The 228,687-nt window shown below is 66.4% G+C and carries 201 protein-coding genes and 1 other RNA gene (2 of these 202 running past the window's edge); 126 read left to right on the top strand and 76 right to left on the bottom strand.

Going from position 1 to position 228,687, the window contains the following annotated elements; translation table 11 throughout:
• The 6 genes from ACQR1H_RS06155 to ACQR1H_RS06180 all read left to right on the top strand — a co-directional run.
• Positions 1-151 carry the 3' portion of an ABC transporter permease gene (locus ACQR1H_RS06155; protein WP_434845699.1) on the top strand. It extends 674 nt beyond the left edge of the window, so 151 of the gene's 825 nt are visible here — the last part of the coding sequence; the start codon falls outside the window, past its left edge; the stop codon is at positions 149-151.
• Positions 151-1,215 (top strand): ABC transporter ATP-binding protein, encoded by a 1,065-nt coding sequence (locus ACQR1H_RS06160; protein WP_315801988.1) that lies wholly within the window; start codon positions 151-153, stop codon positions 1,213-1,215. Before ACQR1H_RS06155 ends, ACQR1H_RS06160 begins: the two co-directional genes overlap by 1 nt.
• Before the next feature lie 30 nt (positions 1,216-1,245).
• On the top strand, positions 1,246-2,277 hold the full coding sequence (locus tag ACQR1H_RS06165; RefSeq protein ID WP_315801989.1) for an ABC transporter substrate-binding protein: 1,032 nt from the start codon (positions 1,246-1,248) through the stop codon (positions 2,275-2,277).
• 82 nt (positions 2,278-2,359) lie between these two features.
• Positions 2,360-3,190 (top strand): ABC transporter permease, encoded by an 831-nt coding sequence (locus tag ACQR1H_RS06170; protein ID WP_316217090.1) that lies wholly within the window; start codon positions 2,360-2,362, stop codon positions 3,188-3,190.
• A 230-nt stretch (positions 3,191-3,420) separates the two neighbouring features.
• Complete coding sequence (locus ACQR1H_RS06175; RefSeq protein ID WP_316217089.1) at positions 3,421-5,031, top strand: amidohydrolase family protein; 1,611 nt, start codon at positions 3,421-3,423, stop codon at positions 5,029-5,031.
• On the top strand, positions 5,028-6,041 hold the full coding sequence (locus tag ACQR1H_RS06180) for a CobW family GTP-binding protein (protein ID WP_434907292.1): 1,014 nt from the start codon (positions 5,028-5,030) through the stop codon (positions 6,039-6,041). The genes ACQR1H_RS06175 and ACQR1H_RS06180 overlap by 4 nt, the downstream gene beginning before the upstream one ends.
• Here ACQR1H_RS06180 and ACQR1H_RS06185 read toward each other — a convergent pair.
• A complete protein-coding gene (locus ACQR1H_RS06185) occupies positions 6,034-6,861 on the bottom strand; it encodes an IclR family transcriptional regulator (protein WP_434907293.1) in 828 nt (275 codons plus the stop codon). The genes ACQR1H_RS06180 and ACQR1H_RS06185 overlap by 8 nt on opposite strands.
• A 179-nt stretch (positions 6,862-7,040) precedes the next feature.
• Between ACQR1H_RS06185 and ACQR1H_RS06190 the strand changes: the two genes are divergently transcribed.
• Genes ACQR1H_RS06190 through ACQR1H_RS06220 form a run of 7 tightly spaced genes read left to right on the top strand, consistent with a single transcriptional unit; the run spans position 7,041 to position 13,628 of the window.
• Positions 7,041-8,096: an ABC transporter ATP-binding protein gene (locus tag ACQR1H_RS06190; protein WP_434907294.1), complete on the top strand. Its 1,056-nt coding sequence runs from the start codon at positions 7,041-7,043 to the stop codon at positions 8,094-8,096.
• Positions 8,093-8,944 (top strand): ABC transporter permease, encoded by an 852-nt coding sequence (locus tag ACQR1H_RS06195; RefSeq protein WP_434907295.1) that lies wholly within the window; start codon positions 8,093-8,095, stop codon positions 8,942-8,944. The genes ACQR1H_RS06190 and ACQR1H_RS06195 overlap by 4 nt, the downstream gene beginning before the upstream one ends.
• Positions 8,941-9,744 carry an ABC transporter permease gene (locus ACQR1H_RS06200; RefSeq protein WP_315801996.1) on the top strand — a complete coding sequence of 268 codons (804 nt, stop codon included), beginning with the start codon at positions 8,941-8,943 and terminating at the stop codon, positions 9,742-9,744. Before ACQR1H_RS06195 ends, ACQR1H_RS06200 begins: the two co-directional genes overlap by 4 nt.
• Before the next feature lie 4 nt (positions 9,745-9,748).
• Entirely contained in the window at positions 9,749-10,042 is a 294-nt protein-coding gene (locus tag ACQR1H_RS06205) for a (2Fe-2S)-binding protein (RefSeq protein ID WP_315801997.1), read from the top strand.
• Positions 10,035-11,429 (top strand): NAD(P)/FAD-dependent oxidoreductase, encoded by a 1,395-nt coding sequence (locus ACQR1H_RS06210; RefSeq protein WP_315801998.1) that lies wholly within the window; start codon positions 10,035-10,037, stop codon positions 11,427-11,429. Before ACQR1H_RS06205 ends, ACQR1H_RS06210 begins: the two co-directional genes overlap by 8 nt.
• Complete coding sequence (locus ACQR1H_RS06215) at positions 11,413-12,585, top strand: NAD(P)/FAD-dependent oxidoreductase (RefSeq protein ID WP_434907296.1); 1,173 nt, start codon at positions 11,413-11,415, stop codon at positions 12,583-12,585. Before ACQR1H_RS06210 ends, ACQR1H_RS06215 begins: the two co-directional genes overlap by 17 nt.
• A complete protein-coding gene (locus ACQR1H_RS06220) occupies positions 12,582-13,628 on the top strand; it encodes an ABC transporter substrate-binding protein (RefSeq protein ID WP_434886256.1) in 1,047 nt (348 codons plus the stop codon). Before ACQR1H_RS06215 ends, ACQR1H_RS06220 begins: the two co-directional genes overlap by 4 nt.
• Positions 13,629-13,958: 330 nt before the next feature.
• Here ACQR1H_RS06220 and ACQR1H_RS06225 read toward each other — a convergent pair whose 3' ends face one another.
• Entirely contained in the window at positions 13,959-14,684 is a 726-nt protein-coding gene (locus ACQR1H_RS06225) for a pyridoxamine 5'-phosphate oxidase family protein (RefSeq protein ID WP_434886257.1), read from the bottom strand.
• A 64-nt stretch (positions 14,685-14,748) separates the two neighbouring features.
• Here ACQR1H_RS06225 and ACQR1H_RS06230 point away from each other — a divergent pair, with 64 nt between their 5' ends.
• Positions 14,749-16,197 carry a PLP-dependent aminotransferase family protein gene (locus ACQR1H_RS06230; RefSeq protein ID WP_434907297.1) on the top strand — a complete coding sequence of 483 codons (1,449 nt, stop codon included), beginning with the start codon at positions 14,749-14,751 and terminating at the stop codon, positions 16,195-16,197.
• A 721-nt stretch (positions 16,198-16,918) separates the two neighbouring features.
• On the opposite strand, the gene ACQR1H_RS06235 is transcribed toward ACQR1H_RS06230, so the two are convergent.
• From ACQR1H_RS06235 to dinB, 16 genes are all read right to left on the bottom strand, one after another.
• A complete protein-coding gene (locus ACQR1H_RS06235) occupies positions 16,919-17,497 on the bottom strand; it encodes a hypothetical protein (protein ID WP_434907298.1) in 579 nt (192 codons plus the stop codon).
• A gap of 322 nt (positions 17,498-17,819) precedes the next feature.
• The gene (locus ACQR1H_RS06240; RefSeq protein ID WP_316183165.1) at positions 17,820-18,614 is read right to left on the bottom strand and encodes a class II aldolase/adducin family protein; all 795 of its coding nucleotides are present in this window, start codon (positions 18,612-18,614) and stop codon (positions 17,820-17,822) included.
• Positions 18,615-18,794: 180 nt separating this feature from the next.
• Entirely contained in the window at positions 18,795-20,333 is a 1,539-nt protein-coding gene (gene garD, locus ACQR1H_RS06245) for a galactarate dehydratase (RefSeq protein ID WP_434907299.1), read from the bottom strand.
• 294 nt (positions 20,334-20,627) lie between these two features.
• The gene (locus tag ACQR1H_RS06250; protein ID WP_434907300.1) at positions 20,628-22,076 is read right to left on the bottom strand and encodes an aldehyde dehydrogenase family protein; all 1,449 of its coding nucleotides are present in this window, start codon (positions 22,074-22,076) and stop codon (positions 20,628-20,630) included.
• Positions 22,077-22,129: 53 nt separating this feature from the next.
• Complete coding sequence (gene gudD / locus ACQR1H_RS06255; protein ID WP_434907301.1) at positions 22,130-23,485, bottom strand: glucarate dehydratase; 1,356 nt, start codon at positions 23,483-23,485, stop codon at positions 22,130-22,132.
• A gap of 154 nt (positions 23,486-23,639) precedes the next feature.
• Positions 23,640-24,584 carry a 5-dehydro-4-deoxyglucarate dehydratase gene (gene kdgD / locus ACQR1H_RS06260; protein WP_434907302.1) on the bottom strand — a complete coding sequence of 315 codons (945 nt, stop codon included), beginning with the start codon at positions 24,582-24,584 and terminating at the stop codon, positions 23,640-23,642.
• A gap of 134 nt (positions 24,585-24,718) precedes the next feature.
• On the bottom strand, positions 24,719-25,621 hold the full coding sequence (locus ACQR1H_RS06265) for a LysR substrate-binding domain-containing protein (protein ID WP_316181762.1): 903 nt from the start codon (positions 25,619-25,621) through the stop codon (positions 24,719-24,721).
• 284 nt (positions 25,622-25,905) lie between these two features.
• Positions 25,906-26,544, bottom strand: a complete 639-nt coding sequence (locus ACQR1H_RS06270; protein ID WP_434907303.1) for a DsbA family protein — start codon at positions 26,542-26,544, stop codon at positions 25,906-25,908.
• Entirely contained in the window at positions 26,541-28,655 is a 2,115-nt protein-coding gene (locus ACQR1H_RS06275) for a protein-disulfide reductase DsbD family protein (RefSeq protein ID WP_434907304.1), read from the bottom strand. The genes ACQR1H_RS06270 and ACQR1H_RS06275 overlap by 4 nt, the downstream gene beginning before the upstream one ends.
• Positions 28,656-28,832: 177 nt before the next feature.
• Positions 28,833-29,204, bottom strand: coding sequence for a hypothetical protein (locus tag ACQR1H_RS06280; protein WP_434907305.1), 372 nt, complete (start codon positions 29,202-29,204; stop codon positions 28,833-28,835).
• A gap of 121 nt (positions 29,205-29,325) precedes the next feature.
• Positions 29,326-30,228, bottom strand: a complete 903-nt coding sequence (locus ACQR1H_RS06285; protein ID WP_434907306.1) for an MBL fold metallo-hydrolase — start codon at positions 30,226-30,228, stop codon at positions 29,326-29,328.
• Between the two features lie 69 nt (positions 30,229-30,297).
• A complete protein-coding gene (locus ACQR1H_RS06290; RefSeq protein WP_315802014.1) occupies positions 30,298-30,501 on the bottom strand; it encodes a YgaP family membrane protein in 204 nt (67 codons plus the stop codon).
• An 89-nt stretch (positions 30,502-30,590) separates the two neighbouring features.
• Complete coding sequence (locus ACQR1H_RS06295; protein WP_315802172.1) at positions 30,591-31,259, bottom strand: Crp/Fnr family transcriptional regulator; 669 nt, start codon at positions 31,257-31,259, stop codon at positions 30,591-30,593.
• A 116-nt stretch (positions 31,260-31,375) separates the two neighbouring features.
• Positions 31,376-32,767 (bottom strand): chromate efflux transporter, encoded by a 1,392-nt coding sequence (chrA, locus tag ACQR1H_RS06300; RefSeq protein WP_434907307.1) that lies wholly within the window; start codon positions 32,765-32,767, stop codon positions 31,376-31,378.
• Positions 32,764-33,585: a sulfurtransferase/chromate resistance protein gene (locus tag ACQR1H_RS06305; protein ID WP_316181586.1), complete on the bottom strand. Its 822-nt coding sequence runs from the start codon at positions 33,583-33,585 to the stop codon at positions 32,764-32,766. Before ACQR1H_RS06305 ends, chrA begins: the two co-directional genes overlap by 4 nt.
• A gap of 164 nt (positions 33,586-33,749) precedes the next feature.
• Positions 33,750-34,856, bottom strand: a complete 1,107-nt coding sequence (gene dinB / locus ACQR1H_RS06310; protein WP_316181587.1) for a DNA polymerase IV — start codon at positions 34,854-34,856, stop codon at positions 33,750-33,752.
• A gap of 230 nt (positions 34,857-35,086) precedes the next feature.
• Here dinB and ACQR1H_RS06315 point away from each other — a divergent pair, with 230 nt between their 5' ends.
• Positions 35,087-35,992: an MBL fold metallo-hydrolase gene (locus ACQR1H_RS06315; RefSeq protein ID WP_434907382.1), complete on the top strand. Its 906-nt coding sequence runs from the start codon at positions 35,087-35,089 to the stop codon at positions 35,990-35,992.
• Between the two features lie 21 nt (positions 35,993-36,013).
• Here ACQR1H_RS06315 and ACQR1H_RS06320 read toward each other — a convergent pair whose 3' ends face one another.
• Positions 36,014-38,059: an acetoacetate--CoA ligase gene (locus ACQR1H_RS06320; protein WP_434907308.1), complete on the bottom strand. Its 2,046-nt coding sequence runs from the start codon at positions 38,057-38,059 to the stop codon at positions 36,014-36,016.
• A 56-nt stretch (positions 38,060-38,115) separates the two neighbouring features.
• The gene (locus tag ACQR1H_RS06325) at positions 38,116-38,808 is read right to left on the bottom strand and encodes a TetR/AcrR family transcriptional regulator (protein WP_434907309.1); all 693 of its coding nucleotides are present in this window, start codon (positions 38,806-38,808) and stop codon (positions 38,116-38,118) included.
• A 283-nt stretch (positions 38,809-39,091) separates the two neighbouring features.
• On the opposite strand from ACQR1H_RS06325, the gene ACQR1H_RS06330 reads away from it, so the two are divergent.
• The 8 genes from ACQR1H_RS06330 (at position 39,092) to ACQR1H_RS06365 (ending at position 46,978) form a co-directional block, all read left to right on the top strand.
• Complete coding sequence (locus ACQR1H_RS06330) at positions 39,092-40,312, top strand: ABC transporter substrate-binding protein (protein ID WP_316217790.1); 1,221 nt, start codon at positions 39,092-39,094, stop codon at positions 40,310-40,312.
• A 119-nt stretch (positions 40,313-40,431) separates the two neighbouring features.
• Positions 40,432-41,703: a serine hydrolase domain-containing protein gene (locus ACQR1H_RS06335; RefSeq protein ID WP_434907310.1), complete on the top strand. Its 1,272-nt coding sequence runs from the start codon at positions 40,432-40,434 to the stop codon at positions 41,701-41,703.
• Positions 41,700-41,921 carry a hypothetical protein gene (locus ACQR1H_RS06340; RefSeq protein ID WP_434845726.1) on the top strand — a complete coding sequence of 74 codons (222 nt, stop codon included), beginning with the start codon at positions 41,700-41,702 and terminating at the stop codon, positions 41,919-41,921. Before ACQR1H_RS06335 ends, ACQR1H_RS06340 begins: the two co-directional genes overlap by 4 nt.
• A 28-nt stretch (positions 41,922-41,949) precedes the next feature.
• Positions 41,950-43,182: a branched-chain amino acid ABC transporter substrate-binding protein gene (locus ACQR1H_RS06345; RefSeq protein ID WP_434907311.1), complete on the top strand. Its 1,233-nt coding sequence runs from the start codon at positions 41,950-41,952 to the stop codon at positions 43,180-43,182.
• A gap of 118 nt (positions 43,183-43,300) precedes the next feature.
• The gene (locus tag ACQR1H_RS06350) at positions 43,301-44,248 is read left to right on the top strand and encodes a branched-chain amino acid ABC transporter permease (protein ID WP_315802024.1); all 948 of its coding nucleotides are present in this window, start codon (positions 43,301-43,303) and stop codon (positions 44,246-44,248) included.
• Positions 44,245-45,537, top strand: a complete 1,293-nt coding sequence (locus tag ACQR1H_RS06355; RefSeq protein WP_434889472.1) for a branched-chain amino acid ABC transporter permease — start codon at positions 44,245-44,247, stop codon at positions 45,535-45,537. The genes ACQR1H_RS06350 and ACQR1H_RS06355 overlap by 4 nt, the downstream gene beginning before the upstream one ends.
• Positions 45,534-46,283, top strand: a complete 750-nt coding sequence (locus tag ACQR1H_RS06360) for an ABC transporter ATP-binding protein (RefSeq protein ID WP_315802026.1) — start codon at positions 45,534-45,536, stop codon at positions 46,281-46,283. Before ACQR1H_RS06355 ends, ACQR1H_RS06360 begins: the two co-directional genes overlap by 4 nt.
• Positions 46,283-46,978, top strand: a complete 696-nt coding sequence (locus tag ACQR1H_RS06365; protein ID WP_315713534.1) for an ABC transporter ATP-binding protein — start codon at positions 46,283-46,285, stop codon at positions 46,976-46,978. Before ACQR1H_RS06360 ends, ACQR1H_RS06365 begins: the two co-directional genes overlap by 1 nt.
• A 58-nt stretch (positions 46,979-47,036) precedes the next feature.
• Here the strand turns inward: ACQR1H_RS06365 and ACQR1H_RS06370 are convergent, their stop codons facing one another.
• The 4 genes from ACQR1H_RS06370 to ACQR1H_RS06385 form a co-directional block, all read right to left on the bottom strand.
• Complete coding sequence (locus ACQR1H_RS06370; RefSeq protein ID WP_434907312.1) at positions 47,037-48,017, bottom strand: ABC transporter permease; 981 nt, start codon at positions 48,015-48,017, stop codon at positions 47,037-47,039.
• Positions 48,014-48,994, bottom strand: a complete 981-nt coding sequence (locus ACQR1H_RS06375; RefSeq protein WP_316217787.1) for an ABC transporter permease — start codon at positions 48,992-48,994, stop codon at positions 48,014-48,016. The genes ACQR1H_RS06370 and ACQR1H_RS06375 overlap by 4 nt, the downstream gene beginning before the upstream one ends.
• Positions 48,991-50,532, bottom strand: coding sequence for a sugar ABC transporter ATP-binding protein (locus ACQR1H_RS06380; protein ID WP_434907313.1), 1,542 nt, complete (start codon positions 50,530-50,532; stop codon positions 48,991-48,993). The genes ACQR1H_RS06375 and ACQR1H_RS06380 overlap by 4 nt, the downstream gene beginning before the upstream one ends.
• A gap of 76 nt (positions 50,533-50,608) precedes the next feature.
• A complete protein-coding gene (locus ACQR1H_RS06385) occupies positions 50,609-51,748 on the bottom strand; it encodes a sugar ABC transporter substrate-binding protein (RefSeq protein WP_315802030.1) in 1,140 nt (379 codons plus the stop codon).
• A gap of 223 nt (positions 51,749-51,971) precedes the next feature.
• Between ACQR1H_RS06385 and ACQR1H_RS06390 the strand changes: the two genes are divergently transcribed.
• The gene (locus ACQR1H_RS06390) at positions 51,972-52,997 is read left to right on the top strand and encodes a LacI family DNA-binding transcriptional regulator (RefSeq protein WP_315802031.1); all 1,026 of its coding nucleotides are present in this window, start codon (positions 51,972-51,974) and stop codon (positions 52,995-52,997) included.
• A gap of 13 nt (positions 52,998-53,010) precedes the next feature.
• Here ACQR1H_RS06390 and ACQR1H_RS06395 read toward each other — a convergent pair whose 3' ends face one another.
• The 6 genes from ACQR1H_RS06395 to ACQR1H_RS06420 all read right to left on the bottom strand — a co-directional run bounded on the left by ACQR1H_RS06395 (position 53,011) and on the right by ACQR1H_RS06420 (position 58,560).
• Positions 53,011-53,769, bottom strand: coding sequence for an SDR family NAD(P)-dependent oxidoreductase (locus ACQR1H_RS06395; RefSeq protein WP_434873217.1), 759 nt, complete (start codon positions 53,767-53,769; stop codon positions 53,011-53,013).
• A gap of 309 nt (positions 53,770-54,078) precedes the next feature.
• On the bottom strand, positions 54,079-54,951 hold the full coding sequence (locus tag ACQR1H_RS06400) for an ABC transporter ATP-binding protein (RefSeq protein ID WP_315802033.1): 873 nt from the start codon (positions 54,949-54,951) through the stop codon (positions 54,079-54,081).
• Complete coding sequence (locus ACQR1H_RS06405; RefSeq protein ID WP_316181606.1) at positions 54,948-55,835, bottom strand: ABC transporter permease; 888 nt, start codon at positions 55,833-55,835, stop codon at positions 54,948-54,950. Before ACQR1H_RS06405 ends, ACQR1H_RS06400 begins: the two co-directional genes overlap by 4 nt.
• Positions 55,832-57,247, bottom strand: coding sequence for an ABC transporter substrate-binding protein (locus ACQR1H_RS06410; protein WP_434848475.1), 1,416 nt, complete (start codon positions 57,245-57,247; stop codon positions 55,832-55,834). Before ACQR1H_RS06410 ends, ACQR1H_RS06405 begins: the two co-directional genes overlap by 4 nt.
• A gap of 163 nt (positions 57,248-57,410) precedes the next feature.
• Positions 57,411-58,196, bottom strand: coding sequence for a Crp/Fnr family transcriptional regulator (locus ACQR1H_RS06415; RefSeq protein WP_434873216.1), 786 nt, complete (start codon positions 58,194-58,196; stop codon positions 57,411-57,413).
• A 73-nt stretch (positions 58,197-58,269) separates the two neighbouring features.
• Entirely contained in the window at positions 58,270-58,560 is a 291-nt protein-coding gene (locus tag ACQR1H_RS06420; RefSeq protein WP_315802037.1) for a gamma-butyrobetaine hydroxylase-like domain-containing protein, read from the bottom strand.
• A 251-nt stretch (positions 58,561-58,811) separates the two neighbouring features.
• On the opposite strand from ACQR1H_RS06420, the gene ACQR1H_RS06425 reads away from it, so the two are divergent.
• The 7 genes from ACQR1H_RS06425 (at position 58,812) to ACQR1H_RS06455 (ending at position 65,907) form a co-directional block, all read left to right on the top strand.
• Entirely contained in the window at positions 58,812-59,585 is a 774-nt protein-coding gene (locus ACQR1H_RS06425) for a ferredoxin--NADP reductase (protein ID WP_434873215.1), read from the top strand.
• 107 nt (positions 59,586-59,692) lie between these two features.
• Positions 59,693-61,435: a fumarate reductase/succinate dehydrogenase flavoprotein subunit gene (locus tag ACQR1H_RS06430; RefSeq protein ID WP_316181613.1), complete on the top strand. Its 1,743-nt coding sequence runs from the start codon at positions 59,693-59,695 to the stop codon at positions 61,433-61,435.
• Between the two features lie 21 nt (positions 61,436-61,456).
• Complete coding sequence (locus ACQR1H_RS06435) at positions 61,457-61,690, top strand: 4Fe-4S dicluster domain-containing protein (protein WP_006609939.1); 234 nt, start codon at positions 61,457-61,459, stop codon at positions 61,688-61,690.
• Positions 61,691-61,692: 2 nt separating this feature from the next.
• The gene (locus ACQR1H_RS06440; RefSeq protein ID WP_434873214.1) at positions 61,693-62,670 is read left to right on the top strand and encodes a HEAT repeat domain-containing protein; all 978 of its coding nucleotides are present in this window, start codon (positions 61,693-61,695) and stop codon (positions 62,668-62,670) included.
• Between the two features lie 356 nt (positions 62,671-63,026).
• Positions 63,027-64,487 carry an aldehyde dehydrogenase family protein gene (locus ACQR1H_RS06445; RefSeq protein ID WP_316236904.1) on the top strand — a complete coding sequence of 487 codons (1,461 nt, stop codon included), beginning with the start codon at positions 63,027-63,029 and terminating at the stop codon, positions 64,485-64,487.
• 125 nt (positions 64,488-64,612) lie between these two features.
• Positions 64,613-65,017: a carboxymuconolactone decarboxylase family protein gene (locus ACQR1H_RS06450; RefSeq protein WP_315713518.1), complete on the top strand. Its 405-nt coding sequence runs from the start codon at positions 64,613-64,615 to the stop codon at positions 65,015-65,017.
• Positions 65,014-65,907: an NAD(P)-dependent oxidoreductase gene (locus ACQR1H_RS06455; RefSeq protein WP_434873213.1), complete on the top strand. Its 894-nt coding sequence runs from the start codon at positions 65,014-65,016 to the stop codon at positions 65,905-65,907. Before ACQR1H_RS06450 ends, ACQR1H_RS06455 begins: the two co-directional genes overlap by 4 nt.
• Here the strand turns inward: ACQR1H_RS06455 and ACQR1H_RS06460 are convergent, their stop codons facing one another.
• From ACQR1H_RS06460 to ACQR1H_RS06500, 9 genes are all read right to left on the bottom strand, one after another.
• A complete protein-coding gene (locus ACQR1H_RS06460; protein ID WP_315752359.1) occupies positions 65,908-66,195 on the bottom strand; it encodes a YciI family protein in 288 nt (95 codons plus the stop codon).
• A gap of 66 nt (positions 66,196-66,261) precedes the next feature.
• Positions 66,262-67,236: a sugar ABC transporter substrate-binding protein gene (locus ACQR1H_RS06465; protein ID WP_434873212.1), complete on the bottom strand. Its 975-nt coding sequence runs from the start codon at positions 67,234-67,236 to the stop codon at positions 66,262-66,264.
• A 39-nt stretch (positions 67,237-67,275) separates the two neighbouring features.
• Positions 67,276-68,253, bottom strand: coding sequence for an ABC transporter permease (locus ACQR1H_RS06470; RefSeq protein WP_434873211.1), 978 nt, complete (start codon positions 68,251-68,253; stop codon positions 67,276-67,278).
• Complete coding sequence (locus tag ACQR1H_RS06475) at positions 68,250-69,200, bottom strand: ABC transporter permease (RefSeq protein ID WP_316236910.1); 951 nt, start codon at positions 69,198-69,200, stop codon at positions 68,250-68,252. Before ACQR1H_RS06475 ends, ACQR1H_RS06470 begins: the two co-directional genes overlap by 4 nt.
• Complete coding sequence (locus ACQR1H_RS06480; protein WP_434873210.1) at positions 69,193-70,716, bottom strand: sugar ABC transporter ATP-binding protein; 1,524 nt, start codon at positions 70,714-70,716, stop codon at positions 69,193-69,195. The genes ACQR1H_RS06475 and ACQR1H_RS06480 overlap by 8 nt, the downstream gene beginning before the upstream one ends.
• Positions 70,713-72,107 (bottom strand): FAD-linked oxidase C-terminal domain-containing protein, encoded by a 1,395-nt coding sequence (locus ACQR1H_RS06485; RefSeq protein WP_434873209.1) that lies wholly within the window; start codon positions 72,105-72,107, stop codon positions 70,713-70,715. The genes ACQR1H_RS06480 and ACQR1H_RS06485 overlap by 4 nt, the downstream gene beginning before the upstream one ends.
• 64 nt (positions 72,108-72,171) lie before the next feature.
• A complete protein-coding gene (locus ACQR1H_RS06490; protein ID WP_434873208.1) occupies positions 72,172-73,056 on the bottom strand; it encodes an intradiol ring-cleavage dioxygenase in 885 nt (294 codons plus the stop codon).
• A gap of 13 nt (positions 73,057-73,069) precedes the next feature.
• Complete coding sequence (locus ACQR1H_RS06495) at positions 73,070-73,969, bottom strand: NAD(P)-dependent oxidoreductase (protein ID WP_434893993.1); 900 nt, start codon at positions 73,967-73,969, stop codon at positions 73,070-73,072.
• Positions 73,970-74,058: 89 nt separating this feature from the next.
• The gene (locus ACQR1H_RS06500) at positions 74,059-74,385 is read right to left on the bottom strand and encodes a Dabb family protein (RefSeq protein ID WP_316181634.1); all 327 of its coding nucleotides are present in this window, start codon (positions 74,383-74,385) and stop codon (positions 74,059-74,061) included.
• A 117-nt stretch (positions 74,386-74,502) separates the two neighbouring features.
• On the opposite strand from ACQR1H_RS06500, the gene ACQR1H_RS06505 reads away from it, so the two are divergent.
• A complete protein-coding gene (locus tag ACQR1H_RS06505; RefSeq protein ID WP_316217771.1) occupies positions 74,503-75,432 on the top strand; it encodes a LysR family transcriptional regulator in 930 nt (309 codons plus the stop codon).
• Positions 75,433-75,867: 435 nt separating this feature from the next.
• Here the strand turns inward: ACQR1H_RS06505 and ACQR1H_RS06510 are convergent, their stop codons facing one another.
• The gene (locus ACQR1H_RS06510) at positions 75,868-76,842 is read right to left on the bottom strand and encodes an IS110 family transposase (RefSeq protein ID WP_434907314.1); all 975 of its coding nucleotides are present in this window, start codon (positions 76,840-76,842) and stop codon (positions 75,868-75,870) included.
• 930 nt (positions 76,843-77,772) lie between these two features.
• On the opposite strand from ACQR1H_RS06510, the gene pstS reads away from it, so the two are divergent.
• The 28 genes from pstS to ACQR1H_RS06650 all read left to right on the top strand — a co-directional run bounded on the left by pstS (position 77,773) and on the right by ACQR1H_RS06650 (position 105,215).
• The gene (gene pstS / locus ACQR1H_RS06515) at positions 77,773-78,783 is read left to right on the top strand and encodes a phosphate ABC transporter substrate-binding protein PstS (protein ID WP_315802052.1); all 1,011 of its coding nucleotides are present in this window, start codon (positions 77,773-77,775) and stop codon (positions 78,781-78,783) included.
• A 97-nt stretch (positions 78,784-78,880) separates the two neighbouring features.
• Complete coding sequence (pstC, locus tag ACQR1H_RS06520; RefSeq protein WP_315802053.1) at positions 78,881-79,879, top strand: phosphate ABC transporter permease subunit PstC; 999 nt, start codon at positions 78,881-78,883, stop codon at positions 79,877-79,879.
• A 3-nt stretch (positions 79,880-79,882) separates the two neighbouring features.
• The gene (gene pstA / locus ACQR1H_RS06525) at positions 79,883-80,764 is read left to right on the top strand and encodes a phosphate ABC transporter permease PstA (RefSeq protein WP_434839341.1); all 882 of its coding nucleotides are present in this window, start codon (positions 79,883-79,885) and stop codon (positions 80,762-80,764) included.
• Positions 80,761-81,585 (top strand): phosphate ABC transporter ATP-binding protein PstB, encoded by an 825-nt coding sequence (pstB, locus tag ACQR1H_RS06530; RefSeq protein WP_315802055.1) that lies wholly within the window; start codon positions 80,761-80,763, stop codon positions 81,583-81,585. The genes pstA and pstB overlap by 4 nt, the downstream gene beginning before the upstream one ends.
• 30 nt (positions 81,586-81,615) lie before the next feature.
• Entirely contained in the window at positions 81,616-82,332 is a 717-nt protein-coding gene (gene phoU, locus ACQR1H_RS06535) for a phosphate signaling complex protein PhoU (RefSeq protein WP_434907315.1), read from the top strand.
• A 16-nt stretch (positions 82,333-82,348) separates the two neighbouring features.
• Entirely contained in the window at positions 82,349-83,056 is a 708-nt protein-coding gene (gene phoB, locus ACQR1H_RS06540; protein ID WP_315754964.1) for a phosphate regulon transcriptional regulator PhoB, read from the top strand.
• 147 nt (positions 83,057-83,203) lie between these two features.
• The gene (locus ACQR1H_RS06545; RefSeq protein ID WP_315802056.1) at positions 83,204-84,520 is read left to right on the top strand and encodes a trypsin-like serine protease; all 1,317 of its coding nucleotides are present in this window, start codon (positions 83,204-83,206) and stop codon (positions 84,518-84,520) included.
• Between the two features lie 168 nt (positions 84,521-84,688).
• Positions 84,689-85,786, top strand: coding sequence for a HoxN/HupN/NixA family nickel/cobalt transporter (locus ACQR1H_RS06550; protein WP_434893994.1), 1,098 nt, complete (start codon positions 84,689-84,691; stop codon positions 85,784-85,786).
• Positions 85,787-85,809: 23 nt separating this feature from the next.
• Positions 85,810-86,826 (top strand): HupU protein, encoded by a 1,017-nt coding sequence (locus tag ACQR1H_RS06555; RefSeq protein ID WP_434873204.1) that lies wholly within the window; start codon positions 85,810-85,812, stop codon positions 86,824-86,826.
• Entirely contained in the window at positions 86,823-88,262 is a 1,440-nt protein-coding gene (locus tag ACQR1H_RS06560) for a nickel-dependent hydrogenase large subunit (protein WP_434873203.1), read from the top strand. Before ACQR1H_RS06555 ends, ACQR1H_RS06560 begins: the two co-directional genes overlap by 4 nt.
• Positions 88,263-88,496: 234 nt before the next feature.
• Complete coding sequence (locus ACQR1H_RS06565; RefSeq protein ID WP_315802060.1) at positions 88,497-89,600, top strand: hydrogenase small subunit; 1,104 nt, start codon at positions 88,497-88,499, stop codon at positions 89,598-89,600.
• Between the two features lie 21 nt (positions 89,601-89,621).
• Entirely contained in the window at positions 89,622-91,412 is a 1,791-nt protein-coding gene (locus ACQR1H_RS06570; protein ID WP_434873202.1) for a nickel-dependent hydrogenase large subunit, read from the top strand.
• 16 nt (positions 91,413-91,428) lie between these two features.
• A complete protein-coding gene (cybH, locus tag ACQR1H_RS06575; protein ID WP_434873201.1) occupies positions 91,429-92,172 on the top strand; it encodes a Ni/Fe-hydrogenase, b-type cytochrome subunit in 744 nt (247 codons plus the stop codon).
• Positions 92,173-92,185: 13 nt separating this feature from the next.
• Complete coding sequence (locus ACQR1H_RS06580; protein ID WP_315802063.1) at positions 92,186-92,773, top strand: HyaD/HybD family hydrogenase maturation endopeptidase; 588 nt, start codon at positions 92,186-92,188, stop codon at positions 92,771-92,773.
• A 22-nt stretch (positions 92,774-92,795) separates the two neighbouring features.
• On the top strand, positions 92,796-93,086 hold the full coding sequence (locus ACQR1H_RS06585) for a HypC/HybG/HupF family hydrogenase formation chaperone (RefSeq protein ID WP_315736711.1): 291 nt from the start codon (positions 92,796-92,798) through the stop codon (positions 93,084-93,086).
• Between the two features lie 236 nt (positions 93,087-93,322).
• Entirely contained in the window at positions 93,323-93,769 is a 447-nt protein-coding gene (locus ACQR1H_RS06590; protein ID WP_434873200.1) for a hydrogenase accessory protein, read from the top strand.
• Entirely contained in the window at positions 93,766-94,629 is an 864-nt protein-coding gene (locus ACQR1H_RS06595) for a hydrogenase expression/formation protein (RefSeq protein WP_315802065.1), read from the top strand. Before ACQR1H_RS06590 ends, ACQR1H_RS06595 begins: the two co-directional genes overlap by 4 nt.
• A complete protein-coding gene (locus tag ACQR1H_RS06600; RefSeq protein ID WP_315736715.1) occupies positions 94,626-94,838 on the top strand; it encodes a rubredoxin in 213 nt (70 codons plus the stop codon). Before ACQR1H_RS06595 ends, ACQR1H_RS06600 begins: the two co-directional genes overlap by 4 nt.
• Entirely contained in the window at positions 94,835-95,344 is a 510-nt protein-coding gene (hybE, locus tag ACQR1H_RS06605; protein WP_315802066.1) for a [NiFe]-hydrogenase assembly chaperone HybE, read from the top strand. The genes ACQR1H_RS06600 and hybE overlap by 4 nt, the downstream gene beginning before the upstream one ends.
• Complete coding sequence (locus ACQR1H_RS06610) at positions 95,341-96,450, top strand: nickel-dependent hydrogenase large subunit (protein ID WP_434873199.1); 1,110 nt, start codon at positions 95,341-95,343, stop codon at positions 96,448-96,450. The genes hybE and ACQR1H_RS06610 overlap by 4 nt, the downstream gene beginning before the upstream one ends.
• Positions 96,443-96,784: a hydrogenase maturation nickel metallochaperone HypA gene (gene hypA / locus ACQR1H_RS06615; RefSeq protein ID WP_315802068.1), complete on the top strand. Its 342-nt coding sequence runs from the start codon at positions 96,443-96,445 to the stop codon at positions 96,782-96,784. Before ACQR1H_RS06610 ends, hypA begins: the two co-directional genes overlap by 8 nt.
• Positions 96,784-97,749 (top strand): hydrogenase nickel incorporation protein HypB, encoded by a 966-nt coding sequence (gene hypB, locus ACQR1H_RS06620; protein WP_434873198.1) that lies wholly within the window; start codon positions 96,784-96,786, stop codon positions 97,747-97,749. Before hypA ends, hypB begins: the two co-directional genes overlap by 1 nt.
• A complete protein-coding gene (gene hypF, locus ACQR1H_RS06625) occupies positions 97,746-100,010 on the top strand; it encodes a carbamoyltransferase HypF (protein WP_434873197.1) in 2,265 nt (754 codons plus the stop codon). The genes hypB and hypF overlap by 4 nt, the downstream gene beginning before the upstream one ends.
• Positions 100,010-100,246 (top strand): HypC/HybG/HupF family hydrogenase formation chaperone, encoded by a 237-nt coding sequence (locus ACQR1H_RS06630; RefSeq protein ID WP_315802071.1) that lies wholly within the window; start codon positions 100,010-100,012, stop codon positions 100,244-100,246. Before hypF ends, ACQR1H_RS06630 begins: the two co-directional genes overlap by 1 nt.
• Positions 100,243-101,370, top strand: coding sequence for a hydrogenase formation protein HypD (hypD, locus tag ACQR1H_RS06635; RefSeq protein WP_434907316.1), 1,128 nt, complete (start codon positions 100,243-100,245; stop codon positions 101,368-101,370). The genes ACQR1H_RS06630 and hypD overlap by 4 nt, the downstream gene beginning before the upstream one ends.
• Positions 101,367-102,407: a hydrogenase expression/formation protein HypE gene (gene hypE, locus ACQR1H_RS06640; protein WP_316181653.1), complete on the top strand. Its 1,041-nt coding sequence runs from the start codon at positions 101,367-101,369 to the stop codon at positions 102,405-102,407. Before hypD ends, hypE begins: the two co-directional genes overlap by 4 nt.
• 8 nt (positions 102,408-102,415) lie before the next feature.
• The gene (locus ACQR1H_RS06645; protein ID WP_316181654.1) at positions 102,416-103,873 is read left to right on the top strand and encodes a sigma-54-dependent transcriptional regulator; all 1,458 of its coding nucleotides are present in this window, start codon (positions 102,416-102,418) and stop codon (positions 103,871-103,873) included.
• Positions 103,848-105,215, top strand: a complete 1,368-nt coding sequence (locus ACQR1H_RS06650) for a sensor histidine kinase (RefSeq protein WP_316181655.1) — start codon at positions 103,848-103,850, stop codon at positions 105,213-105,215. Before ACQR1H_RS06645 ends, ACQR1H_RS06650 begins: the two co-directional genes overlap by 26 nt.
• 136 nt (positions 105,216-105,351) lie before the next feature.
• Here ACQR1H_RS06650 and ACQR1H_RS06655 read toward each other — a convergent pair whose 3' ends face one another.
• The gene (locus ACQR1H_RS06655; RefSeq protein ID WP_315802076.1) at positions 105,352-106,038 is read right to left on the bottom strand and encodes a GntR family transcriptional regulator; all 687 of its coding nucleotides are present in this window, start codon (positions 106,036-106,038) and stop codon (positions 105,352-105,354) included.
• A gap of 100 nt (positions 106,039-106,138) precedes the next feature.
• The gene (locus ACQR1H_RS06660; protein WP_434907317.1) at positions 106,139-106,852 is read right to left on the bottom strand and encodes a GntR family transcriptional regulator; all 714 of its coding nucleotides are present in this window, start codon (positions 106,850-106,852) and stop codon (positions 106,139-106,141) included.
• Positions 106,853-107,122: 270 nt separating this feature from the next.
• Between ACQR1H_RS06660 and ACQR1H_RS06665 the strand changes: the two genes are divergently transcribed.
• The 7 genes from ACQR1H_RS06665 (at position 107,123) to ACQR1H_RS06695 (ending at position 114,963) form a co-directional block, all read left to right on the top strand.
• A complete protein-coding gene (locus tag ACQR1H_RS06665; RefSeq protein ID WP_434889630.1) occupies positions 107,123-107,515 on the top strand; it encodes a copper chaperone PCu(A)C in 393 nt (130 codons plus the stop codon).
• Positions 107,516-107,604: 89 nt separating this feature from the next.
• Positions 107,605-109,383, top strand: coding sequence for a PQQ-dependent dehydrogenase, methanol/ethanol family (locus ACQR1H_RS06670; RefSeq protein WP_434907318.1), 1,779 nt, complete (start codon positions 107,605-107,607; stop codon positions 109,381-109,383).
• A 66-nt stretch (positions 109,384-109,449) separates the two neighbouring features.
• Positions 109,450-109,980 carry a c-type cytochrome gene (locus tag ACQR1H_RS06675; protein ID WP_434907319.1) on the top strand — a complete coding sequence of 177 codons (531 nt, stop codon included), beginning with the start codon at positions 109,450-109,452 and terminating at the stop codon, positions 109,978-109,980.
• On the top strand, positions 109,977-110,609 hold the full coding sequence (locus ACQR1H_RS06680) for a hypothetical protein (RefSeq protein WP_434907320.1): 633 nt from the start codon (positions 109,977-109,979) through the stop codon (positions 110,607-110,609). The genes ACQR1H_RS06675 and ACQR1H_RS06680 overlap by 4 nt, the downstream gene beginning before the upstream one ends.
• An 81-nt stretch (positions 110,610-110,690) precedes the next feature.
• Positions 110,691-112,241 carry an AMP-binding protein gene (locus tag ACQR1H_RS06685; protein WP_434907321.1) on the top strand — a complete coding sequence of 517 codons (1,551 nt, stop codon included), beginning with the start codon at positions 110,691-110,693 and terminating at the stop codon, positions 112,239-112,241.
• Positions 112,242-112,283: 42 nt separating this feature from the next.
• A complete protein-coding gene (locus ACQR1H_RS06690; RefSeq protein ID WP_434845754.1) occupies positions 112,284-113,222 on the top strand; it encodes an AEC family transporter in 939 nt (312 codons plus the stop codon).
• Positions 113,223-113,250: 28 nt separating this feature from the next.
• Positions 113,251-114,963 carry a thiamine pyrophosphate-binding protein gene (locus ACQR1H_RS06695; RefSeq protein ID WP_434884573.1) on the top strand — a complete coding sequence of 571 codons (1,713 nt, stop codon included), beginning with the start codon at positions 113,251-113,253 and terminating at the stop codon, positions 114,961-114,963.
• A gap of 4 nt (positions 114,964-114,967) precedes the next feature.
• Here the strand turns inward: ACQR1H_RS06695 and ACQR1H_RS06700 are convergent, their stop codons facing one another.
• Complete coding sequence (locus tag ACQR1H_RS06700) at positions 114,968-116,278, bottom strand: MFS transporter (protein WP_434839323.1); 1,311 nt, start codon at positions 116,276-116,278, stop codon at positions 114,968-114,970.
• Between the two features lie 154 nt (positions 116,279-116,432).
• Here ACQR1H_RS06700 and cyoA point away from each other — a divergent pair, with 154 nt between their 5' ends.
• The 7 genes from cyoA to ACQR1H_RS06735 are packed head-to-tail and all read left to right on the top strand — an operon-like array spanning position 116,433 to position 123,363.
• Positions 116,433-117,608, top strand: coding sequence for a ubiquinol oxidase subunit II (gene cyoA / locus ACQR1H_RS06705; RefSeq protein ID WP_316181671.1), 1,176 nt, complete (start codon positions 116,433-116,435; stop codon positions 117,606-117,608).
• A 9-nt stretch (positions 117,609-117,617) separates the two neighbouring features.
• Entirely contained in the window at positions 117,618-119,627 is a 2,010-nt protein-coding gene (gene cyoB, locus ACQR1H_RS06710; RefSeq protein ID WP_316181673.1) for a cytochrome o ubiquinol oxidase subunit I, read from the top strand.
• The gene (gene cyoC / locus ACQR1H_RS06715) at positions 119,624-120,253 is read left to right on the top strand and encodes a cytochrome o ubiquinol oxidase subunit III (protein ID WP_434886294.1); all 630 of its coding nucleotides are present in this window, start codon (positions 119,624-119,626) and stop codon (positions 120,251-120,253) included. The genes cyoB and cyoC overlap by 4 nt, the downstream gene beginning before the upstream one ends.
• Positions 120,250-120,609, top strand: a complete 360-nt coding sequence (gene cyoD / locus ACQR1H_RS06720; protein WP_315752397.1) for a cytochrome o ubiquinol oxidase subunit IV — start codon at positions 120,250-120,252, stop codon at positions 120,607-120,609. The genes cyoC and cyoD overlap by 4 nt, the downstream gene beginning before the upstream one ends.
• Positions 120,609-121,433 (top strand): SURF1 family protein, encoded by an 825-nt coding sequence (locus tag ACQR1H_RS06725; protein WP_434907322.1) that lies wholly within the window; start codon positions 120,609-120,611, stop codon positions 121,431-121,433. Before cyoD ends, ACQR1H_RS06725 begins: the two co-directional genes overlap by 1 nt.
• A 54-nt stretch (positions 121,434-121,487) precedes the next feature.
• Positions 121,488-122,840, top strand: coding sequence for an ATP-binding protein (locus tag ACQR1H_RS06730; RefSeq protein WP_315802090.1), 1,353 nt, complete (start codon positions 121,488-121,490; stop codon positions 122,838-122,840).
• A complete protein-coding gene (locus ACQR1H_RS06735; RefSeq protein WP_315802091.1) occupies positions 122,830-123,363 on the top strand; it encodes a response regulator transcription factor in 534 nt (177 codons plus the stop codon). The genes ACQR1H_RS06730 and ACQR1H_RS06735 overlap by 11 nt, the downstream gene beginning before the upstream one ends.
• 146 nt (positions 123,364-123,509) lie before the next feature.
• On the opposite strand, the gene ACQR1H_RS06740 is transcribed toward ACQR1H_RS06735, so the two are convergent.
• The 3 genes from ACQR1H_RS06740 to ACQR1H_RS06750 are packed head-to-tail and all read right to left on the bottom strand — an operon-like array spanning position 123,510 to position 128,264.
• Positions 123,510-125,471, bottom strand: a complete 1,962-nt coding sequence (locus ACQR1H_RS06740) for a MacB family efflux pump subunit (RefSeq protein WP_434839440.1) — start codon at positions 125,469-125,471, stop codon at positions 123,510-123,512.
• On the bottom strand, positions 125,471-126,760 hold the full coding sequence (locus ACQR1H_RS06745; protein ID WP_316236933.1) for an efflux RND transporter periplasmic adaptor subunit: 1,290 nt from the start codon (positions 126,758-126,760) through the stop codon (positions 125,471-125,473). Before ACQR1H_RS06745 ends, ACQR1H_RS06740 begins: the two co-directional genes overlap by 1 nt.
• Positions 126,761-126,788: 28 nt before the next feature.
• On the bottom strand, positions 126,789-128,264 hold the full coding sequence (locus ACQR1H_RS06750; RefSeq protein ID WP_434839319.1) for an efflux transporter outer membrane subunit: 1,476 nt from the start codon (positions 128,262-128,264) through the stop codon (positions 126,789-126,791).
• A gap of 230 nt (positions 128,265-128,494) precedes the next feature.
• Here ACQR1H_RS06750 and ACQR1H_RS06755 point away from each other — a divergent pair, with 230 nt between their 5' ends.
• Both ACQR1H_RS06755 and ACQR1H_RS06760 read left to right on the top strand, forming a co-directional pair.
• On the top strand, positions 128,495-129,262 hold the full coding sequence (locus ACQR1H_RS06755) for a response regulator (RefSeq protein ID WP_434894432.1): 768 nt from the start codon (positions 128,495-128,497) through the stop codon (positions 129,260-129,262).
• On the top strand, positions 129,252-130,619 hold the full coding sequence (locus ACQR1H_RS06760; RefSeq protein WP_316217742.1) for an ATP-binding protein: 1,368 nt from the start codon (positions 129,252-129,254) through the stop codon (positions 130,617-130,619). Before ACQR1H_RS06755 ends, ACQR1H_RS06760 begins: the two co-directional genes overlap by 11 nt.
• 78 nt (positions 130,620-130,697) lie before the next feature.
• On the opposite strand, the gene ACQR1H_RS06765 is transcribed toward ACQR1H_RS06760, so the two are convergent.
• Positions 130,698-131,474, bottom strand: coding sequence for a DUF2147 domain-containing protein (locus tag ACQR1H_RS06765; RefSeq protein ID WP_434894431.1), 777 nt, complete (start codon positions 131,472-131,474; stop codon positions 130,698-130,700).
• A 463-nt stretch (positions 131,475-131,937) separates the two neighbouring features.
• Between ACQR1H_RS06765 and ACQR1H_RS06770 the strand changes: the two genes are divergently transcribed.
• The gene (locus tag ACQR1H_RS06770) at positions 131,938-133,128 is read left to right on the top strand and encodes an extensin family protein (protein WP_434907323.1); all 1,191 of its coding nucleotides are present in this window, start codon (positions 131,938-131,940) and stop codon (positions 133,126-133,128) included.
• Between the two features lie 280 nt (positions 133,129-133,408).
• The gene (locus tag ACQR1H_RS06775; RefSeq protein WP_315802098.1) at positions 133,409-133,675 is read left to right on the top strand and encodes a hypothetical protein; all 267 of its coding nucleotides are present in this window, start codon (positions 133,409-133,411) and stop codon (positions 133,673-133,675) included.
• Positions 133,676-133,803: 128 nt separating this feature from the next.
• On the opposite strand, the gene ACQR1H_RS06780 is transcribed toward ACQR1H_RS06775, so the two are convergent.
• A complete protein-coding gene (locus tag ACQR1H_RS06780) occupies positions 133,804-134,418 on the bottom strand; it encodes a class I SAM-dependent methyltransferase (protein ID WP_316181692.1) in 615 nt (204 codons plus the stop codon).
• A gap of 333 nt (positions 134,419-134,751) precedes the next feature.
• Positions 134,752-137,058, bottom strand: coding sequence for a TonB-dependent receptor (locus tag ACQR1H_RS06785; RefSeq protein ID WP_434907383.1), 2,307 nt, complete (start codon positions 137,056-137,058; stop codon positions 134,752-134,754).
• A gap of 231 nt (positions 137,059-137,289) precedes the next feature.
• Here ACQR1H_RS06785 and nikR point away from each other — a divergent pair, with 231 nt between their 5' ends.
• Positions 137,290-137,775 (top strand): nickel-responsive transcriptional regulator NikR, encoded by a 486-nt coding sequence (gene nikR / locus ACQR1H_RS06790; protein ID WP_434907324.1) that lies wholly within the window; start codon positions 137,290-137,292, stop codon positions 137,773-137,775.
• A 192-nt stretch (positions 137,776-137,967) separates the two neighbouring features.
• On the opposite strand, the gene ACQR1H_RS06795 is transcribed toward nikR, so the two are convergent.
• Complete coding sequence (locus ACQR1H_RS06795; RefSeq protein WP_316181696.1) at positions 137,968-138,873, bottom strand: hypothetical protein; 906 nt, start codon at positions 138,871-138,873, stop codon at positions 137,968-137,970.
• 438 nt (positions 138,874-139,311) lie between these two features.
• Here ACQR1H_RS06795 and ACQR1H_RS06800 point away from each other — a divergent pair, with 438 nt between their 5' ends.
• Positions 139,312-139,464, top strand: coding sequence for a hypothetical protein (locus ACQR1H_RS06800; RefSeq protein ID WP_316181698.1), 153 nt, complete (start codon positions 139,312-139,314; stop codon positions 139,462-139,464).
• Positions 139,465-140,044: 580 nt separating this feature from the next.
• Here the strand turns inward: ACQR1H_RS06800 and ACQR1H_RS06805 are convergent.
• On the bottom strand, positions 140,045-140,683 hold the full coding sequence (locus tag ACQR1H_RS06805; protein WP_434889449.1) for a TetR/AcrR family transcriptional regulator: 639 nt from the start codon (positions 140,681-140,683) through the stop codon (positions 140,045-140,047).
• 187 nt (positions 140,684-140,870) lie between these two features.
• Between ACQR1H_RS06805 and ACQR1H_RS06810 the strand changes: the two genes are divergently transcribed.
• The 3 genes from ACQR1H_RS06810 to ACQR1H_RS06820 all read left to right on the top strand — a co-directional run bounded on the left by ACQR1H_RS06810 (position 140,871) and on the right by ACQR1H_RS06820 (position 146,093).
• Positions 140,871-142,199 carry an HlyD family efflux transporter periplasmic adaptor subunit gene (locus tag ACQR1H_RS06810; RefSeq protein WP_434907325.1) on the top strand — a complete coding sequence of 443 codons (1,329 nt, stop codon included), beginning with the start codon at positions 140,871-140,873 and terminating at the stop codon, positions 142,197-142,199.
• Between the two features lie 214 nt (positions 142,200-142,413).
• On the top strand, positions 142,414-144,003 hold the full coding sequence (locus ACQR1H_RS06815) for a DHA2 family efflux MFS transporter permease subunit (RefSeq protein ID WP_316181703.1): 1,590 nt from the start codon (positions 142,414-142,416) through the stop codon (positions 144,001-144,003).
• Positions 144,004-144,275: 272 nt separating this feature from the next.
• Complete coding sequence (locus tag ACQR1H_RS06820; RefSeq protein WP_316236941.1) at positions 144,276-146,093, top strand: ABC transporter ATP-binding protein; 1,818 nt, start codon at positions 144,276-144,278, stop codon at positions 146,091-146,093.
• A 48-nt stretch (positions 146,094-146,141) separates the two neighbouring features.
• On the opposite strand, the gene rnpB is transcribed toward ACQR1H_RS06820, so the two are convergent.
• Positions 146,142-146,582: RNase P RNA component class A (gene rnpB, locus ACQR1H_RS06825), an RNA gene on the bottom strand.
• 140 nt (positions 146,583-146,722) lie between these two features.
• Between rnpB and ACQR1H_RS06830 the strand changes: the two genes are divergently transcribed.
• Together ACQR1H_RS06830 and ACQR1H_RS06835 are read left to right on the top strand one after the other, a co-directional pair.
• Positions 146,723-147,076 carry a YciI family protein gene (locus ACQR1H_RS06830; RefSeq protein WP_434907326.1) on the top strand — a complete coding sequence of 118 codons (354 nt, stop codon included), beginning with the start codon at positions 146,723-146,725 and terminating at the stop codon, positions 147,074-147,076.
• A 33-nt stretch (positions 147,077-147,109) separates the two neighbouring features.
• The gene (locus ACQR1H_RS06835) at positions 147,110-148,354 is read left to right on the top strand and encodes an RNA polymerase sigma factor (protein WP_434907327.1); all 1,245 of its coding nucleotides are present in this window, start codon (positions 147,110-147,112) and stop codon (positions 148,352-148,354) included.
• A 4-nt stretch (positions 148,355-148,358) separates the two neighbouring features.
• On the opposite strand, the gene ACQR1H_RS06840 is transcribed toward ACQR1H_RS06835, so the two are convergent.
• Positions 148,359-149,210, bottom strand: coding sequence for an N-acetylmuramoyl-L-alanine amidase (locus ACQR1H_RS06840; protein WP_315802108.1), 852 nt, complete (start codon positions 149,208-149,210; stop codon positions 148,359-148,361).
• A 527-nt stretch (positions 149,211-149,737) separates the two neighbouring features.
• Between ACQR1H_RS06840 and rsmH the strand changes: the two genes are divergently transcribed.
• The 10 genes from rsmH to ACQR1H_RS06890 all read left to right on the top strand — a co-directional run bounded on the left by rsmH (position 149,738) and on the right by ACQR1H_RS06890 (position 161,904).
• Positions 149,738-150,733, top strand: coding sequence for a 16S rRNA (cytosine(1402)-N(4))-methyltransferase RsmH (gene rsmH / locus ACQR1H_RS06845; protein WP_316181708.1), 996 nt, complete (start codon positions 149,738-149,740; stop codon positions 150,731-150,733).
• Positions 150,734-150,736: 3 nt separating this feature from the next.
• Entirely contained in the window at positions 150,737-151,129 is a 393-nt protein-coding gene (gene ftsL, locus ACQR1H_RS06850) for a cell division protein FtsL (RefSeq protein WP_315713444.1), read from the top strand.
• On the top strand, positions 151,126-152,874 hold the full coding sequence (locus ACQR1H_RS06855; protein ID WP_315802110.1) for a peptidoglycan D,D-transpeptidase FtsI family protein: 1,749 nt from the start codon (positions 151,126-151,128) through the stop codon (positions 152,872-152,874). The genes ftsL and ACQR1H_RS06855 overlap by 4 nt, the downstream gene beginning before the upstream one ends.
• 71 nt (positions 152,875-152,945) lie before the next feature.
• Entirely contained in the window at positions 152,946-154,406 is a 1,461-nt protein-coding gene (locus ACQR1H_RS06860) for a UDP-N-acetylmuramoyl-L-alanyl-D-glutamate--2,6-diaminopimelate ligase (RefSeq protein ID WP_315802111.1), read from the top strand.
• On the top strand, positions 154,403-155,779 hold the full coding sequence (locus tag ACQR1H_RS06865; RefSeq protein ID WP_316181712.1) for a UDP-N-acetylmuramoyl-tripeptide--D-alanyl-D-alanine ligase: 1,377 nt from the start codon (positions 154,403-154,405) through the stop codon (positions 155,777-155,779). Before ACQR1H_RS06860 ends, ACQR1H_RS06865 begins: the two co-directional genes overlap by 4 nt.
• 186 nt (positions 155,780-155,965) lie before the next feature.
• On the top strand, positions 155,966-157,072 hold the full coding sequence (mraY, locus tag ACQR1H_RS06870) for a phospho-N-acetylmuramoyl-pentapeptide-transferase (RefSeq protein ID WP_315802113.1): 1,107 nt from the start codon (positions 155,966-155,968) through the stop codon (positions 157,070-157,072).
• Position 157,073: 1 nt separating this feature from the next.
• Complete coding sequence (murD, locus tag ACQR1H_RS06875; RefSeq protein ID WP_434907328.1) at positions 157,074-158,474, top strand: UDP-N-acetylmuramoyl-L-alanine--D-glutamate ligase; 1,401 nt, start codon at positions 157,074-157,076, stop codon at positions 158,472-158,474.
• A 243-nt stretch (positions 158,475-158,717) separates the two neighbouring features.
• Positions 158,718-159,869, top strand: a complete 1,152-nt coding sequence (ftsW, locus tag ACQR1H_RS06880; protein WP_434907329.1) for a putative lipid II flippase FtsW — start codon at positions 158,718-158,720, stop codon at positions 159,867-159,869.
• 47 nt (positions 159,870-159,916) lie between these two features.
• Positions 159,917-161,020: an undecaprenyldiphospho-muramoylpentapeptide beta-N-acetylglucosaminyltransferase gene (gene murG / locus ACQR1H_RS06885; protein WP_434907330.1), complete on the top strand. Its 1,104-nt coding sequence runs from the start codon at positions 159,917-159,919 to the stop codon at positions 161,018-161,020.
• A gap of 26 nt (positions 161,021-161,046) precedes the next feature.
• Positions 161,047-161,904, top strand: a complete 858-nt coding sequence (locus ACQR1H_RS06890) for a hypothetical protein (protein WP_316181718.1) — start codon at positions 161,047-161,049, stop codon at positions 161,902-161,904.
• 5 nt (positions 161,905-161,909) lie between these two features.
• Here ACQR1H_RS06890 and ACQR1H_RS06895 read toward each other — a convergent pair whose 3' ends face one another.
• Positions 161,910-162,647, bottom strand: coding sequence for a carbonic anhydrase (locus tag ACQR1H_RS06895; RefSeq protein ID WP_434907331.1), 738 nt, complete (start codon positions 162,645-162,647; stop codon positions 161,910-161,912).
• 360 nt (positions 162,648-163,007) lie between these two features.
• Here ACQR1H_RS06895 and murC point away from each other — a divergent pair, with 360 nt between their 5' ends.
• The 10 genes from murC to ligA all read left to right on the top strand — a co-directional run bounded on the left by murC (position 163,008) and on the right by ligA (position 177,849).
• A complete protein-coding gene (gene murC / locus ACQR1H_RS06900; protein WP_315802118.1) occupies positions 163,008-164,411 on the top strand; it encodes a UDP-N-acetylmuramate--L-alanine ligase in 1,404 nt (467 codons plus the stop codon).
• Between the two features lie 214 nt (positions 164,412-164,625).
• Positions 164,626-165,549 carry a UDP-N-acetylmuramate dehydrogenase gene (gene murB / locus ACQR1H_RS06905; protein ID WP_316236949.1) on the top strand — a complete coding sequence of 308 codons (924 nt, stop codon included), beginning with the start codon at positions 164,626-164,628 and terminating at the stop codon, positions 165,547-165,549.
• A 70-nt stretch (positions 165,550-165,619) separates the two neighbouring features.
• A complete protein-coding gene (locus ACQR1H_RS06910) occupies positions 165,620-166,621 on the top strand; it encodes a D-alanine--D-alanine ligase family protein (RefSeq protein ID WP_434907332.1) in 1,002 nt (333 codons plus the stop codon).
• A gap of 297 nt (positions 166,622-166,918) precedes the next feature.
• Positions 166,919-167,965: a cell division protein FtsQ/DivIB gene (locus ACQR1H_RS06915; protein WP_434900214.1), complete on the top strand. Its 1,047-nt coding sequence runs from the start codon at positions 166,919-166,921 to the stop codon at positions 167,963-167,965.
• Positions 167,962-169,281, top strand: a complete 1,320-nt coding sequence (ftsA, locus tag ACQR1H_RS06920; RefSeq protein ID WP_434907333.1) for a cell division protein FtsA — start codon at positions 167,962-167,964, stop codon at positions 169,279-169,281. The genes ACQR1H_RS06915 and ftsA overlap by 4 nt, the downstream gene beginning before the upstream one ends.
• Positions 169,282-169,371: 90 nt before the next feature.
• A complete protein-coding gene (gene ftsZ, locus ACQR1H_RS06925; protein WP_315802122.1) occupies positions 169,372-171,207 on the top strand; it encodes a cell division protein FtsZ in 1,836 nt (611 codons plus the stop codon).
• Between the two features lie 345 nt (positions 171,208-171,552).
• Positions 171,553-172,512 carry a UDP-3-O-acyl-N-acetylglucosamine deacetylase gene (gene lpxC / locus ACQR1H_RS06930; protein WP_315802123.1) on the top strand — a complete coding sequence of 320 codons (960 nt, stop codon included), beginning with the start codon at positions 171,553-171,555 and terminating at the stop codon, positions 172,510-172,512.
• Positions 172,513-172,905: 393 nt separating this feature from the next.
• Entirely contained in the window at positions 172,906-173,796 is an 891-nt protein-coding gene (locus tag ACQR1H_RS06935) for an outer membrane protein assembly factor BamD (RefSeq protein ID WP_315802124.1), read from the top strand.
• A 125-nt stretch (positions 173,797-173,921) separates the two neighbouring features.
• Entirely contained in the window at positions 173,922-175,595 is a 1,674-nt protein-coding gene (gene recN, locus ACQR1H_RS06940; RefSeq protein WP_315802125.1) for a DNA repair protein RecN, read from the top strand.
• Positions 175,596-175,701: 106 nt separating this feature from the next.
• Positions 175,702-177,849 carry an NAD-dependent DNA ligase LigA gene (gene ligA, locus ACQR1H_RS06945; RefSeq protein WP_434907334.1) on the top strand — a complete coding sequence of 716 codons (2,148 nt, stop codon included), beginning with the start codon at positions 175,702-175,704 and terminating at the stop codon, positions 177,847-177,849.
• Positions 177,850-178,030: 181 nt separating this feature from the next.
• Here ligA and ACQR1H_RS06950 read toward each other — a convergent pair whose 3' ends face one another.
• From ACQR1H_RS06950 to ACQR1H_RS06960, 3 genes are all read right to left on the bottom strand, one after another.
• Positions 178,031-179,308 (bottom strand): multidrug effflux MFS transporter, encoded by a 1,278-nt coding sequence (locus tag ACQR1H_RS06950; RefSeq protein WP_434907335.1) that lies wholly within the window; start codon positions 179,306-179,308, stop codon positions 178,031-178,033.
• Between the two features lie 120 nt (positions 179,309-179,428).
• Complete coding sequence (locus tag ACQR1H_RS06955; RefSeq protein ID WP_316236955.1) at positions 179,429-181,252, bottom strand: aminopeptidase P family protein; 1,824 nt, start codon at positions 181,250-181,252, stop codon at positions 179,429-179,431.
• Positions 181,253-181,728: 476 nt separating this feature from the next.
• A complete protein-coding gene (locus ACQR1H_RS06960; protein WP_315802176.1) occupies positions 181,729-182,625 on the bottom strand; it encodes a 50S ribosomal protein L11 methyltransferase in 897 nt (298 codons plus the stop codon).
• A 267-nt stretch (positions 182,626-182,892) separates the two neighbouring features.
• Here ACQR1H_RS06960 and ACQR1H_RS06965 point away from each other — a divergent pair, with 267 nt between their 5' ends.
• Positions 182,893-183,057 carry a Flp family type IVb pilin gene (locus ACQR1H_RS06965; RefSeq protein WP_315802129.1) on the top strand — a complete coding sequence of 55 codons (165 nt, stop codon included), beginning with the start codon at positions 182,893-182,895 and terminating at the stop codon, positions 183,055-183,057.
• 181 nt (positions 183,058-183,238) lie between these two features.
• Here ACQR1H_RS06965 and ACQR1H_RS06970 read toward each other — a convergent pair whose 3' ends face one another.
• The gene (locus ACQR1H_RS06970) at positions 183,239-184,840 is read right to left on the bottom strand and encodes a phytoene desaturase family protein (RefSeq protein ID WP_316181732.1); all 1,602 of its coding nucleotides are present in this window, start codon (positions 184,838-184,840) and stop codon (positions 183,239-183,241) included.
• Between the two features lie 200 nt (positions 184,841-185,040).
• Here ACQR1H_RS06970 and ACQR1H_RS06975 point away from each other — a divergent pair, with 200 nt between their 5' ends.
• The 4 genes from ACQR1H_RS06975 to ACQR1H_RS06990 all read left to right on the top strand — a co-directional run bounded on the left by ACQR1H_RS06975 (position 185,041) and on the right by ACQR1H_RS06990 (position 191,342).
• Entirely contained in the window at positions 185,041-187,320 is a 2,280-nt protein-coding gene (locus tag ACQR1H_RS06975) for a spermidine synthase (protein WP_434907336.1), read from the top strand.
• A gap of 514 nt (positions 187,321-187,834) precedes the next feature.
• Complete coding sequence (locus ACQR1H_RS06980) at positions 187,835-188,788, top strand: sugar-binding protein (protein WP_410051968.1); 954 nt, start codon at positions 187,835-187,837, stop codon at positions 188,786-188,788.
• A gap of 13 nt (positions 188,789-188,801) precedes the next feature.
• Positions 188,802-190,304, top strand: coding sequence for a sugar ABC transporter ATP-binding protein (locus ACQR1H_RS06985; protein WP_434907337.1), 1,503 nt, complete (start codon positions 188,802-188,804; stop codon positions 190,302-190,304).
• 12 nt (positions 190,305-190,316) lie between these two features.
• Entirely contained in the window at positions 190,317-191,342 is a 1,026-nt protein-coding gene (locus tag ACQR1H_RS06990; protein WP_315802133.1) for an ABC transporter permease, read from the top strand.
• 63 nt (positions 191,343-191,405) lie between these two features.
• Here the strand turns inward: ACQR1H_RS06990 and ACQR1H_RS06995 are convergent, their stop codons facing one another.
• Positions 191,406-192,200, bottom strand: coding sequence for a L,D-transpeptidase (locus tag ACQR1H_RS06995; protein WP_434880311.1), 795 nt, complete (start codon positions 192,198-192,200; stop codon positions 191,406-191,408).
• 316 nt (positions 192,201-192,516) lie between these two features.
• Between ACQR1H_RS06995 and ACQR1H_RS07000 the strand changes: the two genes are divergently transcribed.
• A complete protein-coding gene (locus ACQR1H_RS07000; protein ID WP_315802135.1) occupies positions 192,517-192,867 on the top strand; it encodes a hypothetical protein in 351 nt (116 codons plus the stop codon).
• A gap of 28 nt (positions 192,868-192,895) precedes the next feature.
• Here ACQR1H_RS07000 and ACQR1H_RS07005 read toward each other — a convergent pair whose 3' ends face one another.
• Entirely contained in the window at positions 192,896-193,657 is a 762-nt protein-coding gene (locus tag ACQR1H_RS07005; protein ID WP_315802136.1) for an ABC transporter permease, read from the bottom strand.
• A complete protein-coding gene (locus ACQR1H_RS07010; RefSeq protein WP_434907338.1) occupies positions 193,654-194,574 on the bottom strand; it encodes an ABC transporter ATP-binding protein in 921 nt (306 codons plus the stop codon). Before ACQR1H_RS07010 ends, ACQR1H_RS07005 begins: the two co-directional genes overlap by 4 nt.
• 282 nt (positions 194,575-194,856) lie before the next feature.
• Here ACQR1H_RS07010 and ACQR1H_RS07015 point away from each other — a divergent pair, with 282 nt between their 5' ends.
• Complete coding sequence (locus ACQR1H_RS07015; RefSeq protein WP_434907339.1) at positions 194,857-195,591, top strand: hypothetical protein; 735 nt, start codon at positions 194,857-194,859, stop codon at positions 195,589-195,591.
• 122 nt (positions 195,592-195,713) lie between these two features.
• Entirely contained in the window at positions 195,714-196,760 is a 1,047-nt protein-coding gene (locus ACQR1H_RS07020; protein ID WP_315802139.1) for an alpha/beta fold hydrolase, read from the top strand.
• Positions 196,761-196,766: 6 nt separating this feature from the next.
• Here the strand turns inward: ACQR1H_RS07020 and ACQR1H_RS07025 are convergent, their stop codons facing one another.
• The 6 genes from ACQR1H_RS07025 to ACQR1H_RS07050 form a co-directional block, all read right to left on the bottom strand.
• Positions 196,767-197,390 (bottom strand): methyltransferase family protein, encoded by a 624-nt coding sequence (locus ACQR1H_RS07025; RefSeq protein WP_434907340.1) that lies wholly within the window; start codon positions 197,388-197,390, stop codon positions 196,767-196,769.
• Positions 197,391-197,431: 41 nt separating this feature from the next.
• Positions 197,432-198,457: an NAD-dependent epimerase/dehydratase family protein gene (locus ACQR1H_RS07030; RefSeq protein WP_434907341.1), complete on the bottom strand. Its 1,026-nt coding sequence runs from the start codon at positions 198,455-198,457 to the stop codon at positions 197,432-197,434.
• Positions 198,457-199,008 carry an Mpo1-like protein gene (locus tag ACQR1H_RS07035; RefSeq protein ID WP_315802142.1) on the bottom strand — a complete coding sequence of 184 codons (552 nt, stop codon included), beginning with the start codon at positions 199,006-199,008 and terminating at the stop codon, positions 198,457-198,459. The genes ACQR1H_RS07030 and ACQR1H_RS07035 overlap by 1 nt, the downstream gene beginning before the upstream one ends.
• Before the next feature lie 244 nt (positions 199,009-199,252).
• Positions 199,253-199,921 (bottom strand): OmpA family protein, encoded by a 669-nt coding sequence (locus tag ACQR1H_RS07040; protein WP_434907342.1) that lies wholly within the window; start codon positions 199,919-199,921, stop codon positions 199,253-199,255.
• Positions 199,921-200,337 carry a hypothetical protein gene (locus ACQR1H_RS07045; RefSeq protein ID WP_434907343.1) on the bottom strand — a complete coding sequence of 139 codons (417 nt, stop codon included), beginning with the start codon at positions 200,335-200,337 and terminating at the stop codon, positions 199,921-199,923. The genes ACQR1H_RS07040 and ACQR1H_RS07045 overlap by 1 nt, the downstream gene beginning before the upstream one ends.
• Before the next feature lie 75 nt (positions 200,338-200,412).
• Positions 200,413-202,995, bottom strand: a complete 2,583-nt coding sequence (locus ACQR1H_RS07050) for an ATP-dependent helicase (protein ID WP_434907344.1) — start codon at positions 202,993-202,995, stop codon at positions 200,413-200,415.
• A 291-nt stretch (positions 202,996-203,286) separates the two neighbouring features.
• Between ACQR1H_RS07050 and ACQR1H_RS07055 the strand changes: the two genes are divergently transcribed.
• On the top strand, positions 203,287-203,460 hold the full coding sequence (locus ACQR1H_RS07055; protein WP_315802178.1) for a DUF1328 domain-containing protein: 174 nt from the start codon (positions 203,287-203,289) through the stop codon (positions 203,458-203,460).
• A gap of 83 nt (positions 203,461-203,543) precedes the next feature.
• On the opposite strand, the gene ACQR1H_RS07060 is transcribed toward ACQR1H_RS07055, so the two are convergent.
• From ACQR1H_RS07060 to ACQR1H_RS07075, 4 genes are all read right to left on the bottom strand, one after another.
• Positions 203,544-204,188, bottom strand: coding sequence for a hypothetical protein (locus ACQR1H_RS07060; protein ID WP_315713402.1), 645 nt, complete (start codon positions 204,186-204,188; stop codon positions 203,544-203,546).
• On the bottom strand, positions 204,185-204,889 hold the full coding sequence (locus tag ACQR1H_RS07065; RefSeq protein WP_434907345.1) for an OmpA family protein: 705 nt from the start codon (positions 204,887-204,889) through the stop codon (positions 204,185-204,187). The genes ACQR1H_RS07060 and ACQR1H_RS07065 overlap by 4 nt, the downstream gene beginning before the upstream one ends.
• 64 nt (positions 204,890-204,953) lie before the next feature.
• Complete coding sequence (locus tag ACQR1H_RS07070) at positions 204,954-205,715, bottom strand: MBL fold metallo-hydrolase (protein ID WP_315802147.1); 762 nt, start codon at positions 205,713-205,715, stop codon at positions 204,954-204,956.
• 60 nt (positions 205,716-205,775) lie between these two features.
• Positions 205,776-206,615 carry a roadblock/LC7 domain-containing protein gene (locus ACQR1H_RS07075; RefSeq protein WP_315802148.1) on the bottom strand — a complete coding sequence of 280 codons (840 nt, stop codon included), beginning with the start codon at positions 206,613-206,615 and terminating at the stop codon, positions 205,776-205,778.
• A 260-nt stretch (positions 206,616-206,875) separates the two neighbouring features.
• Between ACQR1H_RS07075 and ACQR1H_RS07080 the strand changes: the two genes are divergently transcribed.
• Complete coding sequence (locus tag ACQR1H_RS07080; protein ID WP_316217708.1) at positions 206,876-208,375, top strand: amidase; 1,500 nt, start codon at positions 206,876-206,878, stop codon at positions 208,373-208,375.
• A gap of 282 nt (positions 208,376-208,657) precedes the next feature.
• On the top strand, positions 208,658-209,875 hold the full coding sequence (locus ACQR1H_RS07085) for an alpha/beta hydrolase (RefSeq protein ID WP_434907346.1): 1,218 nt from the start codon (positions 208,658-208,660) through the stop codon (positions 209,873-209,875).
• A gap of 31 nt (positions 209,876-209,906) precedes the next feature.
• Here ACQR1H_RS07085 and ACQR1H_RS07090 read toward each other — a convergent pair whose 3' ends face one another.
• Entirely contained in the window at positions 209,907-210,419 is a 513-nt protein-coding gene (locus ACQR1H_RS07090; protein WP_434864171.1) for a thioesterase family protein, read from the bottom strand.
• Positions 210,420-210,491: 72 nt separating this feature from the next.
• Between ACQR1H_RS07090 and ACQR1H_RS07095 the strand changes: the two genes are divergently transcribed.
• Positions 210,492-211,910 carry an FAD-binding oxidoreductase gene (locus ACQR1H_RS07095; protein ID WP_316217705.1) on the top strand — a complete coding sequence of 473 codons (1,419 nt, stop codon included), beginning with the start codon at positions 210,492-210,494 and terminating at the stop codon, positions 211,908-211,910.
• A 175-nt stretch (positions 211,911-212,085) separates the two neighbouring features.
• On the opposite strand, the gene ACQR1H_RS07100 is transcribed toward ACQR1H_RS07095, so the two are convergent.
• The 3 genes from ACQR1H_RS07100 to ACQR1H_RS07110 form a co-directional block, all read right to left on the bottom strand.
• Positions 212,086-212,358 (bottom strand): GCG_CRPN prefix-to-repeats domain-containing protein, encoded by a 273-nt coding sequence (locus tag ACQR1H_RS07100; protein ID WP_434864170.1) that lies wholly within the window; start codon positions 212,356-212,358, stop codon positions 212,086-212,088.
• A gap of 267 nt (positions 212,359-212,625) precedes the next feature.
• Positions 212,626-212,856 (bottom strand): hypothetical protein, encoded by a 231-nt coding sequence (locus ACQR1H_RS07105; protein ID WP_315802154.1) that lies wholly within the window; start codon positions 212,854-212,856, stop codon positions 212,626-212,628.
• 199 nt (positions 212,857-213,055) lie between these two features.
• Positions 213,056-214,753 carry a SulP family inorganic anion transporter gene (locus tag ACQR1H_RS07110; protein WP_315802155.1) on the bottom strand — a complete coding sequence of 566 codons (1,698 nt, stop codon included), beginning with the start codon at positions 214,751-214,753 and terminating at the stop codon, positions 213,056-213,058.
• Between the two features lie 253 nt (positions 214,754-215,006).
• Here ACQR1H_RS07110 and ACQR1H_RS07115 point away from each other — a divergent pair, with 253 nt between their 5' ends.
• From ACQR1H_RS07115 to groL, 3 genes are read left to right on the top strand one after another with little or no spacing between them, the layout of a single operon-like run.
• Positions 215,007-215,732: a hypothetical protein gene (locus ACQR1H_RS07115; protein ID WP_315802156.1), complete on the top strand. Its 726-nt coding sequence runs from the start codon at positions 215,007-215,009 to the stop codon at positions 215,730-215,732.
• Between the two features lies 1 nt (position 215,733).
• On the top strand, positions 215,734-216,270 hold the full coding sequence (locus ACQR1H_RS07120; protein ID WP_434864169.1) for a hypothetical protein: 537 nt from the start codon (positions 215,734-215,736) through the stop codon (positions 216,268-216,270).
• Between the two features lie 13 nt (positions 216,271-216,283).
• Complete coding sequence (gene groL / locus ACQR1H_RS07125; protein WP_434907347.1) at positions 216,284-218,245, top strand: chaperonin GroEL; 1,962 nt, start codon at positions 216,284-216,286, stop codon at positions 218,243-218,245.
• Between the two features lie 54 nt (positions 218,246-218,299).
• On the opposite strand, the gene ACQR1H_RS07130 is transcribed toward groL, so the two are convergent.
• Positions 218,300-219,217 (bottom strand): LysR family transcriptional regulator, encoded by a 918-nt coding sequence (locus ACQR1H_RS07130; RefSeq protein ID WP_315805527.1) that lies wholly within the window; start codon positions 219,215-219,217, stop codon positions 218,300-218,302.
• Between the two features lie 102 nt (positions 219,218-219,319).
• Between ACQR1H_RS07130 and ACQR1H_RS07135 the strand changes: the two genes are divergently transcribed.
• From ACQR1H_RS07135 to ACQR1H_RS07160, 6 genes are all read left to right on the top strand, one after another.
• A complete protein-coding gene (locus ACQR1H_RS07135) occupies positions 219,320-219,754 on the top strand; it encodes a DoxX family protein (protein ID WP_315805528.1) in 435 nt (144 codons plus the stop codon).
• 214 nt (positions 219,755-219,968) lie between these two features.
• Positions 219,969-220,781, top strand: a complete 813-nt coding sequence (locus ACQR1H_RS07140; RefSeq protein WP_434863724.1) for a DODA-type extradiol aromatic ring-opening family dioxygenase — start codon at positions 219,969-219,971, stop codon at positions 220,779-220,781.
• Positions 220,782-221,752: 971 nt separating this feature from the next.
• Complete coding sequence (locus ACQR1H_RS07145; protein WP_434839438.1) at positions 221,753-223,054, top strand: MFS transporter; 1,302 nt, start codon at positions 221,753-221,755, stop codon at positions 223,052-223,054.
• A 70-nt stretch (positions 223,055-223,124) separates the two neighbouring features.
• Positions 223,125-224,357: a cytochrome P450 gene (locus ACQR1H_RS07150; protein ID WP_315805531.1), complete on the top strand. Its 1,233-nt coding sequence runs from the start codon at positions 223,125-223,127 to the stop codon at positions 224,355-224,357.
• A 169-nt stretch (positions 224,358-224,526) separates the two neighbouring features.
• Complete coding sequence (locus ACQR1H_RS07155; RefSeq protein ID WP_434907348.1) at positions 224,527-228,300, top strand: AsmA family protein; 3,774 nt, start codon at positions 224,527-224,529, stop codon at positions 228,298-228,300.
• 31 nt (positions 228,301-228,331) lie between these two features.
• Positions 228,332-228,687, top strand: the start of a protein-coding gene (locus ACQR1H_RS07160; protein ID WP_316183616.1) for a LysR family transcriptional regulator. It continues 586 nt past the right edge of the window; 356 of the gene's 942 nt are visible here — the first part of the coding sequence; its start codon is at positions 228,332-228,334; its stop codon lies off the right edge, out of view.

Raw genomic sequence — 228,687 nt, forward strand, 5'->3', positions numbered from 1 at the left:
CGGACGGATCACACTTCCCGTTGCCATGCTGAACTATCTCGAATTCCGCATCGATCCGACGCTCGCTGCCGTCGCCACCGTGCAGATCGCGCTGGTCGGGCTGCTGATGGTGATCACCGACCGCTTCGTCAAACTGTCGCGGGTGGTGTGATGGCGCAGCTCACATTGGAGAAGCTGACCAAGCGCTTCGGCACGTCGATCGGCGTGGAAGGGCTCGATCTTGCCGTCAATGAGGGCGAACTGGTCGCGCTGCTCGGCCCGTCCGGCTGCGGCAAGACCACGACCTTGCGCATGGTCGCCGGCTTCCTGCCGCCGACCAGTGGCCGCGTGCTGTTCGACCGCGAGGACGTCACGCATCTGCCGGCCTACAAGCGCGCCACCGGCATGGTGTTCCAGTCCTATGCGCTGTTTCCGCACATGAGCGCGGCCGACAATGTCGGCTTCGGCCTGGAGATGCGCGGCCTCGGTACGGCCGAACGCAAGACGAAAATTGCGGAGGCGCTGAAGCTGGTGCGGCTGTCGCATCTCGCCGACCGGCTGCCGCGGCAATTGTCCGGCGGACAGCAGCAGCGCGTGGCGCTGGCGCGCGCGCTGGTGATCAATCCGCGCATCTTCCTGCTCGACGAGCCCCTGTCGAATCTCGATGCCAAGCTGCGCGCCGAGGTGCGGCTCGAGATCCGCGCGCTGCAGCAGCGGCTCGGCCTGACGACGCTGATGGTGACGCATGACCGCGAGGAGGCGCTGACCATGGCCGACCGCCTCGTGGTGATGGAGGGCGGCCGCGTGCGCCAGATCGGCACGCCGCAGGAGCTCTACGACTCGCCGAAGGATGCGTTCGTGGCGGACTTCGTCGGCCGCTGCAACATCGTGGCGGGCCGGCGTGCGAATGAGCGCCAGTTCCGCACCAGCGGCGGCCTGCTGCTGCCGGTCGATGTCAGCAGCGGCGAGCGCGACAATGCCGACGCCTTCGCGCTGCGTCCGGAACGGATTGTCATCGCGCCCGGCGAGTCCGGCGAGGTGCGCGGCCGCCTGCAGGCGATCACCTATATGGGCGCGCAGACCGAATATGTGGTGGCACTCGGTGATGAGACGCTGGTCGCGATCAGCCCGACGCCCGACGCCGGCGAGCCGCTGGCGGCGCTCAGGCCCGATGATCCGGTGTCGCTGCAATGGGACCGCAAGGTCCCGCGTCTCGTGCCTCAGACATCTTCGTAACGCATCCCATCCACAGCGAGAGGTTCTGCCATGATTTCGCGACGTCATTTTCTCTCTGCCAGCGCCGGCATGGCCGCGCTGGCCTCCGGCATGCCAACCGCCCGCGCCGAAGGCGGACAGGTCGTGGTCGGCACCTGGGGCGGCGACTACGGCCAGTTGCTCTCTGACATCATCGACAAGCCGATCATGACGCCGAAGGGCTTCGAGATCGTGCAGGACGTCGCCAACGCCGATCCGCGCAAGACCAAGCTGCTGGCCGAGCGGCAGAGCCGGCGCGGCTCGATGGACGTCGCCTGCCTGTCCGACAACGACGCCTACATCGTGTCGCAGTCCGACGTGTTCGAGAAGGTCGATGCCGCCCAGGTGAAGCGGCTCGACAAGGTGTTCCCGGAGCTTCGAAGCGAGATCGCGATTCCGCATATCTATTCGGCGCAGGTGATCCTCTACAACACCAACCAGGTGAAGACGCCGCCGCAATCCTTCGCCGATCTGTGGGATCCGAAATGGCGCGGCAAGATCGGTCTCGCCGACATCCTCTATCCCAACAACACGCTGGCGGCGGCGCTGGCCGGCGGCGGCGGAGTCAGCAATCTCGATCCGGCCGAGAAGAAGCTGATGGAATGGCGCTCGCTCGACGTAAAGATCTATCCGTCGAACGAGGCGCTGGCGGCGGCGCTGAAGTCGGAGGAGGTATGGCTGACCACGATGTGGCTCGCCCGTGGCTTCATGTGGAAGAAGTCCGGCATTCCGCTCGCCCATGTCGTGCCGAAGGAGGGCACGCCGGCGATCGTGTTCCAGGCCTCGGTGCCGAAGAACGCCAAGAACAAGGCCGGCGGCTTCGCCTATCTCGACGCGATGCTGGATGCCAAGGCGCAGGGCGGCTTCGCGGACAAGATGGGCTACGTCCCGACCGTCACCGACGCGCCGCTGCCGGAGGATCTCGCCAAGCAGGTCAGCCTCACCGAGGCCGAGCGCGCGCGGCTGCTGAAGCCGGACTACGCCTATGCCGCCGGGCGCTCGCAGCGCACGCTCGACTTCTGGAACAAGGAGTTCAAGGCGTAGGCCTTGGATGATGCGCTCCCTGCGGCCTCGCCGCAGGGGCCGCGGCTGAACAGCCGACACCTTCGCAATCGGAGCTCGCGCGATGGCGCTGCTGGTCGTCCCTGCCTGTCTCCTGGTCCTGGCGCTGCTGGTCGGGCCGATGATCCTGATGTTCCGGATATCGCTCAACCAGTTCAGCCCGACCCAGTTGATGATGCAAGCGCTGTCGCTGGACAACTACATCAAGGCCGCGACCGATCCATATTATCAGCAGATCATCCTCGCGACGCTCGGCATCGCACTGCTGTGCACTCTGCTCACGCTGATTCTCGCCTTCCCGGCGGCCTATTGGCTCGGCCGCATGGAGAGCCGCTGGAAGAGCCTGGTCGTGATCGCGACCCTGTTCCCGCTGCTGGTCGGCAATGTCGTGCGCTCGGCCGGCTGGATGGCGCTGTTCGCACGCGACGGCCTCGTCAACACCAGCCTGCTGAAGCTCGGCCTGATCTCGACGCCGCTGGAGATCATGTACACGACCAAGGCGGTGATCATCGGCATCATCGCGGTGGTGCTGCCCTACATGATCCTGACGCTGTCGGCGGTGATCGAGAGCATTCCGCGCGATCTCGAATATGCCGCCGCCAATCTCGGCGCCTCCGGCGCGCGGGTGTTCTGGCGGGTCATCCTGCCGCTGTCCGGCCCCGGCGTCGCCGCCGGCTCGATTCTGGTGTTCGTTTTGTGCATGAACACCTATGCAACGGCGGTGCTTCTCGGCGGCCCGCGATTCAAGATGATGGCGCCTGCGGTGTACGACCAGTTCGTGCGCGGCAACAACTGGCCGATGGGCGCCGCACTCGCCTTCATGCTGCTGGCGGTGACCATGGCGTTCACGGTGTTCGGCAGCGTGGCATTCGCGCGGCGGTACAGGACGGGATAGGCGTGGAACGTGTGGCGCGAGAACTTCATCGCGCGCGCGGTGTAACCTCGCCCCGCTTGCGGGGAGAGGTCGGATGGCATCGTCAGATGCCATCCGGGTGAGGGGGTACAGGTCTCACCACAAACACCACCCGTGCGTCTGCCCCTCACCCCAACCCTCTCCCCGTAAGAACGGGGAGAGGGAACGCACTGTGCGCTTGGTTTACTAATTGGATCAAAGGAATTGTCGCTATGACCGACCAAGCCACGACACTGCCCGGCGATGAGCTCGCCTTCATCAGGAACAAGGGCGCCGCGCCGATCGTGCCGAAGGCAACGAGCCGCGATCGCGGCATCGGGCCGTTCAAGCGGCTGGCGCTGCGCAGCGCCACCGTGATCGACGGCACCGGCGCGCCGCCGATCGGGCCGGTCGACATCATCGTCGAGAACGGCCGGATCGTCAGCATCAAGAAGGTCGTGGGCTACGGCTATGCCGGCAACGCCGGCGAGCCGGCCGATCACGAGATCGACTGCCGCGGCAAATGGGTGACGCCGGGCTTCGTCGACTGCCACGCCCATGCCGGCGTCGCCTATCATTCCGCCAATGGCTGGGTGCCGCCGGTCGACTACGTCTACAAGCTCTGGCTCGCGCATGGCGTCACCACGGTGCGCGAGATGGGCTCGATGAACGGCCTGTCCTGGATGCTCGACCAGAAGCAGCGCGCCGAGAACAACAGCATCGCCTCGCCGCGGCTGCTGGCCTATGCGTACTTTCCGGCCGTCAACGACATGGTCAAGACGATCTATACGCCGGAGCAGGGGCGGAGCTGGCTGCGTGCCGTCAAGGAGCGCGGCGCCGACGGCATCAAGTTCTTCGGCGCGCCGCCCGCGATCATGGAAGCCGCGCTCGACGAGTGCAAAAAGATCGGCCTTCGCACCGGCTGCCACCACGCCCAGATGGCGGTGTCGCGCATGAACGCGCTGACCACGGCCAAATGGGGCCTCACCAGCGCCGAGCATTATTACGGCCTGCCGGAGGCGCTGTTCGAGGATCGCGTCATCCAGAACTTCCCGCTCGACTACAACTACACCGACGAATATTTCCGCTTCTCGGTGTCCGGACAGATGTTCCGGCAGGGCGCCGAGCCCGGCTCGGCCAAGTGGAACGAGGTGCTGGAGCAGTTCCTGGAGATCGGCTTCACCTTCGTGCCGACGTTCACGATCTACGACGCCAACCGCGACCTGATGCGGGCGCGCCAGGCGTATTGGCACAAGGAGTATACCTGGAAGTCGATGTGGGACTACTTCACCCCGCAGCGCGGTGGCCACGGCTCCTATTGGTATCGCTGGTCGACCCAGAACGAGATCGAGTGGAAGGAGAACTACCGGCTCTGGATGGCGTTCATCAACGAGTACAAGAACCGCGGCGGCCGCGTCTGCACCGGCTCGGATTCCGGCTTCATCTACCAGATCTTCGGCTTCGGCTATGTCCGCGAGCTGGAGCTGCTGCAGGAGGCGGGCTTCCATCCGCTGGAGGTGATCCGCTCGGCGACCTCGCAGGGCGCCGCGCTGTGCGGCCTCGAGGACGAGATCGGCACCATCGACATCGGCATGCGCGCCGACATGCTGGTGCACGACCACAATCCGCTGACCGACTTCAAGCTGCTCTACGGCACCGGTGCGATGCGCTTCAACGATGCGACCAACGCGGTCGAGTGGCATCGCGGCCTCAAATTCACGATCAAGGACGGCATTATCTACGACACCGAAGAGTTGCTCGCCGACGTCCGCGATCTGGTGAAGGCGAGCTGGGAAAGCGACGTGCCGGAGAAGTACGCCACCAAGGACGCCGCGGCGCCATGAGCGCCTCTAGCATCGACTTCTTCGTCCTGACCGGCTTCCTCGGCTCCGGCAAGACGTCGCTGCTGCGCGACGTGCTCACCGCGGAGACGGCGTCGGATACGGCCGTGATCGTCAACGAGGCCGGCGAGGTCGGGCTCGACGGCGTGCTGCTGCGCGAGAGCGGCGACGACGTGCCGATGGCGATGCTGTCGAACGGCTGCGTGTGCTGTCAGGTCGGCAGCGATCTCGCCTTCACCATCGATCGCCTGATCATGGCGCCGCGGCCGGATGGGCTGCCGCCGTTGCGGCGGATCATCCTGGAGACCTCGGGCCTGTCAATGCCCGGCCCGGTGCTGCGCCAGCTCGCGACGCTCGCCGAGCACCGTATGCGCGTCGCCGTCGTCGCGACCTACGATCTCACACGCGGGCTCGGCGTCGCGACATTCGAGGAAGCTGCCGCGCAATGGGCGGCGGCGCATCGCATCGTCGCGACCAAGGCCGATCTCGCGCTTGACGCGCTTGTCGGAGCGCAGGTTGCGATCGCGCAGCTCAATCCCGTGGCCGAGGCGATTGCCAGCGCAAATCGCGTGGCCATCGTGACGGCCGCATTCGCGCCGCTGGCAACATCGCTGCCGCTGCGCGAGGTCGCGCCCGATCTGTCCGCCGCGCATCCGCGTCTCGCGCTCTGCCTCGTCCGCCCGCCGGCTGAGATTGCCTATGCCGACCTCGCCGGCTGGCTCGACAATGTCGCGGGCCGGCTCGGCGAGCGGCTGCTGCGCATCAAGGGCCTCGTGAAGGTTCACGAGGCGCCGCGGCCGCTGCTGGTGGAAAGCGTCGGGACGGTGTTCTCGCCGCCGCGGCAATTGACGGCCGAGAAACCGCCGGCGCCGTTCATCGTCGTGATCGCGCGCGACATCGTCCGCAATGAGCTCGAACAGGTCGAGCCGTCGAGCCTGTTCAGCTTCTCCTGGCGCGAGCCGGAAAGGGCCGCAACACGGTCGCACGGCATCCGCGCCGAATGGGTCACTTAGACCGCGCGCCGATCGTGCTCAGACTGCGTGACGGATAGCGCAGGGCGACATCGAACGGGTTGAGCTTGCCGGCCAGCGCCTGTGCTTCGCCTTGCAGGATCCTGACCACGTGCGGCAGCCGGTCGGCGTTCAGCCGCTCCGCCAGCGTGCCGACGCTGAGCGCCGCCACCGCGCGGCCCTGCGTATCGAGCACCGGCACGCCGACGCCGGCCATGCCGGGAATGAGCCCGGTGCTGGTGTTGACCCAGCCCTGCGCGCGCGCCTGTGCCAGCGCGCTACGCAGCGAGGCTTCGTCGAGGAAGCCGCGATCGAGCAGGCGCGGGATGTTGAAGCGGATCACCGCCTCCTGCTCGTCCTCGGGCAGGTTGGCGAGAATCGCGAGGCTGCCCTGGCCCAGCCCGAGCGGCACCTTGCCGCCGATGTCGCCGGTGAAGGAGCGGATCGGAAACGGTCCTTCGACGCGGTCGAGGCAGACCGCGTCAAAGCCGTTGCGCACCAGCAGGAAGATCGTGTCGCTCAAGGTTGCCGACAGCCGCAGCAGCGCCGGCCGCGCCGCCTCGCGGAGGCCGCTGGCCTGGCCCGCGCGTGCGGCGAGCACGTAGAAGTCGAGCGCCAGGCGATAGCGCTTGCCGGCCGCCTGTTCGGCGAAACCTTCGGCGGCGAGATCCTGCAGCATGCGATGCGCGGTCGGCTGGCTGCAGCCCGCGGCCTCCGCGATGTCCTTCAGCCGCAACCCGTCGGGGTCGCCCTCGGCGAGGATGCGCAGCAGCTTGAGGGCCCGGCGAAGGCTGGAGGACGAATCGCTGTCGGCTGTCGTCATCTGCAGTGATGAATGTTGGAGGCAAATCTGTCGTATAGATTTCATATATTAGAATTTCAGATAGATAAATTCAGGATATCGGAATTCACGATTGACCGTCTGCATGGCCCGCCGGCATGAAAGATTCCCAGGGCGGCAATCCCTGCTGATGGCGAAGGGAGCTTCCCGCGCGAGGACGCATGGGTTTCCTGACGCTGGACGGTCTCACCAGGCGCTACGGCGATGTCGCTGCGGTCAGCGATGTCAGCCTCAGCGTCGCCAAGGGCGAGTTCATCGCGCTGCTCGGCCCCTCCGGCTGCGGCAAGACGACGACGCTCCAGATGATCGCCGGCCTGGTCGAGCCGACCTCGGGCCGCATCACGCTCGACGGTCGCGACATCACCCATGAGAAGCCCGACCGCCGCGGCCTCGGCATCGTGTTCCAGAGCTACGCGCTGTTTCCGCACATGACGGTGGCGCAGAACGTCTCTTTCGGATTGGAGATGCGCAAGGTCGCCAGGGCCGAGCGCGACGTGCGCGTGAGCCAGGTGCTGGCGCTGGTGCAGCTCGCATCGCTCGCCGACCGCTATCCGCGCCAGCTCTCCGGCGGCCAGCGTCAGCGCGTCGCGGTGGCGCGCGCGCTCGTCATCGATCCGCCGGTGCTGCTGCTCGACGAGCCCTTGTCGAACCTCGACGCCAAGCTGCGCGAGGAGATGCAGTTCGAGCTGCGCGGCATCCAGCAGCGCGTCGGCACCACCACGATCATGGTGACCCATGACCAGGGCGAGGCGCTGTCGATGAGCGATCGCGTCGTGGTGATGGAGCAGGGCCGCATCATGCAGGTCGATGCGCCCTATCGATTGTACGAACATCCTGCGACACCCTTCATCTCCTCGTTCGTCGGCAAGATGAACCGGCTGTCCGGCATCTGGCGCAACGGCGGCGTCGAGATCGGCGGGCGCGTGCTGCCGTGCGAGGCCGCAGGCCTCGCGGACGGCGCAGCCGCCGTGCTGGCGATCCGGCCGGAGAAGATCAGTCTCACCTCGCCTGGCGCCGGCGTGCTCGATGGCCGCATCCAGGCGCGCTTCTTCCTTGGCAGCGCCTGGTTCTTCACCGCGGAGACGCTCGCCGGAGTGATCGGCGTCTCCCTGCCCAATGCGGGCGAGGAGCCGGCGCGCGAGGGCGATCAGGTCGGCCTCGCCTGGAGCAGCGCCGGTGCGCGCGCGTCGAAGCCGGACGGAGCGCCACCGGCATGAGCACGCGCGCGACGACACCATGGCTGCTGGCGGCGCCGGGCGCGCTGCTGTTCACCGCATTGATAGTCGTGCCGCTCGTGCTGACACTGGCGCTGTCGTTCCACGTCTATGACGCCGCGACCGGCGTCAAGGACGAGACCACGCTGGCGCACTACGCGGCGATTCTCTCCGACAGCTACTTCCTCAATATCTTCTGGCGCACGCTGCGGCTCGCCGCGCTGACCACGGTGATCTGCGCGTTGATCGGCGCGCCCGAGGCCTACATCCTGGCGCGCATGCGCGAGCCCTGGCGCTCGGTGTTCCTGCTCGCGATCATCGGCCCGCTGCTGGTCTCGGTCGTGGTGCGCGCCTTCGGCTGGAGCATGCTGCTCGGTCCCACCGGGCTGGTGAACGAGGCGTTCCGCGCGTTCGGTCTCGGCACCGTGAGGATCCTCTACACCGAGACCGCGATCGTCATCGCGCTGGTGCATGTGATGCTGCCGTTCATGGTCATCCCGGTTTGGACCTCGCTGCAGAAGCTCGATCCGATGGTCGAGGCCGCGGCCTGGACGCTCGGTGCCTCGCGCTTCACGGCGCTGCGCCGCGTGGTGCTGCCGCAGGTGACGATGGGGTTGCTGTCCGGCAGCCTGGTCGTGTTCGGCCTCTCCGCGTCGGCCTTCGCGATCCCCGCGCTGCTCGGCGGCCGCCGGCTGAAGATGGCGGCCACGCTGGTCTATGACGAATACATGCACGAGCTGAACTGGCCGCTCGGCGCGGCCATCGCGATCCTGGTGCTGGTCATCAACCTCGTCATCATGCTGGCCTATCAGCAAATCGTCGAGGCGCGCGCCAGGCGGACGTTGGGATGAGCGGCATGCGCCACAATGGTCCGATCGCCCTGGTCTTTCATGCGCTCGTCGTCGGCTTCGTGCTGGCGCCGCTGATCGTGATTGGCCTCGTCGCGTTCACGCCGGCCAACACCTTGACCTTGCCGACGACGCAGGTCTCGCTGCGCTGGTTCGCGGCCGTGTTCGCGCATCCGGATTTCGTCGCCTCCTTCCTGAACAGCCTGTGGGTGGCGGCGACAGCCGCGACGATCGCGGTCGTGCTCGCGGTCGCCGCCGGCCTCGCGCTCGATCGCTACGACTTCCGCGGCCGCGCGGCGCTCAACGCGCTGTTCCTGTCGCCCTTGATGATCCCGCATCTCGTGCTCGGCGTCGCGCTGCTCCGGCTGTTCGCGCTGCTCGGCGCCACCGGCAGCCTGGTCTGGCTGACGGCCGGCCACATCGTCGTGGTCACGCCCTACGTCCTTCGGCTGGTGCTGGCGGCGCTGTCGGGGCTCGACCGCAGCGCCGAGCAGGCGGCGGTCACGCTCGGCGCCACCGGCTGGATCGTGTTCCGCAGGATTACCGTGCCGATGATCCTGCCCGGCATCACCGGCGGCTGGCTGCTCGCCTTCATCAACTCCTTCGACGAGCTCACGATGTCGATCTTCATCACCTCGCCCGCCACGGTCACCCTGCCGGTGCGCATGTACATGTATGCGATCGAATCGATCGATCCGATGATGGCCGCGGTGTCGGCGCTGATGATCGCGGTGACGGCGGCGGCGATGCTGCTGCTCGACCGCATCTTCGGCCTCGACAAGGTCCTTGTAGGCCAAGGCTGACACCATGCCACTGCTGCATCGCCTCGTCCGCAACGACAGCGCCGTCATCTCCTTCACGATCGATGGCGCCCCCTGCGACGGCCGCGCCGGCGACACCGTGCTGACGGCCGTGCTCTGCAACGTCGAACGGCTGCGCCACAGCGAGTTTTCCGCCGCGCCACGGGCCGGCTTCTGCCAGATGGGCGCCTGTCAGGATTGCTGGGTGCAGCTCGCGAGCGGCGAGCGGTTGCGCGCCTGCACGACGGAACTCGCCGCGGGCATGCACATCGTCACGCAGCGGGGACGCAGCCATGGCTGAGCGCGCGCCGCCCCTGATCGTCGGCGCCGGCCCGGCCGGCATCCGCGCCGCGATGACATTGGTCGCGGCCGGTCTGCGGCCGGTCGTGGTCGATGAGGGCCACGCCTGCGGCGGCCAGATCTATCGCCAGCCGCGCGCGCCTGACGGCCGTGATGCCACCGCGCGCTACGGCTCGGAGGCGGCGAAGGCCGTGCGGCTGCATCGCGATTTCGCAGCGCTCGGCCCTGCGATCGACTATCAGCCGAATGCGCTGCTGTGGAATCTGCGCGACGGCGCGGCCGACATTCTCCGCGACGGCTCAAGCCATCGCATCAATCATGATGGACTCATCCTCGCGACCGGCGCCACCGATCGCGTGCTGCCGATCCCCGGCTGGACCTTGCCCGGCGTCTTCACGCTCGGCGGCGCGCAGATCGCGCTGAAGGCGCAGGGCTGCGCGATCGGCCGGCGCGTGGTGTTCGCGGGCTCCGGCCCGCTGCTCTATCTGGTGGCGTGGCAGTACATGAAGGCCGGTGTCGACGTCGCCGCCGTGCTCGACGCGGCGCCGTTGTCGGCGAAGCTCAATCTGCTGCGCGTGCTGCCGCTGGCGCCCGGCATCGTGCTGCGTGGGGTGCGCATGGCCGCGGAATTGACGCTGCGCGGCACGCGCGTGCGGTTCGGCGTGTCCCGGGTGCGGATCGAGGGCGAGGGCAGGGTGGCCCGCATCGCCTATCACGCCGGCGGGCGGGAGCACGCGATCGCTTGCGACGGCATCGGCTACGGCCTCAATCTGCGCTCGGAAACCCAGGCGGCCGATCTCGCCGGCTGCGCCTTCCGCTTCGATGCGCGCGACCGCGCGCATCCGCCGGTTCGCGACGCCAGTGGCCGCAGCAGCGTCGCGGGCGTGTACCTTGCCGGCGACGGCGCCCGCATCGCCGGCGCTGATGCCGCCGAGGCCGCCGGCGAGCGCGCTGCGCTCGCATTGCTGGAGGATCGCGGCCTGCCGCATGATGCCGGGCGGGTTGCCGCGCTCGAGCGCAGGCTTGCGACGATCGATCGCTTGCGCGACGGGCTGGAGGCCGCGTTTCCCTATCCGTCGCATTGGGTGGGCGACATCGCCGATGACACGCTGCTGTGCCGCTGCGAGGAGATCGATGCCGGCGAGGCGCGGCGCGCGATCAGCGATTTCTCGCTGACCGAGATCAATCGCCTGAAGGCGGTGACGCGCATCGGCATGGGCCGCTGCCAGGGCCGCATGTGCGGCGCGGCCGCCGCGGAGCTGTTGGCTGCGCAGACGCGCCGCGACATCGGCGCTGTCGGCCGGCTGCGCGCGCAGGCGCCGATCAAGCCGATCCCGCTGGCTGCCGGCCTGTCCGCCGACGAGAGGCAGCATGACCCGGCGCATTGACAGCGATGTCGCGATCATCGGCGGCGGGCTGGTCGGCAGCGCTGCCGCGCTCGCCTTGCGCGGCATGGGCCTCTCCGTCACGCTGCTCGACAAGAGTTTTTGTGGCGCGCAGGCGAGCGGCGTGAACTACGGCGGCGTGCGCCGGCAGGGACGCCCGTCCGAGCAACTGCCGCTGTCGCAGCGATCCCACGCGATCTGGCCGCGGCTCGAGGCGCTGATCGGCATCGACGGCGAGTTCGTGCGCTCCGGCCATCTCAAGCTCGCGCGGAGCGCTGAGGACTTGGCGAGCCTGGAACGCTACGCCGCCGATGTCGCCCCGTTCGGACTCGGTCTCGAACTGGTTGGTCACAACCAGTTGCGAGAGCGCTTCGGCATCAGCGGCGACGTCGTCGGCGGCTCGTTCTGTCCCGGCGACGGCCACGCCAATCCGCGGCTGGTCGCCACCGCCTTCGCCGCAGCGGCGCGTCGCGCCGGTGCCGAGGTGCTGGAGACCACGGAGGTCACGGGCGCCACCCGGACGTTCGAGGGGTTTGCGCTGGAAGCCGGCGACGTCGCCATCAAGGCGCGCACCGTCGTCAACAGCGCCGGCGCATGGGCCGGCGGCTTTGCCGCCGCATTCGGCGAGCCGGTGCCGCTGGAGCGCACCTATCCCTCGATGATCGTGACCGAGCCGCTCGATCCGTTTCTCGGCGTCAACATCGGCATCGAGGGCGGCGGCATCTACGCGCGGCAGGTTGCCCGCGGCAACGTCGTCGTCGGCGGCGAGCGCGCTGCGCCGCTCGCCGACCCCGATTTTTCGCGTCCCCGCAGCGACGGCGTGCTCGCCATCATGCAGCGGGCGAGCGGGCTGTTCGGTCCACTGCGCCACGCCCAGGCGATCCGGTTCTGGAGCGGCACCGAGGCGACGATGCCCGACCGCAATCCGGTGATCGGGCCGAGCGCGACGACGCCGGGCCTGATCCACGCCTTCGGCTTCTCCGGCGCCGGTTTCCAGATCGCGCCGGGTGTCGGCGAGGTCCTGGCCGAGCTGGTGCGCGACGGCGAGACCTCGACGCCGATCGGCGCCTTCGCGATCACACGTTTCCCACCCGCATCGCAGCCGGGCGATGCATCTCAAGCAGCAATGACGACAGGATCGAAGGAGACCTCGCCATGATCGATGCTCGCGCCGCGCTCGGCCCAGCCCTCGCGCTGATGCTCGCCACATCAGCCGCGCATGCTGAAACCAGGACGCTCTATGTCGGCATGAACGGCGGCAATTTCGAGCGCACCTATACGCAAGCCGTGTTTCCGGACTTCGAGAAGGCGAACGACGTCAAGATCGTCGTCGTGCCCGGCACCTCCTCGGAGATTCTCGCCAAGGCGATCGCGGCCAAGGACAAGCCGCAGATGCATGTGATGTTTCTCGACGACGGCGTGATGATCCGCGCCGCCGGCCTCGGCCTGTGCGAGAAGCTGAGGCCGAGCGAAGGTCTGGCGCAGCTCGAGCCGTTCGCACGGCTCAAGGACGACATCGCCGCCGGCATCGACATCGGCATGACGGGCTTAGCCTACAACAAGAAGCTGTTCGACGAGAAGGGCTGGGCGGCGCCGAGCTCGTGGCTCGACCTCGCCGATTCGAAATTCAAGGACAAGGTCGTGTTCCAGTCGGCCTCGGTCTCGACCTTCGGCCTGCACGCCTTCCTGATGTTCAACCGCATCAACGGCGGCACCGAGGCCAATGTCGAGCCGGGCTTCAAGGCGTTCGCCGATTCGATCGGCAAGAACGTGCTCGAATACATCCCGAACTCGGCCAAGATCTCCGAGATGGTGCAGACCGGCGAAGCGGCGATCTTCCCGCTGACGCCGACCGCGGTATCGACCTTGAAGGAGAAGGGCATCGCGGTCGAGTATGCGCAGCCGAAGGAGGGCTCGGTCGTGCTGATGGTCGCCGAATGCGTCATCGCCAACAACTCCGAAGCCGAGCTGGCACAGAAGCTGGCGGCTTATTTGTTGTCACCGGAGGCACAATCCAAGGCGCTGGCGGCCGGCAACATCGTGCCGTCCAACACGACCGCGAAGGCGACCACCCCGGCAGCCGAGCAGAAGCTCGCGACGTTTCATACCTACATGAAGAGCGCGATCACGCTCGACTGGGACGTCATCAACGCCAAGCGTTCCGAATGGAATACACGCTGGAACAGGATGATCGAGCGGTAAGCCGCGTTGAAGCGTAGTCGTAACGCTTGGCACGCGGTGCTCGTGAATGTGCCCTCTCCCCTTGTGGGAGAGGGCATCTTGGACGGTGCTCCAATCACGGTTGGGTGAGGGGTATTTGTCCACGAGCATCGTTCGTTGAGAGAACCCCTCACCCAAACGCGCATGCGGATAGGCCGCCGATGCCCTCTCCCACAAGGGGAGAGGGCACTTCATTGGGCAGCGTAGCCCTGACTGATCTGATCGGGCCGTAGGGTGGGCACGGCGCGATCGCTAGCCAGCAACAAACGCGGCGCTGGGACGCGCCTTTGCGCACCCTACACTTCCGTTATCTTAACTACCCGCCGGATAGCTCGCTGCATACGATTCCGTCAGCGCCTCATCCAGCCGCCGTCCAGCGCTGAAACCCGACAACCTGGCGGGACGGGCGACGCCCTCCAACAATCGGCCGTCGGGCTCCGGCGGGCCGATCAGGGTATGCACCGGAAGCCGCTCGGCATAGATCGGCAGCGCATAATCCTCCTCATCATCGATGACACCCGCGGCGCGGATCTTCGCCGATGCCTTTTCGATCTCCATGGTGATAACCGCCGTCGCCTTGAGCTCCTGCTCGGTGGTCTGGCGCAGGCTCGCCGTGCGGCCGGGAAACAGGCGGTCGACCATCATCACCAGCGCGCGCTCCTTCTCCGCCTGATCCTCGATCAGCCGGGCATGGCCGAACGCCATCACCGAGCGGTAGTCGGCGGAATGGTGGAAGGCGCTGCGCGCCAGCACCAGCGCGTCGAGATGGGTGACGGTGAGACAGGCCGGCTGTCCTTCCGACTGGTTGCGCAGCATGCGGCTCGCGCTCGAGCCGTGCCAATACAGCGTCGTGCCCTCGCGCCAGAACAGCGTCGGCGTGCAATAGGGCTGGCCGTCGATGACATAGGACACGTGGCACAGCGTTGCGGAATCGAGCACGGCATGGACCGTCGCATGATCATAGTGGGCGCGCTGATGCCGCCGCTTGACGCGGTTGGTGTCGTCGACGGGATAGCTCGGCATCTGTTGCTCGGACATCGTCAGTCTCCTGTTTCCGCCGACGTCATGCCATGGCAAAGTGGTTGCCGGGAGTTCCACTTCGATGCGAAAGCAATCAACCACTTCGCGGCGCCGCGACGACGTGCTGGCGCTGCCGATCCGGCTCGACCGCAGCATCCGCAGCCAGTCGCAGCAGGTGCATGGCGCGCTGCGCACCGGCATCGTCGATGGCCTGCTCGCCCCGGGTCTTCGTCTGCCCTCGACGCGCGGGCTCGCCGAGCAGCTCGGCGTCCGCCGCAACGCGATCGTCGCAGCCTATGAAGCGCTGCTGTCGGATGGCCTGGTCGAGGCGCGCCACGGCGCCGGCACCTATGTCGCGGCACGGCTGCCGGCGCCGCAGGTCGCCGCGCCGGTGGCCGAGCTGGACATCCGCATTCCGCCGCGCCGGCCGTTCGCGCTCGGCTGCACGCTGGTCGATCCCGTGCTGTTGCGGCGGCTCGCCGCGGCCAGCCGGCGCCGCATCGCCCACGCCGCGCCGGATGAGCTCGGCTATGGCGATCCGCGCGGCAGCCTGCATCTGCGCACCGAGGTTGCGCACTATCTTGCGGCCAATCGCGGCGTCCGCTGCGACCCGAGCTGCATCCTGATCGTGAGCGGCACCCAGCACGGCCTGCGGCTGTGCATCGATGCGCTGCTGGCGCCGGGCGATCCCGTCTGGTTCGAGGACCCCGGCTACGTCGCTTCTCGCTATACGTTGAGCACGACCGGCGCGAAGCTGGTCCCGGTGCCGGTCGATGATGAAGGCATTATCGTGAGCTCGGGGGAGGCGGCGTACATGGCGGCCAAGGCTGCCTACGTGACGCCATCGCATCAGTTTCCGACCGGTGTTGCGATGAGCATGGCGCGGCGCATCGCGCTGCTCGACTGGGCGCGCAGGGCGGACGCCTACATCTTCGAGGACGACTACGACAGCGAGTACCGCTTTGCCGGCCCGCCGCTGACGGCGCTGGCCGGCATCGGCGGCGAGCGCGTGATCTATCTCGGCACCTTCGGCAAGACGCTGTTCGCGGGACTGCGGCTCGGCTATCTCGTGGTGCCGCCGGCGCTGGTCGCGCGGGTGGTCGCGGCGCGCGCGGCGCAGGACCGGTTTCCCCCGGCCTTCATGCAGGACGCGCTGGCCGACCTGATGGCCGACGGCGTGCTCGCGGCCCACATGCGGCGGATGCGCCCGCGCTACCGCCAGGCGCGCGATGTCGTCGCCGAAGCGCTGGCCAGGCACGGCAAAGGCAGCCTGCAACTGGCCGCGCCCTCGCAAGGATTGCATCTGCTGGCGACCTTGCCGCCTGCAGCACCGAAGGGCACGGCGAAATTGATCCGCGACCGCGCCGGCATCGAGTGCCGGCTGTTGTCGGATGCGCGGATCGTGCAGCGCGGGCCTGACGGTTTCATCCTGGGCTATTCGGGCTTTGCGGCGAAGGATCTCGCCGACGCCGCCAGGCGGCTCGGGCGCGCTGCACAGGATCTCCTGGGCGCGGTTGCGCGCCCGCGCTGAGCGTCGCTTGTCGATGTTACGGGTGTGGCCGAGCCGGCACGTCGGGCAAATCAGCCCCGCTCTGAACGTCTGCGCGCCTGTGCAGAGGCCGCCGCCAGCGGTTGCGCGCAACAAGCCGTCGTAATTTTGTTCAATCCGTTCAACGGCCTCTCGATGCCTGGTCGCGCGCTCGCATTTTCCGCTTTCGTTTTTTCGAAAATCATGCTTTGGTTGCGCATCCCGCCTCACCGCAGAGGGGCGTTGCGCGCGATCGTCACGACACGCGAGGCGGGGATGCGATGGCCGCGATCAAGCCGCAACGTGTCTTTGGATGCGTGGACGAACGGCGAGGCTGCGGACGTGAAGTCGCAGGGTCCTGACACCCCGACGCTGGTGTCCAGCGCAATGCGCGCAAGCGCATTGCGCCATGGTGGCCAACAAGCCCGGCGCACCAGGGAGACTGCGTATAAGCGTGAAGACCGTCGCGCAGGGAATGCCGGAGTGTACGGCTTTGCCTGTGGTACCTGCCGCCTGCATTTTTTTCGCAGGCGGGCCATGGGTGGGGCCTTCACCCGGCATTCCCTGCGCCCTTTGCACTTCGAAGGGGCGAGATGGATCGTAAGCCTCGGGCATCATCTGCCGCGAGAACGCGCCCTCATGTTCATGGCTGTTCGAGATGCGGATTGGAGCAGATGCGCGTCAGGCTACGCGGATGCGCGCGGTCGCCGCAATCGCTACGCGCTTATTCATAGGGATTGTGCTCGGCGTTCGTCATCGTCTGGCGCACCCGGCGCAAGGTGATGGGCGTGCCGTCGGAGACGAACACCAGCTCATAGGCGCGGCCGCTGTCGTCCTTGGCGGAGCAGGTCACGCTGGTGACCTTGAGCATCGCGAAATTGCCGACCTGACGGCACACGCCGGCCGAGCTCTTCGTGGCCGGCACCGGAATGCCATCGACCTTCGGACGATGCTTGGAGTTCAGCAGCATGCGGTCGATCGGCAATTCGTAGACGTTCTGAATCGACCTGCGGCCATTGACGCCGGAGAACGCGATGATGTGATTCTCGTCAGCGGGATCGTCGAGCGCGACGGTGAAATGAGCGCGTCCCTTCTCGCTGTGAAAGAACGCCACCGTCTTGCACGAATATTCGCGGCCATCGACCTTCGCGGTGCGGCAGGTGCCGGACATCAGCGCATAGAGATCGATGTCGGGCCGGTCCTCCGGCGCGCCCGCCACCGGCATCGGCTGCTGAGCCAGACATGGCGTCCCCAGGGAGAGCGCGATCGCAAGGACGGCGAGGCGAGGAAAATGCAGGGGCATCCGCGGGGAGAGCCTGGAGGAATCGGGACGGCGCGAGAGGTCAAGCGATGTGTCAGCTTTGCGGCAAAAAGAGGTCGGAAGCAGCGCTGTGCACCTCCGATCGCACCCGTGCAGAGCCCGACGCTGAACCGCGCCGGTGGTCGTTCGATACCGCAAAAGCAATGGAAAGTTCCGGGCGCAGGCCCCATGGGATCGATACGGCCGGACGAACGGCCCAACACAACAACGACAGGGAGAAACCGATGACATTGTCACGTCGCGGCCCAACGCGTCACAGGATTCCGGGGCACCGCTGCGGTGAAATGATCTTCAACCTCCAGGACTACTTCGCCGACTGCACCTTCTGCTTCCAAAGCGCCCAGGCACGATCCATGATCACCATGTTGACGCCATCGGCCTTGGCAGCCTCCTCGGCGCTGAGATACGTCACCTCGGAGCCGAGCCCGAGTGCCTGCGCCTGCAGCTTCGCATTCACGTCGGTGTAATAGGCGCGGAACACGGCGGCCTTGACCGCAGGACCGACGGTGACGTCACCATGGCCGCGCATCAGCACCACGGACTTGTCGCCGAGCGCGGATGCGAGCGATTTGCCGATCGCATTATTGCGCACCAGCATGTCGGTGGCGCCGAACTCCTTGCCGATGTCCCACACCGGCGCGCCGTCGCCGAGGAAGGCGGCGTTGTGATACAGCGGCTTCAAGGGTGTATGGCTGACGCTGAACGGCACGACGCCCGGCGAATGGGTGTGCACGACGGCGTTGACGTCCGGACGGGCCTTGTAGATCTCGGCATGGATGAAGCGTTCGAGGAACACCGCACGGTTCTTCGCATCGACCGGCTCGCCATTCTCGTCGAACTCCATGATGTCGTTGGCCGTCACCTGCGCCGGCGCGATCGAGCGTGCCATCAGGAAGTGGTGCGGATTGGCGGGACTGCGCGCGCTGACATGGCCGAAGGCATCGACGACGCCGAGATCGGCGAGGATGCGGCTGCCGGTCGCGATGTCTTCGAGCAGCTCGCGCGGCACGCCGGGGATGGAGTCGTCGGCGCGGGAGGGGGTGGCGGAGAGAAGGAGGGCGGTGACCGCAAGGACGGCAAAGCGGCTGAAGCTCGACATCTGATTTTCCCTCCCGGCCTGCGTGATCCAGGCTCGTCGCTTCAACATACGCGTCATTGCGAGCGAAGCGAAGCAATCCAGAATAGTAGGCGGGACTCTGAATTGCTTCGCTCTGCTCGCAATGACGGGGACAGGTCTGAGCGAAATCATCGCCATATCAGGATGAGCGATGTTGCTCCCTCAGGTCACCGGAGCCGGATTGAACAGCGTCAGATCGTTGTGGATGCCCCAGCGGTCCGACCATGGCTTGGTGCGGCCGGAGGCGACGTCGAGGATCAGCTTGAACAGCTCCCAGCCGGTCTCCTCGATGGTCATCTCGCCGGTGGCGATGCGGCCGGCATCGAAGTCGATGAGGTCTTTCCAGCGCCGCGCGAGCTCGCTGCGGGTCGCGACCTTGATGACTGGGGCGGCGGCAAGGCCGTAAGGCGTGCCGCGGCCGGTGGTGAAGACCTGGAGGGTCATGCCGGAGGCGAGCTGCAAGGTGCCGCAGATGAAGTCGCTCGCCGGCGTCGCCGCGAACAGCATGCCCTTCTGCTTGGCCTTCTCGCCCGGAGCCAGCACGCCATGGATGGGGCCGGAGCCGGACTTCACGATCGAGCCAAGCGACTTCTCGACGATGTTGGCGAGGCCGCCCTTCTTGTTGCCGGGCGTCGTGTTGGCGCTGCGATCGGCGCCGCCGCGCGCCAGATACGCGTCGTACCAGTCCATCTCGCGGATCAGCGCGCGGCCGACCTCCTCGTTGATGGCGCGGCGGGTGAGCAGCTGGATGGCATCGCGGACTTCCGTGACTTCCGAGAACATCACGGTCGCGCCGGCGCGCACCAGCAGGTCCGCGGCGAAGCCGACGGCGGGATTGGCGGTCACGCCGGAGAACGCGTCGCTGCCGCCGCATTGCAGGCCGATCACGAGATCGGACGCCGGGCAGGTCTCGCGCTTGCGCTTGTTGAGCTCGGCGAGGCGACGGTCGGCCTGGGTCATGATGGCGTCGACGATGGCGCCGAAGCCGTCGAAAGCTTCGTCCTGCATGCGCACGATGGAGTCTTCCGTGCCCTCCGGCAGCAGCCGCTCCGGCGCGAGCTTCTCACAGCCGAGGCCGACGACCAGGATCTCGCCGCCGAAGTTCGGATTGAGCGCGAGGTTCTGCAGAGTGCGGATCGGCACCACGGCGTCCGGCGCCGTGATCGCGACGCCGCAGCCATAGGCGTGGGTGAGGGCGACGACGTCATCGACATTGGGGTACTTCGGCAGCAGCTCGCTCTTGATGCGCTTGATTGCATATTCGAGCGTACCCTTGACGCATTGCACCGAGGTGGAGATGCCCAGCACGTTGCGGGTGCCGACCGAGCCGTCGGCGTTGCGATAGCCCTCGAAGGTGTAGCCCTCGAGCGGTGGCAGCGGTGCCGGCACGGCGGTGGAAATCTCCAGCTTGTCGAGGGCAGGAGCCTCCGGCATATCGATGCGGGCCTCGTCGACCCATTCGCCGGCTCCGATCGGCGACTTCGCAGTGCCGATGATCTCGCCGTAGCGGACGATCGGCCCACCCTCGGCGATGTCGATCAGTGCGGTCTTGTGGCCCTGCGGGACGAAGCTCCTCAGCGTCAGGCCGTCGGGAAATCTGGTGCCGGCAGGCAGGCCGAAATCGTTCACCACGATCGCGACATTGTCGCGCGCGTTGAGCTTGATGATGCGGGGCTCCTGGTTCACGACCTGCTGGTTCATGCTGGCTCCGTTGTGCTCCGTAAGGTGGGCAAAGCGAAGCGTGCCCACCGTCTTTCGTCTTGGTCGACTGTCGGTGGGCACGGCGCTGTCGCGCCTTTGCCCACCCTACAGCTCTCTCTTCACCTCTCCCGCAGGGAGAGGTCGGATTGCATCGGAGAAGCAATCCGGGTGAGGGGGGCTCGCCGCGGAGACTGTCCGTGCGGCTGCCCCTCACCCCAGCCCTCTCCCCGTAAGAACGGGGAGAGGGAGCAGACCGCCTCTGCCGCGATCTCATTCGCTCGCAATGATGAGGGCTCACACCGGGAAGGTGTAGGCCGTCTTCACCGTGGTGTAGAACTCGCGGGCGTAGGAGCCCTGCTCGCGGGCGCCGTAGCTCGAGCCTTTGCGGCCGCCGAACGGGACGTGATAGTCGACGCCGGCGGTCGGCAGGTTGACCATCACCATGCCGGCCTCGCTGTTGCGCTTGAAGTGCGAGGCGTATTTCAGGCTGGTGGTGCAGACGCCGGCGGCGAGGCCGAACTCGGTGTCGTTGGAGATCGCCAGCGCCTCGTCGTAGTTCTTGGCGCGGATGACGCAGGCGACCGGCCCGAAGATCTCCTCGCGGGCAATGCGCATGCTGTTCGTGGCCTCGGTGAACAGCGCCGGCTGCATGTAGAAGCCGGGGCTCTCGCGGTTGAGCAGCTCGCCGCCCCAGGCGAGCTTGGCGCCTTCATCCTGGCCGATCTTGAGATAGCGCTGGTCCTGCTCGAGCTGGTTGCCATCGACCACCGGGCCGATATGCGTACCCTGCTTGACGGCGTCATCGACGACGAGGCCCTTCAGACGTTCGGTGAGCGCCGCGACGAACTTGTCGTGGATGCCTTCGGTGACGATCAGGCGCGAGGAGGCCGTACAGCGCTGGCCGGTGGAGAAATAGGCGCCGTTGGCGGCGGCTTCGACCGCGACCTTGACGTCGGCATCGTCGAGCACGACGAGCGGATTCTTGCCGCCCATTTCGAGCTGGAACTTCTTCATCGGGTTCGACAGCACGCAGGCCTGCGCGATCTTGCGCCCCGTCCCGACCGAGCCGGTGAAGGAGATGGCGGCGACGTCCGGGTGTTCGAGCAAGGTCTGGCCGACCACCGAGCCGGAGCCGACGACGAGATTGAACACGCCGGCGGGAAGGCCGGAGCGGGCGATGATCTCGGACAGCGCATGCGCGGAGCCGGGCACCAGCTCGGCCGGCTTGAACACCACCGTGTTGCCGTAGCAGAGCGCGGGCGCGATCTTCCAGGCGGGGATCGCGATCGGGAAATTCCAGGGCGTGATCATGCCGACGACGCCGACGGCCTCGCGCGTGATCTCGACGTCGAGGCCCGGACGCACCGAGGCGCCCTTTTCGCCGGTCAGGCGCAGCGCCTCGCCGGCAAAGAACGCGAAGATCTGGCCGGCACGGGCGACCTCGCCGATGCCCTCCGGCAGGGTCTTGCCTTCCTCGCGCGCCAGCAGGCGGCCGAGCTCTTCCTTGCGCGACAGGATCTCGGTGGAGATCTTGTTCAGCGCGTCATAGCGCTCCTGCGGCGTCGAGCGCGACCAGGCCGGGAAAGCGGCCTTGGCGGCAGCGATGGCCTTCTCGGTCTGCGCCTTGTCGGCCTTGGCATATTCGCCGACGACGTCATTGGTGTTCGAGGGGTTGATGTTGCGGGTGACCCCGCTGCCGTCGACCCACTCGCCGGCGATGAAATTCTTGAGGATCGCGTTCATGTTGTTCTCCAGACTTTGCGCGATTGCTCGGACAATCTAACCGATCGCCCCCGTCATCGCACGAGACAGGGGCGCTTGTCGTCGAAGGTCCAGCCGGGGATCAGATACTGCATTGCGACGGCGTCGTCGCGTGCGCCGAGCCCGTGGCTCTTGTACAGCGCATGGGCCTTTTCGATGGCGCTACGGTCAACCGCGACCCCAAGCCCGGGTTGCTCGGGCACCGCGATCCGCCCGCCCTTGATCTGCAGCGGCGCCTTGGTCAGCGCCTGGCCGTCCTGCCAGATCCAGTGTGTGTCGATCGCGGTGACCTTGCCGGGCGCGGCGGCGGCGACATGGGTGAACATGGCCAGCGAAATGTCGAAATGGTTGTTGGAGTGCGAGCCCCAAGTCAGGCCGTTGTCGCGGCAGGTCTGGGCGACGCGGACCGAGCCCTGCATGGTCCAGAAATGGGGATCGGCCAGGGGAATGTCGACCGCGCCGAGGCGCAGCGCATGACTGAGCTGCCGCCAGTCGGTGGCGATCATGTTGGTCGCGGTCGGCAGACCGGTGGCGCGGCGGAACTCGGCCATGATCTCGCGGCCGGAGAAGCCAGCCTCGGCGCCGCAGGGATCCTCGGCATAGGCAAGGATGCCATGCATGTCCTTGCAGAGGCGGATCGCCTCATCCAGCGACCACGCGCCGTTGGGATCGAGCGTCACGCGGGCCTGCGGGAAGCGTTTCGCGATCGCGGTCACCGCCTCGATCTCGGCTTCGCCCGCGAGCACACCGCCCTTGAGCTTGAAGTCGGCGAAGCCGTAGGCGTCGTGGGTGGCCTCGGCGAGGCGCACGACAGCTTCGGGTGTCATCGCCTCCTGATGTCGCAGCGTATACCAGCCATCCTTCTCGCCCTCGCCGGTGGCGTAGGGCAGGTCGGTCTTGCGGCGGTCGCCGATGAAGAACAGATAGCCAAGCGCTTCGACCGATGCGCGCTGCTGGCCTTCGCCGAGGAGCGCCGCCACCGGCAGGCCGAGATGCTGACCCAAGAGATCGAGCAGCGCCGATTCCACTGCGGTCACGGCGTGGATCATCACGCGCAAATCAAAAGTCTGCTTGCCGCGGCCCCCGGCGTCGCGGTCGGCGAAGGCGGTGCGCATCGTCGCGAGGATCGTGTTGCAGGCGCCGATGCTCTGGCCAACGATCAGGCTCTTCGCATCTTCCAAGGTCTGCCGGATCTTCTCGCCGCCCGGCACCTCGCCGACGCCGGTGTGGCCGGCATTGTCGGTCAGGATGACGAGGTTGCGGGTGAAGAACGGCCCATGCGCGCCGCTGAGGTTGAGCAGCATGCTGTCACGGCCGGCGACCGGAATGACCTCCATGCCGGTGACGACCGGCGCCCCGGAGATGTCCGTGCGGGTGGCGTCGTGACTCATGTGCTCCTCCTCGTCTTCTTACCTCCGTCATTCCGGGGCAGCCCGTCAGGGCTGAACCCGGAATCCAGAGATTGGCTTGCGTCTCTTCTCTTCAATCAGCTTCGAGATTCCGGGTTCAAGGCCTTGCGGCCTTGCCTCGGAATGACCGCGGAAATCACTCCGCCGCCTGCTGCGCCGTCACGGCGCCCGGCAGCGCCTTCACCAGCGCGGTCAGCTCGGCCATCTCGGCTTCGGTCAGGTCGGTCAGCGGCAGGCGGACCGGGCCGGAATCGCGACCGATGATCTTCATGCCGGCCTTGATGATCGAGACCGCGTAGCCCTTCTTGCGGTTGCGTATCGCGATCAGCGGCAAAATGAAATCCTTCAATCCGGCAAGGATGGTGGCGTGGTCGCGCTTGCGCACTGCGGCATAGAAGTTCGTGGCGAATTCCGGCACGAAGTTGAACACCGCCGAGGAGTAGGTCGTCACACCCATGTCGAGATAGGGCAGGGCGAAGGTCTCGGCGGTCGGCAGGCCGCCGATATAGGTCAGGCGGTCGCCCATCTTGCTGTACACCCGGGTCATCAGCTCGATGTCGCCGATGCCGTCCTTATAGCCGACCAGGTTCGGACAGCGCTCGCACAGCCGCGCCAGCGTATCCGGCTGCAGGATCGCGTTGTCGCGATTGTAGACGATGACGCCGATCTTGACCGACTTGCAGACCGCCTCGACGTGGGCGGCCAGGCCCTCCTGCTCGGCATGCATCAGGTAGGGCGGCAGCAGCAACAGGCCGTCGGCGCCGGCCTTCTCGGCGCCAATGGCGATTTCGCGCGCGATCGCCGTGCCATAGCCGGTGCCGGCCAGCACGGGCACGCGGCCACGGGTCTCGTCGGCCGCGACCTTGACCACCTCGGGCACCTCGGCTGCCGTCAGCGAGAAGAACTCGCCGGTGCCGCCGGCGGCGAACAGGCCGGCGACGTCGTAGCCGCACAGCCAGTCCATGTTGGCGCGATAGGTGGCCTCGTCGAACGAATAGTCGGCCTTGAACGGCGTCACGGGGAAGGAGAGCAGGCCGCTGCCGATCTTCGCAGCCATTTCCGTCGGGGTCATCTTGCTCATCGCGCGGGTCCTTCACGAATGTCCTTGGGAACGGGCGCGGCAGGCGCCGGCGCGCATTCCCCCGGGCGATGTCGTAGGACCAAGTTCGATGCCGGTCCAAGCCAATGACGGTATTGATTGATGTGGATCGGGTATCAATCCTCGACCGGCTTGACGGCGAGATTGCCGGCCAGATCGACCAGTGCCGGCAGCAGCGGATTGTCGTGATCGCGCCGCCAGACCAGGAACAGCTCGGCCGGCGTCGGATTGCGCAGCTTCAGCGGCCGCAGCCGGACATCGGCGATCTTCAGGCTGGAGGCCGCTTCGGGCACGATCGCAAGCCCGAGGCCGGCGCGCACCATCGCCAGGATGGAATGGATCTGGCTCAGATGCTGCACGTAGCGCGGCAGCACCTCGGCGCGCATGAACTGCGACACCAGGAGATCGTGGAAATAGCGCGCCTCGGTCTGCGAATACATGATGAAGTTCTGGCCGTCGAAATCACGGATCGACACGCTCTCGGCGGACGCGAGGCGGTGCCGGCGCGGCAGCGCGGCGCAGAGCGGCTCGGCGACGACGCGGCGGGTGGCGAATTCGGGGCGCGCGATCGGCGGCCGCAGCAGGCCGGCGTCGATCTGGCCGGAGGCGAGCGCCTCGATCTGGTCGCCGGAGACCATCTCCTTCAGCGACAGATCGGCTTCTGGAAGCTCGCTGCGGCAGGCGGCGACCAGATCGGGCAGGAAGCTGTAGGCCGCGGCCGCGGTGAAGCCGATCTTGAGCGAGCCGCTCTTGCCGCTGGCAATGCGCTGCGCCACCTGGGCGGCGCTCTCGGCCATCTTCAGGATGCGCCGTGCCTCCGGCAGGAAGCTGCGGCCCGCCGGCGTCAGCTTCACCGAGCGGCTGGTGCGCTCGAGCAGCACCGCATCGATGATGTGCTCCAGCACCTGGATCTGCCGCGACAGCGGCGGCTGCGTCATGTTGAGCCGGATCGCGGCGCGGCCGAAATGCAGCTCCTCGGCCACGGTGACGAAGCAGCGCAGCTGGTTGAGGTCGAACATCGATGCATCCTCGGCATGGATCGGGCAGGCGATCTGGGCTTGGTAGCATCGATTTGGGGCAGTGGGAATGTCGGCGGGATCGGCGGCCGCGGCGACCGCCTCACTGATACCGAGATCGGCCTGACCGCGGTGGCCGACCGCATCAGGACCTCGCTCCATCGCGGAAAGCATCAGGGAGCCCCGCTGTCCCAGACGTCTGGAACGAGATCACCCTAACCCTTGCACCCGCCACTGAGCCGCACCTTGGGGGCGCGGCGTGTCCGTGGCGAGCGCCAGGGGCCCGCTCACTTGGCGGATGCAGCCGCGCGGGCATCCGCAATGGCCTGCTTGAAAGCCTGGGCATTGGGGACGCCGGGGATGCGGAAATGGCCGATGATGAAGGCCGGCGTGCCGCGGAAGCCGAGGCCCGTGGCCTGCTCGTGATTGCGCGCGAGCACGGCGTCGATGTCGGCGTGCTTGGCCGCGAGGTCGGCCTTGGCGCGGGCCAGATCGATTCCGGCGCCGCTGAGCGCCGCATCGACCTTGGCTTCCGACAGCTTATCGTGCAGCGAAATCAGCGCCTCGTGCGCCTCGGCGAACTTGTCCTGATATCTCGCCGCCAGGGTGAGGCGGGCCGCGTAGATCGAGGCGCCGCCGAAGATCGGCCAATCCTTGAAGACGAGCCGGACGTGACCGTCGTCGCGAACCACCTTGGCGAGCTCCGGGCTGATCTTGCGGCAATACGGGCACTGATAGTCGAAATACTCGACGATCGTGATGTCGCCCTCGGCGTTTCCGACAGTGGGGATGGCGGGATCGTGCAGGATGCGCGCTTCGCTCAGAATGTCGGTGTCGTCGTCCTCGGCGCGGGCCTGGATCGGCAGGATCGCCGTGGCGAGCAGCAGCAGCGTCGCGATTGATGCGGCGAAGGTCTTCGTGGTCATGTCTTGTCGTTCTCCTGATGAGGGGTGGTTGAGGCGGTGTCGATCGCGTCGAGCACGATCTGTGGAGTCAGTAGTTCGGGCAGCACGATGCCGGCGGGAGCGCCCGGGCCGAACACGGCGTTGAACGGCAGGCCGTAGCGGCCGAAGGATCGCAGATAGGTCGCGATCGCATCGCTGGGGGAGGTCCAGTCGCCCCTGACGGCAACGACACCCGACGCAAGGCGACCGCGCACGGCCGTGCTGTCGAGCACGAGCTTCTCGTTCACCTTGCAGGTGACGCACCAGCTGGCGCCGACATCGACGAAGACCGTGCGACCGGCGCGCACCTGTGCCACGATCTCGGCGGGCACCAGCGGCTGCCAGGCGATTCCGGCCGGTCGGCTTCCGCCATCCGGCTGCTTAATGGAGGTGGCGGCGATCAGCGTTAGTCCGATCATGCCGGCGAGGCCGGCTCCAGCGATCGTTCGCCGCAACGGGAAACGGAGCGCCGCCATGATCAGCGTGGGGACCAGCAGCGCAGCGGCGAGGACGGCCGCAGTCGCCGGGCCACTGATGTCGGCGAGCACGGTCAGCAGCCATAGCGCGGTCGCCGCCATCGCGGCCGCTGCGACGGCGCGCAGCTTCAGCATCCAGCGGGCGGGCCGCGGGAAGAGAGCGGCGAGGCCGGGCGCTGCGGCCAGACACAGATAGGGCGCTGCCATGCCGAGCCCGAGCGTGGTGAACACCAGCAGGATCTGCGGCGCGGCCTGCGACAGCGCAAAGGCGACGGCGGTGCCGACGAACGGCGCCGAGCACGGCGTGGCCAGCAGCGTCATGACGAAGCCGTTGATGGCATGACCTGCCATCGTCCTGTGGCTCGCGGCGTCGCCAAGGCGGCCGGCGATCCACCACGGCAGGCCGATCTCGAACAGGCCGAGCAGGTTGGCACCGAATGCGGCGAGCACGATGATCATCGCGATGAGGAAAGCTGGCTGCTGAAACTGCAGGCCCCAGCCGACTTCGGCGCCCGCGGCCTTGAGCGCGGAGAGGACGGTGGCAAGGGTCACGAATGAGGCGACGATGCCGGCCGCCGTCGCCAGGAATGCCCGGCGCGGCGAGGGCGCGCGTGCGGGATCGTGATCGACCAGCGAAACGAGCTTCAACGATAACACCGGAAACACGCATGGCATGAAGTTGAGGATGAAGCCGCCGAGCAGGGCCACGCCGAGCATGGCCCAGATCGATGCCGCCGAAGGACGCGGTGCCGCTGTGGCTGCTTTGGCCGCAGAAGCGCGAGCAGCTTGATCGGCATCCACCGGAAGCATGGCTTCGATCGATCGATCGCCATCGACCAGGGTGACCCGCAGACGTTGCACCGGACCGGCCTGATCGAGGCCTTGCACCGGTACGGTGATCCGGACGCCGCCGTCCGACATCGGGCTCACCTGGGGACGGCCGCCGGACACGGCGTCGTTCCCATCAAGGAAGACGTCGGGCGCGTGCAGTGGCGGCGTCGCATGCGCCTCGAGCTGCAGGTGCGGCTTTGGTTGCCGATCGATGCGCAACGCCGTGATGGAAAGCCCGGGCGCGCTCGCGCGCGGGACGCTCTGCCGCCATTCGTCGATCAGCGCCTGATCGTTCGGCCGGCGCGACACGGCGGGGATGTCGGCCTCGAGATGGGCCTCCTGCTGGGTGCAGATGACCGAGCAGACGAACAGCACGGTTTTCAGCGTGAGATGCGCGGGCGCCGCGCCATCCTCGAGCCGCACGCGCAACGGAAACAGCACGTGCTCGGCATAGCCGAACGTGTCGATATCCTGCTCGCTGAAGCGGCTCGGCGCCGGCCATTCGACGGTGACATCGGCGACGTTGCGCGAGCCGGTCCAGTCGAATTCGGGCGGCGCGCCGGCGTCGCCGGGCGAGCGCCAATAGGTGTGCCAGCCTGCATCCAGCCTGACATCCAGTCCGGCCCATGCCGCGGCCGGGCCGCCGTCTGCTCGCGTGACGTCGCCGACCAGCAGGCGCGTGTCGACGTTCGCCTGCGGTCGCAATTCGCCCGCGACAGCGGTCGTCGCCGCAAGATGGAGCAGGCCGAGCAGCCATGCGAGCCGGCCAAGATGACGGATGGACATGATGATCTCCCGCGCGCTGATCGTGCGTTGCGGTGGCAGTTGCGCTGCGCGACCCGGCGCAAGGCGCGCCTGGCAAGGGCACCTTAAGCCGACCTGCACGACGCACGATCGATGGTGGATATTCGTCCGCTCAAGTCACGACGTTACGCGGCCCGTGAGCCGATGACGACGGAAGGATCAGGCGTGGCGACAGGGGGGACGGTAGGGCGAGGACGCGTCGCATTGCGTCGTCAGCGCCTCGTCGTAGGGGCGCCAGGACAGCGTCCGGGACGCGGCAACCGGCTGTGCCGCCCCACTGTCGCTCGCGGGGACGGCAGTCAGACCCGCCGCGGCAAACGGACACGCGTTGATCATGCCCGGGATGACGGCCTTCCTGCATGGCTTGGGCGCGCTGGTGGTCGTTCGGGACCATTGGTGCACACCGGCGCCGGCGTCGGCCGTTGCTACCTCGAAGGTTCCGAGCAGAGGCGCCAGACTCAAGACGAGCGCGATCAGCGCCGCCATCAGGCGGCGTGTCATCGCGGGCATCTCGAGTTCAGCACGCCTCATCGTGGACCATCGTCTCCAGTCTGGACTGGTCGCGCAGACCGGCCGCTCTTGGCAACTGACATCTTCGTGACGCCGCGAACCTGCGGCCAAACCGGCATCGCGTGAGCAAAGCGAGTGGTTCTCAAAGTACGTTGATCGGCACTTTCAGGAAAGTCTTTCCCGTCGTATCCGCCGGCGGCAGATGTCCGGCGCGGATATTGACCTGCAGCGATGGAATGATCAGGCGCGGCATGCCGAGCGTCTTGTCGCGGGCCTCGCGGAGCGCGACGAACTCGTTCTCGGTCATCCCGTCTCGGGCGTGGATGTTGCGGAGCCGCTCCTCGCCGACGGTCGTTTCCCAGCGCACCGCGCGGTCGTCGGGGGCATAGTCGTGACACATGAACAGCCGGGTCTCGCGCGGCAGCGTCTCAAGGATCTTCCGGATCGAGCGGTACAGCGTGCGCGCATTGCCGCCTGGAAAGTCGGCCCGCGCCGTTCCCCCGTCCGGCATGAACAAGGTGTCGCCGACGAAAGCGGCATCGCCCATCACATGTGTGGCACAGGCCGGCGTATGGCCGGGCGTGTGCATCACGAAGGCCGTCATCTGCCCCACCTGATAGGTGTCGCCATCCTTGAACAGCCGGTCGAACTGGCTGCCGTCGCGACGAAACTCCGTGCCCTCGTTGAAGACCTTGCCGAAGGTCTCCTGCACGGTCAGGATATGCTCGCCGATGCCGATCTTGCCGCCGAGCTTGTCCTGGATGTAGGGCGCAGCAGAGAGATGGTCGGCATGCGCATGCGTTTCGATCAGCCACTCCGGCCTGAGGCCGTTGATCTTCACGTAGTCGATCAGCATGTCGGCGGAGCGGGTGCTGATGCGGCCGGCCGCGTAGTCGATGTCGAGGACGGGATCGACGATCGCGCAGGACGGCGATGACGGATCCTTCACCACGTAGCTGATCGTGCTGGTGTCAGGATCGAAAAATCCGGCCACCTTCGGCTGCATGCGGAGATCGATTGGATAGGAATCGATTCGATAGGACATGGCTGCTGCTCCACGATTTGGCTCCGGGGCGGCATCGCCGCCCACGGCGCGTTTGTCGTCCTGCGCGGTCTAAGACATCGAATTGGATTTCGTTCCGCATGTATTGATGCCGAGCATCGCGTAGGGCGGGCACCAGCCGATCAGTGCGGTGCCGAGCGGGATCAGGCCCAGAAGGCCCCACAGGGTGTGCGGTCCTACGACCGTCAGACTGAGGATCGCCAGTCCGACGATGATCCTGAGCAGCCGGTCGATCTTGCCAATGTTCTGTGTCATGTCGCGCTCCCCTTTGGCTTGCGATGATGCAGACGATAGAGCGGGACACAGCGCGGGTATGTAACTAAGTCACCAAGAGACGCCGGTTCCTAGCCATGCTGGGCCAGGTGGACAAGCGCCGGTCTGTCGGTGATCTCGACGATTCCGCGAGCCATTCGCAACCAGCCGCGCCGCGCGAATTCATTGAGCTGCCGGCTGATGACCTCGCGTGCGCTGCCGAGCTCGTTGGCGAGCTCCTGATGCGTTGCAGCGATCTGCTGCTTTGTCCCCGCGAGATCCAGAAGCTTCTGCGCGAGCCGCACATCGATCCGCTCGAACGCGACTTCCTCGATGATGCGGAAGAGATTGGTGACGCGGCGGCTGAACGCGGTGAAGACGAACTGTCGGAATTCGCGCGAGTTGGCGATCAGCCGGTCGAACAGCGCGCGCGGGATCGCCACGGCACGGATCCGGGTCTCCGCGATCCCCTCGGCCTGGTATTCCTCGTAACCCATCAGGCAGGCCGTGGTCAGCGCGCAGCTTTCGCCTGCCTGGACGCGGTAGAGCACGATCTCGCGGCCGGACTCGGACGTCTGCTGCACGCGGATGGTCCCGTCCAGCAGCAGCAGAAAGGAATCCGGCGCCTGACCGGGGCCGAAAATCCGGCTGCCTTCCGGAAGCTCGACGATAAGGCTGGCCTCGCGCAACTGCGCGAAGATCTCCTCCGGCAGTTGTCGCAACGGCGGGAAAGCGAGCGTCCAGTCCTGCTTCGACGACATTACCACATCCGGCTGCGCCCCATCGGCATCGCCCAAATTTGCCACAGGACCGCGAGCGGGTCGAGCGATGGGACACGCCGGATCGGCGCTAGCGCATCCAGCGGCCGTCACAGCGCTCAGATGGCGCCTGCAACGCGCATCAGCATGCCCGCGATGCACGAGGCGGCGAGGACGACGAGCATTCCCATGTTGAAGCGGAAGATGGCGGTCGCCGCCGCGATCGACAGGACGACGGCCGGCAGATCGATGCTCGCCGGCAGCGGCGCGTCGAATGACAGGCCGAATCCATGGATCGGAAAGGTTTCGCGAAACAGGGTGTGCAGCGCGAACCAGATCGAGAGATTGAGGATCACGCCGACGACGGCGGCCGTGATCGCCGAGAGCGCGCCGGCGAGCGCCTTGTTTCCCCGCAGCGCCTCGATGTAGGGGGCGCCGACGAAGATCCAGAGAAAGCAGGGCGCGAACGTCACCCACGTCGCCAGCAGTCCGCCCAGTGTGCCGGCGAGCATGGGAGACAGCCCGCTCGCCCCGCGGAACGCGGCCATGAAGCCCACGAACTGGACGACCATGATCAGGGGACCGGGAGTCGTCTCCGCCATGCCGAGGCCGTCGAGCATCTCGCGCGGAGCAACCCAGTGATAGTACTCCGCGGCCTGTTGCGCGACGTAGGCGAGCACGGCGTAGGCGCCGCCGAACGTCACCATCGCCATCTTGCTGAAGAAGATCGCGATCTGACCGAAGACGTCGTTCGGCCCGAGCAGGGTCAGCAGGGCGAAGACGGGGACGAGCCAGATCGCGAGCCAGACGGCCGCCACCCGCAGCGCGTGCGACGCGTTCGGACGGACGTGATCCGGCACGGCTTCGCCGAGCATGCTGTCGATCGCGCCGGCGTTCTTGCCGCCGTGCTCGAGGGCTGCGAACTCCGGCCGGCCGAGGCGGGCAGCGACGAAGCCGATGACTCCGGCGGCAATGATGATGGTCGGAAACGGCGCCCCGAAGAAGAAGATCGCGACGAACGCCGCCGCCGCCAGTCCGATCATGATCCGATTGCGTAGCGCGCGCTTGCCGACGCGGACCACGGCCTGGATCACGATCGCCAGCACCGCCGCCTTGAGGCCGAAGAACAAGGCGTCGACAAAGCCGACATGGCCATAGGCCGCGTAGATGTAGCTGAGGCCCATGATGGCGAAAATACCCGGCAGGATGAAGAGCGTGCCCGCGACGATGCCGCCGGTGGTCCGGTGCAGCAGCCAGCCGATATACGTCGCAAGCTGCTGCGCCTCGGGTCCCGGCAGCAGCATGCAGTAGTTCAGGGCGTGCAGGAAGCGGCTCTCCGAGATCCAGTTCTTCTCTTCGACGAGGATGCGATGCATGACCGCGATCTGCCCGGCCGGGCCGCCGAAGCTCAGACAGGCCACCCGGAGCCACACGAGAAGCGCGTCATTGAACGAGATGCCATGGGCGTGTTCGGCCGCAATCGGTTTTCGCGGTGCTGCGATGTCCGTCATGACTTCACCTTGCTGTTCGGCCAGTTGTGCGCCTCCTTCGTGGCGTCGCGGCACCAGCGGTAGAAGGCGTCATAGAGCAGAAGGCCTGCGCTCAACTGCTCCAGATCGTCGTCGTACATTCGGGACAGGCCGAGCGAAGCGGCAAGCAGTCCGGCAGCTTCGGGCGACAGATCGAGCCGCGCCGTATCCGCGGCGCGCACGATCGTGGCGAGTCGCTCCAAGGCCGGCGTCCGCAGGCCAAACTCATCGACCATGATGTCGAAGGTGCAAAGTTCGCCGCGATGGCTCCAGAAGACGTTCTCGACGTCGAAGGCCGTGGCCTGGAAGCGGTCGGCGACCGCTTCCACCTCGGCCGGGGTCACGAACAGGAAGACCGCGGCGGGGTCGACGAAGCGGCGGATCAGCCATGGGCAGGCGATGCGGTCGATCTTGGGACGTGATCGCGTGACCCAGACCGTGCGACCGCGGCCGTCCCTCGCGGGAATCCTGTTCGCGGGCACAGTCGGAAGCTGCGCCTCGCTCCAGCTGACGTACCCGCCGTCGAGGACCTCGGCCGCGATGTCGCTGCACCGGAGCCAGGCTGCGGTGCCTTCGCTCAGCTTCTTGCCTTTCTGGCAGACCACGACGACGGATTGGCCGGTGAAGCTCGGCGCCCACTGCTGGACGTCGAGATGCGAACGCCTGACGGCGCCGGGGATGAGGCGCGGGTCGGCGGCGAAATCCTCGTCGATACGCACGTCGACGAGCGCCGGCGCGGCCGCCGTGCCGATCAGTCGAGACAATTTTTCGGGTGAGATCGAAGTGTATGATGATGACATGCTGCGCCCTTGGTGACCAGGACGCGATTCTTGGGCATGTCGCCTCGCGGGGAGATCGCACATCCCCGTGCGGCAGAATAAAGCGCTCGGTTGTTCGGCTGTCAACCCGTCCCGTTGCTGGAACGATCGGGGACCGTCGCGATCGCTATCGGGGCCGACCCGCCTCAGATCAGCAAGGGAAGCTGGGCTTCCACGCCGGTGTCGTGCTGCTGCAAGGATGACAGCGAAACGCCGAGGAGGCGCACCGGCTTGGCCAGGGGCATCTCGCTCTGCAGGAGAGCAATGGACAAGCGTGCCAGGTCCTCCCGGCTCGCGACCAGGTTGGCGACGGACCTGCTGCGCGTCATGATTTCGAAGTCCGCGAACTTGACCTTCAAGGTGACCGTCCGGCCTCGGTTGCCGCTGGCTTCGCAATGCTGCCAGACCTTGTCGATCAGCGGCTGCAGCTCCGCCAGCATCGGTTCGAAGTCGGTCAGGTCGGTCGAGAAGGTGTTTTCGGCGCCGACTGATTTGCGGATGCGATTGGCGCGGACCGGGCGATTGTCGATGCCGCGCGAGATCCAATAGTAGTGGTGGCCGGCCTTGCCGAAGTGCTGCTGGAGGAAGGGCAGGGTCTGATTGCGGATGTCGAGCCCGGTATGAATTCCGAGCGCGTTGAATTTCGCGGCGGTCGCCGGGCCGATGCCGTGAAACCTGCCGACCGGCAGCCCCTCCACGAAGGCTGGACCCATCTCCGGCGAAATGACGTATTGGCCATTGGGCTTGCGATGGTCCGAGGCCAGCTTGGCGAGGAACTTGTTGTAGGAGATTCCCGCGGAGGCATTGAGTCCGGTCTCGGCCTTGATCTTGGCCCGGATCTGCAAGGCGATGTCGCGTGCCAGCGGAATGCCTTGCAGATTTCCGGTGACGTCCAGATAGGCCTCGTCCAACGACAAAGGCTCGATGACCGGCGTGTACAGGGCGAAGATGGCGCGGATCTGCTGGCTGATCGCCTTGTAGATCTCGAAGCGCGGCTTGACGAAGATCAGGTCCGGACACTGGCGTTTTGCCGTCACCGACGGCATCGCCGAGCGCACGCCGTACGCCCGAGCCTCGTAGCTTGCGGCTGCCACGACACCGCGTTCGCGCGAGCCTCCGACGGCCACGGGCTTGCCGCGCAGCTCGGGATTGTCCCGCTGCTCGACCGACGCGTAGAATGCATCCATGTCGATGTGGATGATCTTGCGAATGGCCGGCGGTGCGGCATCCTGTTCCGGACCGGAGCTTGGCATGGCCAAGCTCTATCAGAGCGCGGCGATGAAGTCTGCACAGCCGAGTGCGGGCTGCCGACGACGTCCCTTACAACGACGTTGCGATGTCTGTCGCCCTCAGCCTTCCATCGGCCACGACGGAAACGCGCTCGTGAGAAGAAGGATCGCCGACCGTGATCGAGACGAAGCAGCGCCGGGACGTGTCGTCAAAGCCGCTCACGTGTTGCGACCATGGGCCTAAAGCGACTGTGATGTTCGAGCTCACTTTCCTGGGGACCTCGGCGAGCGTTCCGTCGGCGGACCGCAATCATCCAGCCCTTCTCGTTCGAGCAGGCCGGCATCGCATTCTCGTCGATTGCGGCGAGGGGACCCAACGTCAGCTGCTCCGCAGCGGGGCAGGCTTTCGCCGGCTCGATCGGATCCTGCTCACCCACGGCCATTTCGACCATGTCCTCGGCATTCCCGGACTGTTTTCTACCCTGCGGCTGCGCAGGAGCGCTGACATCATGCGCGTGCACGGCAGTCCCGACACGCTCGATGTGGTGGTCCGAATGCTCGCGGGGCTGTGGGGCGAGGGCCGTGCGCCGATCCCGCTCGAGCTCGTTCCGCTCAGGCGCGGGGAGGTTCTCGACGCCGGTGAGTTTACGATCAACTGCTTTCCCGTCCGGCACCGCGACACCGACAGCTTCGGCTTCGAATTTGCAGGTCAAATTCGCCGCCATCTGCTGCCGGACCGTCTGGCGGCGCTCGCGGTACCTGATGGGCTCGTGCGCAAGGCACTGGCGGAGGGCCGGCCGGTCACGCTGGAGGACGGACGAACCATCGATCCGGAGGATGTTCTGGGGCCGCCGCTAAGACCGAAAAAGCTCGTCATCGTCGGCGATGCTGAAACGACCGAGGGTCTGCACGAGCATGTCCGCGACGCGGACATGCTCGTGATCGAGGCCACCTTTCTCCGGCGGGATTCGGCCATGGCTCGTGACTACGGCCACCTGACGGCCGCGGAGGCCGCCGGGCTCGCGGCGTCGAGCAACGTCGGGCTGCTTGTCCTGAACCATATCTCCGGCCGCTATCCTGACGAGGAGATCCTCGTCGAGGCGCGGGAAATTTTTACCAACAGCCGTGTTGCGATCGATTTCGATCGGCTGATGGTCTAGCTGCTTGCTCGGGCGCGTCTGCTATGTCGCGCCTGAGCCGCTTTGCAAACGGCTCTGGGCGAACGCGATGTACCAGTCGAGACAACCGGGATTGGCCATGGCGTCGCGGTTGATGACCTTGTCGAGCGGCTGCCCGAGCAGGAGCTTCTTGATCGGCAGCTCCTGCTTCTTGCCGGACAACGTGCGCGGGATCTCGGCTACCGCAAAGATCTCGTCGGGCACGAAGCGCCGCGACAGGCCGGCTTCGACCGCCATGTTGATCTTCCGCTTCATCGCCGCATCGAGCGCGACACCGTCGCGCAGCACCACGAACAGCGGCATGTAGCTGTCGCGGCCGAGATATTCGAGATCGACGACCAGCGAATCCAGGATCTCCGGCAGCGCCTCGATGGCCGAGTACAATTCGCTCGTCCCCATGCGCAGCCCGTGGCGATTGATGGTCGCGTCGCTGCGGCCATAGATGATGCAGGAGCCATCCGGATTGACCTTGAGCCAGTCGCCATGTCGCCAGACCGGCCCGCCCGCGCGCGCCTCGAAGGCGTCGAAGTAGCTCGCGAGATAGCGCGCATTCCCCGGATCGTTCCAGAACCGCAGCGGCATCGACGGCATCGGCGCGGTGCAGACGAGCTCTCCGACTTCGCCGATGACGGGCTCGCCCCGGTCATTGAAGGCCTCGACGGCCGCGCCGAGTGCGCGGCATTGCATGGTTCCGGGCACCTGCGGCAATTCGCGGTTGCCGCAGATGAAGGCGCCGGCGAAGTCGGTGCCGCCGGAGATGTTGGACCACCACATTTGCGCCTGCGCCCGGCTGCCATTGACCTGCGACAGCTCCGCGAACCGCTGATCGAACCAGGCCTGCGTGTCGGCACTGAGCGGTGAGCCGGTGGACCCGAGACAACGCAGTCGGGACAGATCGCCCGCGTCGGCCAGGTTGATGTCCGCCTTGACGCAGCTCGCGAAGAACGCCGCGCCTGCGCCGAAGAAGGTCGACTTCGAGTTCGCCACGAACCGCCACAGTGTGGTCCAGTCCGGATGATCCTTGGGCCCGGCCGGGCTGCCGTTGAAGATGCAGCACGTGGTGCCGTTGAGAAGCGCGCCGACCTGGTTGTTCCACATGATCCAGCCGGTCGAGCTGTACCAGTGATAGCGCTCGCCGAACGAATTCGGCTGATAGGAGCAGCCGATGTCGTTGTGCAGCCCAAGCAGCGCGAGCGTGACGATGATGATGCCGCCGTGACCATGCACGATCGGTTTCGGCAATCCGGTGGTGCCGCTCGAATACACGATCCAGAGTGGATGATCGAAGGGAAGCCACTCCGGTTCGAAGGCATCGACGCCAGGGCCTGTTCGTGACAGGACATCCGAGAGATGGACGCCCCCGGCGACCGGCGCGCCGGCATCGTCGCTGTGCAGGATGACGTGACCGACCGTTGGCAACGACCGCCGCAGCTCCTCGACGACATCGCGGCGATCGTGCCGGCGGCCGGCATAGGTGACCGCATCGCAGGCGATCAGCACCTTGGGCTCGATCTGCTTGAACCGGTCGATCACGGCGGGCGCGGCCATGTCGGGCGCGCAAACGCTCCAGATCGCGCCGATGCTCGCGGCAGCGAGAAACGCGATCATGGCTTCGGGGATATTGGGCAGATAGGCGGCGACCCTGTCGCCGGGCGCCACGCCTTGCTCGCGCAGATGCAGCGCCAGGGCGGCTGCCTTTCGCCGAAGCTCCGGCCAGGTCGTCTCCGTGAGCCTGCCGTCCTCGTGACTGCTGACGATCGCGGGCAGGCCCGCCGCATCGTTGGCTTCGACGTGACGAAATACCTGTCGGGCGTAGTTGACCGAAGCGCCCGGAAACCAGACCGCTCCCGGCATCGTGCGCTTGCCCAGGACGGTCGAAAACGCGGTCGGCGACTGCAGGTCATAATAGTCCCAGATGCTGCGCCAGAATCCGTCGAGGTCGCGGATGGACCATTGCCGCATCTCCTCGAAGCTTTCGAAGTGGAGGCCGCGATGATCCTTCAGCCATTGGCGATAGAGGGCCATTTGCGGGACATAGGGAGCTGTCATCATTGGTTCCGGCTGGTTGTTTGTATCGCGTCGACCGATGGGAGACGCCGAGGCGCTCATTTCGACTTCTGCTTCCGCCGCTTGTAGAGCGCGTTGAAGCCTCCGGCCATGAAGGTCACGAACCGCTCGCGGACGGCCACGAAATCGTCGGACTTGCATAGACCGCCGGACAGGCGGTCGATGCGGCCGGTCCGTGACAGGATCAGCGAGTAGGCGCCGGAGGTGAACTGGAAGCTCCAGAACAGGTCCTCGGGCGTGGCATCGGGCAATGCCTTCTGCAGCAGACCGATGAGACGCAGCACCAGCGGATCGAGATAGGTGTCCATCATCTCCACGCCATAGCCCGGCGCGTTCGCGACCTGCGCGAAGATACGGCCGAAGTGCCGCCAGTTGTCCTCTTCGTTGACGTAGACGTCGAACGCGCCGTCATAATAGGCACGCAGCGCGCCTTCCACGGTCGGGCGATCTCCGACCTTGGCCTCGTAGGCATCCAGCCCGGCCGTGCGCACCGTGACAGCGTATTCCATGCGGCGTTCGAACACGGCGTCGAACAGCGCTTTCTTGCCCTCGAAGTAGTAATGGATCAGCGCAGGATGGATGCCCATCCTGTCGGCCACATCCTTGATCGTCACGCCGAAATAGCCGAGCTGCGCGAACAGCTCCTCGCTGGTGTCGAGGATGAGCTTCACCGTCGTCGCGCGCTGTTCCGCGCGCGTGCGGCGCCCCTCGGGCTTCGGCTCTGCTGGCATGCTCTCCGTGGTCCCTGATCGGCGCGCACAGGAACGGCGCCGTTGTCATTTTGACGATGAGGGGGTGGGCGCGCCCGGTCAAGCGGGACTTCGGGCTTCCAACATTTTCATTTAGTGCTAAATGAATGAACTTGACCGGCGGCCGGCCGGACGGTAGGTCTCGGAGACCTGATGGATAGCGGTCGACGGTCGGGCGGCGGGCAGCGCGCTGCCAGTCTGGTCGCGCGCTGACATCATCAAGGACAATCGGCTGGCCATGGATCAGCCGCTCACGGGAGGACACATGATACGGATCGAGTCGACGGCGGCTGCCGTGCTGATGCTCGGCGTGGCCCTTTCAGCCCCGGCGTTCGCGCAGAAGACATACGACGTCGGCGCCACCGACACCGAGATCAAGATCGGCCAGACCAACCCGCTCAGCGGGCCGGCTTCTGCTTTCGGGTCCATCGGCAAGGCGGAAGCGGCCTATATCCGCATGATCAACGAGCAGGGCGGCGTCAACGGGCGCAAGATCAACCTCATCCAGTATGACGACGCCTACAGTCCGCCGAAGACGGTGGAGCAGGTGCGCAAGCTGGTCGAAAGCGACGAGGTGCTGACCACGTTCCAGATCATCGGCACGCCGCCGAACGCCGCGGTCCAGAAATATCTGAACGGCAAGGGCGTCCCGCAGCTTCTGGCGGGAAGTGGAGCGTCCCGTTTCACCGATCCGAAGAACTATCCCTGGACGATCTCCGCCAATCCGAACTACCAGTCGGAAGCGCACATCTACGCAAGATATATTCTGGAGAACCATCCGAACGCGAAGATCGGCATCCTGTATCAGAACGACGATCTCGGCAAAGATTACGTCAAGGGGCTGAAGGACGGGCTGGGCGCCAAGGCCGGCATGATCGTGAAGGAGCTGTCCTACGAGCTGTCCGATCCGACGATCGATTCGCAGCTGGTGACGCTCAAGGCGTCGGGTGCCGATCTGTTCTACAACATGTCGACGCCGAAATTCGCGGCGCAATCGATCAGGAAGGCCGCCGAGCTTGGCTGGAAGCCCGTCCACATCCTGGAGGTCAACGCGACGGCGGTCGGTCAGGTGCTCGTGCCCGCGGGGCTCGAGAATGCCAAGGACATCATCTCGGTCGCCTACGGCAAGGATCCGCTCGATCCGCAATGGGCCGATGACGAGGGCATGAAGCGCTACAAGGCGTTCATGGCGAAATACGCGCCCGGCGAGGACGCCAACAGCGGCTTCGCCACCTATGGCTACTCGACGGCCGCTCTCCTCGTCCACATCCTCAGGCAATGCGGTGACGAGCTGACGCGCGCCAACATCATGAAGCAGGCGACCAACATCAAGGGCTTCGTTCCCGATCTCGGGCTGCCTGGAATGTCGGTGACGACAACGCCCGACGATTACCGCATCAGCAAGCAATTCCAGATGATGAAATTCGACGGTCAGCGCTGGATCATCTCGGGTCCGATCCTGACCGACGACTTCAAGGCGGACTGATCCTCTCGTCGGCCATGGCCTGTCCGGGCGTCGCTTGCGCGCCAGGATGCCCAGCTGTCTCTCCGTCATCCGCGCCGGCCGGCGCCGAAAGCTGAACCCTGTCCGTCGGAGCGCCGCTCATGATCAGTGAAGCCGTCCGCCGCCGCCGGGGCTTCGATCCTGCGGCGCTTGCAGCGATCGGCCCGGCGCTCGCCGAATTCGTCGATCGCGGCGAGCTCGCAGGCATCGTGTCTCTCACCTCGCGCGGCGGCGAGATCGTTCATGCCGAGACGATCGGCTGGCGGGACGTCGAAACGAACAGCCCGATGCGCCCGGATACGTTGTTCCGGATCGCGTCGATGACCAAGCCGATCACCTCGGTGGCGGCGATGATGCTGGTCGAGGAAGGCAGGATCGCCTTGGCGGACCCCGTCTCCCAGTGGATTCCAGAGCTGGCCGATTTACGGGTCCTGCGCGACGCCGCCGGCCCGCTCGACGAGACCGTGCCCGCCCAGCGCGCGATCACCATCGAGGATCTGCTCACGCACCGCTCGGGCATCGCCTACGCGTTCTTCTCGGAAGGCCCGCTCAAGGTCGCCTATGAGCGCGCGCTCGGCGATCCCGCGATGAACCGTTCGACGCCGGACGAATGGCTCGCGGCGCTCGGCGCGCTACCGCTGGCCTATCAGCCCGGTGACCGATTCCACTACGGCCACTCGACCGACGTGCTCGGCTTCCTGATCGGCCGGGTCGAAGGCAAGCCGTTCCGGCGGGTGCTGCAGGAGCGCCTCTTCGCGCCGCTCGGCATGGACGACAGCGATTTCTGGTTGCCGCACGCCAAGCGAAATCGCCTGGCGAGCCTGTATGGGTATGACGAGACGACGGAGCGGCTCGTGAAGGTCGAGCCGGTCATGTATGACGAGCCGCCGGCCTATACGCCGGGTGGCGGCGGGCTGATCTCGTCCGCGCCGGACTACCATCGGTTCGCGCGCATGCTGCTCGGAGGAGGCGAGCTGGACGGCGTCAGGTTGCTGCGGCCTGCAACTGTGGATCTGATGCGAACCAATCGGCTGACCGATGGGCAGCGCCAGATTCCCTTCGCCGGCATGCCGCTGTGGCAGACTTCCGGATTTGGGCTCGGACTGGCGATCGCCGAGGAGGCCGTCGGCAATCCCTATGCCTGTGGCGCACCGGGCTCGATGACCTGGCCCGGCATCTTCGGCACCTGGTGGCAGGCCGATCCGGTCAATGACCTGATCATGATCTATCTGATCCAGCATCACGTGCCGGTCTCGGCCGGGGCAGGAGCCACGATTGCCACCGGTCGGGGCGCCGTCGGCCGCCGTGCTCTGCCCGTCTTCCAGCGTGGAACTTACGGCGCGCTGTCCCACATTGTGGAACAAGCGACATGACCGGCAAGTGCCGTCATCCCCGCGAGTCGGAAGCATATGTCCACGATGTGGACGCCACATTCCGCTCGATGAAACGTCCGATCGGCGGTGAGCTGCTTGCCGGCCCATTGCCGGAGCGGCAAACACGGCTTCATCTCATGCCGAGCTTGTCATCCGGCCGTTATTCTGCTCAGTGCTTCTTCAAATTGCGCGATCATGCGCATCGATCGATCGACTGAAGTCGACAGCCAGCGAGGAAACAAAACTATGCGCAAGTTAACTTTAGCCATTGCCCTGATCGTCCCGATGCTCGGTCATGCCGCGCAGGCCGAAGACACCGTCAAGATCGGCTATATCGATCCGCTGTCCGGCGGCGGTGCCAGCGTCGGCGAGGGCGGCCTGAAGACGTTCCAGTACCTGGCCGACGAGCTCAACGCCAAGGGCGGCATTCTCGGCCATAAGGTCGAGATCGTGCCGTTCGACAATAAGACCAATCCGCAAGAGAGCCTGGTCCAGGCCCAGAAGGCGATCGACGCCGGCGTCCGCTACATCACGCAAGGCAACGGATCGTCCGTCGGGCTTGCGCTGGAGGATTTCGTCAACAAGCACAACACGCGCAACCCCGGCAAGGAAGTGCTGTACTTCAACTATGCCGCCGTCGATCCGAGCATGACCAATGAGAAATGCAGCTACTGGCATTTCCGCTGGGACGCCAGCTCGGACATCAAGATGGAGGCGCTCACCAACTACATGAAGGACATCCCGTCCATCAAGAAGGTGTATCTGATCAATCAGGACTATTCGTTCGGCCAGTCGGTCCGCAGCGACGCGCGCAAGATGCTGGCGGCGAAGCGACCCGATGTCCAGATCGTCGGCGACGAGCTGCATCCGCTGCTGAAGATCACGGACTTCTCGCCCTACATTGCCAAGATCAAGGCGTCCGGCGCCGACAGCGTCATCACCGGCAACTGGGGCCAGGACATCGCGCTGCTGCTCAAGGCCGCCGCGGATGCCGGCCTGAAGGTCAACTGGTACACTTATTACGCGGGCGGCGCCGGCGGCCCGACCGCCATCAAGCAGACGGGCCTGGATCATCAGGTCTTTCAGCTGACCGAAGGCTTCGCCAATTCGGGCCATCAGGCTGCGATGGATTACGAGAAGGCGTTCCGCGCCAAGGTCAACATGTCGCTGTGGTATCCGCGGGCGGTCAACGAGATGCGCATGTTCAAGGCGGCGGCCGAGAAGGCCAACTCCATCGACCCGGTGAAGGTCGCGGCCGAGCTCGAGGACCTCAAGCTCGAGGTGCTGGATGGCGGCACCGGCTTCATGCGCAAGGATGATCACCAGTTCTTCCAGCCGATCTACGTCTCGTCCTTCGGCAAGCTCGCGGCGAACGAGCCGTTCGACGAGGAGAACACCGGCTGGGGATGGCACCTGGTCTCCAGGGTCGATACGCCCCAGGCCATGGTGTCGACGACGTGCAAGATGGCGCGGCCGTAATCGATCGGCGCTGGCTTCCCGCACGGCCTCACCGTGCGGGAAGCGGCGTCGGCCCTGCGTCGATCTGTTAGGGAATGAGCGGCGGGGCATCGAGGCCCCGGACATTCGCGGGTGCACCGTGCTTGAACTCATCGTCATCTCCACCCTCAACGGCGTGCTGTTCGGCATGCTGCTGTTCCTGCTGTCGAGCGGGCTGACCGTCATCTTCAGCATGATGGGGGTGCTCAATTTTGCTCACGCCAGCTTCTACATGCTCGGCGCCTTCTTCGGCTTCCAGCTCACGAAATGGGTCGGCTTCTGGCCGGCCCTCCTGCTCGCGCCGCTCCTCGTCGGGGCCATCGGCATGGCGGTCGAGCGTTACGGTCTGCGCAACACGCACAAGCATGGTCACGTCGCCGAGCTGCTGCTGACCTTCGGCCTCGCATTCGCGATCGAGGAAATCGTCTCGATGATCTGGGGCAAGACGCCGCTCGACTACCGCGTCCCGGCGCTGCTGGACTTTCCCGCATTTACGATCTTCTCGACCAACTATCCGGCCTACAAGCTGTTCATGCTGGCGGTGTCGGTGACGATCTTCGTGGCGCTGCTGATCGTGCTCAAGCGCACCCGGGTCGGCCTGATCGTTCAGGCGGCATTGACCCATCCCCATATGGTCGGCCATCTCGGCCACAATGTCGGACGCGTGTTCATGGTGGTGTTCGGGGTCGGCAGCGCGCTGGCCGGTCTCGCCGGCGTCATCGCCGGTCCCGCCCTGGTGACGCAATCCGACATGGCCGCGGCGCTCGGGCCGATCCTGTTCGTGGTGATCGTGTTCGGCGGCCTGGGCTCGCTGCCGGGCGCCTTCATCGCTTCGCTGGTGATCGGCCTGGTGCAGACCTTCGCCGTGGCGCTGAACGGATCGCTGGCAAGCGCCTTCGGTCCGCTCGATCCATCCGCCGGGCCATCGGTGCTCACCGACATCTGGAACGTGACGATCGCCCAGGTCGCGCCGATCGTTCCCTACCTGCTGCTGGTGCTCGTCCTGATCGTGCGCCCCGTGGGCCTGATGGGGACTCGCGAATCATGACCGCAGCAGTGACCTCCGCGTCTCGTCTCGCGGCAGAGCCCGCCGGATCCCGTCTCCGCTTCTATGCCGTCTGGGTGATCGGCGTGGCCGTGCTGATCGTGCTGCCGCTGCTCTTCAATTCGGGCGGATCGCTGACCTCGTTCAGCCTCATCGGGATCGCGATCGTCTTCGCGCTCTCCTACAACATCCTCCTCGGTCAGACCGGGTTGCTGTCGTTCGGTCACGCGGTTCACTACGGCCTGGGCGGCTTCGCGGCCTGTCACATGATGAATGCGGTGGTGGCGCATGGCTGGCCGATTCCGCTGCCCTTCATTCCGCTGTTCGGCGGGCTGGGCGGCCTCGCCTTCGCGATCATCCTCGGCTGGGTCATGACCAAGCGCGCCGGCACGGTGTTTGCGATGATCTCGCTCGGCATCGGCGAGCTCGTGGCGTCGTCGTCGCTGATCCTGCGCTCGGTGTTCGGCGGCGAAGCCGGCATCACCACGGACCGCACCGCTCTGCCGCGCATGTTCGGCTGGACCTTCGGGCCGCAGCTGCAGGTCTATTACCTGATCGCGTTCTGGCTGGTGCTATCGGCAATCGCGATGTATGCGCTGACCCGGACGCCCCTGGGGCGGATCAGCAATGCGGTGCGCGACAATCCCGAACGGGTCCAGTTCATCGGCTATGATCCGCACGTCGTCCGCTATCTCGCCTATTGTTTCGCCGGATTCTTCGCCGGCGTCGCGGGCGGCCTCGCGGCGATCAGCTTCGAGATCGCGAACTCCGCCTATCTCGGTGCAATCCAGTCGGGCCTCGTGCTGTTCGCGACCTTCATCGGTGGGACGGCCTACTTCTTCGGTCCGATCCTCGGCGCGATCCTGGTGACCTATCTCCAGCTTGGGCTGACGAGCCTCACCAGCGTCTGGCAGCTCTATTTCGGCATCATCTTCATCGGCATCGTCATGTTCTCACCCGGTGGCATCGCCGGTCTGCTGATGATGCACCGGCCGCTGGTCCGTGCCGGAACGCTCGGAATGGTGATCCCGTCCTATCTCGTTGCCATCGTGCCGACCGCGGCGTTCGCTTGCGGCGTCATCCTGACCATCGAGACGGTCGCGCGTTATTCGGGTGGCGACGCCATCAACCTGTTCGGCGTGGCCTTCAATCCGCAATCCCCCGTGACATGGGGCGTCGCCGCGATTCTGGTGGTCGCCGGCTTCTTCGTCGCGCGGTCGACGTGGCAGCGGATCGCCGGAGCCTGGGACGGGGCCGCCACTGTGGCGCGTGATCGGGGGTATCTGGCATGACCGCGGCCATCGAAGTCCGTGCCGTCGAAAAGCGCTTCGGCAATGTCGGCGTCATCCGCGACCTCAACCTGAGCGTCGCCCAGGGCGAGCGTCACGCGATCATCGGCCCGAACGGCGCTGGCAAGTCCACGACGTTCAACCTCATCAGCGGGCATATCAGGCCGACCTCGGGCGAGGTGCGATTGAACGGCGCGGTCATCTCGGGCCTGCGGCCGTTCGAGATCAACCGGCGCGGCCTGTCGCGCTCGTTCCAGGTGACCAACGTGTTCGCCCGCATGACCGTGTGGGAGAACGTCCGCTGCGCCGTGCTGTGGGCGACCGGACATCGCTACGCGTTCTGGAAGAACGTCGACAGCCTGCCGGAGGTGCGCGAGCGGACCGCCCAGATCCTCGACGACATCCACCTCACGCATCGGCGTGACATCCCCGCGGGGTTGTTGACTTATGCCGAGCAGCGCGAGCTGGAGATCGGGGTCACCATTGCGAGCGGTGCGACGGTCGTCATGCTCGACGAGCCGACGGCCGGGATGAGCCATGCGGAGACCGAGCGCGCCGTCTCGTTGATCCGGCGGCTCACCGAGGGGCGGACGCTGGTGATCGTCGAGCACGACATGAGCGTGGTATTCGGTCTCGCCGATCGCATCTCGGTGCTGGTCTACGGCCACATCATCGCGTCGGGCACGCCGGAGGAGATCCGTCGGGACCCGAAGGTGAGGGAAGCCTATCTCGGCGAGGAGGCCCACTGATGCTCGAAGTCAGGAACCTCCACGCCTATTACGGCAAGAGTCACATCCTCCAGGGCGTCGACCTCGACGTCGCTGCTGGCGAAGTGGTGAGCCTGCTCGGCCGCAACGGCGTCGGCCGCTCGACCACCGTGAAGGCGATCATGGGCGAGGTCAGTCCGCAGGGGACGATCCGCTTCAAGGGCCGGGACATTGCCGGCTTGCCGAGCTACAAGATCGCGCGCCTTGGGCTTGGCTATGTGCCCGAGCATCGCGACATCTTTCCGAGCCTCACCGTGCGGCAAAATCTCGTGCTCGGCATCAAGGACACCCGGCGGCCGGGGAAGTGGCGCCTCCAGGACATGCTCGACATGTTTCCCAATCTCGCCGCGCGCGCCGATACGCCGGCTGGCGTGCTGTCGGGCGGCGAGAAGCAGATGCTGACCACCTGCCGGACCTTGATGGGTGACCCCGACCTGATCATGATCGACGAACCCACCGAAGGTCTGGCGCCGCTGATCGTACAGCAGGTCGGCGACCTGATCGCCCGGATTGCGGCGGCTGGCGTCGCGATCCTGCTCGTCGAGCAGAAGCTCTCGATCGCGATGCGGATCTCGAAGCGCGTCTATGTCATGGGCCACGGCCGCGTCGTGTTCGAAGGAACGCCGGATCAGCTCAAGGCCAACACCGCGGTTCGGCAGGAGTGGCTCGAAGTGTGAGGTGCAGCGGCATCCGTCGCAGATCACCGGCCGGCTTGCGGGACCAGTCGCTGTTCGATCACAGCTTCTGGCGGCCGTAGATCAGGAGCATCAGGATGATCACCGCGCCGTAGATCAGCTGGCGGCCGGCCTCGCTGATCTGCATCACCGACAGAATGGACTGCAGCAGGGTGATCAGCACGACGCCGGCGACGGTGCCGAGATAGCTGCCGCGGCCGCCGAGAATGTGCGTGCCGCCGAGGACGACGGCGGCGATCGAGGGCAGCAGATAGGCGTCGCCCATCGACTGCGCCGCCTTCGAGGCATAGCCCGCGAGCAGCACGCCGCCGAAGGCGGACAGCGCGCCGGACAGCGCGAACGCCAGCATGGTGATGCGGCGTGTATCGATCCCTGAGAGATAGGCCGCGCGCTCGCGATTGCCGATGGCATAGATGGCGCGGCCGAACGTGGTCCGTGACAACAGCCAGATCGCTGCGCCGCCGATGATCGCCCAGACCAGCACCGCATTGGGAAGGCCGGGCACGATCGTGCCGGTGGCGAGATAGCGCATCGCCTTGGAGGCGGAATCCTGCGGCGCGAAGCCGCCGGTGTAGGCCACCATCAGGCCTTGCGCGACCGCATTGGTCGCCAGCGTGATGATCATCGAGGGAATGCGCAGATAGGCGACGCCGATGCCGTTCAGGACACCGATGGCGGCGCCGCAGAGAATGCCGCAGGGAATCGCGATGATGGCGCCGGTCGTGCCATGCGCGGCCGCCGCGCAGGCCATCATCGCGCCCGTCGTCACCACCCAAGGCACCGACAGGTCGATCTGGCCGAGCAGGATCACCAGCATCATCCCGGTGGCGATCACGCCCAGGAAGCTCGCGACCTTCAACTGCTGCAGCAGATAATCCGGCGACAGGAAGCTGCGCGAATACAGGCTGCCGACCAGCAGCAGCAGCACGATGCAGCCGAACGAGGCCGCCACCGCCGGATCGATCCGACGCAGCATGGCGATCCCGCGCTGGGCCGGTTGTGGTGCCGTTGCGTCGCTCATCCGAACCACTCCAGCCGATTACGCACACGCACCAGGCCGAACGCGCCGATCGAGACCGCGAGCATCAGCACGAGGCCCTGGAACAGCGGCTGCCACAGCGGATCGAAATCGAACACGAACAACAGATCGCCGATGGTGCGGAACGCGAGCGCGCCGAAGATCGCCCCGATCGCGCTGCCGCGTCCGCCCATCAGCGACACGCCGCCGAGCACCACGGCCGCGATCGAGAACAGCGTGTAGGCATTGCCGCTCGCATAGGCGGCCTCGCCCGTGTAGGAGAAGAACGTCAGGAACAGGCCGCCGATCGACGACAGCAGGCCAGCCAGGGTGTAGGCGACGAACTTGGCCGCGCGGATCGGCGCGCCGGACATGTAGGCTGCGACCTCGGAGGAGCCGGTCGCGAACGCGGCGCGGCCGACGACCGAGCGGCTATAGGGCACCCAGATCAGCAGCGCCGCCGCAGCCAGTGCCACGAGGCTCGTGGGCAGCACGCCGAATAATCTTCCCGTCAAGGCATCCGCCAGCGTCTCGTTGACGGATCCGCCGGGATTGGGCCGCAGGAACAGCGCGATGCCGTAGTACATCGCCCCGGTGGCGATCGTGGTCACGATCGGCTGCAGGCGCCCGAAGATCACGATCGCGCCGTTGATCATGCCGCAGACGATGCCGGTGCCGAGCACGCCGGCGACGCCGAGCGCGGTCTCGGTGGCGGTGCCGACCACGATCCAGGACGCGAGGCAGTTGGTCAGTGTCAGGATCATGCCGACGGACAGATCGATGCCGGCGGTGATCACCACGATCGCCTGCGCCATGGCGACGAAGGCCAGCAGCGTCGCCTTGTTGGCCGCGGTCTGCACCATGTTGGCGCTGAAGCCGGCCGGATGATTGGTCGCATAGAGCACGAACATCGCGACGAAGATGCCGATCGCGAGCAGGGTGCCGCGCTGTTCGGCGAGCCAGTACCGCCACTCGGTCATGCCAGACTCGCTTCCGCTCGCTCGCCCTCGTCGACATTGAGCGCACTGCTGACCAGCGCGCGCTCGGTGATCTCGGCGCCCGCAAGCTGGCGCCTGATCGCGCCATCATACATCACCAGCACGCGGTCGCAGCAGCCGATCAGCTCGTCATAGTCGGTCGAATAGAGCAGGATCGCGGCGCCCTCGTCGGCAAGCCGGCGCAGCAGCCGGTAGATCTCCTGCTTGGTGCCGACGTCGATGCCGCGCGTCGGATCGTTGAGCAGGATGATGCGCGGCTTGTTCATCAGCCATTTCGCGATCACGACCTTCTGCTGATTGCCGCCGGAGAGCGCGCTGACGGCGAGATCGGGGGAGGCGGTCTTGATCTCGATCAGGCGGATCATCTCCTCGATCAGGGCCGATTGCCGCTGCCGGTCGATGATGCCGAATGTCGCGAACCGGTCGAAGGCGGCGGCCGAGAGATTGTCGCGCACCGACATCGGCAGCATCAGTCCTTCGGTCTTGCGGTCCTCCGGAATCAGCGCGAGGCCGATGCGCTCCGACTTGGCAGTGACGGGGCTGTCGATCGTCACCTTGTTGCCGTCGATCAGAATGTCGCCGCGGCAGTCGCGCAGCACGCCGAACAGCGCCAGCAGCAGCTCGCGCTGGCCCTGGCCGTCGAGCCCGCCGAGTCCGATGATCTCTCCGGCCTGCAGCGAGAACGAGATGTCCTTCAGCCGGTCGCCCCAACTGATGCTCCTGCATTGCAGCGCGGGCGGCCGCCCATCGGTCTTGCGCGGCGGCTTGTCCGGGAAAGCGTGCTTGTACTCGCGGCCGATCATCAGCTCGATCACTTCGGCATCCGTCCTGGTGCCGGCCGGGAAGGTCGAGATGCGGCGCCCGTTGCGGAATACGCTGCATTCATCGGCGAGCTCGGCGATCTCGTGCATGCGGTGGGAGATGTAGAGCAGCGCCAGCCCCTCGCTGCGCAGGCGCTTCAGTACCGTAAATACCTTGGTCACGTCGGAGGCGGTCAGCGCCGAGGTCGCCTCGTCGAGGATCAGGATCTTCGGCCGCCGCGACAGCGCTTTCGCGATCTCGACCATCTGCCGGCGCGACAGCGGCAGGTCCTTCACCAGCGCGCGCGGATGAATGTCGCCGGCGCCGGCGCGGTGCAGCGCCTCCTCGGCAAGCCGGCGCTGGGCGCGCCGGTCGATCATGCCGAACCGCGTCGGCGGATGCGAGATCATGATGTTGTCCGCGACCGACAGGTCGGGAATCAGCGACAGCTCCTGGAAGATGCAGACGACGCCGGCATCATTCGCGGCGGAGGGACCGCTGAAGGCGACCTCGCGCCCTTCGAGCGTCATCCGGCCTTCGTCCGGTGCGACCACGCCGACCATCAGCTTGATCAGCGTCGACTTGCCGGCGCCGTTCTCGCCGAGAATGGCGTGGATGCGGCCGGGATGGACCTCCAGGTCCGCACCGTCGAGAGCGATCACGCCGCCGTAGCGTTTGGACAGTCCTACGGCGCGAAACAGCGGCTCAGCCGCGATCATGCTTGCTTCCCCAGTCGTTTGGGCAATAGGGACGGGCTGGCCGCGAGACAACCCGCGGACCAGCGATCACACCGGCCTATTGGTTTTCCTTCGACTGGCCCATGATCTCCTGCGCCGTGAAGTTGATGCCGCAGGTCGGGAAGGAGTTGCCGACAAAGAAGTTGTCGGATTGGGCCGGGAAGTAGTCCTGATCCTTCTTGAAGTTCGGATCTTCCACGACCGCGAGCGGCAGCTTGACCGATTGCGGCACGACCTTGCCTTCGAGGGCGGCGAGCGCGACCTTGATCGCGACCGCGACCTGCGCAGGTCCGGTGCCAGCGGACGAGCATTTCAGGCCTTCCGAGGCCTTGGCGGCGCAGAACTTGCGGAAGCCGTTCTCGGTCTCGCCGCCGAACGGCACCATCTTGTGCTTGGCGTCGAGCATGGCCTGCACGATGCCGGTGTCGCCACCCTGGCCGGAGATCGCATCGAACGGGCCGTTGGTCGCGATCGCATCGGCCGTGGCCTTCTGGGCGACGCCGTCGTCCCATTTGCCGACGACCTCGGTGACCTGCCACTTCTTGCCGGAGCCGTCGAGAACGGAGTGGAAGCCGTTGTGACGGTCGGTGTCGACCGAGGTTCCGGCGACGCCGCGCACCTCGAGCACCTTGCCGCCGCCGGGCACGTTCTTGACCAGCCACTTCGCCCAGAGCTCGCCGAGGCCCTTCTGGTCGACATTGACGTTGATCGCGTCTTCCGTCGCGAGAATGTTGTCGAAGGCGACGAGGATCACGCCGGCCTGCTTGGCGCGCTTGATCACCGGCCCGAAGGCGGTCGGGTTCTGCGCGTTGACGACGATGGCGTCATAGCCGGAGTCGATGAAGTTGTTGATCGCCGAGATCTGCGCCGGCACGTCCTCGCCGGTCGAGACGACCTTGAACTCCTTGAGCTTGGCCTTCACCTCGGGCTGCGCCGCATAGGCCTTCGCGGTCTGGATCATCTGGATGCGCCAGGTGTTGGCGATGTAGCCGTTCGCCAGTGCGATGCGGTAGGGGCCCTTCTTGGCCGGAAACTTGAAGAACTTGGTGTCCTTGGTCCACGGCACCATGCATTCAGGCTCGCTCGCCGGTCCCTTGACCATCTCCGGCTCCGCCAGCGCCTTGCTGGCAAACGCGGTGACCAGCACCAGCGATGCACACGTGGCAAGGCATCGCGCCCTCATCGACTTGGACGACATTCGTGACCTCCCCTGTTGTTGTGGCGCCAGATCAATGACGCATGTGCGAGACGCCTCTTTGTTTCCGGAGGTTGTGCGAGCAATGCTCGTCGTCTCGACCCGCCAAGCGTTACTGATCAATGACAGCGCTGTCAATTACCGTCGCGCCGCTTTTGCCAAGCGGCCGGTCGCATGTCATGAATGTGGTTCGGACAAATCCGCGTGAATCATTGCTGCAAGGATCATGTCTCAGAAGCGTCGCACCACGCTGGAGGACGTCGCGCGCATCGCCAATGTCAGCGCTGTCACCGTGTCGCGGGCGCTGCGTCGGCCCGATATGGTGTCGCCGGAATTGCGCAAGCGGATCGATGCGGCGGTCGACAGGCTGGCCTATGTGCCCAACTTCGCGGCGAGCCGGCTCGCCTCGACCCGCACGCATTCCATCGGCATCGTCGTGTCGTCGCTCTCCAACGGCATCTTCGCGGACTACCTGCAGGCGATCTACGACGCCCTGCTGCCGCTCGGCTTTCGCCCCGTCGTCGTCAGCAGCCGCTACTCGGCGGAGGAGGAAGAGGGGGCGATCAGGACCTTGCTGGGCCAGAACATCGAGGCGCTGATCCTGGTCGGGGTGAACCAGACGCGGGCGGCACGGCGCATTCTCGAACGCTCGCGGATTCCGGTGGTGCAGACGTTCGAGCTGACCGACGATCCGATCGATCTGAATGTCGGACTTTCGCAGCGCCAGGGCGGCCATGCCGCGACCCGCTTCCTGATCGAGCTGGGACATCGGCGGATCGCCTATCTCTCGGGACAGCGCGACGACCGGGCCCGCGCCCGGCTCGAGGGGTATCACGCAGCGCTGGCGGAAGCCGGGCTGGACGGCGCGTCGCTGGTGGCCTGGCTCCCGGCCCAGGCGACGATCTCGCTGGGGCGGAAGCTGACCGAGGAGATGCTCGCGAGCGAAGCCCCCGACGCGATCTTCTGCTGCGACGACAACATCGCGCTCGGGGCGTTGTTCGCCTGCCAGCAGGCGGGGCTGGAGGTCCCGCGCCGGATTTCGCTGATCGGCTTCAATGACCTGGAATTCGCGGCGGCCTCCAATCCGCCGCTGTCGACCGTGCTGACGCCGCGCGCCGACATGGGGCGCGTGGCGTCCGAACTGGTGCTTCAGGTGATCGCCACCGGCAGGCGGCCGAGAGCGCGGCAGATCGACCTCGGTTTCGAGATCGTCGCGCGCGGCAGCACCGGGCCGCATCTGGTTGCATCGTGAGAGCGGCGCGGTCTCAGGCCCAGCCGCCGTCGACGATGTAGTTCTGGTTGGTGCAGGCGCCGCTGTCGTCGGCGGCGAAGAACAGCACTACGCGGGCGATGTCGTCCGGCACGAGCTTGCGCTTGAGGCATTGGCGCCGCATCAGCTCGGCCTCGCCCTCGGGCGTCAGCCACATTCGCTGCTGGCGCTCGGTCATGATCCAGCCCGGAAGGATGGAATTGACCCGGATGTTGCTGGGGCCGAGATCGCGGGCGAGGGCGCGCGTCAGTCCCTGGATCGCCGACTTCGCCGTGGTGTAGCAGGGCATGTTGCCCTGGCCGAGCACCCAGCTCACCGAGCCGAGATTGACGATCGCGCCGCCTCCCGCCTGGATCATGTCCGGCGCAACCGCCTGGGCCGCGAAGAACTGATGCTTGAGGTTCACGGCGATGCGCTCGTCCCAATAGTCCGGCGTGACGTCCTCGATCGCGTGGCGGTCGTCGCGCGCCGCATTGTTCACGAGGATGGTGATCGGCCCCAGCGCCTCGCGGGCGCCGGCGACCGCAGCCCTCAGCGCGGCGATGTCGCGCAGATCGGCATGCGCGAAGTGCACCTTGGCCTCCGCAGGCAGGCTCTCCAGCACTTGCTGTGAGGCCTCCAGATCGATGTCGATGAATCCGACACGCGCACCTTGGCCGACGAAATTGCGGACGATCGCTTCCCCGATGCCGGAGCCGCCGCCGGTCACGAGAACGGCCCGATCCTTGAGGCTTGGGTAGATGGTGCCCTGCATTGGTTCCTCTCAGTTGCGCCTGGGAGAGCGGCCGCGGCCGCGACGAGACGCATCCCGGACGCCGTCCGTGTTGTGCAATGCACGGCCGGTGCGTCCGGCTGGACCCCTCGATGTGCGCCTGCGAGCACCCTCACGCCCGATGTCGATGCTGACGGATCCGGGCGTTCCCCCTGCGACGTCCTTGTTTGCTATCCGGCATTCTGCGCCAGGACCGGCCGGGACGCCAGCACCTGTTGCGCCGCTCGGGTGCGACCATCGGGCGCCTTCTTCGGAGCTGGACCGGCCGCCGTCGGTCGAGCGCAAAACCCTTCAGAGGATTTCGGAGATCGACTGGCCCTGCAACTCGATGCTCAGTCCCTGCATGCCGAGATCGGTGATCTCGCCGCCCATCGCCTTCAGGCTCTCCTCGCGGATCAACGACATCAGCCCGCGCCGCAGCGCCAGGAATTCCGACGACATCATCATCGCTTGCTGGCGTGGGCGCTCGAGCGGGATCTGGATTTCGGCCTTGATCGAGCCGGGGCGCGCGGTCATGCAGTAGACGCGGTCGGACAGGAAGATCGCCTCGTCGATGTCGTGGGTGACGAACAGCACCGAGATCTTCAGCCGCTGCCACATGTTGGTGAGGATCTGCTGCATGATGATGCGGGTCTGCGCGTCCAGCGCGCCGAACGGCTCGTCGAGCAGCAGCACCTTGGGGCCGGTGGCGAGCGCGCGCACGATGCCGACGCGCTGCTTCATGCCGCCGGAGAGACGCTCGGGATAATGGTTCTCGAACGCCTCGAGACCGGCGAGGCCGAGCAGAGTCCGCGCCGCGCGTGCGCGCTCGAACTTCGCCATGCCGCGCATCTTCAGCCCGAACTCGACGTTCTCGCGCACCGTCTTCCAGGGAAACAGCGAATATTGCTGAAACACCATGCCGCGTTCGGCGCTGGGTCCGGTCACGGCCTGGCCGTCGACCGTGACGATGCCGCTGGTCGGTTTGAGGAAGCCCGCGACAGCGTTGAGCAGTGTCGACTTGCCGCAACCCGACGGTCCGACGATCGAGACGAACTCGCCGGGCTCGACATGGATCTGGGTGTCGGTGACGGCCTCGACGGCGCCGTCGATGGTCTCGTAGCTCAGGGCGAAGTTGCGGACCTCGATATGGCCCTGTCTCGTATCCGCTGCGGCTTGGCTCATCGCGACCTCCAGGGCATCACCAATTGTCCGGCTGCGCGGATCACGAGGCTCGAGCCGAGCCCGAGCACGCCGATCGTGATCATCCCGAGCGCGATGTCGGCATACTGGACCAGTGAATAGGCTTCCCAGGTGAAGTAGCCGATGCCGAACTGTCCCGAGATCATCTCGGCCGCGATCAGCGACACCCATGCGACGCCCATGCCGACGGTGAGGCCAGTGAAGATGTGCGGCAGCGACGCCGGGAAATAGACCTCGCGGAAGATCGACGCCTCCCGGGCGCCAAGGCATTTGGCGGCGCGCACCAGCACGGGATCGACCAGCGTCATGCCGTGCAGGGTGTTGACCAGGATCGGAAAGAACGAGCCGAGAAAGGTGATGAAGACAATGCTCTGCTCGTTGGTCGGCCACAGCATGATCGCCATCGGGACCCAGGCGATGGCCGGAATCGGACGCAGCACCTCGGCGACCGGAAACACGATCTCGTGCACCAGCTTGAAGCGGCCCATGATCAGGCCGAGCGGCACGCCGACCAGCGCGGCCAGCGAGAACCCGATGAAGATCCGGCGGCAACTGAGCAGGATGTGCATCAGGAATTTCGGATCGTGGATCGCCTTGGTGAAGCTCGCATAGACCGCCAGCGGCGCCGGCACGTTGGTGAACTTCACGAAGAAGACGACGCGGTAGGTCGTCAGCAGGTGCCAGGCGATCAGGAACAGGATCAGCGACGCGGTGCCGATCAGCAGCGACTGCAGCCGGTCCTGGTTCAGCCGGAACCAGCGTGCCGCGCGGGCGGAGACGTGCGGCCGGCTCGGCGGGGGCGCGGTGCCAGGCGCGGCGGCCGCCGCAGCCTGGTCGGGCGACGTCATCAGGGCGGGGCTGCTCAAGTCTTGCCTCCCGCCACCGCCAGCTTCACGGCGTCATCAAGTCCCATCACCTTGCCGCCGATCTTGGCGGCATAGGCCTCGGCATCCTTCTTCAGCAGGAACGGCGCGATCTCGCCATTGGCGGCGGCGAAGAACGCCTGGTCGGCGAACAGCTTGATGCCGCGCGCGGTGTCGAAGACGTAGGCGACGTTGATCTTCTTGCCCTTGGCCTTGTAGTCGGCATAGGCGCCGAGCGTGCAGGTCGCGCTGCTGAAGGCTGTGATGCCCTCGCCGTCGATCCAGACCTCGCCGGCCTTGCGCGGCTCGGTGATCGGCCTGTTGCAGAACTTGTCCTCGCCGGAGATTTCGTAGTTCGCGGTGCTGGCGAGATCCTTGTCATAGTCCAGCTTCAGCTCGGCATAGGCCTTGCGGATGTAGCTGTCGTCCACCCACTTCTTCGGATCGAACTCCTTCATGCGGCCGAGGCTCTGCAGCACCTTGACGTCAGTCGCGGCGGCATCCACCAGCGCCGGCTTGATCGTCGGATCCGTGGTCATGTTGCCGCCGGGACCGAGGAAGATGTAGACGACCTCCTTGTTGATCCCGGTCCATTCCTGGATCTTTTCGGCCGCCGCTTTCGGATCCTGGCGCAGCCACTGGTTGGCGGCGATGACTGCCTTGACATAGGCGATGACGACCTCGGGATACTTCTCCGCAAAGTCCGTGCGGACGACGACGCCGTGGAAGGTCGGCAGGTTGGTCTGGACGCCGTCGAAGATCTTGCGCGCATAGCCGCGGAACGGCAGCAACTCGGCGAACGGAACGAAATCGGCGTGCGCGTCGATCTTCTTTTCCTGCAGGTTCGTCGAGCCGACCTCCGGCGTCTGGCTCACGAGCTGGAAGAAGTCCGCCGGATAGCCGGCGTCCTGAAGCGCCTTCAGCACCATGCCATGTGCGGCCGAGCCGAACGGCACGCTGACCAGCTTGCCCTTGAGGTCGGAGAGTTCATAGTAGGGCGAGTCCTTGTGAACGACGATGCCGTTGCCGGAGCCGGCGAGGCTGTAGGCGGCGACCGCGATCAGCCGGCTCTTGCTCTCGGGATTGTTCTCGAAGGTGAAGCCGTTCACGATCAGCGGGTAGTCGCCCATCATGCCGAACTGCAGCTTGTTCGCCATCATCCCGTTGGTGACGGGCGGGCCGGACGTGAAGTTCTGCCACTCGATTTCGAACTTGATGTTGGCGTATTTGCCGTCCTTGGGCAGATACTTCTCCAGCAGGTGAAGCTGCCGCACGATGGTGCCGGCAGTCACCGTGTTCGTCGTGGTGTCCTGGGTGCCTATGCCGATCGTGACTGTCTCTGCTGCGACGGGCTGCGCCGCAATCAGGGACAGACAGGTGGCGGATAGTAATAGCGCGTGACGGCAGCGGACCATTCTCATCCCCGTTCGGTTGGATGGCTGATGGCGCCATGATGAAGGCCGCGTCCACGAGCGCAAATCCGGAGTTCGGCAGCGGGTGGATTAGTTGCCGTCAAAATCCGGTTGCGTACTCCTTGGGCAATTTCGCTCATGACAGCCGCTTGCATGAGCAGGCCGGCTAATCCGCGGCCTGGCCGCGCATCTCGTCCAGGACGTCGGGCCGGCAGACCACGATCTGCGACCGCTTGGTACGGACGATATTCTTTTCCTGCATCCGCTTGAGGCTGATCGTCACCCACTGCCGCGTCGCGCCGACCATGTGGGCGATGTCGGCATGGGTGAAGGCCGCGGCAATGACCTTGCCGTCGGGATCGTCGACGCCATAGAGGTCGACGAGATGCAGCAGCAGATGGGCGAGCCGCTCGGTGATCGAACGGGTCCCCAGCATCTGGGCCAGGGCGGAGTAGCATTTTCCCTTGAAGCTCAACCCTTCGATCAGTCCGATCGCCAGATTGGGGATCTCCGCCACCAGCGTTCGCAGCTCCTTGCCCGGAAGCTGGATCACGCTGGCATTGCTGGCCGCGATGCCGGACCATTGATGCACGCCGGTGTCGAACACTTCGGGACCGCCGACGAAATTGCCGACATGCCAATAGGCCAGCGTGATCTCGCGCCCCTGCGGGGACGTGTAGAACACGCGGATGCGGCCGCTCTCGACCAGGAAAATGCCGTCGTGCCGGGCGCCCTGACTGAACAGCGTCTGGCCGCGGTTCAGGACCTTGCGGCGGCCCTGCTTCAGCACCTGCTCACGCTCGCGCAGGCTGAGCCTTTCGATCAGCGACGGCGGGCCGCCGATGGATTGCTGACTTTCGGTGAGCAGGAGCGACGAACTGGTCACCGCGCGTGCTGAGGTCATGGGAGAGGGCACGGCTTCCGCAGCTGATTTGGCCGCCTGCAGCAACATGTCTTGCCTCCGCATTGATCATACTGATCAGAAGCGGAGCAATGTTCGTGCCATCCGTCGCCGCGTGAGGGCCTCAAACGGCAGCGAGTTCCCAGAGGTATGATTTCGGATAGATGCCACGATTATGGCCGTCGGAAAACGCGATGTTCAGGCCGTAGCCGAGGTCACCGACCCCCACGATGCCGATCCCGGGAAATTGCGACGGGAAGCGGCCGTCGAAGCGGGCCCGCCTGCAATGCGCGCACATGCAGGACAGGCGCAGCCGTTCGGCGGACAGCACCGCGGGCGGGCCGCTCGCGTTCCGTAGCCGCAATGATGCCAGGTCGGGACTGACCTCGCCGTCAGCGATGTCGGCTGCAATCATGGCTCCTCCTGGTTGTGCCGAGGCCGGTGTCATCACGCTAGGGGAGACGGTTTGGAGCACCCAGCAACTAATTGCCTCGTTCGACGGAATGTCGAGCGCTGCTGCTTCGTTAGGCGCGCTGGCTTTCCTCGGAACAATCTTCGCAACTAATCCACCGTCGCAGCACGTTCGAAATTGCCGGACTGCGCCGTTTCCGCGAGATCGTGCTCAGCAACCGCCACACGGCGCGCCCCGCGCCTCAGGAGACGACGATGAGCGCTTTTCAGACTGAGACGGTGTTGTCGGTCCGGCACTGGACCGATTCGCTGTTCAGCTTCACCGCCACGCGGGATCCCGGCTTCCGCTTCCAGAACGGGCAGTTCGCGATGATCGGACTGGAGGTCGACGGCCGGCCGCTGATGCGCGCCTACAGCATGGCGAGCGCCAATCACGAGGATGAGCTGGAGTTCTTCAGCATCAAGGTGGCGGACGGGCCGCTGACCTCACGGCTGCAGAAGATCAAGGAGGGCGATCGCATCCTCGTCGGGCGCAAGGCGACGGGAACGCTGATCGCGGGCAACCTCATTCCCGGCAGACGTCTGCTGCTGCTGTCGACCGGCACCGGGCTGGCGCCGTTCGCCAGCCTGGTCAAGGATCCCGACATCTACGAGACCTATGAGACCATCATTCTGGCCCATGGCTGCCGCCAGGTCTCGGAGCTTGCCTATGGCGAGCAGCTCGTCGACAGCCTGCGCGGCCATGACTTCTTCGGCCCCCTGGTCCGAGATCGGCTGCTTCATTACCCCACGGTGACCCGCGAGCCGTTCCGCAACCGCGGCCGCATCACCGATCTGATCGCATCGGGCCAGATGTTCGCCGACATCGGCGGGCCCGACCTCGATGTCGAGACCGACCGCGTCATGCTCTGTGGCAGCCCCGCGATGCTGGCCGAGCTCCAGACCATGCTGGAGGACCGCGGCTTCGTCGAAGGCAACCACAGCACGCCCGGCCATTTCGTGGTCGAGAAGGCGTTCGTCGAGCGCTGAGCGCCGGCGGAAGAATTGCGTCCCGGCGACAACTAATTGCTATCGCCGGGCGCGCCGCTGAACAACTCTGACCCGGACCGGTGGGTCCGGCCAAGCAGGAGCTTAGAATGGCAATGGATGAGATCGTCGACGGCCTCTCGGAGGTGTCCTGCGACGTGCTGGTGATCGGCGGCGGCACCGCCGGCCCGATGGCCGCCCTGAAGGCCAAGATGAAGAATCCGAAGGCCAACGTCGTTCTGCTCGAGAAGGCGAACGTCAAGCGCTCTGGCGCGATCTCGATGGGCATGGACGGGCTGAACAACGCGGTCATCCCCGGCTACGCGACGCCGGAGCAGTACACCAAGGAAATCACGATCGCCAATGACGGCATCGTGGACCAGAAGGCGGTGTATAAATACGCCCAGAGCTGCTACGGGATCATCGAGGAGCTCGACAGCTTCGGCATCCGCTTTCTCAAGAACGAGAACGGCGACTATGCCGTCAAGAAGGTGCACCACATCGGCACCTACGTCCTGCCGATGCCGAACGGCGAGACCGTCAAGAAGGCGCTGTATCGTCAGCTGCGGCGGGCGCGCATCCTGATCTCCAACCGCTACATGGCGACGCGGCTCTTGAAGTCGAGCGATGGCCGCATCGCCGGCGCCGTCAGCGTCAACACCCGCACGGCCGAGATGCTGGTGATCAAGGCCAAGGCGGTGATCCTGTGCATGGGCGCTGCCGGCCGGCTCGGCCTGCCGACGTCGGGCTACATGTTTGGTACCTATGAGAACGCCGCCAATTCCGGCGACGGCTATGCGATGGCCTATCACGCGGGTGCCGCGCTCGCCAATCTCGAATGCTTCCAGATCAATCCGCTGATCAAGGATTATAACGGCCCGGCCTGCGCCTATGTCGCCGGGCCCTTCGGCGCCTACACCGCCAACAACGAGGACCGCCGCTTCATCGAGTGCGACTATTGGTCGGGCCAGATGATGCTGGAGTTCTACAACGAGCTGCTGTCGGGCAAGGGGCCCGTGTTCCTGCAGCTCAAGCACCTGCACGACAAGACGATCGAGGAGATCGAGCACACCCTGCACAAGGTCGAGCGTCCCACGCGCGGACTGTTCCAGGAGGGACGCGGCGTCGACTACCGCAAGGAATCGATCGAGATGCACATCTCCGAGATCGGCTTCTGCTCAGGCCACAGCGCGTCGGGCGTGTTCGTCGACGACAATGCCCGCACGACCGTGCCCGGGCTCTATGCGGCCGGTGACATGGCCAGCGTGCCGCACAACTACATGCTGGGCGCATTCACCAACGGGTCGTTCGCCGGGCTCGACGCGATGGAATTCGCCGACAACCATGATTTCGGCGAGATCGATGCCGCCGAGGTCGCGCTGGAGCGCGAGCGCGTGCTGGCGCCGACCAAGCGCGAGGACGGCATTCCGCCGAACCAGATCGAGTACAAGACGCGGCGGCTCGTCAACGACTATCTGCAGCCGCCGAAGGTGACGCGGAAGTACGAGCTCGGCATGCGCCGGCTCGCCGAGGTCCGCGAGGACATGCAGGAGCGCATGATCGCGCGCAACGCGCACGAGCTGCTGCGTGCGCTGGAGGTGCAGTCGATCATGGATTGCGCGGACATGGCAGCCCATGCCTCGCTGTTCCGCGAGGAGAGCCGCTGGGGGCTCTATCACTGGCGGACCGATTTTCCGGACAAGGACAACGAGAACTGGTTCTGCCACACGCTGCTGAGCAAGCAGGACGGCCGCATGACCAGCGAGAAGCGGGCGGTGCAACCCTATGTCGTGCCGATCGCGGACGACGAGAAGGACCTCTACGACAAGCAGCGCATCCGCGCCAGCGCCTGACGATCAGACGGAGAACGAGACATGCCTCTTGCCACCTATCAGACGTCGGTTCCGGTCGTCGTCGACGACGCCAAATGCATCGCCGACAAGGGCTGCACGGTCTGCGTCGACGTCTGTCCGCTCGACGTGCTCAGGATCAGCGACATGACCGGCAAGGCCTTCATGGCCTATGATGAATGCTGGTACTGCATGCCCTGCGAAGCGGATTGCCCGACCGGCGCCGTCACCGTCAACATTCCCTATCTGTTGAGGTGATCATGTCGAGCCCGTTCGAAGCCTATGACGATCTCGACGACGCCGACGAGCGGCTCGGCGCCGCCGATCCGGCGGAGCGGCGGGTCGCGATCATCGCATTGGGACATTCCGGCGATCCCGCCGCGGTCGCGCATCTGGCGAAGATGGTCGCCGATCCCGACGCCGGCGTGCGCCAGCAGGTCGCCATGGCGCTCGGTGAGTTCGACGGGCCGGAGGCGGCGGAGGCGCTGGTCCAGCTGCTCGTCGATCCCGAGCGGATCGTCGCCTCGGCGGCCGCCGACAGTCTCGCCGAGTTCAAGGATCCCGCTTCGGCCGACGCCATCCTGCCGCTGGTGAAGCATGCGCATGCCTTCGTCCGCATGGGCGCGCTGCGCGCGCTGAAGGAGCTGCGGCGCAAGGACACGCTCAAGCCGGCGCTGGAGGCGCTGCAGGACCCGGATGCAGCCGTCCGCGTGCAGGCGATCGGCGTCATCGGCTTCCTCAAGCTCGAGGAGTCGATTCCGGCGCTGACGGCGTTGATCGGTGATCCCGATGCGCATGTCCGGCGTGCGGCGGTCAGCGCGCTCGCCTTCTCGCACATGAAGATCGCCGCGGAGACCATCACCCGCGCGCTCAAGGATTCCGACTGGATGGTGCGGGAGATGGCGGCCGAGACGCTCGGGCTCAATGTCAATGGTGCCGTCGCCGCCGATCCGTTGATCGCCTGCCTGGCGGATGAGTTCTGGCAGGTGCGCCTGAAGGCGATCCGCAGCCTCGGACGCATGAAGGTGCTGCATGCGGTGCGGCCGATCGGCCAATGCATCACCCACGAGCAGGCCAATCTGCGCAAGGAGGCGGCGGCTGCGCTGGGCGAGATCGCGGCGCCCGACGGCGAGCCGTACCTCGCGCTGGTCGCCGACGATCTCGATCCCGACGTTCGCAAGAACGCGAGATGGGCGCTGCACCAGATCGCGGCGAGCAAGGCGAGAACCGGCGCGTAATCGCGCGCCGGCCGCGAGCGTTCCCGACCGCCTGCCGGACCAGGCGGCAAGCCAGATGACGAGCCTTGCGACGATGATGTCGCGGCCGATCGCGCGCGAGCCCCGCAGGGCCGCGCGCCGCACGTTCGCGTGCACCCCACGTCCGGTTCTGGACGGCTCCCGGATTGTCTGACAGAAACGTCGGACGCATCCATCGGGCATCATCACCGCTGCAGCGCAAACGAGGAGCGGCCGGCCAATCCGGCCATGGTCACACGCCTCCGTTGCCTCGGCTGTCGAACGGCCGCGTTGTGATGCGCCGTGCCGAGGTCTGAGATGACCCGCGGACGAGCTGCAAAGGAAGTCGGAGAGCTGCCATGAACGCCAATGTCAAACTGCCTGCCGCCAAGGGCGTCTTCATCGACAACAAGTGGCAGCCCGCGCAGTCGGGCCGCACCATTGCGATGCTGGCGCCGGCGACCGGCCAGGTGATCGCCTCGATCGCGGCAGGTGATGCGGCCGACATCGATCTTGCGGTGGCGGCGGCGCGCCGTGCGCTCGAAGGGCCGTGGGGCCGGCTCGCCGCAGTGGAGCGCGGGCGCCTGCTGTCGAAGCTCGGCCGCCTCGTCGAGGATCATGCCGAGGAGCTCGCGAAGCTCGAAGCGGCCGACACCGGCAAGCCGATGAAGCAGGCCAGGGCTGACGTCGTCGCCGTCGCGCGCTATTTCGAATATTACGGCGGCGCCGCGGACAAGGTGCATGGCGACACCATCCCGTTTCTCGACGGCTTCTTCGTCACGACCGTCTACGAGCCGCTCGGCGTCACCGGCCATATCATTCCGTGGAATTATCCGGGGCAGATGTTCGGCCGCACCGTCGCGCCGGCGCTGGCGATGGGCAACGCGACCGTGATCAAACCGGCCGAGGAGGCCTGCCTGGTGCCGCTGCGTCTTGCCGAGCTCGCGGCGGAAGCCGGCTTCCCCGCCGGTGCGATCAACGTCGTGCCGGGTCTCGGTGAGGAGGCGGGTGCGGCGCTGTCGGCGCATGACGGCATCGACTTCATCTCATTTACCGGCAGCCCCGAGGTCGGCACGCTGGTGCAGACCGCGGCTGCGAGGAATCACATCGGCTGCACGCTTGAGCTCGGCGGCAAGTCGCCGCAGATCGTGTTCGCCGACGCCGATCTCGATGCCGCATTGACTTCGGTGGCCGCGGCGATCGTGCAGAACGCCGGCCAGACCTGCTCGGCCGGCTCGCGCGTGCTGGTGGAGCGCTCGATCTGGGACCGCTTCCTCGCCGACCTCACCTTGCGCTTCGAGAAGATCACGGCCGGTACGCCGGAGATGGACCTCGATCTCGGCCCGGTCATCAGCGCGGTCCAGAAGACGCGGATCGAAAACATGCTGGCCCGCGCCGAAAGCGGCGGGGCCAGGCGCGTGGCGACAGGCAGGATCGCCGAAGGCGTGCCCGGCGAGGGCTTCTACGTCGCACCGGCACTGTATCAGCACGTCGCGCGCGACTCCGAGCTGGCGCGCGAGGAGGTGTTCGGTCCGGTGCTGGCGGCGATGCCGTTCGACGACGAGGCCGACGCCGTCAGGCTCGCCAACGCCACCGATTTCGGCCTGGTCGCCGGAGTCTGGTCGGGCGACGGCTCGCGGGCGATGCGCGTCGCGCGCAAGGTCAAGGTCGGCCAGATGTTCGTCAACGGCTACGGCGCCGGCGGCGGCATCGAGCTGCCGTTCGGCGGCATGAAGAAGTCGGGCCACGGCCGCGAGAAGGGCTTCGAGGCGCTGTACGAGCTCGCCGCGATGAAGACCCTGATCGTCAAGCACGGCTAGATCAGTGGAGCCGGGGCTCCGGTCAATTCCGCCGCACGGACGCGACGACGCACGCCGTGCGGCGTTGTTGTCAGTCCGCGCGGCGAAGCGCTAATGACGTCAGGTGTTACAAGGGAGACGAGCGGATGAGCGACGAAAAGGAATTGTTCGAGAAGGGCCTGAAGGTGCGCCGCGAGGTGCTCGGCGCGGCCTATGTCGATGGCAGCCTCGCCAAGGCCGACGACTTCATGATGGCGTTCCAGCACATCACCACCGAAATGTGCTGGGGCTATGCCTGGACCCGGCCCGGGCTCGATCGCCGCACCCGCAGCATCATCAATCTCGCGATGCTGACCGCGCTCAGCAAGCCGAGCGAATTGAAGCTGCACGTCAAGGGCGCGCTCACCAACGGCGTCACGGTCGACGAGATCAAGGAGATCCTGCTGCACGCGACCGTCTATTGCGGCATTCCCGCGGGCCTCGAGGCGTTCAAGGCCGCCCATGAGGTGCTGGTCGCGGAGGGCGCCATCGCCAAGAAGGACGGCGCATGAGCGTGCCGCAAAAGGTCCTGTTCGTCGGCATCGGCAACATGGGCTGGCCGATGGCCGCGCGCCTGCTCGGCGCCGGCTTCGCGGTCGCCGTCAATGATGCCGTGCCCGGTCGCGCCGAAGATTTCGCGCGCCGGGTCGGCGGCATCACGGCGGGGGATCTTGCGGAGGCAGCGGCAGATGCCGATGTCATCATCACGATGCTGCCGACCAGCAAACATGTCGCGGACGCGGTCGCGGCATTGCGCGCGGGCCTGAAGCAGGATCACATCCTGATCGACATGAGCTCCGGCGCGCCGGCGGCCACGCAGGCGATTGCGGCCGATCTCGCTCCACTCGGCGTGACCATGCTCGATGCGCCCGTCAGCGGCGGCGTGCCGCGCGCGGTGACCGGCCAGCTCGCGATCATGGCCGGCGGCGATGCGGCCGCGCTCGACCGCGTCGAGCCGCTGCTGCGCGCCATGGGCACCACGATCCACCGCATCGGCAGTCTCGGCTCCGGCCAGGCGATGAAGGCGCTCAACAACCTCGTCTCGGCCGGCGGCTTCCTGATCGGCATCGAGGCGCTGCTGATCGGCCAGCAGTTCGGCATCGATCCCGGCCTGATGACCGACGTGCTCAACGCCTCGACCGGCATGAACAACTCGACGCAGAAGAAGTTCAGGCAGTTCGTGCTGTCGCGCCAGTTCAACAGCGGCTTCGGCCTCGACCTGATGGTGAAGGACCTGTCGATCGCGCTCGAGGTCGCGCGCGCCAGCGGCGTCGCTGCACCGTTCTCCAATCTCTGCCGCGAACTGAGCGCCAGCGCGCAGGGATTGCTCGGACCGGGCCAGGACCACACGGCGCTGGCGAAGCTGAGCGAGGCGCTGGCCGGCGTCGAGCTGAAGGGCTGACTACCCCTGGCGCCGCAGGAAGCCGGTGATCGTCACCTTCTCCCAGATCCCGGCCGCGGCGAACGGGTCGGCGCGATTGAAGGCTTCGACCTCGGCGCGACCGGGAGCCTCGACCAGGAACAGGCTTCCGATCATCGTCGAGCCATCGTCGGAAACGAGCGGGCCGGACATCACGATCGTGACGGGCAGGCGGGCGCTGTCGCCGAGATAGGCCTTGTGGGCATCGTAGTTGGCAAGCCGAACCGGCAGCGCGTCGCGCTTGTCGAGCGCGTGAATCGCAAACAGCATGAGTTCTCTCCGCAAGTCGAAACAGGACGGCGGCGTGCCGCCCTGCTTCCGGACTGATGGCTGATCCTATTTCGCGCCGAGCTTGCCGGCATCCTCGAAGCTCGGGCAGGTTCGCTGTTCCAGCGCCACGTCGAACGGCTGGTAATTGTCCTTGGTGATGACAGTCGGCTTCAGCACGATCTCGTTGATCACCGGCTGGCCGCGCAGCGAGCGGACGGCCATCATGGTGCCGAGGCAGCCCTGGGCGAAGCCGTTGTAGTCGCCGCTGGCGAGCAGCTTGCCGGACTTGATCGCGTCGATCGCCTCCTTGGTGCCGTTGATGCCGATCACCTGCGCCTTGCGGTTGGCGCCGTCCAGCGCCTCGATCGCGCCGACCGCCATCGCGTCGTTGGCGGCGAGCACGCCGTCAATCTGCGGGTTGGACTGCATCAGGTTCTCCATCACCTGCAGCGCCTGCAAGCGCTGATAGTTGCCGGGCTGCGACGCCAGCAGCTTCGCGCCGGGGTTCTCCTTGAGCGCGTCGTTGAAGCCGCGGACGCGGTCGACATTGGTCAGCGAACCCTTGACGCCCTCGATGATGACGATGTTGCCCTTGCCGCCGAGGGTCTTCAGCAGGAACCGGCCGGTCTCGAGGCCGAGGCTGTAGTCGTCGGCGCCGACGAAGGCTATGAACTTGCCGCCGGCGGAGCGGTCGGTGATATTGACGACGGGGATCTTGGCGTCGTTGATCTTCTCGACGCCGGGCACCATCGCCTTGTAGTCGACCGGCGTGAACACGATCGCACTCGGCTTCTTCACCACGACGTCCTCGATCTGGCTGAGCTGCTCGGGGATCGAGTCCGGCTTGGTCGGGATGTAGTGCAGGACCTTGGCGTTGAGCACCTTCGCCATGTTGTCGGCGCCGACCCGCACCGTCTGGAAGAACGGATTGGTCTGGTTCTTGGTGAAGACGGCGATGGTCTCGCCGTCGGCGCGGGCCTGCGTCGCGCCTGCGGCGATCAGCAGTGACAGAGCGAGACAGCGCGTGATCCGATGTTGCATGTCGTTTCCTTCCCTCGTTTTTTTGGTCGTCTTAGAGGTTCATTGCGCCGGGCGCCGGGTCTTCATGTCGAGCCAGACGGCGATGATCACGATGATGCCGGTGACGAGCGGCTGCCAGTTGGCGCTGATCGCGAGCAGGTTCATGCCGTTCAGCACCAGCGTCAGGATCAGGGCGCCGATGAAGGTGCCGAACACGGTGCCGACGCCGCCGAACAGCGACGTGCCGCCGATCAGCACCGCGGCGATCGCCGGCAAGGTGAGGCTCTCGCCGATGTCGGCCTCGGCCGAGTTGAGCCGCGACAGGAAGATGATGGAGGCGAGCCCGGCCATGGTGCCGGACACCGTGTAGACCAGCAGCAGCCGGCGCGCGACCGGAATGCCGGACAGCCGCGCCGCGACCGGATTGGCGCCGATGGCGTAGATCTCCTGGCCCCAGATCGTGCGCTGCGCGAAGAACGATCCGATCGCGAGGAACACCAGCAGCAGATAGACCGGGATCGGCAGCCCGAGCAGATAGCCGCTGCCGATCTGGCGGAAGCCCGCGGGAAAGCCGTGGATGGTCTCGCCCGCCATGTACCAATAGGTGACGCCGTTCAGCACCCAGAGCATGCCGTAGGTGGCGATGAAGGAGGGGATGCGCAGCGCCGTGACCATGAAGCCATTGAGGAAGCCGACGCTGCCGCCCGCGAGCAGCCCGGTCAGGATTCCGAGCACGGGCGAGCCGGTCTGATGGATCACGGTGCCGGCGAGACACGCCGACAGCGCGACGTTGGCGCCGACCGACAGATCGAGGCCGGCGGTCAGCACCACCAGGGTGAGGCCGGAGGCGATGAAGAAGGTCAGGCTCGCCTGCCTCAGCACGTTGAGGATGTTGCCGAGGCTGAGGAAGGCGTCGCTCAGCACGGTCAGCGCGGCGCAGATCAACAGCGCGGCGAGCATGCGATAGAACACCTGCGCTGCGTTCTGCGACAGGAGCGAGCGCGGCGGCGGCAGCGTGTCCTTGGCGATGTCGGTCATGATCGGCTCCGCAGGCCGTCGAGGAACATCGCGACGATGACCAGCGCGCCGACGCTGGCGACCTGCACCGAGGAGGGCAGGGACACCAGGTTGAGCCCGTTGCGCAGCACGCCGACGGCGATGACACCGAGCACGGTGCCGAGCAGCCAGCCATTGCCGCGCTCGAACGAGGTGCCGCCGACCGCGACCGCCGCGATGGCGTCGAACTCCATCCCGAGCCCCGCGGTCGGATGTCCCGAATTCATCCGTGCGGTCATCAGCAGTCCGGCGATGCCCGCCATCGTGCCGCCGATCGCATAGACCGCGATCAGGAGCCTTGTCGGCGACAGGCCGGCATAGCGCAGCGCCTCGCGGTTGCCGCCGAGCGCGAAGATGTAGGTGCCGAACCTGGTATGATACAGCAGGCCGTGAAACACGGCGTAGGTGGCAAGCCCCATCACGATCGGCACGGGGATGCCGAGCAGCGTCGCCGCATAGATGTCGCGGACGCCGTGGGGAATGCCGACCACGCTCTGGCCGTCGCTCACGATCAGCGACAGTCCCTGCGCCATGCCGAGCGTGGCGAGCGTCGCCACGAACGGCGGAATCCCGACGACCGCGACCAGCCAGCCATTGACGGTGCCGAACGCGGCGCCGGCCAGCACCGCGGCGCCGAGGCCGAGCAGCACCGACTTGGTCGCGAGCGAGACGATGGCGACGCAGAGCGAGGTCAGCGTCAGCACCGCGCCCATCGACAGGTCGAGCCCTTCGGTCATGATGATCAGGGTCATCGGCAGCGCGAGCATGGTCAGGATCGTCGACTGCACCAGCACGTTGGAGAGGTTTGCGGCCGACAGGAAGCCGGGCGCGATCGCGCCGAACAGCGCGATCAGCAGCACCAGCACGATCGCCACGCCCGGAATGCGCTGCAAGGTTCGGATCGGCGAGACGATGGCGGTGTCAGTCATCATGCATCCCCAGTCGCACGATATTCTCCTCGGTCAGCTCGCCCCGTGACAAATGCCCGGCGATGCGGCCTTCGCGCATCACATAGGCCCGGTCGCAGACGTGGCAGATCTCGATCTGCTCGGACGAGATCATCAGCGCGGCCGCGCCGTCGGCGACCAGCCGGTCAATCAGCGCGAAGATCTCCGACTTGGCGCCGACGTCGATGCCGCGGGTCGGCTCGTCGAAGATGAACAGCCTGGCGCCGGCCGCCAGCCACTTGCCGATCACGACCTTCTGCTGGTTGCCGCCTGAGAGCAGGCCGACCGTCTGCCGCGCCGTGGGCGTTGCGATCCGCAACTGCCGGATCAGCCCGTCGGCCGTGCGCTGCGCGCCGCGGGGATCGTACAGCCCGCTCGGAAACAGCTTCTTCAGCGCCGACACCACGAGGTTGTCGCCGACGGAGCGCAGCAGCGCCAGGCCCTCGCTCTTGCGGCTCTCGGGGATCAGCGCGATGCCACGGCGCGCGGCGATGTCGGGCTCGCCCGCGATCGGCTTGCCGTCGAAGATGATCTCGCCTTCGCTGACCGGATCGGCGCCGAAGATCGCGCGCGCCACCTCGGTGCGGCCGGAGCCAACGAGACCGCACAGGCCGACGATCTCGCCCCGCCGCACCTCGATGTTGATGTTGGCAATCCCGCTCGGCGCGCTCAGTCCCTTGACCTCCAGCACGAGCTCGCCGGGCGCTTCTGCGAAATGGCGCGGATAGCTCATGTCGATATTGCGCCCGACCATCATGCGCACGAGCTGGTCGGGGGTGACGTCGGCGGGCCTGATATCGTCGATGCGGCGGCCGTCGCGCAGCACGGTGATGCGGTCGCCGAGCGCGAACACCTCGGCCATGCGGTGCGAGATGTAGACGATGGCGACGCCGTCGGCCTTCAGCCGCCTGATCAGCGCGAACAGCAGCTCCGCCTCGCGGTCGGACAGCGCCGCGGTCGGCTCGTCCATCACCAGGATCCGCGCATTCTGGCTGATCGCCTTGGCAATCTCCACCATCTGCTGCTGCGCGACGCCGAGCGTGTCGACGATGACGGAGGGATCGATGTCGAAGCCGATGCCCTCGAGCACGCGCTTGGCATCGGCCAGGATTTTGCGGCGGTCGATGGTGCCGGGGATGCGGCCCTTCGGCTCGCGGCCGAGAAAGATGTTCTGCGCGATGTCGAGGAACGGCACCAGCGAGAATTCCTGGAAGATGACGGCGATGCCGAGCTTCTGCGCGTCGGCCGTCGATGATATCTCGACCTTCGCGCCCTTGGAGATGATCTCGCCGGCATCGGCGCTGTAGGCGCCGCACAGCACCTTCATCAGGCTGGATTTGCCGGCGCCGTTCTCGCCGAGCAGCATGTGGACTTCGCCCGGGTAGATCGCGAACGACACGTCGTCCAGCGCCTTGACGCCCGGAAACGACTTGCTGATGCCGCGCAGCTCCAGCAGCGGCGCGGGCGATGGAGCTCCGATGGCGGCCGCCGCGCTCATGACGGTGCTCCGCCGGCGAAGATCTTGCCCGGATTCATCAGGCCGGCGGGATCGAGCGCGGCCTTGATGGCGCGCATCACGGCGACGGCCCCGCCGAGCTCGTCCTCGAGATAGTCGATCTTGCCGAGGCCGATGCCGTGCTCGCCGGTGCAGGTGCCGTCCATCGCGATCGCGCGCGCCACCATGCGCGCCTGCAGCGCCTTGGCGCCGGCGAGCTCGCTGTCATCGCTGGGATCGACCAGGATCAGCATGTGGAAATTGCCGTCGCCGACATGGCCGACGATCGGCGCGAGGAAGCCGCTGGCGTCGGCGTCCCGGCGCGTCTCGGTCAGGCACTCGGCGAGCCGCGAGATCGGCACGCAGACATCGGTGATGACGGCGCGCGCACCGGGCCGCAGGCCCAGGCCGGCGTACAGCGTGTTGTCGCGCGCGTGCCACAGCCGGCTGCGGTCCTCGGCCGCCTTGGCCCAGGCGAAGCCGCGGCCGCCATGCTCGGTCGCGATCGCCTCCGCCGTCTGCGCCTGCTCGGCGACGGCCGCCTCGGAGCCGTGGAATTCGAGGAACAAGGTTGGCGCTTCCCGATAGCCGAGCTTGGAGTAGGCGTTGATGCCGCGCATCATGACGTCGTCGACGAGCTCGATGCGGGCGGCGGGGACCGCCGACTGGATCAGGGCGATCGCGGTGTCGACCGCGTCGTGCAGGGTCGGGAAGCTGCAGGTCGCGGCCGAGATCGCCTGGGGCAGCGGATGCAATTTCAGCGTGATCTCGGTGATCACGCCGAGCGTCCCCTCCGATCCGACGAACAGCCGCGTCAGGTCATAGCCGGCGGCCGATTTGCGCGCACGCTTCGCGGTGCGGATCACCCGGCCGTCGGCCAGCACCACCTCCAATGCGAGGACGTTGTCCTTCATGGTGCCGTAGCGCACCGCCATGGTGCCGGAGGCTCGGGTCGAGCTCATGCCGCCGATCGAGGCGTCGGCGCCGGGATCGATCGGAAAGAACAGGCCGGTCGTGCGCAGCTCCGCATTGAGCTGCTTGCGGGTGATGCCGGGCTGCACCACGACGTCCATGTCGGCATCATGCACGGCCAGCACCTTGTTCATGCGAGCGAAGTCGAAACAGACGCCACCCGCGGCCGCCGCGGCATTGCCTTCGAGCGAGGTGCCGGCGCCGAACGGCACGATCGGCATGCCGGCCTCGGCGCACAGCCCGACGATGGCGCTGACCTCCTGCGTCGTCTCCGGGAATACGACGATGTCGGGCGGCATCGCGGGATAATACGACTCGCTGCGGCCGTGCTGATCCAGCACGCCGCGCGCGACGCTCGCGCGTGGTCCGATCAGGCACGAAAGCCGCTCGGCCAATGCGCCGGTGCCGACCCGCAACTCCATCGTTCCTCCCGTCCGCTTCCTCGACGACGACAGGACTCTTGACGGTCCTTGTCGTCCGCTCAGCTCAAGCCCGATCGCCGCGCTCCGCAAGCGCTTTCAGGCCGAAGTCGTAGTTGAGATGGAAATATCCCTCCGCCACCATGCGGCCATCTGGCGCACGGCCCGGCGGGCAGCGCGTGAAGTCGCGGATCAGGCTGTCCTTGACGCCGAACACGACGTCGGAATCGAGATACTGGTCGCCGGCGACGAACACATGGGTCACCAGCCGCTCGAAGCCCGGCGCCGAGATCATGAAATGCACATGCGCCGGCCGCCACGGATGCCGTCCCTGCGCCGCCAGCATGTCGCCGACTGGCCCGTCATTGGGGATCGGATAGGCGGCGGGCTTGATCGACCAGAAATGGAAGCGGCCGCCGGCATCGGTGCGAAAGCGCGCGCGCATGGCGAGATCGCCGATCTGCTCGAGCCGCTGCACGTCGTAGTAGCCGTCATCGTCGGAGTGCCAGACGTCGACCACGGCGCCAGCGAGCGGCCGGCCGTCGGTGCGCGACACCGAGCCGGTGACGAGCAGCGGATCGCCCTTCATCGGCCCCGCGATGTCGTCGCCATTGGCGCGCTCCGGCGCGGCCTGGACGAAGAACGGGCCGAGCACGGTGGTCTCGGTGGCGCCTTCAGGCACGGGATGATTGATGGCGTCGACCAGCATGGAGACGCCGAGCGTGTCCGACAGCAGGATGAATTCCTGGCGCTTGTCGTCGCACATCCGGCCGGTGCGGGTGAGGAAGTCGATGCCGAACTCCCATTCCTGCTGGGTCGGACGGACCTCGCGCACGAAGGCATGGAGATGGCGCACCAGCGCCTCGCTGATCTGCTTGATGCGCGCATCGCTCGCGCCCGCCAGGCGGTCGAGCACGGCATCCGTGATCGTGGTCTCGTTGAAGTTGCGCACGAGGCGGCTCCTTTCAGACGGGCTCGCCGAGCCCGGACAGCCGTTCGACATGACGGACAGTGGCAAGGAAATCGGTCGTGGCCTCGCCCTGCGCGATCAGCGCGGCATAGGTCTCGCGGACCTGCGCCGCGAGCTGCAGCGGCACGCCGACGGCGTGACCGGCGCCGAGAATGAGATCGAGATCCTTGGCCATCTGCGCGCAGGAGAACGTCGCGGCAAAGTCGCGCGCCAGCAGCGGCGCGGTCTTGTACTTCACCATCGGCGAGGCGACCGCGCTGTCGTGCAGCACCTGCAGGATGTCCGGCCAGGCGATGCCGCCCTTGCGCGCCAGCGCCAGGCTCTCGGCCATCATCGCCGCGGTCGTCGCGATCATCAGGTTGACGGCGAGCTTGGCATAGCGCGCCTCTTCGGCCGCGCCGAGATAAGTCTGCGCGCGCGTGAAAGCCTGCAGCAGCGGCGTGATCCGCGCGAAGGCCGCTTTCGGCCCGGACACGAAGCAGGTCAGCTCGCCGGTGTGGGCGATGCTGGCATTGCCGGAGATCGGCGTGCGCAGATAAGCGACATCGCGCGCGCCGGCGGCCGCGGCGACTGCGCTCGAGGCGTCGACGCCCACGGTGCTGGTCTCGATCAGGATCGCGCCCGGTGCCATGGCCGCGATCACTCCGCCGTCGCCGAGCATCGCCGCGCGCAGCGCGGTGTCGTCGGGCAGGGACGCGATGACCACCGCATGTTCACGCGCCGCCTCCGTCGCGGATGTTGCAGCGACGATGCCGAGCGCGCGCGCCTCGCAGAGCCGCTCGGCGTTGGGATCGAACGCCGTGACGTCATAGCCGGCCTTGGCGAGCCGCGCCGCGATCGGCAGGCCGATCTTGCCGATGCCGATGAAGGCGAGGCGTTGGTCAGGAAGGGGCATCGATGCCGTCCGTCATTGGCTTGATCTGCCATGTGGTCTGGAGCCGGGCAGGGGGCGGCCGGGCAGGCCGTCGAAGATGAACGCCCCGGTCACGCGCCGGTCGCCGCAGCGATGGGATAGTCGACCTGGAAGCGGCCGATCCTGATGTCGCCGAGCTCCTCGCGCACGCGCAGGTGCTCGGGGTGCGAGGCATAGGCGTGCAGCGCGGCACTGCTGGCGAATTCGGAGAACAGGACGACGTCGCAGGCGTAGTCGACGTCGCTGACATCGAGACCAACCTCGATGTGGGTGAGGCCGTCGATCCGGCCCTTGAGGCCCTCGAACAGGGTCTTGACCTTGAGCCGGGCTGCGGCGCGGTCGGCGGCCGTCTCGGCGCGTAGCCGCCACATCACGATGTGCCTGATCGGCCCCGTCATTCGTGCGTCCTCACCTGTGCCTTGTTCTTGTCGGGCGATTTTGCCTTGCAGGAAATGGAAATAAAGCCCAAAAATTGTAACTCTGTTTTCCGCTCAGCGTAACAATTCGGAGCAACAATGGACCGTCTGCTCCAGCTCGAAGTGTTTTCCAGGACGGCGGAGCTGGGCAGCCTGTCCAAGGCCGCCGAGTCCTTGCGGATGTCCAACGCAGCGGCGAGCCGGCATCTCAGCGCGCTGGAGGAGCGGCTCGCGGTGCGCCTGATCGAGCGCAACACCCGCCGTCTCTGGCTGACCGAAGCCGGGCAGGAGCTGCTGCAGCGCTGTGGCACGCTGCTCAACGAGCTGGCCGAGGCCGAGGACGCCGTCAGCGACCGCGCGCTGTCGCCGCAGGGCATGCTGCGCGTCACCAGCTCGCTGTCGTTCGCGACGATCTATCTCGCGCCGATGCTGCCGGCGTTCCGCGCGATGTATCCGAAGCTGAACCTGCAGATCATCGCCGCCAACCGCTATCCGGATTTCATCGAGGCGGGCATCGACGTCGCGATCCGCACCCGCGAGCATGAGCCGGACTCGGGCATCGTCGTCCGCCGCATCGGGCAGATGCGGCGTGTGCTGGCGGCGGCGCCGTCCTATCTCGCCAGCCGCGGCCGCCCCGTCGTTCCCGCCGATCTCGTGCGCCACGACATGCTGATCTACAACCTTGCCAACGATCCCTATTCCCTGTCCCTGCGCAACGGAACGACGGCCCAGAGCATCCGGATCGCGCCGACGCTCGACAGCAATGACGGCCAGGTGATCAGGGGCGCGGCGCTGGCCGGGCTCGGCATCCTGATTCAGCCGCTCTACATCGTGCAGGGCGACATTCTGGCCGGCCGGCTGGTGCCGGTCCTGCTCGACTGGGAGCTGCCGCTCCTGACGATGAACATTGCCTACCAGAACCGCGTCAGGCTGCCGGCCAAGATCAGGGTGTTCGCCGATTTCCTCGTCGACCACATCCGGACCCATTCCGACCCTGGGATCTGGATCGAGCCGCCGAAGCCGGATTGAGCCGATGCCCCGCGTGCCGGGGGGAGGGGATGTTCCGAAAAAAATAAATAGCTTGCTATTTTTCTGAAATCATGTTCTCTTGCGTGCAACCCGCCTCGAGCAGAGGGACGTACGCGTCGTCACGATACGTTGAGGTGGGCTGCGATGGACGTGACGGCTGCGCCAGACGAGCGCGGTTGGCACGGACGGCGAAGTCGTGTGGTCCTGGCCTCTCGACGCTGAGGTCAAGTCTGCGGTGGTTGCCTGACGGCACACGCGGGCGATGGGGGCAAGAAAGCCGATCCCCAGGGAGCAACTGTCTTTTTTGTAGACCGGTGATCGGCCGGCCTCAAGGCTGGCGCGAAGGCGCGCCACCGCCTTCGGCGGCTGACGGCCTTGACCCCGTCCGCTCGCCGGTCTGTTGGCTTGGCGTGCGCTCGGGCGGAGCCCGAGCGGCTATGAGGCGCTCGACCCGTTCACAACGTGGAGCGCCGGATTCCACTTTTGGCAGCGTTTGACCATGACGTTGAGAATGCAGATCAGCTTGCGCATGCAGGCGGTCAGCGCGACCTTCTTCAACTTACCTTGGGCGAGCAGGCGCTCGTAGAAGGCCTTCAGGACTGGATTGCACCGCGTCGCGGCGCCCACGCAGGCCATGTAGAATGTGTTGCGAGTTCTGCGGCGTCCGCCCTTGACGTGCCGATCCCCGCGACGCCGGCCACTGTCATCATCGTACGGCGCAACACCCAGCAGCGCCGCGACGGCTTTGTCGCTGGTCTGGCCGAGCTCCGGCATGGTTGCTATCAGCGTAGCACACGTCGTGCGGCCGATGCCCGGAACGCTTTCGATGATCTCGGCGAGCTCCGCAAAATGCGGCGTGCTTTCGATCAGGGCGGAGATCTCTGCCTCGAGCTCGGCCAGCTCGGCGCTGATCGCCTTGGCGATGCGCGTATGCAGACGCTGTACTTCTACAGGCAATTTATGCTCGCCCTGGTTCTTCAGTCTGACCAGCATATCTTTCGTCGCTTGGCGCACATTGACCATCTGCTGAAGCTTCTCTCGGGCGGCATCGTAGGCTTGCACCGCAGCTTCGTTGAAGGTCTCGGCGAACCAGGCGATCGTGTCCGCATCGATACTGTCGTTCTTGGCCAGGCGCCCGGCCGATTGAGCGAAGCTCCGCACCCGCTTTGGATCGACGATACGAACGTCGATCTTGGCGGCTCGCACCAGTTTGGCCCACTCCCGCTCGTAGCCGCCGCTGGCCTCCATCACGACCTTGGTGACGCCGTGCCGGCGCAGCCACGCCACGAAGTCGCGCTGGCCTTCCTTCGTCCTTTCAAACATCTGCTTGGACCCGGGCGCTCGGGTACAAGCATCGACCTTATCCTTGGCGACATCGACACCCGCGACAACGAGATCATTCTGTGCCATCATCCAGCTCCCTTCCTTGCAAGGTGCGGGCTCGAAGCCCGTGCAACTGTTCGGGTTGAAGGAAGACACCGGACCTGTCCCACGCTCCCCGACAGGCTCTAGGGCCTTTGAGCACGATCGGGCTCAGATCCAGCGACGGGCGGTTGGTCAGAACCGCCCGTTCGCACATTCTGGCAGGTTTCGAACACACAAGAGCACGAAGGACACCGTAAAGCCATCGCGCGGGGAAGGCCGGGTCTGTCCGGCTGTACCTGTGGTACCTGCCGCCTGCATTCTTTTGAGCAGGCGGGCCACGGGCCTCAGCCGAGGTCCGGCCTTCCTCGCGCCCTCTCGTTTCAGGGCGATATGATCGATGCATCACCTCGGGCACGGTGTGCCGTGGGGCGCGATGACGCGTGTCATGAGGCGGCGGAGCGGCCAACCAACCTTTCCGCTGTCGTCCCGGACAAGCGCGCAAAGCGCGCGCAGATCCGGGATCCATAACCCCAGGGAGGAGTTCGAGGCACGATGATGGACCGGCCGCCAGGCCACAACCGCTGCGGAGCGGGTCCCGGGTCGGCGGCCGTCACCGCTTCCCGTCGCCGACCTTGCCTGGAACGACACCGATGATTTGGCGGCCCCTTGTGGCAACTTCCACGTCGGGCGCAGCGGCCGCATGGGGTCGATGAGGTTGTGCGCGGCATCGCCGGGTCCTCCAATCTCGTTGAGCAGTGCTCGCAAACGGCGAGGGGCGGAGGCCCGCATGAAACCCCGCCCGCGCTCCGTAAAAACTCGGGTCAAATTCTAAATATCAAGAATTATCAACGGCTTGTGACTGTCATCCGACTGTCATCGAACCTTTATAAAAGCCACACTGAGGCCCCGTAAAGCGGCCGGGGAAGCGCAATCGGGCGCAGATGGCGCTTCGCTTCCCGAGCATGGAGACCAGCTATGAATTTCGTCAAAGCTATCGTCGCTGCCGGCTTGGTCGCCGCATCGACGTCGGCATTTGCTGCCGACATCACCGGCGCGGGCGCGACGTTCCCGTTCCCGATCTATTCGAAGTGGGCCGACGCCTACAAGAAGGAGACCGGCAACGGTCTGAACTACCAGTCGATCGGTTCCGGCGGCGGCATCAAGCAGATCCAGGCCAAGACCGTGACCTTCGGCGCCACCGACGCGCCGCTCAAGGCCGAGCAGCTCGAGAAGGATGGCCTGGTGCAGTGGCCGATGGTGATGGGCGGCATCGTGCCGGTCGTCAACCTCGAGGGCGTGAAACCGGGCGAGATGGTGCTGGACGGCGAGACGCTCGCCAACATCTATCTCGGCAAGATCACCAAGTGGGATGACGCCGCGATCAAGAAGCTGAACCCCAGCGTCAAGCTGCCGAGCGATGCGATCGCCGTGGTCCGCCGCTCCGACGGCTCGGGCACGACCTTCAACTTCACCTATTATCTCTCCGAGGCGAGCGCCGACTGGAAGAGCAAGATCGGCTTCAACACCGCGGTCGAGTGGCCGGTCGGCGTCGGCGCCAAGGGCAACGAAGGCGTGTCCGGCAACATCGGCCAGACCAAGAACTCGATCGGCTATGTCGAGTACGCCTATGCCAAGCAGAACAAGCTGACCTACACGGCCATGGTGAACAAGGCCGGCAAGACCGTGCAGCCGACCGTCGAGGCCTTCCAGGCCGCCGCCGCGAATGCCGATTGGACCAAGGCCCCCGGCTACTACGTGATCCTCGCCAACCAGCCCGGCGACAAGTCCTGGCCGATGACGGCCGCGACCTTCATCCTGATGCACAAGGAGCCGACCGACAAGGCCGCGTCCGCCGAGGCGATCAAGTTCTTCAAGTGGTCGTTCGAGAAGGGTGGCAAGATGGCCGAGGAGCTCGACTACATCCCGATGCCCGACAGCGTCGTGAAGCTGATCGAGAAGACCTGGTCTGCCGACATCAAGAGCTGAGCTGGACGTATCGAAAATTCCCCTCTCCCGGCCGCCGGGGGAGGGGTGCTACCGGGGTTGAGGCGTGTCCAAGGAACAGGGGGCGGAATTGGCAGAGATGGCGGTTCAGACCGAAGTCGGCGACATCGCGGCTGCTGCCGGGCCCTACGACCGGGCGCGCGCGCTCAGTGCCTTCAAGCTTGGCGACGTCACCTTTTACTGGATCACCCGGCTCGCCGCGATCTCGGTTCTGTTGATCCTCGGCGGCATCATCATCTCTCTCATCATCGGCGCCTGGCCGGCGATGAAGGCCTACGGCTTCGAATTCCTGTGGACGCGGCGCTGGGCGCCGTCGGCCGATCCGCCGGTGCTCGGGGCGCTCGGCCCGATCTACGGCACCCTGGTCACGTCCTTCATCGCGATGCTGATCGCGATTCCGGTGGGTCTCGGCATTGCGATCTTCCTCACCGAGCTGTGCCCGCAATGGCTGCGCCGTCCGATCGGCATTGCGATCGAGCTGCTCGCCGGCATTCCCTCGATCATCTACGGCATGTGGGGCTTTTTCGTTCTGGGCCCGTTCCTGGCCTACACGTTCCAGCCGTTCATGATCAATCTCTGCTCTGGCATCCCGGTGCTGCAGGACATCTTCGCCGGTCCGCCGTCCTATCTCAGTCTGTTCAACGCCTCGCTGATCCTGGCGATCATGGTGCTGCCCTTCATCACCTCGATCTCGGTCGACGTGTTCAAGACCGTCCCGCCGGTGCTGAAGGAAGCGGCCTACGGGGTCGGCTGCACCACCTGGGAGGTCGTGCGCAGCGTCGTCATTCCCTACACCCGTGTCGGCGTCATCGGCGGCGTCATGCTGGCGCTGGGTCGTGCGCTCGGCGAAACGATGGCGGTGACCTTCATCATCGGCAACTCGTTCCGGATCTCATCGTCGATCTTCGCGCCGGGCACCACGATCTCGGCCGCCATTGCCTCTGAGTTCCAGGAGAGCGACGGCCTGCACCAGTCGAGCCTGATCCTACTCGGCCTGCTGCTCTTCGTGCTCACCTTCTTCGTGCTGGCGAGCGCGCGCCTGATGCTCATGCGGCTCCAAGCAAAGGCGGGAAAATAAGCCATGTCCAGCGCAGATTCGCTCACCGCCGATACGCCGGTCAATCCGATCTATGCGCGCCGACGCCGCAGGGACATCGTGATCCGCGGCCTCTGCGTCGCCGCCGCGCTGTTCGGCGTCACCTGGCTGGCGCTGATCCTGTTCACGCTGTTCTATAACGGCCTCGCCGGCCTCAGCCTGCAAGTGTTTTCCGCCGACACCCCGCCGCCGGGCTCGAGCGAAGGCGGCCTGCGCAATGCCATCGTCGGCTCTCTGATCATGACGGTCATCGGCGTCGGCATCGGCGCGCCGCTCGGCCTGTTCGCCGGCACCTATCTGGCGGAGTACGGCCGCAACGACCGCCTGACCTCGGTGATCCGCTTCATCAACGACATCCTGCTGTCGGCGCCCTCGATCATCATCGGCCTGTTCATCTATGGCGCTGTCGTGGTGCCGATGGGCGGCTTCTCGGCGCTCGCAGGCTCGCTGGCGCTGGCGGTCATTGTCATCCCCGTGGTGCTGCGCACCACCGAGGACATGCTGCTGCTGGTGCCCAACCCGCTGCGTGAGGCGGCCTCGGCGCTCGGCCTGCCGCGATCGCTGGTGATCCGGCGCATCGCCTATCGCGCGGCGCGCTCGGGCCTGATCACCGGCGTGCTGCTGGCCACCGCCCGCGTCGCCGGCGAGACCGCGCCCTTGCTGTTCACTGCGCTGTCGAACCAGTTCTGGAGCCTCAGCCTCTCCAAGACGATGGCCAACCTGCCCGTCACCATCAACAACTTCGTCCAGAGCCCCTATGCCTATTGGAAGCAGCTGGCCTGGAGCGGAGCCCTTCTGATCACTCTGGCCGTGCTCGCCCTGAATGTCAGTGCACGCATTCTCGGCGCCGAGAGGAACGCAAAATGACCGACCTGTCCGTATCCGTCAGCCAGCCCAATCCCGCCGCGCTGAACGGCAAGGTTTTGCCGGAAGCCCCCGCCAAGGTGACCGCGCGCAACCTGAACTTCTATTACGGCGATCACCACGCGCTGAAGAACATCAACCTGTCGCTGGGGACCAACCGCGTCACCGCGTTCATCGGCCCGTCCGGCTGCGGCAAGTCGACCCTGCTGCGCATCTTCAACCGGATGTACGATCTCTACCCGGGCCAGCGCGCCGTTGGCCAGCTCATGCTGGACAACACCAACATCCTCGATCCCAAGCTCGACCTCAACCTGCTGCGGGCCCGGGTCGGCATGGTGTTCCAGAAGCCGACGCCGTTCCCGATGACGATCTACGAGAACATCGCCTTCGGCATCCGGCTGTATGAGAAGATCTCCAAGTCGGAGATGGACGACCGGGTCGAGAAGGCACTGCGCGGCGGCGCGTTGTGGAACGAGGTCAAGGACAAGCTCAACGCTTCGGGCCTGTCGCTGTCAGGCGGCCAGCAGCAGCGGCTGTGCATTGCGCGCACCGTGGCGGTCCGGCCGGAGGTGATCCTGTTCGACGAGCCGTGCTCGGCGCTCGATCCGATCTCGACCGCCAAGGTCGAGGAGCTGATCCAGGAGCTCGCCGAAAACTATACGATCGCCATCGTGACGCATAACATGCAGCAGGCGGCGCGCGTCTCCGACAAGACCGCCTTCATGTATCTCGGCGAGCTGATCGAGTTCGACGACACCAGCAAGATCTTCACCTCGCCGAGCGATCGGCGGACCCAGGATTACATCACCGGCCGGTTCGGCTGACGCCGACGACATTGACTTCAGGAGATCATCATGGCCAGTGAACATACCGCCAAGGCGTTCGACAGCGATCTGCAGGATCTCACCCGGCTGGTGTCGGAAATGGGCGGCCTCGCCGAGCGTCTGATCGTCGATTCCGTCGGTGCGCTGGTGCGGCGCGACATCGCACTCGGCCAGAAGGTGGTCGCCACCGACGCCGAGGTCGACAAGCTGCAGCGCATCATCGAGGAGCGCGCCGTTCTTACCATCGCCCGGCGACAGCCGATGGCGGTCGACCTGCGCGAGATCGTCGGTGCGATGCGGGTCGCCACCGATCTGGAGCGCATCGGCGATCTCGCCAAGAACATCGGCAAGCGCGTCGCGGCGCTGGAGAGCGACTTCCATCCGCTCAAGCTGATCCGCGGGCTCGAGCACATGACCGACCTGGTGCAGTCGCAGGTCAAGACGGTGCTGGACGCCTATGCCGCGCACGATTTGCCGGCGGCGATGACGGTGTGGAAGGGCGACGAGGAGGTCGACGCCATCTGCACCTCGCTGTTCCGCGAACTCCTGACCTACATGATGGAGGATCCGCGCAACATCTCGTTCTGCATCCATCTGATGTTCTGCGCCAAGAACATCGAGCGCATCGGCGATCACGCGACCAACATCGCGGAGACCGTCTTCTATATGATCGAAGGCCAGCAGATCATGGACAAGCGCCCGAAGGGCGACATGACGAGCTTCGCGACGACGATCCCCGGCAACTGAGAGAGACGGTTCTGACATGGGCGCCCGAATTCTGGTGGTGGAGGACGAGGAGGCGCTGACGACGCTCCTGCGCTACAACCTCGAGGCCGAAGGCTACGAGGTCGAGACGGTGGCGCGCGGAGACGAGGCCGACACACGGCTGAAGGAGCGCGTTCCCGATCTCGTCGTGCTCGACTGGATGCTGCCGGGCCTGTCCGGCATCGAGCTGTGCCGCCGCCTGCGGGCGCGGTCCGAGACCCGGCAATTGCCGATCATCATGCTCACCGCGCGCGGCGAGGAGAGCGAGCGCGTGCGCGGCCTCGCGACCGGCGCCGACGACTACATCGTCAAGCCGTTCTCGGTGCCGGAGCTGCTGGCGCGCGTGAAGGGCCTGCTGCGGCGGGCGAGCCCGGAGCGGCTGGCGACCGTGCTGTCCTATGGCGACATCGAGCTCGACCGCGAGAAGCGCCGCGTGGCGCGCTCGGGACGGCCGATCGATCTCGGCCCGACCGAATACCGCCTGCTCGAGTTTTTCCTGGAGCATCCCGGCCGCGTGTTCAGCCGTGAGCAGCTGCTCGACAGCGTCTGGGGCCGCGACATCTATATCGACGAGCGCACGGTCGACGTCCATATCGGCCGCCTGCGCAAGCTGCTCAATCCGGGCCGCGAGCAGGACCCGATCCGCACCGTGCGCGGCGCCGGCTATGCGCTCGATGATCGCTTCGCCAAGAGCGAGCAGGTGTAAGGGGCGATCGGGCGTGAGGACGAAGCAGGTGTGAGGCGCGAAGGAGCCCGATTGAGAAGATCGTGGTCCGCTTTCCGCCACGCCGCCGCCGTCTTGATCGTGTCTGCTTCGTGGCCCGTCACGATGTTTCGGTCCCAGCGGACGCCCTTGATCAAGACCATCATCATATCTCTAGCCGTCCTGCTCGGCAGCGCGGCGGGCGCCGCGGCCGCCGAGCTCGAAGACGCGGTCGCCGCGGCGGGAAACGGACAGCACGCCGCGGCGATGCGCCGCCTGCTGCCGCTGGCCGCCAAGGGCGATGCGCGGGCGCAGTTCGACGTCGGCTTCATGGAGGCCTTCGGCTGGGGCCAACCGCGCAACCCCGCCGAGGCGCTGGCGTGGTATCGCAAGGCCGCCGATCAGGGCCTCGCCGTCGCCCAGCATTATCTCGGCATCGCCTATGTCAACGGCGAAGGTGTCGCGAGCAATTATGGCGAAGCCGGCCGCTGGTTCAGCCGCGCGGCAGCGCAGGGCTTCGCCCAGTCGCAATACATGCTGGGCCTGATGCTGCTGGACGGTCGCGGCGTGAAGCAGGACGTCGTGCAGGGCTACGCCTGGCTGGTGATGGCGGGTCGCAGCGGCGTGCGATCGGCCGGCCGCGACGTGCAGCGGGTCAAGCTGACCGAGCCGCAGCGCGTCCAGGCCCAGAGCGCCATTGCGGCCTGGCGGCCGAAGCCGGAATCGGCGGAGGCGGGCGTCGCCGCTCCGCGTCCGGAGCAACTGCTCGGGCTCGACCGCCACATCGGCGAGGTCGTCGATCCCACCTCGTGGCCGGCGTCGTCGATCGGCGTCGTCACCGTCGCGCAATACTCGACCGGCGGCTGGTGCACCGGCACTCTGGTCGCGCCGCGCGTCGTGCTCACCGCCGCGCATTGCGTGTTCAACGGCGTCGCGCAGGTCAGCCCCGGCAATGTCCGCTTCCTGGCCGGCATGAACAGGGGCACGCCGGCGGCATCGTCGGTCGCCGACAAGCTGATCGTGGCGCCGGACTTCGTCCCGACCCGGCACGACAGATGGTCGCTCGACCGCTCGCCCGCCGATTGGGCGCTGATCGTGCTGAAGGATGCGCTGCCGTCGAAGCCGGTCGCGGTCAAGGCGCTGACGCGCGAGGAACTGCAGGCTGCGACCAAGGCTGGCGCCATTTCCGAGATCGGCTACGGCCAGGAGCGGCGCTATTCGCCGACCGGCCAGCGCAATTGCAGCGCCGGCATGACCAGCGATGCCCGGCTGCTGACGGTGCATTGCCTCGCCAATTTCGGCTATTCGGGCTCGCCGATCCTGGCCGAGGTCGGCGGGCAGCCGACCGTTGTCGGCATCTTCTCGGCGTTCCACGAGGAGACCCGGCTGATGTTCGCCGCGCCCGCCAGCCAGTTCGAGGCGGTCGTGCGGCGCGAGATTGCGGCGCAGAGTGCCTCGGCGCGGTGAAGGGGGAGGGGACGAGAGAGGTCCCGCCGCTGGTCACGATCTGTGCGCGACTGGATAGCGGGTTGCCAAGCGAGCGGGCGATCCGGCAAGTGCAGCCGATTTTTTCCTGTAGCTTTCGCCTGCAGCGGGGCTTTACCGAACTGGCCTGGCTCTTGCTATAGTTCGAGTATGACGATTGTTCCAATTGATCATCCTCGTGCCCCGCGGCTGCTGTGGTGGCGGTCGCAGCCCGGCAGGACCGTTGCGCTCGTCGCTGGGCTGGTCGCGGCCAATGCGGTGGCCTGGGCCTGGGCATTCGCGCTCTACGCCGACCGGCCCGCCATCGTCGGCACCGCGATGCTGGCCTGGCTGCTCGGACTGCGCCATGCCGTCGATGCGGACCACATCGCGGCGATCGACAATGTGGTGCGGAAGCTCGTGCAGGACGGTCGCGCCCCGCGCGCCGCCGGCCTCTATTTTGCGCTCGGCCATTCCAGCGTCGTCGTCATCGCCACCATCGTGGTGAGCCTGGTGGCCGGCGCAGATCTGTTGAGTGAGGACAGCGCCATCCGTGCGATCGGCGGCACCATCGGCACCTCGGTCTCCGCAGGCTTCCTGCTGCTGATCGCCTTCGCGAATCTGGTGCTGTTCGTGAACCTCTGGCGCCGCCCATCCCACCCCCATTCCGACATGGATGCCGCCGGTAGCGCCGGGCGGGGCCTGCTCATTCGTCTGCTGCGGCCGGTGCTCCGCGTCGTGTCCCGCGCCTGGCACATGTACCCGCTCGGCTTCCTGTTCGGCCTGGGCTTCGACACCGCCAGCGAAATCGGGCTGCTCAGCCTGTCGGCGACCGAGGCGGCGCGCGGGGCGAGCCTGGCGCATGTGCTGGTATTCCCGGCGCTGTTCGCCGCGGCGATGGCCACCGTCGACACCGCCGACAGCATGCTGATGGCCGGCGCCTATCGCTGGGCGCTCACGGATCCCGCGCGTAAGCGGCGCTACAATCTGGTCATTACCGGCGCCTCGGTCGCGATCGCGCTGGTGATCGGCGGCGTCGAGGCGGTCGCGCTGCTGACGCCCCGGCTTGGCTTCACCGGCGGATGGGCCGAGGTCGTCACTGCGCTGGGCGATGATCTCGCCAACCTCGGGATCGTCGCCATCGGACTGTTCGGCCTGATCTGGGCGGGTGCCATGCTGCTTGGCCGCCGTCCGGGCGGTTCCGAGGATGCGCCGGGTGAGGAGCTTGCCAGCGTTCGCGCCGGGGCGCTAAACCCGAGGGCGAAATAGGATCGAGCGCGCGGGTACGAATGATGGCCGGCTCGGACGAAATGACCAGGATGCTGTGGCTGCAGGGCGCGAGCTGCGGCGGCTGCACGATGTCGATCCTGGAAAGCGGTGCGTCCGGCTGGTTCGATGAGCTGCGCCAGTCCGGCATTGACCTCATCTGGCATCCCTCCGTCAGCGAGCAGACCGGAGACGAGGTCGTGGAGCTACTGGAGGCGATCCGCGACGGTCGCGAGCGGCTCGATCTGCTGGTGCTCGAAGGCTCGGTGGCGCGCGGACCTGGTCAGACCGGCCGCTTCAACATGCTCGCCGGCACCAACCGCTCGATCTATCACTGGCTGCTCGATCTGGCGCCGCTGGCCGACTACGTCGTCGCCGTCGGCAGCTGCGCGGCCTATGGCGGCATTCCTGCTGCCGGCATCAACCCGACCGACGCGGTCGGATTGCAGTTCGAGGGCAGTGACATCGGCGGCGCGCTCGGCGCGGGATTCCGCTCGAAACGCGGGCTGCCGGTGATCAACGTCGCAGGCTGCGCGCCGCATCCGGGCTGGATGATGGAAAGCCTGCTGGCGCTCACCTCGGGCGATCTGACGGCAGACGGCCTCGACGCAGTGGGACGTCCGACCTTCATCGCCAATCACTTGGCTCATCACGGCTGCTCACGCAATGAGTTCTACGAGTTCAAGGCGAGCGCTGAGACGATGTCGGAGCGCGGCTGCCTGATGGAGCATCTCGGTTGCCGCGCGACGCAGGCGGTCGGCGATTGCAATCAGCGCTCCTGGAATGGCGGCGGCTCCTGCACCAAGGGCGGGTACGCCTGCATCGCCTGCACCTCGCCGGGCTTCGAGAGCACGCAGAACTATCTGGAGACGGCGAAGCTCGCGGGCATTCCCGTAGGCCTTCCGACCGACATGCCGAAAGCCTGGTTCGTGGCGCTTGCCGCGCTGTCGAAATCGGCCACGCCGCGCCGCGTGCGGGTCAATGCGACGGCGGATCATGTCGTGGTGCCGCCTGGCCGGCCCAGTGACAAGCGCCGTCCATGACGCGGATCACGGTCGGGCCGTTCAATCGTGTCGAAGGCGACCTCGAGGTCAGGCTCGATATCGAGAGCGGCCGCGTCACCAGGGCGGAAGTGACGGCGCCGCTCTATCGCGGCTTCGAGCAGATCCTGGAGGGGCGGCCGCCGCTGGACGCGCTGGTGATCGCACCGCGAATCTGCGGCATCTGCTCGGTGTCGCAATCGATCGCCGCCGCCGCCGCGTTGCGCCAGGCCATGGGCATTGCGGCAGCGCCAAACGGCATCCTCGCGGCCAACATTGCCCATGCGGCCGAGAACGCGGCGGACCATCTGACGCATTTCTACATCTTCTTCATGCCGGACTTCGCCCGCGACGCCTACGTCGCGCACGCTTGGCATTCGGCTGCGGCCGAGCGTTTCGCGGCGACGAAGGGCAGCGCTGCTCGCGAAGCGTTGCCGGCGCGCGCGCGGCTGCTCGAGATCATGGGCCTGATCGCCGGCAAATGGCCGCACAGTCTTGCCTTCCAGCCGGGCGGGACCACGCGCGCGATCGAGCTCGGCGAGCGCGTGCGCCTCAACGCGATCGCGGCGTCGTTTCGCGGTTTTCTTGAACGCGCCGTGTTTGCCGACAGGCTGGAGAATGTGCTCGCCTTGTCGACGTCGGACGAGCTCGACCGTTGGCGCGAGGGCCGCGCCGGCGACTTCGCGCATTTCCTGCGCATCGCCGACGCGCTCGATCTGGCGCATCTTGGCCCGGGCTCCGGCCTGCTGATGAGTTTCGGCGCTTATCACGAGTCTGACAGTGCGCACTTCCGCGCCGGGCTTCGCACCCGCGATGGAACGACCGAAGCGCTGCCGTCGAATCGGATCACGGAGGACGTGTCGCACGCCTGGATGCGTGCGACCTCGCTCGATCCGGCCGAGAGCCGGACCGAGCCCGACGCCGACAAGCCCGACGCCTATAGTTGGTGCAAGGCGCCGCGGCTTGCGGGAGAACCGGTCGAGGTCGGCGCTCTCGCAAGGCAGGCCATCGACGGTCAGCCGTTGATCTCCGCGCTGCTCGCGGGCGGTCGCAGCAATGTCCGCAATCGTGTCATCGCCCGGCTGATCGAGACCGCGCGCCTCGCGCTGGCGATCGAGCAATGGATCAAGGCACTGCGTCTCAACGAGCCGTTCTGCGACAACAGCGCCAGTACGGCCGACGGCAATTTCGTCGGGCTCGTGGAAGCTGCGCGCGGCAGCCTGGGCCACTGGCTCGCGGTGCGCTCCGGCCGCATCGAGCGCTATCAGATCATCGCGCCGACCAGCTGGAATTTCTCTCCGCGCGACGCGGATGGGATAGCCGGTCCGCTCGAACAGGCGCTGGTCGGCACCGAGGTCGGCGATGCCGGCGCTCGTGCGGTCGGCATCCAGCACGTCGTGCGGTCGTTCGATCCGTGCATGGTCTGCACGGCGCATTGAGCGCGCTGCACACAGTAAGGCAGCAAGCGGAAACAAGCTTGTCGGTGCAAAGCGCGTGATTTCCGATTATCGCGCGCGATCCGCTGTCGAAGCCTTAGCCGCTGCGGCCTCACTGCTTCAAGCATCTGGAATCATTATGATTCAAATCCAGGGATGATGCTGGCCCGCATCTTGCTGTCCTTCTCGCCAGAACGCGATCACACGATCGCCAACGCGATATCAGGGGGAGGACTCATGGGCGCGGCAACGGAAACTTTTTACAGCGTCATCCGGCGTCAGGGCATCACGCGGCGCAGCTTTCACAAATTCTGCAGCCTGACGGCGACGAGCCTCGGGCTCGGGCCGGTCGCGGCGAGCCGCATCGCCAATGCGCTGGAGACCAAGCCGCGCACGCCGGTCATCTGGATGCACGGGCTCGAATGCACCTGCTGCTCGGAGAGCTTCATCCGCTCGGCGCATCCGCTGGTGAAGGATGCCGTGCTGTCGATGATCTCGCTCGACTATGACGACACCATCATGGCGGCGGCCGGCCACCAGGCCGAGGCCATCCTCGAAGAGACGCGCGCGAAGTACAAGGGACAATACATTCTCGCGGTCGAGGGCAATCCGCCGCTGAACGAAGGTGGCATGTTCTGCATCGACGGCGGCAAACCGTTCGTCGAGAAGCTGAAGATGATGGCCGAGGACGCGATGGCGATCATCGCCTGGGGCGCTTGCGCCTCCTGGGGCTGCGTGCAGGCGGCGAAGCCGAATCCGACGCAGGCGACGCCGATCGACAAGGTCATCACCAACAAGCCGATCATCAAGGTGCCGGGCTGCCCGCCGATCGCCGAGGTCATGACCGGCGTCGTCACCTTCATCACCACCTTCGGCAAGCTGCCAGAGCTCGACCGCCAGGGCCGGCCGAAGATGTTCTACTCACAGCGCATCCACGACAAGTGCTATCGCCGGCCGCATTTCGACGCCGGCCAGTTCGTCGAGGAGTGGGACGACGAGGCGGCGCGCAAGGGCTACTGCCTCTACAAGATGGGCTGCAAGGGCCCCACCACCTACAACGCCTGCTCGACGGTGCGATGGAATGGCGGCGTATCGTTCCCGATCCAGTCGGGTCATGGCTGCATCGGCTGCTCGGAGGACGGCTTCTGGGACAAGGGCTCGTTCTACGACCGCCTCACCAACATCAAGCAGTTCGGCATCGAGCACAACGCCGACCAGGTCGGCATGGTGGCCGCGGGCACGGTAGGTGCGGCGGTCGCAGCGCATGCGGCGGTCACGGCGGTCAAGCGTCTCGCGACCAAACGCGACGACGCCAAGGAAAACGCCAAGCAAGATCATTGATCGAATTCAGGACAGGCAACGATGGGCATCCAGACTCCCAACGGCTTCAATCTCGACAATTCCGGCAAGCGCATCGTCGTCGATCCGGTCACCCGCATCGAGGGACACATGCGGGTCGAGGTCAACGTCGATTCCGACAACGTGATCCGCAATGCGGTCTCCACCGGCACGATGTGGCGCGGTATCGAGGTGATCCTCAGGAACCGCGATCCGCGCGACGCCTGGGCCTTCACCGAGCGGATCTGCGGCGTCTGCACCGGAACGCACGCGCTCACATCGGTGCGCGCGGTCGAGAACGCGCTCGGCATCACCATTCCGGAGAATGCCAACTCCATTCGTAACCTCATGCAGCTTGCGCTGCAGGTGCACGACCACGTCGTGCACTTCTATCATCTGCACGCATTGGACTGGGTCGACGTGGTCTCGGCGCTCTCGGCCGATCCAAAGGCGACGTCAACCTTGGCGCAGTCGATCTCGAGCTGGCCGCTGTCGTCGCCCGGCTATTTCAGGGACCTGCAGACCCGTCTCAAGAAGTTCGTCGAGTCCGGCCAGCTCGGTCCGTTCAAGAACGGCTATTGGGGCAGCAAGGCCTACAAGCTGCCGCCTGAGGCCAATCTGATGGCCGTGGCACACTATCTGGAGGCACTCGATTTCCAGAAAGAGATCGTCAAGATCCACACCATCTTCGGCGGCAAGAATCCACATCCGAACTGGCTGGTGGGCGGCGTGCCGTGTCCGATCAACATCGACGGCACCGGCGCGGTCGGCGCCATCAACATCGAGCGGCTGAATCTCGTCTCGTCGATCATCGATCGCCTGATCGAGTTCAACGAGATGGTGTATCTCCCTGACGTCGCCGCGATCGGCTCGTTCTACAAGGACTGGCTCTACGGCGGCGGCCTGTCCGGCAAGAGCGTGCTCGCCTATGGCGACGTGCCCGAGCACGCCAATGACTATTCCGCCAAGAGCCTGAAGCTGCCGCGGGGCGCGATCATCAACGGCAATCTGTCCGAGGTGTTTCCGGTCGATCACGCCAACCCCGACGAGATCCAGGAGTTCGTGGTTCACTCTTGGTACAAATACCCCGACGAAACCAAGGGGCTGCATCCCTGGGACGGCATCACCGAGCCGAACTACGTGCTCGGCCCCAATGCCAAGGGCACCAAGACGGACATCAAGGAGCTCGACGAGGGCGGCAAATATTCCTGGATCAAGGCGCCGCGTTGGCGCGGCCACGCCATGGAGGTTGGACCGCTCGCACGCTGGGTCGTCGGCTACGCGCAGAACAAGTCCGAGTTCAAGGATCCCGTCGACAAGTTCCTGAAAGATCTCGACCTGCCTCTGACGGCGTTGTTCTCGACGCTGGGCCGCACCGCGGCGCGCGCGCTGGAATCGGTCTGGGCCGGACGCCAGATGCGCTACTTCCAGGACAAGCTGATCGCCAACATCAAGGCGGGCGACAGCTCGACGGCGAATGTCGACAAATGGAAGCCGGAGAGCTGGCCGAAGGAGGCCAAGGGCGTCGGCTTCACCGAGGCGCCGCGCGGCGCGCTCGCGCACTGGATCAAGATCAAGGACACCAAGATCGACAACTACCAGTGCGTCGTGCCGACGACCTGGAACGGTTCGCCGAGGGATCCCAAGGGCAACATCGGCGCATTCGAGGCGTCGCTGATGAACACCCCGATGGCCAATCCCGAGCAGCCGCTGGAGATCCTGCGCACGATCCATTCCTTCGATCCGTGCCTAGCCTGCTCGACGCACGTGATGAGTCCGGACGGCCAGGAACTTGCCAAGGTCAAGGTCAGATAGCACGGGGAGCAGGGTCATGATGGATGCAGTTGCACGCCCGCCCGAGTCGGGGACGGATATCGCCGCGATTGCGGCCGACGCCGCCGGCGAGCATGCGGTCGGCCGGCCCACGGTCTATGTCTACGAAGCGCCCGTGCGCATCTGCCACTGGGTCAACGCGTTCGCGATCATCGTTCTGATGATCACCGGCTATCTGATCGGCTCGCCGCTGCCGACGGTGGCGGGGGAGGCGTCGGCGAATTTCGTGATGGGCTACATCCGCTTTGCCCATTTCGCGGCCGGACAGGTGCTGGCGGTGTTCTTCCTCGCCCGCATCTTCTGGGCTTTCGTCGGCAACCACCACTCCCGGCAGATCTTCTACATTCCGGTGCATCGCAAGCAATTCTGGAAGGAGGTGCTGCACGAGATCCGCTGGTACGCGTTCCTGGAGCGTGAGCCGAAGATGTATGTCGGCCACAATCCGCTGGCGCAGACGGCGATGTTCACCGGCTTCACGCTGTTCGTGACCTTCATGATCGTCACCGGCTTTGCGCTCTATTCGGAAGGCACCGGGATCGACAGCTGGCAGCACAAGCTGTTCGGCTGGGTATTCGCCATCTGGCCGAACAGCCAGGACGTCCATACCTGGCATCATCTCGGGATGTGGGCGCTGGTCACCTTCGTGATGGTGCACGTCTATGCCGCCATTCGCGAAGACATCATGTCGCGCCAGAGCATCATCTCCTCGATGATCTCGGGCGAGCGGCAGTTCCGCGACTGACAGGAGGGCCGGCATGGTCGATGAGCGCGGGCGCGACCGCATTCTGGTGCTCGGGATCGGCAACATTCTCTGGGCTGACGAAGGCTTCGGTGTGCGGGTGGTGGAGGAATTCCACCGCCGCTTCACCGTGCCCGACAACGTCACGATCCTCGATGGCGGCACGCAGGGGCTCTACCTCGTCAACTATGTCGAGGAAGCCGACAGTCTGATCGTGTTCGACGCCATCGACTACGGCCTCGTGCCGGGCGAGCTCAAGCTCGTCCGGGACGACGAGGTGCCGCGCTTCACCGGCGCCAAGAAGATGAGCCTGCACCAGACGGGCTTCCAGGAAGTGCTGAGCGCGGCCGACCTGCTCGGCCGTTATCCGCAACGGCTTGCGCTGATCGGCTGCCAGCCGCTCGACCTCGAGGATTGGGGCGGGCCGCTGACCGCGCCTGTCCTCGCGCAGATCGGGCCGTCGATCGAGCTGGCCTGCGCCCTGCTGGCGGAATGGGGCGCACCCGCCGTGCCGCGGCGTGAACCGCTCGCCGGCGACGAACGCCTGCTTGCGAACGACATCGACCATCACAGCTACGAGCTGCGGGCGCGCCCGGCCGAGTGACCGCGCCGCGAGGAAATCCGCCATGTGTCTTGGCCTGCCGATGACAATCCTCGAGACCGATGGCGTCTCGGCACTGTGCAGCTTCGACGGCGAGGAGCGCCGCGTCTCGGTGCTGTTGCTGTCGAACCCGCCGGTGGGGGCCAAGGTGCTCGTCTATATCGACAACGCCGTTCGCCTGCTCGATGACGAAGAAGCGCGGCTGATCGGTGAGGCGCTGCGCGGCCTGCAGGCGGCCGTGAACGGCGAGAATTGCGATGACTTCTTCGCGGATCTGATCGGGCGCGAGCCGGAGCTGCCGGAGCATTTGCGGTAGCGGCGTGATGCCCTCGGGCAGCGCCGGATTGCTGATAACAGAATTTCCATAGATGAAGTAAGTTTGCAGGCTTTCTCTGGAAAGCACCTTTCCGATTTCTTGCGCAATCCTTAGTTGCAATAAAAACCGAATATGTTTCAATGTCTTGGGTGCTACCGGCCCCGCGTGGGTGTCTGGCACGTCGATTGCTGATCATGGGGAATATGGCAACGATAACTGGTCAGGGAGAAACACCGATGGAAATGCAGCAGCGTGACCCCGCGCGCGCGCGAGGCGGGTTGCCGGAGGTCGATACCGGCACCGTCGATGCCTTTCTCGCCGAGGCTGATTGCGCCGGGCTTGTCGCCGTGCTGCTGTCGGCCGGGGATCCCGCGCGATTTCCGGAGGCGCTGGACGTGGCCATCGTGCTGCCGGAGCTGATCACGGCGTTTCAGGGCCGGCTGTGTGGCGCGATCATCGCGCGCGACGCGGAGGCCGAGCTCGGGGCGCGATTTGGCGTGCGCGTGCAGCCGAGCCTGATCCTGTGCCGCGGCGCGGAGACGCTTGGCCTGATCGCCAAGATCCAGGACTGGTCTGTCTATGTCGACCGCATCTCGCGGCTGATCGACCGGCCGCAGGGCGCGACGGCGGCGGTCGTCGCCAGCATCGTCCCAGTCCATCAGCCTGCGGGAGTCGAGCGATGAAGCCGGGATTCTGGATCGCGCCTGAAGGAGCCGAGGAGCCGGTCAACATCTTTCCGATCGGCGAAGAGGCGCTCGATACCTCCCACAAGGGGCTGACCGCTTCCGGAGCGCTGGCCAAGCTGGCCTCGCTCGACTCGGAGGCGCTGGCGCGGAGCTGCCCGCGCGCGGTCGAATTGCTGTCGACGATTGCATCCGCCATCGCGGCGCAGACTGCCGGCGCACCGACGCAATTATTCCGTCTCGAAGGCCTCAACGATCTCGAGCGGCGGCTGATCGACGACGTGCTGGGCGAGGGCGAGGTCGCGGGCGTCGTGGCTCTTCCCGACGGGACGCTGGCTCAAATCCAGGAATCGGTGCTCGCCGGCATCTGGCGGGTGCGGCTGGAAGCGGATGAGCGCCACGACTACATCGAGGTCGGCGCCGTGCCGGAGATCGTGTCGCGCGCCGCCGCCGATCTGACCGCGGGTGACATCGTGATCGGCCCTGTGCCCGAGGGCACGATGAACGCGCTGCCGGTGCTCGCCGAGATCCGCGAGCGCGCGCTGTCCTGGCGACCGGGCCAGCGCTCGCAGACCATCAACTTCACGCTGCTGCCGATGAGCCCGGCCGACATGAGTTTCCTGCAGCAGACGCTCGGCAACGGCCCGATCCAGTTGATGTCGCGCGGCTACGGCACCTGCCGCGTGCTCGCGACCGGCATCCGCCATGTCTGGTCGGTGCAGTTCTTCAACGCCATGGATACGATCATTCTCGACACCCTCGAAGTCGGCGGCGTGCCGGTGGTCGCGCTCGCCGCGGCTGAGGATTTCGAGGATTCGGCCGAGCGCCTGACCCAGATCATCGAGGCCTATTTCACATGAGCGGCGGCTTCGAGAATTTCGGTGTCCGCAGCGATCTCGCTGATGACGTGTTGCTGGAGTGCGGCATCTGCTGGACGCGCTACGATCCGGCCGAAGGTGACGGCGTCGCGCAGATTCCGCCGGGGACGCCGTTCGCGGCGCTGCCGGACGACTGGCATTGCCCGAACTGCGATGCGCCGAAAGCCAAGTTCATGGTGGTCGAGCCATGAGCGCTGAGGCGGCCGGGCAGGGCACGTCTGACGTCACGCCGGTCGCGTGGGGCGAGCGTCTCGCCGGCTTCTATCGCGAGATCGGCGCGCGTGCGATGCGCGATCTGCCGATCTATCACGACGCGCTCGACGTCGAGGCGATTGGATTTTCGGTTGTCGAGGGCCGCATCCTCGGCATCGTCGTCACGCCGTGGTTCATGAACGTGGTCACTCCGGCCGCCCAGGGCTCCGCGGGATCCGTCGTCAAGATCGTGCTTCCGGCCGGCTCGTTCGAGTTCACGATCGGCGATATCGCCGGGATCGGGCGGATCGCGAGCTGCTCGCTGTTCTCGCCGATGTTCGAGTTCGCGGACATGGCCGCGGCGCGTGCGGCGGCTGAGGCCGCTCTGGCCGCGCTGATGACGGCGCCGGAGGATGACCTGTCGTCCGAACGCGCTGCGAAGGCGTCGAGCACGATCGATCGCCGGGCGTTCCTGCGTGGGACCCTTTCCGAGGGCCGCGCATGACCCTCACGTTCCGCAACCGCATCGACGTCACGCTGTCGGTCGCTGATCAGCTGATCGTCGGCGTCGACATTCAGCCGCGCACGCGGCCGCCGCTGGAACGGCTGTTCGCCGGCAAGCCGGCCGAGATGCTGCTTGCGGCCCTGCCGCGGCTGTTCTCGCTGTGCGCCGGTGCACACCAGGTTGCGCTGCTCTCGGCGCTGGAGGCGGCCCGCGGCGAGCAGGCTGCGCCGTCGACGCGCCATCGTCGGATCCAGGCCGTGCTGGCGGAACGCTTCGCCGAACTCATGCGCGGTCTGCTGATTGCTTCAATGGCGGACAATCGCAGTGTCGCGCAGCCGGTGCAACGGCTGTTGCAGGCGATCGCCTCGCTGCAGACGCCTTCCGACGCTGATGCCCCGCTGCAATCTCGCGCTGCAACCTTGTCTCAAATCAAGATGGGCATGGTGGCTCTGGGCATAGGCTGGCCAGCGGAGCCGGTTCTGCCGGGAACTCCGCTTGCATCGATGATGGACGCGGCCCGGAAGGCCGCCGATGATGGAGGATGGAGCCACATGCCGGCCGAGCACGACATCCTGTCGGCCGCCGATGATGGCGCCATCGTCACGCGATTGATCGACGTGGGATCTGCCTTTGCTGAGGCTCCCGAACTTGACGGCCGCGTTCCGGAGACCGGAGTCTGGGCCCGCTATGCGGAGCGCCATCAGTTGGCATCAGCCGGCCCCGTCGAACGCCTCTCAGCCAAGATCGCTGAGATTGCCGAGCTGCTCCGCTTGATCGAGGCGGGTGAGGCGGAGGCCGCCGCGGCCGACGACCCGCATGCCGTCGCAAGCTACGGGCTTGGCCCGCGGCGCGGCGCCGCCGCGGTCGAATGCGCGCGCGGCCGGCTGCATCACGCGATCGAGCTGGATGCGCACGGCACGGTCTCGCGTTTCGAGTATCTGGCGCCGACGGAATGGAACTTTCACCCGCGCGGTCCTGTCGTGAGGAGCCTCACGGGAGTTGCGCTGCGCGGCACCGTCGATCGCCACGCCGTCCATACGATGGTCGGATCGTTCGATCCCTGCGTCGGCTATCACCTGGCGTTCCGGGGGATGGCCGATGCATGAAATGGCGCTGTGCGAAGGCATCGTCGAGATCGTCGAGCAGGAGGCACGCAAGGGCGCCTTCTCCACGGTGAAGACCGTATGGTTGGAGATCGGTGCGCTCAGCCATGTCGCGCCGGAGGCGCTGCGATTCTGTTTCGAGGCGGTGACCGCGAAGACCCTGTTGCAGGGGGCAGCGCTCGAGATCATCGAACAGCCGGGCACGGCATGGTGCCTGGGCTGCTCGCGCAGCGTCGAGATCAGCCAACGCTATCAGCCTTGTCCGGTCTGCGGCAGTCATCAGCTGCAGGTCACGGGCGGTGAGGACATGCGGGTCAAGGAGCTGGAGGTCGAGTAATGTGCACGGTGTGTGGCTGCAGTGACGGCAAGTCCTCCATCGAGACCGGTGATCATGATCACGATCACGGCGAGCATCATCATGATCATGGACATGATCACAGCCATGATCAGTCCGGACATCATCACCATTACGGCCATCATGATCACGAGCATGGTCACCATCACGATGATCACCATCATGATCACGGTCGCGCGCATGATCATCATCATGATCATGCTGCCGACCACGTCGACTGTTCGGCCAATCCGGCCGGACAGGAGGTTGCCGGTCTCTCCAGCGGGCGCATCATCCAGATCGAACGCGACATTCTCGGCAAGAACAACCGGCTCGCGGCAGAAAACCGCGCGCGCTTCGCCGCGCATGACGTGCTGGCATTCAATTTCGTCTCCAGCCCAGGCGCCGGCAAGACCTCGCTGCTGGTGCGCGCCGTCTCCGATCTCAAGCAGAGCCGGCCCGTCGCGGTGATCGAGGGCGACCAGCAGACCTCCAACGATGCCGAGCGCATCCGCGCCACCGGCGTGCCGGCGATCCAGATCAACACCGGCAAGGGCTGTCATCTCGACGCGGCCATGGTCGGCGAAGCCTTTGGCCGGCTGCCGTCATTGCGCGGCGGGCTGCTGTTCATCGAGAATGTCGGCAACCTCGTCTGTCCGGCCGCCTTCGATCTCGGCGAAGCTTGCAAGATCGTCGTGTTCTCGACCACCGAGGGCGAAGACAAGCCGCTCAAATATCCCGACATGTTCGCGGCATCATCGCTGATGCTGATCAACAAGATCGATCTGGCGCCGGTGCTCGATTTCGATCTTGCGCAGACGATCGAATATGCCCGCCGCGTCAATCCGAAGATCGAGGTGCTGACGATCTCCGCGAAGACAGGCGAGGGCCTTTCTGCGTTCTACGCCTGGATCAGGAAGCAGTCTGAGCGGATGCGGGCGAGCGCAGCGAACGCGGTGCGGGGATGAGCACGCCCGGCCGGACATCGGCGGCGAACCATGCGCGCCTCAGGCTCCGCGTCCGCGGCGCCGTGCAGGGCGTCGGCTTTCGTCCCTATGTCCACGGCCTGGCCACGCGCCATCGGCTCGGCGGCTTCGTCGCCAATGACGCTGATGGCGTGCTGATCGAGGTCGAGGGCGACGAGGTCGCTGACTTCGTCGCGGCGCTGCCGCAGCAGGCGCCGCCGCTGGCCCGCATCGACGACATCGCCGTCGAGCCGATCGTGGCCGATTGCAGCACGGGCTTCCGGATCGCCCAGAGCACGGGCGGGCGCGTCACGACGCGGATCGTGCCCGACGCCGCCACCTGTGACGCGTGCCTGGCCGAGCTGTTCGATCGCAATAGCCGCTTCCATCTCTATCCCTTCGTCAACTGCACCCATTGCGGTCCGCGCTTCACCATCGCCGAGCGCCTGCCCTACGATCGCGCGTCCACTTCGATGAAGCGCTTTCCGATGTGCGAGGCGTGCCGGTCCGACTACGAAGATCCCGCCGGGCGCCGCTTTCATGCCGAAGCGATCTCTTGTCCGCGCTGCGGTCCGCAGCTCAGCCATGGCATCGATGATATCGCAGCCGTGCTCGCGAATGGCAGGATCGTGGCCATCAAGGGTCTCGGTGGCTATCAGCTGCTGTGCGACGCCCGGGATGAGCAGGCCGTCCAGCGGCTGCGCGCGCGCAAGCAGCGCGATGGCAAGCCGTTCGCCGTGATGCTCGCTACGGTCGACGCTGCAACCGAGATTGCCGAGATTGATGCGCCTGCGCGCGCGCTGCTGGAGCAGGTGGCGCGACCGATCGTGCTGCTGCGCTCGCGCCAACGTGTCGCGTCCTCGGTCGCACCGGGCCTTTCGAAGATCGGCGTGTTGCTGCCGCTCGCACCGCTGCATCATCTGATCTTCCATGCGCTGGAGGCGCGCCGGCCGGCCGCTGATGGACCATGGGCGGTGGTCTGCACCAGCGCCAATCCAAGTGGCGAGCCGCTGCTGACCGACAATGACGAGGCGCGCGCGGACCTCGCCGACATTGCGGATCTGATCGTCACCCACGATCGCGACATCGTCATCCGCGCCGACGATTCCGTGCTTGCTGTCGTGGCCGGCGTTCCCCGCTTCGTCAGGCGCGCGCGCGGCTATGTTCCGGAGCCGATCCGGCTCGCGCGCGCCGTGCCGCCGGTGCTCGCGGTCGGCGCTCAGCTGAAGGCGACGGTGACGGTGACGCGCGGCGACGAGGCATTCGTGTCGCAGCATCTCGGCGATCTCGACACCGGGGCTGCGATCCGCTTCTTCGAGGAGACGATCGCGCATCTCACCTCCATCCTGGACGTCGAGCCGGTCGCGATCGCGCATGACCTGCACCCGGACATGGCGTCGACGCGGTTCGCGCTGGCACACGGTCTGCCGACGCTGCCGGTGCAGCATCACCATGCGCATGCGGCCTCGGTCATGGCCGAGCATGGCGTGACCAGCCCCGCCCTCGCGCTGGTGCTGGATGGCTACGGCTATGGCAGCGATGGCGGCGCCTGGGGCGGTGAGCTGCTGTCGTGCGACGGAGCAGTCTTCCAGCGCCTCGGCCATCTCGCTCCATTGAAGATGCCGGGCGGCGACCGGGCCGCACGGGAGCCGTGGCGGATGGCGGCTTCCGTGCTGCACGATATTGGTCGCGGTGACGAAATCGGGTGGCGTTTTGCGACCCAGCCGCAGGCGCGAAACATGCCGATGCTGCTGGATCGTGCCGATGCCGCGGTCACCAGCAGTGCCGGCCGGTTGTTCGATGCCGTGGCCGGTCTGCTCGGTGTCAACACGGTGCAGAGCTACGAAGGCGAGGCGGCGATGAAGCTGGAGGCGCTGGTGCGGGAACCGGCGACGCTGGAGCGCGGCTGGACCATTGCCGACGGCGTGCTGTCGCTGCGGCCGCTGCTCGCGCATCTGATCGCGCGTGATCCCGGCGCGGTTGAAGCGGCCGGGCTGTTTCACGGCACGTTGGCGGCGGCCTGCGTCGACTGGATCACGAGCGCGTCGCGCGCGACGGGCATCGGCATGATCGTGCTGAGCGGCGGCTGTTTCCTCAATGCGCATCTGGCCGAACTGATCGTGCGTGGCTGCCGTTCCGCGGGCCTCGATCCGCTGCTGCCGCTGCGGCTGCCGCCCAATGATGGCGGCCTCAGCCTCGGGCAGGCCTGGGTGGCGGGTCTGCATCTCACGCAAAACAATATGGTGTCTGGAGGGACCGTCTGATGTGCCTGGCCATTCCTGCCGAGGTGATCAAGCTCTTGCCTGACGACATGGCGATCGTCTCGATCGACGGCGTCAGCAAGGAGGTCTCGATCGCGCTGATCGAGGAGATCGCCGTCGGCGACTACGTCATTCTTCATGTCGGCCATGCGCTGGCCAGGATCGATCCGGAGGAGGCGCGCGAGACGCTCGACCTGCTCCGGCAGATGGGCGAGGTTGTGGCGGAGGTCAGACCATGAAATATGCCGACGAGTTTCGCGACAAGGAACTGGCGACCGGGCTTGCGCGCGCCATCCGCGCCAAGGCCGATCCGGCGCGCGCCTATCGCTTCATGGAGTTCTGCGGCGGCCATACCCATGCGATCGCGCGCTATGGCCTCGAGGACATGCTGCCGGACAATGTGCGCATGATCCACGGCCCGGGATGTCCGGTCTGCGTGCTGCCGGCCGGGCGCATCGACATGGCGATCGCGCTCGCCGAACGCCCCGAGGTCATCCTCTGCGTCTATGGCGACCTGATGCGCGTGCCGGGCTCGCGCGGGTCCTCGCTGCTCAAGGCGAAAGCGCGCGGCGCCGACATCCGCATGGTATACTCGACGCTGGATGCGATCGCGCTGGCCGAGCAGAATCCTGGTCGCGAGGTGGTGTTCTTCGCCATCGGCTTCGAGACGACGACGCCGCCGACCGCCGTGATGATCCGGGCCGCCGAGAAGAAGCAATTGTCGAACTTCACGGTGTTCTGCAACCACGTGCTGACCCCGCCGGCGATGCGCGCGATCCTCGACAGCGACACGCCGATCGAGATCGACGGCTTCGTCGGGCCGGCGCATGTCTCGACCGTGATCGGCACCGAGCCCTATGCGCCGTTCGCGCGCAATGACGGCAAGCCGGTCGTGATCGCGGGCTTCGAGCCGCTCGACATGATGCAAGCGATCCTGATGCTGATCGAGCAGGTCAATGACGGCCGTCACGAAGTCGAGAACCAGTATCGCCGCGCGGTCACCGGCAGCGGCAACCAGCGCGCCATCCGCGAGGTCGCCGAGATCTTCGAGTTGCGCGATCAGTTCGAATGGCGCGGGCTCGGCAGCATTCCGGCGAGCGCATTGAAATTGCGGCCCGCCTTTGCGCATCTCGACGCCGAGCTGCGCTTCGCGATGTCCGAGCTGATCGTCGCCGACAATCCGGCCTGCGAGTGTCCGGCCATTCTGCGCGGCCTGAAGAAGCCGGTGGACTGCAAGTTGTTCGGTACCGCCTGCACGCCGGAGACGCCGATCGGCTCCTGCATGGTGTCGTCGGAAGGCGCCTGCGCGGCGCATTGGACCTATGGCCGCTTCCGCGACCATCAGCGGAGGCTCGCATCATGAGCATTCACCAGCGCCGGCTCGACATCAAGAGCGGTTGCGTCGACCTCTCGCACGGCGCCGGCGGCCGCGCGATGGCGCAACTGATTGCCGGCCTGTTCCACGAGGCGTTCGGCAACGAATGGCTGGCGCGCGGCAACGACCAGTCGGCGTTCGACGTCGCGGCCGGCCGCATGGTGATGACGACCGACGGCTATGTCGTCTCGCCGCTGTTCTTCCCCGGCGGCAATATCGGCTCGCTCGCGGTGCACGGCACGGTCAACGACATCGCCATGGCCGGCGCCAGGCCGCTGTATCTGTCGGCCAGCTTCATCATCGAGGAGGGGTTTCCGTTTTCCGACCTGAAGCGGATCGCCGATGCGATGGGCGAGGCGGCGCGCGAGGCCGGCATCGCGATCATCACCGGCGATACCAAGGTGGTCGAGCGCGGCAAGGCGGATGGCGTGTTCATTTCGACGGCCGGTGTCGGCGTGCTGCCGCAAGGCCTCGATCTCTCTGCCGACAAGGCCAGGCCCGGTGACCGCGTGCTGCTGTCCGGCAGCCTCGGCGACCACGGCGTGGCGATCATGTCGCGGCGGCAGAACCTCACCTTCGACACCGAGATCGTCTCCGACTCGGCCTCGCTGCACGGTCTCGTCGCCGACATGGTCGCAGCCGGCGGCGCCGGCATCCGGCTGATGCGCGATCCCACGCGCGGCGGGGTTGCGGCCACGATGAACGAGATCGCCCAGCAGTCGAATCTGGGCTTCCGTCTGCAGGAGGAAGCGATTCCGGTGAAGCCGGCGGTCGCGGCAGCCTGCGAGCTGCTCGGGCTCGATCCACTCCACGTCGCCAATGAGGGCAAGCTGGTCGCGATCGTCGCGCCTGAGCTGGCCGGCGCCGTTCTCGCCGCCATGAGGGCGCATCCGCTCGGCCGCGATGCGGCTGAGATCGGCGAAGCTGTGGCCGATGATCATCGCTTCGTCCAGATGGCGACGAGCTTCGGCGGCGGCCGCATCGTCGACTGGCTGTCGGGCGAGCAGCTGCCGCGGATCTGCTGAGACGCGCGATGGGCATCCAGGGAACGATACTGGTCGTGGACGACGAGGTCCGGTCACAGGAGGCGCTGCGGCGCGTCCTCAACCAGGATTTCGAGGTCTTGTGTGCGGGCAACACCAACGATGCCGAGAAGCTGCTCGAAGGCGAGATCGTGCATGCGGTGATCTGCGACCAGCGCATGCCGCAGGAATCCGGCGTCAGCTTCCTGAAGCGCGTGCGCGAGATGTGGCCCGACCCTGTCAGGATGATCATCTCGGGCTATTCGGATTCCGAGGACATCATCGCCGGCCTCAACGAGGCCGGCATCTATCAGTACATCACGAAGCCCTGGCAGCCGGACCGCCTGATCGAGATCGTCCGCGAGGCCGTGCAGCTCTACCGGCTGCAGAAGGAGACGGAGACCGCCGGCGTCGACGTGAAGGCCACGCCAGCCCATATCAAGAAGGTCGTGTCGGTCAAGCGCGGCGCCGCCAAACAGCTCTATGATTTCGACCGCATCGTGCATTCGGCCGCGAGCCCGATGCGCAACGTGATCGAGCTCGGCCGGCGCGCTGCCGACTACGACATCTCGGTCTTGATCACCGGCGAATCCGGCACCGGCAAGGAGCTGCTCGCACGTGCGATTCATTATGGCTCTGCGCGCGCCACCAAGGCCTTCGTGGTCGAGAATTGCGGCGCGCTGCCGGATGAGCTGCTCGAAAGCGAGCTGTTCGGCTGCAAGAAGGGCGCGTTCACCGGCGCCTATCAGGACCGCATCGGCCTGTTCGAGGTCGCCGACGGCGGCACCATCTTTCTCGACGAGATCGGCGAGACATCCCCCGCCTTTCAGGTCAAGCTGCTGCGCGTGCTGCAGGAGAGCGAGATCCGGCCGCTCGGCGCGCAGCGCGTGCGCCAGGTCGATGTGCGCGTGGTCGCCGCGACCAACCGGGATCTCGAGGCCGAAGTCGAGGCGGGCCGCTTCCGGCGCGACCTGTACTACCGGCTCGCCGCGTTTCCGGTGCACATGCCGTCCTTGCGCGAACGGCCGATGGACATTCCGCTGATCGCCGAGGGCGTGCTATCGGCGGTGAAGACATCGTTCAACCGGCCGCATCTGCGGTTCGCACCGGCGGCGCTGGAGGAATTCTCCCGCTATCACTGGCCCGGCAACGTTCGCGAGTTGCAGAACGAGATCCAGCGCATGGCCGTGCTGGCCGATGCCGACGAACTGCGCTGTCCGCCGTTTGCCGGCCGGCGCGGCGGCCGCCGCGCCGCGCCCGCGATCGCCAATGGCAAGCTCAATGGTTCCGGGAGCCTGAAGGACAAGGTCGAGGATCTCGAAAAGACCATCATCGTTCACTGTCTGGAGAAATATGATGGTAACATCAGTCGCGTCGCCAGCGAGCTCGGCCTGTCCCGGGTGGGGCTCCGGAACAAACTGTCGAGATACGATCTGAAGAAACATGGCAAAGGCCACTCACTCTCCTGAGTCCGGGGCTGACACGCTGCTCAAGCTGATCGCGAGCAGCAGCACGCTCGAACTCGACAGCGAGCGCGAAGGCGTGTGGATCGAAGTGATCCGCAAGATGGACGAGGTCTATTCCGACCTGCTGCGCTACGAGGTCGATCTCGAGCACAAGAACGCCGAGCTCGAGGAAGCCCAGGCGTTCGTCACCAACGTCATCGAGTCCGTCTCCGACATCCTGGTCGTCTGTGACGCCAGGGGCACGGTACAGCAGGCCAACTCCGCCTTTCTGCAGACATCGGGACGGGCTTTGGCCGACATCGCAGGTCGCAACATCGCCGAGATGATCGATCCCGATCATCGGCCCAAGCTCGCCGCGCTGCTGACGCCGCGCAGCAGCGCCGATGTGGTCGACGGTGAATTGCGCTTTGCCGCGGCCGCCGGCGTCAGCTCCGACCTGTTCGCGATCAACAGCTCGCCGCGGCATGATCACCGCGGCCGCTTCATCGGCGTGGTGCTGACGGGGCGCCCGATCGGCGAGCTGCGCCGCGCCTATGAGGCCCTGCACAAGGCGCATCAGGAGCTGCAGCGGGCGCAGCGGCAATTGGTCGAGCAGGAGAAGATGGCGAGCCTCGGCCGCCTCGTCGCCGGCGTGGCCCACGAGCTGAACAATCCGATCAGCTTCGTCTACGGCAACATCCACACCCTGATGCGCTACCGCACCTCGCTGGTCGGCTATCTCGATGCCATCCACGAGCAGCCGGTCGCGGATGATGTCGCTGCGCTTCGCAAAGATCTCAGGATCGATGCCATCCTGGAGGATTTTGGCCCGCTGATCGATGGCACGCTGGAAGGCGCGGTGCGCATCAGCGAGATCGTCAAGAACCTGCGCCGCCTGTCGTTCTCGAAGCTCGGCGAGGTCGAGCGCGTCAACATCGAGCGACTGATCAATACCGCCGTGCTGTGGGCGGGTCGCACCAAGCAGCATCGTGTCGACATCCAGATCGAGGTCGAGCCGGATCTGTGGATCTCCGGCAACGAAGGCCAGCTGCATCAGGTGATCGTCAACCTCGTGGAGAACGCGATCGACGCGATGCGATCGACCGACCTGCCGCGCCTTCTGGTCGCGGTGATGCGCCAGGGCAGCGAGATCGCCTTTCGCATCACCGACAACGGCCCCGGCATCGACAAGGATCATCTGACCCACATCTTCGAGCCGTTCTTCACGACCAAGCGCGTCGGGGAGGGGACGGGGCTCGGGCTGTGGATCAGCTACGGCATCGTTCGCGAGCACGGCGGCGAACTGCTGGCCAGCAACGAGCCGCAGGGCGGCGCCACGTTCTCTTTCACCTTGCCGGCGGCTTGACGATGCGCGCAGGGGCTGCCGCCGACGCCGACATGGGATGCTGAGCGTCCTCATCTTCCTTGAACGTCCGAGGCGATGCCGGGATTCCTGACGCGGGGTTGCCGGACGTCGCCGGCAAAGGCCAAGTCCGACGTGATCAGGACGCCGTCGCGACCGGCACGGGCTCGCGCTGCTTCGACAGCCGCGCCAGCAGCACCGTGGCGGTCCGCGTGATGTGCTGCCGGGCAAGATCCTCGGCTGTCTGCGCATCGCCTGCGATCACCGCCCGCAGGATGTCCTCGTGCTGGTCCCAGATCCGCCGCGGGGTCTCGTCGCGCATCAGCACCTCGCCCATCAGGCGCCTCAGATGCAGCCAATGCGGCAGGGTGGTGTCCTGGATGACGGAGTTGCCGGAGATCTCGTAGAGGAATTCATGAAACCTGACGTCGGCCTCGATCAGCTTCTCGACCGAATGCTCGCGCTCGGCGCGCCGGCCCTGCTCGATCAGCTTGGGGCCCTCCTCGGCCGCGCGCTCGGCGCCGCGCGTCGCCGCGAGCCGGCAGGCGAGGCCCTCGGCGACGGCGCGTATTTCATAGAGGTTGCGGATGAAGTCCGTGTCGATCGGCGCGACTTCCAGGCCGCGGCCCGGCGCGTCGCGGACGAACCCCTGATTGCGCAGCAGCAGCAGGGCCTGCTGCACCGGCTGGCGCGAGACGCCGAGGTCGCGGGCGAGATCGTCCTGGATGAGGCGGGCGGATTCCGGCAGCTCGCCGCCGACGATGTCGGAGAGAATGCGCTCGTAGACGCGTTCGGTCAGGCTCGGCTGTGTCTTCAGCGGTGGCACACGGCCTCCACGGGATCAGGTGTGATGTCCGGTCGCGCGTGTGAGACTGCCGTCCCGGAGCCCGGCGCTCGCATGGCGGACGAGGTCGGTCTGAATGGGGTCATACCGAGAGTTTCCGCGCGGCGAGCGTCCGCCGCTGCTTGGAGTTGCTGTCCTGCTGGATTTTGAGGTGATGGATGAACACACTGGCCGCGCGCGAAATGTGCTCGCGGCTCAGCCGTTCGGCCTCGGCGCTGCGGCCCTTGATCACGGCTGCAAGAATGTCCTCGTGCTCGTCCCAGACCATCCGGGACATGCTCTGCTCCTTCTGCAGCACGTCGGACATCACCCGCTTCAGGCATGGCCAATGCGGCGCCATCGTCTCGCCGATCAGCGCGTTGCCGGAGAGGTCGCCGAGGAATTGATGGAAGGCGATGTCGGTCTCGATCTTGCGGTTGACGAGCCCGCTCTTCACCGCCTCGTGGCCGGCCGCGATGTAGGCCGGGCCTTCGCGCGCGGCACGCTCGCTCGCGCGCTCGGCGGCCAGCCGCGCCGCGAGGCCTTCGAGAACGGCGCGCATCTCATAGAGATCCCGGACGAAGGCGGGGTCCAGCGGCGCCACGATCAGGCCGCGGCCCGGCGCGCTCTGCACCAGCCCGCAGCCGCGCAACAGGATCAGCGCCTGCTGAACCGGCTGGCGCGACACCCCGTAAGCCTGAGCCAGATCATCTTGGATCAGCCGCGAGCCCGGCGTGAGAACGCCACTGACGATCTCGTCAGTGATCGCCTCGACGACCTGGTCGACCAGAGAGGGAGCGGCGGGCACGATTCGCATGGGCCATCACATTTTGCCGGACATTAGCATGTCAAGTCCGAAAATCGATTTGCGATGCATTCGAATTCAGAGTACGAATTCAGAAAAGGCGCCGCACTGAGGCAATTTAAAAAGCGGCCAAACAGGGGAGGGACTCCGTTGTCGGAAGATCCGACCAGTCGGGAGTGCGGTCAGGTCTGGTCCGTGCGCCCGGAGGGCAGCGTGCGCGCCGGTGTGATGTCGGCGGTGTCGCGCGCATTGCTGGTGGCGTCGGTCACGTGGTTCGGCGCGATGGCGCCTGCGCTCGCCGCGGCCGGAGAAGGGCTGACCTTGTCCGACGCCTGGGTGCCCGCGGCGCCCGAGGTGGGACGCGACATCCCGCTGCTGATCACGATCAAGAACGACACGACCGCGCCGGAAGCCTTGATGCGCGTGCGCTGTCCGGTCGCCAATTTCTCTGAGCGGCACACCGTCGATCGCGGCGAAGGCGCCCCGGCGATGCGCTCCATTCCCAACATTCCCATCGCTGCAGGCAGCACGCTGGTGCTGCTGCCGACCGCCTATCACGTCATGCTGCTGCAGACGCGGGAGCCGCTCGAGCCAGGCAGGCGCTTCACCTGCACGATCGTGTTCCAGAAAGCAGGATCCATCGAAACGGAGGTCGAGGTTCGCAAGTCCCCTTGAAGCGTGTTTGTCGCCTGCTGCTCTCCGCCTTCGGGCTCGGCGGAGCGGTATTCGCTCCAACTCATAATCAATAATGGGAGAAGGAAACGATGAGGAAAAACGTCAGGTCAACCTTGCGGGCGGTGCTGCTGGCCAGCGCAGCCTTCGCCTGTTTCCAGCTTGTGTCGCCGGCGCAGGCCGCCGACGAGATGACCCCCGAGCGGCTGCTCAACGCCGACAAGGAGGCCGGCAACTGGCTCCACCATCATAAGAACTACTCGGGCACGCGGTTCTCGGCGCTGAAGGAGATCAACAAGGACAACGTCAAGAACCTGAAGGTCGCCTGGACCATGCATCTCGGCGGCGTCGAGGGCGGCGGCATCTGGAGCCACGGCGGTCTCGAAGGCACGCCGATCGTCGAGAACGGCATGATCTATGTCACCGACGGCTGGGGCTCGGTGTACAAGATCGATGCGCGCGGTGGCAAAGGCCAGATGGTCTGGAAGATGGATCCGAAGACGGATCACGACTGGGCCGGCGCGATCGCCTGCTGCGGCGTCGACAATCGCGGTGTCGCGCTGTGGGGCGACCTCGTCGTGTCGCACACGCTCGACGGCCGCCTGATCGCGACCAACAAGGAAACCGGGCAGGTTGCCTGGCAGCGTCAGGTCGCCGATCCCGACAAGGGCGAGGTGATCACCGGCGCGCCGCTTATCGTGAAGAACATGGCGATCTCGGGCGTCGCCGGCGCCGAATACGGCATCCGCGGATGGATCGCGGCGACCGACCTCACCACGCAGAAGGAGGTCTGGCGCACCCACACCATTCCGGCCAAGGGCGAGCCCGGCAGCGAGACCTGGAAGGACAGCAACGACGCGGCGGCGGCCGGCGGCGGTTCGACCTGGGTCACGGGCACCTATGATCCGGCGACCGACACCATCATCTGGGGCGTCGGCAATCCCGGCCCGGACTGGGACAACGCCTATCGTCCCGGCGACAACCTCTACACCGACAGCTCGCTGGCGCTCGACGCGAACACCGGCAAGATCAAGTGGCACTACCAGCACACGCCGAACGATCCCTTCGACTATGACAGCGTCGCCGAGAACGTCCTGGTCGATGTGCCCGCGCCGAACGGCTCCACCCTGAAGCTCGCGCTCGAGGCCGACCGCAACGGCTTTGCCTATGCGATCGACCGCACCAGCGGCAAATTCATCTGGGGTCTGCCCTTCGTCAAGAAGGTCACCTGGACCAAGGGGCTCGATGCCGAGACCGGAAAGCCGATCGAGTATGATCCGAAGAACCCGGTGCAGCGCTACAATGCGTCGGTGTCGCCGCATCGTGAGAACAAGGTCGCGGACATCTGCCCGGGCAACATGGGCGGCAAGAACTGGCCGCCGACCTCGTACAATCCGGACCTGAAGCTCTGGTACATCCCTGTCATCGAGAGCTGCAACCGGATCACCGTGGAAGAAGCAACCAAGGACAAGCTGAAGCCGCGTGAGTTCTGGACCGGCGGCGGACCGAGCCAGCCGTTCAAGATCACGGGCAGCGTGACCGCGATCGACGTCACCACCGGCAAGATCGCCGGCAAGATGGAGACGCCGTTCCCGAATCTCGGCGGCATGCTGTCGACGCCTGATCTCGTCTTCACCGGCCAGCCCTCGGGCGAGGTGATGGCGCTCGATGCCAAGACCCTGCAGAAGCTGTGGGAGTTCAACACCGGCGGCGGCGTCAATGCGCCTCCCGTGACGTTCTCGGTCGACGGCAAGCAATACGTCGCGATCCTGGTTGGTCTCGGCGGCGCCTGGGACAAGTGGTTCATCGAATCCACGCCCGAGCTGAAGAAGATCCAGCCCGGCTCGATGCTCTACGTCTTCTCGCTGTGAAGTCGACAGCGGAGCGGAGGCATGTCCTCCGCTCCGCCCCTATCCCCTGTTCGACAAGAAGATCAGATGAAATCCAGTGCGATCACGCTCGCTGTGGCGTCGGCTCTCGTCCTCGGTTCTGCTTCGCTCGCGTCGGCGCAGTCCGCGGCGCCGACGGATCCGACCGAGGCCGGTAAGGCCGTGTTCAAGCGCGCGAACTGCGTCGGCTGCCACAAATGGCATGGCAATGGCGGTGGCGGCTATGGCGGCGACGCGCTGTCGCTGCGCAAGACGCAGCTCACCCGTGACCAGATCATCGAGACCGTGACCTGCGGCCGGCCCGGGACGGGCATGCCGTACTTTGCGCGCGACTCCTATGACACGGCGAAGTGTTACGACATGAGCCGCCAGGATGTCGGCGAGCGCATGCCGCCCGAGGGCGGCGTGTTCCTGCGGCCCAACGATATCCAGGCGGTCGCGGATTACGTGCTCGCGCACATCAAGGGCCGCGGCGAGCCGAACTACGACGAGTGTACTGCGTTCTTCGGGAACACGTCGCGGGTCTGCGACATCTACAAGACGAATGCCGCCAAGCCTGCAAGCGAGCCATCGAAATGAAGCGGTCAACCTGCGCTGCGATCTTCGCCACGTTCGTGCTGTCGTTTGTGATGCATGCGGCCTCGGCGCAGGCCGCACCGAACTACGATTTGCGCGACATCACCGTCGGCATGCCCGTCGGCGACCTGCCCAATGAGGGCTATGTCAATCTGACTTGCGCCAAGGATCCGAATCGCAGGCTCAATGCGTGGTCGGCGTGGCGCGACTGTCCAGCGGACGCGCAGGCGCGGCACGCGGTGCGCTTCGATTTCGATCCGGAGACCAGCCAGGACGGCACCAAGGTGGCCGGTCATCCCGTGCTGCTGACGGTCCTGGTCGACGACAAGGGCACCGTCACCGGCCTGACGATCGAGACCGATCCGAAGGCACGGCTCTATATTCGCAAGAAGGCCTTCCTGCTCGGCAACCAGGTGAAGTCGCGCTATGGCGCCGAGGGCTGGGAGTGCAAGGAGCAGCAGCCGACCGCAGGCGAGCAGCCGGTCGGGGGCGTGTTCCTGCGCGAGGTCTGCAAGAAGACGGTGCCCGGCCGGACGCTGACGGTCGAGCGCGAGCTGTTCCGCAAGCCGGACCAGGACATCAAGAGCTTCGTCGATCAGACGCTGGTGCGGATCACGAGGGATATCAACTAGTCCGTCGCCGATCTTCATCGCGCTCCGCTGGAGGCGCGCGCCAGTCGGCGTCGTGAACCCGGCTGCCGGGAGGAAACGACGATGAGGGATCTCTTGAATTTCGGGCAGATGCTGTCGGCCCATGCGCGCATGTCGCCGGAGCGCACCGGTGCCCGCGATCTCGAACGTGCGATGAGCTTTGCGCTGTGGAACGAGCGCGCGTGCCGGCTCGCCAACGCGCTGCTCGGGCTCGGCCTTGCCAAGGGCGATCGCGTTGCGATCCTTGCCTACAATTGTGTCGAATGGTGCGAGATCTATGCGGCCACGGCCAAAGCCGGGCTGGTGGCGCTGCCGATCAATTTCCGCCTCACCGCGCCCGAGATGCAGTTCATCGTGCAGAATGCCGAAGCGGCCGCCGTCATCGTGCAGGACGAACTCGTGGGCCTGGTCGAGGAGGCGCGCAAGGATCTCGGCATCGCCGACGACCGCTTCATCCACTTTGGCACCAAGCCGCGTCCGGCAGGCTATCGCGGCTACGAGGACATCATCGCCGCGGCTGCGGACCGCGAGCCGGATCAGCAGGTCGCGCTGTCCGATCCCTGGACCCTGATGTACACCTCGGGCACCACCGGCAAGCCGAAGGGCGTGCTGCGCAGCCATCGCAGCGCCGTCCTCCTGTCGATGGTCACCGAGATCGAGCTGAAGCTGAGCCGCAACGACGGCGCGCTGCTGGTGATGCCGATGTGCCATGCCAATTCGCTGAACTTCTTCGGCGCGTTCGGCTATATCGGCGGCGTCAATTCGATCTATTCGCGCAAGAGCTTCGATCCCGAGCACGCGGTGACGACGCTCGCCGATGGCGGCTCCACCTTCACCTCGCTGGTCCCCACGCACTACATCATGATGCTCGATCTGCCGCGAGGGTTGCGCGCGGAGCACGATTTCGGCGCGGTCACCAAGCTGATGATCTCCTCGGCGCCGGCGCGCCCGGAGACCAAGCGCGAAGTGATGGAGATGTTTCCGAAGTCCGGCCTCTACGAGCTCTACGGCGCGACCGAGACCGGCTGGGTCACCATGCTGCATCCGCACGAGCAGTTCACCAAGCTGGGTTCGGTCGGGCGCGAATGCGTCGGCGCCGCGCCGATCCGCATCCTCGACGAGGCAGGCCGCGAGGTGCCGGACGGCGAGGCGGGTGAGCTCTATTCGAGCAACGCGCACACGTTCGACTGCTACTGGCGCCTGCCGGAGAAGACCGCGGAGGCGTTCCGCGGCGACTATTGCTCAGTCGGCGACATGGCCCGCCGCGATGCCGACGGCTATATCCATCTCGCCGACCGCAAGAGCAACATGATCATCTCCGGCGGCGAGAACATCTATCCCTCCGAGGTCGAAGCGCAGGTCGGAGCCCATCCGGCCGTCAAGGACATCGCCGTGATCGGCCTGCCCGACGACAAATGGGGCGAGCGGGTCCATGCCGTGATCGTGCCGCGCGACGGCATGACAGTGAACGAGCGCGAGCTGGTCGATTGGGCCAAGGAACGTCTGGCCGGTTTCAAGCGGCCGCGGTCCTATGCCTTCATCACCGACGCCGAGATGCCGCGCAACGCCACCGGCAAGATCCTGCATCGCGAGCTGAAGAAGAGATTTTCGTGAGTTGGTCGCTGCAATGCGCGGCGCGTCTGATATGTAGCTGCGATGCAGGCTGTCCTCAATTCCGCTCTTCCCATCTTCGCGTTGATCCTCACGGGGTTCCTGTGCGGCTGGTTCAATGTGTTCGACCGCACCGCGACCGACAATCTGAATCGTTTCGCCGTGTACCTGGCGCTGCCTGCGCTGATCTTCACCGCGATGTCCAAGATCGGCGTCGAGCAGGTCAGCCAGTTCGGCTTCATCGGCGCGTTCTGCGGCGGCATCGCCGCGACCTTCGCGACCGGCTTCGTGATCAGCCGCCTGCGCGGCCGCCGCGCCGCCAATGCCAGCATCGAGGGGCTCGATGCCGGCTACAGCAATGTCGGCTTCATGGGCATTCCGATGTGCCTGCTGGTGTTCGGCCCGGACAGTGCGCCGGCCTCGATCATCGCGACCCTGTTCACGGCCTGCGTGCTGTTCCTGTTCGCGATCGTCGTCGTCGAGATGGATCTGCAGAAGGGCGCCACCTTGGGCGCAACGATCGCCAAGGTGGCGCGTTCGCTGCTGACAAGTCCGTTGTTCATCGCGCCCGTCGCCGGACTCGCGGTCGGCCTCAGCGGCTTCGCATTGCCGGCGCCGTTCATGAGCTTCACCAGCCTGCTCGGCGGCGCGGCCTCGCCGGCCGCTCTGGTCTGCATCGGCCTGTTCCTGGCGCAGGAGCGCGTCGTCACGCACGATGCGACATCAATCGCGATCCTGGTGTCGCTGAAGCTGCTGATGCAGCCCGCGGTGACCGCGCTGCTCGCCTTCCACGTCTTTTCGATGCCGCCTCTCTGGTCGCATTCGGCCGTCATCCTCAGCGCGTTGCCGATCGGCTCGGGGCCGTTCACGATCGCCAAACTGTATGGGCTCGAGGCGGGTGTCACGTCGGGCTCGATCCTCGTCTCGCACATCTTCGCCGTCCTCACCGTCTCGCTGCTCGTGGCCTGGCTCGCGCCGGGCTGATCGCAACTTCATTCGCTGGAGTGGTCCGATGAAGATCTCCCCCGACAGTGCCGCCGACCTGATCGCCCGCCTGCTCAAGCGCCGCGGCGTTGCCCGCGTGTTCGCGCTGTGCGGCGGCCATATCATGCCGATCTGGATGCGGCTCGATGCCGAAGGCATCCGCATCATCGACGTGCGCGACGAGCGCGCGGCCGTGCATATGGCGCAGGCGCATGCGGAGCTGACTGGTGAGCTCGGCGTCGCCCTCGTCACGGCCGGGCCCGGCATGACCAACGCGATCACCGGCATCGCCAACGCCCACGTCTCGCGAGCGCCGGTGCTGGTGATCTCGGGCGGCAACCCGCGTCCGCAGGAGAACCGCGGCGGCCTGCAGGACATGGACCACACCCAGCTCGTGCGTTCGATCACGCGCTACGCGCGCACCGTGCGCGAGCCGTCGCTGGTGCTGCAGGAGCTCGACGAGGCGATCGCGCGCGCCTTCGGCGACGGCGGCGAGCCAGGACCTGCGTTCATCGATTTCCCGGTGGACACCTTGCGCGGCATCGTGCCCAAGGCGCTGCAACTGGAGGAGCATCTCGCGCCGAAGCCGCGGGCGGCGCCGCGGCCGGACCAGGCCGAGGTCGAGAAGGCGGTCGAACTGTTGTGGTCGGCACGGCGCGTGCTCGTCATCTCCGGCCGCGGCGCGCGCGGCGCCGGCCCTGAGCTGATCGCGCTGCTCGACCGGCTCGGCGCCGTCTATCTCGACACCGGCGAGAGCAGGGGCCTCGTGCCCGACGATCACCCCTCGGTGGTCGGCGCGATGCGCGGCGCTGTCATGGGCGATGCCGACGTGGTGCTGACGGTCGGCCGCCGGCTCGACTTCCAGCTCGCCTACGGCTCGCCGGCCGTGTTCAAGGACGCCAAATTCGTCCGCATCAGCGACACCGCGAGCGAGCTGCGCGACAATCGCCGCGGCGCAGCCGAAATCCTCGCATCACCTGCGGAAACTCTCCGGGCAATGGTTGCGCTCGCGGGCAATCGCGAGTCGGCTGTCGACAAGCAATGGGCTGGCAAGCTCCGCTCCGCGCATCAGGAGCGCGCGGCCAAGCTGCGCCAGAGCATGGCGACAGCGCCGGCCGGCAGCGACGGACGGTTGCATCCGAACCGCGTGCTGTCGGCCCTGCAGGAGGCGATCGGCAATGATGCCGTGGTCATCACCGACGGCGGCGATTTTCTCTCGTTCGCCCGCGTCGGCCTGAGCGCGCCGCTGATGCTCGATCCCGGCCCGTTCGGCTGCATCGGCATCGGCGTGCCCTATGGCATCGCCGCGAGCCTTGCCTTTCCCGACAAGCCCGTGGTGGTCGCGACCGGCGACGGCGCCTTCGGCTTCAACGCGATCGAGGTCGACACGGCCGTGCGCCACAAGGCGCCGGTGCTGATCGTCGTCGCCAACAACGGCGCCTGGCAGATCGAGGTGCACGACCAGACCGTGACCCATGGCAAGGTGGTCGGCACCAGGCTGCAATTCGCCGATCACGCCGCGATGGCGCGCGCCTTCGGCATGCATGCCGAGCGGGTCGAAACCGCGGAGCAGCTCGGACCTGCGATCCAGCGCGCGCTCGCGAATCGCCCGGCGCTGCTCGATGTGGTGGTGACGCCGGAAGCGGTGTCGTCGGATGCCAAGACCGGGCTCGCATGGGTGCCGGATCTGCAGCCGCTGGCAGCGTGGGACGAGGCGGAGCGCAAGTGGCGCGGCGCGTGAGGCCTCACACCTGCTGCAGCTGCCGCGGCGCGCTGAGCCACAGCGCGAGCAGGGTGCAGACTGCGCCGGACAGCAGGTAGCCGCCGGCCGAGAGCAGGCCGAGATGGGCGGCCAGCACGAGTGCCGCCAGCGGCGCGAAGCCGGCGCCGAACAGCCAGGCGAGGTCCGCCGTGAGCGCCGATGCCGTATAGCGATAGGTGCGCGCGAAATTGGCGGCGATCGCGCCGGAGGACTGGCCGAACGACAGGCCGAGCAGGATGAAGCCGAGCACCATGTAGATGGTCTCGCCGATCGGGCCGGCATCGAGCAGTTGCGGCGCGAAGCCCGAGAACACCGCGATCGCGATCGCCGAGCCGATCAGGAGCGACTTGCGGCCGATGCGGTCGGCCAGCATGCCGGACCCGACAATGGCGACGACGCCGAACACCGCGCCGACCGCCTCGATGACCAGGAAGCGCGCCGGCGTCTCCTTGGTGAACAGGAACACCCAGGACAGCGGAAACACCGTCACCATGTGGAACAGCGCGAAGCTCGCCAGCGGCGCGAACGCGCCGATCACGATGTTGCGGCCCTCGTGCCGGATCGTGGTCATGACGCGCGCCGGCTGCAATTCGCGCGACTGGAACAGCTCGTCATATTCAGGCGTCACCACCATGCGCAGCCGCGCGAACAGCGCCACGACGTTGATGGCGAACGCCACGAAGAACGGGTAGCGCCAGCCCCAGTCGAAGAAGTCGGCCGCGGAGAGATAGCCGACGAAGAACGCGAACAGCACGCTGGCGACGATCAGCCCGAGCGGCGCGCCGAGCTGCGGGATCATCGCATACCAGCCGCGCTGGTGCTCCGGCGCATTCATGGCAAGCAGCGACGCCAACCCGTCCCAGGCGCCGCCCCAGGCGAGGCCCTGGCCGATCCGCGCCAGCGCCAGCAGCCAGATCGCGGCCGCACCGACGGTGTGATAGCTCGGCAGGAAGGCGATCGCGACCGTCGAGGTGCCCAGCAGGAACAATGCGGTGATCAGCTTGGCGCTCTTGCCGTAGCGGCGGTCGATCGCCATGAAGATCACGCTGCCGAACGGGCGGGCGATGAAGGCGAGCGCGAACAGCGCGAACGAATACAGCGTCTGCGTCAGCTCGTCGGCGAACGGAAACACGAGGCGCGGAAACACGATCACCGAGGCGATGGCGTAGACGAAGAAGTCGAAGAACTCCGACGTGCGCCCGACGATCACGCCGATCGCGATCTCGCCCGGATGCGCCTCATGCGTGCGGGACAGATGGGTTTCGCCGTCGGCGGTCGCCGCTGCCTGTGTCATCGCGCTGCCTGCAGTCCTCTCGTACTCTATTTTCGCCACGTAATTGTCGTCCTCGGCGCCGCTCCGGTATTGGACAAATTGTCCAATACCGGCCGTGTCGTCCGATCGCTAGGTGAGGCCTCGTTCAGAGATCCGCCGTGCGACGAGGTTGAGCGTGCGTTACTGGAAATTCTTAGGCATGCTGCCGCTGGGGCTCGCGCTCGGAGGCTGCAATCTGGTCGTGCTCGCGCCCTCCGGCGACGTCGCCGCCCAGCAGCGCGATCTCGTGATCATCGCCACCGTACTGATGCTGCTGATCGTGATCCCGGTGATGGCGGCCACGGCCATCGTGGCTTGGCGCTACCGCCAGTCGAACCAGGCAGCGACCTACACGCCGGATTGGGATCACTCCACCCAGCTCGAGCTTCTGATCTGGGCGGCGCCGCTGCTGATCATCATCTGCCTGGGCGCGGTGACGTGGATGGGTACGCATCTGCTCGATCCCTATCGCACGCTCGGACGCATCTCCGCCGAGCGCGCGGTGACGCCGCAGGACAAGCCGCTCGAGGTCAACGTCGTCGCGCTCGATTGGAAGTGGCTGTTCATCTATCCCGAATACGGCATCGCCAGCCTCAACGAGCTCGCAGCTCCCGTGAACCGGCCGCTCGATTTCAGGATCACCTCGTCCTCGGTAATGAACTCGTTCTATATTCCGGCACTCGCCGGCCAGATCTATGCGATGCCGGGCATGCAGAGCCGGCTGCACGCCGTCATCAACAAGCCCGGCGTCTATCGCGGCTTCTCGGCCAACTACAGCGGCTCCGGCTTCTCCGGCATGCGCTTCGCTTTCCGTGGCCTGTCGGATGCGGACTTCGCCGGCTGGGTCGACAAGGCCAAGGCGAGTGGGCAGGAGCTCAACAAGCAGGATTATCTTGCGCTCGAGCGTCCGAGCGCCAATGAACCGGTTCGCCACTATGCCTCGGTTGACAGCGACCTGTTCCGCGCCATCCTCAACATGTGCGTCGAGCCCGGCAAGATGTGCATGAGCGAGATGATGGCGATCGACGCGCAGGGCGGCATGGGCATGGCCGGCGTGCGCAACACGCTGCCGCTCGCCTATGACAAGTTCGCCGGCCGCGGCGCCGTGTTCGGCGCCGAGCCGAGCTTCGTTGCCGGCGGCGTCTGCCTGCCGGGCGATCAGGTCACGCGGATGGCCGACGAGTCTTCGCCGACCGTGCTGGCGCCGCTGGACTGGACGCCATTGCAGGGGCGCGGGCTGGCGCGGCCCGGCCTGCTGCGGCCGTCCAAGGCATCCTTCATCACGGGGCCAACCTCAAAGTCGGATTCGTGAGGGTCCATCATGTTCGATACAGCAGAGCTCACAAAGATCATCTTCGGCCGGCTGACGCTGGAGTCGCTGCCGCTGCACGAGCCGATCATCGTCGGCACCTTCGCCATGGTCGCGCTCGGCGGTCTCGCGCTGTTTGGCGCGATCACCTATTTCCGGCTGTGGGGCTATCTCTGGAAAGAGTGGTTCACCACCGTCGACCACAAGCGCATCGGCATCATGTACATGGTGCTCGGCATCGTCATGCTGCTGCGCGGCTTCGCCGATGCGCTGATGATGCGCCTGCAGCAGGCGATCGCCTTCAATGGCTCCGAAGGCTACCTGAACTCGCACCACTATGATCAGGTGTTCACGGCCCACGGCGTGATCATGATCTTCTTCGTGGCGATGCCGCTGGTCACCGGCCTGATGAACTACGTCGTGCCGCTGCAGATCGGCGCCCGCGACGTGTCGTTCCCGTTCCTCAACAATTTCAGCTTCTGGATGACCACGTCCGGCGCCGTGCTGGTGATGTGCTCGCTGTTCGTCGGCGAGTTCGCGCGCACCGGCTGGCTGGCCTATCCGCCGCTGTCGAACCTGTCCTACAGTCCGGATGTCGGCGTCGACTATTACATCTGGGCGCTGCAGGTTGCCGGCGTGGGAACGTTGTTATCCGGCGTCAACCTGATCTGCACCATCGTCAAGATGCGCGCCCCCGGCATGACCATGATGAAGATGCCGGTCTTCACCTGGACGTCACTGTGCACCAACGTCCTGATCGTCGCCTCCTTCCCGGTGCTGACAGCGGTGCTGGCGCTGCTGTCGCTCGACCGCTACGTCGGCACCAACTTCTTTACCAATGATTTCGGCGGCGATCCGATGATGTATGTCAACCTCATCTGGATCTGGGGCCATCCGGAGGTCTACATCCTCATCCTGCCGGCGTTCGGCATCTTCTCCGAGGTGACCTCGACCTTCTCGGGCAAGCGGCTGTTCGGCTATACCTCGATGGTCTACGCCACCGTCGTCATCACCATCCTGTCCTACCTGGTCTGGCTGCACCACTTCTTCACCATGGGCTCCGGCGCCAGCGTGAACTCGTTCTTCGGCATCACCACGATGATCATCTCGATCCCGACGGGCGCGAAGATGTTCAACTGGCTGTTCACGATGTATCGCGGCCGCATTCGCTTCGAGCTGCCGATGATGTGGACGGTCGCGTTCATGCTGACCTTCGTGATCGGCGGCATGACCGGCGTGCTGCTCGCGGTGCCGCCGGCCGATTTCGTGCTGCACAACAGCCTGTTCCTGGTCGCGCATTTCCACAACGTCATCATCGGCGGCGTGCTGTTCGGCCTGTTCGCCGGCATCGCCTACTGGTTCCCGAAGGCGTTCGGCTTCAAGCTCGACCCGTTCTGGGGCAAGATGTCGTTCTGGTTCTGGACGGTGGGCTTCTACTTCGCCTTCATGCCGCTCTATGTGCTCGGCCTGATGGGCGTGACGCGTCGCCTGCGCACCTTCGACGATCCGAGCCTGCAGATCTGGTTCGTGATCGCCGGCATCGGCGCCTTCCTGATCCTGTTGGGCATCGCGAGCTTCCTGATCCAGATCGCGGTCAGCATCCTGCGCCGCGAGCAGCTCGCCGACGTCTCCGGCGATCCCTGGAATGCACGTACGCTGGAATGGGCGACGTCGTCGCCGCCGCCGGCCTACAACTTCGCCTTCACGCCTGTCGTCCACGACAACGACGCATGGTGGGACATGAAGCGCCGTGGCTACACCCGTCCGCTCGCCGGCTTCAAGGCGATCCACATGCCGAGCAACACCGGCACCGGCGTGATCCTGGCAGCGCTCAGCACCACCATGGCGTTTGGCCTGATCTGGTACATGTGGTGGATGGCGGCGGGCAGCTTCGTCGCGCTGCTCGCGGTCGCGATCGGCCACACCTTCAACTATCACCGCAGCTTCCACATCCCGGCCGATGAGGTCGTCAGCGCCGAGCGTGCGCGCACCGAGCTGCTCGCGGCAGGAGCCAAGTCATGACGGTCGCGATGGGCACGATGAAGGCGGGGGAACCGGTCTTCTACGTCGTCGACGAGCACGAGCACGCCGAAGGCAGCAGCACCATGCTCGGCTTCTGGATCTATCTGATGAGCGACTGTCTCATCTTCGCGATCCTGTTCGCCGTCTATGGCGTGCTCGGCGCCAAATATGCCGCTGGTCCGGCGCCGAAGGACCTGTTCGACCTGTCGCTGGTCGCGGTCAACACCTCGTTCCTGCTGCTGTCCTCGCTCACCTATGGCTTCGCGATGCTGTCGATGCAGCAGAATCGCGTCGGCGCGATGCAGGCCTGGCTCGTGGTGACCGGGCTGTTCGGCCTCGCCTTCCTCGGCATCGAGCTGACCGAGTTCGCGCACATGATCCATGAGGGCGCGACGCCGCAACGCAGCGCCTTTCTGTCGTCGTTCTTCACGCTCGTTGGAACCCACGGCCTGCATGTGACGTTCGGTCTGGTCTGGCTGGTCACGCTGATGGTGCAGGTCAGGACCCACGGCCTGATCGAGGCCAACCGCCGCCGGCTGGTCTGCCTCAGCATGTTCTGGCACTTCCTCGACGTGATCTGGATCGGTGTCTTCACCTTCGTCTATCTGATGGGAATGCTGCGATGAGCTCTGATGCACACGCGCACGGCTCGGCCGACGACCATGCCGGCACGCGCTCCGGCCAGCTGATCGGCTTCGGCGCCTCCGTCGTCCTCACTGCGATTCCGTTTCTGCTGGTGATGAATGGCTCGCTCGACAAGCAGGCAACCGCGCTGATCATCATGGCGTTCGCGGCCGTGCAGGTGGTCGTTCACATGATCTTCTTCCTGCACATGAACACCAAGGCCGAGGGCGGCTGGACCATGATGGCGCTGATCTTCACCATCATCATGGTGGTGATCGCGCTCTCGGGCTCGCTCTGGGTCATGCATCACCTGACCACCAACATGATGCCGGTGCACGAGATGGGCCAGACGCCGTGATGTCGGCTCCTGCCGACGGGGCAGGGGAACACGATGAGGCCGGCCGCGGGCGATCCGGCGCGCTGCGGCTCGCGATCGGCGCGGCGTGGGTTGCGTGCGTCGCGGTTCTGCTGGCGCTGGGCGTCTGGCAGATCGAGCGGCGGGCCTGGAAACTCGACCTGATCGATCGTGTCGAGCACCGCGTTCATGCCGAACCTGTGCCGGCGCCGGGCCCGGCGGATTGGCCGGCGATCAATCGCAGCGATGACGAGTACAAGCGGGTGACACTGAGCGGCCGCTTTCTCAACGATCGCGAGACGCTGGTGCAGGCGCTGACGGTCGAGGGCTCCGGCTATTGGGTGGTGACGCCGCTGCAGACCGCCGGCGGCACCGTGCTCGTCAATCGTGGCTTCGTGCCCGCGGATCGCCGCGCCCGCGCAAGCCGCAGCGCCGGGAACCCGGATGGCACGGTCAGCGTGACGGGATTGCTGCGGCTCTCCGAGCCGGGCGGCGGCTTCCTGCGCCACAACGATCCCGCGGGGAATCGCTGGTATTCACGTGACGTCGGGGCGATCGCGGCGGCGCGCGGTCTGTCCGACGTCGCGCCATTCTTCGTCGATGCCGATGCGACCCCGAATCCCGGCGGGCTTCCGATCGGCGGACTCACCGTGATCTCGTTTCCGAACAACCATCTGGTTTACGCGCTCACCTGGTTTACATTGGCTCTCATGCTGGCCGGCGCCGGGCTGCAGCGGCTCCGCCGCGCGCAGCGTGACCCGAAGCGCCGGCGGCGCAGGATGTGGAATGGGATCAGCGGCGGCAGGACATGGGTGGATGCGGGGTGACGTGTTGAGGGATCGAAGCTCCCCGTTCTGGCGGCGGAGACCGGACGTGGCCTCATGAGAAGCGAGGCGCCCAACCTGCCGTTCGGAGCGGTGGCCGCGATCGCCACACCCGAGATCAACGCGCCGCTGCCGACCAGGGACGCGACCAACCGCAAGAACATGGTGCTGCTGATCCAGCTGCGCTGGATCGCCGTGGTCGGCCAGATCGTCACCATCGGCTTCGTGACCACCTGGTTCGGCATCGCGCTGCCGGTGCTGCCGATGGTGGCGATCATCTGCGCGCTGGTGGCGCTCAACGTCGCCAGCCACATCTGGCTGCGCAGGCGCGACGACGTCGGCAATCGCCATTTGCTGATCGCCCTGATGCTGGACGTGGTGGCGTTGACATCGGAGCTCTATCTCACCGGCGGTGCGTCGAATCCGTTCACGTGCCTCTATCTGCTGCAGGTCACGCTGGGGGCCGTGCTGCTCGATGCGCGCTCGTCCTGGTCGCTGGTCGCACTGACGGTGCTCAGCTTCATCTGGCTCACCATCGAGTACCGCCCGCTGCAACTGCCGCAGCATCACGTCAGCGATGCCTTCACCCTGCACATCACCGGCATGTTCGTCGGCTTCGTGCTCGACGCCGTGCTGCTCGTCGTGTTCGTCACCCGGATCAACCGGAACCTGCGCGAGCGCGACGCCAAGCTCGCCGATCTGCGCCAGCACGCCGTCGAGCAGGATCACATCATCCGCATGGGCCTGCTCGCCTCAGGTGCCGCGCATGAGCTCGGGACCCCGCTGGCGTCGATCTCGGTGATCCTGAACGATTGGCGGCGCATGACCGCGATCTCTGCCGATCCGACGCTCGCGGAGGATTTCACCGAAATGGAAGCGGCGGTGCAGCGCTGCAAGTCGATCGTGACTGACATCCTGGTCTCGGCCGGCCAGGCGCGGGGCGAAGGCTCGGCGCCCACGACGTTGAAGGCGTTCCTGACGACGCTGGTCGCCGAATGGAGCGCGGCGCGCTCGGCGCGCAATCTGACGTTCCGCAACGAGTTCGGCTCGGATCCGACGATCGTCTCCGATGTCGCGCTGAAGCAGGCGATCGTCAACGTGCTCGACAACGCGTTCGAAGTCTCGCGCGAGTGGGTGGAGTTCGTCGCCGAACGGGACGGCGATCAGCTGCTGCTCAGCGTCAGCGATCGCGGGCCGGGTTTTGATCCGGCGATGCTGGGCCAGCTCGGACGTCCCTATCAGTCGAGCAAGGGCCGCCCGGGGCGCGGTCTGGGCCTGTTCCTGGTGGTCAACGTGATCCGCAAGCTGGGCGGCAGCGTTTCGGCCTGGAACCACCGGGGACGTGGGGCGACCGTACGGCTGTCGCTGCCGTTGTCGACGCTTGTGATTGGAGAGCGCGATGGCGAATGACATGTCTCTCCTGATCGTCGAGGACGATGACGGTTTTGCACGCACCCTGAAGCGCTCGTTCGAGCGGCGCGGCTACGAGGCCGTGATCGCGGCGTCGCTCGAGGACGTCGACCAGGCCGTCAAGGAGAAGACGTTCGGCTATGCCGTCGTCGATCTCAAGCTCGGCGGCGCCTCAGGCCTCGTCTGCGTCGAGAAGCTGCACGCGCATGATCCGGAGATGCTGATCGTGGTGCTCACGGGCTTTGCCAGCATCGCCACTGCGGTGGAGGCGATCAAGCTCGGCGCCTGCCATTATCTCGCCAAGCCGTCGAACACCGACGATATCGAGGAAGCGTTCCGCAAGGCGCAGGGCAATGCGCAAGTGGCGCTGGCCGAGCGTTCCACCTCGATCAAGACGCTGGAGTGGGAGCGTATCCACCAGACCCTGATCGAGACAGACTTCAACATCTCCGAAGCCGCAAGAAGGCTCGGCATGCATCGCCGGACTCTGGCGCGCAAGCTGGAGAAGCGCCCGGTGAAGTAGGATGGTCTGCTGTCGTTCGCAGCGATGGAAAGCAGCTAGTTCGGCAGAGCGTGGCAGGCTCCCTCTCCCCGTGAAGAACGGGGAGAGGGAGCGCACTACAGTCGTGGCGAGCACCTACTCTGCCGGTCGCTCATGCGCGCCTCAACCTACTCCCTCGCCAGCGCCGTTGCCGGATCGAGCCGCGAGGCGCCGCGGGCGGGCATGTAGCCGAAGCCGATGCCGATCGCCATCGACGTGACGGCGGCGCCGACCATGGCCAGCGGCGAATAGATCAGCTGGAAGCCGACGTCGAGCGCGTTGAAGACCGTGCCGAAGCCGACCGCGAGCGCCAGGCCCAGCGCACCGCCAAGCAGGCAGACCAGCACGGCCTCGATCAGGAACTGCATCAGGATGTCGCTGCGCCGCGCGCCGACCGCCATGCGCACGCCGATCTCGCCGACGCGCTCGGACACCGATACCAGCATGATGTTCATGACGCCGATGCCGCCGACCAAGAGCGAGATCACGGCGATGGCCGCCACCAGCAGGGTCAGAACCTGCGTCGTGCTCTCGACGGTCTTGCGGATGTCGTCGGTGTTGAGCACGAAGAAGTCCTTGGCGTTGTGCCGTGCCGTCAGCAGCGCCGTCGCGGCGCGCTCGGCCGCCGCCATCGGCGTCGCCTCGTCGACGCGGACGCTGATGCTGCGCAGCACCTGGTTGCCGAGGAAGCGCGCCTGCACCGTGGTGTAAGGCAGATAGACGATCGGCGTGGAGCTGGAGCCGAACCCGGCCTGCTGCTGCTTGGTGACGCCGACGACGCGGCAGGGCACCTTGCCGATCAGGATGACGCTGCCGAGCGGACTGACGTCGGAATCCGGAAACAGCGCCTTGCGCGCATTGTCGTCGATCACGGCGTCCTGGGCGTAGGATCGCACGGTGTCGGCATCGAGATAGCTGCCTTCCGCGAGCTCGGTGTTCTTGACGCGGAAATACTGCTCGCCGACGCCCGAGATCTGGGCGCTGACCTCGACGGCGCCGAACCGCAAGGTGCTGGTGGTCGAGACCGTCGGCGAGATCGCATCCACGTAAGGCTGCTCAGCCATGACCTTGGCATCCGCGAGCACCAGCGTCCTGATCTTGCTGGAACGGGTGTCGCCGAAATCCTTGCCGGGAAAGAATTCCAGCGTGTTGGTGCCGAGCCGGTTGATGTTCTCCAGCACCCGCGCCTGCGAGCCGCGGCCGAGCGCCAGCACCATGACGACGGAGGCGACGCCGATGATGATGCCGAGCATGGTGAGGAAGGCGCGCAGCCGGTGCGCATTCATGGCGAGCAGCGCCATCCGTGCCGCCTCGCGGAAGCGGTCGAGATGACTGCGCCACCATGACGGCGCCGGCGATCCGGCGTCCTCGGCCGCGGCGGCAGCCGCCGGCCCGGGCGAAAGTGGATTGGGCTTGTCCGAGATGACGCGGCCGTCCTGCAGCTCGATGATGCGGCGCGCGCGCTGCGCGACGCCGGCATCATGCGTGACGATGATGACCGTGCGGCCGGAGGCGCTGATCTCGTCGAGGATGCGCAGCACCTCCTCGCCGCTGGCGCGGTCGAGCGCACCGGTCGGCTCGTCGGCGAGGATCACGTCGGGATCGTTGACCAGCGCGCGGGCGATCGAGACGCGCTGCTGCTGGCCGCCGGAGAGCTGTCCCGGCCTGTGATCGGTGCGGCTGCCCATGCCGAGCCGCTGCAGCAGCGCCTCGGCCTTGCGGCGCCGGGCCGACGGGCCAAGCCCCGCATAGACGGCGGGCACCTCGGCATTCTCGGTGGCAGTGAGCTCGCCGAGCAGATGATAGCGCTGGAAGATGAAGCCGAAATGCTCGCGCCGCAGCGCCGCCAGCTCATCCGGATCGAGCGAGCTCATTTCACGTCCGGCGATCCGGTAGCTGCCGGACGTCGGACGGTCCAGACAGCCGAGGATGTTCATTAGCGTCGACTTGCCGGAGCCCGACTGGCCGATGATCGCCACCATCTCGCCGCGCGCGATCCGGAGGTCAACGCCGCGCAAAGCGTGGACCGTGCCTTCGCCGGACGCGTAGCACCGTCCGACATTCTGCAGGTCGATCAGGACCTCGGTCATCATGCGCCTCCGGGCGGCGGCGGCATCACGGTTTGCTTCGTGCCCTGCTCGGGCGCCGAGATCACGACCCGCTCGCCCTCGCGCAGGCCGGACTGCACCTCGGCCCTGATCTTGTTGTTGAGGCCGATCCGCACCGCGCGTTTCTCCAGCGCGCCTGCGCCATTGAGCACGCGGACGTTGTAGCTGCCGTCCGGATTGGCATTGCCCAGCGCCGACGAGGCGATCGTCAGCACGTTGCGCGCTTCGCCGAGCAGGATGTGGACCTCGGCCGTCATGTAGGTCATCAGCCGCCCCTCAGGATTGGCGACGTCGAACACGCCGTTGTAGTAGATCGCCGACGATGTGGATGATGACGACGTGCTGCTGCTGCTCGATGTCGTGGTCGAGCTCGAGGAGAAGCTCGAATCGCTCTTGATCGATTCCGGCGCCGGCTCGATCGTGCCGAGCGTGGCCTCGTAGCGGCGGTCGGGATCGCCGAGGATGGTGAAGTAGATGTTCTGTCCCGGCCGGACCCGGACGACGTCGGCCTCCGAGATTTCGACGCGCACCGTCATGGTCTCGACCTGGCCGAGCACGACGATGGTCGGCGCCGACTGCACCGCATTGACGGTCTGGCCCTGCTGGGTGACGATCGACAGCACGGTGCCGTCGATCGGGGCCGTGATCTTGGTGTAGCCGAGATTGACGCGCGCGGTTTCGATCGCGACCTCGGCCTCGACGATCTGTGCGTCCAACTGCGCGATCTGGGCCTGGGTCTGCTTGGCGGTCGCCTCGGCGCTGTCGTAGTCGGCGCGCGACGAGGCCTTCTGCGCCAGCGTGACCTGCTGCCGCGCCAGGTTCGCCTCGGCCAGCGCCAGGGTGGCGACTTTCTCGTCGCGTTGCGCCCGGACGTTGCGCAGACTCGCCTCGTTGGTGCGCAGCGTATTCTGTTGCGTCAGCGAGTCGATTTCGGCGATCAGATCGCCGGCCTTGACCTTCTGTCCCAGCTTGACGTTGAGTGCGACCAGCCGTCCCGACGCCTGGGCGCCGACCGCCACCAGCTTGACCGGTTTCAGCGTGCCGGTGGCGAGCACGGTCTGCTCGATGTCGCCGAGGGTGACCGGCGCCGTCACCAGGTTGGCGTTCGGATTGCGTGTGAACCGGGTAACGAACAGGAGGGCCAGCGCGAGCGCGACGAGCAGGCTGATGATCAGCACAGCCCGGCGGCGCGGACGCTTCGGCTTCAGCACCGGCGGGACGCCGTCTTCCGTAGCGGACGGTCGGGGCATGTGGGGCAGGGGTGCGTTCATCGCCTTGACTTCGAAAGGGCTGCGGAAATTACCTGGGCGCGCCGACCTGTGCGAGATGCGGGCCGGTGCCGCCGTCGACGATTTCGGGAACCGAGCTGTCGACTGCGCCGGTCCAGCCGCCGCCGAGCGCCTTGGCCAGCGCCACGTAGTTCTTCGCCAGAGTGGCGCGACTCGCGAGCAGGCTGTCCTCGGCAGTGAATTGCGAGCGCTCGGCATCGAGCACGTCGAGGAACGTGCTGGAGCCGGTCTGGTAGAGCGAGCGCGACAGCCGTGCGGCCTCGCCATAGCGCCGCGCCGACTCGCTCAGGCTGCGGATGCGGATGCGCTCCTGGCCGAGGCTCACGATGGCGTTCTCGACGTCCTCGAGCGCGCTCAGCACCGCGCTGCGCCAGGCGACGTGGTATTCGTCGCGCTGCGCTTCCGCGACCTCGACGGCGGCCTGCAGCTTGCCGCCGTTGAAGATCGGCACCGACAGGCTCGGACCGATCGACCAGCCGATCGTCGAGCTCTTGCCGAGATCGCCGAGCTTCAACGCCGTGGTCGAGACCGTGCCGGTCAGGCTGACATCCGGGTACAGCGCAGCCGTCGCCTGTCCGATCTTGGCGGTGAACTGCGCGAGCTGCCGCTCCGCCTTGCGCACATCGGGGCGCATGACCAGCACGTCGGCCGGGATGCCCTTGGGCAGCGGCAGGCGCGGCGACGGGATCGGAGTCACCAGCGACAGGCGGAGGTTCAGCGCCGTCGGGTCGCGGCCGAGCAGCACGCCGAGCCGATGCACAGCCTGCTGATAGCTGCTCTCATAGGTCGGGATGGTTGCTTCCGTGCTGGCGGCCAGCGCGCTCGCCTTGGCGGTGTCGACGGCCGAGGCCGAACCGGCATTCTGCTTGCGCTCGGTCAGCGCCGCGGTCTCGCGCTGCGAGGCCGCGGTGCGCCGCGCCAGCGCCGCGCGCGCCTGATAGGCGCGCGCATCGATGTAGTTGGAGGCGACGTCGCCGACCAGCGTCAGCAGGGTCGCGCGCAGATCGTCCTCGGCGGCGTCGACGCCGTAGCCGGCGGCTTCGACGGCGCGGCGGTTGGCGCCGAACAGATCCAGCTCCCAGCTCGAATCGAAGCCGGCCTGGTACTGGCTATAGGCGGTCGGAGCGATCGCGATGCCATTCGTGGTGCTGCCGGCGCTGCGGGTCTCCGTCGCCGTGCCGGTGCCGCTCACGGTGGGGAACAGCGCGCCGACGGCCTGGCGCTGCGTCGCCCGCGCCTCGCGGATGCGCGCCTTGGCGGCGGCGACGTCGAGATTGCCGTCGACCGCTTCGCTGATCAGCTGATCGAGCAGCCCATCGTGGAGGTTGCGCCACCACTGCGCGAGCTTCAGCGTCTGCGCCGGCTGGTTGCGGTCGCTGCTCCAACGTTGTGGCACGCCGAACTCCGGCGTCACGTAGTCGGGGCCGACGGCGCAGCCGGCGAGCAGCGGCGTGGCGAGGCAGAGTGCGAGCAGGACGGGCTTCACGGCGGCTGATACGATCGCGGTTCGAAAGGAGGCCGCGCAGGCTGGTCGGCCACGCCGCAGGACTTCCCCGTTGATGTTTGTTTGATGCACAGAGCCTAGGCAGGTTAACGATTGCGCAGGGTTAAGTCGCGTGAAGAAATGTTTCCGCCTTAACAATACAGCTTACTTTCGCCACGATCGCGCGTCGCTTCGGGCTGTTCTTTTCGGCCAAAATCGACCATGTTCCGCGCATGATGTCGTCACACAATACCGTCGTGGCCGCAGACGCAAACATGCCGGCCGCCGCGCGGATCCTCTGCGTCGAGGATGATCGCGAGATCGCGGCGCTGCTCACCGAGCTCCTGCAGGAGCACGGCTTCGCGCCGCGCTTCGTGTCGTCGGCGGCCGCGATGAACGACCTCCTGCAGCGCGAGCAGGTCGACCTCATCATGCTCGACGTGATGCTGCCGGACGACGACGGCATGAGCATCTGCCGCCGCCTGCGCCAGATCTCGACCGTGCCGATCATCATGGTGACGGCGAAGGGCGAGGACATCGATCGCATCCTCGGCCTCGAGCTCGGCGCCGACGACTACGTCGTCAAGCCGTTCAATCCGCGCGAGCTGGTGGCGCGCATCCGCGCGCTGCTGCGCCGCTCGCAGCTGCACCCCGCCGTGATCGCGGCGCGGCAGGCGGCGATGACCTTCGACGGCTGGCGCATCGAGCCGGCGACGCGCACGCTGTTCGATCCCGACCGCGTCAAGATCACCTTGACCAGCGCGGAGTTCGACATCCTGCTGGCGTTCTGCCGCAACGCCGGCCGCGTGCTGTCGCGCGAGCAGCTGATCGAGCTGGCGCATGGCGGGCAGGCCGGGCCGGTCGAGCGCAGCATCGACGTTCACATCAGCCGCATCCGCCAGAAGATCGAGCCCGGCGCCAGGAGCTGGACCCTGATCAAGACCGTGCGCCTCGGCGGCTACGTCTTCACGCCAAGAGTCGAGACCATCGATGACGCCTGATAGCAAGCCGTGCCCGCGCCTCGGCCTCACCACGCAGATCGTGACCCTGGCGTCGCTGTCGGTGCTGTTCGGCATGGTGCTGATGATCGCGGCCGCGCTGCTGTTTCTCGATCCGCCCGACGAGCAGGAATCCCCGGCCTACGGCATCGCGCGCGTCGCCGAGGCGGTGCACTTCGTCCGCGCCGCGAACGACCCCGTGGCCGTCGAGAGCAGCCTGTCGAGCCTGCGCAGCTCCGGCATCCAGGTCGAGCTGGTGCCGCTGAGCTCGCTGACACTGCTCGCCAAGCCGGTCAGGGACGTGCCATGGACCTCGCGGCTGGCGCGCCGCCAGCTCAGCGTGCTGCGCGATGTCACCTTGCTCCACGGCGTCGGCTATGGCGCGGCGCCGCCGACCCAGATCATCGTCCAGGTCGACGGCGAGCGTGCGCTGGTGTTCGACGACGTGCCGCGGCTCGAATTCTGGTCGATGGTGCTGAAGCCGGCGGCGGTGTTCCTGTTCCTCATCCTGATCCTGGGCGTGCTGCTGTCGATCTACGCGGCGCGGGCGATCATCCGGCCGCTGTCGGAGATGGCGCGCGCGGCCGCCGCGTTCGGCCGCTCGCCGGGTGCGCAGGAGCCGCTGAGCCGGCGTGGCCCGCGGGAGATCGCCCAGGTCGCCGAGGCGCTGAACGAGATGCAGGCGCGCATCCGCGCGCTGCTCGACGACCGCACGCGGATGCTGGCGGCGATCAGCCACGACCTGCGGACGCCGCTGACGCGGCTTCGGCTGCGCTCGGAGCGCATCGCCCAGGGCGAGATGCGCGGCGCGATGCTGCGTGACATCGACCAGGTCAGTCGTATGCTCGACGAGACGCTGGACTATCTGCGCGACGACACCAAGGCCGAGCAGCCGGCGCGGATCGAGCTGTCGAGCCTCCTGGAGACGATCTGCTGCGACTTCGCCGATGTCGGCCACGCCGTCAGCTTCGATGGACCGTCGCGGCTGGTCTGCGAGGGCCGGGCCCGGGCGCTGTCGCGCGCCGTCACCAACGTGGTCGAGAACGCCGTCAAGCACGGCAGCGAGGTCGTGGTCAGCCTGTCGACCCTGGCCGACGGCATGATCGCGATCGAGGTCGCCGACGACGGTCCCGGCATTCCGCAGGCGCTGCAGGCGCGCGCGCTGGAGCCGTTCGTCAAGCTCGACCAGGCGCGCTCCGCCGGCGGCTTCGGCCTCGGCCTGTCGATCGCGCAGGAGATCATGAAGAAGCATGATGGCGGCATCGCGCTGATGCCGAACGCGCCGCGCGGCCTGCGGGTGCGGCTGTCGCTGCCGCTGCGCGTCGCGATGCCCGCGGCGATCCCCGCCAAGGTGGCGTAGCGGGCGCCACGCGCAGGAAACCCCGCCGGTGCTGATCCCGGCGGGGCCTTTGCGTTCGCCGATGTCGAGGGATGGCGGTCAGCTCACGCGCTTCCAGGTCTGGCCGCCGCAGAACAGGCCGCCGAAGGCGCAGCCCTGGACCCGCAGCGTGCTCGGATTCTTCAGCACCACGGTGGAGTCGTAGTTGCCGCCGCCGTCCGGATCGTGGATGCGGCCGACCCACTTGCTGTCCTTGCGCTTCATGTTGATCAGGATCTTCTCCCGCGTCTTCTCGGCAAAGCCGCAGATGTTGGCGCCGCACGGCTCGATCACGACGTTGCCCTTGCCGCCCTCGGTGGCCCACAGGCCGAGCGGCGAGTTCGGATCGGCTGCCGGCGCCGGCGCCGGAGCCGGCTGAACTGCGGCAGGCGCCGCGGCAACCGTGACCGGCGCGGGTGCTGGCGCCGGCTGTGGAGCAGGCGCGGTCGTAGCGACCGGAGCCGGCGGCACCGGCATCTGCACCGTCGTGGATGGCGCGGCGGCAGCGGGCGCTGCGGGAGCCGGCTCGGCCGCGGCTGGCGTGGCGGCGACGGGCGCCGGCGCGTTGACGACCGGCGGAGCCGCCACGGGCGCCGCTGCGGCCGGAGCGCCGGTCGCAGGCGCGCCGCTCGCCGGCGCATCGTCATCGTCGAGCTTGGAGGATTTCAGCCCGCTGAGGTCGATGCCGGACACCTGCAGGCAGGACAGTGACTGGCAGTTGCGCGGCACGGTGACGCGGATCTTGTGCCCGTCGAAATTGAACGCGATCGAGCTGCCGGCCTGCGCGGCGCTGCTCGCGATCAGAACGGCTGCTGCGGCCAGATACACGGTCTTCATGAATGAGCTCCCTCGGACGGCGTCGTGAACCTGAGGGAACTCTTAGACGCGGGCGACCGCGCGATCTGTGACGAGGGTCACAGCCGGAGAGCCGAAGAGACGATGGGGCCGGGGCCGCACGCGGCCCGTCAATTGATCGATCGGATCGCGGCGATCAGATCATCCCGACGATGATCGCGCCGACAAATGCAAACACGACATACGTGACCACCATGCTCAGCCGATCGGCAAGGCTCATGGGACGGCTCCCGTTTTCGCATCGCTCGCGCACCTGGCGTGCGCTGGCTCTTGACGCCTGCGCTCCGCAGAGCGCGCGCCACACATACAAGATCGGCATCGGCAAAAAAGACAGCGCGGCTGTCGCTTCCCCGTAAAACGACTGCCTTTCACGTCGCGATGGTTTGCGTGCCGTAAAGGGACGGCATTGACAGGTCCTTAAGCAAATTGCCGCAAACCTCTGCATATGACGCGCGGAGTTCGTTTGTATCTCGTCGGCTCCATCGTCCTTGTCTCGCTTGCGGGTTGCGGCCGTGGATTTTTCCAGGAGCGCGAGCCGTGGCGGGCCGAGGCCGAGATCGCCTGCCTGAAATCGGGCGCGGTGAAGGAGAGCGCGGACATCGTCCGCATCGACCCGATCACCGGCCCCGGCATGTGCGGCGCCGACTATCCGCTGAAGGTGGCGGCGCTCGGCGAATCGACCGCGAGCTACGGCTTCGCCGACGAAAGCCTGCGTCCGCCGGCCGCGATCGGCGGCCAGCCGCGCTGGCCGATCAACCCGCCGCCGCAACGCTATGCCCCGCCTGCGACCTATCAGCCGCAGGCCGCGCCGCAGCCGGCCTATCCGTCGTCGAACGCGGCCTATCCTGGTCCGGCATCGCCGTCCTACGGCGCCCCGCCCGGCGCGCCGCTGCAACTCGAGCCACCGGCCGGCGAGGACGACGTCAACCAGCCGGCCGACGCGTCCTATCCCGCCGCGCCCTATCGCGGGCAGCCTGCCGGGCGCACCGCCTATCCGCAGCAGGAAGCACCGCCGCGGCTCGGTCCGTCGCGCGATCCGGTCGGCACCGTCGGCCCGGTCGCGGTGAAGCCGACCGCGACGCTCGCCTGTCCGATCGTCTCGGCGCTGGACCGCTGGATCGCTGAATCGGTGCAGCCGGCGGCGCAGCGCTGGTTCGGCACCAAGGTCGTCGAGATCAAGCAGATCTCGGCCTATTCCTGCCGCGGCATGAACGGCAATCCGAGTGCGCACATTTCCGAGCATGCCTTCGGCAACGCGCTCGACATCTCCGCCTTCATGCTCGCCGACGGTCGCCGCATCACCGTCAAGGACGGCTGGATCGGCCTGCCGGAGGAGCAGGGCTTTCTGCGCGATGTCCAGGGCGGCGCGTGCCAGCAGTTCACCACGGTGCTGGCGCCGGGCTCCAACGTCTATCACTACGACCACATCCATGTGGACCTGATGCGCCGCGCCAGCCGCCGCCTGATCTGTCAGCCGGCCGCGCAATCCGGCGAGGCGGTGGCGGCGCGCGCGCAGCAGCGGCGCTACGGCTACGGCCAGCGCGGGCCGGACGTCACCAGCTCGATCCCGCCGCGCAAGCAAGCCAAGTCGATTGGTCAGTTGATCAACGAGGAAGACGAATTCCGGGACGATTGAGTGGCAATGGCGAATAGCGCGTCGCATCTCCCGGCCCGACCATCTCCTCACTCTTTGTCATTCGCTTCGCGCTGTGCGCGGCTGTGGATTTCTTTCGCCGTCAGCCGCGCCTGAAGGCGCTCTGTCCCGCCCCGAAACGGAAACGCCGATGTCGCGCGCTGCGCATTAGGAGTCCGTTGACCAGTTTTGCCGTCCGCCATTGGCCGACACTAGACCTGCCACAGTCGCCAGGAACAAGGCGCGCGGGGTTCTGGTTGCTGCCGGATTGGGAGAGGCGGAGATGGCATCGTATCGCATCAAGGCGATTGGGGCGGGCTTCGAGGTCGGCACCGCCGAGCAGGCTGTGCTGGTCTGCCGCTCGCTGAAGACCGCCCGCCGCGCCGTCGCCGATGCGCAGCGCCTGGAGCGGATGCCGCCGAAGCCGATCCCCTGGCGTGTGCCGCCGGAGCCGGCGACCGCCGCTGGCGGCGCGGACGATGCCGCGCGCAGCGAGGACAAGGACATCGAGATTCCCGTCGTGTCGGATGGCCCGCCTCTGTGCTGCTGACTGGATCATGATGCGATTCCACGGAATCGCATCATGATCTCATCTCCTTGTTTGAGCATGATCTCCGCGCAAACGCCTTCGGCGTTTGTCGCGAGGGAAAACCGGTTTCCACTTTTCCGGATCATGCTCTAACCGGCGCGGAAGCGGCAGAACTGGAACTGCTGCGTCGCGCCCCACGGCGTGCGATGCGCCTCGGTGCAACTGTTCTCGAGCGTGAAGGCAGGACCCAGCGTTGCGGCCAGGCTGTGGGCGTCGTAGCGCACGATCGGCAGCCCGCTGCACTTCTCCGGACCATCGGGCGCGAACGTGCCGATGATGACGGCCCCGCCGGGCACCACCGCCGCGCGCAGGCGATCGACATAGGCGGCGCGGTCTTCAGGTGCGGTGAGAAAATGGAAGGCGGCCCGATCGTGCCAGACGTCGTAGCGCGCGTCCGGCGTCCAGGTGGTGACGTCGGACGCGATCCACGTCACCCCGGCCGCCGCGGCGCCGAGCCGGCCGCGCGCCGTCGCCAGGGCGGCGTCGGAGATGTCGAGCACGCTGAGCGCGCCGTAGCCGGCCGCGAGCAGCGCATCGACCAGCCGCGAGGCGCCGCCGCCGATATCGATGATCCGCGACGCCGCCGTCGCACCGGCCTCGCGGATCATCCGCAGCGACGTCGCCGGATCGTCCTGGTACCAACTCACCTCGGTCTCGGCCTTGGTGGTGTAGACGTTCTGCCAATGGCTGGCGCGGTCGGGCATGGTATGGCCGTTTGGTGCAGAGGAGGCTCATCCTATCATGAGTTCGCAATATCGTCGCAGGCTGCGAATGCTGCACGAAGAAATCCGAGCGGTCTGAGATGTAACGCAGGCTCTTGCGGCGAGGACGGTGGGCTCCCTCTCCCCGTTCTTTACGGGGAGAGGGTTGGGGTGAAGGGCAGACGCACGGGAAGCGCACGTGGATAGACCTGTAGCCCCTCACCCGGATTGCATCTGACGGATGCAATCCGACCTCTCCCCGCAAGCGGGGAGAGGTGGGGCCGCTGCGAGCTATGTCGTCTCAAGAAATATTAGTACAACTTTCTCGCGCTGACCTCAAAACGTCCCTGCTACCGTCACCCGGAACGTCAGCGGCTCGATCGGGTGCAGCACGCGGTCCATCACGCCGGTCTGGCAGACCTGGGCCGGCATGGTCGACGTCCCCCCGCTGGGATAGCACGCCTGGTAGAGCTGGTCAGTCGGCAGCAGCGAGCCGTAGCCGTAGGAGATCTGGTTGGCCTTGGTGTTGAGCAGGTTCAGCACGTCGAGCTGGATGCGCCAGCCATTGGCGTCGCGGAAGCCGATGCGGCCGTTGAACACGCTGGTCACGGTGGAGCGGAAATAGTTGTCCTCGGTCAGCGGCGTCGCGCCGAGATAGCGCCAGCGCAAGGACCCGAACCAGCCGGTCTTGTCGCCGAGCGTGATACCGGCGGAGGCGATCATCGACGGCGCGTTGGGGATGTAGTTGCCCGGTGCATTGCCGAGCTGGGCCTGCGGGTAGCCGGCGAGCGAGGCGTAGACCGCCGCCTGATCGGCGTTGTCGCCGACGAAGCGCGCATGCGTCATCGCCAGATCGGCATCGATGTCGATCCACGACGCCGGGCGATAGTGGTTGGTGAGCTCGAAGCCGTAGCGCCGGCTCGGCCGGCTCGCCTCGGTGTCGCCGGCGTCGCCGGAGAACAGGATCTCGGAATCCTGGTTGAGCATGAACACGCTCAGCGACGAATCGAGTCCCGGAATGATGCGCGTACGCACACCGACCTCGGCGCCCTTGGTGCGTACCAGCAGCGGCGAGGAGGCGAGCTTGTTGGTCGGATCGGCGGGATCCTCGGTCGTGGTCGCGCCACGGGCGTCGTTGCTGTGCATGCCGTAGCCGGCGCCAAGGAAGAACTCGGTCTTGTCGAACGGCCCGATCACCATGCGGAACTTCGGGCTGCCGAGGCTGGCTGCGGCATCGCCGGTGTTGTTGCCATTGGTCAGCGAATACACGTGGGTCTGATAATAGTCTCCGCGATAGCCGACGGTGGTGCGCAGCCAGTCGGTCCAGCGCACCGTGTTCTCGACATACAGCCCGACGCTGCCTTCGCCGACCTTGTCGGCGCGAACGACGCCGGTGCTCAAGGGATCGATGTCGGAGAGCAGCACCCGCTGGCGGGTGTTGGTCAACGCCAGCGCGATGTCATCGTAGCGCGTCTGGACGCCGAACGTCGTCTCCATTGGCCGGCCGGCAAAGCTGCCGTTCAAGGTGCGCGATGCGTTGGCGCCGAGCATCAGCCGGTCGTCATGCTGGTGAAACTGGTCGCCGTAGGTCGGGTTGCTGAGCGCGTAGGTGAAGTTGTTGTAGAGATCGAGCTGGCTCTTCACCGCATAGGCGTTGGCCTTCCAGGAGCCGGCCTCGTCGGTGCCGGCGATGCGGCCCGACAGCGCGAAGCGGTTGGTCTTGCCGCCGTCGGTCGGGTCTTCGGAATCGTAGCGCCCGAGTGTTCCCGAGGTGATGGCGCGCTCCGGCACCTGGTCGGTCGAGGTCCAGCGGTTCGCATAGGCCATGCCGGTGATCGAGAAGCCGTCAGTCGCCGTGCCCTGCGAGTAGCGCACCAGGCTGTTCAGCTTCTTGGCGTCGTCGGGCGTGGTCCAGGGACCGTCATAGCGGCCGGCCTCGCCGGCGATCAGCAGATGGCCGTCGCCGACATGCACCGAGTCCATGCCGAAGAAGCGGCGATAGCCGAAGCTGCCGGCCGTCATCTGTGCGATCGCCTTCGGCACGCTGTCCACCAGGCCGATATGGACGCTGCCGACCGAGGCGAAATCGCCTTCGTCGGCGAAGTAGGGGCCCTTTCGGACGTCGACCCGGCCGATCGTCTCCGGCATCAGCCAGTTGAGATCGGCATAGCCCTGGCCATGCGCATGGGTGCGCATGTTCACCGGCACGTCATCGACGAACAACGCGAGATCGGTGCCGTGATCGAGATTATAGCCGCGCAGAAAATACTGGTTGGCTTTGCCTTCGCCGGAGTGCTGCGTGACGATCAGGCCGGGCACGGCTTCGAGCACCTCGCCGGGCCGCGTGGCTGGGCGGGCGTTGATCTCCTCGCCTGATATGACGACCTCGCTCGCCATGCCCTGCGGGTGCGGCGCACCGGAGCCGGCACTGGGCGTGCCGGATGGGGGCGTCGCTGCCGCGGCTGTCGCGGCCGGCGTCGCTCCGATGCGCGGGCGTAGTGCATCCGAAACCGGCCGCTGTGCCGTGCGTCGCGCCTGCGGCTTGGGCTTGGCGGTCCGTTTGGGCGCATCCACATCGACTGTCGGCAGCTCTGCGGGGGGCCGTTCCGGATGTGCCTGTGCCTGATGCGCCAAGGCCGCCATCAGCACGCCAACACTCGCCCCACACCACCGCATCGTCACGCCCCTAGAACTCGCCACAGGGCATGCATCATCAACTGCCGCGCGCCTTCGTTGGCCCGCGACATGCTCGCTTGGATCGCCCCACTGTCGAATGTTAAAGAACGCTAAGGTGACACCGGTATGATGTCAACGTGAATACATCATACTCATGCGGTGGATAGGCGCTTACCGCGCAGCTCAGGGAGACGGGACATGCAGCGCCTGACGATCACGATCGACGACGACCTGCTCGCCGAGGTCGACGCCTTCATGGCCCGGCGCGGCTACGACAACCGCTCGGAGGCGTTTCGCGATCTGCTGCGCAGCGGCCTCGAAACGGCCGATTCCGGCGCCAGTGACAGCCGTCCCTGCATCGCGACGCTCAGCTACGTCTACGACCACGCCGCGCGCGAGCTGCCGAAGCGGCTGACCCAGGAGGCGCACGACCATTCCGGCCTCGCCCAGGCGACCCTGCACGTCCACATCGACCAGGAGAGCTGCCTCGAGGTCACCGTGCTCAAGGGCGAGCGGGCGGAGGTCAAGGCCTTCGCCGACCACGTCATCGCCGAACGCGGCGTCCGCCACGGCCACGTCGCGCTGATGCCGATCGAGGCGGCGGCGGGGCATGGGCACGCGCATAGCCATTCGCACAGTCACAGCCATTCGCATTCCCACACGACGAAGAGCGGCAAGAAGTAGAACCCGCCTGGTGCCACGCACTCCGCCGTCATGCCCGCGCAGGCGGGCATCCAGTACGCCGCGACCCATCGATGTCATGACCGCCGCCTCGGAGTATCGGATCGCCCGGTCAAGCCGGGCGACGACATTTGACTTTGTCTGAAATGACCTGCCACGTCGCCTCGGCGGTAATCCTAAGCCTGAAGGACGCTATTACGGCTTGCAAGCCAAATCTGTGCTCACAGGAGAGGCTACAATTGGAGGTAGCCCTTTCTTAGTTCGTGCATTGTTAAAAAAGAGATCGCCTGAATTGGGTCCCACATGGATAACGACAGCTGCGGGCGGGGCAGAATCCGGCCAGTCTAAAGCGCTTGAGCCATTCGGATGTTGAATATTCCAGATGTTGTCCGGAGTGGCAAAACGTTCGCGCTGCTTTTCCAGAGTCATCGCTCCCATAACACGTACGCTGGTTATCAATTGCGCGCTAAGTGCGTTACAAATGGCGACTGCCGCTGCTCGTGGTTCAGTAGCAGTTGCGGGGTATAAAAATTTCACCCAGATCCCGGTGATAAAGGAAATTGGCTGGTTCACAATGGTGCGCGGCGGCCAACCTGCCTGCCTAAATGCGGCATCCAGATCTCGTGCAAAATACTGCGAGTTTGGGTCAGGCTCCGCTTCTATCACAACCGATACCGGCGATACGCCTGCGAGGTCGCCCCAAAACTTCATGTATTCCAATTGGGGAGGCGTTATTGAATCCAGGAAATCTGATTGCCGCTTCTCTAGGTTGGTTTCGGCTTCTGCAATCTTCCTTAGGCGCTCCTGCGCGGCTTTGGCCGTCTGGCTTGCCGTCTCGGAGAGTTGTTCGGCGTCGCCTGCCTTCTTGGTGAGAGCCAAGATTTCCGATTTTTGGTCAACTAGGCCGACAGTATCGACAACAAACAGCAGGGCAGCGATCAGCGCTTCGAGCGCAAGACTGCGGATCAGTAGTTTCTTGCCAAATTCAAGGGTGCTTGTGTTCTCTTCGAGAGCAACGCCCCACCAAACGCCGACGTTGCAACCGATCAACAAGACCGCAAGTGCAATTCGTATCCAATCTAAGTTGTCTAGTACCGACATGATCTACATCAGAGTGCTGTGAGTTGTCTTGTCCATTCTGCCTTAATAACTTACGTCTTTTTATTTGGAGGCGTCGACAAGCATTTGGAGAAATTCAAGCGTTAAGGATGGGGGCACGCGTCGCTCGATGGCGGTGCTTTGCCCACCCCTGCCCACAGTCAAGCACTCCTTTGCCATCCCGCGCAGGCGGGCATCCCGTATGCCGCGGCCCATCGATTTCATTACAGACTCCGCGGCGAACTGGATCGACTGGTCAAGCCGGGCGATGACGATTGAGGTTGTGGCGCATACCCTGCCCACTTTCCGTAATTGCGAGGCCCCTTGCGCCGACCTGTCCGCCGAAGCCAATCGGGCGTAGGCGGAAGCAATCGAGAGTCTTGATGCGGCCTTGGATCACTTCGCTGTCGCTCGCGATTGCGACGCTGCCAGGGTGCTCGCATGGACTCCAGCGACAAGCGTGACTCGATTCCCGGATATCGCTGTGCTCGTCCGTACGACGGTCTGTCGCTCGCGATGACGGGCTGCGCCACGCTCGCGCACCACAAAACCATCTGCGCGCAAAAACTGATTTCATCAGTCCGCTCAAGCTGATTTGCCCTGTCCAGTCCCTCGCGCAAAAATTTTTATCTTCCATTTTTCCGAATTTCATGGTTGTCTCCCTCCATCCCGCCTCGATCGAAGAGGGACGTTTCGCGGTCGTCACGAGCGTTGGAGGCGGGGAGCGGTGGCCTGTCGGCGCGCAGCGCGCTTTATCGCGAGCGGACGAACGCGACCGGCAGGACGATGAAGTCGTATGGTCCTGGCGCCCCGATGCTGGCGCTAAGTCGTTCGGTGATGAGCCGGACGGCGACGGTGGCTACAAGCCCGGACACCGGGGAGAGTACGTATAAATCGTAAGCCCATCGCGCAGGGAGGGCCGGGTGATCTCGGCTGAACCTGTGGTACCTGCCGCCTGCATTTTTTTGAGCAGGCGGGCCACGGGCGCGGCCAGCGCCCGGCCTTCCCTGCACCCTCCGATCGATCAGAGGGTGATCCGATTGCAAAGCTCGGGCGTCACCAGCCGCGAGAAGGAGAGCGCATGTCTCATGCTGACATATCTCGGGCTGACATGTCTGGCGCCGATATCTGTCGTGCCGACATCGGCGCGCGCATCGATGCGGTCAGCGGCGTCTCAACTCTTGATGCTGTAGGTCGCGAGGAACATGCGGACGGCGCTCGCCACCACCTTGTGCGTCTCGTCGGGCGAGGGGGCGGGGGCTCCCTGGAAGATGAAAGGCAGGAACAGCGTGGCCTGGCACATCAGCTGGAATTGCGATGCGGCGAGATGACAATCGTCGATGGTGAGCTCCCCGGCATCGACGCGGGCCTGCAGATAGGCGGCGAGCCGGCCGATCGTGCCCTCGATGACGCAATCATAGTAGCGCCGTCCCACCTCAGGCATGCGTTCGGCGATCGCCATCACGGTGCGGATCGCCGATCCGCCGCCGGGGCGGCAGACGACCGCGATCCAGGCGGTGCCGAACTCGTACAGCACGGTCGCGGCATCGCGGGCGGGATCGAAGCTGAAGTTCGAGGCGCCTCGATGCACGCTCTCTTCTTCGACGATCGCCTCGAACAGGCGGAACTTGTCGGCGAAGTAGACGTAGAGGGTGCCTTTGGAGACGCCGGCGACGCGCGCGATCTCGCCCATGCTGGCGCCGTCGAAACCCAGGTCCATGAACACCTTGCGGGCGCCCTGGAGGATCTGCCGGCGCTTCGAGGAATCGTCGTCCGACGTCGCCTGGGTGGTGGTGTGGTCCGGCTCAATCATTGGTTTAGGCTGTTCCCGAAGATTTGGCCGGTGCCAACGTCACAAAAGCATCTGCGCGGATATGTTGCGGTAGCGAAGATATAGATTGACCGAACGGTTCGGTCAATGGTAGATGTGGATTGACCGAACGGTTCGGTCGGAATTTTCGGGGCCTGGGTGGCCCCGCTGTCATGGGTGGGAGTCTCTGATGGCCGCTGCGAGAGACCAGGCTGTACGGGCGCGCCGTCCGGACGCTGATGAAGCGCCGGAACAGACGAGGTCTGAGCCGGTCCGGCCGCAGGCCAGCGACACGGCGCAGCGCAAGCCTGCTGATGCCAAGCCTGCCGACCTGAAGGCCGACGTCAGCACCGAGGCTCCATCCGAACGGCCCGCGCCGGCCGGCGCTCCCGCGGGCGCGAAGCCGCAGGCCGTGGCCGCCGCGGCTCCGAAATCCGGCAAGCGCAAGCGGGTGCTGGCCAGCATCGGCGTGCTGCTCGCGCTCGCCGCCGCCGGCTATGCCACGCACTATTATCTGGTCGGCCGCTTCATGGTCTCTACCGACGATTCCTACGTCCGCGCCAACAACACCATGCTGGGCGCGCGCGTCTCCGGGCACATCCAGGAGATCGTGCCGCGCGACAATTCGGTGGTCCGCAAGGGCGACGTGATCTTCCGCATCGACGACGGCGACTACAAGATCGCGGTCGACGCCGCCCGCAGCAAGATCGCCACGCAGGAGGCGACGATCGCGCGCATCGGCCGCCAGGTCGCCGCGCAGCAGAGCGCCGCCGAGCAGGCGCAGGCCAATCTCACCTCATCCGAAGCCGCGATGAAGCGCGCCGGGCTCGACTATGAGCGCCAGCAGGCGCTGAGCAGCAAGGGCTTTGCCTCGCACGCGACCTTCGAGCAGTCGGAAGCCGCGCGCGACCAGGGCATGGCCGCGGTCCGCGCCGCCCGCGCCGCGTACGACGCCGCGCGCGACAATGTCGAGGTGACGAAGGCGCAGCAGGTCGAGGCCCAGGCGCAGCTCGCCGAGCTCAAGACATCGCTCGCCAAGGCGGAGCGCGATCTCGAATTCGCCACCGTGCGCGCGCCGGTCGACGGCACCTTCTCCAACCGCCTCGTCAACACCGGCGACTTCATCGCGGTCGGCCAGCGGCTCGGCAACGTCGTGCCGCTCGACGAGGTCTTCATCGACGCGAACTTCAAGGAAACCCAGCTCCGGCGCATCCGTCCGGGCCAGCCGGTCACGATCAAGGTCGACGCCTATGGCGCGCGCGGCTTCAAGGGCGTGGTCGACAGCATCTCGCCGGCCTCGGGCTCGGTGTTCACCCTGCTGCCGCCGGATAACGCCACCGGCAACTTCACCAAGATCGTGCAGCGCCTGCCCGTGCGCATCCGCGTGCCGAAGGATGTGGCGCGGCAGAACCTGCTGCGCGCCGGCATGTCGGTCTACGTCACCGTCGACACCACCGACGCCAAGGATGCCGACACCGACGCCGACCTCGACGCATCGGCGACGGTGCAGGGGAAGTAGTTGGACAGGGAAAGTATTTTGAACTGATGCGAAGGCACGAGCTGTCGCGTCATCGGAAGTCAGCTCCCTCCCTCCTTGTGGGGGAGGGCTGGGGAGGGGGGTACTCCGGGCGAGACCGCCGTTGTGGGCCCCCTCCCCCAGCCCCTCCCCACAAGGGGGAGGGGAGCGCACCGGGAATGCGGCGCGGTCCTCGATCCAAGCGGACTAACTGACCATGGCCACCGCCACCACAGCCAACCCCACCATGAGCGCGCCGGCGGCGCCGTCCGACCGCATCGCGCCGCGGCGTCTGATCGCGTTCCTGATCATGGTGTTCGGCATGTTCATGTCGATCCTGGACATCCAGATCGTGTCGGCGTCGCTGACCGAGATCCAGGCGGGTTTGTCGGCAAGCTCCAGCGAAGTGTCATGGGTGCAGACCGCCTATCTGATCGCCGAGGTGATCGCGATCCCGCTGTCCGGCTTCCTGTCGCGCGCGCTCGGCACGCGGCTGTTGTTCGCGATCTCGGCGGCCGGCTTCACCATCTCCAGCTTCCTGTGCGGCTTCGCCTCCTCGATCGAGCAGATGATCCTGTGGCGCGCTCTGCAGGGCTTCCTCGGCGCCGGCATGATCCCGACCGTGTTCGCCTCGGCCTACACGGTGTTTCCGCGCACCAAATTCCACATCGTCGGTCCGATCATCGGCCTCGTCGCCACGCTGGCGCCGACGGTGGGCCCGACCGTCGGCGGCTACATCACCGATGCGATGTCCTGGCACTGGCTGTTCTTCGTCAACATCCCGCCGGGCATCCTGATCACGATCGGCGTGCTGGCGCTCGTCGATTTCGACGAGCCGCATTTCGAGCTGCTCGATCGCTTCGACTGGTGGGGCCTGTTGTTCATGGCCGGCTTCCTCGGCTCGCTCGAATACGTGCTGGAGGAGGGGCCGCAATATGAATGGCTGCAGGACACCTCGGTCGCGATCTTCGCTGCGGTCTGTGCCGTCTCGGCGGTGTGCTTCTTCTGGCGGGTGCTGACGGCCGACGAGCCGATCGTCGACCTCTTCGCGTTCGGCAACCGCAACTTCGCGGTCGGCTGCCTGCTGCAATTCTGCATCGGCATCGGCCTTTATGGCCTGACCTACATCTATCCGCGCTATCTCGCCGAGGTCCGCGGCTACAGTGCGCTGATGATCGGCGAGACGATGTTCGTCTCCGGCGTCACCATGTTCCTGATGGCGCCGGTGGTCGGTCGGCTGATGCTGAAGGTCGACATGCGCCTGATGATCGCGTTCGGCCTCGTGATCTTCGCGATCGGCTCCTACCAGATGACCGGCATCACCCGCGACTACGATTTCTGGGAGCTGTTCCTGCCGCAGGTTCTGCGCGGCGTCGGCATGATGTTCGCGATGGTGCCGACCAACAACATCGCGCTCGGCACGCTCGCGCCCGACCGGGTCAAGAACGCCTCCGGCCTGTTCAACCTGATGCGCAATCTCGGCGGCGCCGTCGGCCTTGCCGTGATCAACCAGGTGCTGAACGATCGCACCGACCTGCACATCTCCCGCCTGCACGAGCGCGTCAACTGGGGCAACGCCACTGCGGTGGAGACGCTCAACATGCTGCAGCAGAAGCTGCAGGGCATGGGTGACTCGGCGCTGATGGCGATGAAGCAGCTCTCGCAGATCGTGCACCGTCAGGCCGTGGTGATGGGCTATGGCGATGCGTTCTTCATGCTGACCTGCTTCTACATCGCGCTGAGCTTCATGGTGATGCTGCTCAACAAGCCGAGCTCACCGATGGCCGGCGGCGGCGACGCACATTGACGTGAGCGGCCCCGCGCGCGCCGCGGGTTGCCAAATCATACCCTCGATGGTATGGAACAAAAATTGTCGCTCGAACCGGGGAGATTTGCATGACTGAATCGCATCTGCAGATCGCGTGCACCCGCTCGATGCCTGTTCTGGTGTTCGGCCGCTCGCTTTGAGCACCACCGCCTAACTTCCCAACGCCTGATTACTCATCCGCAGACCGCGCGCCGCGTCACGTCTGCATTATTTGGAGCCGGCTGGCGCTGCGCGCGCGGCCGGATGATGCCATGACCGTCGACGTCTCCGGCCTGAAGGCCGACAAGCGTCCCGCCGCCATCCGCGTCGTGATGCCGTTCGTGTTCCGCCACTGGCGGAAGCAGCCGCGCATGACCCTCGGCATTGCATGCGCGCTGCTGGGCGCCACCGCCGCCGACCTGTTCATGCCGGTGTTCTCCGGCAAGCTCGTCGATGCGCTGACGCTCGGCCCGGCAAACGGCGATGCGCGACATGCCGCGCTGGTGGCATTCGCCGGCATCGTCGCGCTGGGCTTCGCCTCGATCGTGCTGCGATTGTCGGGCCTGCAACTGATCGTGCCGTTCACCCTGCGCATCATGTCCGACGTGGCGCGCGACGCCTTCGTGCGCGTGCAGCGGTTCTCGACCGACTGGCACGCCAACAGTTTCGCCGGCTCCACGGTGCGCAAGATCACCCGGGGAATGTGGGCGCTCGACCTCTACAACGACACTATCCTGCTGGCCCTGCTGCCGTCGCTGTCGGTGCTGCTGGGCTCGATGGTGCTGCTCGGCCTGCATTGGGGCGCGCTGGGTGGGGTCATCGCCGTCGGCGCGGTGCTGTACGTCGCGATGACGGTGGCGTTCTCGACCCGGTACATCGCGCCCGCGGCGCGCATCTCCAATGCCTGGGACACCAAGGTCGGCGGCACCCTGGCGGACGCGCTGAGCTGCAATGCGGTGGTGAAGTCGTTCGGCGCCGAGGCGCGCGAGGACTCCAGGCTGATGCGCGTCGTCAGCCGCTGGTCCCGGCGCGTCAACCGCACCTGGCTGCGCTACAACACCACGGCTGCGGTGCAGCTCGGCGTGCTCTTGTGCCTGCGCTCCTCGGTGATCGGCGGCGCCGTCCTGCTGTGGATGGCGGGCAGGGCCTCGCCGGGCGACGTCACCTATGTGCTGACCAGCTACTATGTGATCCATGCCTATCTGCGCGACGTCGGCATGCACATCAACAACTTGCAGCGTGCGGTCAACGACATGGACGAGCTGGTGGCGATCCATGGCGAGCCGATCGGCATCGTCGATGCCGCCGATGCCAGGCCGATCGCCGTGACGGGCGGCCACATCGTGTTTGATGCGGTGACGTTCCATTATGGCGGCCATCGTGCGCCGCTGTACGATCGGCTGTCGGTGGACATCCGGCCGGGCGAACGGATCGGCCTCGTCGGGCGCTCCGGCTCCGGCAAGACGACCTTCGTCAAGCTGGTACAGCGGCTGTACGACGTGAGCGGCGGCCGGATCCTGATCGACGGGCAGGACATCGCCCATGCCAAGCAGGACTCGCTGCGCAGCCAGATCGCGATCGTGCAGCAGGAGCCGATCCTGTTCCACCGCTCGCTGGCCGAGAACATCGCCTATGGCCGGCCGGGCGCCAGCCAGGCGGAGATCGAGCAGGCGGCGCGGCTTGCGAACGCGCATGAGTTCATCACGCGGCTGCCGAAGGGCTACGGTACGCTCGTCGGCGAGCGCGGCGTCAAGCTGTCGGGCGGCGAGCGGCAGCGGGTGGCGCTGGCGCGCGCGTTCCTGGCGGATGCGCGCGTGCTGATCCTGGACGAGGCGACCTCGAGCCTGGATTCGGAATCGGAGGCGCTGATCCAGGAGGCGATGGAGCGGCTGATGAAGGGCAGGACCGCGATCGTGATCGCGCATCGGCTGGCAACTGTGCGCAGCCTCGACCGCATCCTGGTGTTCGATCGTGGCCGCATCGTCGAGCAGGGCAGCCACGCCGCGCTGGTCGGCAAGCCTGGCGGACTCTATCGCAGCCTGTTCGAGCGGCAGGCCATCGAGTTCGGCCAGCTCTCGGCGGCGGGATAACACAAATGGTGAGGGGCCCGGCGCTGTCGGCGCCGAGCCCCTCATGAACATATCAGCCGGCCTGTAAGCCGGGTTCTGTAGGGCACCGCCACACTTGCGCATGACGATACGCGACGGCCATTCCTCTGGGATCGCGCTTGCGCGTGACCTCGGGCAACCTACCCGGACGGCGAGCCTGACATCGCTCCCGCGGACGTCATCGCCTGACACAAAGTGCCTGGGCGATTGTCTCCGCGTGGCCGTCCCTATTCGGTTTTGCTCCCGGTGGGGTTTACCATGCCGGTTCCGTTGCCGGCCCCGCGGTGCGCTTTTACCGCACCTTTTCACCCTTACTTGCCTCCCTTGCGGGAAGAAGCGGTTCGTTCTCTGTGGCACTGTCCCTGGGGTCGCCCCCGCCGGACGTTATCCGGCACCGCATGTCGATGGAGCCCGGACTTTCCTCCCCGGCGGCCTTTCGGCGCTTGCCGGAGCGGCCGTCCGGCCGACTGATGCGGCCTGAATGGGGCTTTCCGAGCAGCACGTCAAGCCATCACCATGCCGGCGAAAAATATTATCCTTCGCGCGTCGTTCCAGGTCGGCGCCGTTCGACTGGATGTCGGCGATCCAGCCGAACATGAGGAGTAAGTCCGATGCAGTATCTGTTGATGATCTATCTGAACGAGGTCGAATACGCGAAGATGGAGAAGGCGGCCGAAGGGAAGATGCTGGCGGAATATCAGGCCTTCACCCAGTCCATCATCTCGAGCGGCAACTACAAGGGCGGCGATCGGCTGCAGCCGACCATGACGTCGACCACCGTGCGGGTGCGGGACGGCAAGATCCTCACGACCGATGGTCCGTTCGCCGAGACCCGCGAGCAGCTCGGCGGCTACTACATGATCGAGGCCAAGAATCTCGACGAGGCGATCGGGATTGCCGCGCGGATTCCCGGCGCCCGGCTCGGCTCGATCGAGGTGCGGCCGGTCTGGCAATACAATCATTGAGACCGGTGCGGCTCGCTGCCGAGAAGGTCACCGATGACGCCCGATGCGATCGACAAGGTGTTCCGCGATGAGGCCGGCCGCGCACTCGCGACCTTGATCCGGCTCGTCGGTGACTTCGATCTGGCCGAGGACGTGCTGCAGGATGCGTTCGCTGCGGCGCTGCTCAAATGGCGGGGGTCCGACGCTCCCGCCAACCCGCGGGCGTGGCTGGTCAATGTCGCCCGCAACAAGGCCATCGATCGCATCCGGCGGCGGAGCAATTTTCGCGACAAGGAGGCGGAGATCGTTCATGCGATCGAGCGTGATGCCGCCAGCGACGACGCCGACGCGCCGGCCGATCTCGACGACGACATGCTGCGGCTGATCTTCATCTGCTGCCATCCGTCGTTCGCGCCGGAGGTCCAGGTCGCGCTGACGCTGCGCACGGTCTGCGGCCTCACCACCGCCGAGGTCGCCCGCGCTTTTGTCACCGGCGAGGAGGCGATGGCGCAGCGCGTGGTCCGCGCCAAGCAGAAGATCCGCCTTGCCGGCATTCCCTATGAGGTGCCGGGACGCGACGCGCTCGAGGAGCGGCTGCGCGGCGTCCTGACCGTGATCTATCTGGTGTTCACCGAGGGCTATCTCGCGACCTCCGGCACGGAGCTGATTCGCGAGGATCTCGCGCGCGAGGCGATCCGGCTGGGTCGGCTGCTGCTTGGCTTGATGCCGGAGGCGCGCGACATCAAGGGCCTGCTCGCGTTGATGCTGCTGCACGATGCGCGGCGCGCCGGCCGAACCGATGCGGCGGGCGACATCGTCCTGCTGGAGGAGCAGGACCGCTCGCTGTGGAATCGCGAGCAGATCGCCGAAGGGCTGGGGCTGGTCGAACAGGCGCTGGGCATGAAGGGGCTGCCGCAGTCCTACACGGTCCAGGCGGCGATCGCCGCGCTTCATGCCCAGGCGTCCAGTTACGCTGAAACGGACTGGCGGCAGATCGTGGGCCTCTACGAGGTTCTGCTGCGGATCGCGCCTTCGCCTGTGATCGAGCTCAATCATGCAGCCGCTGTCTCGATGGTCGACGGCCCGGCGCGGGCGCTGGCGCTGGTCGATGCGCTGGCCGCCCGTGGCGGATTGAAGCAGTACGATCTGCTGCCGGCAGTGCGGGCGGACCTCCTGCGGCGGCTCGGCCGGCGCGACGAGGCAAGCGCGGCCTATCGCGAGGCGAGCGCAGCGACGCAGCTCGCGCCGCTCAGGCGTCTCTATGCACGCCGGCTCGGGGAGCTCGACGCGGAGGCCTGACGCGTCAGGCGCGCGGCGCCTGATCCTCGGCCGGAAGGCTCGTCAGCAGCGCATGCAGCGTCCACAAGGTCGAGCGGTCGGCGATGCCGTCGATCTTTTCGGGGCGGAAGTGTCGCTGGAACGCCGTGACCACATCCATGGTGATGCCGTCGAATTTGCCGGTGATCGGCACGCCATAGCCGTATTTGGCGAGCGCCTTCTGCAGGCCCTTGACGTCGTCGCCGATGCTGCCGAGCTTCAGCGTCTCGCCCTTGGTGATCGCCGCCGGCTGCACCCAATGGCCGACGCCGGAATTCGCCAGCGAATGCCACGGAAATTTCTCGCCCGGATCCTTCTTGCGGGCGGGCGCGACGTCGGAATGCCCGAGCACGCGATGCGCCGGGACGTTGCGGCGGAGCATGATGCCCCGGCACAGCGCGATCACCGCCGCGATCTGCCGCGGTGGGAAATCCGGATAGCCCCAATCGTGGCCGCGATTGACGATCTCGACGCCGATCGAGCAGGAATTGATGTCCTCCTCGCCTCCCCATGACGAGAGACCCGCGTGCCATGCGCGCAAGGCCTCCGGCACGCACTGGACGATGCGTCCGTCCTCGAGCACGACGTAATGCGCGGAGACCTCGCTGCCGGCGGTACACAGCTTGGTGATCGCCCCTTCGACATCCGGCATGCCGGTGTAGTGCAGAATGATCATGTCCGGCTGGCGCCCGCCCTTGCGCTCGCCGAAATTGGCCGACGGGATGACGTCGGAGGCGACCGACGAGTCCGGCGTAAAGACCGGCAGGTCGGCAACGCCTTTGGGGATCGGCAGCGCACGAGAACGCTTCGATTCCGGCTTGTCGGAGGGATTGGGCATGAACGACTCGAAGCGGACGGCGGCGGCGATGGCTCAAACCGGATATGGGCAGGCACTACTCTTTTACATGTCCCAGCCGCAATCGAAATCGCATGCGAGCCCTCGATATTGAGCCGACCGTTGTATCGCGACGGCACGTCCGCCGACCGGCGCGCCGGCTCTGCTTCGCACTCCAAGTGCCTAACATCCGCCACAGACCGTCAACGGTTTGTTAACGCTAAACGCCGTTACTGAGTGGTGAAGAGCCAAGCCGGCTTTCGGGACGGCAAGCCGCCACGATGCAAGGTCCTGCACGGCAGATTACGATCGAAACCGGTTCCGGGGCGCTCCGGCGCCGTGCGATCGCTGTCGGATCGAGGGTCTCGACATGGCCGGATCGTGCTGCTGATGTCGTGACGGCTCCACGGATGACGGAGCGTCCCGAGAGATGGCTTGGCGAGTTGACGGGGCGCGAGGATCGAAGACGCGATGGGCTCGCTGCCGACCAAAATCAGTCTGAAGCAACGGCGCGCTCGCGGAGCGGCCGCGTGAGTACGGCTGACCAGCGACACGTCCCGGTGCTCGGCCCCGAAGCGGTCGAGATGCTGGCGCCGCGCGACGGCGGAACCTACGTCGATGCGACCTTTGGCGCCGGCGGCTATACGCGCCTGATCCTGGCGACGGCGGGAACACGGGTCATAGGGATCGATCGCGACAGCACTGCAATCGCCGGCGGCGCTGGTCTCCTCGCCGAAGCGGGCGATCGCCTGAAACTGGTCGAGAACCGCTTCTCGGCATTGGCCGACATCTGTGCATCGCAAGGCCTCACGCATGTCGACGGCGTCGTGATGGATGTCGGCGTCTCCTCGATGCAGCTCGACTCCGCCGCGCGCGGCTTCTCGTTCAGGTTCGACGGCCCGCTCGACATGCGGATGGGCGGCACGGGACCGACGGCCGCCGATGTCGTCGCCCACGCTGCCGAGCGCGCTCTGGCCGACGTCATCTATATCTTTGGCGAAGAGCGGCACTCGCGCGCCGTGGCGCGGGCCATCGTGGCCGCGCGCAAGGAACAGCCGATCACGACGACGCGGCAGCTTGCCGACATCGTCGCGCGCGTGGTGAGATCCAAGCCTGGCGACATCCATCCGGCGACGCGCACGTTCCAGGCGTTGCGCATTCTCGTCAACGAGGAGCTGGACGAGCTCGAACAGGCGCTGTCGGCCGCGGAGCGCGTGTTGGCACCGGGCGGCCGGCTGGCGGTCGTCTCGTTCCATTCGCTCGAGGACCGCATCGTCAAGACGTTCCTCGCCGAGCGCAGCAGAACCGGCGGCGGCTCGCGCCATTTGCCCGAGATCGCGCAGGAGGCACCGAGCTTCCAACTGCTCAACCGCAAGCCGGTCGTGGCCGCGGAGGCCGAGACCGACGCCAATCCGCGGGCGCGGTCCGCCAAGCTGCGCGGTGCCGAGCGTACGGCCGCGCCGGCGCACGCTTCGGCATCTTCTTCGCCCTGGCCGCGCCTGGCCGATGTCCTGCGAGGAGGCTGACCGATGCGCCTCCTGCACCTCGTCGTGATCTGCTCGCTGATCTTCGCGGCGGCCTATGTCTATCGCATCAAGATGGACTCCACGGCACGGGTCGAGCGCGTGCTGCAATTGCGCGCCGAGATCCGCGAGCAGCGCGAGGCCATCGCAGTGTTGCGCGCGGAATGGGCCAAGCTCGACGCGCCGCTGCGGCTGCAAGGGCTGGTCGAGCGGCATCTGCCGCTGAAGCCGCTCAACGCCACGCAATACGACAGCCTGAAGAATCTGCCGGAGCGGCCCCCGCGATTTGCGCGACCGGACAATCCGGATCCGATCGGATCGATGATCGATGCGATCGACGCGATCAACGAAGAGCCCCCCGTGACCGGGTCAGTGCGTCGCCCGGAGGATCAGCAATGACCGATCAGCTTCGGCCCGACGTCAAGCCGCAGGAACCCTGGCGGCAACGTCTGGTGCGCACGCTGCTGTATGGGCGCGATGTCGATCGGACTGCCAAGGCGCGCGCGCGCGTCGGCCTCGCGATCATTGCCTTTGCCGCCGTCTACGCGGTGATCGGCGGCCGCCTCGTGATGTTCGCGATCGGCTCGGATGGTCCGAGCGCGCGGCGCGCCGCGCAGCAGGACGCCATCGCCACCGCGCGCCCCGATATCGTCGACCGCAACGGCGCCGTTCTCGCCACCGACGTGAAGACGCCGAGCCTGTTCGCCGAGCCGCGTCGCCTCATCGACAAGGACGAGGCGATCGAGCTACTGACGGCGACCTTGCCGGATCTCGATACGGGCGAGGTCCGCGACCGACTGATGTCGCGCAAGGGCTTCGTCTGGTTGAAGCGCGAGATGACGCCGAAGCAGCAGCAGGACATTCATCGCCTCGGCCTGCCGGGCATCGGCTTCCTGCGCGAGAACAAGCGTGTCTATCCGACCGGCAACGAGGTGGCGCATCTGATCGGCCTGGTGAACATCGACAACCAGGGCATCGCCGGCATGGAGAAGTGGCTCGACAATCAGGGCCTCGCCGACCTGCATCGCGCCGGCTTCGCCACCGACCGACTGCAGCGGCCGGTTGAACTGTCGGTCGACCTACGCGTCGAGCATGCGCTGCGCGACGAACTGCTCAAGGCCAAGGAGAAGTTCAAGACCAAGGCGGCCTCCGGTCTCGTCGTCAATGTCAGGACCGGCGAGATCATCGCCATGGTGTCGCTGCCGGATTTCGATCCCAACAACCCGAAGGAAGCGCACGATCCAGACCGGATCAACCGCCTCACCACGGGTGTCTACGAGATGGGCTCGACCTTCAAGGCGTTCACCCTCGCGATGGCGCTCGACACCGGCAAGTATGATCTCAACTCGCTGTGGGATGCGCGCGGGCCGCTGCACTACGGCAAGTTCGCCATTCACGACGACGAGCCGAAGGGCCGCTTCCTTACCATGAAGGAGGTGTTCACCTTCTCCTCCAACGTCGGCGCCGCCAGGATCGCTTTGACTCAGGGCGTCGAGGGCCACAAGGCATTCCTGCGCAAGATGGGCCAGTTCGACCGGCTGCGCACCGAGTTGCCGGAGAGTGCCTCGCCGATCCTGCCCAAGCGCTGGAGCGAATTGAACACGATCACGATCGCGTTTGGTCACGGCATGGCGGTGGCGCCGCTGCAGGGCGTGATGGGCGTCAGCGCGCTGGTCAATGGCGGCTATCTGATCCCGCCGACCTTCATGAAGCGCACCGAGGCGGAGGCGATGCAGGTCGCCAAGCGCGTGATCAAGCCGGAGACCTCCGAAAAGATGCGCTATCTGATGCGTCTGAACGCCGAGATCGGCACCGCGCGCAAGGCTGACGTGAAGGGCTACTACATCGGCGGCAAGACCGGCACCGCCGAGAAGGTGATCAACGGCCGCTACGCCAAGAAGAAGGTGCTGACCCTCTTCACCGCAGTGATCCCGGCGGACAAGCCAAAATACCAGCTGCTGATCATGCTGGACGAGCCGCAGCCGTTGAAGGAAACCTATGGCTTCATCACCTCGGGCTGGAACGCGGTGCCGACCGCCGGCAACGTGATCTCCCGGATCGGGCCGCTGCTGGGAATCGAGCCCCGGTTCGACCTGCCGCCGTCCGACCGCCAAATTCTTGCGGCATCGCGGCTGACACAGTAAGCCGTCGTCGAATCGCAGGCTTTGGAGCTGCCGCCATCCCCGGGCGGGGCCAGGACTGGCACGGAACCAGGATGAAACTTCACGACCTCCTGGGCGATCAGGCGACGCTCGACGCTCCCATCGCCGCAGTCGAGATATCCGGCCTCGCCGTCGACAGCCGCGCCGTGCGGCCCGGCGACCTGTTTTTTGCACTCTCCGGCACCAAGACCGATGGTTCCCGCTTCATCGCGGCGGCGATCGCGGCCGGCGCGGTTGCCGTAGCCGGTGGGGCGGGTCCTGGAACAGAGCTGGCCGTTCCATTCATCGCGCTGCCGAACCCGCGGCGGGCGCTCGCGCTGGCTGCGTCGCGGTTCTATCCGCGCCAGCCGGCAACGATTGCCGCCGTCACCGGCACCAGCGGCAAGACGTCGGTCGCCGCCTTCACGCGGCAGATCTGGCAGAAGCTCGGCCACAGCTCGGCCAGCATCGGGACCGTCGGGCTGGTGTCGGACAAGCGCACCGTCTACGGCTCGCTGACGACGCCCGATCCGATCGCGCTGCATCGGCAGATCGACGAGATCACGCAGGACGGCGTCACCCATCTGGCGTTCGAGGCCTCGTCGCACGGGCTCGATCAGTTCAGGCTCGACGGTGTCAGGGTCTCGGCCGGCGGGTTCACGAACCTATCGCGCGACCACATGGACTATCATCCGGATATCACGCACTACCTCAACGCCAAGCTCAGGCTGTTCCGCGATCTCGTTCCGCCGGGCGGGCCTGCGGTGATCTCGGCCGATCATGAGTGCTCGCCGGAGGTCATCGCTGCGGCGCAGACGCGCGGTCTTCGCCTGATGACGGTGGGGACCCATGGCGATGGCGCGGGCGAGGGCATCCGTCTCGTGGCCGCTGCAATCGACGGCTTTGCGCAGCAGCTCCAGATCCAGCATTGCGGCCGCATGCATGCGGTCCGGCTGCCGCTGGTCGGCGCGTTTCAGATCGAGAATGCGCTGGTCGCAGCGGGCCTTGCGATCGGCACCGGCAGCGATCCGCAGGCCGTGTTCGAAGCGCTCGAGCAGCTCGAGGGCGCCAAGGGCCGGCTTGAGCTGGTCGGCGAGCACAATGGTGCGCCCATCTTCATCGACTACGCGCACAAGCCGGACGCGCTCGCCAAGGCGCTGCATGCACTGCGGCCCTATGCCGCCCGAAAACTCGTCGTCGTGTTCGGCGCCGGCGGCGACCGTGACACCGGCAAGCGTCCCTTGATGGGCGCGATCGCCGCCGAAGAGGCCGACAGCGTCATCATCACCGATGACAATCCGCGCAGCGAGGATCCGGCTGCGATCCGCGCCGCGATCCTGGCGGCCGTACCCGGGGCGCGCGAGATCGGCGACCGGGCGGAGGCGATCCGGGTCGCCATCGGCGAGCTGCAGCTCGGCGATGCGCTCGTGATCGCCGGCAAGGGCCATGAGACCGGACAGATCATCGGCAGCAATATTCTGCATTTCAGCGATCATGAAGCGGTCGCGGACGCGTTGGCATCGAGGACATCATGACGAAGGCGCTGTGGACCGTGGCAGAGGCGGCGCGCGCGCTCGGCCTCACCGGCGACTATCCGGAGACTCGAATCGACTTCGTCACGCAGGACAGCCGCGCGGTGAAGCCCGGCAGCCTGTTCGTGGCGCTGAGCGGCACGCCGAGTGGCGGCTTCGTGTCGAGCTTTGCCTCCAGCCGCGATGGCTGGGAGTTTGCGGCGAACGCCGAAGCGGCTGGCGCGGTGGCGATGATCGTGCCGCACAGGATCGATGGCGTCACCGTGCCGCAGCTCGTGGTGCCGGACACGCTGATCGATGGATTGTGGGCGCTGGCGCGCGCCGCGCGGGCGCGCTTCCACGGCCCGGTGATCGGGTTGACCGGCAGCGCCGGCAAGACCTCGACCAAGGAGTTCATCGCCGCCTATCCCGGAGCGTCCGCGAGTCCGTCCAGCTTCAACAATTTCTGGGGCGTGCCGCTGACGCTGTGCAACGCCGACCCCTCCGCTTCGGTCTGGGTCGTCGAGATGGGCATGAACCAGACAGGCGAGATCGCGCGGTTGACGGAGCTGTCGCAGCCGACGGTGGCGCTGGTCGTCAACGTCCAGCCGGTGCATCTGGAGAAGCTCGGCAGCCTGGAAGCGATCAGGAAAGAGAAGGTCTCGATCGCGCGCGGTCTGCCAGCCGATGGCGTCCTCGTGCTTCCCTCAGATCTCGCGGCGCCGGAATGGACGGGCAAGGTGATCCGCTTCGGCGGCGATGCGGAGGTGCGCGAGCTCTCGCACAACTCGCGCGGCGAAGCCTGGGATGTGATCGCCGATGTCGCCGGTCGTCGCGTCGCATTTGCGCTGACGCCCGGTGCGCCGCATCGCCTGCACAATGCGCTGGCGGCGCTGGCCTCGATCGCAGCGGCCGGGCTCGATCCGGCGCTGCTCGCGCCGACGCTCGGCCATGTCGGCATCATGACGGGCCGTGGCGTCGAGCAGACCGTCGGCGACATCGTTCTCATCGACGACAGCTTCAACGGCAATCCGGCCAGCATGGCGGCAGCGCTCGACAGTCTGCAGGCGCGACCGGTGCGGGGGCGGCGCATCGCCGTGATTGGCGACATGCTCGAGCTCGGCGCCGAGGCGCCGGCCTATCATCAGGGGATGGTGGCTCATCTCGCCGGGGTCGATGGCGTCTATTGCGTCGGTCCGCTGATGCGTCACCTGTTCGACAGCCTGCCGCACGCAAAGCGGCTCGGCTGGCACGAGGATCCGGTGACGCTGGATCCCGGCCGGGTCGCGGCGCTGCTGGCGCCGGGCGACGTCGTCGTCATCAAGGGCAGCAAGAAGATCTTCTGGGTCAACAAGTTCGTGTCGAAGCTCGCCGCGGCGCTGCAGCGGCCCGCTTGAAAATCGGGCGATATCGCGGCGCGGCAGAACGATATTTTCCACTGGCGGTCGAAGCGATCGTGCCGGACGGGTCTTTCCGCCGGCCTATGATTCGCACCCGGCCCCGATCATGGTTAAAAGAGGCTGGACCGGATTCGCGAGCGAATCCGTGTTCGCGGTCTCGGTGAGGCGGCATAGGCGGGTTGGATGTTCTACTGGTTGATCGAGCTGACGAATACGTTTCCGAGCCTGTCCGTGTTTCGCGGATTGCTGAACGTGTTCCGCTACATCACGTTCCGTACGGGCGGCGCGGTCGTCACCGGGGCGCTGTTCGTGTTCCTGTTCGGGCCGTGGATCATCGATCATCTGCGCCTGCGCCAGGGCAAGGGCCAGCCGATCCGCACCGACGGCCCGCAATCGCACATCATCAGCAAGAAGGGCACGCCCACGATGGGCGGCCTGATGATCCTGTCGGGCCTCGTCGTCTCCACCGTGCTGTGGGCCAATCCGCTCAACCCCTACGTCTGGATCGTGCTCGCGGTGACACTCGGCTTCGGCTTCGTCGGCTTCTATGACGACTATCTGAAGGTGACCAAACAGTCGCATTCCGGCTTTGCCGGCAGACTACGTCTGCTGATCGAGGCTGCGATCGCGCTGGTCGCCTGTTATGCGCTGGTGCGGCTCGGGCGCGATCCGTCCGCGACCGGGCTTGCCATTCCGTTCTTCAAGGAACTCGTCATCAAGTTCGGCTGGCTCTACGTCATCTTCGGCGCGTTCGTCATCGTCGGCGCCGGCAATGCCGTCAACCTGACCGATGGACTCGACGGCCTGGCCATCGTCCCGGTGATGATCGCCTCCGCCAGCTTCGGTCTGATCGCCTATCTCGCCGGCAACGCGGTGTTTTCCGATTACCTGCAGATCCATTATGTCGCGGGCACTGGCGAGCTTGCCGTGCTGTGCGGCGCGGTGCTCGGCGCGGGCCTCGGCTTCCTCTGGTTCAACGCCCCGCCGGCGTCGATCTTCATGGGTGACACCGGCTCGCTGGCCCTCGGCGGCATGCTCGGATCGATCGCGGTCGCGGTGAAGCACGAGATCGTGCTGGCGGTCATCGGCGGCCTGTTCGTGCTGGAGGCCGTGTCGGTGATCGTGCAGGTGGCCTCGTTCAAGCTGACCGGCAAGCGCATCTTCAAGATGGCGCCGATCCACCATCATTTCGAGCAGCTCGGCTGGACCGAGCCGCAGATCGTGATCCGGTTCTGGATCATCTCGGTGATGCTGGCCCTGGTCGGTCTCTCGACCTTGAAGCTGCGCTGACATGATCCCCGTCACCTCATTCGCCGGCAAGACCGTCGCCGTGTTCGGGCTCGGCGGCTCGGGGCTGGCCTCGTGCCACGCTTTGCGCGCCGGCGGCGCCGAGGTGATTGCGGCCGACGACGGCGCCGATCGGATGACGGAAGCGGCAAAAGCTGGCTTCATCACCGCCGATCTGCGCACCGTCTCCTGGGCGAACTTCGCCGCCCTGGTGCTGGCGCCGGGCGTGCCGCTGACCCATCCGGTGCCGCATTGGAGCGTGTTGAAGGCGCGCGAGGCCGGGGTCGAGGTGATCGGCGACATCGAGCTGTTCTGCCGCGAGCGCAGGCGGCACGCGCCGGATGCGCCATTCGTCGCGATCACCGGCACCAATGGCAAGTCGACCACGACGGCGCTGATCGCGCATCTGATGCGCGTCGCCGGCTATGATACCCAGATGGGCGGCAATATCGGCACCGCGATCCTGTCGCTGGAGCCGCCGCGGATGGGCCGCGTCCACGTGATCGAGATGTCGTCCTACCAGATCGATCTGACGCCGTCGCTCGATCCGAGCGTCGGCATCCTGCTCAATGTCAGCGAGGACCATATCGACCGCCACGGCACGATCGAGAACTATGCGGCGGTGAAGGAGCGGCTGGTGGCGGGTGTCCAGTCCAAAGGCACTGCGATCGTCGGTGTCGACGACGGTTTTTCGCGGGCGATCGCCGATCGGCTCGACCGGGGCGGCAAGCGCGTCGTGCGCATCTCGGTGAAGAACCCGCTGGCGGATGGGCTGTACGTCGAGCACGAGACGATCGAGCGCAGCGCGGGGGGCGCGCGCAGCGAGGTCGCACGTCTCGGTGGCATCGGCTCGCTGCGCGGTCAACACAACGCCCAGAACGCCGCCTGCGCCGCCGCTGCCGCGCTCGCGATCGGGGTCAGGGAGGATGTGCTGCAGCAGGGGCTGCGCAGCTTCCCAGGTCTGGCGCACCGCATGGAGCAGGTCGGCCGCCGCGGCAACGTGCTGTTCGTGAACGACTCCAAGGGCACCAACGCAGATGCGACCGCGCATGCGCTGTCGTCCTTTGCCGACATCTTCTGGATCGCCGGGGGCAAGCCCAAGGCGGGCGGCATCACCAGCCTCGCCGGCTTCTTCCCGCGCATTCGCAAGGCCTATCTGATCGGCGAGGCGGCTTCCGAGTTCGCCGGAACGCTTGGCGACAAGGTGCCGCACGAGATGTCCGGCACGCTGGAGGTCGCGGTCGCGCAGGCTGCCGCCGATGCGGAGGCCTCGGGATTAAAGGATGCCGTCGTGCTGCTGTCGCCGGCCTGCGCTTCCTTCGATCAGTTCCGCAACTTCGAAATCCGCGGCACGCATTTCCGCGACCTGGTGCAGGCGCTGCCGGGTGTGGAGCGGGTTGTCTAGGCCGCAAACACCGCTGTCGTCCCGGCGAACGCCGGGACCCATACCCGCAGGGAGCAGCTTGAGGCATGCCGGCCATTGGCTCTTTGCCCATCACGACGGCTACGGCGTATGGGTCCCGGATCGGCGCCGCGACGCGCTGGCGCGCGCCACGGCTTGTCCGGGACGACAGTTGAGAGGCCCTTAACCCTTCGATAACCATCCTGGGCGCCAATGGGCCGATGTCTCGGCTCAGGTGGACGCCCGATGCTCTCCCGTGAAGAACGCAATCCGCTGTCCGACTGGTGGTGGACGGTCGACAAGCCGCTGCTCGGCTCCATCCTCGCGCTGATGCTGTGCGGGGTGATCCTGTCGCTCGCGGCCAGCCCGCCGGTGGCGACCCGGATCGGGCTCGATCCGTTCCACTTCTTCAACCGCCACGTCCTGTTCCTGCTGCCGTCGTTCATCGTGCTGATCGGCGTGTCCTTCCTGTCGCCGCGCCAGATCCGGCGCAGTGCGCTGGTGGTGTTCACGATCGCCATCGTGCTGATCGTGCTGACGCTCGCGATCGGCCCGGAGGTAAAGGGCTCGCGGCGCTGGATCACGCTGATCGGCGTCAACATCCAGGCGTCCGAGGCGGCGAAGCCGGCCTTCGTCGTCGTTTCCGCCTGGTTGTTCTCGGAATCCGCGCGGCGGCCCGACATGCCGGCGACCACCATGGCGCTGGTGCTGCTGCTGATGCTGGTGTCGCTGTTGGTGATGGAGCCGGATTTCGGCCAGACCATGCTGATCCTGATGGTCTGGGGCTCGCTGTTCTTCATCGCCGGCATGCGCATGATCTGGGTCGCGGGTCTCGCGGGCGCCGCCGCCGCCGGCCTGTTCGGCGCCTATCTCCTGGTCCCGCACGTCGCCGGCCGCATCAAGCGCTTCATGAACCCGGCCTCGGGCGACACCTTCCAGGTCGACACCGCGATGGAGGCGTTCTCGAATGGCGGCTGGTTCGGACTAGGGCCGGGGGAGGGCATCGCCAAGCGCAGCCTGCCGGACAGCCACACCGATTTCGTGTTCGCGGTCGCCGCCGAGGAGTTCGGCATCATCCTGTGCCTGGCGCTGGTCGCGCTGTTCGCGTTCATCGTGATCCGCACGCTGTCGCGCGCCTATGCGACCGAGGACAGCTTTGCGCGCTTCGCAGCGTCGGGCCTCGCGATCCTGTTCGGCATCCAGGCGGCCATCAACATCTCGGTCAATCTGCAGCTGATCCCGGCCAAGGGCATGACCTTGCCCTTCATCTCCTACGGCGGCTCCTCGATCGTGTCGCTTGCCTATGGCGTCGGCATGATGCTGGCGCTGACCCGGCAGCGGCCGCGGATGGAGGTCGAGGCGGGCGACGCAGCCGGCGCGTTGCGCAACTACGCTTGAGGTCGCCTTGCTCGCAATGACGACACATTGCCTGTAAACAAGCCCGCATGACCTCAACCGCGCCTCTCATTCTGCTCGCGGCCGGCGGCACCGGCGGCCATCTGTTCCCTGCTGAAGCGCTCGGCGTCGAGCTGATCAGGCGCGGCTATCGCGTCCGTCTGGTCACCGATGCGCGCGCGCTGCGCTACAGCGGACTGTTCACCAAGGACATGATCGACGTGGTGCCGAGCGAGACGGTGCGCAGCCGCTCGCCGCTCGCCCTCGCGCGGACCGCGCTGCTGCTCGGCACCGGCACCGTCGCGGCCTTCAACCTGATGCGGCGGCTGAAGCCCGCTGCTGTGATCGGCTTCGGCGGCTATCCGACCGTGCCGCCGCTGCTGGCGGCGCGCCTCGCCGGCGTGCCCAGCCTGATCCACGACGCGAACGCCGTGCTCGGCCGCGCCAATCGCTTCCTGTCCGCGCATGTGAAGGCGATCGCGACCTCGTTGCCGGGGGTGCTCGACCGCGATCCGGCGCTGGCGGCCAAGACGACCACCGTCGGCACCCCGATGCGCCCCGCGATTTTGGAAGCCGCGTCCGTACCTTATGGTCCGCCCGAGGCCGCCGGGCCGCTGCGGCTGCTCGTGGTCGGCGGCAGCCAGGGCGCGCGCGTCATGAGCGACATCGTGCCCGGCGCGATCGAGCGGCTGGAGCCGGCGTTGTGGGGCCGGCTGGTGCTGACCCAGCAGGTGCGCCAGGAGGACATGGCGCGGGTGCGCGCGGTCTATGAGCGGCTCAAGATCAATGCCGAGCTGCAACCGTTCTTCACCGACCTGCCGGCGCGGCTCGCCGCCAATCACCTCGTGATCTCGCGTTCCGGCGCCGGCACCGTGGCCGAGCTCGCCGCGATCGGCCGGCCCTCGATCCTGGTGCCGCTGCCCGGCGCCATCGACCAGGACCAGTTCGCCAATGCCGGCGTGCTGTCGGACGCGAACGCCGCGATCCGGATCGTGCAGACCGAATTCACCTCCGACAGGCTCGCCTCCGAGATCTCGGCGCTCGCCGCCGAGCCCGCGCGCCTCGCCGCCATGGCGCAGGCCGCGCGCGCGGCCGGCCGGCTCGATGCCGCGGAACGTCTGGCCGATCTCGTGATCAGGACGGCGGCGCTCTAGTCGCGCGAGCGCACGGTGATCCCAAGATGAACCGGAGCTCCGACGATGGCGGCATCCTGCCCGACGATCGTCCGATGCGCTTGCGGCGGCATCCGTCCTTCGTGCCTGTGCTCGTGGAATTCTGCGACCGGCTGATTGCGCCGCTGCGCGGCCAGCGCCTGATGATCAAGCTGTTCGGTCAGCGCGCTCCGACGGAAATCGCTGCGCATATCGTGATGATGCATATGTCGGCGCGCAAGCCGGTCGAGCGGCCGACACTGACGCGTCTGCAGATGCGGCTGCCGGGTCCGCGGCAGACGGCGGCGTTCGTCGCGGTGTTGCGCGGTCTGTCGCTGGTGACCGTCGAGCGAGATCCCGAGGACGCTCGTATCCGCTATCTGGTGCCTGGCCCCGTCATCCTCGAGGGACTGCGAGGCTGGCTTGCAATGCACCTGGATTGCCACGCGCGGTTGACGCAGTCCGATGGACTGAGCCTTCGTCTGCAGGACGACGCCGCGTTATTTGCGGAGACGATCCGGCAATGTGCGGGCTGGCTCTGCCGCGACAACCGGCCGCTGACGGGCTTTCCCGATCTCGCCTGGACCGACGAGCACGACAGCGGCATCCATCTGGCCCTGACGCTCGTCGCCCGGTCCGCGGTTGGGCGCGAGGCCATCGCGATTTCGACGGCGGAGCTTGCGACCTCGCTCGGCGTCTCGCGCTCCCATATCCGCAATCTGCTGGCGACCATGGAGGGCCGTGGTCTGCTGCGCTTCGGCGACGGGCGCCGGCATCTGACGCTGACGCCGGGTTTCGTGGCTTCCGTGGAAGCTTGGTTCTGCCACCAGGTGTGCTGGCTCGCGGCCGCAGCCGCACGTGCGGATCGCGTGCTGCGGCCGGCTTGAGGGCGTCAGATCATCGTGACCCGGCCGGTGCCGATGTCATAGATGCCGCCCACGATCTTCACCTTGCCCTCGGCGACCATGCGGCCGACGATCGGCTTGGCAGTCGAGAGGCGCCGGACATTGTTGCGGACGTTCTCCGCGGTGGCTTCGGCCAGCAGATCCTGCGGCTTCTTCGCGATCGCTGCCTCGACGCCGGGTTTGAGCGCATTGATCAATGCGGGCAGGTGGCCTGGCAGTTTGGTGCCGTCCTTGAGCACCTTGATCGTCGCATCGATGGCGCCGCAGCCGCTGTGACCGAGCACCAGCACGAGAGGCGTGCCGAGGAACTTGACGCCGTATTCGAGGCTGGCGAGGCCGTCGTCATTGACGAAATTGCCGGCGACGCGGACCACGAACAGCTCACCGGGCGCCTGATCGAACACCAGCTCGGGCGCGACCCGGGAATCTGCGCAGCTCACGATCGCGGCGATCGGGTATTGGGCCGCGGCGCGCGCCGCTCGGCCGGCCGAAAAATCCCTGTTGTCGAGATTGCCGGCGACGTAGCGCGCATTGCCATCGACGATGCGTTTCATCGCGTCATCCGGAGAGATGGCGTTGGGCGGCATTGCGCTGTCGTTCGCCTGCTTGGCTTCCTTGGCAAACGCCGGAAGTGCGCCGACCGCCGCGGCAGCCAGCACTGCGCCGCCGCCGAGCAGCCGGCGGCGGGACAATACGGGAGGGTGCGTTTCACACAGCGAGCACATCGGCGAGGGTTCTCCATCAAAGATTGAAATATGCGTGCCCGGCACGCCGGCCGCACGGCTACTCATGCCACGCGAACTGACGCAGTGAGCGCGCAAAAATTGCAGGTATCCCGTTGGGAGGGGGCGGCATGTGATCGCGCTTAATAATTCGTGAAGGGAGGGATCGAGCGGGAACTCCTGGCCGATCGCCGCCGGCCGGGCTGCCAAAATCGGCTAAAACCGGGCGAACGCCTGCGAATTTGGCACTTCTTACTGCCCGGGCGGACTTGTCCAGGTCGGCCATGTCTTGCAAGAAGGGCTGATGATTCGCGGCCGCTCCCCCCGGTGGGGACGCCCGGAACCCTTGAGACGAGACGCCCCATGAGACTGCCGCGCGAGATCGGACCCATCCACTTCGTCGGGATCGGCGGCATCGGCATGAGCGGCATCGCCGAGGTGCTGTGCAATCTCGGCTACACGGTGCAGGGCTCCGACGCCTCCGACAACGCCAATGTCGCGCGGCTGCGCGAGAAGGGCATCACCGTCAGCGTCGGGCACAAGGCCGAGAATGTCGCGGGCGCCGACGTCGTGGTGGTCTCGACCGCGATCAAGCGCGACAATCCGGAGCTGATGGCCGCGCGCGCCCAGCGCATCCCGGTCGTGCGGCGTGCCGAGATGCTGGCCGAGCTGATGCGGCTGAAGAGCTGCGTCGCGATCGCCGGCACCCATGGCAAGACCACGACGACATCGATGGTCGCGGCGCTGCTCGATGCCGGCGGCCTCGATCCGACCGTCATCAATGGCGGCATCATCAATGCCTACGGCACCAATGCGCGGCTCGGCGCCGGCGAATGGATGGTGGTCGAGGCCGACGAGAGCGACGGCACCTTCCTGAAGCTGCCGGCGGATGTCGCCATCGTCACCAATGTCGATCCCGAGCATCTCGATCACTTCAAGACCTTCGAGGCCGTGCAGGACGCGTTCCGCGCCTTCGTCGAGAACGTGCCGTTCTACGGCTTCGCGGTGATGTGCATCGATCATCCGGTGGTGCAGGCGCTGGTCGGCAAGATCGAGGACCGCCGCATCATCACCTATGGCGTGAACCCGCAGGCCGATGTCCGGCTCGTCGACCTCGCGCCGATGGGCGGCGGCTCGTCGTTCAAGGTCGTGTTCCGCGACCGCAAGAGCGGTGAGACGCACGAGATTGCCGACATCGCGCTGCCGATGCCAGGCCGGCACAATGCCTCGAACGCAACGGCGGCCATTGCGGTCGCGCGCGAGCTCGGCCTGTCCGACGAGGCCATCCGCAAGGCGATTGCCGGCTTCGGCGGCGTCAAGCGCCGCTTCACCCGCACCGGCGAGTGGAACGGCGTCACCGTGATCGACGACTACGGGCATCACCCCGTCGAGATCGCCGCCGTGCTGAAGGCGGCGCGCGAATCGACCAACGGCAAGGTCGTCGCCGTGGTGCAGCCGCATCGCTACACCCGGCTGCAATCGCTGTTCGAAGAGTTCTGCACCTGCTTCAACGACGCCGATGCGGTCGTCGTGGCCGACGTCTATCCGGCCGGCGAGGCGCCGATCGAGGGCATCGATCGCGACCACTTCGTCCTGGGCCTGCGCGCCCACGGCCATCGCGACGTGGTGCCGCTGCCGAAGGCCGCCGATCTCGCTCGTATCGTCAAGGACCTCGCCAAGCCCGGTGACCTCGTCGTGTGCCTCGGCGCCGGCAACATCACGCAATGGGCCTACGCGCTGCCCGGCGAGTTGAAGGCACTGGGGTGAGGGCGGTGTTGAACCAGCGGTTCACCGAGAAAGTCAGGCCACTCGACGTAGCCTCTCCGTTCCCTCCCCCCTTGTGGGGGAGGGGCAGGGAGGGGGGGGAGCCGCAGACTCCGGAGTGCGTGGTCCCCCCCTCCCTAGCCCTCCCCCACAAGGGGGGAGGGAACGGAGCGTGCTACGTCGCAACGACGTCGGCCCAAACGAGGCAGGCCGCCGCATGACCTTTCCCGACATCACCCCCGATCTCAAAACGGCCATGCCGGAGCTGCGTGGGCGGCTGCTCGCCAATGAGAGTCTCGCGCCGCTGACCTGGTTTCGTGTCGGCGGACCGGCGCAGGTGCTGTTCACGCCGGCGGATGCCGACGACCTCGCCTATTTCCTGAAGCACCTCCCAACGGATATCCCGCTCTATGTCATCGGCGTCGGCTCCAACCTGATCGTGCGTGATGGTGGCGTCCCCGGTGTCGTGATCCGGCTGGCGCCGCGCGCGTTCGGCGAGGTCAAGGCGGAAGGCGACATCGTCACGGCCGGCACCGCCGCGCTCGACAAGCGCGTCGCGGAGGTCGCCGCGTCGGCCAACCTCGCGGGCCTGGAATTCCTGTTCGGCATTCCCGGCACCATCGGCGGGGCGCTGCGGATGAATGCCGGCGCCAATGGCGGCGAGACCAAAGACATTCTCATTGAAGCGATCGCTGTCGACCGAAACGGCGAGACGCACCGCTTCAACAATGCCGAGATGAAGTTCACCTATCGCGCGAGCGGCGTCGATCCGGCGTTGATCTTCACGGCCGCGCGCTTCCGCGGCACGCCCTCGGCGCCGGAGGCGATCCGGGCGCGCATGGCGGAGGTGCAGGCGCATCGCGAGACGGCGCAGCCGATCCGCGAGAAGACGGGCGGCTCGACCTTCAAGAATCCGCCGGGACATTCCGCCTGGAAGCTGGTCGATGCCGCCGGCTGTCGTGGACTCAGGGTCGGCGGCGCCCAGGTCTCGGAAATGCACTGCAACTTCCTGATCAACCTCGGCAACGCCACCGCCGACGACATCGAGACGCTCGGCGAGACCGTCCGCGAGCGGGTCAAGGCGGGCTCGGGGATCGAGCTGCAGTGGGAGATCAAGCGGATCGGAATCAAGGCGAGCTGATCGAGCCGCAGGCTTACGTGACGTCAGCGCAATCGCGACCGCGATTGTGAGATCAATCGAGAAGACATTGATGCGCACCACGATTTTGTTCGGCGGCTCCAACAAGGAGCGTCTCGTCTCGGTCGCGAGCGCGAAAGCCCTGCACGCGGCATTGCCCGAGGCGGACCTGTGGTTCTGGGACGCCGATGACAGCGTGCATCAGGCCAGCGGCCAAGCGCTGGCCGCGCATGCCAAGCCGTTCGAGGAGCCGTTCACCGCCGATGGCGCCAGGATCGGCGCGCTCGGCGAGGCGCTCGATCGCGCCGGGGCCGAGGGTCGGGTCCTGGTGCTCGGCCTGCATGGCGGCCGGGCGGAGAATGGCGAGCTTCAACTGATGTGCGAGCTTCGTGGTGTGCCGTTCACCGGCTCGAGCTCGGCGGCCTCGCACCTCGCCTTCGACAAGGTTGCCGCCAAACGCTTCGCCGTGCTCGGCGGTGTCACGGCGGCCGAGGGTGTCGCGCTGGATGATGCCGAGGCTGCGCTCGCGCGCTACGGCCGGCTGATCGCGAAGCCCGTGAAGGACGGCTCGAGCTTCGGCCTCATCTTCGTCAACGCCAGCCAGGACCTCGTCGCCGTCAAGGCAGCGGCCGCGACCGAGGAGTATCTGATCGAGCCGTTCGTCACCGGGACCGAGGCGACCTGCGGCGTGCTCGAGCAGGCCGACGGCTCGCTGATCGCGCTGCCGCCGATCGAGATCCTCCCCGCCGACGGTGCCTTCGACTATTTCGCGAAGTACCTCGCGGCGGCGACGAAGGAAATCTGTCCGGGCCGCTTCAGTCCGGAGATCACGGCGGCGCTCCAGGCTGAGGCGATCAAGGCGCATCGCGCGCTGTCCTGCGGCGGCTACTCGCGCACCGACTTCATCGTCGCGGCCAACGGTCCGGTTTATCTGGAGACCAATACCCTGCCGGGCCTGACGGCCGCCTCGCTCTACCCGAAGGCTCTGGCGGCCCAGGGCATCGCCATTGTCGATTTCCTCAATCAGCAGATCGCCCTGGCCGAGAGGCGTACACGCCGATCCGGCGTGCGGTAGGCGCACCGGAGGAACCCGGCCCGGCGTCCCCCGGTGGTTCCTGTAACCCGTAAAATGCTTAAGAATTCCGGGCAAGGTCCTCATAAATCGGAGAAAAAATTCGTCTCCTCGGACCGATTTTACTTTTTGTTTACCAGGACGTCCGAAGGTTAACGCTGGCGCCTCAGTGGTGCTCGGCTGCCAGGTCGGGCCGTCGTGACGAACCGCGTCGCGATGGTCGGAAGGGATCCGGTCGGCCGGGACCGTGGGCGTGGGTCCGCGAGTATCTGCGGGCGCAACAGTTGATGAGCTCGTGCAATGGATGGTGCAGGACGCCTCGCTCGATCGCAGAGGCCTCAAGCTGACCTGAAAGCCGCTGCCCTTGGCGCGGCAATCCTGCTGCGCGAGTATGTCTCGGCCCGTCTTCCGCGTGTCCGCTTTGCGCGAGGCACGAAGCAAGGCAGGCGATCCATCCGACGAGACCTTGCGCCGGCGCAGGCAGCGCTCGCGCCGATGGTCGAGCGCGAGGCGCCGCCGCGCGTGGTCGAACTCGTCGAGCGCTATCTGCCGCGCCGGCTCGGCACCGTGGCGACGGTGGTCCTCTTGTTCGGCAGTGTCTGGCTCGGCATCGTCAAGGGCGGCCATGCGCAGGACGTCAGCGTGGCGTTGTCCGACACCCGCAACGCGCTCGCCAATGCGGCCGGGTTCCGCATCACGGCTGTCGCGATCAACGGCCGGAAGCAGCTTACCCAGGACGAGATCCTCGCGGTCGGCGGCGTTACCGGCCGCTCCTCGTTGCTGTTCCTGGATGCCGCCGCAGTGCGTGACAGGCTCAAAGCCAACCCCTGGATCGCCGACGCCACGGTGCAGAAGTTCTTTCCGAACCAACTGCAGATCGACGTCGTCGAACGCAAGGCATTCGCGCTCTGGCAGCAGGACGGCCGCCTCTCGGTCATAGCCGAGGACGGCGCCGTGCTCGAGCAATATGTCTCGCGCCGCTTCCTGACGCTGCCGCTCGTGGTCGGCAAGGGAGCCGAGAGCCGCGCGCGCGATTTCCTGGCGCTGCTCGCCCGCTACCCGCAGGTGCGCGCGATCACCAAGGCCGCCGTATTCGTCGGCGAGCGGCGCTGGAACCTGCGGACCAAGGACGGCCTCGACATTCGCCTGCCCGAACATGATGTCGGCAACGCGCTCGCGACCCTGACCCAGCTCGATCAGGACGACAAGCTGTTCTCGCGCGACATCGTCGCCATCGACCTGCGGCTGCCGGACCGGCTGACGGTGCAGCTCTCCGAGGATGCGGGCAAGGCGCGCGACGAGCTGTTCAAGGACAAGAAGTCCAAGAAGAAGGCCGGTGACGCATGACCGGCTTCGATCGCCAGACTCCGAAGACGCGTCCGATGGGCCAGAAGCGCACCGCGCTCGTGGCCTCGCTCGACGTCGGCACCAGCAAGATCGCCTGCATGATCGCGCGGCTGAAGCCGGCGCCGCCGAGCGACGCGCTGCGCGGCCGCACCCACGCCGTCGAGTTGATCGGCTACAGCCAGATCCAGTCGCGCGGCGTCAAGGCCGGCGCCGTCGTCGATCCCGTCGAATGCGAGCAGGCGGTGCGGCAGGCGGTCGCGCTGGCCGAGCGCATGGCGAAGGTGCGGGTCGAATCCGTGCTGCTGCCGGTCGCAGGCGGCCGCGTCATGGGCCACCTGATCGAGGCCACCTCGGACATTCGCGGCGGCGCCGTCACCCAGGCCGATGTCAGTCGCGTCACCTCGACCGGCATGCACCACGCCACCGGCGACGGGCGCGCGGTGCTGCATGCCCTGCCGGTCGGCTACACGCTCGACGGCGTGAAGGGCATCCGGGATCCCCGCGGCATGCTGGCGCGGCAGTTCGGCGTCGACATGAACGTCGTCACGACCGACGCCACCGTGGCCAAGAACCTGATGCTCGTGGTCGAGCGCTGCCACCTCAACGTCGAGGCGATGGCGGCAAGCCCGTATGTTGCCGGGTTGTCGGTGCTGACCGACGACGAGGCCGATCTCGGCGCCGCCGTGGTCGAGATGGGGGCGGGCACCACGACGATCGCGATCTATTCCGGTGGCCGCTTCGTCCATGCCTCCGGTTTTGCGCTCGGCGGGCATCACGTGACCATGGATCTTGCGCGCGGACTATCAGCGTGCATTGCAGATGCCGAGCGAATCAAGACGTTATATGGCACGGTGCTGACTGGCGGGTCCGACGCGCGTGAGTTGATGTCTGTTCCGACGGCCGGTGACAACGAGCGGGATGTTCCGCAGATCGTGTCCCGCGCCACCATCGCGAACATCGTCAGGCACCGCGCAGAGGAGATTTTTGAAATGGTCCGCGACCGGCTGAAGGATTCGCCCTTTGCGGCAGAACCCAAGGCGCGCGTCGTCCTCAGCGGAGGCGCCTCTCAGCTGACGGGGCTGGTCGAGCTTGCGACCCGGATCCTCGACCGCCCGGTGCGCGTCGGCCGCCCGCTCGGCTTCGGTCGTCTCCCCAACGAGGCAAAGAACGCCGCCTTCGCGGTGCCGACGGGGCTGCTGGTCTATCCGCAATACGCGCACCTCGAACACGTCGAACCGCGGCATACGCGGCAGGCCGGGACAGGAACCGACGGCTACTTCGGAAAGGTCGGACGATGGCTACGCGAGGGCTTCTGATGACCGGTTTCCACCCCATGCGATTTTCAACAACACCAACCGCGGCCGGCGGCCGGGGCGAACCCACCCGCGCGTGATCGAGAGGCAATCATGGCACTCACTATTACACCTCCTGATATCCACGAGCTGAAGCCCCGGATCACCGTGTTCGGTGTCGGCGGCGCGGGCGGCAATGCCGTCAACAACATGATCACGGCCGGCCTGCAGGGGGTCGACTTCGTCGTCGCCAATACCGACGCGCAGGCGCTGACCATGTCCAAGGCGCAGCGCATCATTCAGATGGGCACGCAGGTGACCCAGGGCCTCGGCGCCGGCTCGCAGCCGGACGTTGGAGCTGCCGCCGCGCAGGAGGTGATCGACGAGATCCGCGATCATCTCTCGGGCGCCAACATGGTGTTCGTGACCGCCGGCATGGGTGGCGGAACCGGCACCGGTGCAGCCCCGGTCATTGCCAAGACCGCGCGCGAGATGAACATCCTCACGGTGGGCGTCGTCACCAAGCCGTTCCACTTCGAAGGCGCGCGCCGCATGCGCACCGCGGAGTCCGGCATCTCCGAGCTGCACAAGGTCGTCGACACGCTGCTGATCATCCCGAACCAGAACCTGTTCCGGGTCGCCAACGAGAAGACCACCTTCGCCGACGCCTTCGCGATGGCCGACCAGGTGCTGTATTCCGGCGTCGCCTGCATCACCGACCTGATGGTCAAGGAAGGCCTGATCAACCTCGACTTCGCCGACGTTCGCGCCGTGATGCGTGAGATGGGCAAGGCGATGATGGGCACCGGCGAAGCCTCCGGCGACAAGCGCGCGCTGACCGCCGCCGAAGCCGCCATCGCCAACCCGCTGATCGACGATTCCTCGATGAAGGGCGCGCGCGGCCTGTTGATCTCGATCACCGGCGGCAAGGATCTCACGCTGTTCGAGGTCGACGAAGCTGCGACCCGCATCCGCGAGGAGGTCGACCAGGACGCCAACATCATCGTCGGCGCCACCTTCGACGAATCGCTCGACGGGCTGATCCGGGTCTCGGTGGTCGCCACCGGCATCGAGCAGGCGCAGTTCAACCGCGGCGTCACGACGACTGCACAGCCGGCGGCGGCTGTCGCTCCGATTGCCGCCGCCCCGACCGCTGCCGCGGGTCTCCCTGAAAGCCGCCTCGCCGATCTGACTGCGCGCCTGCGCGCCGACAATCAGCGCCTGGCTGAACGCGCCGCCAAGCTCGAGCAGCAGGCGTCGCAGGCTCCGGCCGTCGCCGCGCCCGCGCCGATGGCGCCTGCGCCGCGTCCGGCTCCCAACCTCGAGCGCGACACGCTGGCCGCCGTTGCCGCCGCAATGGCCAGCGAGCCCGCGCCCGCGTCGGCGCCGGTCCAGCCCGCCTCCTATGGCGATGTGACGGTGCGCCCGATCGCGCAGAAGCCGTCGCTGTTCCCGGAACCGGAGGCGCAGCGCGCGGCCCCGATCGAGCCGGCGGCCCCGCCGGAGACGTTCATCCCGCAGGCCGCGGAGCGGGTTCCGTCGCGCGCGCCGCGCATGCCGAAGTTCGAGGACCTGCCGATGCCGGCCCAGGCCGAGATCCGGCAGGCGCGCGGCGACGAGGGCGATGAGCATCCGCAGAAGACCCGGATGTCGCTGCTGCAGCGTCTCGCCAATGTCGGTCTCGGCCGCCGCGACGAGGATGCCGAGCCGCCGCTGCCGGTGCGGACCGCGGGTCCTGCCATGCCGCAGATGCCGCCGCTGCCGGAACGGAAGCCGCAGCGGAACGTTGCTCAGCAGGTTGCGAGCCACGAATCGCCTGTCTCGGAATATGCCCGCCGTCCCGCACCCCAGGGTCTGGACGTCCATGGCCGTCCCGCGCCTGTGTCCCCGGCGCCACAGGGAGACGACCATTTGGATATCCCGGCCTTCCTGCGCCGGCAGGCCACCTGAGAATTGTTACAGCCCTGATGGTGCTGAACAGGCCCGGCTCGCGAGAGCCGGGCCTTTTCCATGGCTGTCCGGGGCTCGTCGATCGCCGTTCAACTAACTGATTTTAAATGATTAATTATTCTTTCGGTGTTTAGATCGGGAACCAGGAGGGTTAAGGCCACGTTCCAGTTTGGTTAAGGGTTGGCGCGAATACGGCAGAGATGGGGTAACAATCCGTAAAGAAGCGTGAGTTGGCGCTCTTTGGGGCTCTCGTTAAGTTCTGCCGTGACTTGGGGATGCCTGAAACTGAGTCGGTTCGCGAGGGGCGGCCGATAAGGGATCAGGCGGGGTCTTGGGCGATCGTCGATGAAATTCAGCCGGCAAACAACGCTTCGTTCGCAAGCCACCGTCACCGGTGTAGGCGTCCACTCTGGCGCGCCTGTCAGCCTGACGATCGGGCCTGCGCCGATCGATGCGGGAATCGTGTTCCTCCGCACCGGCCTCGATGGCGCTGACCGCGAGGTCCAGGCGTCCTTCGGCTCGGTGATCGCCACCGAGTTGGCGACGGTGCTCGGTGACCGCCACGGTGCGCTGGTGTCCACTGCCGAGCATGTGCTCGCCGCGCTGCGCGGCATGGGTGTCGACAACGCCCTGATCGAGGTCGACGGCCCCGAGGTTCCGATCATGGACGGCAGCGCTGCGCCGTTCGTCGCTGCCATCGACCAGGCCGGAATCGTCAATCAGTCGGCCCCGCGGCGCTACCTTCAGGTGCTCAAGCCGGTCCAGGTGACCATGGGCGCCTCCACTGGCGAGCTGCGTCCGAACAGCTCCGGCTTCCGGGTCGAAGCTGAAATCGATTTCACCAACCCCGTGATCGGCCGCCAAGCCTATCATTTCGAGCTCAGCCCCGAGCGCTTCCGCCGCGAGATCGCCCGCGCCCGCACCTTCGGCTGCATGAGCGACGTGTCGCGGCTGTGGAGCGCCGGCTTCGCGCTCGGTTCCTCCTTCGACAACACGCTGGTGTTCGACGAGGACCGCCTGCTCAATCCCGAAGGTCTGCGCTACGCCGACGAATGCGCCCGCCACAAGGTGCTGGACGCGATCGGCGATCTGGCGCTGGCCGGCCTGCCGATGCTCGGAACGTATCGTTCGGTCCGTGGCGGTCACAAGCTCAACCATGCGGTGCTGACTGCTCTGATGGCCGATCGCACCGCTTGGCGGATCGTCGAAGGCGAGACCGTGCGTCGTCCCCGCGTGGCCGCGGAGGTCGTCGGCGGCATGGTCGGTGGCATGGTCGCCCCGGCCTACGGCCCGGACGTGTCCTGAGCGGCGTCGCCCCGATCGGCTGATTCCGTCGGCTGACCTACGCAACGCGCGACATCGCCGGGAGCTTTGCTTTCGGTGTGGTTCAGATTTTTCCATCTGCTTTTTTGTCAATGTTTGTTGCCGGCCGCGTCCTTCTCAGCGGCTGGATCCTCGGCATTTCGATGTTTTCCAACGGCTTCTTCAGCGGTAACCATGATGCGTGGCGGCAGCCTCGGTGTTGCCTTAATCCGGGCGGATTGGCTTCCTATGCGGTTGGTTGATGAAGTGTTTTCGGCTAGAGAGGCCGGGGCCGCGTGATGCGTGCCACCGGCGGGGCTCTTCCCTCGCGGTCATGAAGCGACCTTCATGGTGCGCGGCGTAGATCAGATCACAGGCATCGGGTTCCAAAGAAGCATGTCGATACAGCGTCTCACGCGCGACCTCCGTCATCCCGCAGCAAGCATCGGCCGGCTTAGGCTCGCCGCATCGCTGATCCTGCTGGCGCTGCCTCTGAGCGGCTGCGGAACAGGCGGGCTCTGGGACAAATTCCTGGCCAAGGACGACACCTTCGTCGATGAGCCCGCGGACAAGCTCTACAATGAGGGCTTGTACCTGATGAATGAGAAGAAGGACGTCAAAGGCGCGACCAAGAAGTTCGAGGAGGTCGATCGCCAGCATCCTTATTCCGACTGGGCCCGCAAATCGCTGCTGATGTCGGCTTACGCCTCCTATCAGGCCGGCGACTACGACGGCTGCATCGGCGCCGCCACCCGCTACGTGACCCTGCACCCGGGCAGCCCGGACGCGGCCTATGCGCAGTACCTGATCGCCGCCTCGCATTACGACCAGATCCCGGACATCAGCCGCGACCAGGGCCGCACCGAGAAGGCCATTGCCTCGCTCGAGGAGGTGGTGCGCAAATATCCGACCTCCGAATACGCCACCAATGCCAAGGCCAAGCTGGAGGGCGCCCGCGATCAGCTCGCCGGCAAGGAGATGGATGTCGGCCGCTATTACATGCAGAAGCGCGACTACACCGCCGCCATCAACCGCTTCAAGGCGGTCGTGACGCAGTACCAGACCACGCGGCACGTCGAGGAAGCGCTGTATCGCTTGACCGAGGCCTACATGACGATCGGTATCGTCGGCGAGGCCCAGACCGCGGCGGCCGTGCTCGGGCACAATTTCCCCGACAGCAAGTGGTACAAGGACGCCTATAATCTCGTGAAGTCGGGCGGCGTCGAGCCCGAGGAGAACAAGGGCTCCTACATCTCGCGCGCCTTCAAGAAGCTCGGCCTGGGCTGAGCGATCGGCCGGATCACTCGTCTGATCTGGCTTTGTTCTATATTCTTGTTTTGTTCTCTTTTTGCTGCTAGCATCGAGTCGTTCGCTCAGGGGCGTTCCGCCCCGTTACGAAGGACTTCGGTTCCATGCTGGCGCGACTGTCGATCCGTGACATCGTCCTGATCGAACGACTCGATCTCGAATTCTCGAATGGACTTGCGGTGCTGACCGGCGAGACCGGTGCCGGCAAGTCGATCCTGCTCGATGCGTTTGCTCTGGCTCTCGGCGGTCGTGGCGACGCGAGCCTGGTGCGCCATGGCGCCGACCAGGGGCAGGTCACGGCCGTGTTCGAGATCGGCAAGGATCATCCGGCCGCCAGGATTCTCGCCGCCAACGGCCTGGATGCCGATGGCGAGATGATCCTGCGCCGCGTTCAGTTCGGCGATGGCCGCACCCGCGCCTTCATCAACGACCAGTCGGTCAGCGTGCAGACGCTGAAGGCGATCGGCGCCACACTGGTCGAAATCCACGGCCAGCATGACGAACGTGCGCTGGTCGACGCCGCCACCCACCGCCGGCTGCTGGATGCCTTTGCGGGCCTGGAGAAGGACGTCGCCGCGGTGGAAGCGCTGTGGGCAGCGCGCCGGACTGCGGTCACGGCGCTCGACGAGCATCGGGCGAGCATGGAGCGCGCGGCCCGCGAGGCCGATTATCTGCGGCATGCTTCGGACGAGCTGAAGAAGCTGGCGCCGAAGGAGGGCGAGGAGACGCAGCTCGCCGCCCGCCGCACGGCGATGATGCAGGGCGAGAAGATCGCGGGCGATCTGCGCGACGCGCAGGATGCCGTCAGCGGCAACCAGTCGCCGATCGCCGCGCTAGCCGCGGCGGTCCGCCGGTTGGAGCGCCGCGCGGTCAGCTCGCCCGCGCTGGTCGACCCGGCGGTCAAGGCGATCGATTCGGCGATCAACGCCCTGGAGGAGGCCGATCAGCATCTGACGGTGGCACTCGCGGCCACCGATTTCGATCCGCTGGAGCTGGAGCGCATCGAGGAGCGGTTGTTCGCGTTGCGCGCGGCCGCGCGCAAATATTCGACGCCGGTGGACGGTCTGGCTGCCTTGGCTGCCAAATATGCCGCCGACGTCGTCCTGATCGATGCCGGCGCCGAGCAGCTGAAGAAGCTGGAAGCAGCGGCGGCGGCAGCCGATGGGCGCTATGCCGCCGCGGCGGCCAAGCTGTCGGCAGCGCGGACCAAGTCGGCCGAGAAGCTGAACCGGGCCGTCCATGCGGAGCTCGCCCCGCTCAAGCTCGAGCGGGCCAAGTTCATGACCCAGGTCGACAGCGACGCCGAGGCGCCGGGGCCGGAAGGCATCGACCGTGTCGAGTTCTGGGTTCAGACCAACCCGGGCACGCGGCCGGGCCCGATGATGAAGGTCGCCTCCGGCGGCGAGCTGTCGCGGTTCCTGCTGGCGCTCAAGGTCGTGCTGTCCGACCGCGGCTCGGCGCCGACCTTGGTGTTCGACGAGATCGACACCGGCGTCGGCGGCGCGGTCGCCGACGCCATCGGCGCCCGGCTGGCGCGGCTCGCGCACGGGGTTCAGGTGATGGCCGTGACCCACGCGCCGCAGGTCGCGGCCAGGGCGGACCAGCATCTGCTGATCTCCAAAGATGCGCTCGATCGCGGCAAGCGTGTCGTCACCCGGGTCAATACGCTGGCCACCCTGCACCGCCGCGAGGAAATCGCCCGCATGCTGGCCGGCGCCGAGGTCACCGCCGAAGCCCGCGCCGCCGCCGACCGGCTGCTGGAGGCTGCGGCGGCATAGCTGGAAACGGAGCGGCCGAACGCTTTGGCTCCGGCGCGCGCATTGTGTACACCGTCGTCTCGGGACGGCCTCCGGGCCGTCCCGCAATGACGAGCAGATCATACGCATGCCCAAGACAGCAAAACCGAAGCAGCCCGTCGACGTTGCCGATCTCACCAAGGCGCAGGCCAAGGTGGAGTGGAAGCGGCTGGCGCTGGAGCTCGAGACCCACGACAGGCTCTATTATCAGGATGACGCGCCGAAGATCTCGGACGCCGCCTACGACGAGCTGCGTCGCCGCTTCAATGCGATCGAAAAGCGTTTCCCTGAGCTCGTCAGCAGCGAGTCGCCGTCGCAGAAGGTCGGCGCTGCGCCCTCCGGCCGGTTCAAGAAAGTTCGGCACGCGGTGCCGATGCTGTCGCTCGACAACGCCTTCGCGGAGGAGGACGTGCGCGACTTCGTCGGCCGCATTGCGCGCTTTCTCAAGCTTGCCGACGAGCGCATCGATTTCTCCGCCGAGCCGAAGATCGACGGGCTGTCGATGTCGCTGCGCTACGAGGGCGGCGAGCTGGTCACCGCCGCGACCCGCGGTGACGGCGCCGAGGGTGAGGACGTCACCGCCAACATCCGTACCTTGAAGGACGTACCGCACAGGCTGCACGGCCGCAACCTGCCCGACATCTGCGAGGTCCGCGGCGAGGTCTACATGACCAAGCAGGCCTTCCTCGCGCTCAACGAGCGCCAGAAGGAAGCGGGCGACACCATCTTCGCCAACCCGCGCAACTCCGCCGCCGGCTCGCTGCGGCAAAAGGATCCGACCATCACCGCCTCGCGTCCCCTGGGCTTCTTTGCCTACGCCTGGGGCGAGATGAGCGCGATGCCGGCGGAGACGCAAAGCGGCATGATCAAATGGTTCGAACGCTGCGGCTTCACGACCAACCCGCTCACGAGGCTCTGCCACTCGGTGGAGGAACTGATCGCGTTCCATCGTCACATCGAGGAGCAGCGCGCCGAGCTCGACTACGACATCGACGGCGTCGTCTACAAGGTCGACCGCATCGACTGGCAGGAGCGGCTCGGCTTCGTCTCGCGCACGCCGCGCTGGGGCATTGCCCACAAGTTTCCGGCCGAGCGCGCCATGACCGTGCTCAAGGACATCGAGATCCAGGTCGGCCGCACCGGCTCGTTCACGCCGGTCGGCAAGCTGGAGCCGGTCGGCGTCGGCGGCGTCATCGTGCAGAATGTGACGCTGCACAATGAGGACTACATCAAGGGCATCGGCAACAAGGGCGAAGTGTTGCGTGAAGGCCGCGACATCCGGATCGGCGACACCGTGGTGATCCAGCGCGCCGGCGACGTCATCCCCCAGGTGGTCGACGTGCTCATCGACAAGCGGCCGAAGCACGCCAAGGAATTCCATTTCCCGAAGAAATGCCCGTGCCCGCTGCACACCGACGTCGTCCGCGAGGAGATCGCGACCGGCGAGGAGGGCTCGCGCGCCCGCTGCACCGGCGAGTTCGCCTGTCCGTTCCAGAAGATCGAGCACCTCAAGCTGTTCGCCTCGCGCCGCGCTTTCGATATCGACGGTCTCGGCGAGAAGCAGATTCAGTTCTTCTTCGACCAGGGCTGGGTCAAGGAGCCCGCCGACATCTTCACGCTGGCCGCGCGCAACGCCAGGCTGAAGCTCGAGGAGGTCGAGGGCTATGGCGAGACCTCGGTGCGCAATCTCTTCAATGCCATCGACGCCCGGCGCGAGATCGCGCTGGAGCGCTTCATCTACGCGCTTGGCATGCGCCATGTCGGCGAGACCACGGCGCTGGCGCTCGCGCGCGGCTACGGCTCATGGGATGCGTTCCACGAAGCCTGTCTCAAGGTCGCCAGCGGCGACGAGGAGGCGATCGCGGAGATGGATGCGCTCGACCAGATCGGCGACACCGTGATCAAGAGCGTCGCCGCCTATTTCGGCGAGGACCACAATCGCGGCATCGTCGAGCGGCTGACGAAAGAGGTGAAGATCCTCGACGCGGAGAAGCCGAAGCGCAATTCGCCGATCGCGACCAAGACGGTGGTGTTCACCGGCACGCTGGAAAAGATGACGCGCGACGAGGCCAAGGCGACCGCCGAGCGGCTCGGTGCAAAAGTATCGGGCTCGGTGTCGAAGAAGACGGACTATGTCGTCGCCGGTCCCGGCGCGGGCTCAAAGCTGAAGGACGCACAGAAGCACGGCGTCCAGGTGCTGACCGAGGACGAGTGGCTGCAACTGATCGGGGAGTAGCTCGCGCGCTCGTCTGGTGCAGAAGGTGGTTGTGGCACCACAACTGTCATCATCCGCGAAAGCGGATGATCCAGTATTCCAGAGGCAGTTGTTATACGACCGATCCGTCTCGGCGTACTGGATACCCGCCTGCGTGACAGCGAAAGTGCCGCGCGTGCGTACAATCCCTGACATCCGCCCTTCACATCACCCCGGCCTCATCCTCTTCCGCCGTCTCGATCAGCTCCTTCGTCACCTTCATCTGCGTGCGCGGAACCAGAAAGATCATGCTGCAGGCGCAGGCCAGCGACAACATGAGCATCGCCGACGTCAGCGGCAGCGTCGTTGCGTAGTGGCCGCCGAGATAGGCGCCGAGCTGCGACGTCAGCGCGCCCACGCCCATCTGCAGGAACCCCATCGCGCCGGAGGCGGTGCCCGCCGCGCCCGGCCGCACGCTGATCGCGCCGGCCGCGGAGTTCGCCATCACGGCGGCGTTGGCGAACATCAAGAGCATCTGCGTGCCGAACAGCACCGAGGGCACCTGATTGAAGCCGAACAGGCTCCACGTGAAGTTCAGCGCGGCGCTGGTGAGCTGCAGCCCCAGGCCGAACCAGATCAGCCGATCGAGCGAATGGCGCGGCGCGTAGCGCACGCAGAACAGGTTGCCGACGAAATAGGCGAAGCCGGTGGTCGCAAACCACGCGCCATACTCCGCCGAGGAGCGGCCCATCTGCACCTCGACGATATACGGCCCGCCGCCGGCGAAGGCGAAGATGATCTGCGACGCCAGCACCTGGCACAGCATGTAGCCGAGGAAGGCGCGGCTCTTCACCAGCATCGCGACGTCGCGGCGGAAGCTCGCGCCCTCGATGCGGGCGGGGCGGGTCTCCGGCAGCGCCATGGTCACGGCGATCGCAATCACGATCGACAGCGCGGCGACGACATAGAAGATGGCATGCCAGCCGAGCGCGATCTCGATCAGGCCGCCGGTCAGCGGCGACAGCATCTGCGCGATCATCATCACCGCGACGACGAGGCTGATCATCGCCCCGATGCGCTCGCGCGGATAGAGATCGCGGATGATGGCGCGGCTGATCACCATGCCGCTGGCGCCGCCGAGCGCCTGGAAGAAGCGCGCCGCGATCAGCTGGGCCAGGGTGTCGGCGAAGATGCAGCTGACGCTCGCGACGATCGACAGCGCGAGCCCGGCGAGCATCACGGGGCGGCGGCCGAAGCGGTCCGACAGCGGCCCGAGCAGCAGTTGCGAGATCGCAATGCCGGCCATGTAGAACGACACCGTCATCTGCACGACGGAGGCGTCGCGGCCAAAGGTGGTCGCGAGCATCGGCAGCGCCGGTACCAGCAGGTACAGCGAGATCGGCGCCAGCCCGGTCATCACGACCAGCAGGACCAGCATCGTGCGCGACGGAACGGCGCGCGGTGGCGCCGCTCCAGGCGGTCTGCTGATCATTCCATGCATGGTGCCGCTCAAATCAGGTGAACGCCCCGACTGTAGCGGCCTTCCATTTCGCGGAAATGCCTGTTTCGGCATGCGCCCATGCAGGCAGCGGGACGGCGCGCAGCCGGACCGTACGGCTGACTACAGTGGCGCTGTCGCCTGATCGAGCCAGCGCTGGTCGCCGTCGTCGAGCGCCGCTCGGACGGCGTCCCTGACCCGGGCATGATAGGCGTCGAGCCACGCGCGTTCCTCGGCGCTCAGCATCGCGACCTCGATCAGGCGCCGGTCGATCGGCGCCAGGGTCAGCGCCTCGAAGCCGTTCATCGGCTTCTCCGCGCCCGCGACGTCCTTCGCCACCACCAGCTCGAGGTTCTCGATGCGGATGCCGAACGCGTCGGTCTTGTAGTAGCCGGGCTCGTTGGACAGGATCATGCCGCGCTTCAGCGGCGTGGTGCCGAGCTTCGAAATCCGCGCGGGTCCCTCGTGCACCGACAGATAGCTGCCGACGCCGTGGCCGGTGCCGTGCTCGAAATCGATGCCGGCCTGCCACAGGAACTGCCGCGCCAGGGTGTCGAGCTGGGCGCCGGTGGTGCCGTCGGGGAAGATCGCGCGCGCGATCGCAAGGTGGCCGCGCAGCACGCGGGTGAAGCGATCGCGCATCTCCTCGGTCGGCGCGCCCACGGCGATCGTGCGGGTGACGTCGGTGGTGCCGTCCTGATATTGCGCGCCGGAATCGATCAGCAGCAGATCGCCCGGCATGATGCGGCGGTTGCTCTTGCGGGTGACGCGATAGTGCACGATGGCGCCGTTGGGACCGGTGCCCGAGATGGTCGGGAACGACACATCCTTGAGCGCGCCGGTGTCGCGGCGAAAGCTCTCCAGCGCCTCGACCGCATCGATCTCGGTCAACGAGCCCTTCGGCGCCTCGCGATCGATGAAGGCGAGAAAGCGGGCCAGCGCGACCGCATCGCGCTGATGGGCGCGCCGCGTGCCGTCGATCTCGACCGCATTCTTGGCGGCCTTGAGCAGGCTGACCGGATCGGCGCCGCGCACCGCCTTGCCGCCGGCGCCCTGAATCAGGCGCGTCAGGGCATCGGCGGCCGTGGCGCTGTCGAGCGCGACGGCCGCGCCGGATTGCGCGAGCTCGGACAGGCGTGGTGTCAGCGTGTCCGGCTCCGCCACCTCGGCGCTCTGCTCGAGATGATCGCGCGTCAGGTTCGAGAGCTTGCGGGAATCGATGAAGATCGTCGGGCGTCCGGTCTTCGGCACCAACGCATAGGACAGCGGCAGCGGCGTGTGCGAGACGTCGGCGCCGCGGATGTTGAAGGTCCAGGCGACGTTGTGGGAATCGGACAGGACGAGCGCCTCGACGCCGAGGCGCTCGATCTCCTGGCGGATCCGGCCGAGCTTGTCGGCCTCGCTCTCGCCGGACAATTCCGCGCCGTGGATGGCGACGGCGCCGAGCGGCGGCAGCGGCCGTTCGGTCCAGATGCTGTCGACCGGGTTGCGCTCGACCGGAACCAGCTCCGCGCCCGCCTTGGCGCAGGCGGTGGCCAGTCGTTCGGCCGCGGCCGTCGTATGCAGCCACGGATCGAAGCCGACGCGGTCGCCGCTCTGCAAATGGCGCGTCAGCCAGCTCTCCGGCGGCGGCTCGATCAGTGATTCCACCATCCAGGCCTTGCCGTCGACCTGCTTGCTGGCCTGCAGCGTGTAGCGGCCGTCGACGAAGATCGCGGCCGCCTGCGACAGCACGATCGCAAGGCCGGCCGAGCCGGTGAAGCCGGTCAGCCACGCCAGCCTCTCCTCCGAGGGTGGCACATATTCGTTCTGCTGCTGGTCGGCGCGCGGCACGATGAAGCCGGCGAGCTTGCGTCTGGCCAGCTCTTCGCGGAGCGCGGCGAGCCGCGCGGTCAGTGCCACGCCGGTTTCGGGTTCTTCGAACGTCTGGAACAGAGCTTCGAACATCGGTCTCATACTTTAGAAGTGAATCCTGCCGCGTCGGCGAATACTCCTTCAGCAGACAGTGCAGTGCACGAAGAATCTCCTTGCATTCGCCTGTGCAAAAAGATTTGCTGTCGCATGCCAGTCATCCGAAAGAGGTGCGGCGAGGAAACGTATGGACGTGACGACCACGATCGTAAAGATCATCCACGGTCGCATGATCCGGGGAGTGCCTCAACTCAACGGCGAGGGGATGCACGATGCCTGCTTTTACCTTCGAAAAATTATCGGCGCCCGCGCCGAGCGGACCGGCGTCCGCACCGGCCGAGAAGCCGCGCAGCGCGCTGGCGGATCTCGTCAATCGTCTCGTCGCGCCGCGCGGTCGACGTGCCCCGCGTAATCAGTCCGACTCCACCTCGCAGCAGAGCCAGCCGAAGACGTAATCGCGAACTTGCCGCACCCAGCGCGCAGGTTCGATCCATGCCGTGAGCTGATCCGCCTCACTGCTGCTTCTGCAGCAACAGGCTGCTCCATCCCTCGATTCTCAAATGCCGGATCGGAACCAGGCCACGGGCACGATAGGCGGCGCGGACGGCGCGTGCCTGCGGGGTCAACAGGCCCGACAGGATCACGAAGGCCCCCGGCGCGAGGTGGCGCTGCATCGGCGCAGCCAGCTGGCGCAGTGGGTTGGCCAGGATATTCGCCAGCACCAAGTCGAACGGGCCGGCTTCGGCAAATTCCGCGGCAGCGAAGCCGGTGGCCCGGATCACCTGGACCAGGGGGCCGGCGCCGTTGAGCCGGGCGTTTTCCCGCGCCACCATGACCGAGGGCGCATCAATGTCGCTCGCCAGCACGGACCGGCGCGTTGCCTTGGCGGCGGCAATCGCGAGCACGCCGGTTCCAGTGCCGAGATCCAGCACGCGCCGCGGCGCGCGCGTCTTGAGCACGTGATCGAGCAGCAGCAGGCAGCCCCGGGTGGTGCCGTGATGGCCGGTGCCGAAGGCGAGCGCCGCCTCGATCTCGATTCCGAGCTTGTTGCCGGGCACGCGGGCACGGTCGTGGCTGCCGTGGACCATGAAACGACCGGCCGGGACCGGAACGAGGTCGTCCAGGCTGGCCTTGACCCAGTCCTTGGCCTCGACGACCTCGAACGTCAGGGTCCGGGCCACGTCGGCGCCCGCCGCCCCGCCGACGAGCTCGCGCACCAGCGCTTGGTCGGGCGGATCGGCAAAATGCACCGTGACGTCCCAGCGTCCGTCCGGACGCTCGAACGCCGCAACCGCCGCGTCCCCCTCGAAGAACACCTCGGTCAGGACGTCGACCGCCGGGCGGGCGGTCGCTTCATCGGCAACCGTGAAGCTGGCCTTGTGGGTGGCGGGCGTAGTCGTTGAGGTCATCAAGGTGGATCCTGGCGAGATTTGACGGCGTGGTTAAGGGAATTGCCTGCCAACGCAAGCGATAGGACCGCAATTCTGCCGGATCTGCGCATCCAGCGGTTGTATAATGCCTTTCCTGATCCGAATAAAAGTTGAGGTTCAATTGCAGCGAAGAATCTCTGCAACTTGACCTGGGGGGATTATCCCGACTTTAGGGTCTCGGCCCCTAATGTTCCCGCCATGGGAACCGGATGATCCTCGGTTCCTGGGTTGGGAAACGAGGTTCAGATGAAGTCCATTCTGTCGAAGTTCTTGCGTGATGAATCCGGCGCCACCGCCATCGAATACGGCCTGATCGCAGCCGGCATCTCGCTGGCGATCATCGCCGCCGTCAACGGCCTGGGCAGCTCGCTCAGCAGCAAGTTCGACTCGATCAACACGTCCCTGAAGTAATCCGCCCGACGCGGCGTTCTCGAAGAACCGGGCCCTGCGCCCGGTTTTTCTGCTTGAGGCCATATCAACCGCCGGGTCCACAGCATATCCACACGGCCGTGCACTGATTGTTTGGCAGTCGATCCACAGTGCGTCCTCAGCTTGTCCACACGGACGTCCGCCGCCTTTCCACCCCTTATTCTCAGCCGAACAGAGCGCGATGGTCCGCCAGGATCGCCTGGGCCGCATTGTGGCCGGGGGCACCGGTGACGCCGCCGCCGGGGTGGCTGCCCGAGCCGCAATGGTAGAGCCCCTTCAGCGGCGAGCGATAGTCGGCGTGGCCGAGCATGGGGCGGGCCGAGAACAACTGGTTCAAGGTCAGCGCGCCGTGAAAGATGTCGCCCCCGATCAGTCCGAACTGGCGTTCGAGATCGAGCGGTGACAGCACCTGCCGGCCGAGCACGCTGGCGGCAAAGCCCGGCGCATAGCGGTCCACGGTCGCGATCATGAGGTCGGCAACCTCGTCGCGGTGATTGTCCCAGGAGCGGCCGTCCGGCAGCTCGGGCGCGACATGCTGGCAAAACAGGCTGGCGACGTGCCGGCCTGCCGGCGCCAGCGTCGGGTCGAGTGTGGACGGGATCAGCAGCTCGACCACGGGATCGCGGCTCCAGCCATGCGCGCGCGCATCGAGATAGGCCTGGTCCATGTAGCCGAGGCTCGGGCCGAGGATGATTCCGGCGGAGAGATGGTCGCCGTCGCCCGGCAGCGCGCTGAACGAGGGCAGCCGGTCGAGCGCCACGTTCATGCGGAACGTGCCCGAACCGCAGCGCCAGTTCCGGATGCGGTTCAGGAACGGCTCGGGCACGGCGCCGGCCGGCACCAGGCGCGTGTAGAGCAGCTTCGGGTTCACGTTGGCGACGACGTGGCGGGCGCGGATGGTGCGGCCATCCTCGAGCACGACGCCGACGGCGCGGTCACGCTCGACGATCACCTCGCGCACGCCGGCCTCGAGCTCGACCAGCGTGCCCAGTTCCTTCAGGCACCCGGCCATCGCCTGCGTGATCGCCCCCATCCCGCCGATCGCATGGCCCCAGACGCCCTTCTTGCCGTTCACCTCGCCGAAGGCGTGATGCAGCATCACATAGGCCGAGCCGGCGGCGTAGGGACTGGCATAGTTGCCGACGATGGCATCGAAGCCGAACAGCGCCTTCACCAGGTCGGTCTCGAAGATCTCGTCGAGCATCTCGCCGGCCGAGCGCGTGAACAGGTCGAGCAGGTCGCGCTGCTGCTCCAGCGACAGCGCGCGCAACGTGTTGGCGGTGCCGAGCGCGTTGAACGCCTCGCGGATCGCCGATAGCCCGAACTGGGCGACCAGGTTTGGCGGCGCCCGCAGCACGAGGCTGCGCAGCACGTCCGCGATCGCCTCGAGCCGGGCCGAGAACGGGCCGATCGCGTCGGCGTCCCGCGGGCTCAGCCGCGCAACCGACGCCAGCGTGCGACCCTCGCCCGTCAGCAGATAGCGACCGTCCGGCGAGGGCAGGAAGTTCTGCGCCCGGCGCTCGACGATCTCAAGCCCGTGCTCATGCAGCTTCAGGTCGGAGACGACGCGCGGATTGAGCAGGCTCACCGTGTAGGATGCGACGGAGTTGCGGAAGCCCGGATGAAACTCCTCCGTCACCGCGGCGCCGCCGACAACCTTGCGGCGCTCGACCACATGCACGCGCAGGCCCGCCATGGCGAGATAGGCCGCACAGGTCAGGCCGTTATGGCCAGCGCCGATGATGATGACGTCGGTTTCATTCATGTCAGCTTCAAAAAGCCCTGTTTAATCACCCGCACCGGGAACCTCGGCTGGTGCTGTCGCGCCGGAAGGCTGCGACGTCAAGGAAAACTCCATTTTGCCTCAGCTGCTCGCCATACCGCCCTGCGATCCGCTATGTCTCGTCTGCTCATCGCGGTCCGGCCTCGGCATCTGATGCCGGCCGCGCTGCTGCCGGAGTTGTCATGACCTCAATCGCCTCGCCCGCCGCCGTCGCTCAGCCCTCCGCCGCACGCAACCGGCTGGTGCTCGTCGTCTATACCGCCGCCATTTTCGTCAGCGCGCTGCTGCTGTTCTCGGTGCAGCCGCTGTTCACCAAGATGGTGCTGCCGCGGCTCGGCGGCTCGCCGGCGGTGTGGTCGGTGGCGATGGTGTTCTTCCAGTCCCTGCTGCTGGCGGGCTACGCCTATGCGCATTTTCTCACCCAGTTGCCCAGCCGGGTGCTGCCGATCGCGATCCATCTGCTGCTGCTCGGTTTCGCTCTGCTGACGCTGCCGTTGTCGATCGCGAGCAGTTGGGGCGACCCGCCGACCTCGGGCTACGGGCTGTGGCTGCTCGGCCTGTTCACCGTGTCGATCGGCCTGCCGTTCTTCGCGCTCGCCGCCAACAATCCGCTGCTGCAGGCGTGGTTCGTACGCACGGGCCATCCAGCCGCGCCCGACCCGTACTTCCTCTATGCGTCGTCGAACATCGGCAGCTTTCTGGCGCTGCTGTCCTATCCGCTGCTGATCGAGCCGATCTTCAGCCTGCGCATGCAGAACCTGATCTGGACCGGCGGCTATGGCCTCCTGATCGCGCTGATCGCCGGCTGCGGCGTCCTGCTGCTGCGGTCGCCGGTGATCGTCGCGAGCCTGCTGCACACCGAGGACAGCCATGCCCCGGCGCCACGCTGGCTGCTGCGCCTGCGCTGGATATTCCTGGCCGCGGTGCCCTCGGGCCTGCTGATCGCGGTGACCGCGCACATCTCCACCGACGTCGCGGCCGCGCCCTTGCTGTGGGTGCTGCCGCTGTCGCTCTATCTGCTCACCTGGGTGCTGGTGTTCCAGTCGCGGCCGCTGCTGCCGCACAAATGGATGCTGGCGCTGCAGCCGCTGGCGATCGCCGGCGTGATCGTGCTGCTCGCCTTCGGCGGCGAGCAGAATCTCGCGCTCACGCTCGGCGGTCATCAGCTCTGCTTCTTCATCATCGCCATGGCCTGCCATGGCGAGCTCGCGCGCACGCGCCCGCCGGCCAAGTATCTCACCGGGTTCTATGTCGCGCTGTCGTTCGGCGGCATGGTCGGTGGCCTGTTCGCCGGGTTGATCGCGCCGTTCACCTTCTCCTGGGTCGCCGAGTATCCGATCCTGCTGGCGCTGGCGGCGTTGTGCCGCCCGGCTGCCAATGAGCGCCTGCCCGGGCTCACGCGCTGGTACTGGCTCCTGCTCGCGGTCATTGCGGTCGCGCTGCTGGTGCCTTCAGGCATGACCGGCAAGGTCACGACCTATCTCGAGGACCACCGCGTCTATGTCGCGGGCGCCGTGGGCGTGCTCGCCGCGCTGCTCGCTCTGCTGCTGAACGGCGGCCGCTGGAAGGTGTTCGCGACGGCCGCACTCGCGCTCGTCCTGATCCGCGCCTATCCGGCCGATGACGGCCGCGTCGAAACGGTGCGCAGCTTCTTCGGCGTGCACAAGATCGTGGTGACATCGGACGGGCACTACCACGTGCTGATGCACGGCACGACCATCCACGGCGCGCAGAAATATCTCAACGCCGACGGCTCCAAGGTGACGGGGCGGCCCGAGCCGATCACCTACTATCACAAGGACGGCGGCATCGGCCGCGCCATCACCGCGATCCGGGAGCGCAAGGGCGCGCCGCTCAAGGTCGCCGTGATCGGCGTCGGCGCGGGCACGCTGACCTGCGCGGCCCAGCCCGGCGAGAGCTGGAATTACTTCGAGATCGACCAGACCATGGTCGACACCGCCAGCGATCCGAAATATTTCAGCTACATCAAGAGCTGCGCGCCGGACTTCAAGCCGGTCATCGGCGATGCCCGGCTGACCTTCGCCAAGGAGCCGGACGGCGTCTACGATCTGATCATTGTCGACGCCTATTCGTCTGATGCGATTCCGATCCACCTCGCGACGGAGGAGGCGATGGCGATCTACAAGGCGAAGCTGGCGCCACAGGGCGCTGTCGTGATGCACGTCTCCAATCGCCATCTGGAGCTGGAGAGCGTCGTGGTCGGCATCGCCGACGCCAACGACCTGAAGAGCTGGGTCTACAACGAGGACTCCGGCCGCGACGACGAGTACATCTTCCCGACCGACGTCGTCGTCAGCGCGCGCGACGATGCCGATGTCGGCAAGCTCGCCTCCTCGGACAAGTGGACCGAGACCGAGCCGACCGACGGCGAGCGGGTCTGGACCGACGACTATTCGAATATTCTCGGCGCGGCGTATCGGCGGCTTCGCGACGGCGAGTAGGCGAGGGCGCACGCCGCGTTCCCGCCGGTTGGGCGGCCGTCAGGATTCGGGTGGCGCGCGCCATGCGGCATGCGCGTTCGGAAAGAGGTGCGCTCCTCGATTCCGAATCGGCGCCGGTTGCGTCGCGTCAAATGTTCGCCGCTTGGTTCATCGCGATGGAGCGATATTGCATCGCAGAACATAGCACGATCTGCTTTCTTCAGCGGCTTTGTTGCGGAGCTGTCACGATCATGCTACCTTGAGGTGCGTGCCTCATAAAAGTTCCACGACGATGAGGCTCTCGGGAGGAAAGCGGCGGCTCGGTACGCGGCGCGGTAAGTCTCACACGACATCTTCACGACTCGAGGGGTGACGTCGATTTTGGCGACGCCCGTGCGCCTCGGGTTTTGTCGAGTTCACGTCGAGACCTGCGGTGCCGTGCGGGTGCAGGCCTCGTCCCGGGCGCGGAACGTGTCTTCAATGAGTACAAAACGCCGGTCGCATCAAGCAGGCCGGCTGACATGGGAGGGGTTTGATGAAGCGTCTTTGGATGGTCGGCGCGTCTGCTCTGTTGGCGATGGCGCTCGGTGTGGGCTCGGCGGGAGCGGCCGACAAGAAGGTCCTCGCCTTCGTCGTCAACGGCGCGTCCGACTTCTGGAAGATCGCCGAGGCCGGCGTGAAGAAGGCGCAGGGCGAGCTGCCCAACTACAACCTGCAGCTCAAATATCCCGAGCAGGCGGCCGCCGCCGTGCAGCAGCGGATGCTGGATGACCTCGTCGCGGCCGGCGCCGCCGGAATCATGGTGAGCGCCGTCGATCCGAAGAACCAGACCGAGCACCTCAACAAGATCGCGGCACAGACGGTGCTCTTCACCACCGACAGCGACGCGCCGCAATCGAAGCGCATCGCCTATATCGGCTCCTCCAATACCGAGCTCGGCAAGGACGCCGGCAAGCTGATGCTGAAGGCGCTGCCGAACGGGGGCAAGTGCGTCGGCTTCGTCGGCCTGCTCGGCGCCGACAACGCCCGCGAGCGCATCGAGGGCGTGAAGGAGACCATCAAGGGCTCGAAGGTCGAGCTGGTCGACGTGCGCGGCGACGAGATCGACCAGACCCGGGCCAAGCGCAATGTCGAGGACATCCTGGCGGCGATGCCCGATGTGAGCTGCCTGGTCGGCTTCTACTCCTACAACACACCGCGCATCTACGAGGTGCTGAAGGAAGCCGGCAAGCTCGGCAAGATCAAGATCATCGGCTTCGACGAGGATCCGATCACGCTCGGCGGCGTGAAGGACGGCGCGATCGAGGGCACGGTGGTGCAGCAGCCGTTCGAATGGGGCTATCAGGGCATGAAGCTGATGGCGAAGGTCGTTGAGGGCGACAAGTCGGGTGTGCCGGCCAACGGCATCATCATCGTGCCCGGCAAGGTGATCGAGAAGTCGAACGTCGACGACTTCATGGCGCAGATGAAGCAGATGCTGAAGAAGTGACGCGACGGCCGGCGTGCGCGAGCCCTTCCTCGAGCTGATCGACATCGGCAAGACCTATCCTGGCGTGGTCGCGCTCGACCACGCCAACCTGTCGGTCGCGCCCGGAGAGGTGATCGCCCTGGTCGGCGAGAACGGCGCCGGCAAGTCGACCCTGATGCGCGTGCTCGGCGGCGTGGTGGAGCCGAGCAGCGGCACGATCCGGATCGATGGCGTGGCGCGGGCCAGCTATGCGGTGGCGGACGCGATCGCGGCCGGCATCGCCTTCGTCCACCAGGAGCTGAACCTGTTCGACAATCTCGACGTCGCGGGCAACGTCTTCATCGGGCGTGAGCCGGTCTATGGCGGGCCGCTGCGGCTGATCGACCGCGCGACGCTGCGGACCAGGGTGCGCCCGCTGATCGCGCGTCTCGGGGCCGATTTCGAGCCGGATACGCCGCTTGCCGAACTGTCCCTGGCGCAGCGCCAGCTGGTCGAGATCATGAAGGCTTTGTCGCTCGATGCGCGCTGCGTCATCATGGACGAGCCGACCTCCAGCCTCACCTTGTCGGAAACCGAGCGGCTGATGCATGTCATCGCCGGCCTGAAGGCGGACGGGGTCAGCGTCATCTTCATCACGCATCGCCTGAACGAAGTGATGCAATGCGCCGATCGCGCCATCGTGCTGCGCGATGGCCGCATGGTCGGCGCGCTGACGCGAGACCAACTCAATCCTGCAGCGATGATCCGGCTGATGATCGGCCGGGACCTGCGGTCGCTCTACGTGCCGCCGGCCGCGCCGCCTGGCGAGGCCGTGCTCGACGTCATGGAGGCCGTGACCGCAACCTATCCCAACCAGGCCGTCAGCCTGCAACTCCGGCGCGGCGAGATCCTCGGACTTGCCGGCCTCGTCGGCTCCGGCCGTACCGAGCTCGCGCGCGCCATCTTCGGCGTCGAGCCGCTGCTGGCCGGGGGCCTCAGCCTGGAGGGCGAGCCGATCCGCATCTCGACGCCGCGCGCGGCGATCGATCGCGGCATCTATCTCATTCCGGAAGACCGCAAGGCCTGCGGCCTCTTGCTCGACCTGTCGATCGCCGAGAACGTCTCGCTGCCGGATCTCGCCTCCTATCTGAGCTTCGGACTTGTCGACATCAGGCGCGAGGCCGAGAATGCCGATCGACAGCGCGAACGGCTCAAGATCCGGGCGTCCGACGTCAAGGTGTCGGTCGGCACCTTGTCGGGCGGCAATCAGCAGAAGGTCGTGCTCGCCAAATGGCTGTCGATGCGGCCGAAGGTCCTGATCTTCGACGAGCCGACCCGGGGCATCGATGTTGGCGCCAAGCAGGAGATCTACGACATGCTGCGGCGGCTGGCGGATTCCGGTGTCGCGATCCTGATGATCTCGAGCGACATGGAGGAGGTGATCGGGGTGAGCGACCGGATCGCCGTGATGCATGAAGGCATGATTTCAGGTTTCTTGGCGAGAGACGAGTTCAGCGAGCACAACGTGCTTCAGCTCGCCGTCGGCCATACCGTCTGAGCGAGGGCGCCCGTGCAGAAGAAAGATCTCAGCCTGCTGATCCTGATCCTGGTGGTCGGCGCCGTCGTGGCCTTCATCAACCCACGCTTCCTCTTGGTCGGCAACCTCTCCAACACCGCCAACCAGGTCGGCATGTTCGGCATCTTCTCGATCGCCGAGGCCTTCGTCATCATCGTCGGCGGCATCGAGCTTGCGGTGGGGTCGGTGATCGCGCTGCTCGGCGTGCTGTTCATCGACCTCATCGTCAACCGGGACGTCGACTGGGTCGCTGCCTTGTTCCTCATCCTCGCCGGCGGCATCGCCATCGGCTTGGTCCATGGCACGCTGGTCACCAAGATGCGCATCCAGCCCTTCGTGGTGACCCTGTGCGGACTTCTGATCTATCGCGGCGCGGCGCGCTACTACACCGAGGATGCCACGGCCGGCTTCGGCTATGGCGCGAGCTTCCCGGCGCTGGAATGGCTGGCCGCCGGCCGCACCGATGTCCTCGGCTTTCCGCTGCCGCACAGCGTCGTGGCGCTCGCGATCGTCGCCGGCATCGCCTGGCTGGTGCTGCACCGGTCGGTGTACGGCCGCTATTTCTACGCCGTCGGCAAGAACGAGGAGGCGGCGCGCTATTCCGGCATCCGGTCCGACCGGGTGACGATCGCGGCCTATGTGATCTGCGGGGCCCTGACCGCGCTCGCCGCGGTCCTGCTGGCGATGTATACCCGTTCGATCTCGCCGGCGGTGCACGGCTCGTTCTACGAGCTCTATGCGATCGCCGCCGCGGTGCTCGGCGGCTGCTCGCTGCGCGGCGGCGAAGGCTCGATCATCGGCGTCGTGCTCGGCACGGTCCTGCTGCAAGTGTTGCAGAACCTGGTCAACCTGCTGGGCATCCCCAGCTCGCTCAATTTCGCCGTGATGGGCACGGTGATCCTGATCGGCGTGCTGGCCGACCAGTATCTCGTGCAGCGGCGCAAGCGCATGCCGACGGCCCGCGGGCAGGCCAGCGCCGATCGTGCGTCGGCCTCGCTCGGGCGCGTCAACGCCGAGTGAGAAGATCCCAACGGGCCGAGCGCCGCCTGGTGGCCACGCCCGGTTGCTGGGATCAGTGCGCGATCAGTCCTGATAGGTGTAATAGCCGCGCGGCTGGTAGTAGGGCCGCGGCTGGTAATAGCGCGGCTGGGCGTAGCTCGGATTGCCGTTGTCGTAATAGTACTGCTGCGGCTGCTGCTGCGGATAGGCCTGGGCGTCATAGACGCGGCGGGCCGTGCCGGGCGGTGCCGGATAGCGCGCACCGTTGTCGCTGCCGTCGGCGGGATAGATGTAGCCGTCATCGGGCCGCTGCTGCGGAACGACCGGGCGCCCCGGCAGCATCTGCGGCTGCGGCGTCAGCACGACCGGCTCGCCACTGTCGTCATACTGCTGCGGCGCCTCGCGCCGCGCAACAGCGGTGCCGCGGCGTGGATTGCGCGCCAGCGCCACCTCGGCCGATCCGGTCAGCGTCACCGTGGTGTTCAGCACGCCGTCTTTCTGTACCAGGTCATAGAGCGTCGTCGCGTTGGCCTTGGACAGCCGGACGCAGCCGTGGGACGCCGGGGTCCCGAGGCGGCTTTCCGAATCCGTGCCGTGAATCGCGTGACCGACCTTCGTGAAGAAGATCGAATGCGGCATCGGCGCGTCGTCGAATTCCTTGGAAAAATGATCGGCTTCCATGCGGAAGGCGCGGAACGAGCCATTCGGCGTTTCCCGCGAGGGAATGCCGGTCGAGACCGGCCATCGATAACGCTCGACGCCATCGACGGCGACAGTCATGATCTGGTTGTTCTTGTCGACGGTGATGTCGATCTTGGCCAGAGCCGGCGTGGCCGACAGAAAGGCGAAGCCGGCAACGGCAAAAAGGATGGTACGCATCTAACCTCTGGCCTCCAGGGCCCTCGACTGTGGAGAGACCTCAAAACGGGACGTCAACGCCCAGGTCATCGCCTCGGCCTGCACTATGTCGGAATTGCCGGATTTGTTCCAGCCGAGGGCAGCTTCAACCTTAATGGCGGGCGGGGGCCGGACAAAGGCTCGGCCTGTTCATCCGCGCTGACATTTTCGCGACCGCGGACGGTCTTTCATTCCGGCGTTTGGGACTTCTCTAATCGGTCCAATTTGTCATGACCGCGCAACTTTTTGGCCGCATCCGCGTTTCAAGGGTTCCTCCATGCGGTTCCCAGGACTCAAAATGTTGACGATGAAGGCCAAGACGGCGGTGCTCGACGATCGCGCGCCGCATAAGCTGACCTATCTGCTGGCTGCGCTCGCACTGTTCATCCTGGCGTTGGCCTGGCTGGCGCTGCCGCAATTCGCCCACGCCCAGGGCATCATCCGTGGCGCCCATGAAGGGGCGCACGAAGGCAACCGTATCGCCGGCCCGGTGGGCGGCGTCGTCGGCGGCGCGGTCGGTGCCGGTGTCGGCGGAGCCGTGGGCGCCGTCGAAGGCGTGCTCGGCGTCCCGCACCGCTCGTATTACCACCGGCACTATCACTGCCGCGGATATCGCGACGGCTACGGCCGCTTTCACTGCTACCGCTGAGCTGTCACCACCAAGCTGAGGCGCCGGCTCAATGCTTGAGCCGGTAGCCGGTCTTGAAGATCCACAAGATGATCGCCATGCAGATCGCCAGGAACAGCAGCGTCACGCCGACGCTGATTTCCACCCTGACGTCGGCGATCTCGTAGAAGCTCCAGCGAAAGCCGGAGATCAGGTAGACCACCGGGTTGAGCAGCGCGATCGAGTGCCAGGTCGGCGGCAGCATGTTGACCGAGTAGAAGCTGCCGCCGAGGAACGTGAGCGGCGTCACCACCAGCATCGGGACCATCTGCAGCTTCTCGAAGCCGTCGGCCCAGATGCCGATGATGAAGCCGAACAGGCTGAAGGTCACGGCCGTCAGCACCAGGAACGACAGCATCCACACCGGGTGCTGGACGTGCAGCGGCACGAACAGCCCGGCGGTGGCGAGGATGATCAGCCCGAGAATAATGGATTTCGTCGCGGCCGCGCCGACATAGCCGAGCACGATCTCGAAATGCGAGATCGGCGCCGACAGGATCTCGTAGATCGTGCCGATGAACTTCGGGAAGTAGATCCCGAACGAGGCGTTGGAGATGCTCTGGGTCAGCACCGACAGCATCACGAGGCCGGGCACGATGAAGGTGCCGTAGCTCACGCCGTCCACTTCGCTGATGCGCGAGCCGATCGCGGCACCGAACACGACGAAATAGAGCGAGGTCGACACCACCGGCGACACGATGCTCTGCAGCAGCGTGCGCCAGGTGCGGGCCATTTCGAACTTGTAGATTGCGGCGACCGCGCGAAAATTCATTGCCGCACCAGGCTCACAAAGATGTCTTCAAGGGATGATTGCTTGGTCTCGAGATCGACGAAGCGGATGCCGGCAGTCCTGAGATCGCCGAGCAGGCTGGTGATTCCGGTGCGCTCGCCCTTGGTGTCGTAGTCGTAGGCGAGCCGCCAGCCGTCGTCGGACAGCGCGAGCTGATAGGGCGCGAGCGCCTCGGGGATGGTCTCGATCCGATGCTGCAGCTGCAGGCTCAGCCGCTTCCGGCCGAGCTTCGCCATCAGCTTGGCCTTGTCCTCGACCAGGACGATCTCGCCCTTGTTGATGACGCCGACGCGATCGGCCATCTCCTCGGCTTCCTCGATGTAATGCGTGGTGAGAATGATGGTGACGCCGGTGGCCTTGAGCTCGCGCACGACGTCCCACATGCCCTTGCGCAGCTCGACGTCGACGCCCGCGGTCGGCTCGTCCAGGAACAGCACCTGCGGCTCGTGCGACAGCGCTTTCGCAATCATCACGCGGCGTTTCATGCCGCCGGACAGCGTGATGATCTTGGCGTCCTTCTTGTCCCAGAGCGACAGGTCCTTGAGGATCTTCTCGATCAGCGCCGGGTTCTTCGGCTTGCCGAACAGCCCCCGGCTGAAGCTGACCGTGGCCCATACGGTCTCGAATGAATCGGTGTGCAGCTCCTGGGGCACCAGTCCGATCAGCGCCCGCGCGGCGCGATAGCCGCGGTTGATGTCGTGGCCGCCGACCGCGACCTTGCCCTTGGACGCATTGACGATGCCGCAGATGATGCTGATCAGCGTCGTCTTGCCGGCGCCGTTGGGCCCGAGCAGCGCGAAGATCTCGCCCCGCTCGATCGCGAGATCGACATTGTTGAGCGAGGTGAAGCCCGAGGAATAGGTCTTCGACAGGCCGGTAACGGAAATGACGGGAGCCATCACGGGGATTCGATGCGAGGGATTCGAAAAGAGCGGGGGAGCTGCGCGGAGGAGGGGCGCAGGCGAAGCGCTCAGATAGGAACGGGGGGGCGTTCGCGCAATCATGCGCGCGACCATCGATCGTGTCGCTTGTTGGGCTTTTCCGTGGCCAATATGGTTAGGTGTTGCCGCTCAGCCACGGCTGGCGAGGATCGCCGCCTCGCGATGTCCGACAATGTTGCGTCCGCGAGCATCTTGGGTACGGTCGCGCCGTCTCGACATTTCCGCCGCGGAGAAGGACCGATGACGCCACGCGCCAGCACCGTTCGACCCACCTTCAAGCGCAGCCTGTCGGCGCGCTGCTTTGGCATCGTGGCCCTGGCCGTTGCGCTGGCTCTGCCGCTCGGCACCGGATCGGCCAGGGCGGCACCGAGCCCCGCGGCCGCAAGCACCGCCAGCACGACGCATGTCTATCTGCTGCGCGGCGTGCTCAACATCTTCTCGCTGGGGCTCGACGACATCGCCGCCAAGCTGGATTCGCAGGGCATTCCAAACACGGTCGCCAATTTCGTGTCGTGGTCGTCGCTCGCCGACGAGGCGGCGGCCGCCTATCGCGCCGGCCGGATCAAGACCATCATCCTGGTGGGGCATTCCTCGGGCGCGACTGCGCTGCCGGACATGATCAACAAACTCGGCCAGCTCGGCGTGCCCGTGAAGCTCGCGATCGGTCTGGACTCGGTGTTCAAGACCAAGCTCGTCGGCGGCAACGCCGAGCGCTACATCAATTTCTACATCGCCAGCGGCGCCGGCGAGCCGGTCCGCCGCGACGACGGCTTCCGCGGCAAGCTCGAGAATGTCGACGTCCAATCGGTTCCCGGTGTTGGCCACGTCACGATCGAGAAGAACCAGATCATGCAGCAGAAGGTGATCGGTGCCATCGATGGCGTGGTGTTCGGCGGGCGGGGCCGCCCGACGGCGGCGCCGCCGACCCGCATGGCCGCTCCGCAGCGCGCTGCGAACGTCGCCGGCTACCGGTAATCGACGACCGCGCCACTGGGCGCGCGCCCCAAAATGCTCCCATTCAGTGGCGACAAGCGGTATGGCAGGGGGGAGATGAGACCCTGCTCGATCTGAGCTTGTGAGCTTTCCCGGGAGCGCGAATGACCAGCGTGGCGCGAATCGCGAGACGGTGGCTCGGTCCAGCCAAGGCGGCTGCCGGCAGGAGACGGCTTGCGATCCTCCTCGCCGCACCTTTCCTCGCCGGACTTGCGGCGCCGAGCATCTCGCAGGCCGCCCAGCCCGGCGCTGCTTCCGCCCCTGCGCCGACCAGATCCGCGAAGGCATCCCCGGCAGTAACCCCCGCGGCGATCCGGGCCGTACCCGCTGCGCCGCCCGAGATCAGCCAGCCGCTGCCGCCGCCGCGGGTGTACCTGTTCCGCGGCGCGCTCGGTCCGCTGTTCTCGACCGGGATGGACCGTCTGGCCGAAAAGATCGAGGCGGCCGGCTACCGGGCCAGTGTCTATGAATTCACGCTGTGCGACCTGATCGCGCTCCAGGTGGCCAAGAACTACCGCCAGGAGCCGGGCCCGATCGTGCTGATCGGCCATTCGATGGGCGGGCTGTGCAGCGTGCGCATCGCGATCACGCTGCAGGAGCAGAACATCCCGGTCGCCCTCGTCGTCACCGTCGATCCGGCGCATGCGACCAAGAGCGTGCCGTCCAACGTGCAGCGCTTCATCAACCTGTTCCTGTCCGACAACATTCTCGGCGGCGGCGACGTCAAGCCGGAGCCCGGCTTTCGCGGTCACTACGCCAGCTTCGACATGAAGGATCATGACGAGGTCACGCACATCAACATCGACAAGATGGAGGACGTGCACGCCCAGTTGGTCACCATGATCAGCCAGTTGTCGCAGACCTCGGCTACTGCCGACGCGGATCCGGTGCCGCTGCGATATCTGGTGCCGCCGACAGCCTCCGTGGAGCTGTGGGACAGCGGCACTGCTCTGGCGGTGAGGCCGGGCGAGACCCTGGACCAGATCGCCGCCAACTATCACGTTCCGCTCTGGGCGCTCCAGCAATCCAACCGTGGCCTCGCCACCCAGCCGTTGGTCCCGGGCCAGCGCATCATCCTGCCGCGCCACCTGCTGCCGCAGGCGGCAAACCAGGCGCCGCAGCCGCCTTCGGCAGCCCAGGCCAGGCGCTGAGCGGCCTTAGCCCGGCGGCAGGAACGGAATGATCATCGGCACGCGCTGCCGGTAGGTGACGTAATCCGGCCCCAGCTCCTGAGCGAGGAAGACCTCTTCCATCTTCGCCTTCCAGGCCATGCCGAGCGAGATCAGGACGGCGCCGAGCACGGCGGTCACCGTGCCCACCGCGATGCCGGTGGCGATCATGCCGAGGATCAGTCCGGTATAGATGGGGTGACGGACCATGCCGTAGGGGCCGGTGTCGATGACCTTGTGGCCTTCCTTGTGGGTGATCGCGTTGGACCAGAAGCGGCCGAGATGGATGCGCGCCCACCAGGTGAAGGCGATGCCGGTCAGGGTCACGACGGTCAGCAGGTAGACGCCGGTCTCGCCGGGGTGCCAGAACGGCTTCTCGCCGAGCAGGCGCGAGGTCCACGGCGTGAACAGGATGCCGCCGAACACGATCAGCGCGTGATAGCGGCTGGTCTTGATCACCGTCACATGCTTGCGGGTCTGCCCCGACCAGAATGAGGCACCGACCCAGCTCGCCAGCCAGATCAGCCAGATGATGGCCAGCAGCGAGGTGGGCCAAGTGGTGGTCCAACCGCTGAACGCAAACGACGAGATGGGGCTGGCATCGCCGGACATGTCTTGGAACCGTTATGAAACCTGGGACCGGCTGCTCTTAGCTATTCGGCCGCGGTGCGAAAAGGGTGTTGTTTACCGTCGAGACGCTTTCCCGCCTCGGAACCGAGCAGGAAGGCGATGGTCTCGCGCAAGGTCGGCTCGATCGGGCGTGGAACGTAGCCGAGCTCGCGCTTGGCCCTGTCGATCGACAGATCCGAGGCCGCGCGGGCGATCCGCACCCCCTCGGCGGTGCCGGACGGGCAGCGCTTGGTGAGGTGATCGGAGACGAACTCCAGCATGCCCGCCGACAGCTCGGCCAGCCGACCGGGCACGGCGACTGCGACATGCTTGCGGCCGCTGATCGCCGCCATGAGATCGAGGATGCGGCTGAGGCGCAGGCTTTCGCCGCCGAACACGTAGCGACCGCCGACCTTGCCGCGCTCCATCGCCAGGATCAGGCCCGCCGCGACGTCGCGGACGTCGACCAGGTTGACGATGAAGTCGAGATAGAGCTGGACCCGGCTGTCCAGGAAATGCCGCAGCATCTGCGACGGCGGTGTCAGATTGCTGTCATGCGGCCCGATCGGCATCGTCGGCGTGCCCACCACGACGGGGAAGCCCTCCGCGGCGGCTGTCATGGCGCGCGCCTCGGCCAGCGCCTTGGAGCGCGTATAGGCCCCGGGCATCGCCTCGGCCGGCGGTGCTGTTGGCGCCGATGCGGCACCGGTCGAGCGGGGATAATCGAACAGGATGGATTCGGTCGAGCAGTGCAGGAACCGGCGCACCCGGCCGGCGCGTGCGGCCGCCAGCACCGTTTCCGTGCCGATGCAGTTGACGCGATAGAAGTCCTCGCGGTCAGGCATCCACATGCCGGGCAGTCCGGCGAGATGATAGACCTGATCGACGCCGGCGACCGCCTGCTTCACCAGGCCCGCATCGAGCACCGAGCCTTCGATGTACTCGACGTCAGCGATCATGTGGCTGGGGCAGCGAATATCGAGCACACGCACCTCGGCGCCCCGCGTCACGAGCGCAGAGACGAGGTGATGGCCGATGAAACCGCTGCCGCCGGTGACGAGGATTTTCATTAGGGACGCGAGTGCTGATCGCCTTGAAGCCGGTCCGATGCAAGCCGATCCGGCGACCAATTCGGCGCGATGAGGTCGGCCACCGAAGGCCGCAGACCCAACGCCATGTACAATTTCGCCATCACGAACATCGGACCGAGAAAGAGATGCGCCGGATGATCCAGCAGAGACGGATTGTTGCGCTCGAACACCTTGTGGCCCACGGCCTGCGAGACGAAGCCGAAGATGATGAGCGCGGCAAACAGCGCCCAGAAGGCGACACCATGGACGTGATCGGCGATCATCATGGCCGCAGCAAGGAACAGCACCGCGAAGGCCAGGATGCCGGCCCCGAGTGCGGCATCGAGCAGCAGCCAGTAGAGCAGGACGGGCAGCGCCAGCACGGCGCCGAGGCCGATGCGGATGCCGAACGCGTCGAAATGCCACAAGCTCAGCGGCAGCACGGCGCCCAGGAACAACAGGATGATCCCGAACACATGCATCAGGCCGTTGCGCGGATCGCGATGATATTCGACGTAGTCGACCATTTGGCGTCGGAACATGGCGTTCATGGCTGGCTCGCTCGTCAATGAGATCGACCGCCGCTCAATCGACGGCCGCAAAGAGGGGGCTATACCATCAAGCGGCTGTGTCGACAAACCCAGCAATCACGGCCCATCCGCATGGCTGCGCAACCGCACTTGAAAACAGGTTCCATTCGCGCCCTGTCGGGCAGAGCGCATCGGCAGCCTGCTGATATGACAGTCGCACCTGCAGCGCTCCGGGTTCATGGCCTCCGCGCAGGTCTCAATTGCATCAATTGCGACGCTTGCGAGGGCCCTGCTTGCCGGTCGCTGCCGGAGCAGGGGGCTGAGGCGGCGCGGCCTCTTCGACGGTTTTTGCGATCGGGATGATCTGGATCTGCTGATTGACGGCGGCGGCCGGCTTGGACGGGTCGAGCAACTGCTCCTCGCCTAGTCCGATCGATTGCAGCCGCTTGACCGAGATCTTGAAGGTGTTTGCCAGGATGTCGCGGATCGCGTCGGCGCGGCGCTGGCTCAGGATGACGTTGGACTCGCGCTTGCCGTTGGCTTCGACATGGCCGACGATCAGGAAGGTGTAGGGCAGCAGGTCGGAATACACCATCGCATCGGCGATCCGCCCGACGGTCTGGTAGGATTCCGGACGCACGATCGGCGTGTCCACGTCGAACTGGATGTCGACGTTGAAGGCCGGCAGATTCATCAGCTCCGGCGCGATCGGCGGGCGCTTCTGCGGCGGCGGCTCGTTGCGCCCGCGCGACCTGGAACGCTCCTGCGTCTGCTGCTTCAGCGCCGGAAGATCCAGCGCAGGCGCGGTTTCGAAGCGGCCGAGCTGGCGCACGATGTCCTCGCGGCTCAGCTCCTGCGACCACGCGGGCGCGCCCGCGGCCACCAGCGAAGCCAAGATCAGCCCTGACAGCGAGGATGTCGCGGTCCGCCGCATCAGCGATACCCCGCTTCGCCCATCGCCTGCTGGCATCGCGCGCTCACGCCGTTGGTCGTCAACAGGCACGGGATCGATTTGCTCGTCTCCTTGGTGGAGCCGCCGCACAGCTTGACGATCTCGCGCTGGCAGGCATTGGCGACCGTGACCCGCGCGGCGATGCGCTTCTGGATCGCCTCGAACGCCTTGAAATAGGTCGCCTTGCACTGCGCGGACACCACGTCCTGGTTGCGCGAGAGGCATTCCTTGAGGCGGTTGGAGTCGAGATTGACGCCGCGGCAATTGGCGGTGATGTCGGCGCCGCAGCTCGACGCGATCAGCCCCGCGGAGTCGCCAAAGCTCATCGTCTGCGCCGCCGCCAGCGAGGGCACACACAGCGCGACCGCAACACTCAACAGAATGGATCCCCGGACCATGATTGCATCTCATACGATGCACGCTGCCACGGTCAAGGCCTAACCAAGGCGAAGTGCGGCGGCGTGGCCGCCGGGTCACGCCCGCTGCACGAAGCTGTCGACGACGTGTTTCTCGCCGGCCTTGTCGAACGCGATGGTCAGCTTGTTGCCGTCGATCTTGACGACGTGGCCATAGCCGAACTTCTGATGGAAGACGCGGTCGTCGAGGGCGAATTCCGACGTCGTGCCGGTGGATTTCGCCACCAGCTCGCCCTCGATGGTCATCGGTCCGCGCTTGCCGCGGCCGAAATTACCGCCGAAGCCGCTGCCGAACGGATCACGGCCCGAGAACGGCGACGGCTCTTCCTTGAAGCCGCTCTCCGACGAACCGCGTGCCGCGCCCGGCCGACGCGCCTGTGCGCGCTGCCAGCCCGGCGTGGAATAGCTCGATCCGAACGATTCGACGTTGTCGAAGCGCGACGGACCGTAGCCGCCAGCACCGCCCCAGCCCGAGCCGCCCTTCGATTCGGTGATCTCGACGCTCGCCGCGGGCAGCTCGTCGAGAAAGCGCGACGGAATGGTCGTGGTCCAGGTGCCGTGGATGCGGCGGTTGGTGGCGAAATAAATCTTGGCGCGACGCCGTGCGCGGGTCAGGCCGACATGGGCGAGGCGGCGCTCCTCTTCCAGCCCGGCGCGGCCCTGTTCATCGAGCGTGCGCTGGCTCGGGAACAGGCCTTCCTCCCAGCCCGGCAGGAACACGTTGTCGAACTCCAGCCCCTTGGCCGAGTGCAACGTCATCAGCGACACCGCTTCCTCGTCGGCTGCGCCCTCGCGGTCCATCACCAGCGAGATGTGCTCGAGGAAGCCGTGCAGGTTCTCGAACTCCTCCATCGAGCGGACGAGCTCCTTGAGGTTGTCGAGGCGGCCGGCGGCATCGGCCGAGCGGTCCTTCTGCCACATCTCGGTGTAGCCGCTCTCGTCGAGCACGATCTCGGCGAGCTCGGTATGTGGCGTCACCTCGCGCTGGGCGCGCCAGCGCTCGAACTGCAGGATCAGCCCGCGCAGCGAGCCGCGTGCCTTCGGCTTCAGCTCGTCGGTCTCGACCACCGCGCGCGCCGCCTCGAACAGCGGGATGCGGCGCTTGCGGGCGTGGTCGTGCAGCATCTGCACGGTGGCATCGCCGAGCCCGCGCTTCGGCACGTTGACGATGCGCTCGAAGGCGAGATCGTCGGCCGGCGAGTTGATGACGCGCAGATAGGCCAGCGCATCGCGAATCTCGGCGCGCTCGTAGAAGCGCGGGCCGCCGATGACGCGATAGGGCAGGCCGAGCGTGACGAAGCGGTCCTCGAACTCGCGCATCTGGTAGGACGCGCGCACCAGGATCGCGATGTCGTTGAGATGCTCGCCCTTGCGCTGCAGCTCCTCGATCTCCTCACCGATGCCGCGCGCTTCCTCTTCCGAATCCCAGGCGCCGGTGACGGTGACCTTCTCGCCCTCGACGTCCTCGGTGTGCAAGGTCTTGCCGAGCCGGCCTTCGTTGTGCGTGATCAGATGCGAGGCGGCGGCGAGGATGTGCCCCGTGGAGCGGTAGTTGCGCTCGAGGCGGATGACCTTGGCGCCGGGAAAGTCGTGCTCGAAGCGCAGGATGTTGTCGACCTCGGCGCCGCGCCAGCCATAGATCGACTGGTCGTCGTCGCCGACGCAGCAGATGTTCTTGAGGGCGGGGGCGGAGCTAGGCGCGGCAACACTTCTGTCGTCATCGCCGGGCCGACGCGGAGCGTCGAGACCCGGTGATCCATCTTCTTCCGAAGACGTGATGGATTGCCGGGTCGAGCCCGGCAATGACGAGCCGGAGGACGACGGCGCCTGCGACAGCAGCCGCAGCCAGAGATATTGCGCCACGTTGGTGTCCTGATACTCGTCGACCAGGATGAACTTGAAGCGACTCTGATATTGCCTGAGCACGTCCGGGTTCTCGCGGAACAGCCGGATGCTCTCGAGCAGCAGGTCGCCGAAATCGGCGGCGTTGAGAATCTTCAGCCGCTCCTGATAGCTCGCATAGAGCTTGCCGCCCTTGCCGTTGGCGAACACCGCGGCCTCGCCCGAGGGCACCTGGGACGGCGCCAGGCCGCGATTCTTCCAGCCGTCGATCAGCCCGGCCAGCATGCGCGCCGGCCAGCGCTTGTCGTCGATGTTCTCGGCCTGCAGCAATTGCTTGAGCAGGCGGATCTGATCATCGACGTCGAGCACGGTGAAATTGGACTTGAGCTGCACCAGCTCGGCATGGCTGCGCAGGATGCGGCCGGAGATCGAGTGGAAGGTGCCGAGCCACGGCATGCCCTCGATCGCCTGTCCGAGCATCTCGGCCAGCCGCGTCTTCATCTCGCGCGCGGCCTTGTTGGTGAAGGTCACCGACAGAATCTCACTCGGCCTCGCGCGGCCCTGGCTCAGAATATGCGCGATGCGCGTGGTCAGCACGCGGGTCTTGCCGGTGCCCGCGCCGGCGAGCACCAGCACCGGGCCATCGAGCGTCTCGACCGCCTCGCGCTGCTCCGGATTGAGGCCCGCCAGATAGCGCGCACCACCGGTCGCGGCGGCGCGGGCGCGCGCGGCAATGCCGCCGGCAACGGGCTGGTGGTCGGGCGCAGGAAAAGGGCTCACGCGGTTGGGCTCGGTCATCAGCGAATCAGTCTCGTCCCTCGGATGGCATCATATGACGGCATCGCGAGGTCTGCAGGAAGGAGCCCTCATAGCAGGGATTGACGGCTATATGGGGCCGGCAGCGGCGTTTTACAGCCCTAAATCGGGGCAGACGGACGCCGCTCCAGCCTCGGCGGGCTTTTGTTCCGGCAGATCGCGAATTTTTACCGGCCCGCGCGGCCGGAACCTTTGTTCCAAGCCACGATTGTTCTGGCAACGGCGCAAGCTCCGCGTCGCTTTGAACCGCAATCGAGAGACAGAGGTCGTGTCATGTTAGGCTGGGTTGTCACCTTCCTGGTTATCGCATTGATCGCCGGCATTCTCGGCTTCGGCGGCGTCGCCGGTGCCTCCATCGAGATCGCCAAGATCATCTTCTTCATCGCCGTCGTGCTGTTTCTGGTTTCGGCCGTCGTGGGCCTCGCCCGCGGCCGCAGCCGCGTGTAGTCGGCCTCATCCCTGACAATGAGGTCGGCGAAGGGCGCAGTGCCTCGCAAGAGGTGCTGCGCTCTTTGCGTTTTGAGGAGGTGTCAGGCCGGCGCCGTCAGCGCGACCTGCACCTTGGCGAGCGCCGGATCGAGCGCCACGGAGGCGAGGCGCGTATCGTTGGAGAGCGCGGTCAGAGTGAGCGTCTGGTCCTGCACGCGGAAGATCCGGCACAGCGTCGTCGCCTCGGAGGCGTCGCGCAGCATCACCGACAACGGCGCGATGTGGGTCTCGTCGGCGATCTTCTCCGCCACCAGCGCAAGTCGGGTCGCCGCCGCCGCAAGCTGCTCGGTGCGGTGGGCGGTCGTATTGGCCGCGAGCGGCAGGCCTTCTTCGTTGGTGAGCAGCACGGTCTGGAAGCGGCCGACCTCGGCGATGCGGTCGAGCAGCGGCACCAGCTCGCGGCGCCGGCCCGGCCGGCTCGCGAGCTGCGCGAGATCGAGCGAGATGCGCTCGCGCTCGACCAGCGGCGCCAGCACGTCCTCGATCGCGCTGCGCAGGCTGGTCTCGCGCTCAATGGCGTCGTGGCTGCTCTGCTCCTGCAACTGGTCGAGGCTGGCCGCCTGCATCTGCACCTGCCGCCGCAGCAGCTCGCGGGACAGCGCGCCCTGGCGGGCGCCGAACAGATAGCCCGAGGTCAGCAGCAGGATGGCGGCGCCGAGGCCGCTCACGATGGCATAGATCGTCATGGTCGCTTCGTCGCTGTGAGTTGACTGCAATCATCGACGCCCGCAATGCGCAGCACGGCCTTGCGGTCGCCCGCGACCGCCAGGGCATCGCCGCGCGCCTCGCCGGCGCCGGCGGCGCGCACCGACATCCGCTGCGCCGGGAGACCCTCGCGCTTCAACTGGGCCGCGATCTCCTTGGCGCGCGAATAGCTGAGCAGCACGTTCAGATCCTCGGTGCCGCTGGCGTCGGTATGGCCCTCGATGATGATGGTCGCATCGCCGTGGCGCGCGAGCGTGCGTTGCAGGATCGCCAGCGACCGCTTCATGTCGGCAGGGTTCGGTCGGGCGCTGCCGCGCTCGAAGCCGACCGCCAGCGGGGCGAAGCACTCGGCGGAAGGCTTCGCGGGGCTCTGGGGCTCCGGGGGCGCTGCCGGGGCGACCGGCGGAGTCGGTGGCGCGATTACGACGGGAGCGGGCGCGGGCGGCGTCGGCGGCGCCGCGACCACCGGTGCCGGGTCGACGATCCGCGCCTCCCGTCGCTTGGGCGCCGCGTCGGCAATGCGGTCGTCGCGCTGCGGCACGGCCATCACCGGCATTGCCGCCGTCGCGACCGGCGCCGTAGCGATGCCTTGCTGCCAGAGCGCTGCCGACATGACGGCGATCAGGGTGCCGGCGACGGCGAAGGCCGCGGCGAGCCAGATCGGCGCCTCCTCGCCGGCCACGGTGCACGCATCGACGCGCATCGCGGGCGAGGGCGGAACGGAGTTCGGGGAGGGCGCCAGCATCTCAGCCCACGGGCACCTTGAACTTCGGCGTGATCAGGTCGATGCCGCATTCGAGCCCCGCGCACCATGCGATGAACTGGCGCGACATTGCAGCATCCGGAAACAGCGCGCCGTGCTGTGGGGCGATGATCTCGATGTCGAGCGTGCTCACCATCTGCGCCCACGCCTTCATGACGCGGTTGGAGACCATGTAGCGGCGGTGAAAGCCTTCCATGAAGCGCGTATGCGCCTTGAAGTCGCGCACGACGGTGTAGTCGACGCCGATCGAAGCGCCGAGGTCGCCGCTGTAGAGGATCTTCGAGATCGGATCGTAGAGCTGGAAATTGCCCTCGCTGTGCAGGAAGTGCGCCGGCAGCGCATACAGCCTGCTGCCGGCGAGATCGAACACCATGCCTTCATCGGGGATCGGCTTCAGCCGGTCGGCGACGATGTGGTCGAAGCCGAAATGCGGAACGAAGCGGGTCCACAGCTCCGAGATGTAGGCGTCGGCGTCGGTCGTCATCAGCCAGCCGTTGATGGCTGCGACGATGTCGGGATCCTGGTGCGACAGGAACAGATATTTCAGCCGCCCGCCCGCGAGCTCGCTGAAGGTCTCGCTGAGCACCCTGGAATAGACCTTGTGGCCGCCCGGATCGAGCAGCATGCCGATGCGGTCGTGGATGATCAGATGCTGGTTCGCCTGCACCGCGAGGTCGCCGGCGCCGAAATCCTCCAGCAGGATGTTCTTGTGAACGCCGTCGTCATAGAGGACGGTATTGGCCATGAAATGACTCCCCGCCGGCGCCGCGCGATCGCCGCGCGCCGGCTCATTGACGACGATGCGCTACAGCACCTTCTGCAGCGACCGGACGGCTTCGCGCATGTCGAAGAAGGTTAAGCCCAGCTTGCTGTTCTCGTTGGTGAGCGCGAGCAGCAGCGCGCCGCGGCCGGCGCTGACCAGCACGGCGTAGCCGGACTCGCCGCGGATGATGACCTCCTGCAGATGGCTGCGGCCGAGCTCCATGGCGGCGCGGCCGCCCAGCGACAGCAAGGTCGCGGTCATGCCGGCGACCCGCGTCTCCTCCATGTCGGCCGCGAGCACGCTCGCGATCATCAGCCCGTCCTCCGAGATCAGCGCGCAGGCCTCGACCCCGAACGAGTCGCTCTGCAGCTTGCGCAGGACGCGGTTGATTTCATCGAGTCGTGACATCGGCTTCTCCTCGACGGCGCGCGGGGCAAACTTGGAATGAAACTGACTTTGAGCCATGGCGGGGTCCTGGTCATCATCTTGAGCTGTTGAAACGGAAGCGGCGGGAATGTCGATCTGTGCAGTAACGGCGGAGGGATACAGCGGGTCATCCGGGACCAGCGTCGTCGTCTGTTCCGGACTGCCGTCCGGTGTCGTCAGCGCGCGCGTCTCGATCGTATCAACCGCGTCGTCGAGCGCGCGCTGCTCGGCCTTGATGCGTGATCGCGAGACCGGCGGATCCATCGCCTGCAACTGGGTCACCAGCGCCTGGCGGGCCGACTGGTAGACTTCGGCTCGGCGTTCGGGGGATGAGTCCGGCAGGTTCTCCATCGCGCGCGACAGCAGGATGAAGTAGTCGGCGGTGGTCACGGGCAGGGCCGCCGCATCCTCATGCGGACCGTGCGCTCGGCTCAGCAGGCTTGCGAGGCGTCCCATCGCTCTCTCGTCAACTCTACGCAACTAACGATGCGTAAGGTTAGGTCGGCACAAGAGACGCGACGAATGATCTGAATCAAATTAACTAAAATCGGGACCAAGCTGCGCAATCCGGCCCTCGAGTCGACCGGGGTTGATCATCATGTCGCCATGATCGCCCCGATGGGGCCGCATTGACGCCGCGTTCGGCGCAACTGCGCCTCGGTTGCAGCCAGAATCAGCTACGATCACGGCAACGAATGCGGTGCGGGGAGGGCGGCGTGAACTTCGGGGACTATGTGCAGCGAGATGCAACGGCGCTTGCCGCCGCGGTGAAGGGCGGCGAGACCCATGCGGCGGAGCTGCTGCAGCTCGCGCTGGTACAGAACGAGCGGGCCCAGCCGCGGACCAACGCCGTCTGCAGGCTGATGGAGGGCGAGGCCCGTGCGCAGCTTGCCAAGCCCGCCACCGGCCCGTTCACCGGCGTACCGTTCCTGATCAAGGATTGTGCCCAGGACTATGCGGGCCTGCCGACGGCCTATGGCAGCAAGGCGCTGTCCGGCTTCGCGGCCGCCGAGCATGCCTCGGTCGTCAGGCGGTATCTCGAAGCCGGCCTCGTGATCTTCGGCAAGACCAACCTGCCGGAGCTCGCGCTGAAGGGCGTCAGCGACTCCCGCGCTTTCGGCCGCGTCGGCAACCCCTGGAATCCCGCGCATACGCCGGGTGGCTCCAGCGGCGGCGCTGCAGCGGCGGTCGCCTCGGGCGTCGTGCCGATGGCCGCCGGCAATGATGGCGGCGGCTCGATCCGCATTCCCGCCGCCTGCTGCGGCCTGTTCGGGCTGAAGCCGTCGCGCGGCCTGATCTCGTCGGGCCCGGGCTTCGGTGAGTATTGGTTCGGCGCCTCGAGCGAGGGCGTGCTGTCGCGCAGCGTTCGCGACACCGCGCTCGCGCTCGACGTCATCGCGGGCAGCGAGCCCGGCGATCCCTTTCTCACCGCCGAGCCCGGCGTGGTCTATGCCAATGCGGTCGCCCGCGATCCCGGCCGCTTGCGCATCGGCTACACGGCGGCGTCGCCGATCGGGACCGAGGTGCATGCCGAGGCGAAGCTTGCGGTCGACAACGCCGTGAAGCTGCTGCGGGGCCTCGGTCACGAGGTCGAGGAGGCCACCCCCGACATCGACGGCGCCGCGCTCGCGACCTCGTTCCTGCACATCTATTTCGGCCAGGTCGCGGCGCTGGTCGCCGACGCGCGCGGCAAGGGCGCCAGGCGCGAGGAGTTCGAGCTGCTGACGCGGGTGCTGTCGACGCTGGGCGGCGCGATCTCGGCCGGCGCGCTGACGACGCAGCTGCTCAAATGGAACGAGTTCGCTCGCGCGCTCGCGCGCTTCCATGCGCGCTACGACCTGCTGCTGACACCGACGCTCGCACACCCTCCGATCCGGCACGGCGAGGGCGATCCGAGCACGGCCGAACAGACGCTGCTCGACATGCTCGACCGCATCGGCCTGCTCGGGCTGCTGACGCGCTGGGGCCTGCTCGACGGCATGATCGACAAGATCGCCCGCGACAGCCTGCAATATGTCCCGTTCACGCAGCTCGCCAATCTGACGGGAACGCCGGCGATGAGCGTGCCGCTGCACTGGACCGCCGACGGCCTGCCGCTCGGCGTGCAGTTCACAGGCCGGCTCGGCGACGAGACGAGACTGTTGCAGCTCGCCCGCCAGCTCGAGCAGGCGCAGCCCTGGTTCGCGCGCTTGCCCGACTGGGTGATGCAGGGCTGACCAGACGAGATGGGCCGGTTTGCGCAGCGCGGTCGTGCGTCGCAAGACGCCGTGCGCATCCATCGCGATTGCGTGCGCGCTGTTTGTGGTGTTCTATCTGAGGTGGAGCGCGGTTGCGGAAGCCGCGCCGGTTCGGCGACGTTGTTCAGACGGCGACGTTGTTCGGATCCGGCCCATCGCGCGTGACTGCCGTGGTGCGGAAGCCATTTCGCGCCGCTTCCGACGATCCGCTCGTCCGGTGCCGTGCCATGCTTGCTGGCGATATTCTCAGAGGGCGGGATCATGAACGTCACGGTCTATTTCGCGACCAACAGGCAACCGATCACGGCTGAAGGCACGAATCAGATTACCGGGTTCAGCTCCGAGCTCGGTCCCGTCAACGGCTTGAACATCAGGTATGGCCGGGCCGAGATCGCCGTCGATCTGCAGGCATCGAGCTATGGCCTGGTGCCTGGATCGCTTCATGTCGAGGACGAGCAACTGATCTTTCCGCAAGGCTCCCGAGCCGTCCTCGGCAGCAATACGATCTTCGGCGCCCTGCGTACCGACATGCTGGCGAAGGCGCGGCCGACGATCGCGTTCATTCACGGCTTCAGCAACAGCTTCGTCGACTCGATCGAACGCGCCGGGTGGATATCGGCGTTCTACGGGATCGACGCCAACATGTTCGTGTTCAGTTGGCCGTCGGTGGCCTCGCCGGTCGGCGTGCCGCTGCCCTTTGTGGACTACCAGCACGATCGCAAGACGGCGGCGGCATCCGGCCCGGCCGTGGCACGCACGCTGCGGCGTCTCTATGATTTCGTCGACGGGCTGCCGGAGAGCGAGCGCTGCAACCAGAGCATTCATCTCATCTGTCACAGCATGGGCGTCTATGTCCTGCGCGGCGCGCTGCAGGCCTTGATGCAGATGCCGGATCCCGCGGCCGGCGCGGCCATGGCTGGCAGCGTGCCGGCGATGGTGCGGATGGACGGCATGCAGCCGGCGCTGACCGGACTGCGCAGGACGTTCGACAAGATCGTGCTCGCGGCAGCCGACGAGGACGCGGATGCGTTCGACGACCCGGCAAAGCTGAAATATCTGCCGCGCACCGCGAGCAGCGTCACGGTCTATCACTCGACCAAGGATTGGGTGCTGAACACGCTGAGCGCGGGCACGAAATTCAACGGTCCGCGGCTGGGCAATGACGGCCCCGACAACATGGGCAGCATCAGCGACAAGGTCACCGCGGTCGATTGCTCGGACGTCACGTCGTTCGCGCAGGACCCGCAGGAGCACCAGTATTATCGCATCTTTCCGGTCGTCCGTGACGACATCGTCCAGGTCCTGAGCGGCGTGCCGCAGAACCAGGTCGGCAACCGCGATCCGACCGGGTCGGGGCGCTACCGCATCCGGCCGCAGGCTCGCTTGGCCGTCAGGGTCACCAGTCCCAAGCCGCGCACCGCGAAGGCGCGCGTCGCCAAGTCAGGTGCTGCGAAGAAGAGGGCGGCCGGCGGGAGCTGAGCGCGGGACGCCGGCGCGCCCGCATGGCCCGCTAGTCCTGCTTGCGCGGCATGCCGATGGCGCGGCCGAGCCCGTCGGGCTGCGGCAGCGCGGCATGCGCCTGCAGCACGCGGGCGATGTTGGCCTGGATGTCCGGCGGAAACGGCGCGACCTTGCGCTTGGTCATGTCGATGTGCACCGACATGTTCTCCGAGGTCGCCGAGACCCAGCCTTCCTCGGCATGGCGCAGCTCCTCGAAGGTGTGCAGCCGCTTCTCGTCGGCTGCGATCAGCCAGACCGCGACCTGGACGGGATCGCCGAGATGGATCTCGCGCAGATAGCGCACGTGGCATTCGGCGGTGAAGGTCGAGCCCTGGCGCTCCTTCATATAGGCCGGGCCGATACCGAGCTCGGCCCAGATCTGGTCGATCGCGCGGTCGAACATCACGTTGTAGTAGGCCATGTTGAGATGGCCGTTGTAGTCGATCCATTGCGGCTCGATCTGCATGACCTGTGACATGAACGGCCCGGCCTCTTGCGTCGTGGGCACTGCATTATCGCTCATCGGCTCTTCCGTTTGCTCCCTTGACCCCTGTTGCGTCCTTTGCCACGGTCCGCCCAACTTTCGGAGGAAGCAGTGGCGACGACGATCCCCCATCACGATTTGAAGCGGCCCGCGCCGGAGGCGCTGAAAAGCGCGCTCGACGCGCTCGCAGCCCGCTTCGGCAACCGGCTCATCACCTCGCAGGCCGTGCGCGAGCAGCATGGCCATACCACGACCTGGCTGCCGACGCAGCCGCCGGATGGCGTGGTGCTGGCGCAGGAGACCGCCGACATCCAGGACGTCGTCCGCATCTGCGCCCCCCGAGGCGTGCCGATCATTCCGTTCGGCACCGGCACCTCGCTGGAGGGCCAGGTCAACGCGCCCGCCGGCGGCATCTGCATCGACATGCGCGACATGAACAAGGTGCTGGAGGTGCATGCCGAGGACCTCGACTGCGTGATCCAGCCCGGCATCACCCGCAAGACGCTGAACGAATATCTCCGCGACCAGGGCCTGTTCTTCCCGATCGATCCCGGCGCCGACGCTTCGCTCGGCGGCATGGCCTCGACCCGGGCCTCCGGCACCAATGCGGTGCGCTACGGTACCATCCGCGAGAACGTGCTGGCGCTGAAGGTGGTGCGCGGCGACGGCGAGATCATCAAGACCGGCACCCGTGCCAAGAAGTCCGCGGCCGGCTACGATTTGACGCACCTGTTCATCGGCGCCGAGGGCACGCTCGGCATCATCTGCGAGATGACGATCCGTCTGCGCGGCATTCCCGAGACCATCGCGGCGGCGTCGTGCTCGTTCGAGACGGTGCGCGGCGCCTGCCAGGCGACGATCCTCGCGATTCAGACCGGCATTCCGATGGCGCGCATCGAGCTGCTCAATGCGGCGCAGGTGAAGGCCTGCAACGCCTATTCCAAGCTGACCCTGCCGGAGACGCCGCTGCTGCTCCTGGAATTTCATGGCAGTGAGGCCGAGGTCGCCGAGCAGTCGAAGAACTTTGCCGAGATTGCCAGGGAGTGCGGCGGCGGCGACTTCGCCTGGACCACCAAGCCGGAGGACCGCACCAAGCTGTGGCAGGCGCGTCACGACGCCTATTGGTCTGTGAAGGCGATCCGGCCCGGCGTCGGCGTGGTCGCGACCGATGTCTGCGTGCCGATCTCGCGGCTGGCGGACTGCGTCACCGAGACCGAGGAGGATCTCGCGCGTCTGCGGCTGACCTCGCCGATCGTCGGCCATGTCGGCGACGGCAATTTCCACTGCTCGCTGATGTGCGACGTCGACGATGCCGACGAGATGGCGCGCGGCGACGAGTTCATGCACCGCCTGGTCGAGCGCGCCCAGGCCATGGACGGCACCTGCACCGGCGAGCACGGCATCGGCCAGGGCAAGCAGAAATACCTCAAGTCCGAGCTCGGCGAGGAAGCGCTGGACGCGATGCGCGCGGTGAAGGCCGCGCTCGATCCGCACAACATCTTCAACCCCGGCAAGATCATCCCGGCCTGAAGCCGCATCAGGCCTCAACTCTCTCCTCGATCACGCTGCGCACCCTCTCCCCGTAAGAACGGGGAGAGGGTGCGCACTACCTGCGCGGCGACACGTCCGATCCAACCTCGTCAGGAGAGCACCAAACAAAAACGCCGCCGCGTTCGACACGCGGCGGCGTTGTAGTCCATTCAAATCAACGGCAGACGCGGCGCGGTCCCCACGGGGTCGGCCGGACCCAGCAGGTGCGCGGGCCGAAGCCGCCATAACCGTAGGGGCGATAGACGCGCGGGGCGGGTCGGCAACGGCCCCAACGGTCGGGGAACCAGCCGGGACCGCAGCCGCCGGCGACGCGCTCGACATTGCCGTCCGGAGCAGCCGGCTGGGCCGGCAGCGTGAAGGCCTGCGCGACCGACGCGCCCAGCATGACGGTCGCGGCGAGCAGGGCGGAGGTGAACAGATTGCGCATTGCAGTGCGGTCCTCTCGTTGGTTTCGAAGCAGTGCAGTCCTTAGACGTCCTCGGACAGGATTTGGTTTCGCAATTTTTTCGACGCCGCGAAACCTCTTCCTAGTACCATAGAGACCTCCACGACACCGATCGCGCGATGCAGCTCTGCTGATCATGGAGCGCATCGCTACGGCATCGTTGCCATCTTAGGATATTCTAGCAGACATTCGCTGCAAGGAACATGAACGACGAGCGACGTCTGCCGCCGGCTTTCGTCGCAGCCGGCATCATTTGCCGCCCGGCTGCGCCTTCGCGTCCTTCAGCGCCGTCTTGCAGCCGTCGGAGAGCTTATCGAACTTCTCGATCATGCATTGCTTGATGCGGCCGCCGCCCGGCATGATTCCCGTACAAAGCGTGCGCACGTCGTCGCCGCACGCCTGGCGCATCGCGCTCCTGTCCTGAGCCTGGGCGGCAGCGCTGAAGATGACTATCAACAGCAGCGGAAACAGCTTGTGCATGATCGATGATTCCTCTCTTGCCGCGGCCGACGCGCCGGGCCTTGTGAGGCTGCTGTCTCGCCGATCAATTTAGCAGGCATATGTCGAGCGTCGCCGCAACGTGTAACGGTTTGTATCACGAGGTCACTGCGCAGAGCGCAAGCGTCCGCTTGGTCCCGGAGACGTCGTCGACCACGGCGATGCTCGTGCCGCCATTCCCTCAAGCGTGCATATCCGAGGCACTGCCGCGCAGCTTCTGCAGCGCGTGATCGACGCTGTGGAACACGCGCTCCCGCGGCAGCACGTCGTACAGGCCGAACCGTTCGAAGGCCGCCTGGGCCCGCAGCGACTCCAGCCGCGCCACCGCGAACACGATTCCGGCCTCGTTGCAGATATGGATCATGTCGCGCAGGGTCTGCGCGGCGGTGAAATCGATCTCGACGATGGCACTGGCCTCGAACACCACCAGCCGCGGCTTGCGGCTGCGCAGCAGGCGCTGCATGTCGGCGCGGAACGTCGCCGCATTGAGGAAGCTGAGCGGAGCCTGGAAGCCGACCACGGCGATGTCGGACAGCTCCTCGCCTCTGATCTGCGGATGCGCCGGCCACCAGATCGTCGTGTCTGGCACGCGTTCGAAGGCGATGAGGTGGGCGCGCGTCGTGCTCCAGATGCCGTGCAGCAGCGACAGCGCGATGCCGATCGCGACGCCCTGCTCGATCGGCAGCGCGATGATCGCCACCGCGGTGGCGAGGATGAGCAGGAACTCGCCCTTCGACGCACGATAGACGCTGGTGATCTGCGCGACGCGGATGATGCGCAAGGCCACGAACAGCAGCACGCCGCCGAGCGCCGCCTCCGGCACATTCGCAAGCAGCCGGGCGCCGAACAGCACGAGCAGCAGCACGATCGCGGCGGCGAGCAGGCCTGCGACCTGCGACCGGCCGCCGGTCTCGACCACGATGCCGGTGCGCGGCGGGCTGGCATTGACGGGGAAGGCGCCGAACAATCCGGCCAGCAGGCTGCCGGCGCCGGCGCCGAGGAAGTCGCGGTCGACGTCGGCCGGCCGGTCGGGATCGGAGGGGAACGAGCGCGTCGTCGCCGAGGTCTGCACCATCACCACGACGGCGATCAGGAAGGCGAGGGGGACCAGCTTCGCCCATTGTTCCGGTCCGATCAGCGGCACGGACGGCATCGGCACCGTGCCGGCGATCTCGCCGATGACGGGCACGCCACCGCCCTGCAGCCCGGCCGACATCACGAACAGGGTCGCGGCCGTCAGCGCGATCAGCGCGCCGGGTATGCGGGCGCTGATCCGCTCGCAGACCGTGATGGTCGCGAGCACGCCGAAGCCGATGAGCATCGTGTATGCGTTGGACTTGCCGAGCTCGCCCGCGAGGGTCGCGATCCGCGCCAGCGTCGGCCCGCTCGGTGACGGCAGGCCGAGCACGCCCGGCAATTGTGAGACGATGATATGCACGGCAATGCCGGCGAGGAAGCCCACGGTGACCGGCACCGACAGCAGGTTGGCGATGCCGCCGAGCTTGAAGCCGCCGGCCAGCACCAGCATGACCCCGACCAGCAGCGCCAGCGCCGCGGCCAGGCTGCCGTATTCGGGCGTGCCGCCGGCCGCAAGCAGCGCCAGGCCGCCGGCGAAGATCGGCGTGATCGTGGAATCGGCGCCGCAGGACAGGAAGCGGTTGGCGCCGAACAGCGCAAACCCCAGCGATCCCGCCATGAAGGCGAAGAAGCCGATCTCGGGCGCGAAGCCGCCGAGCTTGGCGGTCGCCATCTGCTCGGGGATCGCGATCGCCGCCAGCGTCAGTCCGGCGGCGAGATCGGCGGGCAGGGCGCTCAACCGGTAGGATTGCAGGGAGCGGAGCAGCGTCCATGGACGCCCGGCCGCAGTCTGGTCTGTCATGAGTTTCTACGTCTCCGGACGTCGCTGCAGGCGGCAGAGCCACAGCCCGATCATCCTCGATGGCACGGCTGGATCGGGCAGCGCAACAGCGCAGGTGCAATTGCCCGCACGGCAGGACGGACTTGCAAGAACGTTGGAGTTGGCATCATTATTCTCTAATTCGGATTGGTTTGGATACTCGATTTGAGGCCCCCGAGGTCTCCATTGCCTGCAGCCTGCGAGACGGGGCTTCGTCTCACGACGGGATACGCCATTGTACAAGGTCGTCTTCCACCGGCTGATCTGGTTTCCGTATCGCCCCGAGCATGCGCTGGTGGGGCCGCTGCTGATGGCGCTGCTGTTCTTGGTGGCCGCAACCGGAGCAATCAAGGCCATCGATATTTTCACCTCGCTCGGCACGCAGGCCGCGGGGCACGAAGCGCGCATCACGGTCGTCGTCTTGCTCCTGTGCCTGGTCGTATGCATCAACGCCGCAAGAGCGGACTACATCTCGGTCGTCGCGGCGATCATTCCCTGCCTCGTCACGGTCTTGGTGGTCACTGTGCTGAGCTTGCTCGGAACCTGGCCCAGATCGGACATGAACGCCGCGCTGATGCAGGCCAGCGTATCAGCATTCGCCGCCCTGTCGCTGATCGGCCGGCTCGTGCAGTCGGGCGGACCGGACCTCGGAAAAATCGGGGTGCTCTGGCGACGGGCAAAGGCCCATGTCCGCCGTCTCAAGGATACGGACGTCCAAAAGACGGATTTCAAGGTGAAGCGGGCGGAGCTGGTCGAAGACGTGGAGTCGCTCGCCAAGGAGCTGAAGGAGGCCGCCTCGCAGCTTGTCGAGCCGGGGTTGCCCAGGGGGGTGGAAAAGAAGCTCCGATCCTTCATTGCCTACAGCAAGATGGCCAGCCATGCCGACTTCATGGCGGCTGCGACGCAAGGTCAGGAGTCGCTCGTCGAAACTCTGACGGTGTTGAATCAGGGGCTTAGATAAGATGCGCGAAGTCATTCCTCTCTATTTCGCCACGCTCGACGGCGAGCAGCCATGTGCCTGGTCCCCCTTCGGCGTTCCGATGCGGCAGATGCAGGATTGCACGAAGGAGATCATGCAGTCGAAGTACTCCAATTCGAAGCATTTCAGCGTCTCCATCTTGTGCGAGAAGCACGAAGCCATCCCGGACGAAGCGCTGTCGCAGACCATCGGGTGTCTGATCGACGCAAAATACCTGAAGCCGGAGAACAGGCGCTACATCGACGGCCAGTTCGTCGAGTTCAGCAACCGCCTGGACAGGGAGAAAATCGCGATATTGGGATTCGAGATCTACATCGTGGCCTCCGACCAGGAGCCGGAATGCGATCTCGATCGTGCCATGGAGTTCAAGGACAGGCTGATCCTGGCAGGCTTCGATCCTGACCGGCTCAGGGTCGATGTCGTCAGCGACCAGGCTTGCCTGACCAAGATATCCAAGCTGCGTCTCGTCAACATCAGGCATATGCAGAAAGCGATCAGTCTGCCGATGTTGAAGCCCTAGGAGGTCGTCGAGAATGGCAGCCAAGGACATCAAATTCGCCGGTGAAGCCCGCGACCGCATGCTGCGCGGCGTGGACATCCTCGCCAATGCCGTGAAGGTCACGCTCGGTCCGAAGGGCCGCAACGTCGTCCTCGACAAGTCGTTCGGCGCGCCGCGCATCACCAAGGACGGCGTCACCGTCGCCAAGGAGATCGAGCTCGACGACAAGTTCGAGAACATGGGCGCGCAGATGGTGCGCGAGGTCGCCTCGAAGTCCGCTGACGCGGCCGGCGACGGCACTACCACCGCGACCGTGCTGGCCCAGGCCATCGTGCGCGAAGGCGCCAAGGCGGTTGCCGCCGGCATGAACCCGATGGATCTGAAGCGCGGCATCGACCTCGCGGTCGAGGCGGTCGTTGCCGATCTCGTCAAGAACTCCAAGAAGGTCACGTCGAACGACGAGATCGCCCAGGTTGGCACCATCTCCGCCAACGGCGACTCCGAGATCGGCAAGTTCCTCGCCGACGCCATGAAGAAGGTCGGCAACGAGGGTGTCATCACCGTCGAGGAAGCCAAGTCGCTCGAGACCGAGCTCGACGTCGTCGAGGGCATGCAGTTCGATCGCGGCTACATCTCGCCCTACTTCGTGACCAATGCCGACAAGATGCGCGTCGAGATGGACGACGCCTACATCCTCATCAACGAGAAGAAGCTGTCGTCGCTGAACGAGCTGCTGCCGCTGCTCGAGGCCGTGGTGCAGACCGGCAAGCCGCTGGTGATCGTCGCCGAGGATGTCGAGGGCGAGGCTCTCGCCACCCTGGTCGTGAACCGTCTGCGTGGCGGCCTGAAGGTCGCTGCCGTCAAGGCGCCGGGCTTCGGCGACCGCCGCAAGGCCATGCTGCAGGACATCGCGATCCTGACCGGCGGCCAGGCGATCTCGGAAGACCTCGGCATCAAGCTCGAGAACGTCAACCTCTCCATGCTCGGCCGCGCCAAGAAGGTGATGATCGACAAGGAGAACACCACGATCGTCAACGGCGCCGGCAAGAAGGCCGACATCGAGGCGCGCGTTCAGCAGATCAAGGCGCAGATCGAGGAGACCACCTCGGACTACGACCGTGAGAAGCTGCAGGAGCGTCTGGCCAAGCTCGCGGGCGGCGTCGCGGTGATCCGCGTCGGCGGCGCGACCGAGGTCGAGGTCAAGGAGCGCAAGGATCGCGTGGATGACGCGATGCATGCGACGCGTGCGGCCGTCGAGGAAGGCATCCTGCCGGGCGGCGGCATTGCGCTGTTGCGCGCCAGGCAGGCCCTGAGCCGGGTGTTCAGGAGCAAGAGCGAGCCGGACAGCATTTCCGACCTCGCGATGTCTGACACGCACGATCTGGGACGCTTGCTTCGTAAGCAGTCCTTGTTGAACAACAGGCTCTTGAACGAGATCTTCGCATCCATCGAGAAGCTGCTGAATTCCGACAGTCCGTTCGTCTATCCGGATTTCTTCTTTCAGCGTGTCCATCGTTTGCAGCTTCCCGATTCGCTCGAAGCCGAATTGATCGACTATCTGACAGAAATGATTCTCAACCTCAGAGAAAGGCGCGAATCCGCTCGCCGTCATTCGCGGACGCGGGGAGCGGGCTGGCAATCTGCTCGGCAAAATCCGGACATCATGCATGGCTTTGGTATCGTCATGAAGGCGTTGGAAGCACCGGTGCGCCAGATTGCGGCAAATGCCGGAGCCGACGGCTCCGACATCGTCGGCAGATTGTTGGAGCGGGATCAATATGCTTACGGGTATGACGCACAGTCCGACGACTACGGGAACATGATCAGCAAGGGAATCATCGATCCGACCAAGGTCGTGCGGACCGCCCTGCAGAACGCTGCCTCCGTTGCGGGCCTGCTGATTACGACCGAGGCGATGGTCGCCGAACTCCCCAGAGAGCAGGCGGCGGCTCCGGCCACGCCGTCCGGCGGCAGGATGAGCGGAATGGATTTCTGAGGCTCGCCCGAAACTCAGTTCGTTCGCGACGACGTCACGAAGAACTGACGCCGCTTACGCAAGATCGCGATCCCAGGGCGGCTCCGGCGCGAAGGCCGCCGCGAGGTGGTCGATGAAGGCGCGCACCTTGGCCGAGGGCGTGCGATCCGGCAGGTAGACGGCATGCACCGCCAGCAGGTCCGATGGCGGCACCTCGAGCGTCAGCGGCACCAGCCGTCCCGCGCGGATCTCGTCGCCGACGATGAAGGTTGGCTGGTAGATCACGCCTTGCCCGGCGAGCGCTGCCGCGAGCAGCGCATCGCCATTGTTGGCGCGCAGATTGCCGCTCACGGTGACATCGACCGCGGCCTTGCCACCCATGCGCCAGCGCGACGGGCCGGCCGCCGCCAGCGTGTAGCCGAGGCAGTTATGGCTGCCGAGATCGGCCGTGGTGCGCGGTGTCCCATGCGCGGCGAGATAGGACGGCGCGGCGCAGACCATCATCCGGCACGGCGCCAGCCGCCGCGCCACCAGACTGGAGTCCTTGAGCGTGCCGATCCGGATCGCGAGATCCCAGCCTTCCTCGATCAGGTCGACCAGCCGGTCATTGAGCCCAAGCTCGACGCTGACGCCGGGATAGAGCGCGGCGAAGCTGGCGAGCAGCGGCGCGATCTGGCGCGTGCCGAAGGCGAGCGGGACATTGAGCCGCAACAGCCCGCGCGGCTCGACGCGGTCGGCCGCGATCGCGCTTTCGGCCGCCTCGAAGTCGCCGAGCACGCGCTCGGCAAGGTCGAGATAGCGGCGTCCGGCCTCGGTGATGGTCAGCCGGCGCGTGGTGCGGTGAAACAGCTTGGTGCCGAGCCGCGTCTCCAGCGCCGCGAGGTGCTTTGTCACCATGGTCGGCGACATGCCGAGCAGGCGGGCCGCGCCCGACAGGCTTCCGGAACCGGCCACCTTCGAGAGCACCTCCAGTCCGGTCAGCCGGTCCAACACTGGATCATCTCACTCTTTGGGTGTGAACTGATTTTCCATTCTATCGGATTATCGTCTTTCGGGAAATGATCCATATGCTGGGGATCCCCACCGGAGGTTCCGATGATCGATTCCCGTACCGCGCCCTATGCCGCGCTCCTGCTCCGCCTCACCCTGGGCGGGCTGTTTCTGGCCCATGCCAGCCTCAAGCTGTTCGTGTTCACCCCGGCCGGCACTGCCAAGTTCTTCGGCAGCATCGGCCTGCCGCCCGAGCTGGCCTATCTGGTGATCACGGCCGAGATCCTGGCCGGCATCGCGCTGATCCTCGGCATCTACACCCGCTGGGTGGCGCTCGCCGCCGTGCCGATCCTGCTCGGCGCTATCTTCACCGTGCATGGCTCCGCCGGGTTCTTCTTCAACAATCCGAAGGGCGGCTGGGAGTATCCGGCGTTCTGGGCGGTGACCCTGGTGATCCAGGCCCTGCTCGGCGACGGCGCCTACGCGCTGGGCGGCCTGCGCAGCAGCCTCGCCGGCGGGCAGTTGCGCAGCGCGCATTGACGTTGGATTCGGCGACTGTCGCCACACCTTCGCTGTCATCCCCGCGAACGCGGGGATCCATAACCACAGGCGGAACTGGTCTGAGCACGACGGTCGATACTCAGCCTGCCTCAAACCTCGATCACGCGGTATGGGTTCCTGCGTTCGCGGGGACGACAGCTGTGGTTTTGGCGCGCTATCTTGACGACGTGTCAGCAGTCCGAGGAGAGATGACATGACCCTTCCCAGCATCTTCCTGTCGCACGGCTCGCCGATGCTGCCGCTCACGGATTCGGCGGCGCGTGACTTCCTCGTCAGCCTCGGCGGCAGCCTGCCGCGGCCGAAGGCGATTTTGGTGATCTCGGCGCATTGGGAGACCGACATCCCCGCCGTCAATGCGGTCGCCACCAACGAGACCATCTACGATTTCTACGGCTTTCCCCGTGAGCTCTATCAGTTGCGCTATCCCGCGCCGGGGGCGCCCGATCTCGCGCAGGCCGTCGCGGCGCGGTTGCAGGCGGCCGGCTTGCCGGTCGGCATCGACCGCGGGCGCGGGCTCGATCACGGCGCCTGGGTGCCGCTGCTCCTGATGTATCCGCAGGCCGACATTCCGGTGCTGCAGCTCTCGATCCAGACCGAGCGCGGGCCGGCACATCATCTCGCACTCGGCCGCGCGCTGGCGCCACTGCGCGACGAGGGCGTGCTGATCATCGGCAGCGGCAGCTTCACCCATAATCTCGGCGAATTCCGCAAGCGCCGGCTCGATATCGACGACCCCGCGCCGTCCTGGGTGGTCGACTTCGCCGACTGGGTGCACAAGGCCGCGATCGAAGGCCGCGTCGACGACCTCGTCGACTACCGCCGTCTCGCCCCGCATGCGCGCGACAATCATCCGACCGACGAGCACTTCCTGCCGCTGTTCGCTGCACTCGGCGCCGCGGGAGAGGGCGCCCGCGTCGAACGGCTGCACAACAGCGCCAATTACGGCGTGCTGCGCATGGACGTGTATGCGTTCCATGGCGCCGACGAGGCCAAGGCCGCGGCGTAGAACGCAACTTATTAGTTCGCCGTCGCCCCACGACGTCATTCCGGGGCAAGGCCGCAGGCCTTGAACCCGGAATCTCGACATTGGCTTGCATCCGTCTTTCAACAATCTCGAGATTCCGGGTTCGATCGTCCAGACGCAGACGCGGTTGGACGATCGCCCCGGAATGACGACGGAACGCTGTTTGCCCGTCGGGTTACTTTGTCGCAGATCATTTCGCTTGCGTCGTCGGGCAAATCACCGCGATCTTTCCGCGCATCCCGCCTCATCATGGAGGGGCGTTGCGCGCGATCGTCACGACACGCGAGGCGGGGAGCGGTGGCCGCGAGAGCTCGCAGCATGTCCTTGGCAGCATGTCCTGGATGTGCGGACGAACGACGTTCTTGCGGACGTGAAGTTGCAGGGTTCTGATACCTCGACGCTGGTATCACCGCGCAACGCGTGAAAGGCGTTGTCGCGCATGGCGGCCAACAAGCCGAGCGCCAGGAAGCCTGCATATAAGCGTGAAGACCATCGCGCAGGGAGGGCCGGGCGATCTCGGCTGAACCTGTGGTACCTGCCGCCTGCATTTTTTTGAGCAGGCGGGCCACGGGCGCGGCCGGCGCCCGGCCTTCCCTGCGCCCTCCTGTTCGAGGAGGGTGAGTGAGCAAGCAAAGCTCGGGCGCAGATCGCGCTGCGGGGACGTGCAGCCATGATCCGGCGAAGCTCGCCACATACGCGGTGTCGTCCCGGCCTTGAGCCGGGACCCATAACCACCGGCGGGAATGAGACGCGCAACTGTCAGCCATGTCCCTCGTGAGATCGCGCGGTATGGGTCCCGGCGTTCGCCGGGACGACAGCGGGGGGCAGAGGAACAGTGCACCGCACACATGACCTCGGAGGTAACTGACACCGCCGTCGCCCGCGCAGAAAATCCTTGACCCCTTCGCACGCAGATGATGCGAAGGATGCACCAGGGAGTGAAAACAACAACAATGCGCCTGCCGTTCTATTATGGCTGGGTCATCGTCGCCGTGACCTTCGTGACGATGGCGATCGGGGTCAATGCGCGCACCGCGTTCTCGCTGTTCTATCCGCCTGTTCTCGCCGAATTCGGCTGGGACCGCGGCGTCACCGCCGGGGCGTTCTCGTTCGGCTTCGTTGCCTCTGGAATCGTCAGTCCGCTGATCGGACGGCTGATGGACCGCACCGGTCCGCGCGCGGTGATGGAACTCGGCGTCGCCCTGATGGCCGGCGGTCTGCTGCTGGCGCCGCTGACCTCGCAGCCCTGGCATCTCTACGTCACGATTGGCGTGATGGTCGGTGCCGGCAGCGTCTGCCTCGGCTATTCCGGCCAGTCGCTGTTCCTGCCGAACTGGTTCATCCGCCGCCGCGGGCTGGCGATCGGCATCGCCTTCGCGGGCGTCGGCATCGGCTCGATGACGCTGCTCCCGTGGGTGCAGCACATGATCGCACAGACCAACTGGCGCACGGCGTGCACAGCGATGGGGATCGTGGTGCTGGTCGTGCTGGCGCCGATCAATCTGTTGCTGCGCAAGAGGCCGGAGGAGATCGGCCTGCGTCCCGACGGCGACGCCGCGCCGCTCGCCAATGCGGCCAAGCCGGTCTCCAACGTCGTCGACGCCGCCTGGGCCGGCACCGACTGGACGCTCTCGCGCGCGCTGCGCACGGGCCGGTTCTGGTGGCTCGCGCTCGGCTATTTCTTCGGCCTCTACGTCTGGTACGCGGTGCAGGTGCACCAGACGAAATACCTGCTCGAGATCGGTTTCAGCTCGAGCGTCGCGGTGTGGGCGCTCGGCGCGGTCAGCCTGCTCGGGATCCCGGGCCAGATCGCGCTCGGCCATCTGTCGGACCGCCTGGGGCGCGAGGCGGTGTGGGGATTGGGCTGTCTCGGCTTCGCGATCTGCTTCGCCGCGCTGATCGCGCTCAAGGCCGCGCCGTCGCTCATGCTGATCTACATCATGGTGGCGACGCAGGGCGCGCTCGGCTACGGCCTGACCTCGGTGATGGGCGCGGTCGCGCTGGAGATATTCCAGGGCGCGCATTTCGGTAGCATCTTCGGAACGCTGATGCTGATCGGGCTATGCGGCGGCGCAGCAGGGCCGTGGGTGACCGGCGTGCTGTATGACTACACCCTGAGTTATACGCCGGGCTTCGTGATCGCCTTCCTCGGCGCCTTCGTCTCGGCGGCGGCGATCTGGATCGCGGCCCCGCGCCGGGTCCGCCTCGTTGCCGGCCAGTTGCACAGGTTAAAGACGGCGGGGGCTGCGGCATGATGTGTGAACTAGCCGGTTGCCATCGCGGCGCGGGCGTGAGCTAATCGGCCAATCCAGGGAGAGGGACCCCATGAACGAGCATGTTCAGGCCGCCAAGGCCGCGCCGCTGTTCAATCCGCTGTCGCCGGAGTTCATCCGCGATCCCTATCCCTTCTATGCGCAGCTGCGCGACAACGACCCGATGCATGTGACGCCGTTCGGGGCGTTCCTCGCCAGCCGGCATGCGGAATCGAGCCTGGTGCTGCGCGACAAGCGCTTCGGCAAGGACTTCGTCGCGCGTTCGATCCGGCGCTACGGCCCTGACATCATGAACGAGCCGATCTTCCGCAGCATGAGCCATTGGATGCTGCAGCAGGATCCGCCGGATCACACGCGCTTGCGCGGCCTCGTGGTGAAGGCATTCACGGCCCGCCGCGTCGAGGACATGCGGCCACGGATCCAGGCGATCGTCGATTCGACGCTCGACGAGATCATCCCGCGCGGCCGGATGGACCTGATCGAGGACTTCGCGTTCAAGCTGCCGGTCACCGTGATCTGCGACATGCTCGGAATTCCCGAGGAGCACCGCGAAGCGTTCTACAAGAGCTCGCGCGAGGGCGGCCGGCTGCTCGAGCCGGTGCCGCTGTCGAAGGCCGAGATCGCCGAGGGCAATGCCGGCAACGCGGTATCGAAGGCGTATTTCCAGCACCTGTTCGAGCTGCGCCGGAAACATCCCGGCGACGACCTGACGACGCAGCTGCTGCAGGCCGAGGAGGACGGCGCCAAGCTCAGCAATGAGGAGCTCACCGCCAACATCATCCTGCTGTTCGGCGCCGGGCACGAGACCACGGTCAACCTGATCGGCAACGGCCTGCTGGCGCTGCACCGCAATCCGGACCAGCTGGCGCTGTTGAAGGCGCGGCCGGAGCTGATCACCAACGCGATCGAGGAGTTCCTGCGCTACGATTCCTCGGTGCAGCTCACCGGACGGGTGGCGCTCGAGGACATCGAGGATCTCGGCGGCCGCCGGATCCCCGCGGGCGAGAGCGTGCTGTGCCTGCTGGGCTCCGCCAACCGCGATCCTGCGGTCTATCCGGATCATCCGGAGCAGCTCGACATCACCAGGGCCAACGTGAAGCCGCTGTCGTTCGGTGGTGGCATCCACCATTGCCTGGGGGCGCAGCTCGCCCGCATCGAGGCCGAGATCGCGATCGGAACCCTGCTGCGCCGGCTGCCGGAGTTGAAGCTGGACGATCCCGACAACCCGGAATGGCGGCCGACCTTCGTGCTGCGCGGCCTGAAGCGGCTGCCGGCGCACTGGTAACCATCTTCGTTAACGGAATTGTGCAACGCCCCCGGAAATACCGACAGCGCTGTGACTTCGCCATACTTAATCCTATATGATGCAGCGCTCCGGTATCGATGCCAGTGGGCCGCGGCCGTATTGGCTTTAAGGTTGGGACGCCGGAGCGTTGTCCTTTGAGGGAGACCCCGTGCAGACGACCCTGCTCGGCTTGGCGATTGCCTTCATCCTTGCGCTCCTTGCTGCGCTGATCGGCCCGTACTTCGTCGACTGGAACCAGTTCCGGCCGCAGTTCGAGGCTGAGGCGGGCAAGATCATTGGCGTGCCCGTGCGGGTCGCCGGTGCGCTGGACGCACGGCTGTTGCCGACGCCGACCTTGCGGCTGCGCCAGGTCACCTTTGGCGGCGCCAACGACCTCGGCAAGCTGCGCGCCGACAAGCTCGACGTCGAGCTCAGCCTCGGCGATCTGATGCGCGGCGAGTGGCGGGCGAACGAGCTCACCATCGGCGGCATGGCGGCCGATCTCGGGCTGGATGCCAAGGGCCAGGTCGACCTGCCGGCCGCGTCGGGCCGGTTCAATCTGGCGGCGCTCGCGATCGACCGGCTCAACCTCACCGGCCGCGTCGCCCTGCACGACGCCGCCAGCCGCTCGACGCTGGAGCTGACCGACATCGTCTTCTCCGGCGACGTGCGTTCGCTGGCCGGCTCGCTGCGCGGCGACGGCGCGGTGTCGATCCGCGGCGGCCGCTACCCCTTCCGGGTGTCGTCGAGCCAGGACAAGGACTCCAACGGCCTGCGCGTCCACCTCAACATCGACCCGGGCGAGCGTCCCGTGATGGCCGACATCGAAGGCCTCATCAGCTTTCCCAACCGCTCGCCGAAGTTCGAGGGCGCGCTGACCCTGTCGTCGCCCCCGAAGGAGCAGGGCGCCGACAACGACAAGCCCGCCCAGTCTGCGAAGGAGCCATCGGCGAAGCAGGCCCAACAAGCCAAGGCCCGTCCGCTGAGCCAGGCTGGCGCGACGCCTTGGCGCATCGCCACCAAGGTCGTCGGCGACCAGGCGTCGGCCAAGCTCGACCAGATCGAGGTCAGCTTTGGCCAGGAGGATCGCTCGCTGAAATTCGCGGGCAGCGGCGACATCCGTTTCGGCGCCGCCCCCGTGCTGAAAGCCTCACTGTCCGCACGCCAGCTCGATGCCGACAAGCTCCTGGCCGGCGAGGACGACATCAAGGACCGGCGGGCGATCGCGCCCGCGCTGGTGCTGCCGGCGCTGCGCAACTGGATCGCACAACTGCCGACCTTGCCGATGCCGGCCAACGTGCAGTTCGCGACCGAGCAGATCATGCTCTCCGGCCGTCCGGTACAGAACTTCACCGCCGACCTGCACAACGAACCTTCGGCATGGAGTCTCGAGAAGGTCGACCTGCGCGCGCCCGGCTCGACGCGGCTGACGTTCCGGACCATCGGCATCTCGACCTCGGTGACATCGGGCTTCACCGGCGCGCTCGATCTCGAATCGTCGGAGCCCGACACGCTGGTGGCCTGGCTGCAGGGCCGCAGCGACGGCAGCTATCGCACCCAGCGCCCGCTGCGGCTGCGCGGCGACCTCAACGTGGCGCCGGAGCGGGTCGCGATCGACAGCCTCAAGGCCGATATCGACGGCGGCTCCGTCGACGGACGCGTCGCTCTCGTCAACCGGCCAGCGGGGCCGGGCTCGCGTTTCGAGGCGGTGCTGAAGGGCGATCGGCTCGATCTCGACGCCGCGATGGCCGTGACCCGCTCGCTGGTCGGCGTCACCGGCGAGTGGCCGGCGGAGGCCAGCGTGGCGCTCGACGTCGCCCGCGCCAAGCTCAGCGGCCAGGAGCTGCGTCCGCTCACCGCGCGCTTTTCCTATGATCCCAAGACCATCGCCATCGACCAGATCAAGTTCGGCCAGAGCAGCGGCGTGACGAGCGAGGGCTCCGGCCGGTTCGATCGCGCCGATGCAACCGGGCGGCTGGTGGTGACCTCGATGGCCGGCTCGCTCAAGGAGGTCACGGCACTGCTGCAGCCGCTCGCGCCGCAGATCGCCGCCCGCTTCGATGCGCTCGGCACGCCTGCCGGCGCCGCCCGGCTGAAGCTCACGCTCGATCTCGCCAAGGATCCGGCCAATGCCGATCGCAGCCAGGCCAAGGCGGTGCTTGATCTCGACGCGCCGCAACTCAAGGGCTCGGCGACGCTGACGGCCAAACCCTCGGCCGCGGCGCTGCGCAGCTTCGAGGTCGATGCGATCGATCGAACGGAGCTTGGAATCGAGAGCCGGGTGTCGTCGGAGCAGGGCAGCGCCGTGCTGGCGCTGCTCGGGCTCGATCGCGTGGTGGCGGCGGGCACAGGTCCGGCCCAGTTCGATGCCAGCGTGACCGGCGGCTGGCGGGCGCCGCTGCGGGTGAATGCCAAGCTCTCCGGCGCCGGTCTCGATGGCGATGCGCAAGGCACTGTCGATCCCTGGGGCGACACCGCAAAGGCCAACGTCAATCTGCGCCTGCGCAGCGCCAACCTGTCGCCCTTGTTTGGATTGAAGCCGCAGGATCCGGGCGCGCAGAACGTCCGCCTGTTCAGCCGTCTCGGTCTTTCCAACAATCGCCTGACGCTCGACGACATCGACAGCACGGTGGGTGGATCGCGGCTGCGCGGCCGGCTCGCGCTGGTGCTCGACGACGACAAGCAGATCGAGGGCGAGCTCGGGCTGGATGCGCTCGACGTGCCGCAAGTGGTATCGGTGCTGATCGGAGCGGCCGGGCGTGAGCCCGCCGAGCCTCTCGGCGCAGGTCTCTTGAAGGGGTGGCGCGGGCGTGTCTCGTTCCAGGCCCTCAGCGGCGCCATTCTGAATGGCATTGATCTGCATCCGCTGGGCGGCGCCATCAAGAGCGACGGCCAGTCGCTGACCATCGAGAACCTCAAGGGCAAGCTCGGCGGCGGCGACGTCGCCGCGACCATCGATGCGCGCTCCAACGCGAATGGTCTCGTCCTGAACGGCCGCGTCGAGCTCGCCGGCATCGACGGCAACGCGCTGCGCTATCACAGCCTGAAGATGCCGGCCGGCAAGGTCTCGGCCCAGATGACGCTCGCCGCCGAAGGACGCAGCGTGCAGGCACTGGTCAATGCGCTCTCGGGCAATGGCACGGTGACGCTCGACAATGCGGCGCTCCCCAATCTCGACCCGCGGGCGTTCGATGCGGCGTTGCGCGCGGCCGACGCCGGCCAAGTGAGCGACGACGGCAAGTTGCGGCAGGTGATCGAGCCGGTGCTGACGTCGGGGACGTTGCCGGTCGCGTCTGCTCAGATCCCCTTCATCATCCGCGACGGCCGGCTGCGGGTCGGCGCCACCACGCTCGACGCGCAAGGCGCCCGCGTCATCGTGTCCGGCGGCTTCGACATTCCGGCGGACAATGCCGACATTCGCGCCAGCCTGAGCGCCAATACGGTCGGCAATGCCAACAGCCGTCCGGAGATCCAGTTGTTCGTGGTCGGGACGTCCGAGGCGCTGACGCGCGCGGTCGACGTCACCTCCCTGTCGTCGTGGCTGGCGGTGCGCGCGATCGATCGCGAAACGCGGCGTCTGGATGCGATCGCGCGCGGCGAGGTGCCGCCGGCCTATCCATCGTCGACGGCGTCGCTGCCCGGTGCACCCGAGGCTGGCCCGGCGGCACCGAGCGCGGCCGACGTGCCGCTGCCCGGTCGTGATCCACGGCGCGAGCCGCGCGCCAAGCTGGGTGGTCCGCGCGCCGTCGTGTCGCCGCTGACACCGCCGCTCTCCGCTCCCGCCCCTGCGCCTCAGCCGGCGGCACCGATGGCATCGAGCCAGCCGCAAGTCGCGCCCTTGCCGCCGCCGGTCGAGATCAAGCCCGCGCCGGGGGCGCTGCCGCCGCGCCCACGGCCGGTGCCGCGCCCGCCGGTCGTGCTGACGCCGCCGGGCAGTCCGTGATTCCGGCCGAAGGCGTGCGGGGACCGCGCCGATGATGACCTTGCGACAGGTCGAGGTCATTCGCGCGGTCATGGTGACGGGCACCATCAACGGCGCCGCGCGCCTGCTGAAGGTGTCGGCGCCGGGTGTCAGCCGTCTGGTGAAATACACCGAGCGCTCGCTCGGCATCCGCTTCTTCCAGCGCCAGAACGGCCGCTACTTTCCGACGCCCGAGGCGCAGAACATCTTCGAGCAGATCAACAGCGTCTACGAGAAGGTCGACGATCTCAGCTACATCATCTCCAACATCGGCCGCGGCGCGCTGTCGGAACTGCGCGTCGGCTCGGTGCCCAGCATCTCCCAGGTGATGGTGCCGCGCGCGATCGAGCGCGTCCGCCGCCGCTATCC

This window comes from Bradyrhizobium sp. HKCCYLRH2015 (assembly GCF_051168215.1).
Lineage (GTDB): Bacteria > Pseudomonadota > Alphaproteobacteria > Rhizobiales > Xanthobacteraceae > Bradyrhizobium.

Bases quoted from the DNA above. Each gene is read 5' to 3' on its own strand.
- ACQR1H_RS06160 (WP_315801988.1), top strand. From the start codon at position 151: ATGGCGCAGCTCACATTGGAGAAGCTGACCAAGCGCTTCGGCACGTCG.
- ACQR1H_RS06165 (WP_315801989.1), top strand. From the start codon at position 1,246: ATGATTTCGCGACGTCATTTTCTCTCTGCCAGCGCCGGCATGGCCGCG.
- ACQR1H_RS06170 (WP_316217090.1), top strand. From the start codon at position 2,360: ATGGCGCTGCTGGTCGTCCCTGCCTGTCTCCTGGTCCTGGCGCTGCTG.
- ACQR1H_RS06175 (WP_316217089.1), top strand. From the start codon at position 3,421: ATGACCGACCAAGCCACGACACTGCCCGGCGATGAGCTCGCCTTCATC.
- ACQR1H_RS06180 (WP_434907292.1), top strand. From the start codon at position 5,028: ATGAGCGCCTCTAGCATCGACTTCTTCGTCCTGACCGGCTTCCTCGGC.
- ACQR1H_RS06185 (WP_434907293.1), bottom strand. From the start codon at position 6,861: ATGACGACAGCCGACAGCGATTCGTCCTCCAGCCTTCGCCGGGCCCTC.
- ACQR1H_RS06190 (WP_434907294.1), top strand. From the start codon at position 7,041: ATGGGTTTCCTGACGCTGGACGGTCTCACCAGGCGCTACGGCGATGTC.
- ACQR1H_RS06195 (WP_434907295.1), top strand. From the start codon at position 8,093: ATGAGCACGCGCGCGACGACACCATGGCTGCTGGCGGCGCCGGGCGCG.
- ACQR1H_RS06200 (WP_315801996.1), top strand. From the start codon at position 8,941: ATGAGCGGCATGCGCCACAATGGTCCGATCGCCCTGGTCTTTCATGCG.
- ACQR1H_RS06205 (WP_315801997.1), top strand. From the start codon at position 9,749: ATGCCACTGCTGCATCGCCTCGTCCGCAACGACAGCGCCGTCATCTCC.
- ACQR1H_RS06210 (WP_315801998.1), top strand. From the start codon at position 10,035: ATGGCTGAGCGCGCGCCGCCCCTGATCGTCGGCGCCGGCCCGGCCGGC.
- ACQR1H_RS06215 (WP_434907296.1), top strand. From the start codon at position 11,413: ATGACCCGGCGCATTGACAGCGATGTCGCGATCATCGGCGGCGGGCTG.
- ACQR1H_RS06220 (WP_434886256.1), top strand. From the start codon at position 12,582: ATGATCGATGCTCGCGCCGCGCTCGGCCCAGCCCTCGCGCTGATGCTC.
- ACQR1H_RS06225 (WP_434886257.1), bottom strand. From the start codon at position 14,684: ATGTCCGAGCAACAGATGCCGAGCTATCCCGTCGACGACACCAACCGC.
- ACQR1H_RS06230 (WP_434907297.1), top strand. From the start codon at position 14,749: ATGCGAAAGCAATCAACCACTTCGCGGCGCCGCGACGACGTGCTGGCG.
- ACQR1H_RS06235 (WP_434907298.1), bottom strand. From the start codon at position 17,497: ATGCCCCTGCATTTTCCTCGCCTCGCCGTCCTTGCGATCGCGCTCTCC.
- ACQR1H_RS06240 (WP_316183165.1), bottom strand. From the start codon at position 18,614: ATGTCGAGCTTCAGCCGCTTTGCCGTCCTTGCGGTCACCGCCCTCCTT.
- garD (WP_434907299.1), bottom strand. From the start codon at position 20,333: ATGAACCAGCAGGTCGTGAACCAGGAGCCCCGCATCATCAAGCTCAAC.
- ACQR1H_RS06250 (WP_434907300.1), bottom strand. From the start codon at position 22,076: ATGAACGCGATCCTCAAGAATTTCATCGCCGGCGAGTGGGTCGACGGC.
- gudD (WP_434907301.1), bottom strand. From the start codon at position 23,485: ATGAGTCACGACGCCACCCGCACGGACATCTCCGGGGCGCCGGTCGTC.
- kdgD (WP_434907302.1), bottom strand. From the start codon at position 24,584: ATGAGCAAGATGACCCCGACGGAAATGGCTGCGAAGATCGGCAGCGGC.
- ACQR1H_RS06265 (WP_316181762.1), bottom strand. From the start codon at position 25,621: ATGTTCGACCTCAACCAGCTGCGCTGCTTCGTCACCGTGGCCGAGGAG.
- ACQR1H_RS06270 (WP_434907303.1), bottom strand. From the start codon at position 26,544: ATGACCACGAAGACCTTCGCCGCATCAATCGCGACGCTGCTGCTGCTC.
- ACQR1H_RS06275 (WP_434907304.1), bottom strand. From the start codon at position 28,655: ATGTCCATCCGTCATCTTGGCCGGCTCGCATGGCTGCTCGGCCTGCTC.
- ACQR1H_RS06280 (WP_434907305.1), bottom strand. From the start codon at position 29,204: ATGAGGCGTGCTGAACTCGAGATGCCCGCGATGACACGCCGCCTGATG.
- ACQR1H_RS06285 (WP_434907306.1), bottom strand. From the start codon at position 30,228: ATGTCCTATCGAATCGATTCCTATCCAATCGATCTCCGCATGCAGCCG.
- ACQR1H_RS06290 (WP_315802014.1), bottom strand. From the start codon at position 30,501: ATGACACAGAACATTGGCAAGATCGACCGGCTGCTCAGGATCATCGTC.
- ACQR1H_RS06295 (WP_315802172.1), bottom strand. From the start codon at position 31,259: ATGTCGTCGAAGCAGGACTGGACGCTCGCTTTCCCGCCGTTGCGACAA.
- chrA (WP_434907307.1), bottom strand. From the start codon at position 32,767: ATGACGGACATCGCAGCACCGCGAAAACCGATTGCGGCCGAACACGCC.
- ACQR1H_RS06305 (WP_316181586.1), bottom strand. From the start codon at position 33,585: ATGTCATCATCATACACTTCGATCTCACCCGAAAAATTGTCTCGACTG.
- dinB (WP_316181587.1), bottom strand. From the start codon at position 34,856: ATGCCAAGCTCCGGTCCGGAACAGGATGCCGCACCGCCGGCCATTCGC.
- ACQR1H_RS06315 (WP_434907382.1), top strand. From the start codon at position 35,087: ATGTTCGAGCTCACTTTCCTGGGGACCTCGGCGAGCGTTCCGTCGGCG.
- ACQR1H_RS06320 (WP_434907308.1), bottom strand. From the start codon at position 38,059: ATGACAGCTCCCTATGTCCCGCAAATGGCCCTCTATCGCCAATGGCTG.
- ACQR1H_RS06325 (WP_434907309.1), bottom strand. From the start codon at position 38,808: ATGCCAGCAGAGCCGAAGCCCGAGGGGCGCCGCACGCGCGCGGAACAG.
- ACQR1H_RS06330 (WP_316217790.1), top strand. From the start codon at position 39,092: ATGATACGGATCGAGTCGACGGCGGCTGCCGTGCTGATGCTCGGCGTG.
- ACQR1H_RS06335 (WP_434907310.1), top strand. From the start codon at position 40,432: ATGATCAGTGAAGCCGTCCGCCGCCGCCGGGGCTTCGATCCTGCGGCG.
- ACQR1H_RS06340 (WP_434845726.1), top strand. From the start codon at position 41,700: ATGACCGGCAAGTGCCGTCATCCCCGCGAGTCGGAAGCATATGTCCAC.
- ACQR1H_RS06345 (WP_434907311.1), top strand. From the start codon at position 41,950: ATGCGCAAGTTAACTTTAGCCATTGCCCTGATCGTCCCGATGCTCGGT.
- ACQR1H_RS06355 (WP_434889472.1), top strand. From the start codon at position 44,245: ATGACCGCAGCAGTGACCTCCGCGTCTCGTCTCGCGGCAGAGCCCGCC.
- ACQR1H_RS06360 (WP_315802026.1), top strand. From the start codon at position 45,534: ATGACCGCGGCCATCGAAGTCCGTGCCGTCGAAAAGCGCTTCGGCAAT.
- ACQR1H_RS06365 (WP_315713534.1), top strand. From the start codon at position 46,283: ATGCTCGAAGTCAGGAACCTCCACGCCTATTACGGCAAGAGTCACATC.
- ACQR1H_RS06370 (WP_434907312.1), bottom strand. From the start codon at position 48,017: ATGAGCGACGCAACGGCACCACAACCGGCCCAGCGCGGGATCGCCATG.
- ACQR1H_RS06375 (WP_316217787.1), bottom strand. From the start codon at position 48,994: ATGACCGAGTGGCGGTACTGGCTCGCCGAACAGCGCGGCACCCTGCTC.
- ACQR1H_RS06380 (WP_434907313.1), bottom strand. From the start codon at position 50,532: ATGATCGCGGCTGAGCCGCTGTTTCGCGCCGTAGGACTGTCCAAACGC.
- ACQR1H_RS06385 (WP_315802030.1), bottom strand. From the start codon at position 51,748: ATGTCGTCCAAGTCGATGAGGGCGCGATGCCTTGCCACGTGTGCATCG.
- ACQR1H_RS06390 (WP_315802031.1), top strand. From the start codon at position 51,972: ATGTCTCAGAAGCGTCGCACCACGCTGGAGGACGTCGCGCGCATCGCC.
- ACQR1H_RS06395 (WP_434873217.1), bottom strand. From the start codon at position 53,769: ATGCAGGGCACCATCTACCCAAGCCTCAAGGATCGGGCCGTTCTCGTG.
- ACQR1H_RS06400 (WP_315802033.1), bottom strand. From the start codon at position 54,951: ATGAGCCAAGCCGCAGCGGATACGAGACAGGGCCATATCGAGGTCCGC.
- ACQR1H_RS06410 (WP_434848475.1), bottom strand. From the start codon at position 57,247: ATGGTCCGCTGCCGTCACGCGCTATTACTATCCGCCACCTGTCTGTCC.
- ACQR1H_RS06415 (WP_434873216.1), bottom strand. From the start codon at position 58,196: ATGTTGCTGCAGGCGGCCAAATCAGCTGCGGAAGCCGTGCCCTCTCCC.
- ACQR1H_RS06420 (WP_315802037.1), bottom strand. From the start codon at position 58,560: ATGATTGCAGCCGACATCGCTGACGGCGAGGTCAGTCCCGACCTGGCA.
- ACQR1H_RS06425 (WP_434873215.1), top strand. From the start codon at position 58,812: ATGAGCGCTTTTCAGACTGAGACGGTGTTGTCGGTCCGGCACTGGACC.
- ACQR1H_RS06430 (WP_316181613.1), top strand. From the start codon at position 59,693: ATGGCAATGGATGAGATCGTCGACGGCCTCTCGGAGGTGTCCTGCGAC.
- ACQR1H_RS06435 (WP_006609939.1), top strand. From the start codon at position 61,457: ATGCCTCTTGCCACCTATCAGACGTCGGTTCCGGTCGTCGTCGACGAC.
- ACQR1H_RS06440 (WP_434873214.1), top strand. From the start codon at position 61,693: ATGTCGAGCCCGTTCGAAGCCTATGACGATCTCGACGACGCCGACGAG.
- ACQR1H_RS06445 (WP_316236904.1), top strand. From the start codon at position 63,027: ATGAACGCCAATGTCAAACTGCCTGCCGCCAAGGGCGTCTTCATCGAC.
- ACQR1H_RS06450 (WP_315713518.1), top strand. From the start codon at position 64,613: ATGAGCGACGAAAAGGAATTGTTCGAGAAGGGCCTGAAGGTGCGCCGC.
- ACQR1H_RS06455 (WP_434873213.1), top strand. From the start codon at position 65,014: ATGAGCGTGCCGCAAAAGGTCCTGTTCGTCGGCATCGGCAACATGGGC.
- ACQR1H_RS06460 (WP_315752359.1), bottom strand. From the start codon at position 66,195: ATGCTGTTTGCGATTCACGCGCTCGACAAGCGCGACGCGCTGCCGGTT.
- ACQR1H_RS06465 (WP_434873212.1), bottom strand. From the start codon at position 67,236: ATGCAACATCGGATCACGCGCTGTCTCGCTCTGTCACTGCTGATCGCC.
- ACQR1H_RS06470 (WP_434873211.1), bottom strand. From the start codon at position 68,253: ATGACCGACATCGCCAAGGACACGCTGCCGCCGCCGCGCTCGCTCCTG.
- ACQR1H_RS06475 (WP_316236910.1), bottom strand. From the start codon at position 69,200: ATGACTGACACCGCCATCGTCTCGCCGATCCGAACCTTGCAGCGCATT.
- ACQR1H_RS06480 (WP_434873210.1), bottom strand. From the start codon at position 70,716: ATGAGCGCGGCGGCCGCCATCGGAGCTCCATCGCCCGCGCCGCTGCTG.
- ACQR1H_RS06485 (WP_434873209.1), bottom strand. From the start codon at position 72,107: ATGGAGTTGCGGGTCGGCACCGGCGCATTGGCCGAGCGGCTTTCGTGC.
- ACQR1H_RS06495 (WP_434893993.1), bottom strand. From the start codon at position 73,969: ATGCCCCTTCCTGACCAACGCCTCGCCTTCATCGGCATCGGCAAGATC.
- ACQR1H_RS06500 (WP_316181634.1), bottom strand. From the start codon at position 74,385: ATGACGGGGCCGATCAGGCACATCGTGATGTGGCGGCTACGCGCCGAG.
- ACQR1H_RS06505 (WP_316217771.1), top strand. From the start codon at position 74,503: ATGGACCGTCTGCTCCAGCTCGAAGTGTTTTCCAGGACGGCGGAGCTG.
- ACQR1H_RS06510 (WP_434907314.1), bottom strand. From the start codon at position 76,842: ATGGCACAGAATGATCTCGTTGTCGCGGGTGTCGATGTCGCCAAGGAT.
- pstS (WP_315802052.1), top strand. From the start codon at position 77,773: ATGAATTTCGTCAAAGCTATCGTCGCTGCCGGCTTGGTCGCCGCATCG.
- pstC (WP_315802053.1), top strand. From the start codon at position 78,881: ATGGCGGTTCAGACCGAAGTCGGCGACATCGCGGCTGCTGCCGGGCCC.
- pstA (WP_434839341.1), top strand. From the start codon at position 79,883: ATGTCCAGCGCAGATTCGCTCACCGCCGATACGCCGGTCAATCCGATC.
- pstB (WP_315802055.1), top strand. From the start codon at position 80,761: ATGACCGACCTGTCCGTATCCGTCAGCCAGCCCAATCCCGCCGCGCTG.
- phoU (WP_434907315.1), top strand. From the start codon at position 81,616: ATGGCCAGTGAACATACCGCCAAGGCGTTCGACAGCGATCTGCAGGAT.
- phoB (WP_315754964.1), top strand. From the start codon at position 82,349: ATGGGCGCCCGAATTCTGGTGGTGGAGGACGAGGAGGCGCTGACGACG.
- ACQR1H_RS06550 (WP_434893994.1), top strand. From the start codon at position 84,689: ATGACGATTGTTCCAATTGATCATCCTCGTGCCCCGCGGCTGCTGTGG.
- ACQR1H_RS06555 (WP_434873204.1), top strand. From the start codon at position 85,810: ATGGCCGGCTCGGACGAAATGACCAGGATGCTGTGGCTGCAGGGCGCG.
- ACQR1H_RS06560 (WP_434873203.1), top strand. From the start codon at position 86,823: ATGACGCGGATCACGGTCGGGCCGTTCAATCGTGTCGAAGGCGACCTC.
- ACQR1H_RS06565 (WP_315802060.1), top strand. From the start codon at position 88,497: ATGGGCGCGGCAACGGAAACTTTTTACAGCGTCATCCGGCGTCAGGGC.
- ACQR1H_RS06570 (WP_434873202.1), top strand. From the start codon at position 89,622: ATGGGCATCCAGACTCCCAACGGCTTCAATCTCGACAATTCCGGCAAG.
- cybH (WP_434873201.1), top strand. From the start codon at position 91,429: ATGATGGATGCAGTTGCACGCCCGCCCGAGTCGGGGACGGATATCGCC.
- ACQR1H_RS06580 (WP_315802063.1), top strand. From the start codon at position 92,186: ATGGTCGATGAGCGCGGGCGCGACCGCATTCTGGTGCTCGGGATCGGC.
- ACQR1H_RS06585 (WP_315736711.1), top strand. From the start codon at position 92,796: ATGTGTCTTGGCCTGCCGATGACAATCCTCGAGACCGATGGCGTCTCG.
- ACQR1H_RS06590 (WP_434873200.1), top strand. From the start codon at position 93,323: ATGGAAATGCAGCAGCGTGACCCCGCGCGCGCGCGAGGCGGGTTGCCG.
- ACQR1H_RS06595 (WP_315802065.1), top strand. From the start codon at position 93,766: ATGAAGCCGGGATTCTGGATCGCGCCTGAAGGAGCCGAGGAGCCGGTC.
- ACQR1H_RS06600 (WP_315736715.1), top strand. From the start codon at position 94,626: ATGAGCGGCGGCTTCGAGAATTTCGGTGTCCGCAGCGATCTCGCTGAT.
- hybE (WP_315802066.1), top strand. From the start codon at position 94,835: ATGAGCGCTGAGGCGGCCGGGCAGGGCACGTCTGACGTCACGCCGGTC.
- ACQR1H_RS06610 (WP_434873199.1), top strand. From the start codon at position 95,341: ATGACCCTCACGTTCCGCAACCGCATCGACGTCACGCTGTCGGTCGCT.
- hypA (WP_315802068.1), top strand. From the start codon at position 96,443: ATGCATGAAATGGCGCTGTGCGAAGGCATCGTCGAGATCGTCGAGCAG.
- hypB (WP_434873198.1), top strand. From the start codon at position 96,784: ATGTGCACGGTGTGTGGCTGCAGTGACGGCAAGTCCTCCATCGAGACC.
- hypF (WP_434873197.1), top strand. From the start codon at position 97,746: ATGAGCACGCCCGGCCGGACATCGGCGGCGAACCATGCGCGCCTCAGG.
- ACQR1H_RS06630 (WP_315802071.1), top strand. From the start codon at position 100,010: ATGTGCCTGGCCATTCCTGCCGAGGTGATCAAGCTCTTGCCTGACGAC.
- hypD (WP_434907316.1), top strand. From the start codon at position 100,243: ATGAAATATGCCGACGAGTTTCGCGACAAGGAACTGGCGACCGGGCTT.
- hypE (WP_316181653.1), top strand. From the start codon at position 101,367: ATGAGCATTCACCAGCGCCGGCTCGACATCAAGAGCGGTTGCGTCGAC.
- ACQR1H_RS06645 (WP_316181654.1), top strand. From the start codon at position 102,416: ATGGGCATCCAGGGAACGATACTGGTCGTGGACGACGAGGTCCGGTCA.
- ACQR1H_RS06650 (WP_316181655.1), top strand. From the start codon at position 103,848: ATGGCAAAGGCCACTCACTCTCCTGAGTCCGGGGCTGACACGCTGCTC.
- ACQR1H_RS06660 (WP_434907317.1), bottom strand. From the start codon at position 106,852: ATGCGAATCGTGCCCGCCGCTCCCTCTCTGGTCGACCAGGTCGTCGAG.
- ACQR1H_RS06665 (WP_434889630.1), top strand. From the start codon at position 107,123: ATGGCGCCTGCGCTCGCCGCGGCCGGAGAAGGGCTGACCTTGTCCGAC.
- ACQR1H_RS06670 (WP_434907318.1), top strand. From the start codon at position 107,605: ATGAGGAAAAACGTCAGGTCAACCTTGCGGGCGGTGCTGCTGGCCAGC.
- ACQR1H_RS06675 (WP_434907319.1), top strand. From the start codon at position 109,450: ATGAAATCCAGTGCGATCACGCTCGCTGTGGCGTCGGCTCTCGTCCTC.
- ACQR1H_RS06680 (WP_434907320.1), top strand. From the start codon at position 109,977: ATGAAGCGGTCAACCTGCGCTGCGATCTTCGCCACGTTCGTGCTGTCG.
- ACQR1H_RS06685 (WP_434907321.1), top strand. From the start codon at position 110,691: ATGAGGGATCTCTTGAATTTCGGGCAGATGCTGTCGGCCCATGCGCGC.
- ACQR1H_RS06690 (WP_434845754.1), top strand. From the start codon at position 112,284: ATGCAGGCTGTCCTCAATTCCGCTCTTCCCATCTTCGCGTTGATCCTC.
- ACQR1H_RS06695 (WP_434884573.1), top strand. From the start codon at position 113,251: ATGAAGATCTCCCCCGACAGTGCCGCCGACCTGATCGCCCGCCTGCTC.
- ACQR1H_RS06700 (WP_434839323.1), bottom strand. From the start codon at position 116,278: ATGACACAGGCAGCGGCGACCGCCGACGGCGAAACCCATCTGTCCCGC.
- cyoB (WP_316181673.1), top strand. From the start codon at position 117,618: ATGTTCGATACAGCAGAGCTCACAAAGATCATCTTCGGCCGGCTGACG.
- cyoC (WP_434886294.1), top strand. From the start codon at position 119,624: ATGACGGTCGCGATGGGCACGATGAAGGCGGGGGAACCGGTCTTCTAC.
- cyoD (WP_315752397.1), top strand. From the start codon at position 120,250: ATGAGCTCTGATGCACACGCGCACGGCTCGGCCGACGACCATGCCGGC.
- ACQR1H_RS06725 (WP_434907322.1), top strand. From the start codon at position 120,609: ATGTCGGCTCCTGCCGACGGGGCAGGGGAACACGATGAGGCCGGCCGC.
- ACQR1H_RS06730 (WP_315802090.1), top strand. From the start codon at position 121,488: ATGAGAAGCGAGGCGCCCAACCTGCCGTTCGGAGCGGTGGCCGCGATC.
- ACQR1H_RS06735 (WP_315802091.1), top strand. From the start codon at position 122,830: ATGGCGAATGACATGTCTCTCCTGATCGTCGAGGACGATGACGGTTTT.
- ACQR1H_RS06740 (WP_434839440.1), bottom strand. From the start codon at position 125,471: ATGACCGAGGTCCTGATCGACCTGCAGAATGTCGGACGGTGCTACGCG.
- ACQR1H_RS06745 (WP_316236933.1), bottom strand. From the start codon at position 126,760: ATGAACGCACCCCTGCCCCACATGCCCCGACCGTCCGCTACGGAAGAC.
- ACQR1H_RS06755 (WP_434894432.1), top strand. From the start codon at position 128,495: ATGATGTCGTCACACAATACCGTCGTGGCCGCAGACGCAAACATGCCG.
- ACQR1H_RS06760 (WP_316217742.1), top strand. From the start codon at position 129,252: ATGACGCCTGATAGCAAGCCGTGCCCGCGCCTCGGCCTCACCACGCAG.
- ACQR1H_RS06765 (WP_434894431.1), bottom strand. From the start codon at position 131,474: ATGAAGACCGTGTATCTGGCCGCAGCAGCCGTTCTGATCGCGAGCAGC.
- ACQR1H_RS06770 (WP_434907323.1), top strand. From the start codon at position 131,938: ATGACGCGCGGAGTTCGTTTGTATCTCGTCGGCTCCATCGTCCTTGTC.
- ACQR1H_RS06775 (WP_315802098.1), top strand. From the start codon at position 133,409: ATGGCATCGTATCGCATCAAGGCGATTGGGGCGGGCTTCGAGGTCGGC.
- ACQR1H_RS06780 (WP_316181692.1), bottom strand. From the start codon at position 134,418: ATGCCCGACCGCGCCAGCCATTGGCAGAACGTCTACACCACCAAGGCC.
- ACQR1H_RS06785 (WP_434907383.1), bottom strand. From the start codon at position 137,058: ATGGCGGCCTTGGCGCATCAGGCACAGGCACATCCGGAACGGCCCCCC.
- nikR (WP_434907324.1), top strand. From the start codon at position 137,290: ATGCAGCGCCTGACGATCACGATCGACGACGACCTGCTCGCCGAGGTC.
- ACQR1H_RS06795 (WP_316181696.1), bottom strand. From the start codon at position 138,873: ATGTCGGTACTAGACAACTTAGATTGGATACGAATTGCACTTGCGGTC.
- ACQR1H_RS06800 (WP_316181698.1), top strand. From the start codon at position 139,312: ATGGACTCCAGCGACAAGCGTGACTCGATTCCCGGATATCGCTGTGCT.
- ACQR1H_RS06805 (WP_434889449.1), bottom strand. From the start codon at position 140,683: ATGATTGAGCCGGACCACACCACCACCCAGGCGACGTCGGACGACGAT.
- ACQR1H_RS06810 (WP_434907325.1), top strand. From the start codon at position 140,871: ATGGCCGCTGCGAGAGACCAGGCTGTACGGGCGCGCCGTCCGGACGCT.
- ACQR1H_RS06815 (WP_316181703.1), top strand. From the start codon at position 142,414: ATGGCCACCGCCACCACAGCCAACCCCACCATGAGCGCGCCGGCGGCG.
- ACQR1H_RS06820 (WP_316236941.1), top strand. From the start codon at position 144,276: ATGACCGTCGACGTCTCCGGCCTGAAGGCCGACAAGCGTCCCGCCGCC.
- ACQR1H_RS06830 (WP_434907326.1), top strand. From the start codon at position 146,723: ATGCAGTATCTGTTGATGATCTATCTGAACGAGGTCGAATACGCGAAG.
- ACQR1H_RS06835 (WP_434907327.1), top strand. From the start codon at position 147,110: ATGACGCCCGATGCGATCGACAAGGTGTTCCGCGATGAGGCCGGCCGC.
- ACQR1H_RS06840 (WP_315802108.1), bottom strand. From the start codon at position 149,210: ATGCCCAATCCCTCCGACAAGCCGGAATCGAAGCGTTCTCGTGCGCTG.
- ftsL (WP_315713444.1), top strand. From the start codon at position 150,737: ATGCGCCTCCTGCACCTCGTCGTGATCTGCTCGCTGATCTTCGCGGCG.
- ACQR1H_RS06855 (WP_315802110.1), top strand. From the start codon at position 151,126: ATGACCGATCAGCTTCGGCCCGACGTCAAGCCGCAGGAACCCTGGCGG.
- ACQR1H_RS06860 (WP_315802111.1), top strand. From the start codon at position 152,946: ATGAAACTTCACGACCTCCTGGGCGATCAGGCGACGCTCGACGCTCCC.
- ACQR1H_RS06865 (WP_316181712.1), top strand. From the start codon at position 154,403: ATGACGAAGGCGCTGTGGACCGTGGCAGAGGCGGCGCGCGCGCTCGGC.
- mraY (WP_315802113.1), top strand. From the start codon at position 155,966: ATGTTCTACTGGTTGATCGAGCTGACGAATACGTTTCCGAGCCTGTCC.
- murD (WP_434907328.1), top strand. From the start codon at position 157,074: ATGATCCCCGTCACCTCATTCGCCGGCAAGACCGTCGCCGTGTTCGGG.
- ftsW (WP_434907329.1), top strand. From the start codon at position 158,718: ATGCTCTCCCGTGAAGAACGCAATCCGCTGTCCGACTGGTGGTGGACG.
- murG (WP_434907330.1), top strand. From the start codon at position 159,917: ATGACCTCAACCGCGCCTCTCATTCTGCTCGCGGCCGGCGGCACCGGC.
- ACQR1H_RS06890 (WP_316181718.1), top strand. From the start codon at position 161,047: ATGAACCGGAGCTCCGACGATGGCGGCATCCTGCCCGACGATCGTCCG.
- ACQR1H_RS06895 (WP_434907331.1), bottom strand. From the start codon at position 162,647: ATGTGCTCGCTGTGTGAAACGCACCCTCCCGTATTGTCCCGCCGCCGG.
- murC (WP_315802118.1), top strand. From the start codon at position 163,008: ATGAGACTGCCGCGCGAGATCGGACCCATCCACTTCGTCGGGATCGGC.
- murB (WP_316236949.1), top strand. From the start codon at position 164,626: ATGACCTTTCCCGACATCACCCCCGATCTCAAAACGGCCATGCCGGAG.
- ACQR1H_RS06910 (WP_434907332.1), top strand. From the start codon at position 165,620: ATGCGCACCACGATTTTGTTCGGCGGCTCCAACAAGGAGCGTCTCGTC.
- ACQR1H_RS06915 (WP_434900214.1), top strand. From the start codon at position 166,919: ATGGATGGTGCAGGACGCCTCGCTCGATCGCAGAGGCCTCAAGCTGAC.
- ftsA (WP_434907333.1), top strand. From the start codon at position 167,962: ATGACCGGCTTCGATCGCCAGACTCCGAAGACGCGTCCGATGGGCCAG.
- ftsZ (WP_315802122.1), top strand. From the start codon at position 169,372: ATGGCACTCACTATTACACCTCCTGATATCCACGAGCTGAAGCCCCGG.
- lpxC (WP_315802123.1), top strand. From the start codon at position 171,553: ATGAAATTCAGCCGGCAAACAACGCTTCGTTCGCAAGCCACCGTCACC.
- ACQR1H_RS06935 (WP_315802124.1), top strand. From the start codon at position 172,906: ATGTCGATACAGCGTCTCACGCGCGACCTCCGTCATCCCGCAGCAAGC.
- recN (WP_315802125.1), top strand. From the start codon at position 173,922: ATGCTGGCGCGACTGTCGATCCGTGACATCGTCCTGATCGAACGACTC.
- ligA (WP_434907334.1), top strand. From the start codon at position 175,702: ATGCCCAAGACAGCAAAACCGAAGCAGCCCGTCGACGTTGCCGATCTC.
- ACQR1H_RS06950 (WP_434907335.1), bottom strand. From the start codon at position 179,308: ATGCATGGAATGATCAGCAGACCGCCTGGAGCGGCGCCACCGCGCGCC.
- ACQR1H_RS06955 (WP_316236955.1), bottom strand. From the start codon at position 181,252: ATGTTCGAAGCTCTGTTCCAGACGTTCGAAGAACCCGAAACCGGCGTG.
- ACQR1H_RS06960 (WP_315802176.1), bottom strand. From the start codon at position 182,625: ATGACCTCAACGACTACGCCCGCCACCCACAAGGCCAGCTTCACGGTT.
- ACQR1H_RS06965 (WP_315802129.1), top strand. From the start codon at position 182,893: ATGAAGTCCATTCTGTCGAAGTTCTTGCGTGATGAATCCGGCGCCACC.
- ACQR1H_RS06970 (WP_316181732.1), bottom strand. From the start codon at position 184,840: ATGAATGAAACCGACGTCATCATCATCGGCGCTGGCCATAACGGCCTG.
- ACQR1H_RS06975 (WP_434907336.1), top strand. From the start codon at position 185,041: ATGACCTCAATCGCCTCGCCCGCCGCCGTCGCTCAGCCCTCCGCCGCA.
- ACQR1H_RS06980 (WP_410051968.1), top strand. From the start codon at position 187,835: ATGAAGCGTCTTTGGATGGTCGGCGCGTCTGCTCTGTTGGCGATGGCG.
- ACQR1H_RS06995 (WP_434880311.1), bottom strand. From the start codon at position 192,200: ATGCGTACCATCCTTTTTGCCGTTGCCGGCTTCGCCTTTCTGTCGGCC.
- ACQR1H_RS07000 (WP_315802135.1), top strand. From the start codon at position 192,517: ATGTTGACGATGAAGGCCAAGACGGCGGTGCTCGACGATCGCGCGCCG.
- ACQR1H_RS07005 (WP_315802136.1), bottom strand. From the start codon at position 193,657: ATGAATTTTCGCGCGGTCGCCGCAATCTACAAGTTCGAAATGGCCCGC.
- ACQR1H_RS07010 (WP_434907338.1), bottom strand. From the start codon at position 194,574: ATGGCTCCCGTCATTTCCGTTACCGGCCTGTCGAAGACCTATTCCTCG.
- ACQR1H_RS07015 (WP_434907339.1), top strand. From the start codon at position 194,857: ATGACGCCACGCGCCAGCACCGTTCGACCCACCTTCAAGCGCAGCCTG.
- ACQR1H_RS07020 (WP_315802139.1), top strand. From the start codon at position 195,714: ATGACCAGCGTGGCGCGAATCGCGAGACGGTGGCTCGGTCCAGCCAAG.
- ACQR1H_RS07025 (WP_434907340.1), bottom strand. From the start codon at position 197,390: ATGTCCGGCGATGCCAGCCCCATCTCGTCGTTTGCGTTCAGCGGTTGG.
- ACQR1H_RS07030 (WP_434907341.1), bottom strand. From the start codon at position 198,457: ATGAAAATCCTCGTCACCGGCGGCAGCGGTTTCATCGGCCATCACCTC.
- ACQR1H_RS07035 (WP_315802142.1), bottom strand. From the start codon at position 199,008: ATGAACGCCATGTTCCGACGCCAAATGGTCGACTACGTCGAATATCAT.
- ACQR1H_RS07040 (WP_434907342.1), bottom strand. From the start codon at position 199,921: ATGCGGCGGACCGCGACATCCTCGCTGTCAGGGCTGATCTTGGCTTCG.
- ACQR1H_RS07045 (WP_434907343.1), bottom strand. From the start codon at position 200,337: ATGGTCCGGGGATCCATTCTGTTGAGTGTTGCGGTCGCGCTGTGTGTG.
- ACQR1H_RS07050 (WP_434907344.1), bottom strand. From the start codon at position 202,995: ATGACCGAGCCCAACCGCGTGAGCCCTTTTCCTGCGCCCGACCACCAG.
- ACQR1H_RS07055 (WP_315802178.1), top strand. From the start codon at position 203,287: ATGTTAGGCTGGGTTGTCACCTTCCTGGTTATCGCATTGATCGCCGGC.
- ACQR1H_RS07060 (WP_315713402.1), bottom strand. From the start codon at position 204,188: ATGACGATCTATGCCATCGTGAGCGGCCTCGGCGCCGCCATCCTGCTG.
- ACQR1H_RS07070 (WP_315802147.1), bottom strand. From the start codon at position 205,715: ATGGCCAATACCGTCCTCTATGACGACGGCGTTCACAAGAACATCCTG.
- ACQR1H_RS07075 (WP_315802148.1), bottom strand. From the start codon at position 206,615: ATGGGACGCCTCGCAAGCCTGCTGAGCCGAGCGCACGGTCCGCATGAG.
- ACQR1H_RS07085 (WP_434907346.1), top strand. From the start codon at position 208,658: ATGAACGTCACGGTCTATTTCGCGACCAACAGGCAACCGATCACGGCT.
- ACQR1H_RS07090 (WP_434864171.1), bottom strand. From the start codon at position 210,419: ATGAGCGATAATGCAGTGCCCACGACGCAAGAGGCCGGGCCGTTCATG.
- ACQR1H_RS07100 (WP_434864170.1), bottom strand. From the start codon at position 212,358: ATGCGCAATCTGTTCACCTCCGCCCTGCTCGCCGCGACCGTCATGCTG.
- ACQR1H_RS07105 (WP_315802154.1), bottom strand. From the start codon at position 212,856: ATGCACAAGCTGTTTCCGCTGCTGTTGATAGTCATCTTCAGCGCTGCC.
- ACQR1H_RS07110 (WP_315802155.1), bottom strand. From the start codon at position 214,753: ATGACAGACCAGACTGCGGCCGGGCGTCCATGGACGCTGCTCCGCTCC.
- ACQR1H_RS07120 (WP_434864169.1), top strand. From the start codon at position 215,734: ATGCGCGAAGTCATTCCTCTCTATTTCGCCACGCTCGACGGCGAGCAG.
- groL (WP_434907347.1), top strand. From the start codon at position 216,284: ATGGCAGCCAAGGACATCAAATTCGCCGGTGAAGCCCGCGACCGCATG.
- ACQR1H_RS07135 (WP_315805528.1), top strand. From the start codon at position 219,320: ATGATCGATTCCCGTACCGCGCCCTATGCCGCGCTCCTGCTCCGCCTC.
- ACQR1H_RS07140 (WP_434863724.1), top strand. From the start codon at position 219,969: ATGACCCTTCCCAGCATCTTCCTGTCGCACGGCTCGCCGATGCTGCCG.
- ACQR1H_RS07145 (WP_434839438.1), top strand. From the start codon at position 221,753: ATGCGCCTGCCGTTCTATTATGGCTGGGTCATCGTCGCCGTGACCTTC.
- ACQR1H_RS07150 (WP_315805531.1), top strand. From the start codon at position 223,125: ATGAACGAGCATGTTCAGGCCGCCAAGGCCGCGCCGCTGTTCAATCCG.